General features: G+C 70.2%; 186 protein-coding genes and 1 tRNA gene (1 of these 187 only partly in view). 92 read left to right on the top strand and 95 right to left on the bottom strand.

What is annotated here, in order from left to right:
* Both ACOJV7_RS06745 and ACOJV7_RS06750 read left to right on the top strand, forming a co-directional pair.
* On the top strand, positions 1–386 hold the 3' portion of the coding sequence (locus ACOJV7_RS06745; protein ID WP_420189363.1) for a DMT family transporter. Its footprint begins 634 nt before the window's first position; the window shows 386 of its 1,020 coding nt (coding positions 635–1,020); the start codon falls outside the window, past its left edge; it ends in the stop codon at positions 384–386.
* A gap of 68 nt (positions 387–454) precedes the next feature.
* Positions 455–955, top strand: a complete 501-nt coding sequence (locus ACOJV7_RS06750) for a nucleoside deaminase (protein ID WP_420189364.1) — start codon at positions 455–457, stop codon at positions 953–955.
* Between the two features lie 43 nt (positions 956–998).
* Here ACOJV7_RS06750 and ACOJV7_RS06755 read toward each other — a convergent pair whose 3' ends face one another.
* From ACOJV7_RS06755 to ACOJV7_RS06765, 3 genes are all read right to left on the bottom strand, one after another.
* On the bottom strand, positions 999–2,216 hold the full coding sequence (locus tag ACOJV7_RS06755; protein WP_420189365.1) for an ATP-binding protein: 1,218 nt from the start codon (positions 2,214–2,216) through the stop codon (positions 999–1,001).
* An 81-nt stretch (positions 2,217–2,297) separates the two neighbouring features.
* Positions 2,298–3,770 carry a hypothetical protein gene (locus ACOJV7_RS06760; protein ID WP_420190410.1) on the bottom strand — a complete coding sequence of 491 codons (1,473 nt, stop codon included), beginning with the start codon at positions 3,768–3,770 and terminating at the stop codon, positions 2,298–2,300.
* 261 nt (positions 3,771–4,031) lie between these two features.
* Positions 4,032–4,604, bottom strand: a complete 573-nt coding sequence (locus tag ACOJV7_RS06765; protein ID WP_420189366.1) for a M23 family metallopeptidase — start codon at positions 4,602–4,604, stop codon at positions 4,032–4,034.
* A 175-nt stretch (positions 4,605–4,779) separates the two neighbouring features.
* Between ACOJV7_RS06765 and ACOJV7_RS06770 the strand changes: the two genes are divergently transcribed.
* The gene (locus ACOJV7_RS06770; protein WP_420189367.1) at positions 4,780–5,694 is read left to right on the top strand and encodes a hypothetical protein; all 915 of its coding nucleotides are present in this window, start codon (positions 4,780–4,782) and stop codon (positions 5,692–5,694) included.
* Between the two features lie 39 nt (positions 5,695–5,733).
* Here ACOJV7_RS06770 and ACOJV7_RS06775 read toward each other — a convergent pair whose 3' ends face one another.
* From ACOJV7_RS06775 to ACOJV7_RS06795, 5 genes are all read right to left on the bottom strand, one after another.
* Complete coding sequence (locus ACOJV7_RS06775) at positions 5,734–6,072, bottom strand: rhodanese-like domain-containing protein (RefSeq protein ID WP_420189368.1); 339 nt, start codon at positions 6,070–6,072, stop codon at positions 5,734–5,736.
* Between the two features lie 91 nt (positions 6,073–6,163).
* Positions 6,164–7,828, bottom strand: coding sequence for an alkaline phosphatase D family protein (locus ACOJV7_RS06780; RefSeq protein WP_420189369.1), 1,665 nt, complete (start codon positions 7,826–7,828; stop codon positions 6,164–6,166).
* Positions 7,829–7,936: 108 nt separating this feature from the next.
* The gene (locus tag ACOJV7_RS06785; protein WP_420189370.1) at positions 7,937–8,797 is read right to left on the bottom strand and encodes an Fpg/Nei family DNA glycosylase; all 861 of its coding nucleotides are present in this window, start codon (positions 8,795–8,797) and stop codon (positions 7,937–7,939) included.
* A 4-nt stretch (positions 8,798–8,801) separates the two neighbouring features.
* Positions 8,802–9,920, bottom strand: coding sequence for an App1 family protein (locus tag ACOJV7_RS06790; RefSeq protein WP_420189371.1), 1,119 nt, complete (start codon positions 9,918–9,920; stop codon positions 8,802–8,804).
* 42 nt (positions 9,921–9,962) lie between these two features.
* The gene (locus tag ACOJV7_RS06795; protein ID WP_420189372.1) at positions 9,963–10,715 is read right to left on the bottom strand and encodes a GAF and ANTAR domain-containing protein; all 753 of its coding nucleotides are present in this window, start codon (positions 10,713–10,715) and stop codon (positions 9,963–9,965) included.
* 116 nt (positions 10,716–10,831) lie between these two features.
* Here ACOJV7_RS06795 and ACOJV7_RS06800 point away from each other — a divergent pair, with 116 nt between their 5' ends.
* Positions 10,832–12,022: a hypothetical protein gene (locus tag ACOJV7_RS06800; protein WP_420189373.1), complete on the top strand. Its 1,191-nt coding sequence runs from the start codon at positions 10,832–10,834 to the stop codon at positions 12,020–12,022.
* Here ACOJV7_RS06800 and ACOJV7_RS06805 read toward each other — a convergent pair.
* Positions 11,996–12,757, bottom strand: a complete 762-nt coding sequence (locus ACOJV7_RS06805) for a VOC family protein (protein ID WP_420189374.1) — start codon at positions 12,755–12,757, stop codon at positions 11,996–11,998. The two genes, ACOJV7_RS06800 and ACOJV7_RS06805, sit on opposite strands and share 27 nt — an antisense overlap.
* Positions 12,758–12,976: 219 nt before the next feature.
* On the opposite strand from ACOJV7_RS06805, the gene ACOJV7_RS06810 reads away from it, so the two are divergent.
* From ACOJV7_RS06810 to ACOJV7_RS06825, 4 genes are all read left to right on the top strand, one after another.
* On the top strand, positions 12,977–15,004 hold the full coding sequence (locus tag ACOJV7_RS06810) for a PhoX family protein (protein ID WP_420189375.1): 2,028 nt from the start codon (positions 12,977–12,979) through the stop codon (positions 15,002–15,004).
* A gap of 85 nt (positions 15,005–15,089) precedes the next feature.
* Positions 15,090–15,521: a VOC family protein gene (locus ACOJV7_RS06815; protein ID WP_420189376.1), complete on the top strand. Its 432-nt coding sequence runs from the start codon at positions 15,090–15,092 to the stop codon at positions 15,519–15,521.
* A 23-nt stretch (positions 15,522–15,544) separates the two neighbouring features.
* Positions 15,545–17,182, top strand: coding sequence for an ATP-dependent DNA ligase (locus tag ACOJV7_RS06820; protein ID WP_420189377.1), 1,638 nt, complete (start codon positions 15,545–15,547; stop codon positions 17,180–17,182).
* Positions 17,183–17,252: 70 nt separating this feature from the next.
* Complete coding sequence (locus ACOJV7_RS06825) at positions 17,253–17,891, top strand: alpha/beta hydrolase (protein ID WP_420189378.1); 639 nt, start codon at positions 17,253–17,255, stop codon at positions 17,889–17,891.
* Positions 17,892–17,971: 80 nt separating this feature from the next.
* Here the strand turns inward: ACOJV7_RS06825 and ACOJV7_RS06830 are convergent, their stop codons facing one another.
* The 6 genes from ACOJV7_RS06830 to ACOJV7_RS06855 form a co-directional block, all read right to left on the bottom strand.
* Complete coding sequence (locus ACOJV7_RS06830; RefSeq protein WP_420189379.1) at positions 17,972–18,901, bottom strand: N-acetylglucosamine-6-phosphate deacetylase; 930 nt, start codon at positions 18,899–18,901, stop codon at positions 17,972–17,974.
* A gap of 26 nt (positions 18,902–18,927) precedes the next feature.
* The gene (locus ACOJV7_RS06835) at positions 18,928–19,764 is read right to left on the bottom strand and encodes a carbohydrate ABC transporter permease (RefSeq protein WP_420189380.1); all 837 of its coding nucleotides are present in this window, start codon (positions 19,762–19,764) and stop codon (positions 18,928–18,930) included.
* Positions 19,761–20,696: a carbohydrate ABC transporter permease gene (locus tag ACOJV7_RS06840; RefSeq protein WP_420189381.1), complete on the bottom strand. Its 936-nt coding sequence runs from the start codon at positions 20,694–20,696 to the stop codon at positions 19,761–19,763. Before ACOJV7_RS06840 ends, ACOJV7_RS06835 begins: the two co-directional genes overlap by 4 nt.
* Positions 20,693–21,958, bottom strand: coding sequence for an extracellular solute-binding protein (locus ACOJV7_RS06845; RefSeq protein WP_420189382.1), 1,266 nt, complete (start codon positions 21,956–21,958; stop codon positions 20,693–20,695). The genes ACOJV7_RS06840 and ACOJV7_RS06845 overlap by 4 nt, the downstream gene beginning before the upstream one ends.
* A gap of 215 nt (positions 21,959–22,173) precedes the next feature.
* Positions 22,174–22,662, bottom strand: coding sequence for a glutathione peroxidase (locus ACOJV7_RS06850; RefSeq protein ID WP_420189383.1), 489 nt, complete (start codon positions 22,660–22,662; stop codon positions 22,174–22,176).
* Between the two features lie 46 nt (positions 22,663–22,708).
* A complete protein-coding gene (locus tag ACOJV7_RS06855; RefSeq protein ID WP_420189384.1) occupies positions 22,709–23,518 on the bottom strand; it encodes a DeoR/GlpR family DNA-binding transcription regulator in 810 nt (269 codons plus the stop codon).
* A 125-nt stretch (positions 23,519–23,643) separates the two neighbouring features.
* Between ACOJV7_RS06855 and ACOJV7_RS06860 the strand changes: the two genes are divergently transcribed.
* Entirely contained in the window at positions 23,644–24,543 is a 900-nt protein-coding gene (locus tag ACOJV7_RS06860; RefSeq protein ID WP_420189385.1) for an SIS domain-containing protein, read from the top strand.
* The gene (locus ACOJV7_RS06865; protein WP_420189386.1) at positions 24,543–25,376 is read left to right on the top strand and encodes a class II fructose-bisphosphate aldolase; all 834 of its coding nucleotides are present in this window, start codon (positions 24,543–24,545) and stop codon (positions 25,374–25,376) included. The genes ACOJV7_RS06860 and ACOJV7_RS06865 overlap by 1 nt, the downstream gene beginning before the upstream one ends.
* Positions 25,377–25,473: 97 nt before the next feature.
* Here ACOJV7_RS06865 and ACOJV7_RS06870 read toward each other — a convergent pair whose 3' ends face one another.
* Positions 25,474–26,403 (bottom strand): 1-phosphofructokinase family hexose kinase, encoded by a 930-nt coding sequence (locus tag ACOJV7_RS06870; protein WP_420189387.1) that lies wholly within the window; start codon positions 26,401–26,403, stop codon positions 25,474–25,476.
* On the bottom strand, positions 26,400–27,320 hold the full coding sequence (locus tag ACOJV7_RS06875; protein WP_420189388.1) for an ROK family protein: 921 nt from the start codon (positions 27,318–27,320) through the stop codon (positions 26,400–26,402). Before ACOJV7_RS06875 ends, ACOJV7_RS06870 begins: the two co-directional genes overlap by 4 nt.
* A gap of 297 nt (positions 27,321–27,617) precedes the next feature.
* On the opposite strand from ACOJV7_RS06875, the gene ACOJV7_RS06880 reads away from it, so the two are divergent.
* From ACOJV7_RS06880 to ACOJV7_RS06890, 3 genes are all read left to right on the top strand, one after another.
* Entirely contained in the window at positions 27,618–29,171 is a 1,554-nt protein-coding gene (locus ACOJV7_RS06880; RefSeq protein WP_420189389.1) for a DEAD/DEAH box helicase, read from the top strand.
* 196 nt (positions 29,172–29,367) lie between these two features.
* Complete coding sequence (locus tag ACOJV7_RS06885) at positions 29,368–30,297, top strand: alpha/beta hydrolase (RefSeq protein ID WP_420189390.1); 930 nt, start codon at positions 29,368–29,370, stop codon at positions 30,295–30,297.
* Positions 30,298–30,436: 139 nt separating this feature from the next.
* On the top strand, positions 30,437–30,928 hold the full coding sequence (locus ACOJV7_RS06890; protein ID WP_420189391.1) for a hypothetical protein: 492 nt from the start codon (positions 30,437–30,439) through the stop codon (positions 30,926–30,928).
* 63 nt (positions 30,929–30,991) lie between these two features.
* Here ACOJV7_RS06890 and ACOJV7_RS06895 read toward each other — a convergent pair whose 3' ends face one another.
* The 5 genes from ACOJV7_RS06895 to ACOJV7_RS06915 form a co-directional block, all read right to left on the bottom strand.
* Complete coding sequence (locus ACOJV7_RS06895; RefSeq protein ID WP_420189392.1) at positions 30,992–31,948, bottom strand: thermonuclease family protein; 957 nt, start codon at positions 31,946–31,948, stop codon at positions 30,992–30,994.
* Positions 31,949–32,072: 124 nt separating this feature from the next.
* Complete coding sequence (locus ACOJV7_RS06900; protein WP_420189393.1) at positions 32,073–32,951, bottom strand: ABC transporter permease; 879 nt, start codon at positions 32,949–32,951, stop codon at positions 32,073–32,075.
* Positions 32,948–34,087, bottom strand: a complete 1,140-nt coding sequence (locus ACOJV7_RS06905; protein ID WP_420189394.1) for an ABC transporter permease — start codon at positions 34,085–34,087, stop codon at positions 32,948–32,950. Before ACOJV7_RS06905 ends, ACOJV7_RS06900 begins: the two co-directional genes overlap by 4 nt.
* Positions 34,084–35,691 (bottom strand): ABC transporter ATP-binding protein, encoded by a 1,608-nt coding sequence (locus ACOJV7_RS06910; protein WP_420189395.1) that lies wholly within the window; start codon positions 35,689–35,691, stop codon positions 34,084–34,086. Before ACOJV7_RS06910 ends, ACOJV7_RS06905 begins: the two co-directional genes overlap by 4 nt.
* 12 nt (positions 35,692–35,703) lie before the next feature.
* Complete coding sequence (locus tag ACOJV7_RS06915; RefSeq protein ID WP_420189396.1) at positions 35,704–36,774, bottom strand: BMP family protein; 1,071 nt, start codon at positions 36,772–36,774, stop codon at positions 35,704–35,706.
* 319 nt (positions 36,775–37,093) lie between these two features.
* Here ACOJV7_RS06915 and ACOJV7_RS06920 point away from each other — a divergent pair, with 319 nt between their 5' ends.
* A complete protein-coding gene (locus ACOJV7_RS06920; protein ID WP_420189397.1) occupies positions 37,094–38,242 on the top strand; it encodes an FAD-dependent oxidoreductase in 1,149 nt (382 codons plus the stop codon).
* Here the strand turns inward: ACOJV7_RS06920 and ACOJV7_RS06925 are convergent.
* The 3 genes from ACOJV7_RS06925 to ACOJV7_RS06935 form a co-directional block, all read right to left on the bottom strand.
* The gene (locus ACOJV7_RS06925; protein WP_420189398.1) at positions 38,239–38,991 is read right to left on the bottom strand and encodes an MOSC domain-containing protein; all 753 of its coding nucleotides are present in this window, start codon (positions 38,989–38,991) and stop codon (positions 38,239–38,241) included. The two genes, ACOJV7_RS06920 and ACOJV7_RS06925, sit on opposite strands and share 4 nt — an antisense overlap.
* Positions 38,988–39,419 (bottom strand): OsmC family protein, encoded by a 432-nt coding sequence (locus ACOJV7_RS06930; protein ID WP_420189399.1) that lies wholly within the window; start codon positions 39,417–39,419, stop codon positions 38,988–38,990. Before ACOJV7_RS06930 ends, ACOJV7_RS06925 begins: the two co-directional genes overlap by 4 nt.
* 98 nt (positions 39,420–39,517) lie before the next feature.
* Positions 39,518–40,279 (bottom strand): class I SAM-dependent methyltransferase, encoded by a 762-nt coding sequence (locus ACOJV7_RS06935; RefSeq protein ID WP_420189400.1) that lies wholly within the window; start codon positions 40,277–40,279, stop codon positions 39,518–39,520.
* Positions 40,280–40,391: 112 nt separating this feature from the next.
* On the opposite strand from ACOJV7_RS06935, the gene ACOJV7_RS06940 reads away from it, so the two are divergent.
* The 4 genes from ACOJV7_RS06940 to ACOJV7_RS06955 all read left to right on the top strand — a co-directional run bounded on the left by ACOJV7_RS06940 (position 40,392) and on the right by ACOJV7_RS06955 (position 43,182).
* Complete coding sequence (locus ACOJV7_RS06940; RefSeq protein ID WP_420189401.1) at positions 40,392–40,814, top strand: VOC family protein; 423 nt, start codon at positions 40,392–40,394, stop codon at positions 40,812–40,814.
* 11 nt (positions 40,815–40,825) lie between these two features.
* On the top strand, positions 40,826–41,446 hold the full coding sequence (locus tag ACOJV7_RS06945) for a GntR family transcriptional regulator (RefSeq protein WP_420189402.1): 621 nt from the start codon (positions 40,826–40,828) through the stop codon (positions 41,444–41,446).
* Positions 41,447–41,552: 106 nt separating this feature from the next.
* On the top strand, positions 41,553–42,422 hold the full coding sequence (locus ACOJV7_RS06950) for an extensin family protein (RefSeq protein ID WP_420189403.1): 870 nt from the start codon (positions 41,553–41,555) through the stop codon (positions 42,420–42,422).
* 58 nt (positions 42,423–42,480) lie between these two features.
* Positions 42,481–43,182 carry a M50 family metallopeptidase gene (locus ACOJV7_RS06955; RefSeq protein WP_420189404.1) on the top strand — a complete coding sequence of 234 codons (702 nt, stop codon included), beginning with the start codon at positions 42,481–42,483 and terminating at the stop codon, positions 43,180–43,182.
* Between the two features lie 13 nt (positions 43,183–43,195).
* On the opposite strand, the gene ACOJV7_RS06960 is transcribed toward ACOJV7_RS06955, so the two are convergent.
* The 7 genes from ACOJV7_RS06960 to ACOJV7_RS06990 all read right to left on the bottom strand — a co-directional run bounded on the left by ACOJV7_RS06960 (position 43,196) and on the right by ACOJV7_RS06990 (position 49,454).
* Positions 43,196–44,191: a DNA topoisomerase IB gene (locus ACOJV7_RS06960; RefSeq protein ID WP_420189405.1), complete on the bottom strand. Its 996-nt coding sequence runs from the start codon at positions 44,189–44,191 to the stop codon at positions 43,196–43,198.
* 116 nt (positions 44,192–44,307) lie between these two features.
* On the bottom strand, positions 44,308–44,643 hold the full coding sequence (locus ACOJV7_RS06965) for a hypothetical protein (protein WP_420189406.1): 336 nt from the start codon (positions 44,641–44,643) through the stop codon (positions 44,308–44,310).
* Positions 44,644–44,738: 95 nt separating this feature from the next.
* On the bottom strand, positions 44,739–46,409 hold the full coding sequence (locus tag ACOJV7_RS06970) for an HNH endonuclease signature motif containing protein (protein ID WP_420189407.1): 1,671 nt from the start codon (positions 46,407–46,409) through the stop codon (positions 44,739–44,741).
* A 333-nt stretch (positions 46,410–46,742) separates the two neighbouring features.
* Positions 46,743–47,474, bottom strand: coding sequence for a DNA-3-methyladenine glycosylase family protein (locus ACOJV7_RS06975; RefSeq protein WP_420189408.1), 732 nt, complete (start codon positions 47,472–47,474; stop codon positions 46,743–46,745).
* A 46-nt stretch (positions 47,475–47,520) separates the two neighbouring features.
* Positions 47,521–48,477, bottom strand: coding sequence for an SDR family NAD(P)-dependent oxidoreductase (locus tag ACOJV7_RS06980; RefSeq protein ID WP_420189409.1), 957 nt, complete (start codon positions 48,475–48,477; stop codon positions 47,521–47,523).
* Entirely contained in the window at positions 48,477–48,869 is a 393-nt protein-coding gene (locus ACOJV7_RS06985) for a four-helix bundle copper-binding protein (RefSeq protein WP_420189410.1), read from the bottom strand. The genes ACOJV7_RS06980 and ACOJV7_RS06985 overlap by 1 nt, the downstream gene beginning before the upstream one ends.
* A gap of 9 nt (positions 48,870–48,878) precedes the next feature.
* Entirely contained in the window at positions 48,879–49,454 is a 576-nt protein-coding gene (locus ACOJV7_RS06990) for a hypothetical protein (RefSeq protein ID WP_420189411.1), read from the bottom strand.
* A 139-nt stretch (positions 49,455–49,593) separates the two neighbouring features.
* Between ACOJV7_RS06990 and ACOJV7_RS06995 the strand changes: the two genes are divergently transcribed.
* From ACOJV7_RS06995 to ACOJV7_RS07015, 5 genes are all read left to right on the top strand, one after another.
* Positions 49,594–50,868 (top strand): sensor histidine kinase, encoded by a 1,275-nt coding sequence (locus tag ACOJV7_RS06995; RefSeq protein WP_420189412.1) that lies wholly within the window; start codon positions 49,594–49,596, stop codon positions 50,866–50,868.
* Positions 50,865–51,533, top strand: a complete 669-nt coding sequence (locus ACOJV7_RS07000) for a response regulator (RefSeq protein WP_420189413.1) — start codon at positions 50,865–50,867, stop codon at positions 51,531–51,533. The genes ACOJV7_RS06995 and ACOJV7_RS07000 overlap by 4 nt, the downstream gene beginning before the upstream one ends.
* A gap of 82 nt (positions 51,534–51,615) precedes the next feature.
* Complete coding sequence (locus tag ACOJV7_RS07005; RefSeq protein WP_420189414.1) at positions 51,616–52,080, top strand: SRPBCC family protein; 465 nt, start codon at positions 51,616–51,618, stop codon at positions 52,078–52,080.
* Between the two features lie 209 nt (positions 52,081–52,289).
* Positions 52,290–53,345, top strand: a complete 1,056-nt coding sequence (locus ACOJV7_RS07010; protein ID WP_420189415.1) for an LLM class flavin-dependent oxidoreductase — start codon at positions 52,290–52,292, stop codon at positions 53,343–53,345.
* Complete coding sequence (locus ACOJV7_RS07015; RefSeq protein WP_420189416.1) at positions 53,338–53,835, top strand: hypothetical protein; 498 nt, start codon at positions 53,338–53,340, stop codon at positions 53,833–53,835. The genes ACOJV7_RS07010 and ACOJV7_RS07015 overlap by 8 nt, the downstream gene beginning before the upstream one ends.
* Positions 53,836–53,875: 40 nt before the next feature.
* Here the strand turns inward: ACOJV7_RS07015 and ACOJV7_RS07020 are convergent, their stop codons facing one another.
* Both ACOJV7_RS07020 and ACOJV7_RS07025 read right to left on the bottom strand, forming a co-directional pair.
* Positions 53,876–54,817: a GNAT family N-acetyltransferase gene (locus tag ACOJV7_RS07020; RefSeq protein WP_420189417.1), complete on the bottom strand. Its 942-nt coding sequence runs from the start codon at positions 54,815–54,817 to the stop codon at positions 53,876–53,878.
* 224 nt (positions 54,818–55,041) lie between these two features.
* Positions 55,042–55,707, bottom strand: a complete 666-nt coding sequence (locus ACOJV7_RS07025) for an alpha/beta fold hydrolase (protein ID WP_420189418.1) — start codon at positions 55,705–55,707, stop codon at positions 55,042–55,044.
* Positions 55,708–55,927: 220 nt separating this feature from the next.
* Here ACOJV7_RS07025 and ACOJV7_RS07030 point away from each other — a divergent pair, with 220 nt between their 5' ends.
* Together ACOJV7_RS07030 and ACOJV7_RS07035 are read left to right on the top strand one after the other, a co-directional pair.
* Positions 55,928–56,875: an intradiol ring-cleavage dioxygenase gene (locus ACOJV7_RS07030; RefSeq protein WP_420189419.1), complete on the top strand. Its 948-nt coding sequence runs from the start codon at positions 55,928–55,930 to the stop codon at positions 56,873–56,875.
* An 88-nt stretch (positions 56,876–56,963) separates the two neighbouring features.
* Positions 56,964–57,728: a DUF72 domain-containing protein gene (locus tag ACOJV7_RS07035; protein ID WP_420189420.1), complete on the top strand. Its 765-nt coding sequence runs from the start codon at positions 56,964–56,966 to the stop codon at positions 57,726–57,728.
* 16 nt (positions 57,729–57,744) lie between these two features.
* Here the strand turns inward: ACOJV7_RS07035 and ACOJV7_RS07040 are convergent, their stop codons facing one another.
* Entirely contained in the window at positions 57,745–58,257 is a 513-nt protein-coding gene (locus ACOJV7_RS07040; RefSeq protein WP_420189421.1) for a pyridoxamine 5'-phosphate oxidase family protein, read from the bottom strand.
* 255 nt (positions 58,258–58,512) lie between these two features.
* Between ACOJV7_RS07040 and ACOJV7_RS07045 the strand changes: the two genes are divergently transcribed.
* A complete protein-coding gene (locus ACOJV7_RS07045) occupies positions 58,513–58,671 on the top strand; it encodes a hypothetical protein (protein ID WP_420189422.1) in 159 nt (52 codons plus the stop codon).
* Positions 58,671–59,570, top strand: a complete 900-nt coding sequence (locus ACOJV7_RS07050; protein WP_420189423.1) for a CHAP domain-containing protein — start codon at positions 58,671–58,673, stop codon at positions 59,568–59,570. The genes ACOJV7_RS07045 and ACOJV7_RS07050 overlap by 1 nt, the downstream gene beginning before the upstream one ends.
* Before the next feature lie 28 nt (positions 59,571–59,598).
* Here the strand turns inward: ACOJV7_RS07050 and ACOJV7_RS07055 are convergent, their stop codons facing one another.
* The 5 genes from ACOJV7_RS07055 to ACOJV7_RS07075 all read right to left on the bottom strand — a co-directional run bounded on the left by ACOJV7_RS07055 (position 59,599) and on the right by ACOJV7_RS07075 (position 65,876).
* Complete coding sequence (locus ACOJV7_RS07055; protein ID WP_420189424.1) at positions 59,599–60,576, bottom strand: hypothetical protein; 978 nt, start codon at positions 60,574–60,576, stop codon at positions 59,599–59,601.
* A 17-nt stretch (positions 60,577–60,593) separates the two neighbouring features.
* Positions 60,594–61,277 carry a DUF6345 domain-containing protein gene (locus tag ACOJV7_RS07060; protein ID WP_420189425.1) on the bottom strand — a complete coding sequence of 228 codons (684 nt, stop codon included), beginning with the start codon at positions 61,275–61,277 and terminating at the stop codon, positions 60,594–60,596.
* 99 nt (positions 61,278–61,376) lie between these two features.
* Entirely contained in the window at positions 61,377–61,715 is a 339-nt protein-coding gene (locus ACOJV7_RS07065; RefSeq protein WP_420189426.1) for a nucleotide pyrophosphohydrolase, read from the bottom strand.
* A 7-nt stretch (positions 61,716–61,722) separates the two neighbouring features.
* Positions 61,723–63,447 carry a DNA/RNA helicase domain-containing protein gene (locus tag ACOJV7_RS07070; RefSeq protein ID WP_420189427.1) on the bottom strand — a complete coding sequence of 575 codons (1,725 nt, stop codon included), beginning with the start codon at positions 63,445–63,447 and terminating at the stop codon, positions 61,723–61,725.
* Positions 63,448–64,475: 1,028 nt separating this feature from the next.
* The gene (locus ACOJV7_RS07075) at positions 64,476–65,876 is read right to left on the bottom strand and encodes a hypothetical protein (protein ID WP_420189428.1); all 1,401 of its coding nucleotides are present in this window, start codon (positions 65,874–65,876) and stop codon (positions 64,476–64,478) included.
* Positions 65,877–66,144: 268 nt separating this feature from the next.
* On the opposite strand from ACOJV7_RS07075, the gene ACOJV7_RS07080 reads away from it, so the two are divergent.
* Together ACOJV7_RS07080 and ACOJV7_RS07085 are read left to right on the top strand one after the other, a co-directional pair.
* The gene (locus ACOJV7_RS07080; RefSeq protein ID WP_420189429.1) at positions 66,145–67,110 is read left to right on the top strand and encodes an SDR family oxidoreductase; all 966 of its coding nucleotides are present in this window, start codon (positions 66,145–66,147) and stop codon (positions 67,108–67,110) included.
* Positions 67,107–67,832 (top strand): hemerythrin domain-containing protein, encoded by a 726-nt coding sequence (locus tag ACOJV7_RS07085; RefSeq protein WP_420189430.1) that lies wholly within the window; start codon positions 67,107–67,109, stop codon positions 67,830–67,832. The genes ACOJV7_RS07080 and ACOJV7_RS07085 overlap by 4 nt, the downstream gene beginning before the upstream one ends.
* 12 nt (positions 67,833–67,844) lie before the next feature.
* Here ACOJV7_RS07085 and ACOJV7_RS07090 read toward each other — a convergent pair whose 3' ends face one another.
* Positions 67,845–71,288: an ATP-binding protein gene (locus tag ACOJV7_RS07090; protein ID WP_420189431.1), complete on the bottom strand. Its 3,444-nt coding sequence runs from the start codon at positions 71,286–71,288 to the stop codon at positions 67,845–67,847.
* A gap of 98 nt (positions 71,289–71,386) precedes the next feature.
* Between ACOJV7_RS07090 and ACOJV7_RS07095 the strand changes: the two genes are divergently transcribed.
* The gene (locus ACOJV7_RS07095; RefSeq protein WP_420189432.1) at positions 71,387–71,881 is read left to right on the top strand and encodes a hypothetical protein; all 495 of its coding nucleotides are present in this window, start codon (positions 71,387–71,389) and stop codon (positions 71,879–71,881) included.
* Here ACOJV7_RS07095 and ACOJV7_RS07100 read toward each other — a convergent pair.
* The 3 genes from ACOJV7_RS07100 to ACOJV7_RS07110 all read right to left on the bottom strand — a co-directional run bounded on the left by ACOJV7_RS07100 (position 71,853) and on the right by ACOJV7_RS07110 (position 73,674).
* On the bottom strand, positions 71,853–72,773 hold the full coding sequence (locus ACOJV7_RS07100; RefSeq protein ID WP_420189433.1) for a hypothetical protein: 921 nt from the start codon (positions 72,771–72,773) through the stop codon (positions 71,853–71,855). The two genes, ACOJV7_RS07095 and ACOJV7_RS07100, sit on opposite strands and share 29 nt — an antisense overlap.
* Before the next feature lie 148 nt (positions 72,774–72,921).
* Positions 72,922–73,272 carry a hypothetical protein gene (locus tag ACOJV7_RS07105; protein ID WP_420189434.1) on the bottom strand — a complete coding sequence of 117 codons (351 nt, stop codon included), beginning with the start codon at positions 73,270–73,272 and terminating at the stop codon, positions 72,922–72,924.
* Positions 73,273–73,380: 108 nt separating this feature from the next.
* On the bottom strand, positions 73,381–73,674 hold the full coding sequence (locus ACOJV7_RS07110; protein WP_420189435.1) for a DUF1905 domain-containing protein: 294 nt from the start codon (positions 73,672–73,674) through the stop codon (positions 73,381–73,383).
* Between the two features lie 141 nt (positions 73,675–73,815).
* Here ACOJV7_RS07110 and ACOJV7_RS07115 point away from each other — a divergent pair, with 141 nt between their 5' ends.
* Entirely contained in the window at positions 73,816–74,265 is a 450-nt protein-coding gene (locus tag ACOJV7_RS07115; RefSeq protein ID WP_420189436.1) for a cupin domain-containing protein, read from the top strand.
* A gap of 53 nt (positions 74,266–74,318) precedes the next feature.
* On the opposite strand, the gene ACOJV7_RS07120 is transcribed toward ACOJV7_RS07115, so the two are convergent.
* Together ACOJV7_RS07120 and ACOJV7_RS07125 are read right to left on the bottom strand one after the other, a co-directional pair.
* Entirely contained in the window at positions 74,319–74,699 is a 381-nt protein-coding gene (locus ACOJV7_RS07120) for a RidA family protein (RefSeq protein WP_420189437.1), read from the bottom strand.
* 14 nt (positions 74,700–74,713) lie between these two features.
* The gene (locus ACOJV7_RS07125) at positions 74,714–78,004 is read right to left on the bottom strand and encodes a KAP family P-loop NTPase fold protein (RefSeq protein WP_420189438.1); all 3,291 of its coding nucleotides are present in this window, start codon (positions 78,002–78,004) and stop codon (positions 74,714–74,716) included.
* Positions 78,005–78,125: 121 nt separating this feature from the next.
* On the opposite strand from ACOJV7_RS07125, the gene ACOJV7_RS07130 reads away from it, so the two are divergent.
* Positions 78,126–78,491 (top strand): MmcQ/YjbR family DNA-binding protein, encoded by a 366-nt coding sequence (locus ACOJV7_RS07130; RefSeq protein WP_420189439.1) that lies wholly within the window; start codon positions 78,126–78,128, stop codon positions 78,489–78,491.
* A 26-nt stretch (positions 78,492–78,517) separates the two neighbouring features.
* Entirely contained in the window at positions 78,518–79,111 is a 594-nt protein-coding gene (locus ACOJV7_RS07135; RefSeq protein WP_420189440.1) for a GNAT family N-acetyltransferase, read from the top strand.
* 4 nt (positions 79,112–79,115) lie between these two features.
* Here ACOJV7_RS07135 and ACOJV7_RS07140 read toward each other — a convergent pair whose 3' ends face one another.
* Positions 79,116–79,745: a hypothetical protein gene (locus tag ACOJV7_RS07140; RefSeq protein ID WP_420189441.1), complete on the bottom strand. Its 630-nt coding sequence runs from the start codon at positions 79,743–79,745 to the stop codon at positions 79,116–79,118.
* 78 nt (positions 79,746–79,823) lie between these two features.
* On the opposite strand from ACOJV7_RS07140, the gene ACOJV7_RS07145 reads away from it, so the two are divergent.
* Both ACOJV7_RS07145 and ACOJV7_RS07150 read left to right on the top strand, forming a co-directional pair.
* A complete protein-coding gene (locus ACOJV7_RS07145) occupies positions 79,824–80,612 on the top strand; it encodes an aminoglycoside phosphotransferase (protein ID WP_420190383.1) in 789 nt (262 codons plus the stop codon).
* A 120-nt stretch (positions 80,613–80,732) separates the two neighbouring features.
* A complete protein-coding gene (locus ACOJV7_RS07150) occupies positions 80,733–81,719 on the top strand; it encodes a globin family protein (protein WP_420189442.1) in 987 nt (328 codons plus the stop codon).
* 130 nt (positions 81,720–81,849) lie between these two features.
* Here ACOJV7_RS07150 and ACOJV7_RS07155 read toward each other — a convergent pair.
* A tRNA-Leu gene (locus ACOJV7_RS07155) sits at positions 81,850–81,932 on the bottom strand.
* Between the two features lie 210 nt (positions 81,933–82,142).
* Between ACOJV7_RS07155 and ACOJV7_RS07160 the strand changes: the two genes are divergently transcribed.
* From ACOJV7_RS07160 to ACOJV7_RS07170, 3 genes are all read left to right on the top strand, one after another.
* Positions 82,143–83,318 carry an MFS transporter gene (locus tag ACOJV7_RS07160; protein WP_420189443.1) on the top strand — a complete coding sequence of 392 codons (1,176 nt, stop codon included), beginning with the start codon at positions 82,143–82,145 and terminating at the stop codon, positions 83,316–83,318.
* 66 nt (positions 83,319–83,384) lie between these two features.
* Positions 83,385–84,149, top strand: a complete 765-nt coding sequence (locus ACOJV7_RS07165) for a LamB/YcsF family protein (protein WP_420189444.1) — start codon at positions 83,385–83,387, stop codon at positions 84,147–84,149.
* An 8-nt stretch (positions 84,150–84,157) separates the two neighbouring features.
* Positions 84,158–85,774 (top strand): 5-oxoprolinase subunit B/C family protein, encoded by a 1,617-nt coding sequence (locus tag ACOJV7_RS07170; RefSeq protein WP_420189445.1) that lies wholly within the window; start codon positions 84,158–84,160, stop codon positions 85,772–85,774.
* Positions 85,775–85,786: 12 nt separating this feature from the next.
* Here the strand turns inward: ACOJV7_RS07170 and ACOJV7_RS07175 are convergent, their stop codons facing one another.
* From ACOJV7_RS07175 to ACOJV7_RS07185, 3 genes are read right to left on the bottom strand one after another with little or no spacing between them, the layout of a single operon-like run.
* Positions 85,787–87,031 (bottom strand): glycosyltransferase, encoded by a 1,245-nt coding sequence (locus ACOJV7_RS07175; protein ID WP_420189446.1) that lies wholly within the window; start codon positions 87,029–87,031, stop codon positions 85,787–85,789.
* Positions 87,028–88,119 carry an NYN domain-containing protein gene (locus ACOJV7_RS07180; RefSeq protein WP_420189447.1) on the bottom strand — a complete coding sequence of 364 codons (1,092 nt, stop codon included), beginning with the start codon at positions 88,117–88,119 and terminating at the stop codon, positions 87,028–87,030. Before ACOJV7_RS07180 ends, ACOJV7_RS07175 begins: the two co-directional genes overlap by 4 nt.
* Positions 88,116–88,817 carry a MerR family transcriptional regulator gene (locus tag ACOJV7_RS07185; protein WP_420189448.1) on the bottom strand — a complete coding sequence of 234 codons (702 nt, stop codon included), beginning with the start codon at positions 88,815–88,817 and terminating at the stop codon, positions 88,116–88,118. Before ACOJV7_RS07185 ends, ACOJV7_RS07180 begins: the two co-directional genes overlap by 4 nt.
* Positions 88,818–88,923: 106 nt before the next feature.
* Between ACOJV7_RS07185 and ACOJV7_RS07190 the strand changes: the two genes are divergently transcribed.
* The 9 genes from ACOJV7_RS07190 (at position 88,924) to pknB (ending at position 100,516) form a co-directional block, all read left to right on the top strand.
* A complete protein-coding gene (locus ACOJV7_RS07190; protein WP_420189449.1) occupies positions 88,924–89,472 on the top strand; it encodes a DUF4188 domain-containing protein in 549 nt (182 codons plus the stop codon).
* 76 nt (positions 89,473–89,548) lie between these two features.
* A complete protein-coding gene (locus ACOJV7_RS07195) occupies positions 89,549–92,050 on the top strand; it encodes a phosphoketolase family protein (protein ID WP_420189450.1) in 2,502 nt (833 codons plus the stop codon).
* 104 nt (positions 92,051–92,154) lie between these two features.
* Positions 92,155–92,760 (top strand): DoxX family protein, encoded by a 606-nt coding sequence (locus ACOJV7_RS07200; RefSeq protein WP_420189451.1) that lies wholly within the window; start codon positions 92,155–92,157, stop codon positions 92,758–92,760.
* A 187-nt stretch (positions 92,761–92,947) separates the two neighbouring features.
* Positions 92,948–93,862, top strand: coding sequence for an FhaA domain-containing protein (locus ACOJV7_RS07205; protein WP_420189452.1), 915 nt, complete (start codon positions 92,948–92,950; stop codon positions 93,860–93,862).
* A 13-nt stretch (positions 93,863–93,875) separates the two neighbouring features.
* Complete coding sequence (locus tag ACOJV7_RS07210; RefSeq protein ID WP_420189453.1) at positions 93,876–94,403, top strand: FHA domain-containing protein FhaB/FipA; 528 nt, start codon at positions 93,876–93,878, stop codon at positions 94,401–94,403.
* A 2-nt stretch (positions 94,404–94,405) separates the two neighbouring features.
* Complete coding sequence (locus ACOJV7_RS07215; protein WP_420189454.1) at positions 94,406–95,806, top strand: PP2C family protein-serine/threonine phosphatase; 1,401 nt, start codon at positions 94,406–94,408, stop codon at positions 95,804–95,806.
* Positions 95,803–97,185 (top strand): FtsW/RodA/SpoVE family cell cycle protein, encoded by a 1,383-nt coding sequence (locus tag ACOJV7_RS07220; RefSeq protein ID WP_420189455.1) that lies wholly within the window; start codon positions 95,803–95,805, stop codon positions 97,183–97,185. The genes ACOJV7_RS07215 and ACOJV7_RS07220 overlap by 4 nt, the downstream gene beginning before the upstream one ends.
* On the top strand, positions 97,182–98,639 hold the full coding sequence (locus ACOJV7_RS07225; protein ID WP_420189456.1) for a peptidoglycan D,D-transpeptidase FtsI family protein: 1,458 nt from the start codon (positions 97,182–97,184) through the stop codon (positions 98,637–98,639). Before ACOJV7_RS07220 ends, ACOJV7_RS07225 begins: the two co-directional genes overlap by 4 nt.
* A gap of 5 nt (positions 98,640–98,644) precedes the next feature.
* Complete coding sequence (pknB, locus tag ACOJV7_RS07230) at positions 98,645–100,516, top strand: Stk1 family PASTA domain-containing Ser/Thr kinase (RefSeq protein WP_420189457.1); 1,872 nt, start codon at positions 98,645–98,647, stop codon at positions 100,514–100,516.
* A 138-nt stretch (positions 100,517–100,654) separates the two neighbouring features.
* Here pknB and ACOJV7_RS07235 read toward each other — a convergent pair whose 3' ends face one another.
* The 4 genes from ACOJV7_RS07235 to ACOJV7_RS07250 are packed head-to-tail and all read right to left on the bottom strand — an operon-like array spanning position 100,655 to position 102,993.
* The gene (locus ACOJV7_RS07235) at positions 100,655–101,326 is read right to left on the bottom strand and encodes an aminodeoxychorismate/anthranilate synthase component II (protein ID WP_420189458.1); all 672 of its coding nucleotides are present in this window, start codon (positions 101,324–101,326) and stop codon (positions 100,655–100,657) included.
* Entirely contained in the window at positions 101,323–101,529 is a 207-nt protein-coding gene (locus ACOJV7_RS07240; RefSeq protein WP_420189459.1) for a hypothetical protein, read from the bottom strand. Before ACOJV7_RS07240 ends, ACOJV7_RS07235 begins: the two co-directional genes overlap by 4 nt.
* Before the next feature lie 13 nt (positions 101,530–101,542).
* Complete coding sequence (locus ACOJV7_RS07245) at positions 101,543–102,244, bottom strand: class E sortase (RefSeq protein ID WP_420189460.1); 702 nt, start codon at positions 102,242–102,244, stop codon at positions 101,543–101,545.
* Entirely contained in the window at positions 102,241–102,993 is a 753-nt protein-coding gene (locus ACOJV7_RS07250) for a DUF881 domain-containing protein (RefSeq protein WP_420189461.1), read from the bottom strand. The genes ACOJV7_RS07245 and ACOJV7_RS07250 overlap by 4 nt, the downstream gene beginning before the upstream one ends.
* Positions 102,994–103,062: 69 nt before the next feature.
* Between ACOJV7_RS07250 and ACOJV7_RS07255 the strand changes: the two genes are divergently transcribed.
* The gene (locus ACOJV7_RS07255; protein ID WP_420189462.1) at positions 103,063–103,317 is read left to right on the top strand and encodes a cell division protein CrgA; all 255 of its coding nucleotides are present in this window, start codon (positions 103,063–103,065) and stop codon (positions 103,315–103,317) included.
* 275 nt (positions 103,318–103,592) lie between these two features.
* On the opposite strand, the gene ACOJV7_RS07260 is transcribed toward ACOJV7_RS07255, so the two are convergent.
* Positions 103,593–104,522: a rhomboid family intramembrane serine protease gene (locus tag ACOJV7_RS07260; RefSeq protein ID WP_420189463.1), complete on the bottom strand. Its 930-nt coding sequence runs from the start codon at positions 104,520–104,522 to the stop codon at positions 103,593–103,595.
* 114 nt (positions 104,523–104,636) lie between these two features.
* Here ACOJV7_RS07260 and ACOJV7_RS07265 point away from each other — a divergent pair, with 114 nt between their 5' ends.
* From ACOJV7_RS07265 to ACOJV7_RS07280, 4 genes are all read left to right on the top strand, one after another.
* Complete coding sequence (locus ACOJV7_RS07265) at positions 104,637–107,036, top strand: class III lanthionine synthetase LanKC N-terminal domain-containing protein (RefSeq protein WP_420189464.1); 2,400 nt, start codon at positions 104,637–104,639, stop codon at positions 107,034–107,036.
* Positions 107,037–107,251: 215 nt separating this feature from the next.
* A complete protein-coding gene (locus ACOJV7_RS07270; RefSeq protein WP_420189465.1) occupies positions 107,252–108,403 on the top strand; it encodes a sensor histidine kinase in 1,152 nt (383 codons plus the stop codon).
* Positions 108,400–109,557: a hypothetical protein gene (locus tag ACOJV7_RS07275; protein WP_420189466.1), complete on the top strand. Its 1,158-nt coding sequence runs from the start codon at positions 108,400–108,402 to the stop codon at positions 109,555–109,557. Before ACOJV7_RS07270 ends, ACOJV7_RS07275 begins: the two co-directional genes overlap by 4 nt.
* A gap of 64 nt (positions 109,558–109,621) precedes the next feature.
* Entirely contained in the window at positions 109,622–110,230 is a 609-nt protein-coding gene (locus ACOJV7_RS07280; protein WP_420189467.1) for a response regulator, read from the top strand.
* Positions 110,231–110,254: 24 nt separating this feature from the next.
* Here ACOJV7_RS07280 and ACOJV7_RS07285 read toward each other — a convergent pair whose 3' ends face one another.
* The 10 genes from ACOJV7_RS07285 to ACOJV7_RS07330 form a co-directional block, all read right to left on the bottom strand.
* On the bottom strand, positions 110,255–111,082 hold the full coding sequence (locus ACOJV7_RS07285; RefSeq protein ID WP_420189468.1) for a hypothetical protein: 828 nt from the start codon (positions 111,080–111,082) through the stop codon (positions 110,255–110,257).
* Between the two features lie 13 nt (positions 111,083–111,095).
* Positions 111,096–112,049 carry an ATP-binding cassette domain-containing protein gene (locus ACOJV7_RS07290; RefSeq protein ID WP_420189469.1) on the bottom strand — a complete coding sequence of 318 codons (954 nt, stop codon included), beginning with the start codon at positions 112,047–112,049 and terminating at the stop codon, positions 111,096–111,098.
* Positions 112,046–112,249, bottom strand: coding sequence for a hypothetical protein (locus ACOJV7_RS07295; protein WP_420189470.1), 204 nt, complete (start codon positions 112,247–112,249; stop codon positions 112,046–112,048). Before ACOJV7_RS07295 ends, ACOJV7_RS07290 begins: the two co-directional genes overlap by 4 nt.
* Positions 112,250–112,267: 18 nt before the next feature.
* The gene (locus ACOJV7_RS07300) at positions 112,268–113,320 is read right to left on the bottom strand and encodes an LLM class flavin-dependent oxidoreductase (protein ID WP_420189471.1); all 1,053 of its coding nucleotides are present in this window, start codon (positions 113,318–113,320) and stop codon (positions 112,268–112,270) included.
* Complete coding sequence (locus ACOJV7_RS07305; RefSeq protein ID WP_420189472.1) at positions 113,317–116,058, bottom strand: DUF4135 domain-containing protein; 2,742 nt, start codon at positions 116,056–116,058, stop codon at positions 113,317–113,319. The genes ACOJV7_RS07300 and ACOJV7_RS07305 overlap by 4 nt, the downstream gene beginning before the upstream one ends.
* Positions 116,051–118,186 carry a peptidase domain-containing ABC transporter gene (locus ACOJV7_RS07310; protein ID WP_420189473.1) on the bottom strand — a complete coding sequence of 712 codons (2,136 nt, stop codon included), beginning with the start codon at positions 118,184–118,186 and terminating at the stop codon, positions 116,051–116,053. The genes ACOJV7_RS07305 and ACOJV7_RS07310 overlap by 8 nt, the downstream gene beginning before the upstream one ends.
* Entirely contained in the window at positions 118,179–121,136 is a 2,958-nt protein-coding gene (lanM, locus tag ACOJV7_RS07315; protein ID WP_420189474.1) for a type 2 lanthipeptide synthetase LanM, read from the bottom strand. The genes ACOJV7_RS07310 and lanM overlap by 8 nt, the downstream gene beginning before the upstream one ends.
* 97 nt (positions 121,137–121,233) lie before the next feature.
* Positions 121,234–121,389 (bottom strand): class II lanthipeptide, LchA2/BrtA2 family, encoded by a 156-nt coding sequence (locus ACOJV7_RS07320; RefSeq protein ID WP_420189475.1) that lies wholly within the window; start codon positions 121,387–121,389, stop codon positions 121,234–121,236.
* A gap of 117 nt (positions 121,390–121,506) precedes the next feature.
* The gene (locus ACOJV7_RS07325) at positions 121,507–121,674 is read right to left on the bottom strand and encodes a plantaricin C family lantibiotic (protein ID WP_420189476.1); all 168 of its coding nucleotides are present in this window, start codon (positions 121,672–121,674) and stop codon (positions 121,507–121,509) included.
* A gap of 281 nt (positions 121,675–121,955) precedes the next feature.
* Positions 121,956–122,474, bottom strand: a complete 519-nt coding sequence (locus ACOJV7_RS07330) for a peptidylprolyl isomerase (RefSeq protein WP_420189477.1) — start codon at positions 122,472–122,474, stop codon at positions 121,956–121,958.
* A gap of 165 nt (positions 122,475–122,639) precedes the next feature.
* Between ACOJV7_RS07330 and ACOJV7_RS07335 the strand changes: the two genes are divergently transcribed.
* From ACOJV7_RS07335 to ACOJV7_RS07360, 6 genes are all read left to right on the top strand, one after another.
* The gene (locus ACOJV7_RS07335; RefSeq protein WP_420189478.1) at positions 122,640–123,512 is read left to right on the top strand and encodes a hypothetical protein; all 873 of its coding nucleotides are present in this window, start codon (positions 122,640–122,642) and stop codon (positions 123,510–123,512) included.
* Positions 123,513–123,611: 99 nt separating this feature from the next.
* Entirely contained in the window at positions 123,612–124,730 is a 1,119-nt protein-coding gene (locus ACOJV7_RS07340; protein ID WP_420189479.1) for a PLP-dependent cysteine synthase family protein, read from the top strand.
* 155 nt (positions 124,731–124,885) lie between these two features.
* Positions 124,886–126,634, top strand: coding sequence for a PxKF domain-containing protein (locus tag ACOJV7_RS07345; RefSeq protein WP_420189480.1), 1,749 nt, complete (start codon positions 124,886–124,888; stop codon positions 126,632–126,634).
* A gap of 267 nt (positions 126,635–126,901) precedes the next feature.
* Entirely contained in the window at positions 126,902–129,919 is a 3,018-nt protein-coding gene (locus tag ACOJV7_RS07350; RefSeq protein ID WP_420189481.1) for a carboxypeptidase regulatory-like domain-containing protein, read from the top strand.
* A 323-nt stretch (positions 129,920–130,242) separates the two neighbouring features.
* Positions 130,243–131,499 carry an MFS transporter gene (locus tag ACOJV7_RS07355; protein ID WP_420189482.1) on the top strand — a complete coding sequence of 419 codons (1,257 nt, stop codon included), beginning with the start codon at positions 130,243–130,245 and terminating at the stop codon, positions 131,497–131,499.
* A complete protein-coding gene (locus ACOJV7_RS07360) occupies positions 131,496–132,512 on the top strand; it encodes a TolB-like translocation protein (protein ID WP_420189483.1) in 1,017 nt (338 codons plus the stop codon). The genes ACOJV7_RS07355 and ACOJV7_RS07360 overlap by 4 nt, the downstream gene beginning before the upstream one ends.
* Positions 132,513–132,576: 64 nt before the next feature.
* Here the strand turns inward: ACOJV7_RS07360 and ACOJV7_RS07365 are convergent, their stop codons facing one another.
* From ACOJV7_RS07365 to ACOJV7_RS07375, 3 genes are all read right to left on the bottom strand, one after another.
* The gene (locus tag ACOJV7_RS07365) at positions 132,577–133,434 is read right to left on the bottom strand and encodes a hypothetical protein (protein WP_420189484.1); all 858 of its coding nucleotides are present in this window, start codon (positions 133,432–133,434) and stop codon (positions 132,577–132,579) included.
* Positions 133,435–133,565: 131 nt separating this feature from the next.
* Positions 133,566–133,934: a PRC-barrel domain-containing protein gene (locus ACOJV7_RS07370; protein WP_420189485.1), complete on the bottom strand. Its 369-nt coding sequence runs from the start codon at positions 133,932–133,934 to the stop codon at positions 133,566–133,568.
* Between the two features lie 89 nt (positions 133,935–134,023).
* Complete coding sequence (locus tag ACOJV7_RS07375) at positions 134,024–134,890, bottom strand: LysR family transcriptional regulator ArgP (RefSeq protein WP_420189486.1); 867 nt, start codon at positions 134,888–134,890, stop codon at positions 134,024–134,026.
* Between the two features lie 86 nt (positions 134,891–134,976).
* Here ACOJV7_RS07375 and ACOJV7_RS07380 point away from each other — a divergent pair, with 86 nt between their 5' ends.
* Positions 134,977–135,588: a LysE/ArgO family amino acid transporter gene (locus tag ACOJV7_RS07380; RefSeq protein ID WP_420189487.1), complete on the top strand. Its 612-nt coding sequence runs from the start codon at positions 134,977–134,979 to the stop codon at positions 135,586–135,588.
* A gap of 317 nt (positions 135,589–135,905) precedes the next feature.
* Positions 135,906–137,228: a glycoside hydrolase domain-containing protein gene (locus tag ACOJV7_RS07385; RefSeq protein ID WP_420189488.1), complete on the top strand. Its 1,323-nt coding sequence runs from the start codon at positions 135,906–135,908 to the stop codon at positions 137,226–137,228.
* A gap of 18 nt (positions 137,229–137,246) precedes the next feature.
* Here ACOJV7_RS07385 and ACOJV7_RS07390 read toward each other — a convergent pair whose 3' ends face one another.
* Positions 137,247–137,861: a dihydrofolate reductase family protein gene (locus tag ACOJV7_RS07390; RefSeq protein ID WP_420189489.1), complete on the bottom strand. Its 615-nt coding sequence runs from the start codon at positions 137,859–137,861 to the stop codon at positions 137,247–137,249.
* 56 nt (positions 137,862–137,917) lie between these two features.
* Between ACOJV7_RS07390 and ACOJV7_RS07395 the strand changes: the two genes are divergently transcribed.
* Positions 137,918–138,307, top strand: coding sequence for a PPOX class F420-dependent oxidoreductase (locus tag ACOJV7_RS07395; RefSeq protein ID WP_420189490.1), 390 nt, complete (start codon positions 137,918–137,920; stop codon positions 138,305–138,307).
* Between the two features lie 77 nt (positions 138,308–138,384).
* Positions 138,385–138,558, top strand: coding sequence for a hypothetical protein (locus ACOJV7_RS07400; RefSeq protein WP_420189491.1), 174 nt, complete (start codon positions 138,385–138,387; stop codon positions 138,556–138,558).
* 74 nt (positions 138,559–138,632) lie between these two features.
* Here ACOJV7_RS07400 and ACOJV7_RS07405 read toward each other — a convergent pair whose 3' ends face one another.
* On the bottom strand, positions 138,633–139,775 hold the full coding sequence (locus ACOJV7_RS07405) for a helix-turn-helix transcriptional regulator (RefSeq protein ID WP_420189492.1): 1,143 nt from the start codon (positions 139,773–139,775) through the stop codon (positions 138,633–138,635).
* A 192-nt stretch (positions 139,776–139,967) separates the two neighbouring features.
* Here ACOJV7_RS07405 and ACOJV7_RS07410 point away from each other — a divergent pair, with 192 nt between their 5' ends.
* From ACOJV7_RS07410 to ACOJV7_RS07440, 7 genes are all read left to right on the top strand, one after another.
* Positions 139,968–140,408 (top strand): Rid family hydrolase, encoded by a 441-nt coding sequence (locus ACOJV7_RS07410; RefSeq protein ID WP_420189493.1) that lies wholly within the window; start codon positions 139,968–139,970, stop codon positions 140,406–140,408.
* Positions 140,409–140,510: 102 nt separating this feature from the next.
* Positions 140,511–141,923 carry an FAD-binding oxidoreductase gene (locus ACOJV7_RS07415; protein ID WP_420189494.1) on the top strand — a complete coding sequence of 471 codons (1,413 nt, stop codon included), beginning with the start codon at positions 140,511–140,513 and terminating at the stop codon, positions 141,921–141,923.
* 1,198 nt (positions 141,924–143,121) lie between these two features.
* On the top strand, positions 143,122–143,469 hold the full coding sequence (locus tag ACOJV7_RS07420) for a YciI family protein (RefSeq protein WP_420190384.1): 348 nt from the start codon (positions 143,122–143,124) through the stop codon (positions 143,467–143,469).
* 49 nt (positions 143,470–143,518) lie between these two features.
* Complete coding sequence (locus ACOJV7_RS07425) at positions 143,519–144,808, top strand: RNA polymerase sigma factor (protein ID WP_420189495.1); 1,290 nt, start codon at positions 143,519–143,521, stop codon at positions 144,806–144,808.
* Between the two features lie 10 nt (positions 144,809–144,818).
* Positions 144,819–145,244: a very short patch repair endonuclease gene (locus tag ACOJV7_RS07430; protein WP_420189496.1), complete on the top strand. Its 426-nt coding sequence runs from the start codon at positions 144,819–144,821 to the stop codon at positions 145,242–145,244.
* 171 nt (positions 145,245–145,415) lie between these two features.
* Positions 145,416–146,858, top strand: coding sequence for a DNA cytosine methyltransferase (locus ACOJV7_RS07435; RefSeq protein WP_420189497.1), 1,443 nt, complete (start codon positions 145,416–145,418; stop codon positions 146,856–146,858).
* Between the two features lie 85 nt (positions 146,859–146,943).
* A complete protein-coding gene (locus ACOJV7_RS07440) occupies positions 146,944–148,161 on the top strand; it encodes a hypothetical protein (RefSeq protein WP_420189498.1) in 1,218 nt (405 codons plus the stop codon).
* A gap of 620 nt (positions 148,162–148,781) precedes the next feature.
* On the opposite strand, the gene ACOJV7_RS07445 is transcribed toward ACOJV7_RS07440, so the two are convergent.
* From ACOJV7_RS07445 to ACOJV7_RS07470, 6 genes are all read right to left on the bottom strand, one after another.
* Complete coding sequence (locus ACOJV7_RS07445) at positions 148,782–150,170, bottom strand: hypothetical protein (RefSeq protein ID WP_420189499.1); 1,389 nt, start codon at positions 150,168–150,170, stop codon at positions 148,782–148,784.
* The gene (locus ACOJV7_RS07450) at positions 150,167–150,487 is read right to left on the bottom strand and encodes a hypothetical protein (RefSeq protein ID WP_420189500.1); all 321 of its coding nucleotides are present in this window, start codon (positions 150,485–150,487) and stop codon (positions 150,167–150,169) included. The genes ACOJV7_RS07445 and ACOJV7_RS07450 overlap by 4 nt, the downstream gene beginning before the upstream one ends.
* 24 nt (positions 150,488–150,511) lie before the next feature.
* A complete protein-coding gene (locus ACOJV7_RS07455; RefSeq protein WP_420189501.1) occupies positions 150,512–151,786 on the bottom strand; it encodes a CHC2 zinc finger domain-containing protein in 1,275 nt (424 codons plus the stop codon).
* On the bottom strand, positions 151,783–152,427 hold the full coding sequence (locus tag ACOJV7_RS07460) for a hypothetical protein (protein WP_420189502.1): 645 nt from the start codon (positions 152,425–152,427) through the stop codon (positions 151,783–151,785). Before ACOJV7_RS07460 ends, ACOJV7_RS07455 begins: the two co-directional genes overlap by 4 nt.
* 466 nt (positions 152,428–152,893) lie before the next feature.
* On the bottom strand, positions 152,894–154,711 hold the full coding sequence (locus ACOJV7_RS07465; RefSeq protein WP_420190385.1) for a TraM recognition domain-containing protein: 1,818 nt from the start codon (positions 154,709–154,711) through the stop codon (positions 152,894–152,896).
* Between the two features lie 34 nt (positions 154,712–154,745).
* Positions 154,746–155,297 carry a type IV secretion system DNA-binding domain-containing protein gene (locus ACOJV7_RS07470; RefSeq protein ID WP_420189503.1) on the bottom strand — a complete coding sequence of 184 codons (552 nt, stop codon included), beginning with the start codon at positions 155,295–155,297 and terminating at the stop codon, positions 154,746–154,748.
* A 57-nt stretch (positions 155,298–155,354) separates the two neighbouring features.
* On the opposite strand from ACOJV7_RS07470, the gene ACOJV7_RS07475 reads away from it, so the two are divergent.
* Positions 155,355–155,591 (top strand): hypothetical protein, encoded by a 237-nt coding sequence (locus tag ACOJV7_RS07475; protein ID WP_420189504.1) that lies wholly within the window; start codon positions 155,355–155,357, stop codon positions 155,589–155,591.
* Between the two features lie 592 nt (positions 155,592–156,183).
* Here the strand turns inward: ACOJV7_RS07475 and ACOJV7_RS07480 are convergent.
* From ACOJV7_RS07480 to ACOJV7_RS07500, 5 genes are all read right to left on the bottom strand, one after another.
* Positions 156,184–157,620, bottom strand: coding sequence for an SCO6880 family protein (locus ACOJV7_RS07480; protein WP_420189505.1), 1,437 nt, complete (start codon positions 157,618–157,620; stop codon positions 156,184–156,186).
* A 16-nt stretch (positions 157,621–157,636) separates the two neighbouring features.
* Positions 157,637–158,923, bottom strand: coding sequence for a type IV secretion system protein (locus ACOJV7_RS07485; protein ID WP_420189506.1), 1,287 nt, complete (start codon positions 158,921–158,923; stop codon positions 157,637–157,639).
* Positions 158,920–159,663 carry a hypothetical protein gene (locus ACOJV7_RS07490; protein WP_420189507.1) on the bottom strand — a complete coding sequence of 248 codons (744 nt, stop codon included), beginning with the start codon at positions 159,661–159,663 and terminating at the stop codon, positions 158,920–158,922. Before ACOJV7_RS07490 ends, ACOJV7_RS07485 begins: the two co-directional genes overlap by 4 nt.
* Before the next feature lie 38 nt (positions 159,664–159,701).
* On the bottom strand, positions 159,702–159,980 hold the full coding sequence (locus ACOJV7_RS07495; protein WP_420189508.1) for a DUF6112 family protein: 279 nt from the start codon (positions 159,978–159,980) through the stop codon (positions 159,702–159,704).
* 173 nt (positions 159,981–160,153) lie between these two features.
* Positions 160,154–161,227 carry a C40 family peptidase gene (locus ACOJV7_RS07500; protein WP_420189509.1) on the bottom strand — a complete coding sequence of 358 codons (1,074 nt, stop codon included), beginning with the start codon at positions 161,225–161,227 and terminating at the stop codon, positions 160,154–160,156.
* Between the two features lie 308 nt (positions 161,228–161,535).
* On the opposite strand from ACOJV7_RS07500, the gene ACOJV7_RS07505 reads away from it, so the two are divergent.
* From ACOJV7_RS07505 to ACOJV7_RS07515, 3 genes are all read left to right on the top strand, one after another.
* On the top strand, positions 161,536–161,826 hold the full coding sequence (locus tag ACOJV7_RS07505; protein ID WP_420189510.1) for a hypothetical protein: 291 nt from the start codon (positions 161,536–161,538) through the stop codon (positions 161,824–161,826).
* A gap of 1,020 nt (positions 161,827–162,846) precedes the next feature.
* Positions 162,847–163,602 carry a helix-turn-helix domain-containing protein gene (locus tag ACOJV7_RS07510; RefSeq protein WP_420189511.1) on the top strand — a complete coding sequence of 252 codons (756 nt, stop codon included), beginning with the start codon at positions 162,847–162,849 and terminating at the stop codon, positions 163,600–163,602.
* Between the two features lie 9 nt (positions 163,603–163,611).
* The gene (locus ACOJV7_RS07515; RefSeq protein ID WP_420189512.1) at positions 163,612–164,082 is read left to right on the top strand and encodes an NUDIX hydrolase; all 471 of its coding nucleotides are present in this window, start codon (positions 163,612–163,614) and stop codon (positions 164,080–164,082) included.
* Here the strand turns inward: ACOJV7_RS07515 and ACOJV7_RS07520 are convergent.
* Positions 164,050–164,628, bottom strand: coding sequence for an HD domain-containing protein (locus tag ACOJV7_RS07520; RefSeq protein ID WP_420189513.1), 579 nt, complete (start codon positions 164,626–164,628; stop codon positions 164,050–164,052). The genes ACOJV7_RS07515 and ACOJV7_RS07520 overlap by 33 nt on opposite strands.
* A 712-nt stretch (positions 164,629–165,340) precedes the next feature.
* On the opposite strand from ACOJV7_RS07520, the gene mobF reads away from it, so the two are divergent.
* The 4 genes from mobF (at position 165,341) to ACOJV7_RS07540 (ending at position 172,638) form a co-directional block, all read left to right on the top strand.
* Complete coding sequence (gene mobF / locus ACOJV7_RS07525) at positions 165,341–168,292, top strand: MobF family relaxase (RefSeq protein WP_420190386.1); 2,952 nt, start codon at positions 165,341–165,343, stop codon at positions 168,290–168,292.
* A 933-nt stretch (positions 168,293–169,225) separates the two neighbouring features.
* On the top strand, positions 169,226–170,431 hold the full coding sequence (locus ACOJV7_RS07530; RefSeq protein ID WP_420189514.1) for a hypothetical protein: 1,206 nt from the start codon (positions 169,226–169,228) through the stop codon (positions 170,429–170,431).
* 81 nt (positions 170,432–170,512) lie between these two features.
* The gene (locus ACOJV7_RS07535) at positions 170,513–170,944 is read left to right on the top strand and encodes a hypothetical protein (protein WP_420189515.1); all 432 of its coding nucleotides are present in this window, start codon (positions 170,513–170,515) and stop codon (positions 170,942–170,944) included.
* Positions 170,945–171,174: 230 nt separating this feature from the next.
* Complete coding sequence (locus tag ACOJV7_RS07540) at positions 171,175–172,638, top strand: SIR2 family protein (RefSeq protein WP_420189516.1); 1,464 nt, start codon at positions 171,175–171,177, stop codon at positions 172,636–172,638.
* A gap of 12 nt (positions 172,639–172,650) precedes the next feature.
* Here ACOJV7_RS07540 and ACOJV7_RS07545 read toward each other — a convergent pair whose 3' ends face one another.
* Together ACOJV7_RS07545 and ACOJV7_RS07550 are read right to left on the bottom strand one after the other, a co-directional pair.
* Positions 172,651–173,715, bottom strand: a complete 1,065-nt coding sequence (locus ACOJV7_RS07545) for an ADP-ribosylglycohydrolase family protein (RefSeq protein ID WP_420189517.1) — start codon at positions 173,713–173,715, stop codon at positions 172,651–172,653.
* Between the two features lie 27 nt (positions 173,716–173,742).
* The gene (locus ACOJV7_RS07550) at positions 173,743–175,299 is read right to left on the bottom strand and encodes an ADP-ribosylglycohydrolase family protein (RefSeq protein WP_420189518.1); all 1,557 of its coding nucleotides are present in this window, start codon (positions 175,297–175,299) and stop codon (positions 173,743–173,745) included.
* A 17-nt stretch (positions 175,300–175,316) separates the two neighbouring features.
* Between ACOJV7_RS07550 and ACOJV7_RS07555 the strand changes: the two genes are divergently transcribed.
* The gene (locus ACOJV7_RS07555) at positions 175,317–176,033 is read left to right on the top strand and encodes an NUDIX hydrolase (protein WP_420189519.1); all 717 of its coding nucleotides are present in this window, start codon (positions 175,317–175,319) and stop codon (positions 176,031–176,033) included.
* Between the two features lie 286 nt (positions 176,034–176,319).
* Here the strand turns inward: ACOJV7_RS07555 and ACOJV7_RS07560 are convergent, their stop codons facing one another.
* Complete coding sequence (locus tag ACOJV7_RS07560) at positions 176,320–176,691, bottom strand: very short patch repair endonuclease (RefSeq protein ID WP_420189520.1); 372 nt, start codon at positions 176,689–176,691, stop codon at positions 176,320–176,322.
* A gap of 476 nt (positions 176,692–177,167) precedes the next feature.
* Between ACOJV7_RS07560 and dcm the strand changes: the two genes are divergently transcribed.
* The 12 genes from dcm (at position 177,168) to ACOJV7_RS07620 (ending at position 210,885) form a co-directional block, all read left to right on the top strand.
* Positions 177,168–178,481, top strand: a complete 1,314-nt coding sequence (gene dcm, locus ACOJV7_RS07565) for a DNA (cytosine-5-)-methyltransferase (protein WP_420189521.1) — start codon at positions 177,168–177,170, stop codon at positions 178,479–178,481.
* 18 nt (positions 178,482–178,499) lie between these two features.
* Entirely contained in the window at positions 178,500–180,731 is a 2,232-nt protein-coding gene (locus tag ACOJV7_RS07570; RefSeq protein WP_420189522.1) for an ATP-binding protein, read from the top strand.
* Between the two features lie 22 nt (positions 180,732–180,753).
* Positions 180,754–182,955, top strand: a complete 2,202-nt coding sequence (locus ACOJV7_RS07575; RefSeq protein WP_420189523.1) for a Z1 domain-containing protein — start codon at positions 180,754–180,756, stop codon at positions 182,953–182,955.
* Positions 182,952–183,953: a PD-(D/E)XK motif protein gene (locus tag ACOJV7_RS07580; RefSeq protein ID WP_420189524.1), complete on the top strand. Its 1,002-nt coding sequence runs from the start codon at positions 182,952–182,954 to the stop codon at positions 183,951–183,953. Before ACOJV7_RS07575 ends, ACOJV7_RS07580 begins: the two co-directional genes overlap by 4 nt.
* Before the next feature lie 31 nt (positions 183,954–183,984).
* On the top strand, positions 183,985–188,088 hold the full coding sequence (gene pglW / locus ACOJV7_RS07585; RefSeq protein ID WP_420189525.1) for a BREX system serine/threonine kinase PglW: 4,104 nt from the start codon (positions 183,985–183,987) through the stop codon (positions 188,086–188,088).
* A gap of 13 nt (positions 188,089–188,101) precedes the next feature.
* Entirely contained in the window at positions 188,102–191,638 is a 3,537-nt protein-coding gene (pglX, locus tag ACOJV7_RS07590; RefSeq protein WP_420189526.1) for a BREX-2 system adenine-specific DNA-methyltransferase PglX, read from the top strand.
* Between the two features lie 5 nt (positions 191,639–191,643).
* Positions 191,644–195,306, top strand: coding sequence for a BREX-2 system ATPase PglY family protein (locus tag ACOJV7_RS07595; RefSeq protein ID WP_420189527.1), 3,663 nt, complete (start codon positions 191,644–191,646; stop codon positions 195,304–195,306).
* A complete protein-coding gene (gene pglZ, locus ACOJV7_RS07600; protein ID WP_420189528.1) occupies positions 195,303–197,609 on the top strand; it encodes a BREX-2 system phosphatase PglZ in 2,307 nt (768 codons plus the stop codon). Before ACOJV7_RS07595 ends, pglZ begins: the two co-directional genes overlap by 4 nt.
* A gap of 33 nt (positions 197,610–197,642) precedes the next feature.
* Positions 197,643–200,423, top strand: a complete 2,781-nt coding sequence (locus ACOJV7_RS07605; protein WP_420189529.1) for a DEAD/DEAH box helicase family protein — start codon at positions 197,643–197,645, stop codon at positions 200,421–200,423.
* A 78-nt stretch (positions 200,424–200,501) separates the two neighbouring features.
* Positions 200,502–203,621: a hypothetical protein gene (locus ACOJV7_RS07610; protein ID WP_420189530.1), complete on the top strand. Its 3,120-nt coding sequence runs from the start codon at positions 200,502–200,504 to the stop codon at positions 203,619–203,621.
* Between the two features lie 17 nt (positions 203,622–203,638).
* Positions 203,639–208,876: a DEAD/DEAH box helicase gene (locus tag ACOJV7_RS07615; RefSeq protein WP_420189531.1), complete on the top strand. Its 5,238-nt coding sequence runs from the start codon at positions 203,639–203,641 to the stop codon at positions 208,874–208,876.
* A gap of 341 nt (positions 208,877–209,217) precedes the next feature.
* Complete coding sequence (locus ACOJV7_RS07620; RefSeq protein ID WP_420189532.1) at positions 209,218–210,885, top strand: nuclease-related domain-containing DEAD/DEAH box helicase; 1,668 nt, start codon at positions 209,218–209,220, stop codon at positions 210,883–210,885.
* Positions 210,886–210,994: 109 nt separating this feature from the next.
* Here ACOJV7_RS07620 and ACOJV7_RS07625 read toward each other — a convergent pair whose 3' ends face one another.
* Positions 210,995–212,857: a DNA/RNA helicase domain-containing protein gene (locus tag ACOJV7_RS07625; RefSeq protein ID WP_420189533.1), complete on the bottom strand. Its 1,863-nt coding sequence runs from the start codon at positions 212,855–212,857 to the stop codon at positions 210,995–210,997.
* A 141-nt stretch (positions 212,858–212,998) separates the two neighbouring features.
* Here ACOJV7_RS07625 and ACOJV7_RS07630 point away from each other — a divergent pair, with 141 nt between their 5' ends.
* On the top strand, positions 212,999–213,352 hold the full coding sequence (locus ACOJV7_RS07630) for a nucleotide pyrophosphohydrolase (RefSeq protein ID WP_420189534.1): 354 nt from the start codon (positions 212,999–213,001) through the stop codon (positions 213,350–213,352).
* A gap of 400 nt (positions 213,353–213,752) precedes the next feature.
* Here the strand turns inward: ACOJV7_RS07630 and ACOJV7_RS07635 are convergent, their stop codons facing one another.
* The gene (locus tag ACOJV7_RS07635) at positions 213,753–213,941 is read right to left on the bottom strand and encodes a helix-turn-helix domain-containing protein (protein WP_420189535.1); all 189 of its coding nucleotides are present in this window, start codon (positions 213,939–213,941) and stop codon (positions 213,753–213,755) included.
* A 69-nt stretch (positions 213,942–214,010) separates the two neighbouring features.
* Between ACOJV7_RS07635 and ACOJV7_RS07640 the strand changes: the two genes are divergently transcribed.
* Positions 214,011–215,072, top strand: coding sequence for a hypothetical protein (locus ACOJV7_RS07640; RefSeq protein WP_420189536.1), 1,062 nt, complete (start codon positions 214,011–214,013; stop codon positions 215,070–215,072).
* A gap of 177 nt (positions 215,073–215,249) precedes the next feature.
* On the opposite strand, the gene ACOJV7_RS07645 is transcribed toward ACOJV7_RS07640, so the two are convergent.
* From ACOJV7_RS07645 to ACOJV7_RS07675, 7 genes are all read right to left on the bottom strand, one after another.
* Positions 215,250–217,610 carry a DUF262 domain-containing protein gene (locus ACOJV7_RS07645; RefSeq protein ID WP_420189537.1) on the bottom strand — a complete coding sequence of 787 codons (2,361 nt, stop codon included), beginning with the start codon at positions 217,608–217,610 and terminating at the stop codon, positions 215,250–215,252.
* A complete protein-coding gene (locus ACOJV7_RS07650) occupies positions 217,607–219,454 on the bottom strand; it encodes a DUF262 domain-containing protein (RefSeq protein ID WP_420189538.1) in 1,848 nt (615 codons plus the stop codon). The genes ACOJV7_RS07645 and ACOJV7_RS07650 overlap by 4 nt, the downstream gene beginning before the upstream one ends.
* Positions 219,455–219,968: 514 nt before the next feature.
* On the bottom strand, positions 219,969–221,747 hold the full coding sequence (gene recD, locus ACOJV7_RS07655; RefSeq protein WP_420189539.1) for an exodeoxyribonuclease V subunit alpha: 1,779 nt from the start codon (positions 221,745–221,747) through the stop codon (positions 219,969–219,971).
* Entirely contained in the window at positions 221,737–225,066 is a 3,330-nt protein-coding gene (locus tag ACOJV7_RS07660) for a UvrD-helicase domain-containing protein (RefSeq protein ID WP_420189540.1), read from the bottom strand. Before ACOJV7_RS07660 ends, recD begins: the two co-directional genes overlap by 11 nt.
* Positions 225,063–228,431, bottom strand: coding sequence for an exodeoxyribonuclease V subunit gamma (gene recC / locus ACOJV7_RS07665; RefSeq protein ID WP_420189541.1), 3,369 nt, complete (start codon positions 228,429–228,431; stop codon positions 225,063–225,065). The genes ACOJV7_RS07660 and recC overlap by 4 nt, the downstream gene beginning before the upstream one ends.
* 382 nt (positions 228,432–228,813) lie before the next feature.
* The gene (locus tag ACOJV7_RS07670; RefSeq protein WP_420189542.1) at positions 228,814–229,578 is read right to left on the bottom strand and encodes a hypothetical protein; all 765 of its coding nucleotides are present in this window, start codon (positions 229,576–229,578) and stop codon (positions 228,814–228,816) included.
* A gap of 515 nt (positions 229,579–230,093) precedes the next feature.
* Positions 230,094–230,669 (bottom strand): hypothetical protein, encoded by a 576-nt coding sequence (locus ACOJV7_RS07675; protein ID WP_420189543.1) that lies wholly within the window; start codon positions 230,667–230,669, stop codon positions 230,094–230,096.
* Between the last annotated feature and the right edge of the window lie 17 nt (positions 230,670–230,686).

The raw sequence follows: 230,686 nt of genomic DNA on the forward strand, positions 1-230,686 counted from the left end.
TCCTCGCCCAGAAGCCGTTGCTCGGGCGGCTGCCCGGCGCCGAGGTCACGTGGATCGCGTGCGTCATCGGCACGGTGACCTGCCTGCCGTGGACGGGGCAGCTCGTCGACGTCGTCCGCGTCGCCGACGCCTCGACCCTGCTGTGGATCGCCTATCTCGGGATCTTCCCGACGGCGATCGCCTTCACGACGTGGGCCTACGTCCTCTCGCGCGGCGACGCGGGCAAGGTCACGCTGACGACCTTCCTCGTGCCGTTCATCGCCACGCTCATCGCATGGGCCCTGTTGTCCGAGGTGCCCCCAGCGCTCACCTTCGTCGGGGGCGGGCTCGCCATCGTCGGCGTCCTGCTCACCCGCCGTCGACCGCGAGCACGGCGGACGGCCTGACCGCCCCCGACCCTTCGCGGCCGGGTTCGGGCCGCGAGATCGCGCGCCGACTCTGGGACGATCTCCCCATGACCCTCGATGCCACCGACCTCACCCACCTGCGGCGCTGCGTCGAGCTCGCCCGCGAGGCCCTCGACGCCGGGGACGAGCCGTTCGGCTCGGTGCTCGTCGACGGTGAGGGACGTGTGCTCCACGAGGACCGCAACCGCACCAAGGACGGCGACCAGACGCGCCACCCGGAGTTCGAGCTCGCCCGCTGGGCTGCGACCCACACGGACCCGGCCGACCGGTCCGCCTGCACCGTCTACACCTCGGGGGAGCACTGCGCGATGTGCTCGGCCGCCCACGCGTGGGTCGGCCTCGGACGCATCGCGTATGCCGTCTCCACCGAGCAGCTCGGCGGCTGGCTCCGCGAGTGGGGAGTCGGGCCGTCGCCGGTCCTGCCCCTCTCCGTCGAGCAGGTCGCTCCCGGCGTAAGGGTCGACGGTCCGGCACCCGAGCTCGAGGACGAGGTGAGGGCGCTGCACGCCCGGATGCACGGCATACGCGAGCCTGACGGACAAGCCTGAGTCGCCGGCGCGACGCACGCAAGAGCCAGACCCGCGCCCCTCCTCAGGCGGTCTGCTCGCGCAGGTAGCGGCCGAAGTGCGGCACGGTGAAGGCGATCCGCCCGCGCTCACCCGAGTAGATGAGGCCCTTCTTGAGCAGCGCGTCGCGCGCCGGCGAGAGCGACTGCGGTTTGCGGCCGAGGTGCGAGGCGACGTCCGCGGTCGGCACCGACTCGATGTCGTCGAGCTCCTCGACTCCTCCCTCGGCGATCGCGACGGCGACGTCGGCCATCGCCCGCAGGTACTCCCGCTCGCCGGGCGTCGCCCGCTCGAACCGCGAGCCGAAGAACCCGACGGCGAGCTCGGCCTCGGCCTCCGGCGCCGCCACCCGCACGTCGTCGGCGGTCACCGGCGACTGCGGCGCCCTGTCCCACGCGGCCTTGCCGTAGGCCTGGATGAAGTAGGGGTAGCCGCCTGTCGCGGCATACATCGCGTCGAGCGCGTCGATCTCGTAGGCCGCGCCCTCCTCCTCCGCCGGCACGACGAGGGCGGCGTCGGCCGCCGCGCGCGGGAGCCGGTCGATCCGCGAGTAGCGGAAGAGCCTCTCGGAGTAGGACTTCGACGCCGACAGCACCGCGGGCAGGTGGGGCAGACCGGCGCCGACGACGATGACCGGCAGCCCTGACTGCGAGATCTCGTGGCAGGCCGCGCACAGCGCCGACACGTCGTCGGGCCCGAGGTCCTGCATCTCGTCGATGAAGACGGCGATGCCGCGGCCGGTGTCGGCGGCGAGCCCGCCGACGTCGGTGAGCAGCTCGACGAGGTCGATCTCGATGTCGCCGGAGTCGGCGCGACCCGACGCGGCCGGGGCGTCGATGCCGGGGTTCCACTTCTCGCGCAGCTTCGTGCCGGAGGGGGCGTCGCGCTGGGCGAAGGCCTTGATGACGCCGAGGACGTGCTGCACCTCCTCGTCGCTGGCGTGGCCGAGCTCGCGCACCGCCTGGTGCAGGGCCGACGACAGCGGCCGGCGAAGCGACTGGTCGGGCCGCGCCTCGAGCTTGCCCGTGCCCCACTTCGCGCGAACAGCGGCTGACCGCAACGCGTTGAGCAGCACCGTCTTGCCCACGCCGCGCAGCCCGGTGAGGACGATCGAGCGCTCGGGCCGCCCGCGGCGCACGCGTTCGAGCACGACTTCGAAGGCGTCGAGCTGCTCGTCGCGACCGGCGAGCTCGGGCGGGCGCTGGCCGGCGCCGGGGGCGTAGGGGTTACGGATCGGGTCCACGATGGCACCGTATCCGCATGTCTAGGGCGGACGGCATACATCCGAATAACGGCGTATGCCGTGTCGCGCCGCAGGTGGCCGTTAGCCTTGAGTGCCGCGCAGCCGGTCCAGGACGTCGTGGCGCATGTCGCTGACGATGTCGTCGTCGACGCGGACGACCGGGCTCATCGTCGGCCAGAACTCACCGTTGATGCGGAGATGCACCGCCCCGCCCTCCTGGAGGTCGCCGCGCACGCCGCAGCGGCCGGAGACGGGCGGGTGCCCCGGCTCGTCGAGGAGGACCATCCAGTGCGGCGTGCGGCCGAGGAGGAGCAGTGCGAACCACTCGTCGCCGACGTCGCGGATGAGCCGGTAGTCCCACTCCGACGTCACCGGCCCGACCGCAGCCCGCCGCACGGCGAGCCACGTCGTGAGCGCACGCCACCCGGCCCACGCGAGGGCGGCCGCGGCGCCCGCGGCGAGCCCTGCCCGCAAAGGCCCGGGGATTCCGTCGACGAGCCACGCGCCAGCGGCCAGCACCGCGGCAGGCCACCAGCGAGCGCTTCCGAGCGCCATGAGGAGTGGGGCGTATGCCGGCTGGTCCGGCGCCGCGCCCGTCCCGGACGCCTGCCACCCCTCACGCACCGCGAGCGCGTCGAGGAGCGCGAGGAGGTCGGCATCGCTCGACACCTCGACGGGTGGGGCCACGGTGACAGCCGCCGCCGCGATCGGCGCGAGCCGCACGGGCGGTCGACGCAGCCTCGCGGTCGCTCCGACGACGACCCCGACCCCGGAGGCGATCGCGGCGAGGCCGGTGATGAGCGTCAGCCCTTCGTAGGTCCCCTCGTGGTCGAGGGCCGAACCCTCGAGAGGGCTCGCCAAGGCGCGGATTCGGACGGTGTCGCCGACGGCGGGGAAGGGCTCGTAGCAGTCGATCTCGGCGTAGTTCGGCAGGGCGTCTGCGCCGCCGGGCGCAGGCCAGCGGACGCCGCAGTCGGTGTAGCCCTCGTCGGGATGGTCGACGAGCCGCACGAGCGTCGCGTCGACGTCGTGGCCCATCGCCCAGAGGGCCTGGAAGCCGGTGAAGGCGAGCAGTGCCAGCGCAACGAGCACCAGAGGAGTCGTGGGGAGCGCTGCCCGGAGCCGCCGCCAGCGCCCCGCCGGACGCGGGGGCCGGTCGAGCTGGGCCTCGAGCGCGGGGCCCCACTCCTCCACGGCACCAACGAGGTGGCGGCCCCCTGCCGCGTCGACGAACCCCCGCTGCTCCGCGAACTCCAGCAGCTCCTCGTTGACACCGACGCGCCGCTGTCCGGTGCTGCGGAACGCCGCTCGGGACACCCGCAGGTGCGTGCCCGGACCGATGACGACGACGTCGTCTCCGTCCACGAAGGCTCGCCCCCGGCGCTGGGCCTCACCCGACCCGACGAGCACGGGCACGGTCACGGCGCGCCCGGCCCTGGCTGCGGTGGCACCGCGTGCTGCCGAGCGCTCGGCCACCGCGGCCGCGACCGCGCCCACCACGGTGCCGCAGGCGAGCAGGCCGAGCATGAGGAGGACGTCGTCGAGCGCGATCACGCAGGCACCCTAGGGACCGGCGTCACCGTGCGGGTGCAGGTCGGGGGGCGAGATGCCAAGTCGTGACCGGGCGCGGCACCGGGCCGGTCGCCGATGCGGTTTCGATGCGCTTCCCATGCGGTTCCGATGGGATGCCGGTGAACCGCCGGTGGGGTGCCGCGCCCCCAGGCACGCGGCACCCCACCTTGCTGGCTGCAGCATCGGACGTGCCGCTGCGAAACCACTGCGGATCCGCTGCGGTTCCCTGCCGCGCGACCGAGGTCAGCGGATGTTGTAGCCCCGAGCGCGCCAGAAGTCGTTCGGGTTCGGGTTGTCGAGCGTCGAGTCGCTGCTGCGGGCCGCGAGCGTCCTGTAGCCGATCCGCATCTCCACGTGCGTGTGCACGCCACCCGCACCACGGGACGCCTCGGTGCCGATCTTCTCGTCCCGCGCGATCGACTGGTTGACGCGCAGGGTGTCCAGCGGGTTCGAGTGCAGGTAGACGATCGTCTTGTCGAACGTCGCGTTGTAGATCGCGATCGTCGACATGCCGTAGGCGTCGGACTCCACGACGTTGGTCACCGTGCCGCCGATGAGGGCGCGGACGGGCGAGCCGGAGGCTCGTGCGATGTCGATCCCCTCGTGGCGGCCGGAGGTGCTGCTGTAACCGTCGAAGCCGGCCGTGATCCGGCCGCCGTCGAGGTTGTAGAGGCTCCACGACAGGTCCTCCGACGCCACCAGGCTGGCCGCACCGGTCTGTCCTGCCGTGGCACCGGCCGTCGGCACGGCGACCGAGATCAGGGCCGCACCCAGCACCGCACTGGCGAGACCGGCATACGCACGCTTTGTCTTCACTGCGCTCCTCGAGGATCAGGGGTCCGCGAACCCCACTGTGGCGAGGCGACCGCCCCGCCACCACGAAGACTTCGGTATGCCGCTGCGTTTCGGCTGCGGGTGCGCTGCGGTCGTCGGGCCGGGAACCGCAGCGGGCAGCGGCGCGTCCAACTCGCACACACACCAGGAGGTTCTCGTGCGACGACGCCGGGCCGTGCTCGCCACCGCCATTCTCGTGACGCTCGGCGCGACGAGCGCCTGCGGCACGCAGACGACGAGCTCCGGGGCCACACCCACGCCGGCGCCGACGGCCTCACCGTCGCCGTCGTCCCCGATGGGCACCGTCGTCGACCTCGGGAAGGAGGTCGTGGGGCGCGGCATGCTCATGCAGGAGTCTCCGACTGCCGACGTCGAGCTCTGCCTCGGTGCGATCCAGACCTCGTGGCCGCCACAGTGCGGCGGCCCGATGATCGACGGCGAGGTCGACTGGGAAGCCCTGGGCGCGGAGCGGGGCAACGGGCTCACCTGGTCGGAGATGGACGTGTGGGCGGTCGGGCACTTCGACCCGGCGCGCGGGACGTCCGGCACCCTCACCCTGACCCGCCCACTCTCCCTCACGCCGCCCACGGGGGTCACGCTGCCGCCGCAGCTCACGAGCCCTCGCTTCCCGCAGCTCTGCGACGACCCGTATGCCGGTGGCGGACGTCCCGGGGGCGGCTCGCCCGAGGCGCAGAACGCTCTCTCGGAGCGGCTCCGAACCCTCGACGGCTACATCGGTTCTTGGGTGTCCGACGGGTCCTCGATGTTCAACGTGCTCGTCACCGGGGACGCGGCTGCGGCCCGCGAGACGCTGCGCGCCATCTGGAAGGGCGGGCTCTGCGTCGAGCAACGTCGCGATCTTCCGAGCGACGCGACCGTCCGCGCCGCGCAGAACGCGCTGTCCTCCCTGCCCGGGCACCAGGCCTCGTGGAGCGACGCCACCACGGGCGTGCTGCACCTCGAGGTGCTCGTCCTCGACGAGGCCACGCGGAAGCGGATCGTCGACGCCGTCGAGCCGTGGCTCGACGAGGAGCAGGTGCGGGTGACGAGCGCCTTCACCGCACTGCCCTGACGCGTGGAGCAGCGGGACGGCGGGTCGGGTCGGCTCGGGTCAGGGAACCTGCGGGTCGCTGCCGTCGGCGGTCTCCATCGGCTTGCCGGCCGCGTGCCAGCCGCGCATGCCACCGTCGAGGTTGGCGACCTCGTAGCCCTGCTGCTCGAGCCAGGGCAGGGTGCGCGCGACGCGGCCGCCGCTGCGGCAGGTGACGACGACGGTCTCGTCGCGTTCGAGGAAGGGGGCGAGCTCGTCGACGCGCGCGGGCAGCTCGCTCATCGGGATGTGCAGGGCGCCGGGCGCGTGCCCGCGGTCCCACTCGTCCTGTTCGCGGATGTCGAGGACCACCGCGTCGTCGGCGAGGTCGGTCGGCTGCACCTGGAGGAACTGGCTCATGCCCTCGACGCTACGCGATGAGGCGCACCCGCTTGCGTCCGGCAACCTGACGGCATGGCCACCACACTGCCGGACGCAAGGAGGGAAGGGGTCAGTCGGCGTGGGTCTCGGCCGCGATGGTGTCGGCGATCTTCTGCGCGTCGGTCCGGCTCGATCGGAGCTCGCGTTGCGGCGCCGCCTGCTCCTGCTGGAGCCCGCGCACGCCGTCCTCGATGACGAAGGTCGCCCGGGTGAAGGCCTCGGCACCCGGCGTCGTCACGAAGGGCACGCACTGGAACCGCGCAGTCATCTCGGTCGGCGTGATCGTCGTCGAGACGTAGCCGCGCAGGTTGGTCCAGAAGCGGAGGTTGGGGTTCCACGCAGCCCACGGGTGGGTGCCGTCCGCCTCGTCGTAGCCGTTGCCACCGGACGTGATCGACGACGTGACGAGCTCGGAGCCGACCGGCTTCGTGCTGCCCACCGCGTCGTAGTCGAGGTAGAGGTCGCCGGCCCAGTGGGCGTGGACATCACCGGTGAGGACAACGGGGTTGCGCACGCCCGCGTCGACCCAGCCCTGGGTGACGCGCTGGCGCGAGGGGCGGTAGCCGTCCCACGAGTCCATCGACACCGTCGTCGCGGCGCTCGGGTCGTTGTCACGACGGCCGAAGAAGACCTGCTGGCCGAGGATGTCCCACCGCTGCCGCGAGTCGCGGAACCCGTCGAGGAGCCACCGCTCCTGGTCGAGGCCGGGCAGCGAGCGCGACGGGTCGTCGGCGGCCGGGCAGTCCTTGTAGCCGTCGTTGCACGCCTGGTCGCTGCGGTACTGGCGCGTGTCGAGCATGTGCAGGGTCGCGAGGTCGCCCCACGTGCTGCGGCGGTAGAGGTCGAGGTCGGGGCCGGCGGGCACGGAGCGCCGCCGCAGCGGCATGTTCTCGTAGTAGGCGCGGTAGGCCGCGGCCCGGCGCTCGACGAAGCCGGGTCGCTCAACGGCGCGGTCGGCGATGTCGTCGGCGTAGTTGTTGTCGACCTCGTGGTCGTCCCACACGACGAGCCACGGCGCCGCGGCGTGTGCGGCCTGGAGGTCGAGGTCGGTCTTGTACTGCGCGTGCCGCTGGCGGTAGCCGGCGAGCGTCGTCGTCTCCGGCCCCGCGTGCGTGCGCCCGATGCCGGTGCCGCCGCCTTCGTACTGGTAGTCACCCAGGTGCAGCACGACGTCGGGCCGCTCCGCGGCCAGGGCTGCGTATGCCGTGAAGAGACCTGCCGGGTAGTTCGAGCAGGACGCGAACGCCATGTGCAGCGACGTCGGGGACGAGCCCGGCGCCGGGGTCGTCAGCGCACGGCCCGACCGCGACAGGTGCGGGCCGAGGCGGAAGCGGTAGAAGTACTCGCGGCCGGGCTGGAGCCCGGCGACCTCGACGTGCACCGAGTGCGCCCATGCCGGGTCGGCCGTCACTACACCGGCCCTCACGACGTCGTCGAAACGCTCGTCCGACGCGACCTGCCAGTTGACCTGGAAGCGCGAGGTCGGCATACCTCCTCGTCCGTCGGCGGCGAGCGGCTCCACGGCGAGGCGGGTCCAGATGACGAAGCCGTCGGGCTCCGGGTCGCCGCTCGCGACACCGAGCGTGAAGGGGTCGGAGCGTGGGATGACGGCGGCGGCGGTGGGGCGTGCGTCGGCGCGAGGAGCCCCGCTAGCGACGCCCGCAGCTCCGGTGACGAGCGCGGCGGAGCCGACGGCGAGGCCGGCGCGGAGGGCTGTGCGGCGTGTGGCGTCCATGCCGAGCACCCTTGCGGCACAGCGCGACCAGCGAGGGGCGTGCAGACGGACAGCGGGTGAACCCTGCGTCAGCGCTCGGTCTGCAAAGCATTCACCTCACGGGCGGCGCTACTTGAGGAACTTGCTCGTGCGGCGGTCGGCGAGCGGCTTGCCGCCGGTCTGGCAGGTCGCGCAGTACTGCAGCGACGAGTCCGCGAACGACACCTCACGCACCGTGTCACCGCACTCGGGGCACACCTGGCCCGTCCGGCCGTGGACGCGCATCCCGGCGCGCTTGGCGTCCTTGAGCTCGGCGGCCGGCTTGCCCGACGCCGCGAGGACGGCCGCCGACAGCGTCTCGCGCAACGCGGCATACAGGCGTTCGGTCTGCTCGTCGTCGAGCTTGGACGCGATGGCGAAGGGCGACAGCTTGGCGACGTGGAGGATCTCGTCGGAGTAGGCGTTGCCGACGCCAGCGAGGATGTGCTGGTCGCGCAGGACGCCCTTGACCTGGGCGTTGCGGCTGCCGAGGATCGCGCGGAAGTCGCTGAGCGAGAACGACTCCGCGAGCGGGTCTGGCCCCAGCGCCGCGATGCCGGGCACCTCGTCGGGTGAGGAGACGATGTATGCCGCGAGCGACTTCTTCGTCCCGGCCTCGGTGAGGTCGAAGCCGGACCCGTCGGACATGCGCACCCGCAGGGCGATCGGCGACTTACCAGGACGGAGTCGCGTCTCGGAGAGCGACTCGGACCAGCGCAGCCACCCGGCGCGGGCGAGGTGGAAGACGAGGTGCGTCCCGCCGCAGTCGAGGTCGAGGAACTTGCCGTGCCGCGACACCGAGTCGACCGGCGCACCGACGAGCGCCTCCGGCGGCGGGTTGAACGTCTTGAGCACAGAGATCGACCCCAGCTCGACGCCGGTCACGGCCAGGTCGGCCGTGCGCGACGCGAGGAAGTCGACGAGCGCCTGGACCTCGGGCAGCTCGGGCATGGCTTCACACTCCCCACATGTCGGAGGCCTCGAGCGCGCGTGCGCCGGCCTCGGGATCGACGACGTCACCGTCGACGATGGGTGCGACGAGCCGCGACAGCGCATAGCCGTCGTGGGCCCGCACGACGGGCGCCGCGAGGTCCTCGGTCGGTGCCGGCGCGAGGTCGTCGTTGGCGACCGGGATGCCGTGCGAGAGGACCTGCTCGCCGACGCTCAGCTGACGGATCGCGATGGCGCGCACCGCCTCCGGGCGCCGGGTGGCGAACTCGGTGTAGATCTTCGGGTCGTTCTGCCCGTCGTCTCCGACGAGCAGCCACTGGACGTGAGGCAGCTCCCGGGCGAGGCGCGCGAGCGCGGACCGCTTGTGGTCCTGGCCCGAGCGGAACCAGCCGGTGTGCGTCGGGCCCCAGTCGGTGAGGAGCATCGGGCCCGGCGGGTAGCCGTTGCGCCGCAGGAAGCGGGTGAGCGAGGGGGCGGTGTTCCACGCGCCGGTCGACAGGTAGATGACCGGCATGCCCGGGTGCGAGTCCATGAGCTCGCGATAGAACGTCGCCATGCCCGGCACCGGGCTGCGCGTGCCCTCGGCCTTGACGAAGGTGTTCCACGCGGCGATGAGCGGGCGCGGCAGCGAGGTCGACAGCACGGTGTCGTCGATGTCGCTCACGAGCCCGAAGGTCTGGCGGGTGCCGATGATGAGCACCGACGCCGTGCGCGGCCGCGCGAGCGGCGACTCGATCTCGACCTGGTGCCATCCGGGCCCGAGCCCATGACCGTGGACGACGATGTCGACGAGGCCCGAGCGGTCGGTGCGACCGTCGATGACGCGGTCGCCGATCCGGATCGTCACAGGCACGTCGATGGCCGGCGACGTGACGAACGCCCGCCAGCCGCGCGTCTCCTCGTCGGCCGACCGCAGCGACTGGACGCTGCCCGCCGCGTCACCCGAGACCGGGCGCATGGGGTCGCGCGACATGAGCACGCGCGCGAGGACCCGGACGAAGCCGAAGCTGCCGTAGCCGGTGTGCGGCACGATCTTGGTCCCCCAGCCGCGCCCGCGCAGAGTGTCGCTCTTGCGACGGTTCCACGCGTCCTCCATCAGCGCGGCGAGGTGGGGACGAGCCATGAGCCGACTCTAGTGCGCCCGTCCGCGCCGTCGGCCGCCCGCTCAGGCCGTGCTCTCCCCCTCGCCGCGGTTGCGCACACCCGCGACGACCTGCTCGGAGAGCGCCTTGACCCGGACGTTGCGCGTCTGCGACGTCGCCCGCAGCCAGTCGAAGGCCTCGTGCTCATCGATCCCACGCAGCGCCATGAGGACACCCTTGGCCTGCTCGATGACCGCGCGGCTCGCCATGGCCTGCTCGAGCTGACCCGCGAGCCGTTGAGCGCCGTCGAGCTCGGTGACCGCGACGATCGCGTCGGCGGCCCGGGCCGCACCGACCCTCGCGACCGAGGCATCGAAGTCGTCGAAGGCGTGCGGCGTCTCGCTGTAGAGGTTGAGCGCGCCGACGCACTCGGCACCGCTGACGAGCGGCAGCGCCATGAGCGACTGGATCCCGTCGCGCCGCACCGCCTCGGCGAAAAGCGGCCAGCGTTGCGTCGCGTCGCCCCGGTCCCCACCGTCGCCGATCGTCGCGACCACCTCGGTCCGCTCCCGCGCCGCCTCGAGGCAGGGGCCCTGGTCGAGCTGGTACTGCACGGCGTCGACCTCGAGCGTCGTCACGGTCGTGTAGGCCGCGGTGCTCGGACGCCCGTCGACGAGCAGGGTCACGCCGACCTCGTCGCAGCCGGTGACGTGCCGGCGGACGGCATGGACGACCCGCGTGACGTAGTCGTGCAGCTCGTCCACCGAGGACAGCACACCGGAGACCTCGGCCAGCAGGTCCTCGTGCGGGTGCGCGCCCGTTCGCGTCAGGGTCATGACTTCTCCATCCGTGCGTTCCGGGTCAGTATGACCGACGTGCCGCCACGTCAACAGCGTCCGGGGCATCTCCGCAGGCCACTCCCACCGGAGCCCGCACCTGCGAGGATGCGGACGTGAGCGACGACCTCGTCATCGACGCCTTCGGCCTCCGCTGGTCGCTGCGCCTGGACGGTGTCGACCCGGACGTCGCCGCCCGGCTCACCGAGCTGTGGCAGGGTGCCCGAAGCCGAGTCGCCGAAGGCGTAGGCGACTCCCACGGCGACTCCCACGGCCGCTCACCCGGCGGCTCCCACGATCTCGAGACGTTCCACGTCGGCGACGTCCCACCCGGGGCAGTGGGATACCGCCTCTTCGGGAACGAGCCTCCCCGAACCATCCCGTATGCCGTCTCGCGCGCCCTCACGCTCGCCTCCATCGGCCGCCGTCGTGGTTCCGCCCTCATGCTCCACGCAGCCGGCCTCAGCCTCGGCCCGCGCGCGGTGGCCCTCGTCGGCCCGTCGGGGACGGGCAAGTCGACCGCCGCGCGCGAGCTCGGCCGCCACTTCGGCTACCTCTCGGACGAGACGGTCGTCCTTGAGGAGGACCGCCGGGTGGCGCCCTACCGCAAGCCCGTCTCGGTCGTCGTCGACCACGGGTCGCAGTGGGACAAGGCCGAGTTCAGCCCGGCCGAGCTCGGTCTGCGAGAGCCCGACACGGCATACCTCGAGGCTCTCGTCGTCCTCGAACGCGACCCGGGACGGCAGGTGCCCCAGCTCACGACCCTCCCGCTCGTCGACGCGCTCGTCGCCGTCATCCCGGAGAGCTCGTCGCTCCCGATGGTCGACCGCCCGCTGCAGCGCCTCGCCGAGGCAGCGGGCCGCTCCGGCGGGCCGTATGTGTTGCGCTACAGCGAGATCGGCGACTGCGTGGACCTCATCGCCGATCTTCTCGACCCCGCAGGGACGTGGTCCCGCTCGGGACCAAGGGCTCCTTGGACGACGACACTCCCACCAGCCGACACGGCACGGACGGCAGGCGTCGCGGGCGACGGGGTCGACGACCTCGGCGGCGAACGGCTCGTGCGCTGCCCCTGGCGTGACGTCGTGCACGGCGAGGACGGCACCCTGCTGCTCATCGGCGAGCGCCCCGTCCGGCTCGGCCCCGTCGGCGAGGTGCTGTGGCGCCGGGCCGAGCAGCCGATCACCCGCTCCGACGCCGTCGAGGCCGTCGTCGCCGAGCTGGGACCGCACCCGGACGCCGCGGCGATCGTCGCCGAGGGCGTGACGGCGCTGCTCGACTCAGGCGTCCTGCGACCCGTCCGCTGAGGCAGCCCCGGAACGCGCGGGCAGGAGGCACAGCTCGTTGCCCGACGGGTCGGTCATCACCTGCCACGGCAGGTCGCCCCAGTCGTGCTCGAAGCGAGCTCCGCCGAGGTCGATCACGCGCTGGGCCGTCGCGTCGGCGTCGTCGCCGGACTCGAGCCGGATGTCGAGGTGCACGCGGTTCTTGCGTCCCGCCTCCTTGGGGCGCGGCTCGGGGCAGAGCTCGAGAAGCGGTCCGCGGCCGCTGGCGTGGCGCAGCGCCCCGGGCATCGCGCTGTCCACTGGGACCCAGCCCGAGAGCTCGGCCCAGAAGGCAAGGTCGCGCTCGACGTCGGCGCTGTCGAGGGGCAACGACGAGAGCGGTCCCGACACGGCATACTCCGGTCGCGCCTCCATGACGCAGAACGGGTTGCCCTCGGGGTCGGCGAGGACGACCCACGGCACGTCCCGCTGGCCGATGTCGAGGTGGCTGGCGCCGAGCGAGAGGGCGCGCTCGACGACCGCAGCCTGCTCCTCGGTCTCGCCGCCGTAGACCTCGAGGTGCAGCCGCGGGCTCGGGCGCGGCGGCTCGTCGACGAGCTCGAAGCAGAGGTCCAGGCTCGGCCCGTCGGGGACGACGAGCCGCGTCTCATAGCTCGCGTCCTCGTCGGTCAGCGTCGCGCACCCGAGCAGCTCCTCCCAGAAGCGGCCGAGGCGGCGTGGGTCCCGGGCGTCGACGACGACGTTCTCGAGGTACATGCCCCCTGCCTACCACCGGCGGTCAGCGAGCGGTGTCGTATGCCGTCCGCAGCCCTTCCCGGACCGTGTCCTGACGGGGCGCCACCTCGCCAGCCTCCCACCCGTCGACGACCCGTCACCGGACGTTCACCACGACGACGACGGGAGGGCCCCCGGCGTCCCTAGCGTCGGCACGGCTGCCCCTCGCGGCCCTCCCGCGCCCCTGACGAAGGATCCGACGTGACGACTCCCGCCCGACTGCTCCCGCTCTTCACCCGCTCGCACGAGGGCGGCCGCAGCTCGATGACCTGCCAGTACCGCTGCGGCAACGCCTGCGACCAGGACGTGCCGAACACGTCGGACAACACCTACTTCGGCGACCTCGTCGCCGCCGGCGTCTCGCGTCGGGCAGCCCTGCGCGCCGGAAGCGCGGGCGCCGCGCTCGTCGGCCTCACCGCGTGGACCATGCCGTCCGCCGCCGCCGCGCCCGCGTCGCGTGCCACCGGGGCTGGGACCGGTGCGGCAGGCGCCGGCAAGGGCGGCGCACTCGGCTTCACCGGCATCGCGCCGACGCCCGCGAACGTCGACGCCGTCAAGGTCCCCGAGGGCTTCGACTGGGCACCGGTCATCTCGTGGGGCGACCCGCTCTTCGCCGGCACCCCGGCCTTCGACTTCGACAACCAGACGCCGGCCGCGCAGCGCGAGCAGGCGGGCTACAACTGCGACTACGTCCAGTTCATGCAGGGAGGTCCGGGCGACAACGGTGCCCACAGGGGCCTGCTCGCCTTCAACAACGAGTACACCAACGACGAGCTGATGTTCCGCGGCGTCGGCTCCTCGGCCGACCTCACCGACGAGCAGCTCGAGATCGTCCAGGCCGCCCACGGCATCACCGTCACCGAGGTCGCCCGACGCAACGCGAACAGCCCGTGGCGCTGGGTCCAGGGCGGCAGGCGCAACCGCCGCATCCACACCGACACCCCGTTCGCCGTCGACGGCCCGGCCGCCGGCTCGGTGCACCTGCGCACCTCCGACGACCCGAGCGGCGAGCGGGTCCTCGGCACCCTCAACAACTGCGCCGGCGGCGAGACGCCGTGGGGCACCTACCTCTCGGGCGAGGAGAACTTCAACCAGTACTTCAACTCCACGGGCGCCCCGGACCCGCAGGGCCGGCTCAAGCGCTACGGCATCACCTCGGGGGGTCGCGGCTGGGAGCGCGTCCAGGACCGCTTCTCCGTCGTCGCCGAGCCCAACGAGGTCAACCGCTTCGGCTGGATCGTCGAGGTCGACCCGCAGGACCCGTCGTCGACGCCGGTGAAGCACACCGCGCTCGGCCGCTTCAAGCACGAGGGCGCGACGGTGACGCTCACCGCGGACGGGCGGGTCGCGGCATACATGGGTGACGACGAGCGGTTCGACTACATCTACAAGTTCCTCTCCAGGGACACCTACCGCGAGGGCGACAAGCGCCACAACATGCGCCTGCTCTCCGAGGGCGACCTCTATGTCGCGCGCCTCGCCGGTGACGGCGCCGCCGACGGTGAGTACGACGGCACCGGCGAGTGGCTGCCGCTCGTCGTCGACGGCGTCTCGAAGGTCCCCGGCTTCACGGTCGAGGAGGTCCTCGTCTGGACGCGCCTCGCAGCCGACAAGGTCGGCCCGACGAAGATGGACCGCCCCGAGGACGTCCAGCCCAACCCGGTCAACGGCCGCATCTACGCCGCGATGACGAACAACACCGCCCGCACGCCGGCGCAGATCGACGAGGCGAACCCTCGCGCGAGCAACAAGCACGGCCACGTCACCGAGTTCACCGAGGCCGGTGGCGACCACGGCGCGCTGACCTTCACGTGGAAGATCGTCCTCGTCGCCGGCAACCCCGACGACCCGCAGACCTTCTTCAACGGCTACGACAAGAGCGAGGTCAGCCCGATCAGCTGCCCCGACAACGTCGCCTTCGACAGGGAAGGCAACCTGTGGATCTCCACCGACGGCATGCCGGGCACGCTCAACTACTGCGACGCCCTCTACGTCATGCCGCTGGAGGGTGCCGAGAAGGGCCGACTGCAGCAGTTCCTCTCGGTGCCGGTCGGCGCCGAGACCTGCGGCCCGGTCATCCTCGGTCCCGACTCGGTCATGGTCGCCGTGCAGCACCCGGGCGAGGTCGGCAACGCGAGCCCCGACAACGTCGTCTCGCACTTCCCCTACCGCGGTGACGGGCAGCCGCGCCCGTCGGTCATCCACGCCTACCGCCGTCACGGTCGCTGACCCACCCGCACCACCCGCGAGAGCCCCCTCGACCCCGTGCGTCGAGGGGGTTCTCGCTGTCGGCGGTCGGGTCTACGTTGAGGTCATGGCATCGACACTCAACCCCTACATCCAGTTCGCCGACAACGCTCGCCAGGCCATGGAGTTCTACAAGGACGTCTTCGGCGGCGAGCTCAACGTCTCGACCTTCGGTGACTTCGGCGGCGGCGACCCGGAGCACGCGCCTCCGGCTGACGGCGTCATGCACGCCCAGCTCGAGACCCCCTCCGGCTTCACCCTCATGGCCTCCGACACCCCGCCCGGCATGCCGCGCATGGAGGGCTCCTCGATCGCGATCAGCCTCTCCGGTGACGACTCCGACGAGCTGCGCGGCTGGTGGGACCGGCTCTCCGACGGTGGCCAGGTCCAGGTGCCGCTCGAGAAGCAGATGTGGGGCGACGAGTTCGGCATGTGCGCCGACCGCTTCGGCATCGGCTGGATGGTCAACATCGCCGGCGAGCAGTCCGCCTCCGAGTGAGCGCCCCTCCGACAGACGAAGGTATGCCGTTCGCCCGCCTCGTCGAGACCGCCTCGGCGCTCGCGGCGACGCAGTCGCGCACGGCCAAGACCGAGCTGCTCGGTGCGCTCCTGCGCGACCTCGCGCCCGACGAGGCCGAGGCGGCCGTGGGACTCCTCCTCGGTCGGCTGCGCCAGGGGTCCATCGGGCTCGGCTACCGCACCGTCGCTTCCGCACGGAAGGCCGCGACTCCCGCGACCGAGTCGTCGCTCACCGTCGGTGACGTCGACGCCGTCCTCGACGAGATCGCCGGGATGAGCGGGTCGGGGTCGACCGGTGCGCGCAACGACGCCCTCACCGGGCTGTTCGGTCGCGCCACGACCGACGAGCAGGACCATCTCGCCCGGGCGATGACCGGCGAGATGCGCACCGGGGCGCTCGAGGGCGTCCTCACCGACGGGCTCGCCAAGGCGGTCGGCCTGCCGCTCGCCGACGTCCGACGGGCGGTCATGCTCAGCGGCTCGCTCGCCGGGACGGTGCGGCTCGCGCTCGCCGACCCCCAGGCCGTCGCCGACGTCGGGCTCGCCGTCCTCACCCCGGTCCAGCCCATGCTCGCCTCGACCGCGGCCGACGTCGGTGCCGCTCTCGAGGTCACCGGCGAGGCGTCGGTCGAGCACAAGCTCGACGGCGCCCGGATCCAGGTGCACCGCAGGGGCGACGAGGTCCGGGTCCACACCCGCTCGCTCGCCGACATCACCTCGCGCGTTCCCGAGATCGTCGACGTCGCGCTGTCGCTGCCGGTGGAGTCGGTCATCCTCGACGGCGAGACGCTCATGCTCGACGACGACGGCTCGCCCCGACCCTTCCAGGACACGATGAGCCGCTTCGGCACCGACGAGCAGCGGGCCGAGGCCAGGCGCGCGACAGCTCTGTCCCCGCTGGACGCCGGCGTCCACGCCGACGTCAACGCCGAGGAGGTCGCGGCCGAGGACGTCGGCGACGCGACCGCCGCCCGGCTGCTCGCCCCCCGCTTCTTCGACGTCCTCCACCTCGACGGCGAGGACCTCATCGACCGGCCGTTGCGCGAGCGGCTCGAGGTCCTCGAACGGATCGCACCGGCATACCGGATCGAGGGTGAGGTGACGACCGACCCTGCGGTTGCCGACCGCGTCTCACGCGACGCGCTCGCTGCGGGGCACGAGGGCGTCATGGTCAAGGCGGTCGACTCGACCTACGCCGCGGGTCGCCGCGGCAAGCACTGGGTCAAGGTCAAGCCGGTGCACACCTACGACCTCGTCGTCCTCGGCGTCGAGCGCGGGTCCGGCCGCCGCAAGGGGTGGCTCTCGAACCTCCACCTCGGCGCGCGCGACCCGCGGGGCGAGTTCGGACCGGCGGGCGGGTTCGTCATGGTGGGCAAGACCTTCAAGGGGCTCACCGACGAGCTGCTGCGGTGGCAGACCGAGACCTTCCCCGAGTTCGGTGTCGAGGACGACGGGTGGGCGCTGATGATGCGGCCGGAGGTCGTCGTCGAGATCGCCATCGACGGGGTGCAGCGGAGCTCGCGCTACCCCGGCGGTGTGGCGCTGCGGTTCGCCCGGGTCAAGCGCTACCGGGTCGGCGCCGACGCCAAGCCGGCCGCCGAGGCGGACACGATCTCGTCGCTCCGCGCGTTGTTGCCGTGAGGAGGGCGGCCACCGTGCCGCCCCCTCACCGCAGACCCATCTCCGACCTCATCGACTCCGAAGAGACCTCGTGGCCACCCCGACACCCCACCTGACCCGCTTCGACGCCCCGGGCCCGCCCAGTGCTGTCATCCTCATGCTCCACGGCGGCAAGCCCCGCTCGCGCGACCTCGTCGACAACCGCAGCGCCTCCTGGCAGCGCTCCGCCTGGATGGCGCGCTCGATCGCGGGTCGCGCGCACGCGGCCGACGTGGGCATCTGGCTTCTGCGCTACGGCCAGCGCGGGTGGAACGGTGGCCGCGAGCGCAGCGACGACACCCGCTGGGCCCTCGACGCGATCCGCGAGGCGCATGGAGACGTGCCGGTCGTCCTGCTCGGCCATTCGATGGGCGCACGGGTGGCGGTGCGCGTCGCCGACGACCCGTCGGTCGTGGGTGTCGTCGGCCTGGCGCCGTGGTGGTCGTTCGAGGACCCGGTCGACCGACTCGCCGGGCGGTCGCTCGTCGCGGCCCACGGTCGCCGCGACCGGATCACGTCGTTCCTCCACACGCGACGGTTCGTCGAGCGGGCCCGGCTCGTCGCCACCTCCGCGGAGCTCGTGGACATGGGGATGCTCGGGCACTACATGCTCGGCCGGGCGGACCGCTGGAACGACGTCGCCATCGACTCCTCGCTCCGCCTCCTCGCCCCCGCCCTCCGTCCCGACTGATTGCCCCTGCACCACCGCCCGAGCCCGGACAAGGGGCGTGCGCGGTGGTCCTGGGGCAATACGTCCGGTTCCTCGCGGGGTCAGGTGGCGAGGACCGAGGCGGGGGTCGTCGTCGCTGCGGTGAGGACATCGGCCTCGGGCACGCCCGCCACCTCGACCGCCCAGCGCACGCAGTCGGCCAAGGTCGACGTCGACCCGGCGATCGAGCCGCGCCCGGAGCCGCCGTCGGCGAGCCGCGCGACCCCGTCGGCGACCTCCACCTCGAGCGTCCCGATCGTGTAGGCGCCGTCGCCGAGACCGGTCGCCGCCATGGCGTCGGAGACGAGCGCGATGCGCTCGGGACCGACCGTCTCGAAGACCATGCGCACGACCTCCGGCGCCACGTGCACGCCGTCGGCGATGAGCTCGACGATGCAGTCGCCGCGGGCCGCAGAGGCGAGCGCCGCGGCAACGGGACCGCCCGAGCGGTGGTGGAAGGCCGGCATACCGTTGAAGAGGTGGGTGACGAGCGGCGCGCGACCGCACGCGTCGGCGATCGAGGCCAGGCTGCGCGAGACCGCGTCGGCCGATGCGTCGGTGTGGCCGACCGCGGGGAGGATGCCGTGTCGCGCCAGGGCCGCGACGAACTCATCCGAGCCGGCTCGCTCGGGGGCGAAGGTCCACTGCACGAGCGCGTCGGGCACCCCGGCCTCCGCGCAGGTCTCGACGAGCGACTCGACGAGGGCGAGGTCCGGGTCGGTGAGGACCGACGGGTCGTGCGCGCCGCGGCGCTCGTCGGAGAGGAACGGGCCCTCGAGGTGGAGGCCCGCGAGCTCACCCGAGGCGACGAGCGGTGCGAGCGTGGCCACCTGGCCGACGAGCGTGTCAGGCGTCGCCGAGACGAGCGAACCGACGAGCCGCCCGACGCCCGCGTCGCGGTGGTGGGCGGCGGCCGCCCGCGACCCACCGGTGTCGCGCCCGAACTCGTGCCCGAGGGCCCCGTGGCAGTGCAGGTCGACGAGGGTGCTCACGGACTCAGCCTAGGGCTGCCGACAGGTCACTTCACCGAGCCGGCGGTGAGGCCGCCGACGAGGTGCTTCTCGATGATCGCGAAGAGGATGACGACGGGCACGACGGCGATGACCGACGCCGCGAAGAGCTGGTCCCAGTTCTGCTCGTAGCCGGTGACGTAGGACCGGAAGCCCACCGTGAGCGGCTTCTTCGAGTCGTCGATCATGAGGGTGAGCGCGACGACATACTCGTTCCACGCGGCGATGAAGGTGAAGATCGTCGCCGTGACGAGCCCCGGCAGGGTGAGCGGCAGCATGATCTTGCGCAGCGACTGCCAGCGCGTCGTGCCGTCGAGCAGCGCCGCCTCCTCGACCTCGGTCGGGATCGAGCTGAAGAACCCGTGGAGGATCCACACCGCGAAGGCGAGGTTGAACGCCGCGTTGGTGAGGATGAGCGCGCCGTAGGTGTTGATCATGTTGAGCTCGAAGAACTCGCGGTAGAGCCCCACGACGAGCGCCGTCGGCGAGAACATCTGCGTCACGAGGACGAGGAGCAGGAACGGCGTGCGACCGGGGAACTTGTAGCGCGCCGTCATGTAGGCCGCCGGCACCGACACGAGGATGACGACGACCGTCGACGCCGCGGCGACGAGCACCGAGGTCATGAGCCACGAGCGGAAGCGCTCGTCCCCGAGCACGTCGCCGTAGGTCGACCACTGCCACACCTTGGGCAGGAACGACGGCGGGGTCGCCTTGTTGTCCGACGACGACCGGAGCGAGCCGAGCACCATGACGGCGTAGGGCGCGAGGAACGCGACCGCGATGAGCAAGCCGGCGCCCGAGAGCAGCCAGCGACGGCGCGGGGACTGGGTCACGGCGCTCACTTGGTCTCCTCCCGCCAGTTGACGATCTTGAGGTAGACCGCGACGACGACGAGGATGAGCAGCACGTTGATGACGCCTGCGGCGGCCGACATGCCCACGTCCTTCTCCTGGCTCTTGAAGGCGAGCTTGTACATGAACGTGATCGTCGTGTCGTGGAGGTAGCCCGGGTTGCGGTCGTTGAGCGTGTAGACGATCGGGAAGCTGTTGAAGACGTAGATGACGTTGAGCACCGTCGCGACGAGCAGCGCCGGGCGCAGCAGCGGCAGGGTGACCCGGCGCCAGCGCTGCCACGGCGACGCGCCGTCGACGACGGCGGCCTCCTGCACGTCGTCGGGGATCGCGTTGAGCCCGGCGATGAAGACGAAGATCGTGAACGGCAGCGACACGAAGACGCCGACGAGCACCATCGAGGCCATGGTCCACGAGTCGTCGCCGAGGAAGTCGATCGAGGTGTCGATGATCCCGAGCGTCTTGAGCGCGTGGTTGATGAGGCCGTAGTTGTAGTCGTAGAGCAGCACGAAGAGCTGCGCCGTGATGACGAGCGACGCCGCCCACGGCACGATGATCGCCCAGCGCACGAACCGCCGGCCCGGGAACGACTTCACGAGGAACTGCGCGAGCCCCAGCGAGATGACGATCGTGAGTGCGACGACGGCGACGACCCAGATGACCGTGTTGGTGAGCACGGTGCCGAGGTCGGGGTGCTCGAGCACGTTGGTGTAGTTCGTCCACCCCGCAGCGCCCTTGCGCAGGCCGGTGATGGAGTACTCGCTGCGCGAGGCCTGGAAGAGCATGACCGCCGGGAAGAGCACGACCCCGAGGATGAGGGCGAGCGCGGGGGCGAGCCACGCGAGGGCGACGAGGGGGCGGACGCGCCCCACGGCATACGAGGACTTCGTATGCCGTGGGGCGCGGGTGACGTCCGAGCTCACTTCTGGGATTCGGCCGTCTTCTGGAGGCTGTCGAGCACGGCCTTGGGGTCGCCGCCCATCGCGCTGCCGAGGTTCTGCTGGACCGCGAGCTTGACCTTGTCCCACGTCGGGTCGTCGGTCGGGGTGAGCTGCGCGTTGGGCAGGGTGTCGAGGTAGACCTTGAGCTTCTCGTTGCCCTGGAACTTCTCCACACCGGTCTTGGTCACCGGGAGGAAGCCCTCCTTCTCGATGAAGGTGTTGATCTGGTCGGGCTGGTAGTAGAGCTCGTAGAACGCCTTGACGGCCTTCTCGTTGCCCGGCTTCTTGAAGGCCATGAGGTAGTCCGTGACGCCGAACGTCTTCGACTCGGAGCCGTCGTTGCTCGGGAACGGCGCGACGACGTAGTTGACCTTCTTGTCCTTGTCGAGGTCACCCGCGAGCGGGCTGAAGCCGACGACCATGCCGGCCTTGCCGGACTTGAAGAGGTCGAACGCGTCGGCGCGGTTGGTGCGCGCCGGGTTGTTCTGGGTGAGCTTGGCGTCGGTGAGCTTCTTGAGGAAGGTGAGCGTCTCGACGTTCTTGTCCGAGTTGATCGCCCAGGAGTCGCCGTCCTTCCACGTACCGCCGTTGTTGAACAGCCACATCGAGAACTCGCCCTGGCTCTCCTCGGGGCCGAGCGGCAGGGCGTAGCCGGCGTTGCCGCCGGGGAGCGCCGCGATCTTCTTGGCGCTGTCCTCGAGCTCGGCCCAGGTCTTCGGCGGGCCCGCGATGCCGGCCTGCTTGAAGAGGTCGGCGTTGTAGAAGAGGGCGCGGGCGCTGGAGAGGTCGGGGAAGCCGTAGAACTTGCCGTCGTAGGTCCCGTACTTGACGAACGTCTCGAGGATGTCGGACTTGACGTTCGACGGGAGCACGGTGTCGGCGTCGTGGAGGAGGCCGTCCTTGGCGTAGCTCGCGTAGGCGTTGAGGTTGAGGATGTCCGGAGCCTGGTTGTTCTGGATCATCGTCGAGGACTGCTGGTCGATGTTGTCCCAGCTGACGACCTGCACCTCGAGGGTGTAGCCCGTCTTCTCGTTGTAGGTCTTGGCGAAGGCGTCCCAGAACGCCTTGGTGTTGTCCTTGGAGTACTCGGCCGCGACGAGCTTGATCGTCTTGGCCTCCTCGCCCCCACCGCTGCTGTCGCCGCCACTGGCGTCGCCCGCTCCCGATCCACCGCCACAGGCCCCCGCGAACAGCACCGCGAACGCAGCACCCGCGACCAGGGCGGACTTCCTTGTCGACCTCATGACACTCCCATCGGCTTCCGGCTGTTGCCCCGGTGCGCGTCGGTGCGCCCGGACCGGCTGGGTGCCAACGTAGGCCGAGATCCGGCATCGCGCAATGACAAACCTGAGCGAGTTTCGCGTCTTTCGATCACATTCGCGCAACAGGGGCCGTCGCGGTGCGGCATGGAACGGCCCCTTCCGTATGCCGTCCGCCCCCCGAGCGAACGTCACGGGCCTCAGGCGGCGAGCGCCTTCTCGATGTCGTCGCGCAGGGCGTCAGGGGTCGTCGTCGGGGCGTAGCGGTCGATGACCTTGCCGTCCCGGCCGACGAGGAACTTCGTGAAGTTCCACTTGATCTTCGAGCCCAGCATGCCGCCCTTCTCGCTGCGCAGCCACTCGAACAGTGGGTGGGCGTCGTCGCCGTTGACGTCGACCTTGTCGAACATCGGGAAGCTGACGCCGTAGTTGCGCTGGCAGAAGGAGCCGATCTCCTCGGCGTCGCCGGGCTCCTGGCCGCCGAACTGGTTGCACGGGAAGCCGAGGACGACGAGACCACGGTCGCGGAACTCCTGCCACAGCTCCTCGAGGCCGGCGAACTGGGGCGTGAAGCCGCACTCGGAGGCGGTGTTGACGACGAGGACGACCTGGCCGTCGTAGGCGCTGAGGTCCTGCGGCTCGCCGGCGAGCGTCGTGGCGGAGAAGTCGGAGAGCATGGTGTCGGACATGTGCCCGACCCTAACCGCGCCCGGGCGCAGAACCAGCAGGGGCGCCTCAGACGCAGTGGACGGTCGGTCCTGCGGCTCGGAGCCCGGCGACCTGCTCGTCATCCTCGGCCGCCGTCGTGACGACATGGGTGATGGCCGAGGTCTCGCAGATCTGCGTGAAGGCGCGCTCCCCGAGCTTGCCCGCGGCCGCGACGACGATGACGTCGCGGGCGCGCTCGACCATGAGCCGCGACACCGCCGCCTCGTCCTCGTGGTGGCAGGTCGCGCCCTCGCGCACCGCGAGGCCGTTGACGCCGAGGACGGCGACATCGATCCACAGCTGGCCCAGGCCCGAGGCGGCGAGGGGGCCGGTGACCTCATAGGACTCCGGCCGCGGGATGCCACCGAGGCTCACGCAGCGCACGTGCGGCCGGAGCACCGCCTCGACCGCGATGTTGAGCGCGCTCGTGACGAGGGTGAGCCCGGGCGAGATGAGGTCGTCGCGGGCCGTGAGCCGGCGGGCCACGGTCGTCGTCGTCGTGCCGCCGTTCATCGCCACGACAGCGCCGGGCTGGATGAGCGCGGCCGCGGCGCGAGCGATCCGGTCGAGGCCGGAGTCGTGCTGGCTCGTCCGGTAGCGGTAGGGCAGCTCGTAGGCCACCGAGGTCGCGACGACGCCACCGTGGTTGCGGGTGACGAGCTGGCGGCGGGTGAGCTCGGCGAAGTCGCGGCGGATCGTCGCCTCCGACACCTCGAGCGCCTCGGCCGCCGCGCTCACGCTGAGTCGACCCTGCGTCGCCAGGAGGTCGAGGATGGCCGACAGCCGGGAGGCGCGGTGGCGCGGACCGTCCTGGGCCGCCTCGCTGGTGGGGAGCATGCCCGGACTCTACGCGCAGTTCACGCAGAAGCGCAGGCTTGTGCTGCATGACTGTGCACACTTAGGCTTGGCATCGAGCAGTTTCGCGCAGCATGCGCCCACCCACCGCAGATTGAGGATGTTCCGTGACCTTTCTCGAGCAGGAGATCGCCACCCAACCCGACGACTGGACCCGTGTCGTCCAGCGCCTGCCGGAGGTCGCCGACCTCCTGCCGCGCCCCGGCGAGCGCGTCGCGACGATCGGCTGCGGCACGTCGTGGTTCATGGGCCAGGCGTATGCCGCCCTGCGCGAGTCGCTCGGCCAGGGCGTCACCGACGCCTACGCGGCGAGCGAGCACCACCTCGCCCGCGGCTACGACCGGGTCGTCGTCATCACCCGCTCGGGCACGACCTCCGAGGTCATCGAGGTCGTCGACGAGCTCCGCGCGGCGGGCACCCCGCACGTCGCCATCGTCGCCACCCCGGGCACCGAGGTCGCCGAGGCCGCTCAGTCGACGATCCTTCTGCCCGAGGTCGACGAGCAGTCGGTCGTCCAGACCCGCTTCGCGACGACGGTCCTCGCCCTCCTGCGCGCCTCGCTCGGTGAGTCGCTCGAGACCGCCGTGGCCCAGGCACGGGAGGTGCTCGCGGAGGATGCGGAGACGGCATACGAGGGTTTGCTCGACGTCGAGCAGGTGAGCTTCCTCGGTCGCGGGTGGACCGTCGGGCTCGCCAACGAGGCAGGGCTCAAGCTGCGCGAGTCGGTGCAGTTCTGGGCCGAGGCCTACCCCGCGATGGAGTACCGACACGGTCCGATCAGCATCGCCTCGCCCGGCCGGGCCACGTGGGCGATCGGCGACGTGCCGGAGGGTCTCGCCGAGCAGGTCCGCGCGACCGGCGCGCACTTCGAGCACCGTGACCTCGACCCGATGGCCGAGCTCGTCCGGCTGCACCGCTACTGCGTCGCGCGTGCCGCGGCGGCCGGCATCAACCCCGACGAGCCCCGCAACCTCACCCGCTCGATCATCCTCGACCCCGCCGGCTGATGACCCTCTCCGCGCTCGCCCCGGTCCTCGCCCAGGCGCGCCGGTCCGGTGGCGCCGTCGCCGCGTTCAACGTCATCCAGATTGAGCACGCCGAGGCGTATGCCGTTGCGGCAGAGCGCTCCTCGCTTCCCGTGGTCATGCAGATCAGTGAGAACTGCGTGCGCTGGCACGGGTCGCTGCGGCCCATCGCGGCGGCGACGCTGGCCATCGCCGAGTCCTGCTCGCAGCCGGTCGTCGTGCACCTCGACCACGCCGAGTCGGTCGAGCTCGTCGACGAGGCGGTGCGCCTCGGGCTCACGTCGGTGATGTTCGACGGGTCGCGCCTGCCCGACGACGAGAACCGCGAGACGACCCGACGGGTGGTCGCACAGTGCCGCGCGGAGGGGATCTCGGTCGAGGCCGAGCTCGGTGAGGTCGGCGGCAAGGACGGAGTCCATGCACCCGGCGCGCGCACCGACCCGGGCGACGCGGCGCGGTTCGTGGCGGACACCGGCGTCGACGCCCTCGCGGTCGCCGTCGGCAGCTCGCACGCGATGACCGAGCGGGTCGCGGTGCTCGACACCGACCTCGTCGGGCGGATCGCGGCGGAGGTTCAGGTGCCGCTCGTGCTCCACGGGTCCAGCGGCGTGCCCGACGACGGGCTCACCGCGGCGGTGCGGGCCGGCATGACGAAGGTCAACATCGCGACGCACCTCAACAGGGTGTGGACCGAGGCGATGGTGCGCCGGCTCGAGGAGTCGCCGACCGTCGACACCCGGAAGTACCTCGGGGCGGCGCGCGACGCCGTCACCGACGAGGCCGAGCGGCTGCTCCACCTCCTCGCCCGCCCCTGACCCTGCGTGCACAACTCACCAATTCCTCCCGTTCGGTACGTACCGAATGGGAGGAATTGGTGAGTTGTGCACGTGCCGAACAGGGGGAATTGGCGAGTTATGCGCGTTCGGTGATCTCGACGTCGACGATGAGCGCGTCGACGTCGAGGCGGTCGATGACGCCGGCGACGTTCTGCCGCACCGCCGCTGCGGCCCAGGCGCTGCCGGTGCGCAGGACGCTCGGCCAGTCCACGTCGTCGCGGGGCGTGCCGTCGAGCCCGCACGCGATCGCGGCGGTGAGGGCGTCCCCGGCACCGGTGGCGTTGCCCTCTGTGGCCGTGCGCGACCTGGCCTCGACGACGCGGCCGGACTTCGTGACGAGGACGAGCCCGTCGCTGCCACGTGAGACGAGGGCGGCCCAGGCGCCGGACTCGACGAGGGCGTGCGCCGCCTCGGTCGGATCGTCGAGGCCGGTCTGCAGCGCCGCCTCGGACGCGTTGGGCTTGACGAGGGCGGAGGTCCGGGAGAGCAGCTCGCCGACCCAGTGACCGCGACCGTCGATGACGAGCTCCGCCCCGGCCTTGGCGGCGGTGGTGCACAGGACGACGAGCGAGTCCTCGGGGGTGTCCGGAGGAACGCTGCCCGAGACGGCAAGGACGTCACCCGGGCGGACGCTGCCCGCGATCATGTCGGTCATCGCGTCCCAGACCGCCTGCGGCTGGGCGCTTCCCTGCTCGTTGAGAACGGTGGCCTGGCCGTCGGCGCTCACGACCGCGACCGAGCGGCGGGTGCGGACCGGAGAGTCGACGAGCCGGAGCCGCAGACCGCGCTGCGCCGCGTCCTCGACGAAGAAGTCACGGTGCTGCTCGCCCACCGGCGCGACGGCGACGTGCTCGACGCTCATGCACGCGAGCACCCCGGCGACGTTGAGCCCCTTGCCACCCGCGTGGGTGCCGGTGACCGCGACGCGGTGGCTCTCGCCGACGTGGAGCCGCGGGACGGCATACGTGATGTCGAGGGCGGGGTTGGGGGTGAGGGTGAGGATCACGCGGCGGCCTCCAGGGCGAGCAGGGCGGCCCCGAGCGCGCCGGCACGGTCGCCGAGCGCTGCGGGGACAAGGGTGAGCAGGTCGTGGCCCATCGCGGATGCGAGGCCGTCACGCAGCGGGTCGAGGAGGGTCGCGCCGGAGAGCACGAGCCCGCCGCCGACGAGGACGAGGCGCGTGCCCGCGGCAGCGCACACCGGGGCGAGGACGCGCACGAGGGCGTCGATGGCGGCATCCCAGATGTCACGCGCCACGGGGTCGCCGTCGGCGAGGGCGCGGGTCAGGGTCTCGGCGTCGCCCTCCCGTCCGGCGGCCCGCCAGTCGCGGCCGATGGCCGAGGCGCTGGCGACCGCCTCGAGGCAGCCGCGGCGGCCGCAGCCGCACTCGGCGCCGCCGGGCACGGCGACGACGTGGCCGATCTCGCCGGTCCACTCGGTGCCGTTGGCGACCCGGCCGCCGGTGAGCAGGGCACCGGCGATGCCGGTCCCGAGAGGGACGAAGAGCACGTCCGGCACGCCCTGTGCGGCGCCGAGTCGGTGCTCGGCGAGCAGGCCCGCACGCACGTCGTGGCCGAGGGCCACGGGGATCTCGAGGCGGTCGGCGAGCAGGTCGCGCAGCGGCAGGTCGCGCCAGCCGAGGTTGGCCGACCACACGGCCTGGCCGGAGGCCTCGTCGACGAGCCCGGGCACGACGGCGGCGGCACTCGCAAGCGTCACCTCGCCGAGGTCACCGGCCTCTCCGGCGCGGGCTGCGTGCAGCAAGCCGTTGACGGTGTCGGCGATGACGTCGACGACGCCCGCACCGGGTCGGGAAGGCGTGGATGCGGTGTGGGACAACAGGACTGAGCCGTCGACGTCGCAGAGCACCGACTTGACGCGGGTGCCGCCGACATCGACTCCCGCCATCAGCCTCGTCGCCACGGGCGCCAGTCTAGGGGGGTGCCCGCGGGGCGGTCGCGGGCGTCTCAGCGGGTCGGCCGACAGGGTCGCGACCGGGTCCCGTCTTCCTCGATGCAAGGAATACCGGCCAGTGCCACTAGGGTTGACCACAGCGGTCCGCACCGTTCTGCCTCGGACCTGCTTCTTTTTCTTCCTGTCGATGCCGATGCGCCGCGACCGGGACAACGACCACGACGACACCGATGTCGGCCGCTGGGTCGCGACCGGAACGCGCCGGGCAGAACCGACTGCATCAGAACTCTCTGGAGTACTCCTTTCGTGTCCACTGACACCCTCGCCCCTGCCCGCCCGAGCACCGGATTCGCCGCTCTCGGCGTCCCCGAGTCCCTCGTCCGGGTCCTCGCCGAGCGCGGCATCACGTCGCCGACGCCGATCCAGTCCGCGACCCTCCCCGACAGCCTCGCCGGGCGCGACGTCCTCGGCCGTGGCCGCACCGGCTCCGGCAAGACCTACGCCTTCCTGCTGCCCGTGCTCGCCCGCCTGGCGGGCGAGGGCAGGCGCCGCCAGCCCAAGCGCCCCCGTGCCCTCATCCTCGCGCCGACCCGCGAGCTCGCCACCCAGATCGACGAGGCCCTCGCCCCGCTCGCCAAGCCGCTCGGGCTCACGTCCAAGACGGTCTTCGGCGGCGTCGGCCAGAACCCGCAGGTCCAGGCGATCGCCAAGGGCGTCGACGTCGTCGTCGCCTGCCCCGGCCGCCTCGAGGACCTCATCGGCCAGGGCCACGTCAACCTCGACTCCGTCGAGATCACCGTGCTCGACGAGGCCGACCACATGGCCGACCTCGGCTTCCTGCCCGGCGTGAAGCGCATCCTCGACCGCACGCCGAGTGACGGCCAGCGCATGCTCTTCTCGGCGACGCTCGACGGCGCGATCAACACGCTCGTCAAGCGCTACCTCACCTCGCCGATGACGCACGAGGCCGACTCGGCACAGTCGCCCGTGTCGACGATGAGCCACCACGTCCTCCACGTCACGGCCGACGGCCACCTGCCCGTGCTCGTCGACCTCACGGCCGCCCCCGGCCGCAAGGTCGTCTTCACCCGCACCAAGCACCGCGCCAAGAAGCTGGCCCGCCAGCTCAACGCCGAGGGCATCCCCGCGGTCGAGCTCCACGGCAACCTCAGCCAGAACGCTCGCACCCGCACGATGGACGCGTTCCACGCCGGCACCGCGCACACCCTCGTCGCCACCGACATCGCGGCCCGTGGCATCCACGTCGACGACGTCAGTCTCGTCATCCACGCCGACCCGCCGGTCGAGCACAAGGCCTACCTGCACCGCTCGGGCCGCACCGCCCGCGCCGGCAACTCGGGCACCGTCGTCACGCTCATGATGGACGACCAGATCCGCGACGTCCGCGACCTCACCCGCAAGGCCGGCATCAAGCCGACCACGACCAAGGTCAACAAGGCGCACCCGCTCCTCAGCGAGCTCGCCCCCGGTGAGCGCACCTTCCCCGGCGCGTTCGTCGTGCCGGGCGCGGCCCCGCAGGGTGGCGGCCGTGGTGGCTCCCGTCCGGCCGGCGGTGGCTCCGGTGGCCAGCGCTCGGGCGGTCAGCGCTCGGGCGGTCCGCGCAGCGAGGGCCAGCGCACCGGCGGACAGGGCTCCGGTCAGCGTTCCGGCGGCCAGGGCTCCGGCTCTGGTCAGCAGACCCGTGGACAGCAGCGCGGCGCGCAGACCGGCGGCCAGGCCTCCGGTGGCCAGCGCAGCGGTGGCCCTCGTCGCTCCGGCGGCCAAGGCAACGGCGCGCGGCGCAGCTCGGGCGGCGGCATCGCGGCGTTCTCGTCGCAGTCGCGCGGCTACCGCGGCTGACACCAGCCAGGCTCGTCCCGTGCCCCGTCGCTCCGTGCGGCGGGGCACGGTCGTCTCCGGGAGCGGAAGGCGCCCCGGGCACCCAAGGGGGCGGACGGCATACCGGGTCGGGAGAACTCGACCACAACGCCTTTGGGCGGCGGCACCCACGAGGTAGCGTCGGCAGCCGCGAGCCCACCCCTTCCAGGAGCCGTCAATGGAGTCGAGCACCATCGCCGTCAGCGCCACCGACGGCACCCCGCTGCACACCTACCGCTGGCTCCCCGACGGACCACCGCGGGCGATCGTGCAGATCTCGCACGGAATGGCCGAGCACGCGGGGCGCTACGCACGGTTCGCGCGGGCGCTGACCGACGCGGGCTACGCGGTCTACGCCAACGACCACCGGGGGCACGGTCTCTCCGGCGCCGCGAGCGACCGCGGCCACTTCGCCGACCACGACGGCTGGGACACCGTCGTGCGCGACCTGGGCACCGTCACCGAGTTCGCGCAGAGCGAGCACCCGGGCGTCCCGGTGGTGCTCTTCGGGCACAGCATGGGTGCCATGCTCAGCCGGAGCTATGCCGCCGTGCACGGCTCGCGGCTCGCCGGTCTCATCCTGTCGGCCAACAGCGGCGCCAACCCCCTGGCGCCCGTCGGCGTCGCGGTGTCGGCCCTCCAGTCCCGGCTGCGGGGTCGTCGTCACCCGTCGGGTCTCATGGACTCGCTGTCGTTCGGCTCGTTCAACGCCGCCTTCAAGCCCAACCGGACCTCCGCGGACTGGCTCAGCCGCGACGAGGCGGAGGTCGACGCCTACGTCGCCGACCCCCTCTGCGGCTTCGTCATGTCGACGACGTTCTACGGCGACCTGGCCGGGGGGCTGCGGAGCGTCCTGCGCAAGGGCACGTATGCCGCCGTCCCCACCGACCTGCCGATCCTCCTCATGTCCGGTGAGAAGGACCCGGTGGGCAACGGTGGCAAGGGGCCGCGCGAGGTCGAGGCCGGCTACCGCGAGGCGGGGGTCACCGACCTCACGTCGCGGATCTACCCCGACGCACGCCACGAGCTCCTCAACGAGACGAACCGCGACGAGGTCACGGCAGACGTCCTCGCATGGCTCGACGAGCGCCTGCCCACCCGCGACTGATGCTCGCCGCGCTGCGTTGCGCTGACGCCCACGCTCGGGCTCGCGGGCGGGCCACCTGCCGGGTGTATCTGGGGCGGGAGGCCGGTCTCCTCCTCGGTGACGGCTCGACGTGAGCCGTCCGAACCCGGAAGGACACCCCATGGCCACAGCAACCGACCTCGTCAGGGCGATCGCCAGCGCGAGGATCACCTCACCGCACAACGACCGGCTCGAGTTCCTCGCACTTCTGGACGACCGGGTCTGGGAGCTCGTCGGCGGCGGGCCGCAGGGCCTGCGCAGCCGCCTCGACCGCGTCGCGCTCAACCCCCAGCCACTGCCGCCGGTGGACTCCGGACGGCTGCTCCTCCAGCTCATGGCGCGCGGCATCATCGTCGTCGGCGGCCGCGACCCTGGTGCGCGCGAGGCGTTCCTCGCCGAGATCGACGACTGGTGCGGCACGGGTTGGCCGAAGAACTGGCCGCGGCCTCCTCAGCCCGGTCCCGGTCCGGACCCGCGTCAGGCGATCGTCCCGTCGGCGCTGCTCGGTGGGGCCTTCGCCGCTGCCGAGATCGCCGCGAGCTATCCCGAGGGCGAGCTGCAGGACCTCTTCGCCAAGGCCGCCGACCAGCTCACCGAGGCCGCGCTCGCCTGACGTCGCGCTGGGTCGGCTGAGCCGTGGTTCGGCTCGACGCCGGCCCGGCTCGCGTTGGCTCGCTCAGTTGCGGGCCTTGCGCCAGCCGGCCGCCCGGGCCTCGTCCTCGGTGCAGAACCACCGCTCGCCCTTGCTCGCGGTGATGACCGTGTCGTCGTAGCTGCCGCCGCCCGGCACGTGGAAGATCTTCTCGCCCGACGAGGAGATGTTGCCCTTGATGACGCAGCTCGACGGCTTGGTCGTCGTGCCGGGCACCGCCGGCGCGACGACCGGGGCCGAGCACGCGGCGCTCCAGACGCCGACCTTCCTGGCCTGCGCGCGCTTCTGTGCGGCGAGGTAGTCGCCGCGGTGCTCGTAGGCGTTGCGGTAGGTGTACTCCTTGGCGAAGCCACCCTCGATGAGGACCTGCGCGGCGAGCCGGCCGTCCTCGGTGACGACGTGGCGCAGGAGTCGGCCGTAGCGGTCACGGTCGTCCTGGGTGGGGTCGGCCACGAGCCGGACCGACCGGCTCTGCACGAGGCTCTGCATCTTGCTCGACGCCTTCTGGGCCCAGCACTCGTCGCCCTTGAGCTCGGGTGCGTCGAGTCCGATGACCCGCACTCGCTCGGTCGACGCGCCGACCCTCACCTTGATCGTGTCGCCGTCGGTGACGCCGACGACCGGCACGAGCGCACCGGCGACCCGGCGGGTAGGTGCGGGGGCGGGGGCAACCTTCGGTGTGGCGGCCGGGGCCCGGGTGGCGACCGGGGCCGGCACCACCGCCGACGCGGTGGGCGCGGGGGTGGGCGCCGATGTCGGTGCTGCGACGACGGACGTCCCGGCGGCCCTCGTCGGGCTCGGGGTGACGACGGCGCGCGCCTCCCGGGGAGCCGACCCGCTCGACCCGGACCCCAGCGCGACACCGGTGACCGCGAGGACCGCTGTCGCGCCGAGCAGGCTCAGGACGACGCCGGCCACGCAGGCGACCACGACGACGAGCGTCCGCCCCGCCGCCGACCTCGTCGATCCCGTCGCACGCACCCGGGCAACCTAGTCGGAGGTGCGGCCCAGCCGTGGCCGAACCACGAGAAAGGGTGACCCCGCTGCCGACATCGAGCCGTGATCCAAGCCCCCTCCTCCGAGAACGGACGAGGTCGACGTCGGCTCAGCCGACGATGCGGGACTCGCGGTCGTAGTTCTTGCCGAGGAACTGCGGCACGAGCGCCCAGCGCAGGGCGAAGACCATGACGAGGAGCGTCGCGGCATACGGGAGCATCGAGACGAACTGGTGCGGGATGCCGACGCCGGTGACCTGGGCCCGCTGCGCGAGCACCTCCATCGCGGCGAAGAACGCCGACCCGGCGAGGATGTACTGCGGGCGCCAGCCACCGAAGAAGGCGAGCGCGATCGCGAGCCAGCCGCGCCCGGCGACGATGCCGTCGGCATACACGCCGGAGAAGACCATCGGCAGGTAGGCGCCACCGATCGCCATGAGGGCGGCACCGACCGTGCCGGCCCACATCCGGGTCCGGGCGACGTTGATGCCGAGCGAGTCCGCGGCCTTGGGGTTCTCACCGACGGAGCGCAGCCGCATGCCGGCGTCGGTGCGGTAGAGCCACCACCAGAGGAAGACCGACAGCGCGATCGCGACGAAGACCATGGCGTCCTGGCCGAGGACGAGCTCGGGCAGCGGCGCGATGCGCGGCGGCTCGTCGTTGCCGATGACGACGCGGTAGAGCAGCGACGCGGTGCCACCGGCGAGGAAGAACAGCGCGAGGCCGACGACGAACTGGTCGAGCCGCAGCGAGGTCGTCGCCCACGAGAGGACGAAGCCGACGAGAGCACCGGCGAGCGCGGCGACGATGATGCCGACGACGTTGCCACCCGCCTTGAGCGAGACGATGTAGCCGACCGCGGCACCGAGGAGCATGAGCCCCTCCTGCGCGACGTTGAAGATCCCGGCGCGACCGCTGAGCATCGTCCCCTGGGCGACGAAGAGGAACGGCACCATGGCGGTGATGGTCAGGGTGAGGAACTCACTCATGCCGCCGCTCCCTTCGTGAGCTGTGCGGCGCGTGCCGCCCGTGAGGCCCGAGCTCGCCGCCACCGTTCGGTCGCGACGTCGGACATGAGGAGGAAGAGCAGGATCAGGCCCTCGAGGATGAGGACGATCTCGGAGGGGGCACCCGACACGCGCTGCATCGAGCCCGCACCGACCTCGAGGACGGCGATGCCGAACGCGACGAACGGGACGGCGGTGAGCGAGCCGCGGGCGATGAGCCCGATGATGATGCCGAGCAGCAGGAAGTTGGACTGGATGCCCTCGAGCGTGCGCTGGTGGACACCGGCCACCTCGATCGCTCCGGCGAGACCGGCGAGCGCACCCGCGACGACCATCGAGGTCACCGCGACACGACCGGTGCGGATGCCGTGCAGCTTGGAGGCGCGCTCGTTGAGGCCGACGGCGCGCAGCTCGAACCCGGCCACGGACCGCTTCGCCATGACGGCGGCGACGACCGAGACGAGCAGGACGAGCAGGACGCCGGTGTGCATCGGCGGGCGGCCGATGCCGGGCAGGACCGCGCCCTCGCCGACGGGCAGGGTCACCGCGCCACCGGCGCCGGGGTCGGACCAGACGACGGAGGCGACGTAGTCGAGCACCTCGAACGACACGAAGTTGAGGAGCACCGTCGAGAGGATCTCGTTGATCTTGAACGACTCCATGAGCCAGGCCGAGATCGCCGACCAGACGGCTCCCGCGAGCGTGCCCGCGACGAGCACGAGCGGCAGCAGCACGACCAGAGGCAGGTCCGACATCGTGATGCCGACCGCCGCCGCACCGACGGTGCCGAGGATCATCTGGCCCTCGCCACCGATGTTGAACCGGCCGGCGCCGAGCGGGATCGCGAAGGCCAGCGCCAGCAGCGTGAGCGGTGCCCACTTGTGCAGCGTCTGCACCATGCCGGTCTGGTTGCGGAACGAGTTCGTCAGCACCGCGCGGAACGCCGCCACCGGGTCGTGACCGAGGGCCGCGATGAGCACGGCGACGACGACGAATGCGGCCAGGACGGCGACGGCATACGGGATGGCTGCGAAGGCGAGCGAACGCCCGCGCTGCGCCAGCGGCGGCGTGGCGGCGACGTCCGTCGTCTCCGGCGGGCTGGTGACGTCGGTGCTCATGCGCCGACTCCTGTCATGAGGCGACCGAGGTCGTAGGGGTTGGCCTCGCCGCGCGGGAACTCGCCGACGAGACGGCCCGAGTAGGCGACGGTGACGCGGTCGGCGAGCGCGAGCACCTCGTCGAGGTCCTCGGAGATGACGACGACGACGCACCCGTCGGCGGCGGCGCCGCGCACCCGGTCGTAGACGAACTGGGTCGAGCGGATGTCGAGGCCGCGGGTCGGGTTGTGCAGGAGGAGCAGCTTGGGGTGGTGCGCGAAGGCGCGGGCGAGGATGACGCGCTGGATGTTGCCGCCGGAGAGCTGGCCGCACGCGGTCGCGGCGCTCGGCGTCTTGACGCTGAACTCCTTGATCGCCTCGACCGCCTCGGCGCGCGCGGCGCGCCAGTTGATCATCCCGGCCTTCGCGCGGGTGCGGTGCGAGCCGAGGACGAGGTTCTCGGTGATGCCGGCGCCGGGGAGTATGCCGTCCCGCTGCCGGTCCTCGGGGACGTAGACGACCCCGCTGGAGAGCCACGTGGCGGTGGGGCGGCCGACGAGCTCGGCGCCGTCGACGGTGAGCGAGCCGGTGGCGGTCCGGGTGCCGGTGAGCGCCTCGGCGAGCTCGGTCTGACCGTTGCCGGCGACCCCGGCGATGCCGAGGATCTCGCCCGGCCGCAGCGAGAGCGTGACGTCGTCGACGAGCGGCTTGCCGCCCGGTCCGGCGACGGTGAGGCCGCGGACGGTGACCCTGGCAGGGGTTGGGGCCACCGGACCCGCGACGTCACCCCCGGGCTCGGCTCCGCTCGTGTCCCCACCCGCGACGGGGTGGGTGAGCGAGGCCTCGCCGAGGTCCTCCTCGCCGAGGGCGACCTGGGCCGCCTCGGCCAGCGCCGCGGCCTCGGCGTCGCTGCCGGCGACGTCGCCGATCATCGTCGCGGCGAGGTCGTCGGCGCTCGTGTCCGCCTTGTCGACGGTGGCGATCCAGCGGCCGTCGCGCATCACCGTCATCCGGTCGCAGACCTCCATGGTCTCGCGGATCTTGTGGGTGATGAGGACGACCGACATGCCCTCGTCGACGATGGCGCGCATCGAGCCGAAGAGGTCGTCGACCTCCTGCGGGGTGAGGTTGGTCGTGGGCTCGTCGAGGACGAGCACCTTGGCGCCGCGGTAGAGCGCCTTGAGGATCTCGACGCGTTGGCGCACGCCGACGGGCAGGTCGGCGACCCGTGCCGACGGGTCGACCGAGAGGCCGAACCGCTCGGACAGCTCGGTGATCCGCTGCGTCGCCGTCTGCGGCGACCCGTCGGCGGCGGTGAGGCCGGACGAGTCGGTGCCGAGGACGATGTTCTCGGCGACGGTGAAGACGTCGACCTGGAGGAAGTTCTGGTGCACCATGCCGATGCCGGCGGCGATCGCGTCCTTCGGGGACTGGATGTCGACGGCCTTCCCGTCGATCTCCACCGTCCCGGCGTCGGGCGCGTAGAGGCCGTAGAGGACGTTCATCAACGTCGTCTTGCCTGCGCCGTTGCCCCCGAGCAGGCCGTGGATCTCACGGTCGGCGACGGTGAAGTCGACGCCGTCGAGAGCCACGACCGGCCCGAACGTCTTGCGGATACCGGACATCTGGAGCAAGGGTCAGCCGATCTTCTCGGTGTTGAGCTCGACCTTGACGGCGCCCGACTTCACGTCGGACATCGCCTTCTCGACCGCGGCCTTGACGTCGGCGGGGACGGAGGTGGCGATCTTGATGGTCACGCCGGTGTCGAAGCCGAGGAGGTAGTTGCCCTTCTCCTCGCCGGCCTTGATCTTGCCGAGGACGTCGGCGAGCGGCTTGTCGAAGTCGTACTCGAGGCTGCCGGCGTAGTGCTCGCCCGCGGCCGCGGCCTTGTCGGTGTACTTCGCGGTCACCCAGCCGTCGCCGGCGGGGCGGCCCTCGAAGGCCTGGAAGGTGCCGGTGGAGCCGACGTTGAGCGAGCCGACGATGACATCCGCGCCCTGGCCGAGGAGCTGGGTGGAGAACTGCTGCGCCTTGGCGGCGTCGTTGAAGTCACCGGTCCAGACGGGCTTGACCTTGGTGCTCGCGCCGGTGTCCTTGATCGCCTGCTCCATTGCGTGGACCTCGGCCATCGAGAACGGGAGCGAGAGGCCGCCGACGTAGCCGACCGTGCCGGTCTTGCTCAGCTTCGAGGCGAAGACGCCCATGCCGTAGAAGCCGAGGTGGAACTGGCGGTCGATCGTCCAGACGTTGGCCGGCTGGTCCTTGGGGACGCCGTCGTACTCGGCGATGAAGTTGACGTCGGGGTTGTTCTTGGCGACCTTCGCGGTGGCGTCGTAGAACTGCGAGCCGTGGGTCCAGACGACCGTGGCGCCGTCGCCGACGGCCTCGGTGAGGCGGGCCTCGACGTCGGGCACGGCGACCTTCTCGCTGAAGGAGATCTCGGCACCCGCGGACTCGGCCGCCTTGAGCGCCTTGAGGCCGACCGCGTTGTAGTCGGCGTCGTTGGTGGGGCCGGAGAAGATCGCAGCGATGACCTGCTTCTCGCCGCCACCGTCGCCGCCACCGTCACCGGCGGCGTCGTCCTCGGAGCCGCCGCAGCCGGCGAGCACGAGGGCGGAGATCGAGGCGAACGCGAGGGTCGTGGCGGCGCGGCGCGTCAGCCCACGCGGCGCGGAGGAGGTGCGGAGGGTCGGGCGCATGCGAGTCATGACGGGTCCTTCGTTGGACGGGCCGACCTCCCGGGGGCGGAGTCGGTTCCTCGGTGTGGCACGAAGTCTGCTGTCGTCCGACCGGGCGCTCATTGGCAGCACCTGCCAACGCCGCCCCGCGCGGTTGTCAGTGTCGACCGAACCGGGCCGTCAATGTTGCCGGCACGTCACACGGCCGTTTCTGCTAAGGCGAGGCTGCGCGGGATGGTCGGCCGTCTGGGGGTCGCGCGGGCGGGGGGCGACGTCACGGACCCTGGCTCTCGGGAGCGAGACCCGAGCCGGAGGGGAAGGCGTGAGGACGGCATACGGAGGGTTGGTTGTGCGTTCAACGAGTGTGAAGGTGTGGGACTCGATCGTCGTCGGCGCGGGGCAGGGTGGCCTGTCCGCGTCGCACTTCCTCACCCGGCGCGGGGTGGAGCACCTCGTCCTCGACGCCAACCCAGCGCCCGGTGGCGCCTGGCAGCACCGGTGGGACTCGCTGACGATGGACGACGTCCACGGTGTCGCCGACCTTCCCGGCGAGGCGGCGCCCGCGCGTTCGCAGGAGCGCGCGAACGTCGCGGTGCCGAGCTGGTTCGCCGACTACGAGCGGCTGCACGAGGTGCCCGTCGTCCGGCCGGTCGAGGTCGAGACCGTGACGAGCGAGACGACCGACGACGGTGAGCTGCTCGTCGTCCACGGCTCGCTCGACGGGCGGCAACGCACCTGGCGGACCCGCACGCTCGTCAACGCGACCGGCACGTGGACCCGGCCGAACTGGCCGGCCTACCCCGGCGCCGACGACTTCGCCGGCAAGCAGTTCCACACGGCGACCTACCCCGGGCTCGACCACCTGCGCGGCAGGCGCATCGTCGTCGTGGGAGCCGGGGCGTCGGCGGTGCAGTTCCTCGGCGAGCTCGCGCCTGTCGCCGACGTCGTGTGGGTGACGCGGCGGCCACCCGTCTGGCGGACCGAGGAGTTCGGACCGCGCACCGGGCTCGAGGTCGTCACCGAGGTCGAGCGGCGCGTCGTCGCCGGGCTGTCACCCACGAGCGTGGTCGGGGCGACCGGCCTCATGCTGCGCGAGCAGGAGCAGGAGGCCGCGCGGCTCGGGGCCTATGACGACCCGCGGCCGATGTTCGAGCGACTCGTCGAGCACGGGGTGCAGTGGGCCGACGGCACGGTCGAGCCCGCCGACGTCGTCCTCTGGGCGACCGGCTTCCGCTCCGCGGTCGACCACCTCGAGCCGCTCGGGTTGCGCGGCCCGCAGGGGGGCATCCCGCTCGAGCGCGTGCCCGGCAACGTCCAGGGCGCGACGACGGCCGCGCGTGACCGCCGCGTCCACCTCGTCGGCTACGGCCCCTCGGCGAGCACGATCGGCGCCAGCCGCGCCGCGCGCCAGGCCGCGCTCGAGGTCTCCCGCCAGGTGCGCGTCACGCCACCGGGCCCGGCGCCTGGGCGTACCGAACGGGAGGAATTGGCGAGTTAGGCACCGACGCGGACGGTGCCGGGTCGCAGCACCCGCGCGCCCACGCCGAAGAGCAGGCGCCCGTCGGCGGCACGCAGGTGGGGCAGCAGCCGCACATCGGTGCGCTCGCCCGTGACCGGGTCGAGGTCGACCACGGCACACCGCTCCAGCGGCACGGTCACCTCGACGACCGCCTCACCGAGCCGCAGTCGCGTCCCCGGCGGCGGGTCGTCGTCGAGGTCGAGCGTCACGGTCGCCCGGAAGCGGGCATCGAGGGGTGAGGACACGGCATACCCGTCCGCGCGCAGCGCCTCCTCGAGGCGACGGAGCGCGCCCGTGGTGACCACGGAGACCGGGTCGGCATAGACGACATCGCCCCGGTCGGCGCGGGCGAGCGCGACGTCGCGCCCGAGAGCCTCCGAGAAGATGTCGTGAAGTGTGGTGTCCTGCAACCGGATCCGAGCGCCTCGTCCCCAGTAGTCGAAGGCCCGTATGCCGTGCACGGCGTCTCGCGTCGCGGCTTCCGTCGTGCGCCCGTCGGCTGTCGTGACGGCGAGGCGAGGCTCCTCGGCGCTCCCGACGTCACGAACCGTGAGGCGCAGCAGTGCAGGGTTCTCGACGGTGCGCAGGACGCGCACCGCAGCCCTGTCGACGAGGCACCAGGTGCGGTCGCCGACAGGGCCGTGGCGGTCGAGGACGACGTCGTCCCGGTCGAGGTGGCGGGTGCCCTTGACGAGCGCGAGCCCCAGCCGGGAGACGTGGGCGATCACTCGGAGAGGCTGGCCTCGAGACTGATCGGCACGGCCTTGAGCGCCTGGCTCACCGGGCAGTTCGCCTTGGCGTCCTCGGCAGCGGCCTGGAAGTCCTCGGCCGACATGCCGGGGACCGAGCCGACGACCTTGAGCGCGATCTCGGTGATGCCGGTACCGGGCACGAAGGTCACGGCCGCCGTGGTGTCGAGGGTCGTGGGCGGGGTGCCGGCCTTGGCGAGGCCGTTGGAGAAGGCCATGTTGAAGCAGGACGAGTGGGCCGCGGCGATGAGCTCCTCGGGGCTGGTCTTGCCGTTCGCCTCCTCGGCGCGCGAGGGCCAGCTGACGTCGAAGGTGCCGACGCCGGAGGACTCGAGGGTGACCTGGCCGCTCCCGGTGAAGAGCTCGCCCTCCCAGTGGTTGGTGGCCGTGCGGATGGTTCCTGCCATGTGCGTCTCCTCAGTCGAAGGGGGCTGTGCTCCTCCACCCTGTCGTGCGCCCGACGAGGGCACAAGGCCGGGGTCCCGCGAGCGCACTCGGGGGCGCCTCAGACGCGTCCGCGCACCGTCCACGCCACCGCTTCGATGGTGAACGGGCCGGACGACGGGAAGCCCGACCGGCACTCCTCGCGCAGGGCCTCACGGCCGCGCTCATCGAGCGACGCGACGTAGTCACCCGCGAGACCGACGCCGAGCGTGAAGGGCTCCCACCACTCGTCGAAGTCGGGGTGCGTCACGGCGACGGTGAGCTCGGCGCTCTCGACGTCGAGCAGCCCGGCCTCCGTGGCGAGCTCGGCCAGATGTCCCTCGCGCGCCCCGGCGAGACGGGACTCGTCGGCGGCGAGCGGGTCGGTGCGGCGCACCGCGTCCCACAGCGGGTCGAGCGGCGAGCGGTGGCCGCCGAGGTCCCACGTGCAGGCGGCGACGACGCCGCCTCGGCGGGTGACGCGTGCCATCTCTCCGAGACCGGTCACGGGGTCCTGCATGAAGTGGACGACGAGCTGGGCCAGCGCGCGGTCGAAGCCGCCGTCGTCGAAGGGCAGCTGCTCGGCCGGGGCACGGTGCACCTCGAGGCCGGGAAGGCGAGCCCGCACCGACTCCACGAACGGCGCCGACGGGTCGACGGCCGCGACGTGGGTCACGCCGACCCGGTCGACGAGCTCGGCGGTGAGGGCGCCCGGTCCGCAGCCGACGTCGAGCACGCGGTCGCCCCGGTGGACACCCGCCCACTCGGCGAAGACCGGCCCGAGCGGCTCGGAGTAGCGCCCCATGAACCGCCCGTATGCCTCAGCCGCGACGTCGAAGGCCATGGTCGCGACGCTACTCGCGACGACCGCGTCCGGCTGCCGGTTCGCCATTGCGGTCAGTGTCGGCTGATGTATACATTTGAAGCACTTGCACACAAACCACAAGGAGTATGCCGTGACGTCCCGCCCCTGCTTCCACCTCGCCATCCCCGTCGACGACGTGGCCGCCGCCCGCGAGTTCTACGGCGGGGTGCTCGGCCTCTCCGAGGGCCGCAGCGCCGAGCAGTGGATCGACTGGAACTTCTACGGCCACCAGGTCGTGACCCACGAGGTCGCGGTCCACCCCGGCCCGGCCGGGCACAACCACGTCGACTCGCACGAGGTGCCGGTGCCGCACTTCGGGGCCGTGCTCTCCATCGAGGACTTCCACGACCTCTCGTCGAAGATGAAGGCGGCCGGCGCGACGTTCGTCATCGAGCCCTACCTCCGCTTCGAGGGCCAGCCCGGCGAGCAGTGGACGATGTTCTTCCTCGACCCGTCGGGCAACGCGATGGAGTTCAAGGCCTTCGCCGACGAGTCGCAGATCTTCGCGAAGTAGGGTCGGCGCCCGTGACCTCGACCAAGGCCGAGCGGGTGCGCCGGGCAGTGCTCGCCGACATCGTCTCGGGAGCCCTCCCTCCGGGGACCCCTCTGGACGAGGTCACCCTCGCTGCCCAGCACGAGGTCTCGCGCACCCCGGTGCGCGAGGCCCTGCGCCGGCTCCAGAGCGACGGCCTGCTCGAGGTGGGGCCGCGCCGGCGGCTGCTCGTCGTCGACGTCTCGCCCGAGCACCGGCGCGAGGTGACGACGCTGCGGGTGGCGCTCGAGGGTGCCGCCGCCGCAGCCGGCTGCGAGCGCCGTGACGAGTACGACCTCGACCGGCTCGACCTGCTCCTCCTCAAGCAGGGCCGGGCCGCGGAGTCCGGCGACGCCGAGGTCTTCCTGCGGCTCGACGAGGAGTTCCATCTCGCTCTCGCCGGTGCCGCGCGGATGCCGACGTTGTCGCGGATGCTCGGCCAGCTCGGTGCCTTCGTGCGGCTCGGGCGTCTCGGCGAGGAGACGGGTACGGCGCACATGAAGGCCCTCGTGACCGAGCACGCCGAGCTCGTCGAGCTGCTCCGCGCCCGTCGCGCGAGCCGCCTGCGCACCGCGCTGGCCACGCACATCGAGCGGACGACACCCCGCGGCTGACCCTGCCGCGGGCCCTCCCGCCGGCCGCGCTCGAGTGGCGGCATCCGTTGCCCGCACCTAGCGTCGAACGGACAGACACCGTCGTCTCGACCTTCAGGAGAACCCGATGCCCGCGCACACCCCTGCCCCCCGACCGAACCGCTCGATCGACCGACGCGCCCTCCTCGGCGGGCTCACCGCGGCAGGACTCGCAGCGGCAGGTGCGTCACCGGCATACGCGAACCCTCGTGGGAGCGGACCGGTCGGTGACGAGAGGCGCGGCACGGCACGGCTCGCCGCGGCGTGCGTGACCGAGACGTCGCTGCCCTACCAGAGCTCGGTCAACTCGGCCGCCCTCTACTACGAGCCGACGAACGCGGCGGCGAGCTTCCGCTTCGACTCGACGATGCACTCGCGGCTGCGGGTGTGGCAGACGTTCTGGGACGCGAACACGCCCTACCCGGTGATGACCTCGATCGACAGCTACGGCGCCTACGTCAACCGCAACGACGGGTGCGTCTCGATGCACAACTACGGCCGGGCGTTCGACATCGCGAGCGCCTGGACAGGCGGCACGCGGCACTTCACCGCGCGCTACGACATCTGGAAGGCCTGGACCGGCACCGAGCTCACCAACGTCCGGGTGCAGTACTGGGCGGCGGCCGCGAGCCTGCACATGCACTTCGCGCACACGCTGACCTACCTCTACAACACGGCGCACCACAACCACTTCCACGTCGACAACGCCGTCTCCGGCTCGGGGCTGTCGTCGCTGAGCAGGTCGGGCACGCAGACGTGGTCGGTCCAGGCGATGCTCAACTACGTGTGGGGCAAGGGCACGGGCATCGACGGCGTCTGGGGCGCACAGACCACGCAGCACTCCGACGAGGTGCTTGCCCGCATCGGCAAGGGTGGCTCGCTCACGTCGTCGCAGTCGCACTGGCACGCCTTCCTCACCGCGACGACCCGCAAGGGCACGGGCATGCAGGCCTACTGAGGGCAGCGACCAAGGGCCCCCGGCAGCGGCACAGGAGCGGACGCTACGTTCTGCGCCCATGGACCTCCGCGAGATCACGACCCGCCTCGCGGCCGCGCCCGTCGGTGTGCCCGCGGGTGCGATCGCCACTGCGGGCATCGCCGCGCTCGTCGTCGTCCTCGTGCCGACGGTGTGGCTGCGGCTGCGGATCGTCATCACCCTCGTCCACGAGCTCGGCCACGCCGTCGTCGGCGTTTTGTCGGGGCGCCGGTTCACCGGCTTCGTCGTCCGCGGCGACATGTCGGGGCACGCCGTGACCGTCGGCCCTCCGCGCGGCGTCGGCCGCATCGCCACGACGTGGGCGGGCTACCCGATGCCCGCGCTCGTCGGCCTCCTCATGCTGTGGGCCGCGACGAGCGGGTATGCCGGCCTGCTCCTCTTCTCGTTCCTGGTCCTCCTCGCGCTCGTCCTCGTCTTCGTGCGCTCGGCCGGGACATTGGTCACCGTGCTCGGGACCGGGGCCGCGGTCGGCGCGCTGTGGTGGTGGCGCAACGACGAGGTGCAGGTGCTCGCCGTCGTCGCGACGTCGTTCGTCCTGCTCGTCGGCGCGTGGCGCCACGTCGGCGTGCTCGCCGGGGCAGGCCGGCGCGACCCGGGAAGTGACGCGGCCGTGCTCGGGCGACTCACCGGCATACCGGCGCCTGCGTGGCTCGTGACGTTCGCCGCGGTTCTGGCGGCAGCGACCTGGGGTGCCGCCCGCCTCGTGCTCGACCTGACCTAGCCGTCCACGCGGCTCAGCTGAGGAGGGCGCGAACCTCCTTCTCGATGCCCTCCTGACGCTTCATCGGGTCGCGGCCGGTCGACTTCGGGACGGTGATCGTGTGGCCGTTGTCGTAGAGGTCGAGGACCCTCGGGTCGACGTAGGAGTTCTTGGCGATCGTGGGGGTGTTGCCGAGGTAGTCGGCGACCTGCGCGACGGCCTCCTTGACGGCCCGCTTGCGCGACGCCTGGGTGTCGCCCGGCTCGGGGGAGGCGGCAAGCGCCGCGGCGGCGTGGACAGTCGCATGCCAGGTACGGAAGTCCTTGGCGGTCACCTCCGCGTCGAAGATCTCGTGGAGGTAGGCGTTGACGTCCGAGGCCTCGAGGTCGCGCCACCCGGCGTCGGTCCGGTAGGCCAGCACGCGCTGGGACGTCGAGCGGCGGCGGCGCATCTCGCCGATGGCCGTGGCGACGTCCTCGTCGCGGATCGTCACCTGCTGGTCGACGCCGCTCTTGCCCTGGAACTCGAAGCGGAGGCCTTCGCCGACCTTGCGGACGTGCTGGCGCTCGAGAGTCGTGAGCCCGAAGGAGCCGTTGGCGTCGGTGTAGACGTCGTTGCCGATGCGGAAGTAGCCGAGGTCGAGCAGGCGCACGGCGACAGCGGCAGCCCGCTCCAACGGCATACCCTTCCTGCGCAGGTCGCGACCCACTCGGCGTCGGGCGGCCGGGAAGTGGGCCGCGGCCTCGAGGATGCGGTCGAACTTGATCTCGTCACGCTTGGCGCGCCACTCGGGGTGGTAAAGGTACTGACGTCGTCCGGCGTCGTCGGTGCCGACCGCCTGGAGGTGGCCGTTGGCGACCGGGCAGATCCACACGTCCTCCCACGCGGGCGGGATGGCGAGGGAGCGGATGCGCTCGACCTCGTCCGCCGGGAGGCGCTTGCCCGAGTCGTCGAGGTAGGTGAAGCCCTTGCCCGCGCGGCGGCGCGTCCAGCCGCGATCCGAGGGCGAGGTGGTGCGCAGTCGCGTCATGCGGGTCATCGTCGCAGGTCAGCGCGGCGAATTGGGGGCTCAGTCGCGGCGGGCTGCTCCGGTGATCGACGGACCCCGGCGGTCGCGCTCTGGCCGGTCGAGTGCGAGGTGCGCGGCTACCAGTCGTGGCCGGATGTGAGGAGGGCGGTCTCCAGCTCGAAGCGCTGGTTGCGCGACAGGGTCCCATGCCCCTCGGGCACCGGCACGTCGACGCTGCGGCAGTAGTCGCGCAGCGCGAGGTCGTAGGCGAGGGTGCTCGCGGCGAGGCGCTCGGCCTTGCTCGGCTGGTTGCCGTCCTCGACATGCTGCAGGTGCTGAGCGAGCCTCGCCAGCTCGAGGCCGAGCAGAACCGGTGCGATGGGCTCCTCGGGCCGACGGTCGCGACGGGCGACGACGATCGGGAGCAGGGCACCGAGCAACGCCATCGCGACCACTCCGAGGGTCTTGGCCATCTTGCTCACCTCGGGTCCAGTGTGCTCCGCGCCGACCGCGGTCCACAACACCTGCAACCACTCTGACCTCGGCCGATGCCAAACAGGCTCGGCGCTCAGGCAGCCGGGTGGTGCAGGCGGTCGAACTCGTCCGCCACGTCCTCGTCGAAGACCCACGCGTCGTCCCACGGGTCGCGGCCACCGGTGTCGAGCGCCCGCCGTCGCCGCTCGGCATCACGTCGTCGGTCGGCTCGTCGACGCTCTTGGGATCGCCGCAGGGCATCGAGCCGGTGCGGCAGGGCGAGGTCATAGCTCCCGGGCGAGATGTCCCAGGTGACGGAGCGACCGTCCTCGTCGGGCGGATGGACAGTCGCGATGAGCCGTCGATCGTGGACGTGGGTGTGGTGTCGCTGGCAGAGGAGGGCGGCGTTGCCGAGGTCCGACCTGCCGCCGTCGACCCAATGCACGAGGTGGTGCGCACGCACCCACGCAGCCGGTGCATCACACCCGGGCCACGTGCACCCGCCGTCGCGATGGGTGAGCGCGCGCCGCTGCCCACGGGTGAAGAGCCTCGCGGCGCGGCCGACGTCGAGCACCTCACCGTGGGCACCGAGGACGACGGGGATGACGTCCGCGTCGCAGGCGAGGCGCCGCACGGTGCCGGCCGAGAGGAGGGTGCCTGCCGCACGCGATCCGAGGACGACACCGCATCCCGGGACGCCAGCCCTCCCGGACTCGCCGCCGCTCGCGTCGAGCTCGGCACTGCCCGCGCCCGCCGACTGGCTCAGCGCCCGCCGGAGGTCCTCGAGGGACATCGTCACGTGCAGCGCGGTCGGCGCCCCAGCGGGGCCGCGGTCGTCGCCCTCAGCCCCGACGTGACGACGACAGATCTCGACGAGCGCCTCGGCTCGCCGTTGGCCGGCGCCTCGAGGGTCGAACACCCCGGTCTCGGGGTCGGGCTGCGGCCGCGACAGGGGACCCAGCGCGGCTTCGAGGACGGCGGACTGCTCGGGCGTGAGAGCAAGGTCGTATCCGGAGACATCACCGTCCTGCACCTGCGGGCTCGACAGGTGCGCCGCCTTGCGGAGCCGCCCCTGGTCGCGGTCGAGCTCGTCGGGAAATCCGTACATCGCGAGCAACCGTGCCCGCACTCGCTTGGCCTCGTGGGCACCGAAGCGCACACCGTGGTCGAGGATGGCCGTCGCCACGGTCGGTACCGCCTCGGGCTCCAGCCGGTCGTGCAGGCGCGCCACCTCGGTGAGCGCTGCCGTTGCCAGTGCCACGCCGACCTCGCCGGTCACGACCCGGGCCCAGACGACACCTTCGGCGCGCTCGGGGTCGGCGTAGGCGCCCGCCGACGGACCTGCCGTCGACCACGCACCGGCTGGGGTGCAGTGCGCCACCTCTGTCGCGAAGGCCGCGAGCTGCCCGGCTCCTGCCTGACGCGTTGACGGTGCGTGCTCCCGAACCCACTCGTGGGCGGAGCCCAGACCACGTCGGGCCGAGACAAACTCACCGCGGTGCGCGGCCTCGGTCGTCACGAGGACCTGCGTCGCGGACGCCTTCGACTTCACCGCGTCGGCCAGGCCCATCGCCCGCGCCAGCTCGTCGCCGCTGAGGCGGGGCAGGACTGCACACACTCGCGCGAGGGCGGCCCGAGCAGCCTCGAGCGCCTCCAGGGCGGCTGAGCCTTCGGTCGCGCCGTCTCGCGCACTGCCTCCTGACGGCACCCCGGGCAGCTGGCCGCCGGCGGGCATGGCGTCGAGGGCTGGGTTGGCATCCCTCATGCCATCCCAGCCCTCTCCACCGCCCCCCGCGTTCATACTCCATGCTCTCGAACATCTGTTCGATTGTCAAGTCGAAGAGCTGGAGAAGGGTGCTGAGTTCGCTTGTGCCACAGGAGGATCGACACGGGATCCGTGCGGCCTCAGTCGCGAAGGCCCACCCTAGACCGTGACACGGTCATTCGGGTCCGGAGCGGTCACCCTCTTCACCGAACCGCAGAAGGCCGACCTTGCCGGAGAAGGCGCCGAGGTCGCTCTTGACCCCGACCTCGGCGGGCCAGAGGAGCGGGAGGTCGACCGCCCCCAGTGGCCCGGGGTCCCGGTCGGCCGAGACGATCAGGGCGCGAGGTCGACGACGGTCTCGCGCCGCCCGCGCCGCGCGAGGTAGCCGTGCCAGAGCAGCCGCGCCGCCGTCGACCGGTGCGGCCGCCACTGCTCCCCGAGCTCCTCGAGGTCGACGCCAACGGGCACCTCGTCGAGGCCCAGCCGTTCGGCGACGGCAAGCTGGAGCGCCCGGTCACCGATCGGCCACACGTCGGGCCGGTCGAGGCACGCGAGGAGGTAGGCCTCGGCCGTCCAGCGCCCGATGCCGGGCAGGGCCGTGAGCGCAGCCGCCACCTCGTCGTCGTCCAGCGCTTTCAGCTCCTCGAGGTCAAGCTCCCCCGACTCCACGGCCGTCGCCAGCGCCCTCAGGTAGCGGTCCTTCTGGCGTGAGACACCGTCCGCGCGCAGTTCCTCACTCGTCGTCGCGAGCACCGCCGCCGGGGTCATCGCCCCTGTGCGAGAACGGATCCGGGCATAGGCAGCAGCGGCCGAAGCCAGAGAGACCTGCTGCTCGAGGATGAGGAGGACGAGGCTCGGGAAGCCCGGCGGCCGTGACCAGCGCTCGGGCATCCCGTGGTCCTCGAGCTCGGCCGCGAGCGAGGGGTGCAGCGCCGCCACCTCGTGGACGTGGGCCTCCCACGCGCGCCGCGCCACGCCCTCCAGGTCACTCGCATCGTCGCCACCAGCTCCACCCACGTTGTCGCCACCGGCGCCAGCCACAGCCCGGACGTCAGCGTCACCCACGCGGCCAACGTCGACGCCCGCCTCACCGTCACCGGCACTACCCGCGTCAGGGGGTGAGCCCCGTCGCGGACGCGACCCACTGCCACATCCGCCGGCGATCGTCCGACGTCGGCGACTTGCGCCCGAAGAAGGTCGTCGACCGCTCCCGCCGGTCCATCCACAACCCTCCCCCACGCGGGCGGGGAGCAGCCGCAACGAGCCACGTCGACGTGTCGGCGCCCTCGTCGGCGTCGCGCAGGATCGGCCCCATGACCTTGTCGAAGGTCGGAAGCGACTCCGTCACGCCCGGCGTCGCGGCCCAACCCGGATGCATGACGTAGACCGCCACCCCGGCTGCCGCCCAGCGCACCGTGAGCACCGGCAGCAGCTCGACCTGGGTGCGCTTGCTCCGCGCATAGGCCGTCGGCGGTGCGTAGTCGCCGCGCTCGTAGTCGGGGTCGTCGACGGGCAGCGCCTGCGCATACATGCCACCCGACGTCACGAGCACGACCCGCGCGTCGTGCCCCTCGAGCTTCGGGAGCAGGAGGTCGGTGAGCAGCACCGGACCGAGGACATGGATCGACATCGAGAGCTCGTGGCCCTGCGGCGACTCGGTGCGTTCGGGCGGCATGGCCCCGGCGTTGTGGACGATGGCATCGATCGGGGGCGCGTCCGCGAGCATCGCCTCGGCACAGGCACGCACGCTGTCGAGGTCCCCGAGATCGCACACCCACGTCGTCGACGGTCCGCGCAGCGAGGCAGCCACCCCGGCGGCCTTGTCGGCGTTGCGGACGACGAGGTGCACGTGCGCCCCGAGGTCGCTCAGCTGGTGCGCCGTGGCGGTGCCGAGCCCGGACGTCGCACCGGTCACGACGACGTGCTTGCCCACGAGCGCACCCGGGCGCGGGTCGGCCGGCCACGACGGGAGGCGACGGCGCACGGCATACCCGATCTTCGAGAATCCGGGCACGACGGTGCGGTCGAGCGCGGTGTCGAGGACCCCGGACAGCGCTCCCAGCACCATCAGCTGGCCGCGTCGAGGAGGGCACGGCACGCGTCGGCGCAGGCGCGACAAGCCTCGGCGCAGATGCGGCAGTGGTCGTGGTGGTCGGCGTGCCGGGCGCACTCCTCGGCGCACTCGGTGCAGACCGCGACGCACGCCTCGACCACGGCACGCCAGGAGTCGCCGTTGGGGCCCGGGCGCGACAGGATGTCGGCGGTCGCCCGGCAGATCGCGGCGCACTGGTTGTCGAGGTCGATGCACCGGGTCATCGACCCGGCGTCGTCGCCGTGGAGGCACGCGTCGGAGCACGTCGCGCACGTGCTGGCACACGCGTTGGCGGCGTCGATCGCGGCCCGCAGCAGTTCGAGGTCGAAGGTGTCCGTCTTCGGGTGGGTGCTGAGGATCTCGTCCATCTCTCGACCCTAGGCGCGTTCTGTGGTCGCCGACGGCCCGGTCGTCGCCCTCCGCAGTCCTTCTCGTATGCCGTCCCTCTCCAGCGAGCCGTCGGCGGCCAGGACGGGCCACGCGAGGTAGCTGCCCACCAGGGCGAGGTCGTGCCACGGGTCGCCGCCGACGACCACCGCGGCCAGCCCGAGCCCGCCGACGAGGGCCGCACCGAGCATCGCGAGGCGAGCGGCCGGCACACGACGAGCTGCGAGCAGGGTGATCACGCAGCCCGCTGTGAGGCAGACGAAGCCGAGCAGGAAGGGCAGGAACGCCCAGTCGGCCGGCTCCCCCGACGTGGCCACGGCTGCGGCGTAACCCAGAGCGAAGACGAGCTGAAGGAGGCAGCCGGCGGCGAGCAGCCGTAACCCCCAGCTCGACAGGGGCCGGACGGCGCGGGCGACGGTGAGGAGGAGGCCCCAGCCGACGAGCTGGCTGACGGCGAAGACGAGCTCCGCCGACACAGTGTCGAAGGATGCAGGGGAGACGGCCTGGGCCGTCACCGGCACGGCCAGCACAAGGGCTCCGGCGACGGCGCGGGGGAGAAGGTTCATGACGTGCTCCTGAGGTGTTGTGGGCTGGTCCCTCGACGCTAGGAACAGCCGGTATGCCGGGTCGTCACCCGAGCGACCGACCTCGCGGGTCTGCCGGAAGGCAGACGTCGAGCGGGGGAGGCGGTCGTACGCTCGGTGCATGAGCAGCAGCGCCGTGGCCGGCGCGCCGGCTGCGCCGCGGCGCGTGGTGCAGCGGCGGTGGGGCCCCGCCGTGCTCTCCACCCTCGCGGGCGTGCTCTTCGTCTGGAGCGTCGCCACGGTCTGGGCGGCCGACACCGGCTTCGACGGAGGACCCGCTGCGGAGACGCTCGTCGCCGCGCTGATGACCCTGCCGCTGGCCGTCGCCACGCGCTGGCCGCTGCCCGCGGCGCTGCTCGTCTGCACGGGAGCGGGCCTCGACTACTGGCTCGGCGGAGGGCTGGGGCAGGCGTGGTTCGCGATGCTCGTCGCGGTCTTCGTGGTGGGCGAGCGCGCGGGCGTCCTGGCGCGGGCCATCGCCATGGTCGTGGTCGCGGGACTCGCGCTCGCCGTCGACCTGCCACGGCTGCGCGCCGGCGCGCCACTCGACGAGGTGCTGCCGGGGTGGTTCGTCATCGCCGCCGTCTACGGGCTCGGGCGGTGGGTGGCGAGCCGCCGGGCCGACCAGGCGCGCCTGCACGAGCGTGCGCTCGCGGCGGAGTCGGACAGGGACGAGGCGACCCGCGCCGCCCTGGCTCACGAGCGCGCCCTCATCGCCCGCGAGCTGCACGACCTCGTGGGCCACAGCCTGTCGGTCATGGTGCTGCAGGCGCAGGGCGGGCAGCGCGTCGTGCACGCGGACCCCGACGCGGCAGCTGCGGCGCTGGAGACGATCGAAGGGCTCGGGCGCGAGGGCATGTCGGAGCTGCGGCGGCTGCTCGGGATCATGGCGCCGGAGGCAGGCGACGCGGGCCGGCAGGAGGACGCCGCGGGAGTTCCGAGCATCGCCGGTCTGGGGGTCCTCGTCGACCGGGTGCGGGCTGCGGGCCTGCCGGTCGAGCTGTCGGTCGAGCTGTCCGCTGAGCCCTCCGCCGAGGGGGCGGCCCGTGACGGTGCCGTGAGCGCGGACCCAGCCGGCGGAGGCGACGTCCGCACGGGCCCGCTGCCCGCGGCACTCGAGCTCACGGCATACCGGATCGTCCAGGAGGCACTGACCAACTCGCTCCGGCACGCCGGGCCCGCGACCGCCCGGGTGCGTGTGGCGCGACAGCCGGACGCCCTCGAGGTCTCGGTGGCCGACACCGGGTCCGGCGCCGCCGCGCCGTCGCGCTTCGGTGGGCGCGGGCTCATCGGGATGCGTGAGCGCGTGGCCCTCTTCGGCGGGACGCTGACGGCGGGCGGGCGGGCCGGCGGCGGCTTCGAGGTCGTCGCACGCCTCCCGCTGGAGCACTCGTGAGCATCCGCGTCGTGCTGGTCGACGACGAGCCCCTCGTGCGCGGAGGTCTCCGGCTCATCCTCGGGACGGAGGACGGCATCGACGTCGTCGGTGAGGCCGGGAACGGACGGGACGCCCTCGACGTCGTCGGCGGGGCCGCGCCAGACGTCGTGCTCCTCGACGTGCGGATGCCCGTGCTCGACGGGCTGGGCGCGCTGCGTGCCCTCGTCGAGAGTGGGGCGGAAGCGCGGGTGGTCGTCCTCACGACGTTCGACACCGACGAGAACGTCCGCACCGCGCTCGCGGAGGGCGCGAGCGGCTTCGTCCTCAAGGACGCGCCCGCCGAGCAGCTCGTGGCGGCCATCCGTGCCGCGGCGGCGGGCGACGCCGTACTCTCCCCGGCGGTGGCACGAAGGCTGGGTGCCGAGCTCGCGTCGGCTCGACGGCCGGCGGTCCCGGACACGGTCGACGCGCTCACGCCCAGGGAACGGGAGGTCCTGCTCCTCATGGCCGAGGGCGCGTCGAACGCGGAGATTGCGGGCCGGCTCTTCATCGGCGAAGGCACCGTGAAGACGCACGTGGCACGGGTCCTCGACAAGCTCGGGGTGCGTGACCGCCTCCAGGCCGTCGTCGTCGCCTACCGCACCGGCATCGCCCTGCACGACGGCCGGCAGCAGGCGCGGTGACGGCACATCCCCTTACGGCGGTCGCATGTCGACCCCGCCGCCCCACCCTTGAGGATGGGCGCGAACAGGGGGACGCTGGGGTATGGGCGTCGTCGAGTTCGAGCTGGCACGGGTCGTGCACGCGCCGATCGGTGACGTCTTCGACCGGCTCGCCGACATCGAGGGGCACTCGGAGTGGATGCCGAAGCGCGGCAGCATCCACCGCACGTCGGAGCAGACCTCGCCCGGGCCGGTCGGCGTCGGCACGACCTACGTCGACCACACCTCGGTCGGGTCCACGCCCGGTGACGTGGTGGAGTTCGAGCGGCCGACGCGCATCGTCTACCACTGGTGGGACCGGTCCCGAGGCGGGCGGCTCAAGGCCGAGGGCTGGCCCGGCTACCGGCTCGAGGCCAAGGGCGACCACACGACGATCGTCCACCACCACGCCCGCCTCGAGACCCACGGTCTGCACCACCTCGCCACGCCCGTCTATGCGCTGCTCGCGCGGCGCGAGCGCACCGCGACCGTCGAGGCGCTCCAGGCGTCCTTCCACGCCCACGACTAGCTCGCCTCCCCTGCGCGTATGCCGTCCTTCTCCGTATGCCGGCCGCTCACGTGTGCCGGCCACTCACGTGTGCCGGCCGCTCACGTGTGCCGGGTGGTCCAGGAGGCGGCCGCGCACCGTCGGACGGGCCTCGGGAAGGTGGGCGCGGGTCCCACGCTCTGCGTGGGCCGGCATACGGGTGGGTGGGTCGGCAACTACGCTCGGGAGACATGACACAGACGCCTCTGGAACTGGGGCTCGACACGTTCGGTGACATCGCGCTCGGCCCGGACGGGCAACCGCTGCCGGCCGCCGTCGTCATCCGCGAGGTGCTCGCCGAGGGGCAGCTCGCGGACTCGCTCGGTCTCGACTTCTTCGGGGTGGGCGAGCACCACCGGCCCGACTACGCGATCTCCGCGCCGGACACCCTCCTGGCCGGGCTGGCCACGACGACCCAAAAGATTCGACTCGGCACGTCGGTGACCGTGCTGTCGTCGGACGACCCGATCCGGGTGTTCCAGCGGTTCTCGACGGTCGACGCGCTCTCCGGCGGGCGGGCCGAGATCTGCGTCGGGCGCGGGTCGTTCATCGAGTCGTTCCCGCTCTTCGGGCTGTCGCTCGACAACTACGAGGTGCTCTTCGCCGAGAAGCTCGACCTGCTCGCGAAGGTGTTGCAGGAGAAGGCTTTCGACTGGGCGGGCACCATCCGGCCCAAGGTCTCGACGAGCGGCCCGGTCATGCCGCCGACCGAGTCCGGGCACCTGCGCACGTGGGTCGGTGTGGGCGGGACGCCGGCGTCGGTCGTGCGGGCGGCGCAGTACGGCATGCCCATCGTCATCGCCATCATCGGCGGCTCGTCGGCGTCGTTCGCGCCGCTCGCCGACCTCTACCGCCGCGCCTGCGAGGAGCTCGGCCGGTCCGGGCTGCCGATCGGGGTGCACTCGCCCGGGCACGTCGCCGAGACCGACGAGCAGGCGGTCGAGGAGTACCTGCCGCACTTCATCGAGCAGATGCGCAAGCTCGGCCGCGAGCGCGGGTGGGCACCGATGAGCGAGGAGGCGGCGCTGGCGCAGGTCGGGCCCGAGGGCGCGGCCTACTGCGGCTCGCCCGAGACCGTCGCGCAGAAGATCGCGGCTACGTGCCGGGTGCTCGGGGCGTCGCGGTTCCAGTTCAAGTACTCCAACGGGCGGCTGCCCCACGACCTGCGGATGTCGTCGATCCGGCTCTTCGGCGAGCAGGTCGCGCCGCGGGTGCGCGAGCTCCTGGCCGAGGGTGCGGATGACTGACCCGGCTCCTGCCGGTCTCGAGGTCATGGAGCACTGCCGGCTGCTGCTGCGCGGCGTCGCGGTCCTGCACTCTCGCGGCTACGGCTTGACCCGGATCGTCGCCGGGATGGCACCGTCGGGGATGTACTGGCGGCTCACGGTCGTCTCCGCTCGTGACCTCGACCCGCGCGATCCCTTGGGTCGCACGGTCCGCACCGGTGCCGAACCCATCTGGTGGACGTCGGGCCAGAGCCCGGAGTTCGGGGGCGCCGGGATGACGTCGCGGACCACGCCCGAGGAGGTTGCGGACGTCGTACTCCGCACCCTCGGTGAGGCGGCGCTCCGAGGCGACGACCCGGCATACACGCGTTGGTATGCCGGCCTGCTCGTCGAGTGCGAACGCGCCGAGACCGTGCCGGTCGCCTTCTCGGACTCGTGGGAGCCGCACGGATGGCAGGTCGGGTTCGGCGGGCCTGGCCACGAGCCGCCGCCACCGCCTTTGTCGGGCTGAAGAGCTGAAGAGCTGAAGGGAGGGTGCCGGGCTGCGCCGGTCAGGGACGCAGCTCGAGGACGATCTCGCCGTCCTCGTCGGTCTCCCCGGTCGGTGTGAACCCGAGGTCGGCGTAGAGGCGGGCCGCGGCGACGTTGTCGGGGTGATGGGTCAGCCGGGTGACCCAGTGTCCGGGCTGCTCGCGGAGCCAGGCGATGAGGGCCTCCATGGCAGCCCTGCCGAGGCCGCGGCCCTGCGCCGACCGGTCGATGATGACGCCACCGATCCAGTGCGAGCCGTCGTCGTCGAGCCCCCACATGACGTGGCCCACGACGGTGTCGCCCTCGTGGATGCCGAGCGACGTCCACGGCCCGCCCTTCTCGTTCGTCAGCATGTAGCGCGCCGCCATCGGGTAGACGAACGCGCGCTGCGCGTCCGTCGGCACGACGTCGGCGACCGCACGCCAGTCCTCGCCGATCGGCCGCAGGGTCACGGTGGGGTGGCGCCGCGGTCGGCCACCCACCCCGTACTGCTCGGTCGGCTCGGTCGGCGTGACGGGGACGGGCTCGATGCCGGCGTGCTCGAGGCGGAGGTGCTCGATCTGCACGGCGTGGGCGTCGGCGTCCGGGTCTGGAAGGCCGACGAACTCGGCGACCCAGCCACCCATGACCCTGTATGCCGTGCTGGTCCGGCCCCGTTCGTCGCGAACCTCGACGTGGAGGTCGCGTTCTGGGGCGTCACGCTGCGTGTCCGTGACCGGGTCCACCCACCTGACGGCCCACCTGACGAACTCCGGGTCGAACGAGACACCGTCCTCCAGGACGAGCGCTGGCCCTGTCGGCTCCGGTGACGACTCCTGCGGCGATGGGTCCTGCTGCGAGGGGTTGCGCGGCTCGAGGCCCGAAAGCGTCTCGGCGCCGGCGACCGGCCTGCCCTCGAAGATCACGCGGAAGGTGAAGTTCCGGTAGGGGTCCTGGCGTCGCGCCGCAGCCGTCTCGGTCATACGACGGCTGCCTCGGTCGCGGGCGTGTCGGGCGGCATGTCGGGCGGGGCATCGGCGAGCGACTTCGCGGAGCTTCCGCCCTGAGCGCACCGTCCGGACATGATCACGACGCTACTCGCGTGACGGTGTCCGGCCGGCCGGTTGGCGGGAACTCCCAGGACTCCGGACCCTCAGCTGGCGCGAGGTCTTGGCCGCGGAGGGGAGCCTCGCGTCTCAGGCTCGCGTCACCCAGCGAGGAAGTCCGAGACGGCCGCGGCGACCAGCCGACCGTGGGTGAGAGGCACCATGTGTGCTCCGGCGGGCAGGGTGACCGCGCGGCTACCCGCGCCGCCGAGAGCGGCAACCCGTTCGGCCCAGTCGGCCGGGCAGATCGCATCGTGGCGCCCTCGCACGACGAGCGTGGGGACGGCGGCGCGAGCCAGTGGCTCGGAGATGTCGTCGTGCCGAACCGACTCCATGGCCCGGACCATGACAGGGAGGGTCGTGCGCGAGTACTGCCGCACGAGCAACGGCACCTGGCGCGGGGTCTCGTGCACGGCCGTCGCCAGCCACCGGGCGACGAGCCGGCGCCACGTCGCCGCGCGCGGGTCCGTCGTCGGGCCGACCAGGACCAGCGCTGCGATCCGGTCCGGCGCTGCGGCCGCGACCCATGCAGCGACCTGGCAGCTGGCGGAGTGACCGAGCAGCACCGCCTTCCGGTCGTTTGCCTCGAGCTCGGCGACGACACGGGTCGCGACGGCCGCGGGCGAGAGGTTCTCTGTCCGGGGCGCCGGCTTCCCGAACCCTGGCAGGGTGCGCACGCTGCCCCCGAGGTGGTCGAGCGTGGGCCGCCACGCCTCCGGCCCCAGACCCAGCCCGGGGAAGGCCATGAGCGTCAGGGGTTCCGGCACAGGAGTCACGCTAACGCGCGCGCCAGCCGAGTGACGCCGACCCGGGGGCCCAGGGGAGCTTCGGCGCCCGGATGCGAAGACGCGAGGGGCCGCGGGTGGTGGGCGGACGGCATACGAGATCGACGGTGACGAGCGCCCACAGGAGCGGCACAGGCGAGGCACAGTGCCGGCACGACGGCGGAACCCACAGTGGAGGCACCACCCCAGCCAAGGAGCCGTCATGAGTCCCACGTCCCGCCCCGACCAGCCCACCTTCGAGGGCCGCCCGTTCGCCCGTCCGGAGGACGAGCTCGTCGACCAGGGCGCAGCGTTCGACGCGACGACGCTCTTCTCGCGTCGCCGGATGCTCAGCGTCCTCGGCATCGGCATGGGGACCGTCGCCCTCGCGGCCTGCGGTGCCGACACGACGAGCTCGGGGAGCACCACGAGCAGTGGCTCTGCGAGCGCGTCCGGCACCGCCACCGGGGAGATCCCCGAGGAGACCAACGGGCCCTACCCCGCCGACGGCACGCAGGACCTCAACATCCTCGAGCAGTCCGGCATCGAGCGGCAGGACATCCGGACCAGCCTCGACGGCGGCTCGGCGGTCGAGGGCGTGGCGCTGACGATGGCCTTCGTCGTCACCGACATGGCGAACGACAACCCCTTCGAGGGCGCGGCCGTCTATGCCTGGCAGTGCGACGCCGAGGGCCGCTACTCGATGTACTCCGACGGCGTCACCGACCAGACGTGGCTGCGCGGCGTGCAGGTCGCAGACGCCGACGGCAAGGTCAGCTTCACGACGATCGTCCCCGGCTGCTACTCCGGTCGCTGGCCGCACATCCACTTCGAGGTCTACCCCGACAAGGCCTCGGCCACCGACGTCGACAACGTCATCGCCACGTCGCAGGTCGCCTTCCCGCAGGACATGCTCGGATCGATCTACGAGCGGTCCGAGTACTCCGGGTCCGCACGCAACCTCGCCTCCGTCGGCTCGGTCGAGGACGACATGATCTTCTCCGACAGCCACGAGCTGCAGACGCCGACGATCACCGGCTCGATCGACGCCGGCTACACCGCCACCCTCATGGTCGGCGTCGACACCGCGACCGAACCCTCCGCCGGCGGTGGCGGTGGCGGTATGCCGGGTGGTCCCGGTGGTGGGCAGCCGCCCGCGCCCCGCACCTGAGGCGGCGCTGCGCAGGTTCGCTGCGCTGACGGGTTTCCTGCCCCGCATCCTCGGCCGTTTGGACCACGGCTGGGAAATGATGGTTCGCGTGACCCACGAACGCGAGACCACCAAGCCGTGGACGGGGCACGTGGGGGACGTCCGCGTCGGACTGTGTGGCTGGACGGTCTCCCAGACCACCTACGTTCGGCGCTTCCCCGTCCTCGAGGTCCAGCACACCTTCTACGAACCGCCGACGGATGCGGTGCTCAGGCGCTGGCGGACCCAGGTGCCGAGCGGCTTCGAGTTCACGATCAAGGCGTGGCAGGTCGTCACCCACGAGTCCAACAGCCCGACCTACCGCCGGATGAAGCAGCCACTCCCCGAGAGCTCACGGGACCAGGTCGGCGCGTTCCGGACGACACCACCGGTGCTCGCCGCCTGGCAGCGAACGCTCGAGTGCGCCCGCCTCCTGCGCGCGACCGCCGTCCTGCTGCAGTGCCCGAGGAGCTTCCGCCCGACCGAGGTCAACGTGCGGCGGCTGCGCGACTTCGTGTCGACGGTGGAGCGCCCGGCGGGCCGACTGCTGTGGGAGCCGCGCGGCGAGTGGCCGACGACGTTGCTCGAGGAGCTCTGTGCCGAGCTCGACCTCGTGCACGTCGTCGACCCGATGCAGACGGAGACGGTGACGCCGGAGCGGAGCTACTACCGGCTGCACGGCACGACCGGCTCGCGCCACGTCCACACCGACGACGAGCTGCGACGGTTGCGGGACCTCGTCGACGGCCGCCCGTCGCCCTACGTCATGTTCAACAACCTGCCCCGGACGGGTGACGCGGAGCGCTTCCTCGCGCTGCTGCGAACCCGCTCCTGACCTGGTCGGCTGCGGCTCAGAACGTGAAGCGGGTGCAGTCCGTCGGGAAGGCGAACCACGCCATCGCCCGTCGCGGCGTGATGACCCGCAGGCCGCCGCCGTCCTCGCCCGACCACGAGTCGGGTCCGGGGGAGTAGCCGCTCGACTTGTACTTCAGGAACGCTTCGGACAGCCGCCTGCCCAGGTCGTCGGCGTCGGCTCGGGTGGCCGTGGACTCGCCTTCGACGATGACGACCTCGGTCCCGCTCTCGAGCGTCAGCGTGACGGCCGGGTTGCGTTCCACATTCCGCGTATGCCGTGTCGTCGGCGCCCCGTCGTACCAGAACCTGCCGTCGAGCCAGACGCCCCAGCGAGGCACCGAGTGCGGCGTGCCGTCGGGCCGGACGCTGGTGATCCAGTAGTGGAGCGAGTCGACGAGCCGCGGCTCGACGTCACCCCACGTGAGCTGCCCCTTGGCGATCGTCGGGAGGCCGTATCCGTCGGGGATGACCGGTCGGTCGGCGCTGGGTTCGTGTGCGTTGGCGTCCATGAACCGACGCTACGCCCGCCCACCGACACGGGGCCGACCGTCGCCAAGGCGACAGCGCGACCGGACCGGCCGGCATACCGGAAGGGGTGAGCCCTCGGGTGCAGCGCCGAGACGCTGACGCGAACCTTCTCCGGCCTCGCCAAACGGCTGAACGGCGGCTCCGTCCGGGTCTACCGTTGAACGGCGCGGACAACCCGACCCCGTGGGAACGCAGACCCGCTCGGCCGGGTGCTCGGACACCTCAGGAGGTCAGCCATGTCCGACAGCATCGATCCTTCGCTCCCGCCGATCTTCGAGCAGCTGGGGCCCCCACCGCTCGTCGAGGACCTGCGCGACACCGACGACTTCCCGGAGGGCGAGGCCCTGCCGGACCAGACGCCGGTGCCGGACGCCTCGATCTACGAGGTGGACTGATGGCTGCCACCGCGGAGGTCCTCCGGCACCTCACCAAGCAGGAGTTCCTCTTCTGGGCCGCGTCGCAGATCGGGACGACGGAGTCGCCGGCCGGCAGCAACAAGGTCAAGTACTGGCTCAACACCAAGCCTGCGTGGAACGGCTCCGCCTGGTGCGCGGCCTTTCTCCAGTCCGGGGCGAAGGTCGGCGGCAAGGACATGACCGACGACTTCGGCTGGGGTCCCTACTACGTGCCGCAGATCGAGGCCGACGCCCGCGCGGCAGGCCAGTGGCACTCCACCCCGAAGGTGGGCGACTGGGTCATCATGGGCCGGACGAGCAGCTCGCACATCGGCATCGTCGAGAAGGTCACTCGGCAGGGCGCCCTCGGGTCGACCGACCTCGTCATCACGACCATCGAGGGCAACACGTCCCCGACGAACATCGGCTCGCAGAACAACGGCGACGGCGTCTACCGCAAGAAGCGCACCGGCAAGTACGTGCGCGGCTTCTTCCGCCCGAACTACGCGCCGTCGCCCTCGGCTCCCTCCCCGCCGCCGACGCCCACCCCGACGCCGGCGCCGGTGCCGCTGCGCTGGTCTCGCGACGACGTCAAGGCGATGCAGTTCCTCCTCGAGGCGGAGCTCGACTCACGGTGGGGCGCCGACACCGAGCTCCGGGCTCAGGCCTTCAGGGCGGTCGCGGCGGCGTCCGTGCCGCACAACAAGGCGCAGATCCGGACGGTCCAGGCGATCGTCGACGTCTTCGTCGACGGCAGCTACGGTCCCGACACGCGGGCCGCCGTCAGGGTGATCGTGAAGAAGTTCCAGAAGATCCTCAAGGTCGAGCAGGACAGCAACTGGGGACCGGGCACCGACCGGGCGTTCGTCGCCTTCCACAAGGAGTGGCGCGGCAAGTAGCCCGGTCGGCGCCCTGGCTGGTGAGCAGTCACTCCCCGCGGGCGCGGCTTCCCCTGACGACGGCGCCCGGGGTGAGCTGGCCGCCGCCGTAGCCCGCCTCGGCGATCGCCTTCGGGTGCGCGAGCGGCAGGTACTGACCGAACCGCACCGTCGCCGTCTCGTCCCTTCCGACGAGCACCCCGCTCACGGAACCCTCGACCGCGAGGGCTGGGACGGCATACGACTGGAGGACGTCGGCCGGCAGTGCGAGGAGGCCGAAGACCGCCGAGGTCACCGTCATCCGTGCTTCGCCCTCGCGCAGACCGGCGCCGGACCATGACTGGCCGAGCAGGCCGGCGAACGCCTCGTCGAGCGACTGCGTCCGGACCTCGCCGACGCCGCTGGTCGCGCGCCGAACGTGGAACATCCGTGCAAGCGCGAGACCGTCGTCGCCGCCATCGGGGTCGGGGTCGAAGTGCAGGTTCGTCTTCGCACCGGGACCGATGAGCGCGAGGCCCTCGACGGCATACGAGAGGCGGACGGTCGCGCGCCCGGGTCCGCTGTCGATCTCCTTGCCGCTCTCCTCGTCGAGCTGGGCCCACTGCCCGAGGACGACGTCGAGTGAGGCGAAGTCCTGCTCGATGCCGATGCGCGAGAGGATCTCGAGACCGTGGTGCGACACGCGCTCCGCGACGCCCTCGGCGAGGTGCCACTCACCGGAGTCGTCGCGCTCGACCGCGCGCCAGGGCCGGCGTTCGTCCTCGTATGCCGTGAGTCGCTCGACGTTGCGCGCGCGGAACGCTCCGCTCGCGGAGAAGACCTCGACCTGGCCGCGGTCGCTGCCGACGGCGTAGCCGTGGGGTACCTCGGCGGTGCCCTTGAGGTCGATGCCGAGGACGTCGGCGATGGCGCGCGTCGTGTCCTCGCTGCCCTTGAGGCACGGCGGCGTGTGTGCGACCACCGGTGCGGCAAAGGGGATCTGAGGCAGGTCGACGCGGAGGTCCACGTCGTTGAATGTCAGTGTCATGGCTGGTTCCTCGGGCTTCAGCAGGTGCCGCGCGCGGTCCAGAAGGACCGGCCGGACACGGGGTCGTTGGTCTCATCGGCGCGGAGCCGCTCGTTGTAGGTCGGTGCGCCGGACGCCTCGGCCCGCAGGTAGGCCCACTGCACGTTGCTGCCCTCGACGATCTCGTTGGCCTCGGCCCATGCCTCGCGGACCGGGATGTCGATGCGGAAGAGCCAGCTGAGCGGGCCATAGAAGAACCACGCGGCATACATCGCGAACCACTGGCCGCGGGCGTTCTGCCCGCCGCCGGAGTAGCTGCTGTTGTGGAAGCCGAGCATGTAGTGCAGCCGCTGGAACGCCGGGATCCAGCGTCCGACGCTGTTGTCCGACCCGTGGTGGAGCAGGTCGCACGCGTGCGTCGCGAAGATCTCCAGGTCGTTCTTGCCGAAGTCGACGGCCTCGCCTGTCGTGACGTCGCCGCCCCAGACGAGGAAGCCGTCCTGCCAGCCGTGCGAGCTCATCTGCATCGCGTCGACCTGGTCGCTGCGCTGCGTGACGTTGGTGGTGGTGACGAAGTCCGACTCCTTGACGTCGCTCTCACCGTGGTTCTGGGTCCAGTCGAACTCGGACAGCCCGCCGAGCGTCGACGCGAAGCCCTCGGCCTCGAGTCGGCGGCCGTCGATGCCGTCCTTGATCCACCACGACCCCACGTACTTGGCCATGTCGTGCCCCCTTGCGTTCCCCTACGCCGTCACGGTGACGGCTACAGCGAATAGGAGGCAGACGTATGCCGTCCAGATACGTTGCGGACGCGAGTTCGGTCAGCGCTTGGCGGAGCTGCCTTGGGAGTTCTCGATGGTGTAGCGCTTGGCGGTGCTCTCCGTCTTGGCGCTCATGGCGGCATCGAGGTCGATGCCGAGGACATCGGCGAAGCGGAGGAGGTAGGTCATGATGTCGGCGACCTCGTCGCGAACTGCCTGTCCGCGGTCGGTGCTCATGATCGCGGCGGACTCCTCGGGCGTGAGCCACTGGAAAATCTCGACCAGCTCGGACGCCTCGACACTCAGTGCCATCGCCAGGTTCTTGGGAGTGTGGAACTGCTGCCACTCCCGTTCCTCGGCGAACGTGCGGATCCGGTCGGTCCAGTCGCTCGTCTCCATGGATGTCCTAGTCGTCGTCGCTGAGTCGTCCCGGGATGAGCGACTCGAGATGGGACTGGGTCTCGGGGTCGGTCGCATAGATGACCACTGAACGCATGCCGCGGGTCATCAACACCTTGTAGACGTTGCGGACGAGTCGATCGAAGTCATCATCACCGACGGTCTTGCGACTGCGGAAGTCCGGGTCCTTGCTCGCTTCTCGCACGGTAATCCAACGGCCTTCACGCCACACGAGGTCGGGTCCGATGATGACGCCGGCGTGGTCGTACTCGAAGCCCTGCGCCGTGTAGACGCACCCGATCTGGCCGAAACCCGCCGGGTCCGTCGCCCAGAGCGCTGCGGGTGGCGCTCCGCCGACCGAGCGCTCACCGCGGAGGTTCCACGGACGCGCCCAGTCACCGATCGCGACGTCGGGGACGAGCGTCCCGTCGGGCTGTGGGTCGCTCCATGGCCAGGCGTAGCCGGCGGCGATCCGTGCCGTCAGCCCCTCCTCTTGGTGCTTGCGCAGCCAGGTCTCCATCACCTCAGGCGAGCTTGCTGTGCGCAGCTCGAAGCGTGGGTCGCCGGGCCACACGGAGGGGGTACCGCCCTCGAGACCGAGCAACTGCTGCACCCACGAGACGTAGACCTCCGAACCACCGCTGCGGAACTGGTCGTCGAGGCTGATGCGGCGCACCCGAAGGCCGCGCTCGACGGCGTACTCCTCGATCTCGTCCGCCGTGCCCAGTTCGCCGGGGCGCACGACTTGGTGGTCATCGAGCAGGAAGACAGGCACCCGTGCGGCGTCGACCAGCTCCTCGAGCTGCGGCCTCGCGACGAGGCGCACCTCCTTGCGCGTGTAGCGGTTGACCGAGGTCTCGCGGAGGCGGTGGGCTTCGTCGAGAATGAGGCAGTCGAGGCCGTTCTTCTCGGCATCCATGAACGAGTTGAAGTACGCGAAGAGCTTCTGCACCCTGGGCGCTCGCTTCCCCGCGACCTTCCTCAGGGTCTGGGTGAAGGACCGCGATCCTGTCGCATGCATAACGGAGCGGCCCTGCCGCGCCAGCTCACCCATGACGGACAGGGCGATCACCGACTTGCCGCTGCCAGGTCCCCCGGTCACGATGACGACGGTCTTGGTGTCGGCGCCCCGCGCTTGGCTCACACCGTGGAGGACCTGCTCGTAGGCCAAGCGCTGCTCGTCGAGGAGGGTGAACATCTCGCGCTGCTGGACTTCCTCAGCGGCGACGGCAAGAAGATGCCGGCTGGGCGCGATACGACTCGTGAGAAGGGCGTCCGCAGTCTCGGCGCCGGGCTCAGGCGCCAGATGTGTGCGGAGGAAGTCGACGAAGTCGCCTCGGCGCTGACCGGTGAACACACGCGATCGCGAGCCGCTGGGCGCCGCCATGATGTCACCGACACCGGCGTCGGTGGCGTTGTGCAGGTATGCCGCCCCGACGAGCGAGTGGTCGTTCTCTGCGAGGTAGGTGGTGAAGTCGCGCAGGTAGTCGCAGTAGCCGTCGACCTGCAGGCCGGGGTGGAGGTACTCGCGCTTCATGTATGGCGCGACGCGGAACAGGGTGTCTGATCCCTCGATGCCTTCGGCCTCGCTCCATTGCTTGAGCTCGACGACGACGAAGGACGGCTTGCCCGTTGTCGGATGCTGGCCGGCGAGGACGACGTCGGCGCGCTTGCTCGTGAGGGGGAGTCGGTATTCGAGGAGCACCTCGACCTGACCGAGGCCAGCATCCATGAGGTCGGCGCGCAAGGCTGGGATCGACCGCTCCCACGAGTGGCGCTCACTGGGGGATGGGCGATGCCCCAACTGGACTGCCATCTGCTCCGCCAGTCGATCAGCGAGGTGAGCCTCAAGTGCCGACAGCCCATCGACGGAGGTGCGGAGCAGGTGCACGAAGGGTCCCCAAGCAGCACGAAGTAACTCGTGCGGGTGGGGGCATATCCGTGGGAAGCCCGTCGGGCCGCAATGACGAGGTCAGGCTATGCCACAAGTGGATCAGTTCATCGCCTTTGGACATCACGGGCGGGACTCGGCCCCAGGCTGCGGATCGTGGTGACGCGCGTCTGGACGCCAAGGACGCATTAACTCCTCGACTGTGGCCAGCTGGGTGCGACCACTCAAGTAGCGTCCTCGTGTGCCCGCCCCCATTTTCGACCTCACCAGGCACAGTCCCCGTGAGCTACTGGCTCTCTACTCTCAGATCCTTACAGAACTGATTTATCGACGGATCATCTGGTCTCGGAACGCCCCGGCTGGCGATTACGCTGAGTTATTGGTCGCAGAAGCTTTCCACGGACAAATCGCCAAGAGTTCCGAGAAAAGTTGGGATGTTCGCGTCGGCGATCGGTACCTGCAGGTCAAGTGCCGGGTGACAGACGGCTCGTCCAAGAGGTCGCAGACGTACTCCCCCTTTCGAAGTTTCGCCTTCGATACGTGTGTGTTCGTCCTTCTGGACTCCGTCACCTATGAGGTTGTCAGGGCCATCGAGGTCAATCGCGAAGTGGTAGAGAGGTCGTCGTCTCTTTCCACCTGGGTTGCGGGGCGCCGGGTAACCGTGAGGCAGGTTCTCGCCCTAGAAGAAGGGAAGGATGTCACGACCATGGTGCGCCACGCTCAAGATGAGGTTGACAGACGTGGACGTCATGCCGTTCGCGATGGGGACTACTAGGGCACACTTGGCTCATCCGGTCGCACTGTGGAGATCTCCCGCGTGCGCCAGGGATGAAGTTCACGCCGATGAAGTGAACCGTGTGCTAGTGGCGTCAGCTGACCTCTTCGGCGGTTTGTAGGTCTTCGCGGTCCGTCGCCTCACTCTGGTCTGGACCGTCCTGCGATGAATAGTCGGTGGACGACAGGCTGACGGGCTGGCTCGGCTCGCGCTCCTTCGAAATGGCTGGGCCATCCGGACGAAGTTTTGGCGGCGTTGCGGACCATGTCTTCAAGTCGCCCAAGACGTTTGCGTAGAAGTCGTCGACTGCAGTGAGAATTGAATCGATGAAGGCTCCACGCCCACGGCCGCGCTTGGTCCCCAATGTGCTAGTCAATGCGACTCGAAACGATCTGATTTCTTTCGCGGGGTCGTTTACCAGCAGGCCTGGGTTCTCGCGCACGGCGCGCAGGAGTTCCGCGCTGGATGAGCCGCGGGCATGAGCCGTCATGCACTCGATACGGGTGCTGTCCGGGGCGTTTTTCAACTGCCGGATGAGCCAGTTGACGCGGGTCGTGGGACGCCCCTCGCGCGGGGCGTCAATGTCGACATGGCACGTGACCTGGCCGGCGCGAAGGTCGGCGGTGATGACCAGATGACCGGCAGTGTTTGGAATCCGGATCGTGCCAGATAGTTGTCCGCTATTAGCCAGCTGCTGAGTGAGCGCGGCGGCTCGCAATGCAGGTTCTGCGAGCTCCTTGCGGGACAGGACAGGAACGACTTCGGTTCCGAGTCGCCGCCCCAGGCTCAAGCTGGTGAACCGGAGTAGGGCGTCGAAGCGGGACACCACCGCCGGGATGTTCTTATCGCTTGCCCGCAGCGTTGAGGTGGCCACGGCGTCACGAACGCCGGTCCAGGACTCGCCCATGTCGTCGAACTCCAGCGCACCACTGCGAGTGTGCTCGAGGTAGCGAATGAGTTCGCCGAGGATCCACGCCTGGTCAGGGTCGGCGACCCCGCGGAACTCCTTCTGCATGACCGCCTCAGCCAACACCTGCGACCACGACAGGTGGTGAATATCGACCTTCCGGAGCTTTCGCTTATCGACCTTGGTCGGGTGCTGTCCGGCTATCGCGGGGATCTCGTTGCTGATGGTCAGGAGCGCGTCGAACCCTTGTTCGCGTGCCACGTCGAGGTAGTTCTCGAGCTGCTCCGTCGCGAGGTCGTTGCTCCCGGTCTTCACCTCGACTAAAGCGGTCCACGACTTGGCGCCACGCGAAACGCGTATGAGCCCATCGGGGAAGACCTTCTTGTCGCTGATCATGAACGGCACCTCGATGAAGCACTCGACGGCGCCCACCGGGGCACCGAGGGGCTTGAGGATTGCACGATTGAACTCTTTGACAGCACCCAGCACAGCGAGCAGTGCTGAGGTCGCTCGTCGCTCTTGCTCCTCGGCCCCGTTAATGCCAGACGTCGGGATCAGACGCGCTTCATGCCACGACTGCTCGGCCATGTGGTGATGCCCCCAAGGGTTGCGAATGTGATTTAGGCACCGTACCGAGGCAGGGCGCGGAGGAACTGCACCTTGGCCCATATCGATGAACGCGCCCGAAGAACTCCGTGATTCGAGACCGCTCCAGACATCACGGCTCGGCCGTGCTCGGTGCCGCCGCCGAGCACAAGATGGGCGTTTGGACCATTCGAGTCGGGCACAAGTGAGGCTCAAGAACCCGCCGTCAGTGTCGTGGACAGCAGCAACAACCGTCCACGAAAGGCACACCATGTCTACCCCCACCATCCTTGTCCTCGGCTCGACCGGGCTCATGGGTCGAGAGGTCATCCGCTCGCTCAACGAGCGCGGCGTCACGCCGAGAGTCCTCGTCCGTGACCCCTCCCGCCTCCGGCCCACCGACGAGGTAGAGGTCCACCGAGGCGACCTCCGCGACCCCGCCGCCCTCGAGGCAGCAATGCGCGGCGTCGACGTCGTCTTCCACATCTCGCCGCACGAGGCCGACGAGGTCGCCCTCGCACAGACCGTCATCGCCGCCACCGAGCGAGCCCACGCCCGCCTCGTCTTCGCCGGCATCCACATCGACGCCCCCAACCGACTCGCCAAGTGGGCCATGCGCACCGTCTACGGCCGGCTCCTTCCGCGCTACCGCGGCAAGATCGCCATCGGCCACCTCGTCGAGACCTCGAACACCAACCCGGTCATGCTCGGCGTCGGCAACTTCATGCAGTGCGACGAGGTCCTCCTCGATGTCATCCGCGACGGCAAGTTCGTCCTCCCGACCCACCCCAAGGGCCTCAACCGGGTCGACCTCAAGGACCTCGGCGACATCGCCGCCAACGTCCTGCTCGACCCGGGCACCCCCGCCGGCGCCTACCCCGTCTGCGGCCCGCGGTCCCTGACCGGCAAAGAGTGCGCCGACACCTGGTCCGACGCCCTCGGCACACCGGTCGAGTACGTCGGCGACGACGACGAAGCCATCGACACGGCACTCACCGCCCACCTCACCGGCTACCGCCTCGACGACTGGAAGTCGTCTTTCCGCGCCCTCCGCGGGTTCGCCGTCAAGACGAAGCAGTCCGAGCTCGACGCCACCACCCGCCTGCTCGGCCGCCCGCCGACCGACTTCACCGAGTTCGTCCGCCGAGTCGTCGCCGAGCACGGACTCGCGCTGGCCACCAAGACGGGAGCGGATGGCATACCGGCCGCTTCGCGCACGGAAGGGGCACTGCGGTGAAGCAGCTGGACCTGCCCGGCCAGACGCACGTCGCCGAGGGCCCGCTCGACCACACCGGCATGTACGTCATGCACCACGCCTTCCGCCGCGACCTCGCCCGCTTCGCCGCCGCCGCGACCGCTACGCCCCTCGGCGAGCCCGACACCTGGGCCGCCCTCAGCGCGCGGTGGGACCGCTTCACGCACGTCCTCCACGAGCACCACCACGCCGAGGACACCCACTACTGGCCCGTCCTCCACGCAGCCGTCAGCGCACGCGGCACCAACGCCGACCGCGCCGAGGTCACCGCGATGAGCGACGAGCACGCCGAGATCGACCCCGCCCTCGCCGCCCTCACCGACGCCTTCCGCGCCATGGGCGAGCACCCGTGCGACGACCATCGGCACGCCCTCGAGATTCGGCTCGCCGGCCTGCGCGAGCTCCTCGGCGACCACCTCCGGCACGAGGAGACCGTCGTCCTGCCGCTCGTCCAGCGCGTCATGACCGAGGACGAGATGGCCGGCGTCGAGCTCGCGATCCAGAAGGGCTACCGCCTGCGCGACACCCCCTTCATGATCGGCTGGGTCACCGACGGCCTGCCGCCCGCAGCCCTCGAGCGCTTCTTCGCCTTCAGCGGTGGCCCGTTCAAGCTGCTGTATGCCGTGGTGCGCCGCGGCTACGCCCGTCGCGAGCAGCGCGCCTTCCGTCACGCCGACCCGCTCGGAGCCACCCTTTCTCCCTGACGGACCGCAGGCTCAGTTACCGAGCGAGCGGCGCTGCTCCGCGAACCGGTCGAGGAGGACGTGCATGCCCCACTCGCGGGCCGTCGCCTCTCCTCGGTCGGCCGCGACGCGCGCCGCTTCGGCGTCTCCCGCCGTCGCGAGCGCCATCGCGAGGAAGCAGTCGACCGGTCCCTGCAGGCTCGCGGTGCCGGCCACGGCCATCCGCCCGGACAACGGCCCCAGCCGCTCGGCCACCTGCCGCGCCAGGTCCGCGTCCTCGACCGCCGTCGCGGCAATCGCCAACAGCGCGAGGTCCATCGACTCGCTCCAGTCCTCCGTCGGCAGGCTCGTTCGGGACAGCAGCTGCTCGACCCGGTCCCTGTCGCCGGCCACGGCGGAGAGGTGGAGCATCGGCGTCAGGGTCATGTCGTCGGTCGCGGTCGGGTCGGCTGCGGCCATCTGCTCGGCGAGAACCTTCGCGGCCGGTGGGTTCCACGCGGCGAGCGCGTAGGCGATGCCGAACTCGATGTAGTCGCTCGCCGGGATCGACATCGTCACGCCCGTCAGCCCACGCAGCTCGTCGGCGGCAGCGGACGGGTCGTCGTCGGTACGCAGCACGAGCAGGTTGAGCTCGACGAAGCGCAGCGCGAACTCGACATAGGCGAGCCGCCGCCGACGCGCGATCGTCAGGGCCGCACCGCTCGCGCTCTCCCACGTCGCCCGGTCACCCGCCTCGACTGCCGCACTCGCCAGCCCAGCGAGCGCAACTGCCTCGGCCGCCACGTCGCCGGACGAGCGAGCCGCCGCAACCTCCTCCTCCGACAGGGCTCGCCGCATCCCGAGGTACCGGCACCGCCACAGCGCCAGTTGAGCGGTCCGCGCGGCCCACGCGAGGAGCGCCGGGTCCTCGAAGCGCCGGGCCAGCGCCATCCCCTCGTCGACGAGCGCCTCGGCCTCCGCGTCCGACCCCGGCAAGTAGTAGAGCTGGGCCGCGAGCGCCAGCATCAGCGTGCACCGCTCCCGCGAGCCGCCCGGCTCGAGCCGGGCCAACGTCGCCCGCAGGTCGTCGACGAGCTCGTGCTCGACCACGCCGAAGTCCATCGGCGCCCACACTGAGTAGCGCGTCAGCGACGCCACCGCCGTCGCCACGCGGGCGGGGTCGTCGAGCGCGCGGGCAACGGCGACCGCCTCGACGACGGCGTCCACGGCCTCGCGCCACATCCCCGCGCGCGCCGCGCTCTCGTTGAAGCGCAGCAACAGGTCGAACCGTTCGTATGCCGACCCCTGCGGATCCGCTGCCTGCGCCCCGAGCGCTGCCTTGAAGAGGTCGGCGGCCTCGACGTTGGCGAAGTCGTCGGCGGCCAGGGCACCGGCCGCGGCGGCAGCGGGCCAGGCGCTGCCGGCATACAGGGGTCCGGCGGCGAGCCAGTGGTGCGCGAGGTCGAAGGCTCGCTCGGCGGGGTTGACCGCCGACGGGGGAGCGGCCTCGAGGGCGCGGGCGATGCGGGCGTGGGTGCGGGACAGCCGGTTCGGCGTCGTCATCGCGAGGATCGCGTCGCGGGTCAGGGCGTGGTCGAAGGAGAGCAGACCCTGCGTGCTGTGGAGGATGCCTGCCTCGTGCGCCGGCTCCAGCCAATCGAGCAGCTCCTCGGGGTCGAGGTCGGCGACCCGGGCGAGCAGGAGCGGTGGGTGCTGGCGCCCCAGGGCGGCGGCGAGGAGGAGCAGCTCGCGCACCGGTTCAGAGAGGTCGGCCACCCGGTGCCGGACGACCGACTGGACGCTCTCGGGCACCTCGCCGTCGACCCGGCCGAACTGCTCGGCGAGGCGGGCCAGCTCGACGAGGAAGAAGGGGTTGCCGTCGGTCCGCGCCCGCCAGTCCGCTACGACCTCGGGCCGGGCGTCGGCGCCGAGGATGGAGCCAACGAGATCACGTGCCTCGTCGTCGGCGAGACCGCCGAGCTCGAGGGTCGTGGCGCCGTGCCGGGCGAGGGCGGCGTCGAGCTCAGCCGCGGCGGCGCTGCCGCCGGTGGCGCGACGGGTGGCGACGACAGCCACCCGGTCACCGGGACCGAGGCTCGCGACGACCTGAGCGAGGCAGCGCATCGTCGGGGTGTCGGCCCAGTGCAGGTCGTCGAGGACGAGGAGCAGGCCGGAGTCTCGCGCCGCCTCACGCACCGTCCGCGCGATGGCGTCGTGGGCGGCGAAGGCTCGCTCGGCGGTCGTGCCATCACCCGTGTCGCCGCTCGGGTCGTGGGCGAGTTCGGGTGGCGTCGGCAGGTCGAGCCGGGTGAGGAGCTGCCGCCACGGCCACAACGGTGGGGCACCCTCATCGGCAGAGCAGGTGCCGACGGCTGCGGCCATGCCGCGCTCGGTCGCCTCGGCCACCGCCCAGTCGACGAGGCGGGACTTGCCCGCACCCGCCTCGCCGACGAGGCGCACCACGGCGGGCCGTCCGGCGAAGGCGTCGCCGAGCAGCTGCCGGAGGACCTCACGCTCGCGGGTCCGGCCCACAAGGGGGTGCTCGTCCCGCCCGATCGCAGACGGCTCACCAGTGCCCCGGCTCGTCGGCCCGAGTGGTGGATCGCCGGGGTCCTGGTCCCTGCGATCCTCCAACCGGGTGACGCGAATCGGTAATGCGGAGCCGTTGGCGAGCCAGCCGCCCAGGACCGCCGGGTCCTGCCGCAAGAGGGCGGTCTCGAGGTCGCGGACCTCCTGTCCCGGGTCGAGGCCCAGCTCGTCGTCGAGGACACCGCGCAACCGCCGGATCGCGTCGAGCGCCTCGGCCTGGCGCCCGGCACGCGCCAGGGCCAGCGCGTGCAGCGCCCAGCCGCGCTCGCGCAGCGGTTCACGAGCGGTCGCCTGCTCGGTCAGGGGCAGCACCGTCGCGTGCTCGCCCAGAGCGAGCAGACCGAGGACGAGGTCGTCGTTCGCCGTGGTCCGCAGCCCTTCGAGACCGGTGCGCGCGGCGAGGACGTCGGGATGGTCGGTGAGGTCGGCGTACGGCGTGCCGCGCCACCTCCGCAGCGCCTGCTCGAGGCCCTCGACCTGCTCCTCGACCTCGCCGCGCCCGGGCCACGTCTCGTCCGGCCCGGTCGTCAGCTGCGAGGCGAGGCTTCCCAACACCCGGTGCCGGGACCGGACCTCGTCGGCGAAGGCCGTCGCGTCGACCGCGTCGCGGGGGAGCGCGAGCCGGTAGCCCTCGTCCGAGGTGAGCAGGACGGTCGGCTTCGCCCGTGCCGCAAGACCTGGTTCGAGCAGCCGGCGCAACCCGGAGACATAGGAGTGCAGCGTGCCGTAGGCACCCGGGGGCGCCTCGTCACCCCACATGAGCGCGACGAGCCGGTCAGCCGAGACGACCGGGCCCAGGTCGAGCGCGAGGGCGGCGAGCAGCGCACGACGCTTGCGCGCCGCGATCTCGACAGGCCCGTCGGACCCGTGGAGCGCCGTCGCCCCGAGGACGCTCACCTGCACCGACACCCCGGTCACGCTACTGACGTCAGCGCCGCTGGGAGGCCCGTTCGGGCGCGCCACTCGCACCCAAGCCCGACTCAAGCGGCTCCCGGGACTCTGGACCCATGACCACACCGCACCGCCTCCGCAGCGACGACCGTTCCGGGACCACGGCCCGTATGCCGGTCCTCCCAGAGCGTGGTACCCACGCCCACCCAGCAGCCGCACCCGACCGCAGCGTCCTCGTCGCCGTCGTCGTGCTCGCCGTCGTCTCGGTCGGGGGCGCGTTCCTCTCGGTCGCGGGTGGCCTCGCCGACACCGTGTGGGACGCGATGGGCCCGACCGGCCGCTTGTCGATCCCCGTGCCGATGATGCTCGGCCAGCTCGTCGCCGCGTGGTTCGCCTCCGGTCGGCGACGGCGTCCCGCCCTCGTCGCCAGCGCCCTGCTCGCCGTCGTCGCACCGGTCTGCGTCGTGTCCGGGTTCTTCGACGGCGGCTACTCGGACCCGGCACGGACGGGTGCGCACACGGCATACCAAGGGCTTCTGGTCACGATGCTCGCCGTCGTGGGAGTCCTCGCTGCGCGCAGGTTCAGTCGGGTGTGGACGCGGCGGGGCTGACGGCGCGGCGGCGCTCGAACCAGCGCTCGAGCTCGGCGAGTGCCTCGGGATCGAGCGTCTCCGGGTCCGCCACGATGTCGCGCTGGATGCGCTCGCGTGCGACGGCATACATCGGTGCGCCCATGGCGTACTCGAGGTTGCGGGCGTACCAGGGCTTGAAGTGCCGCGCACCCAGGCTCTGGAGGGCCCACGCGAGAAGCCCGGGGTGGCCGCGGCGGGCCCAGAAGCCGACCGCGAGGCTCAGGGCCCACGCGACCAGCAGTGCGATGCCCATGACGCCGAGGGTGGCGGCGATCTCGTCGCTGGCGAAGTTGTCGAGGACGCTGCGCAGGTCGGCGTAGATCCGGCGGACGACCGGGTCCTGGAGGTTGAGCTGCGAGATGAAGGCCTCCGCGTCCTGCGCCCGGGTCTCGAGGTCCTCGATCGACTGCAGTGAGGGCCTCCCCGCCCAGGCCGCCTGGACGTGCTGCTTCACCTGCGGGACGGACTCGAAGACGTTGGTGGGGCGGATGCCGAGCAGTGCGTCCTTGGCCGCGGTGACCTCGTCGTAGGTCGTACTGATCTGACGAACCGTCTCGGAGCTCCGCTGGACCGCGGCGTCGAGCTGCTCGGGGTCGGGTGCGTTGTCGCGCGCGTAGTCGAGGGTGGCCTGGACCTGCTCACGGTGCTCGACGACGTAGCGCGCCTGGTGCCAGCGCTCGGTGAGGTTGGGGACGGCGTGGACCGCGTCGTAGGCCTTGCCGCCCACCGTCTCCGAGCTGCTCAGCGCCACGCTGAGGGCCGCCGCCGCTCCGTAGGCCTTGAGCAGGAACGCCACCACGGCGCCGAGAACCCGGCGGGCCAGCTCCTTGGGTCGGCGGTAGAGGGGCAGGCCCTTGGCGACCGATGTCATGGGCGGACTCCAGGTTTCGCGCGGTGGTGGGGGTGGAGCCCCCATCGCATCACGCGCGGCGCCCGCAGAGGCCCTCAGCCGTCGGCGCGCGCTGTCCGTCCCCGGCGCGCGCCCCCCGTCCCCGGTGAGGGGACGGGGAGCGGGCGGCTCAGGTGTAGAAGCCCTTGAACTTCACGGCACCTCGGAACTCGAGCCGGATACGCCACCAGACGTCCTCCGGGATCGACAGGTTGTCGGTGCAGCGGGTGTCACCGGACGTGCCGATCGGATACCGCATCGCGTCCCCCTCCGGACCGATGCCGGCATACGCGCCGGAGAAGGCCGCCCAGACACACAGGGTGTCGGTGTAGTCGGTGTACCAGGCACGCGCGATCACCTGGTTGTTCGCCCCGAGGAAGACCACCTCCTCGTTGTTGGCATGGGCGGGTGTCGCGGTGAGGGCGACGGAGAGGGCCGCGAGGACCGTCGCCGCGAGTGCCGCGAGCTTCGTGCGGATCATGCGTACTCCTTGCTGTGGATATGCGGGCCGTGCGAGGCGACTCTCGACGAGGGCGCTGCGAATCCACTGCGATTCCCGGGTACGGTCGGGGCCGGTCACGGCGGGACCTCACGCGTCGAGGACCTCGAGCGTCACCTCGACGTCGTCGCCGTCCTCGATTCCCTCGGCCTTGCGCACAGCCTTCTTGACCGGCAGCACGTAGCTTCCGAGCTTCGTGTCGGGGAAGACCGATGTCGACCAGGTCGTGGCGCCCACGGTCACGCGGACCCGCACCGAGCCGAACCCGCGCTCGCTGCGCGGGAGGGCCGCGATGTCGTCGGCCGCGTCGATGGGCAGCGTGACGAAGAACCAGCCGCCCTGCGCGCTCCACTCCCACAGCGGCGCAGTGAACGTGAACCTCACGCTCGCAGGCTACGCACGACCACCGTCACCCGACGGACCGGGCAAGACGCACAGGCGCGCGTATGCCGTGGAGCCGGCTCCCCGGCATACGACCTGCGCTACTAGCCTCGGAGGACGCCGAGCGAGAGGACTGCACCAGCGATGAGCACCCGCGACAACGGACCCGAGCCGAACGCCTTCGACATCGAGGCGGCGACGAAGGCGAACACGACCTACCGCACGGTCGCGTGGACCGGGAAGTACCTCCAGGTCACCCTCATGTCGATCCCCGTCGGCTCGTCGATCGGGCTCGAGGTCCACCCCGAGACCGACCAGTTCCTGCGCATCGACGCCGGTTCCGGCGTCTTCCGCGTCGGCCCGAGCGAGGACGACCTCACCGAGACCGTCGTCGGCGACGGCTGGTCGATCCAGGTCCCCGCCGGCCACTGGCACGATGTCGTCAACACCGGCGACGAACCGCTCCAGCTGTATGCCGTCTACGCGCCGTCGCACCACGCGCAGGGCAAGGTGCACGAGACGGCGGAGGACGCCGAGCGCGACGAGGAGTCAGGTGGCGACGAGCCGCCGGAGTGGACCGTCCAGCCCGGCTGAGTTCGGCCGAACCCAGGTGAGCCCGACTGAGCGCGAGCAGACAGAGACAGGCGTCAGCCCACGTGGGCCGTCAGCCGGATCGAGACGAGCAGTCCGGGCAGCGCGACCCCGAGGGCGGCGACGTAGCGCGTCGGAGGGTCGGTGGCGAACCACCGTGCGTACTCCTCGTTGAGACCCTCGAAGTCCTGCGGGTCGGTGAGGAGGATCCCGACCTCGACGACGTCGTCCAGCCCGGCGCCGGCGCTCTCGAGGATCGTGCGGCAGTTGGTCAGGGCCTGTCGGGTCTGCTCCTGGATGGTCGGCCCGGCGAGGGCGCCGGTGTCGACGTCGATGCCGACGGTGCCGGACACGAAGACGAAGGGCCCGGCGACGACCGCCTGGGCGTAGAGCGGCGACTTGGGAGCCGGCGCGTCGGTGATGGTGGTCCGTGGCATGCGTGCTTCTCCGATCAGGGCGAGGGTTCCTGCGGGGGTTGTGAGGACGCTTCCACCTGGACGTGGTGGAAGGAGTAGCGCGCCACCTTGGGCATCCACGTCCTGAGGATCTCGGGAGTCAGCGTCTCCGTGGGAAGGCCGGCGCAGGCGGCGGCCACGTCCTCCCATCCGCGCCTCGCCGCGGCATACGCCTTCCCCCCGGCATCGCTCGCCGGGGTGAGGAACTCGGCGAAGGTGCCCTCCCTCATCCCCGCCAGCTCGTCCACCTTCCCGTCGGACAGTTGCACGGTGCCGGTCATGAGGGCGAGGAGCACCAGCACCGGCGCGTACTCCTTGCGGTCGAGGAAGGCGTCGACGTCGTCGACCGAGACCCTCAAGAGCTGATAGGTGTTGAGGAGGCGCTTGACCGCCCGCGGCGTCTGCACGAGCGGCAGGAAGTTCGTCATGAGGTCGCGCTCGTCGGAGGTGAGCCGCAATGCGGCGGGGTTGAGGTCCGCCTGCGGGGTGCCGTCCTCGGTCTGCGTGACGACGTCGCGATCGCCGCCGGTCACCTCGCCGCCGTCCCCCGTATGCCGTCCCGGGACCTCCCCCGAGATGTCACCTCCGCTGCCGCGTCGTTGACCCCCATCACCGTTCGTGGGCCCGGCGGCCGGCCCGGTGCGCGAGGTTCCGCCGTCACCGGCCGGGCCGTGGCCGGCGGTGCCCCGCCCGCCCCCGCCGTCCCCCGATGCCCGCCGTACATCCACCTGACCGGCGAGGCTCGTGACGAGCCTGCCGAAGCCGTCGGGACGCATGGGCTGCACCCAGAACGGGATCTGGATGATCTTCTCGAGGTAGTTCTGGGCCGTGGGGGCCTCCGGGTCGTCCTTGTCGAAGGCGTCGCCGAACTGCCCGTCGAGTGAGCGTATGAGCCACCGGGAGTCGACGGCCACGACGACGACGAAGAGCTCGAAACCGAAGAGCAGGTTGACGGCCTCGAGCACCCTGACGACCTCGGACGCCGGGCAGCGGTCGAGGTCGTCGATGAAGATGACGATCCGTTCGATGCCCGGCAGGCCCTCGCCCTCGCGCGACCGGCTCGCCAGCCGCTCGAGGTCGTCCCGGATCATCGGCGCCATGCCGAGCAGCTGTCTGTACTCCTGCGCGCTGCTGCGCTCGCTCACGTAGCCATAGAGACCGGCCAGTCCCGAGGCCTTGGCTTCGACGAGCTCCCTCGTCGCACGGGCGAGGTCGTCCTGCGCCTGCTGGAGCCGCTGCTTGTCCGCGTCGTCGACGCGGAGCACCTCGGCCACCTGCTCGAGGCCCTCATTGACCGGCTTGAGCACCTGGGTGAGGGCCGTGACGAGGGAGAGGACCCCGCTCACGAGGGCAAGCAGCTGCGCGAACGCGTCGGGGACGAAGACATAGAGCAGGACGGCGGCGACCCCGACCACGGCGAGTCCGACGACGAGCGCCCTGCGTGCTCTCGTGGCGGTCGTCCAGCCCCGGCCCAGCCTTGACCGTGCGGTCAGCAGCCGGTGGTACTCGTCCCTGAGGTCGCTCACCTGCTGCTTCGCGACGTCGATCTGCAGGCCTGCCTCGATCTTGTCGGTCGCCGTGGGGGGCATGTCGTGCTCCTGCGCCACGTCGGCGATGACCCGGTCGTCACCCGCCGGCTTCGCGGCATCCACGACCGACTGCGCCTCCTGGACCTTGGCCCGGGCCTGCGCGACGGCGGTGTCCTTGTCGGCGACGTGCTGGAGGACGGCGCGGTAGCGGTCGTCGTTCTCGAGGTGTTCCCTGAGCTGCTCGAAGACCCGGTTGATGAGAGCCGCCCACAGCGCCTCACCATGGGCGTACTGCCATGCGTTGAACTCCACCGGCACGACCTCGGCGAGGTAGCCGGTCTCCTCGATGCCCTCCGACTCGCCGTTGGCCCGCCGCTCGGCGTTGCGCTCGTTGAGCTCCCTGGACTGCTTGGCCAACTCCTGGATGCGCGCCTGGACCTGCTTCATGATGAAGCTCTTGCCCGACCCCCAGTGTCCGAAGAGGCCGATCGACAGCGGCGGGTGGACGTCCTTCGACGCGATGAGCCGAGCCAGCATGTCCACGTCGCCGAGGATGTCGAGGTCGTCGTGCGCCTCGTCGAGCAGGGCGGCGATCGCCGAGTCGGCCGCATAGGTCGCGCGCGTTGCCCCGGCGCGGCGAAGCGTCGCCGACGCGATCGCGGAGACCTGGAGGACGTCGCCGTCGTAAAGACGGTCGGCGCGGGCCTGCTCCTCGGGTGACAGCTCCCGCCGCAGCCCCAGTGGCGGCACGGGCAGGAGTCCGAGGGACTCGGCCCGCTTCGTGTCCTCCGGTCGCACGACGAGGACGAGGGTCGCCGCGACCGCGTCGCCGCGCGCCCGGAACCACGTGTCCAGGACGGGGTGGAGGTCCAACAGCTCCCCGAGGTTCCGCAGCCAGACGACGTCGGCACCGCTCGACATGAGACGTTCGAGCTCGTCGACGCCGGGCTGCTGGTCGCCCATCCGGTCGGCCAGCCATTCGTGGAGGAGCAGGACGCGGTCCTCGGGCCGCTCACGCCGCAGCGCCTCGTAGACGGTGCGGATCGCGCCGCTTCCGACAGGCGCCTCGACCGCAACGACGGGCTCGCGCTCGCGCAGCCGCTGGTCGAGCTCTGGATCGATGTCACGCGGCACGTAGGGCGCCGGCGAGACGCCCTCGGCGACCTGCACCCCGAACCGCCGCGGCTCCACCTCTCGCACCAAGGGCAGGTCGCCGGCACCGACGTCGTCAGGGGACGGCATACGGAGGTCTGCCAGGACCGCCTCGGCGCTGGTGCCGAACTGCCTCAGCCGATCGGCGGCGAGTCCGCCGTGGCGCGTGACGTCCTCGAAGACCGCGACGGCGAGGGCCCACGTCGTCACGGTGAGCTGCATCTTGCTCGGCCGGGTCACGAAGGCGCGGATCGCGCGGTCGAGCTCCACCGCGAGCGCATAGGGCTCCCCGGTGGGCCGTCCGTCGCCGGCGATGCCGAGTTCCCGGCCCCACTCGTCGATGTCGACGCCGCTCACGTCCAGCGCGGAGCGCACCTCGACGTCGACCCGCCCGAGTGCCCAGATGAACGTGCTCCGGTTGACCGCGGGCCCGTCCGCCCGCCGGCTGGCATGTCGCTCGGCGTGCGCTGCCGCCGCCAGTTGCGCGCACTCGAGCACGCGCGGGCCGACGCGGTGTCCGGCACCCACGATGATCTCCGCCACGGGATCGGGCAGGTCCACCGTCGGCGGGCCGCTCGAGCTCGGAGGAGGCGCAGCACTGCTCATGACGCACCCCTGTCGCCGGTTTCCGCCTCCCACTGTCCCGCGCCGGCGCCTCTCCTGTCAGTCCGTTGGCCCAAGCGCAACCGCACGTGCGCCGGAAGCGGGCTGGACGGCATACGTGTCGGTGGGTGGTGCCACGATCGTCGGTATGCCGGTGACGATCGACGACGTGCGGGCTGCGGTCGCGGGCCTGCCGCGGACGGTCGAGGTCGTCGTGCGCGACCACGTGAAGTTCCGCGTCGGAAGCACCGTCTGGGTCGCGTTCAACCCGGAGGAGACCGAGATGGGCTTCGCCTTCCCCAAGGAGGAGCGGGCCGCCCTCGTCGAGAGCGAACCCGAGGTCTTCTTCCTTCCGAGGGAGTCGGACCTCCGCTTCAACTGGGTCGAGTGCCGGCTCGACGCGCTCGACGAGGACCGGATGCGCGAGCTCGTCCTCGACGCCTGGTGCATGGTCGTGCCGCAGAAGCTCTGGCCGATGGCCGGACGCTGATGGAGCACGGGCGCTAGCGTCGGCGCGTGCCCGAGTTCACCTGGCTTCCCGCCAACGAGGCGACGACCGACGACGTCGAGGCCGTCCTCGGCGCCGGTGGTGCGGCGAAGTGCCGCTGCCAGGCGCTGAAGGTGCCCGGCTGGATCTGGCGCGACACCACGCAGGAGCAGCGCGAGGCCGCCCTGCTCGAGCAGACCGCCTGCGGCACCGACGGCCCGACCTCCGGGCTCGTCGGCTACGTCGACGGCGAGCCGGCCGGCTGGGTCGCGGTGGAGCCGTGCGAGAACTACCCGCGGCTGTGGGCTCGCAAGCAGCCCTGGATGCGGATGGATCCCGAGCTCGAGGGCGTCTGGTCGGTCACGTGCTTCGTGGTGGGCAAGGGCCACCGCCGGGCCGGGCTGACATACGAGCTCGCGCACGCCACCGTCGAGTACGGCGAGCGGGTCGGGGCCGCTGTCCTCGAGGGCTACCCGATCGAGCCGGCACCGGGGAAGACGGTGATCTGGGACGAGGCGTCGGTCGGGCTCGTGCAGGTGTTCCTCGAGGCGGGCTACGAGGTCGTGGCCACGCCCACGCTGCGTCGACGGGTCGTCCGCCGCCGGCTGGGTCAGCGGGCCTGAGGCCTCAGGAGGCGCTCGGGCTGGGCGTCGCGGTCGGCGAGACCGACGGCGATGGCGATGGCGATGGCGATGGCGATGCCGATGGCGACCCAGAGGGCTTCGAGCCCTTGCCGGGCTTGTCCTTGCCGGGCTTGTCCTTGCCGGGCTTGTCCTTGCCGGACCGGCCCGCCTTGCCCGGCTGCTTCCCGACCTTGTCCTTCGGCCCGGCCTTGGTGCCCTTGTCGCCGGTGCCCTTGTCGTCGACGCCCCCGCCGCGCTTCGCGCCGGCGCTCGGGTGGCGCACCGTCGCACAGTAGCCCTCGACCCGCGCCTCACCGCCCGCCGCCTCCGCGAGGTTGCGCATCGCGACCGACCCCTGCGCCCGTTCGACGCCGTCGTCGTGCTTGTGGTGGTTCGACCACGCCCGGCACAGCCCGAACGCCGCCGGCCCGGTCGCATCGGGCCCGACCCCGTCGTCCCGAGCGTCGGCGCCCCGGCCATCCGGCCCCGCCGGGTCGTCCGCCGTGACGCCGGACGCAGGCGCGACGTCGGGCCGCGTCGCCGAGTGCGCGACGACCGTCGCCGCGCCGAGCGCGAGCGTCACACCGGCGAGGGCCGCGCCGGTCCGCGCGCCGAGGAGGGAGCCGAGAGCCACGGAACCAGTGTGCTCCTGAACGGCACGCGAGGGACCCCGTTTCGCAGGTCAGGTCCACGGGGCTACGTTCGACGCGTGATGCCCAGCGCCGACGTCTCCGACCTCTTCGCCGTGCCACCCGACGCCGTCCGGCTCGACGGCGGACAGGGTCACAGCGTCCTCGCCGGCGACCTCGTCCTCTCACCGGGCCGCGACCCGCGGACCGCCACCTGGCTCAACCCCGTCGTCGCCCGCCTCGCCGCCGAGCTCGACAACGAACGCCCGCGCACCCTCCGCCTCGCCATGCCGATCCCGACCCGCGACGGCCGCTGGGTCGTCGACGGCTGGGCCGCGAGCCGCTACGAGCCTGACACCACGCCGTGCCGCGACCTCGACGTCCTCCTCGCCACGGCACACCTCCTCAGCGCGCGACTCGCGACGCGCGTCACGACGCGACCGGACGGCATACGGGAGCGCGACGACCGCTGGGCCCGAGCGGAACGCATCGCCTTCGGCGAGATCCAGCCGGGCAACATCCCCAACGCCGTGGCTCCTCTCGTCGCGCGCATCCTCGCCGAGCTCGACGCGACGCCGCTCGGACCCGACCAGCTCGTCCACGGCGACATCGCGGGCAACGTCCTCCTCGACGCGGAGGGCGTGCCGATGGTCATCGACGTCGCGCCCTACTGGCGGCCGGTCCGGTGGGCCGACGCGGTCTGCGTCCTCGACGCCGTCGTCGAGCACGGCGCCGACCCGGCCGCGATGCGCGCGCACGCGACCGGCGCCGACCGCCAGGCGATGCTGCGCGCCGCGCTCTTCCGCCTCCTCAGCGACGAGGACCCCGACCTCGAGGCGCACCGCCGCGCCCTCGAGTCCGGCCCGCTCTGAGTCGCCGGAGCCCGGTCGTCCGTGATTCCGCGACACGAGGCGAGCACTGTCGCCATTCGCGGCTCGGCCTGACAGAGTTTGTCGGCACGCCACCATCGACGCCTTGGGGAGGAGCCAGTCATGTGGCCGTGGTTCATGATCGTTGCCGGCACGCTCCTCATCATCGGGGCGCTCGTCGCGCGTCACCGGATGATGAGGGACTACCGCGCCGGGCTGGAGGTGGGCCAGCGTGCCGAGGCGGGGCCGGGACGTGGTGTCGAGGGCTTCGACACGCGTGCTGACGACGAGCCCGACGCGGGCGTGCAGGACGACGACCGAGAGGCGCCTCCGGCTCCGGCTCCCGCCGTCACCCCCACTGCTCCGCCCGCCGCACGGACCGCACCCGCTGCACCGACACGGCCCGCTGCACCGCCCACGCGAGTGACGACGACCCCGCCGCTTGCCACACGGACCGCACCCACCTCGGACCCCGCCATGCCGGTCGCGCCCAGCCCGACATGGGCACCCGCTGCACCGGCAGCACCGGCACCCGTCGCTCCCGTGCCCGCCTTCGCCCGCGCGGCGGACACCCCCACGTTGACGACCCGGCGCGAGGTCAAGGCCGCCCGTGCCGCCGGCCAGCCCATCGTCACCGGACCGCCACCGCTCTTCGCCGACCTGCCCGTCGGCCACCGCCTCACGACCGCGCCGACGGTGCGGGTCCGCTCCCAGGACGTCCCGCTGCAGGACTGGCTGCGCTACTACGCCGAGGGCAGCGCGTGGTCCGGTGTCGTCCAGAGCATCTCCGACCGCGTCACCGGCGACCCGTTGCTCCAGCCCTACTTCGGGTCGCTGGACCGCACGACGCTCCAGCGCCACGTCATGTCGACGGTCATGATGCTCACCGGCGAGGGTGTCACGGTCGGGGCGGTGCGGCGGCTCGCCGACGCCCACCTGCGCCACGTCAGGTCCGGCGGCCAGCCGGTGACCGAGGCCGTGTGGAACCGGATGGCCGCCACGCTCGGCAATGCCCTGCGCGAGCACAACGCCCCGGAGGCCGCCATCCTCTCGCTCAACACGACCGTGTCGCCGCTGCGGTCGGTCCTCGTCTCACGTGACGGCGCCTGACCCGGACATCCGAGAGTTCGCGTTCCTCGTGCCCGAGGCGGTGCGGGACACCGTCGCCTACGGGCTGGGCGGATGAGCCGCTGACGCGACGAAGCCCCGGACCTCGAGGGTCCGGGGCTTCGTCGTGTCGTGCGCAAGGGGGGATTTGAACCCCCACGCCCTTTCGGACACTGCGACCTGAACGCAGCGCGTCTGCCGTTCCGCCACTTGCGCGTGAGCCGTCCCAGTGTGCCGCACGCACCCCACGTCCTCCAAACCGGCTCGGGTAGGTCGGCCCACGCAGAGCTGGAGACCCGTGCCCACGACCCCCGGGGCCGGCGGAGGGCTCATCCGGGCGCCTCGAACGACATGCTCGACACCTCTCGGCGGCTCACCGCGCGGACTCCGCCGCCATGGACGGTTCCCACTTCGCATGATGTCCCCATGAGGTTCTCGCCGCGCACGAGCGTCGTGCTCGTCCTCGTGGCCACGGGGCTCGTGCAGGGGCTGACCTATCTCGCGCGGCCGTTCATCACCTATGCCGCGCTCGACGCAGGGATCAGCACCGGCGCCGTCGGTGTCATCGGCGCGGCCTATGCCGCCGTGGCGCTGCTCATCGCCATCCCGATGGGCAAGTGGAACGACCGGCTGGGCGCCTGGCCGCTGTTCGTCGCCGGTGCGGGACTCATGTGCGCCGCTGTCGTGGCGCTGGCCACGACACCCGGGTCGGCGGTGGCGCTCGCCGCGGTCGGGGGCCTGCTCGGCGCCGGCCACCTCGCCTGCACCGTGGCGGGGCAGAGCGCGGTGGCCACGGCAGCCGGACCGGGACGACTCGACTCCGCCTTCGGGCACTTCACCCTCGTCGCCTCCCTCGGCCAGGCCCTCGGTCCGCTCGCGCTCGGGCTCGCCCCCCGGGCGGCATCGGGCGAGGGCCTGACCCGCCTCGCGATCGTCATGGTGGGGGCGGGCACGGTCCTGCTCGTCCTCACCCTCATGAACCGGCTGCCCCCGCCCGTCGTGCCCGACGAGACGCACGAACCCTCCAACGTCCGCCGGATCCTGGCCATCAAGGGCCTCAAGCCGGCGGTCCTCGCGAGCGCCGTGATCCTCTCCGCGGTCGACCTCACCGTCATCTACCTTCCCGTCATCGGGGTCGAGCGTGGGTTCAGCGCTGGACTCGTCGGCCTGTTGCTCGGGCTCCGGGCCGTGGCCTCGATGGTGAGCCGCTTCTCCATCAGCCGCATCGTCGCCCGCATCGGTCGCACCCGCTTCATGGTGACGAGCGTCCTCGTGGCCGGCGTCACGCTCGTGCTCACCGCCGTGCCCATGCCCCTGCCGGCTCTGGGCGTCGTCATGGTCCTCATGGGACTCGGCCTGGGCGTCGGCCAGCCGCTGACCCTCGCCTGGTTGTCGTCGGTGGCGCCTGCGCCGGAACGAGGGCTCGCGCTCGCACTCCGCCTCACCGGCAACCGCATCGGCCAGCTCGCCATCCCCGCCGGCGTCGGTGCCCTCACCCCGGTGTGGGGCGCAGGCGCGGTCTTCCTCGTCACCGGCGTCGCCGTCGGCTCGCTCGCGCTGCTCTTCCGCGGGGACGACCTGGAGACGGCCACGGCCGACTGAGCGGTGCGCCACGGCGCCCGAGTGCCGGTCCCTCCGCTGAGTCCGCCCACGGAGCACGATGGGCTCATGCCCGCCCGCATCGACCTCAACGCCGACCTCGGTGAGTCCCTCGGCACGTGGCGCCTCGGCGACGACGAGGCGATGCTCGACGTCGTCACGAGCGCCAACATCGCGTGCGGCTTCCACGCCGGCGACAGCCTCACGCTTCGCCGGACGTGCGAGGCGGCGGTGGCGCGCGGCGTCGTCATCGGCGCGCAGGTGGGCTACCGCGACCTCGTCGGCTTCGGCCGCCGCTTCATCGACATGGACCCCGACGAGCTCGCCGCCGACGTGGTCTACCAGGTCGGCGCTCTCGACGCGCTGGCCCGCACGGCCGGCGGACGCGTCGCCTACGTCAAGCCGCACGGCGCCCTCTACAACGCGCTCGTCCACCACGAGGAGCAGGCAGAGGCGGTCGTGCGCGCCGTCGCCGACCTCGACCCGTCCCTCCCCGTCCTCGGTATGCCGTCCTCGGCCTTCCTGGGTCGGGCTGCGGCGGCGGGGCTGCGCACCGTCACCGAGGCGTTCGCCGACCGCGCCTACGCACCGGACGGAACCTTGGTGCCCCGGAGCCGACAGGGGGCAGTGCTCGACGACCCCGAGGTCATCGCGGAGCGGGTCGTACGGCTCGTCACCGACGGTGTCGTCGCGGCGACCGACGGCACTGACGTCGCGGTCGTGGCCGAGTCGGTCTGCACACACGGCGACTCGCCCGGTGCGGTCGCCTCGGCCCGCGCCGTCCGCGCGGCCCTCACCGACGCGGGCGTGACGATCGCGCCCTTCGTGGCCTGAGCGCCGCCGTGCCCGTCGCCGTCCGCCTGCTGCCCATGGGCGAGTCGGCCTGGCTCGTCGAGACCGACGACCTCGACGCGGTGCTCGCTCTCGAGTCCGTGCTGCGTCCGCTCGTTGAGGCCGGACAGGGCGTGTGGGCCGAGGTCGACGACGTGGTGCCCGCGGCACGCACGGTGCTCGTGGTCGCCCGACCCACGACCGACCTCGCTGCCCTCTCCACCGCAATCCGCCGTGCCGCCGGCGGAGTGGACGGCACCGTCGCACCGGAGTCGTCCGCGGTGGTCGAGGTGCCGGTCCGCTACGACGGGCCCGACCTCGACGAGGTCGCCGCGCACACCGGGCTCTCGCGCGACGAGGTCGTCGCCGCGCACACCGGCCGCGAGTGGCGGGTGGCCTTCGGCGGCTTCGCTCCCGGGTTCGCCTACCTCGTCGGCGGCGACCCACGCCTCGTCGTGCCGCGCCGGGCCGAGCCGCGCACGCGTGTCCCCGCCGGGGCGGTCGCGCTCGCCGGCGAGTTCACCGGCATCTATCCCCGCGAGTCACCCGGCGGCTGGCAGCTCGTCGGCACGACCGACCTCGTCCTCTGGGACCCCGAGCGCGACCCACCCGCCCTGCTCACGCCCGGGACGACGGTCCGCTTCACCCAGGCGTCAGCGGTGTGCACTGCTGCGCCACACCCCAGCATTGCCCAGCCCCACAGCACTGCTGCGGACCAGCGCAGCGGTGCACGGCGTCACGACGCCCTGCCTGAGCAGCCGGCGCGAGCCCGCGCGCTCGAGGTCCTCGACCCCGGACCGCTCACCCTCGTCGAGGACCTGGGGCGGGTCGGGCACGCCGCCGTCGGTGTCGGGCGGGCGGGGGTCGCCGACGTCGGCGCCTTCCTCCTCGGCAACCGGCTGCTCGGCAACGTCGCCGGCGCCCCCGCCCTCGAGGTGACCCTCGGTGGCCTGCGGCTGCGGGCGCACGGCGACCTCCTCGTCTGCCTCACCGGCGCGCACGCGCCGGCCCTCCTGGACGGACGGCCGGTCGGCCATGCCGCGCTCGTCGAGGTCAGGGACGGTCAGGAGCTCTCGCTCGGCGCGCCGTCCACGGGTCTGCGGACCTATGTCTGCGTGCGCGGCTGTCTCGACGTGCCGCCCCTCCTCGGGTCCGCGTCGAGCGACACGATGTCGGGCCTCGGCCCGCCGCCACTGCGCACCGGGCAGGTGCTCGCCATCGGGTCGAGCACCACGGGCTTCCCCGTCCTCGACGCCGCCGCCGTGCCCGCGCCGCCATCGGGAACGGTCGAGCTCGACGTCGTCCCCGGACCGCGGGGCGACTGGTTCGCCGACCCCGATCAGCTCGCCCGCACGACGTGGACCGTGTCGTCGCACAGCGACCGCAAGGGCGTGCGGCTCGACGGCGACCCCCTCACGAGACGCCCCGAGCGACGCGACACCGAGCTGCCGAGCGAAGGCATGGTGCGTGGTGCCATCCAGGTGCCGCCGAACGGCCGGCCGGTCGTCCTCCTCAACGACCACCCGGTCACCGGCGGCTATCCCGTCATCGGTGTCGTCCGCGCGGCCTCGGTCGACCGCGCTGCCCAGCTCCAGCCCGGTCAGGACGTGCGCTTCCGCTGGCGCTGAGCGGACTGGCCCTCAGGTGCGGGTGAGCGCCTCGACGGCTCGACCGACGCCGTCCTCGGCGCGGATCGCCGCTCCCACCAAGGCCGCTCGCCACGCCGACTCCCCACGCGCGAACCCGCGCAGCACCTCGGTGAGCCACCCGACCGACAGCTGGTGCCGGCGCACCGGCCGGGCCGCGACGCCGAGCTCCCACACCCGCCGGCCCCAGTAGGGCTGGTCGCCGATGTGCGCCACGACCGCCTGCGGCACGCCGGCCCGCAAGGCAGCAGCCGTCGTCCCCGCGCCACCGTGGTGCACGACCCCGGCCATCCGGGGGAGCAGCCACCCATGGGGCACGCTTCCGACGGCGTGCACCCACGCGTCGTCGTGCGCCGCCAGACCCGCCGAGCCGGAGTGCAGCACGACTCGAACCCGGGCCGCGCGGGCCGCGGCCGCGACGAGCTCGCCCAGGTGCCGCGCCTCGCTCGTCGACATCGACCCGAACCCCACGTATGCCGTCCGCCTGCCCTCGCCGACCCAGCTCGCCAGCGCGTCGTCCGGCACGAAGCCAGGGTCGTCGTCGAGGAACCAGTAGCCCGTCACCTCCGGGTCGCCGTGCCAGTCCGGGGCGGGCGGCACGACGAGCGGCGACGCGGCGAGCAGGGCCGGTGTCCGGCGCATCGCGTCGAGCATGCCGCGCGCGCCGGTGGGGGCGAGGCCGAGCTCACGGCGCACCTGGTCGCCGGGCGGGGCGAACACCGACGCGACCGTCGCCCGGAGCACGTGTCCCGCAGGAAGATTGAGCACCGAGGACCGTCGTGGCAGCACCGGCTGGAGCCCCGCCGTCCCCTCGCGCGTCGGGCGCACGGGAGCGAACTCGGTCGTCACGTGCCGACCGCCACCGACGGAAATCAGCGCGTCCGCCGCGTGGACGGTGAGCATCCCGCTGACCCACAGGTCCGCCGAGCCGACGAGCGGAAGCCACGCACCGGCATACTCCTTCACGGTCGAGCGGACGAAGCGGCGCAGCGCCACCAGCTCGTGCCACGGGCTCCGGCTCGACTCGCCGAGCCAGGCGACGCCGAGCGGCGACGCGATGAGCTCCTCGATCCGGACCCCCGCGGGGGCGAAGCCCACACCGTGCGAGGTCACGAGCGGCTCGAAGTCGTCGCCGGCGCACACCGTCACCTCGTGGCCGGCGCGCTGCAGACCGACGCCGAGGGCGACCATCGGCTGGACGTCACCCCGCGAACCGGCCGCGAGGATGTTGACCCTCACGTGAGGCGGATCCGCCCCACGTGATGCCAGAAGCGCTCTCGCACACCGTGTCTCGCCGCGTCGTCGATGTCGTAGGCAACCGACCGGCTCGACAGGTCGAGCAGCAGCGCCCGGTCGAGCTCGCCGGGGACGGTCGGCTGCGCGGCCCGCAGCTCGGCGAGCGACGCGGGCGTCGCGGTGCGGCACCACGACGACACGACGGCATACGCGACGGCGTCCCAGAGGCCCGGTCCCGCCTCGGTGCCCGGCCCGGTCGTCGCGGTGAGGGGCTCCGGGAGCACGACCTCGCTCGCCCGCTTGCGTCCCAGCACGGCCGGCGACGGCATCGGCATGCCGGCCGGTTCCGCTTGCGGCACAGGCTCGCTCGCGTCTCGCTCGCCACCGTCGGCCATGTCATCGGTGGAAGCGGCACCGACCTCGGGGGCACCAGCGACCGCACCGTCGGTCACCTCGTCCGTGGCGTCGTCGGCGGGCGCGCCGAGCTCGTCGGCGACGGCGTCCTCCTCGCCGAGGCCGGCCACGAGACCGGGGGCCAGCGCCCGCGAACGCACACAGGTGTCGACGGTCTCGGTGGCGACGAGAAGCTCGTCGTCGACGGCCCGGCGCAGGTGCTTGGAGACCGCGTGCGACGTGCCGTTGACCCCGGGCACGGAGAGCAGGCGCACCTGGACGCCGGCGCCCTGGGCCTCCTCGACGGCCTCGGTGAGGTCGTCGTCCCCGGAGACGAGGTAGACGACGTCGGCGACGCGAGCGCGGCCGTGCAGGGCGAGGTCGAGCCCGAGCCGGACGTCGACGCCCTTCTGCTCGCCGGCGTAAGAGAGCCGCCCGAGACGGAGCTTGACCTTGGGCAGGAGGCCGATCTGGTCCTGGTGGTGGTCGGGCTGGCCGCCCGGGCGCGAGCCGGAGTCGTACCAGTTGACGCGCAGCACCGACAGCCCCGAGTCCGCCTCGACCTGGTCGATGAGCCGGCTCACGAGGCCGGGGTAGTCGACCTCGATGCCGCTGCGCAGCGACGATCCCGTGACGCGCGTCGCGGCGGAGGCGAGGAGGTAGCCGACGTCGACGTAGACCGCGCACCAGGAGCTCATGACGACACCCTCCCATCCGGATCGTCGGTCGCGGCCTCGGCGCCACTCCCGGCCGAGCCCTGGAGCCCGCGCGACACGTGCTGCTGAGCGAGGCGCCGCAGCGCCACGAGGACCGGGTCGACGAGGACGGTGCCGAGGACGACGTGCCGCACGGCGCGCACCGGGTCGGCGGGGACGCTGCGCACGTCCACCTCGGCGACGCCCTCGACGTGGTCGGCGTAGCGGTCCATCCGCTCCTCGTCGAGGCCCAGGGCCGCGTGGTCGCAGGCCTCCCAGGCGCGGGCGAGCTCGTCGACGAAGGGGTCGTGTGGGTCGACCTGCCAGCCGTGGCGCTCGACCCAGGCGAGGACCCGCTCGCGGGACGCGTCCTCGTGGGCGCCGTCCGAGCCACCCGCGCCCGGGTCGTCACACGGGACCGCACCTTCGGGAGCGAGAGTGCGCTGCGCCGCCTCGAGGACGTGCAGCCGGTCGGTGCCCGGGTCGGTGATGACCTCGAGCACCCGCCGGATCCGCGCGAGTGACAGCCCACCCACCTCGCTCAGCGCCCGCACGAGCCGGACCCGCTCGACATGACCCTCGTCGTAGTCGGCCGAGGTCCGCGACAGTGCCCGGCCGGGGTGCAGCAGCCCCTCGCGCAGGTAGTACTTCAGCGTGGCGACCGAGACGCCGGTCTCGGTCGACAGCTCGGCGAGCCGCACGGCATACCTCCTCGTGGACGTTCGGGTCTTGACTTTGGATAGTAGACCTCTCCAAACTTGTCGACAGACGGGATAGCGCCACTATCCAACAACCCCGGAGGACCCCATGACCGCCGAGACCACCCCGACCGAGGCGGCCACCGACGCCCGCGTCACCCACACGACACACGCGTGGGAGGGCGACCTCGTCGTCTTCCACATCGGCATGACGATCCGCAAACCGCACCGCCCCGACCTCTGGCTGCCGGTCGCCGCCGCGATGCCGAAGATGCTCGCCGAGCTCGAGCGCAACAAGGCCGCCGCCGCCCGGGGCGACGAGGAGGATCTCGGCTTCCTCGGTGCGCGCACGCTCCTGAGCGGCCGCGGGCCCTGGGTCGTGCAGTGGTGGCGCAGCACCGAACAGCTCTACGCCTACGCACGCCTCGCCGACCGGGCGCACCTCCCGGCGTGGCGAGCGTTCAACACCGCCGCGCGGCGCTCGCCCGGCGCGGTCGGCATCTGGCACGAGACGTATGCCGTCCCCGCCGGTTCCGTGGAGACGATTTACGGCAACGGGGCCGCCGTGGGCCTGGGCGCGATCACCGGCACGGTCCCCGTGACCCGCAGGGGCCGTGCCGCGAGGGAGCGTCTCGGCAGCACCGTTGCTGACGGCTGAACCACCGGCGAGCGCCGCACGGCGTCACTAGGGTGAGGAGGGCAGTCGAGATCCGCCCTCCGAGAGGACCCACGCGATGACGACCCCTGCCCTCGGCACGCCCTGGCAGACCCGATCCGACGCCGGTGCCGAGTCGCTCGACGACGCCACCCTCGGCCGCATCCACCGGTGGTGGCGCGCGGCCAACTACCTCTCCGTCGGCCAGATCTACCTGCTCGACAACCCGCTGCTGCGCAAGCCGCTCCACAAGGACCACGTCAAGCCCAGGCTCCTCGGTCACTGGGGCACGACCCCCGGCCTCAACTTCCTCTACGCCCACCTCAACCGGGCCATCGACGAGCGGAAGCAGTCGACGATCTACATCACCGGCCCCGGCCACGGCGGGCCCGGGCTCGTCGCCAACACCTACCTCGAGGGCACGTACTCCGAGACCTACCACGACATCACCGAGGACGAGCCCGGCCTACAGCGGCTCTTCAAGCAGTTCAGCTTCCCGGGCGGCATCCCCTCGCACGTCGCCCCCGAGACCCCCGGGTCGATCCACGAGGGTGGCGAGCTCGGCTACGCGCTCTCGCACGCCTACGGGGCCGCGCTCGACAACCCCGACCTGCTCGTCTTCGCTGTCGTCGGTGACGGCGAGGCCGAGACCGGGCCGCTCGCGACAAGCTGGCACGCCAACAAGTTCGCCAACCCGGCCACGGACGGCGTCGTCCTGCCCGTCCTCCACCTCAACGGCTACAAGATCGCCAACCCGACCGTCCTCGCCCGCATCGGACACGACGAGCTCGAGTCGCTCATGGTCGGCTACGGCCACAGGCCGTTCTTCTTCAAGGCCGGGTTCGACGACGAGGCGCCCGAGAGCTACCACCGGCGCTTCGCCGAGCTGCTCGACGAGGTCCTCGACGAGATCGCCGCCATCAAGGCGAAGGCCGCGATCGCGGGAGCCGACGAGGTCGAGCGGCCCCGCTGGCCGATGATCGTCTTCGAGCACCCCAAGGGCTGGACCGGGCCCAAGCAGATCGACGGCAAGCCGACCGAGGGTCACTGGCGCAGCCATCAGGTACCGCTCGCCAGCGCGCGCGACACCGACGAGCACCTCAAGGACCTCGAGGACTGGCTGGGGTCGTATGCCGCCGACGAGCTCTTCGACGAGGCCGGGCGGCTCCACGAGGACATTGCGCAGCTCGCCCCCGTGGGTCCGTTGCGGATGGGCGCGAACCCCCACGCGAACGGCGGCCTGCTCAAGGTGCCGCTGCGGCTGCCCGACTTCCGCGACTTCGCCGTCGAGGTCGACCCCGCGGCCCGGGGCGCCGCCGTCGCCGAGGCCACCCGGGTCCTCGGCACGTGGTTCGCGTCCGTCATGGAGGCGAACCCGGAGAACTTCCGGATCTTCGGCCCCGACGAGACCGCCTCGAACCGGTTGGGCGGGGTCTTCGACGTCACCGCGAAGCAGTGGAACGCGGCATACGAGCCGTTCGACGAGGCCGACCCGATGCGCAAGGTGGGCAAGGTCCTCGAGATGCTCAGCGAGCACCAGTGCCAGGGCTGGCTCGAGGGCTACCTGCTCACCGGGCGCCACGGGATGATGAGCAGCTACGAGGCGTTCATCCACATCGTCGACTCGATGTTCAACCAGCACGCCAAGTGGCTCAAGGTCACGAACTCCATCGAGTGGCGCCGCCCCATCGCCTCGCTCAACTACCTGCTGAGCTCGCACGTCTGGCGGCAGGACCACAACGGCTTCAGCCACCAGGACCCCGGCTTCATCGACCACGTCGTCAACAAGAAGGCCGACATCATCCGGGTCTACCTGCCGCCGGACGCCAACACGCTGCTGTCGACGTGGGACCACCTCCTGCGCACCGACCAGTGCGTCAACGTCGTCGTCGCCGGCAAGCAGCCCGGGCCGACGTGGCTGACGATGCAGGAGGCGATCCACCACTGCACGCGCGGCCTCGGCGTGTGGGACTGGGCCGGGTCCGAGGGGCCGGGCGGGGAGTGCGACGTCGTCCTCGCGTGCGCCGGTGACGTGCCGACGGTCGAGGTCATGGCGGCGGCCCAGCTGCTGCGCACCCACCTGCCCGAGCTCAAGGTGCGCGTGGTCAACGTCGTCGACCTCATGCGGCTCCAGGACGAGACCGAGCACCCGCACGGGCTGAGCCACCGCGACTTCGACACGATCTTCACGCCGGACAAGCCGGTGATCTTCGCCTACCACGGCTACCCGTGGCTCATCCACCGCCTCACCTACCGCCGCACCGGCCACGAGAACCTCCACGTGCGCGGCTACAAGGAGGAGGGCACGACGACGACGCCCTTCGACATGGTCATGCTCAACGACCTCGACCGCTTCCACCTCGTCATCGACGTCATCGACCGCGCCCCCGGGCTCGGGCCGAGGGCGGCCGGGCTGCGGCAGCGGATGCAGGACAAGCGCTTCGAGGCGCGGGCGCACGCCACCACCTACGGCGAGGACCTGCCGGAGGTGCGCGACTGGGTGTGGGCCGACGTCGGCGAGACCGGCACCGAGCAGGGCGGCCCCAACGCCACCCAGATGACCGGCGGCGACAACGACTAGAACTCAGGACCTAAGCCCCATCTGCCCGTGAACCGCTGCTTCTAGCGTCGGAGGTACCGGAGGGAGAGCCCCACCGGACCACCTACCAACTGGAGGTAGACACCATGGCCACCACCAAGCACCACGAGGCGGTCCGGGCCCACGACACGACCCGCACCCACGACCTCGACGTCCGCGAGGGCGCCCACCTGGAGGAGGTCGTCGGCAACCCCGTCGCCCGCTGGGCGCTCGTGGCCCTACGGTTCGTCCTCGGCTTCACCTTCCTGTGGCCGTTCCTCGACAAGCTCTTCGGCCTCGGCTACGGCACGCCGGCCGAGAACGCCTGGGTCAACGGAGGCTCGCCGACCACCGGGTTCCTCACCAAGAACCCCGCCGTCGTCGAGGGCCCGTTCGGTGACTTCTTCGCCAACTTCGCCGGAGGCTTCTGGGACTACCTCTTCATGGGTGGCCTCCTCGGCATCGGCGTCGCCGTCCTCCTCGGGGCCGGCATGAAGATCGCCGCCTGGTCGGGCACGCTCCTCATGGCCCTCATGTACCTCGCCGAGCTCCCCATCGGGCGCGACGGCGAAGGCTTCACCAACCCGATCTTCGACAGCCACTGGATCGAGGCGCTGGCGCTCATCGTCCTCGCCTACACCTTCAGCGGCGACAAGCTCGGACTCGGTCGCTGGTGGAGCAGGATCGTCGGCGAGGACAGCATCCTCCGCTGACGACCCGGACCGGCCGCCGCATCCCCTCCGGTGCGGCGGCCTCTCCATGTCCCGGCCCACCCCTGCTCCGGTCCCCGCACACGCATCTCCACACATCGCCCACGCACGCCTCACCAGTCACCACAGACCCGGCAAGTAGCATCGCTACGGCAACCAGCACGTCGACGTCACGCCAGGAGGTGCGCCCATGGGCCTGTTCGACCGCATGGAGGGCAAGCTCGAGCGCGCCGTCAACGGCGTCTTCGCCAAGGCCTTCCGCTCCGAGGTCCAGCCCGTCGAGATCGCGAGCGCGATCCGTCGGGCGATGGACGACCGTGCCGCGACCGCCGGGTCCGGCCGCAGCCTCGTCCCCAACGTCTTCACGGTCGAGCTGAGCGAGACCGACTTCGAGCGCCTCACCGACCACGGTGTCGAGCTCGAGAACGAGCTCGTCGCCGCCGCCGAGGAGCACGCCGACAGCCAGCACTACCAGCCCGGCGGCCCCATCGACATCCACTTCGACGAGGACGCCGACCTCGAGACGGGCGTCTTCCGCGTCCGCCCGAGCACCGCGAAGCGACCGCGCGCCACCGGCATGACCGGTCAGCACCAGCCCGTGCCCCGCGCGCGACGAGCCGACCCGTATGCCGGCCGCCCACCCGCCGCTGCCGGCGCGGGTGCCGCTGCGGCCGGCGCCGCAGCCGGGTCGGTCCCGCCCCCGCGTCGCCCCGACCCGAGGTACGCGGCACCGGAGGCCGACGGGCTCGGCGAGACCGCGGCATACCAACCGGCGAAGCCGCCGAGCAAGCCGCGCCGGACCAACCCGGCCGACCGGCCCTGGCTCGACGTCGACGGCGAGCGCTACCCCCTCATGGGCGCGATCACCGTCCTCGGCCGCGACGACAGCGCCGACATCACCCTCGACGACCCCGGGATCTCCCGCCGCCACAGCGAGATCCGGGTGACGCAGGACGGCCCCAACACGGTCGCGACGATCCGCGACCTCGGCTCGACCAACGGCACCTTCGTCAACGGCGGGCCCGTCACAAGTGAGCACCTCGAGTCCGGCGACCGCATCACCGTGGGTCGCACGTCCGTCACCTACCGCGCCGGGCGCAAGTGAGCGCAGGACCGACATGAGCGAGCTCACCATCACCGTCATGCGCCTCGGGCTGCTCGTCGCGCTCTGGGCGTTCGTCATCGCCGTCGTCGGAGTCCTGCGCGGCGACCTCTACGGCACCCAGGTCACCCAGCGACGCGCGTCCCCGCCGCGTGGCAACACCCCGCGTCCGGCGGCCCGTGGCAGCGCCGCGTCCGTCCCGGCCGAGCAGCGTCCCGTCGGCCGGCGCTTCAACGCCCGCCCCGCCAGCCGCGAGCCCAACCACCTGCGTGTCATGAGCGGCCCGCTCGCCGGCACGAGCCTGCCGCTGCGCGAGGCCGGCATCCTCATCGGCCGCAGCCCCGAGTCCGCGCTCGTCCTCGAGGACGACTTCGCCTCCGGGCGCCACGCCCGCATCTTCAAGGGCCCCGACGGCTGGGTCGTCGAGGACCTCGGCTCGACCAACGGCACGTTCATCGGCCCCCAGCGCCTCACGACCGCCACACCGGTGACGGCCGGCACCGAGATCCGGTTCGGGACGACCGTCGTCGAGCTGCGGAGGTAGCCGTGGCGATCGCGTTCCACTTCGCCGCCCGCTCCGACGTCGGGATGGTGCGGACCAACAACGAGGACAGCGGGTATGCCGGCCCGCACCTCCTCGCGATGGCCGACGGCATGGGCGGCCACGCCGGTGGCGACGTCGCCTCGTCAGCCGTCCTCGGCGCGCTCGTCCCGCTCGACGGCGAGTCGTTCTCGGGCACCGACGCGACCCAGGCGCTGCTGCGCCGGATCACCGCGGCCAACGCCGCCCTCGGCCAGATGGCGCAGGACGACCCCGACCTCGAGGGCATGGGCACGACCCTCATCGCCATCCTGCGGGCTCGCGACAAGCTCGTCCTCGCCCACATCGGCGACTCGCGGGCGTTCGTCGTGCGCGACGGCCAGGTCAGCCAGATCACCAAGGACCACAGCTTCGTCCAGTCGCTCGTCGACGAGGGCCGGATCACCGCCGAGGAGGCGTCGACCCACCCGCAGCGCTCGCTCGTCACCCGGGTCCTCACCGGCGCCGAGGGCGAGGAGCCCGACGTCGTCGTGCGCCGGGCCGTCGTGGGCGAGCGCTACCTCATCTGCTCCGACGGCCTCTCCGACTACGTCGCGCGCGACACCATCGACGAGGTCCTCACCACCGAGAGCCGTCCCGGAGAGTGCGCCGAGCGCCTCGTGCAGCTCGCGCTGCGTGCCGGTGCCCCCGACAACGTCACCGTCGTCGTCGGCGACGTCGTCGACCTCACCAAGGGCCCGGTGCCGAGCGACTCGCCCCAGGTCGTCGGGGCCGCCGCCGCGATCCGGCGCCACACCCGGCCCATCCCGGTGACCCCCGCCGAGAAGGCCGCCGCACTGTCGCAGGAGGCCAGCGGCACGCCCGACGAGGACCTCCACCTCGCCGACGAGGGACCCCGCTCCCGCACGGCCACACTCCTGCGCGGCCTCGGCGCCACGGTGCTCGCGCTCGTGCTCCTCGTCGGCGGTGGCTACGCCGCCTACGCGTGGACACAGGCGCAGTTCTACGTCGGCGTCAGCGAGGGACGGGTCACCGTCTTCAAGGGCGTCGACCAGACCATCGGGCCGATCAGCCTGTCGAGCCCCGAGACGATGAGCGGCATCGCCGTCGAGGACCTGCCCGACTTCTACCGCGGCCAGCTCTCGCGCGGCATCTCGATGAAGACCCGCTCCGACGCCGCCGCCCTCGTCCGCAACCTCGAGGTGCAGGCCGGGGCGTGCCGCTACGCGAAGTCGCAGGGCCGCGACTGCGCGACCGTCCCGTCCACCTGGACGACGCCGACGCCGACACCGACGCCCACCCCCACCCCGACGCCGACCCCCTCGGCGAGCGTGCCCGGAGCGGCCCCGTCGCCCAGCGCCCCCGTTCCCGGGTCGCCGGGACCGAGCGTCAGCCCCAACGCATGACCACCGTCTCCGCACTCTCGTCCCGCAAGGGCCGCAACGTCGAGCTCGGGCTCCTCGTCTTCGCGGTCGCCATCGTCGCGCTCGCCTACATCAACGTCGGCGTCGCGGTCGAGGGCGCCGTGCCGCCGAGCCTCGTCGCCGTCGGCACCGGCTTCCTCGTCATCACGGCCGCGTTCCACATCACGATGCGGCTGCGCGCGCCCTATGCCGACCCGCTCATCCTGCCGATCGCCACGCTCCTCAACGGGCTCGGCCTCGTCATGATCAACCGGCTCGACCTCGCCAACGACCGCAGCCTCGCCGAGGGCATGGCGCTGCGCCAGCTCATGTGGAGTGCCCTCGCCGCCGGGCTCGCGATCGCGGCGCTCATCATCCTTCGCGACCACCGCATCCTGCGCCGCTACACCTACCTCGCCGGCGCGATCGGCTTCGGGCTCCTGCTCCTGCCGCTCGTGCCCGGGCTGGGTGTGGAGAACTACGGCTCGCGGATCTGGATCGCCGTCGGGCCGTTCTCGTTCCAGCCCGGTGAGATCGCCAAGATCGTCCTCGCCGTCTTCTTCGCCGGCTACCTCGTGCAGACCCGCGACGCCCTCTCCGTCGCCGGCCGGCGGATCCTCGGGCTCACCCTGCCGCGGGCACGCGACCTCGGCCCGATCCTCGTCGCCTGGATGCTCTCGGTCGGCGTGCTCGTCCTCGAGAAGGACCTCGGCTCCTCCCTCCTCTTCTTCGGCCTCTTCGTCGCGATGCTCTACATCGCCACCGAGCGCACGTCGTGGGTCGCCATCGGCCTGCTCCTCTTCGGCGTCGGCTGCTGGGTCGCAAACCTCCTCTTCTCGCACGTGCAGCGGCGCGTGCTGCTCTGGCTCGACACGTTCAGCCGCGAGGCGCTCGACACCTCCGACCAGCTCGCCCGGGGCCTCATGGGCATGGCATCCGGCGGCATGCTCGGCACCGGCCTCGGCCGCGGACGCCCTGAGCTCACCTACTTCGCGGAGAGCGACTTCATCATCCCGAGCTTCGGCGAGGAGATCGGGCTCATCGGTCTCTTCGCGCTGCTCCTGCTCTACGTCCTCCTCGTCGAGCGCGGCCTGCGCACCGCCATCGGCGCCCGCGACGGCTTCGGCAAGCTGCTCGCCGCCGGTCTGGCCTTCTCGGTCGCCCTCCAGTGCTTCGTGGTCGTCGGCGGCGTCACCCGGGTCATCCCGCTCACCGGTCTGACGATGCCGTTCCTCTCGCAGGGTGGCTCCTCGCTCCTCGCCAACTGGACGCTCGTCGCGCTGCTCCTGCGCATCAGCGACCACGCGCGCCGACCGGTCCCCGACCCGGCGGCCCCCAACCCCGTGGCCAGCGAGCAGACCCAGGTGGTGAAGGTGCGATGAACCAGCCGATCCGCCGCCTCTCCTTCGTCGTCGCGCTGCTCTTCGCCTCGCTGCTCGTGTCGACGACGCTCATCCAGTTCGTCTGGGCCAAGGACCTCAACGCCCGCCCCGACAACCGGCGCACGCTGCTCAGCACCTATGCCCGCGAGCGCGGCCAGATCCTCGTCGGCGACACCGCCATCGCGAAGTCGGTCCCGGTCGACGACGAGTACAAGTGGCTGCGCACCTACCCCGGCAAGACGGCATACGCGCACATCACCGGCTACTACTCCTTCTACGGCGCGGGCGGCGGTCTCGAGCAGGCCGAGAACGGGCTCCTCTCGGGGAGCAGCGACAAGCTCGCCTTTCGACGGGTCTCGGACTTCTTCACCGGCCGCAAGACGGCAGGCGCCAGTCTCGAGCTCACCATCGACTCGGCGGTGCAGCAGGCGGCGATCAAGGCCCTCGACGGGCGCAAGGGCGCCGCGGTCGCGGTCAACCCGTCGACCGGCGAGATCCTCGCCATGGTGAGCAACCCGACCTACGATCCGTCCCCCCTGTCGTCGCACGACCTCACCCAGGTCGACGCGGCCTACAAGAAGCTCAACGGCGACGCCGACAAGCCGCTCGTCAACCGGACCATCGGCGGCGACCTCTACCCGCCCGGCTCGACCTTCAAGATCGTCACGGCGGCCGCGGCGCTCTCGAGCGGCCGCTTCGCGCCGGACACGGTGCTCCCCGGACCGGCCGAGCTCGACCTGCCGCAGACGACCGTCGGCCTGCCCAACTTCGGCGACCGCTCGTGCGGCCCCGACGACAAGACGACGTTCCTGCACGCCATGGAGATCTCGTGCAACAGCGCGTTCGGTCACCTCGGGCTCGAGCTCGGCGCCGACGCCCTGCGTGACCAGGCCGCGAAGTTCGGTGTGGGAGACCAGCTCTCGGTCCCGATGCGGGTGACGCCGAGCTCGGTCCCCGCCGAGCTCAACCCGCCGCAGCTCGCGCAGTCGGCCGTCGGCCAGTACGACGTGCGCGTCACCCCGCTCCAGGTCGCGATGTTCAGCGCCGGCGTCGCCAACCGTGGCATTGTCATGAAGCCGCACCTCGTCCGCTCGGTGCTCTCGAGCGACCTCAGCGTCATCGAGCGCGCCGAGCCCGAGGAGCTCTCGCAGGCCGTGAGCCCCGAGGTCGCCGCCCAGCTGACCGAGATGATGGAGGCCGTCGTCGAGGACGGCAGCGGCAAGCCGGCGCAGGTCGACGGCGTCCGCGTCGCCGGCAAGACCGGCACCGCGGAGACCGACCGGGTCTCGCGTGCTCACGCCTGGTTCACCGGGTTCGCGCCGGCCAACGACCCCCAGATCGCCGTCGCGGTCGTCGTCGAGAACGGCGGCGATCCCGACAGCGAGGCCCGCGGAGGCGGCGCCGTCGGCGGCCCCATCGCCAAGGCCATGATCGAGGCGGGGCTGAAGAGGTGACGGGCGTGACGAGCGAGGACCCCGTGCTGCTCGGGGGCCGCTACGAGGTCGGCGAGCTTCTCGGGCGCGGCGGCATGGCCGAGGTCCACCTCGGCCACGACACCCGGCTCGGGCGGCCCGTCGCGATCAAGATGCTGCGCAGCGACCTCGCCCGCGACCCGTCCTTCATCAAGCGGTTCCGCCGCGAGGCGCAGTCGTCGGCCGGCCTCAACCACAGCTCGATCGTCGCGGTCTACGACTCCGGCGAGGACCACACGATCGAGTCCGGGGGCGCCCGCGTGGCCGTCCCCTACATGGTCATGGAGTACGTCGAGGGCCGCACCCTGCGCGAGGTCCTCAGCGCCGAGGGCAAGCTCAAGACCGAGGAGGCGCTGCGCGTCACCGAGGGGGTCCTCGACGCGCTCGGCTACAGCCACCGCATGGGCATCGTCCACCGCGACATCAAGCCGGCCAACGTCATGATCAGCGACGACGGCTCAGTCAAGGTCATGGACTTCGGCATCGCCCGCGCCATCGCCGACACCGCAGCGACGATGACCCAGACGCAGGCCGTCATCGGCACCGCGCAGTATCTCTCGCCCGAGCAGGCCCAGGGCCAGAACGTCGACGCGCGCTCGGACCTCTACTCCGCCGGCTGCATGCTCTACGAGCTGCTCACCGGCCGCCCGCCCTTCATCGGCGACAGCCCCGTCGCCATCGCCTACCAGCACGTCGGCGAGCAGCCGATCCCCCCGTCCGCCCTCGAAAAGTCCATCCCCGAGGAGCTCGACGCCGTCGTCCTGCACTCGCTCGCCAAGCCGCGCGAGGACCGCTACCAGGACGCCGCGTCCTTCCGCAGCGACCTCCAGCGCGTCCGCCTCGGCCGCCCGGTGAGCCCCGAGGCGACCGCCTCGCTCGCGGCCCTCGCCGCCGGTGCCGCGCCGACGCTCTCGTCCTCCGAACCCACCGAGGTGTATGCCGTCCAGACCCGTCGCCGGGACGACGCGGCCGCCGCTGCACCTCCGGCGGGTCCGGTCACCTCGACCTTCCCCGCGGCCGTGCCGCGCGACGAACGTCCGCGCCACCGTGGGCGCCGGGCCGTGCTCGTCACCGTCGCCCTGCTCACCGCCGCCGCGCTGCTCGGGTTCGGGCTCATGCAGTACCGCGCGATGCAGGCCGAGGCGGCCAAGGTGTCCGTGCCACCGGTCGAGGGCAAGCCGGTGCCGACGGCCCTTGCCGACCTGCGCAAGGTCGGGCTCGACGAGGTCACCCAGACCACGGCGCGCAGCGACACGGTGCCCGAGGGCTCGGTCGTCTCGCAGACCCCCGAGCCCGGTGCTCGCGTCGACCCGGCAGAGACCACGGTGGCGCTCGTCGTCTCGACGGGTCCGAGCTCGGTGGCCGTCCCCCAGCTCGCGGGCATGACCGTCGCCGAGGCGACCGCCGCGCTCGAGAAGCTCAAGCTGACGCTCGGCAAGACCGAGAAGGTCAACACCTCCGCGCAGCCCAAGGACCGCGTCGTCTCGTCGACGCCCAAGGTCGGCGAGTCGCGCGAGCCGGGCACCGTCGTCAACCTGCAGGTCGCGTCGGGCATGGTGGCCGTGCCCAAGCTGACGGCGATGACCCAGGACCAGGCCTCGGCGGCGCTGCTCGCCATCGGCCTCAAGCCCAAGACGACCTACCGCCAGACGTCGCAGGCGGCCGAGGGCACGGTGATCGCGCAGGACCCGGACGAGGGCGAGCTCATCGCGCTCGGCTCCGAGGTGACCATCCGGGTCGCCCAGAAGCTCCCGCCGCCGCCGCCGCCCACACCGACGCCGACACCCACCGCGACGCCGTCGGGGAGCCCGACGCCCACCGCCACGCCGACCCCGTCGGTCACCCTCCCCAACCCCTGACCGGGGCACACGGCATACGGGCGTGTCGTCACGCCTCGGACCGGAGGGAAGGTTGAGGGTCCGGAGGGAAATGTCTCCTCCGGATCCTCAACGTCCCCGCATGGGGAGCAAAAGGTGGGACGAACCCGGGCGGGAGCGTCAGCCGGTGACCTGGGCGGCGATGTCGGCGACGTCCGCGCCGTGCACGAGCGGGCTCAGCCCGTGCGAGCGCTCGACGGCGCCGTCGTCGCCGCACACCTCGAGCCAGTTCGCGAGGAGGCGGTGGCCGCCCTGGGTGAGGACCGACTCGGGGTGGAACTGCACCCCGTGCAGCGGCAGCTCGCGGTGCTGGACCGCCATGATGATGCCGCTGCCGGTCTGCCCGGTGCTCACCAGCGCGTCCGGCATCGTCGGCGGGTCGATCGTCAGCGAGTGGTAGCGCGTCGCCGTGAACGGCGAGGGCAGGTCGGCGAGCACACCCTGGCCCGCGTGCGCGACGAGCGAGGTCTTGCCGTGGAGCAGCTCGGGGGCCCGGCCGACCGTCCCGCCGAAGACGACGCCGAGCGCCTGGTGGCCGAGGCACACCCCGAGCATCGGCTGCGACCGCTCGGCGCAGGCCTCGATCATCGCCATCGAGACCCCGGCCTCCTCGGGGGTCCCCGGGCCCGGCGAGACGAGCACGCCGTCGAACTCCGCTGCGTCAGCCGGAGCAACCGCGTCGTTGCGCACGACGGTGCACTCGGCGCCGAGCTGCTCGAGGTAGCCGACGATCGTGAAGACGAACGAGTCGTAGTTGTCGACGACGAGGATGCGGCGGGCGGTGGTGGTCACGAGTGCTCCGGGATCGAGAAGGACGGGTATGCCGTGGCACCAGTATCCGTGCCGACCGTCGTCTCGTCGTAGGGCAGCCACGATGCGACGAGCGGGAAGAGCCACTCGAAGCACACGACCACCACGAGCGCGAGCAGCACGAGGAGGAGCAGGACCCGGACGAGGACGGGACCCGGCAGCGCTCGCCACAGTGCGGCATACATCAGGAGGTCTCGATCACGAGGGCGCGGTCGTCGGGGCGGGTGTCGGTGGGGTCGCCGGCGCTGGGAGGTCGTCGACGAGCGAGAGCTGCTCGCGGGTGCGGGTCCGGACCAGCTCGGCGTGCACGACGTAGCGCTGCTTCGCGCTGAACCTCGGATGGCACGACGTGAGCGTGAGCATCGCCTTCGTGGGCTTGGCCGCCCGGTCGCCGGGGACAGGAGCGATGACCTCGGACTCCCAGGGACGCACGATGGTGTGGCTGCGCACGGCATACACGCTCTCGCCCGCCACGGTCTCGACGATGACCTCGTCGCCGGGACGCAGGCTGGCGATCTCGGCGAGCGGCTTGCCGTAGGTCGTGCGGTGGCCGGCGATGGCGAAGTTGCCGACCTCACCGGGTCCGGCGGTGCCGACGTAGTGGCCGAGGCCGCGGGCGAGCTCGGCCGCCGACGTGCCCTCGACGAGCGGACGCTCGTAGTCGCGGCCGAAGCGCGGGATCCGCACGACGGCGAAGGCGTCACCGCCGATCCGGGTGGCGGTGGCACCCGCCGGGTCGCGCGTCGCGTCGGCGAAGTCCTGCTCGAGGCTCGTCACGGTGCGGGCCTGCGCCCGGTCCGAGACGACGTCGGTCCACAGGAGCTGCCACACGACGAAGAGCAGGACGAGCCCGCCCAGCGTGAGGAGCAGCTCGCCGAGGACCCCCACGGCACGCCTCACCTGTCGTCGTCCACCGTGGCGTAGTCGGGCGTGATCGAGCCTGCGTAGGCGGGGAACTCGTACCTGTCGGAGGAGCGCACCTGGTAGCCGAGGCCGACGGCGCGGACGTACTCCTGGTAGATCGACACCTCGGGCGACTGGTTCAGCATGTCCCGCAGCCTCGCCGGCTCGCCGATCGCCCGGATGCGGTAGGGCGGGGAGTAGACGCGGCCCTGGAGGATGAGCGTGTTGCCGACGCAGCGGACGGCGCTCGTCGCGATGATCCGCTGGTCCTGGATCATCATCGCCTCGGCGCCGCCGGCCCACAGGGCGTTGACGACGGCCTGCACGTCCTGCTGGTGCACGACGATGTCGTCGACCGAGAAGCCCTCGGGCAGCTGGTCGACGGGGAGCTTGGAGTCGGTGAGCTGGACCTCGACGCCCGGACCCTCGACGTCGGTGCGCCCAGCCGCGAGACCGAGCGCGTCGCCCTTCTTCTTGAGCTCCTCGACCTCGGCGTTGCCGGGAGCGCCGCCGAGGGTGAGCGCGTCGACCTCGGCGTTGAGCGTCTCGAGCTCCTCGGTCATCCGCGCGTTGTCCTGGGTCTGCTCGCGGATGATGTCGGGCAGGCCGGCGGCGTCCGAGCGCAGGCTGCGCCCCTGCGCCACCGAGCCGCTCGTCGCGAAGAGGATCCCGGCGAGGATGGCGACGACAGGCACGAGCACCGACCACACGGTGGGTCGCCTCGTGCGGAACCTGCGCTCGACCACGCGGTCACCACCTCTCCGATCTTCAGGCTCTACGCTAGGCCACGACCCCGCTAGCCAAGGAGAGAGTCCGTGCCAGAGTCCAAGGGCCGCGCCAAGCCCGCCTACACCCCGCCCCGCACGGCGCAGACCACGAACGTCAAGCCGAACCCGCGCTGGTTCGTGCCCGTCATGCTCGGGCTCATGCTCATCGGGCTCGTCTGGGTCGTGACCTACTACATCTCCGGCGCGAAGGAGTACCCGCTGCCGCAGATCGGTCGCTGGAACCTCGGCGCGGGCTTCGCGTTCATGATGGCCGGCTTCCTCATGACGACGCGCTGGCGCTGAGCGCCCTCCTCCCGACGTCCCGAACGGCCCCCGACCTCGTGGTCGGGGGCCGTTCCGTTGCTCCGTATGCCGGCGCACGCAGAGCGTGGGACCCGCGCCCGCCGTCCGTGGACGGGTCTCCGACCGTGTGGACGACCTGTGGACGAACGCCCGGTTGTCCACAGGGGTTATCCCCACTGTGGAGAATGACACCGGTGTAATCCACAGGCGACGCGCCTGCCGTCCACAGTGCTGGGCACGCCGAGGGCAGGGGTCGAGCCCTGTGCACAGCGACGTCAGAGGACCGAGCTGGTGACGGCGTACTTGACGACGGTGAGCACGAGCAGCAGCACCGCGATGGCCGCGAGGCCGGCCCAGTGGAGGCCGAAGCCGGCGCGCTGTGTCCCGGCGCCGTCGGGCCGGCGACCGAGGTAGGCGAACACCGCCGCGCACGCGGCACCGACGACGAGCCCGCCGAGGTGGGCCTGCCAGGCGATGCCGGGGACGACGAACCCGAGGACGGCGTTGATGCCGATCGTCGCGACCATCGGGCCCGCGGACCGGCCGAGCCGGCGCTGGAGGACGAGGAAGGCGCCGAAGAGGCCGAACACCGCCCCCGAGGCGCCCACGGCCGCGGTCTCCCACGAGCCGTAGTCGCCGTTGCGCATGTCGTCGAAGGTCGCCGGGAAGGAGAGCAGGAGGTACATCACCGAGCCCCCGAAGGCGCTGAGCAGGTAGAGCGCGGCGAAGCGGGCCCGGCCGAGCATCGGCTCGAGGTACTGCCCCATGACCCACAGCGCGTACATGTTGAACGCGATGTGCAGCAGCTGCCGCGGCGAGTGCGCGAAGGCGGACGTGAGGAAGCGCCACGGCTCGGTGTCGCCGAGGTAGGGCACGAACGCGACCTCGTTGGTGAGCCGCGGGTTGGCCATCTGGCCGAGGAAGACGAGCACGCAGATGCCGATGATCGTCACGGTCACGAGGGGACGCTCGCCGACGCCGGCCAGGTCGCCGCCGAAGATCGTGCGGCCCTGGCGGACCGACTTCTGCCCCTCGCGCACGCAGTCGACGCACTGGACCCCGACGGCCGCCGGGCGCTGGCACTCGGGGCAGACCGGGCGGCCGCAGCGCTGGCAGCGCACGTAGGAGACCCGGTCGGGGTGACGCGGGCAGACCGGCACGTCGTCGGGAGTGCCGGTCTGTCCGTATGCCGTCGGCTCGCTCATCGCGTCGAGCCTAGCTGCCGGGACGGCCGGGTCCGCGGCGGTCCCGCACGGCCCACCGCGTTGCGGGGAGCACCCACCACGTGCAGCATGGTGGCGACCGAACGGGGGGCAAGGGTGGACGAACGCTATCTGTACTTCGCGATGGCGGACTCGGACGTGTTCGACGTCCCCTGGTCCGCACACGAGACCCACCCCTACGACCTCTCCGACATCGTGCCCCCGACGTGGGCGACCCACCTGTCCGGGCCGTGGCTGCGTGCCGGCCCGCCGGGAGTGGACCTTCCGCCGGAGGGATGGAAGGTGCACGTCGCGGCCACGGTGGCGAGGGCGCCCAAGGTGCTCGGCGATGTGGCCCGCGTCTGTGTCGACCTCGGGGTGCCGTTCAAGATCCTGCGGGGTCCGCGCATGGTCCGGGCCGGCCAGCTCAAGTACTCCCCGCGCAGCCTCACCGGCAAGGCGGCAACGGTGTATCCACCCGACCTGGACATCCTTCTTCGCGTGGTTGACACCCTTGCCGCCACCCTCTCCGGGGTGAGCGCCCCGGCCATGCCCGGGGACCTCGAGCATCCGAATGCCCCTGTGGGCGTCCGGTTCGGCGCGTTCGTCGAACAGTGGGTCGAAGCGCCGGACGGGCGGACCCTACCCGGGGCCGGTGCCGTCGCCGACGACCGCACGGCGGCGGCCCCCGAACCACCGCCCGCCCTGGCCAGGCGCTTCGCGCGGACGCCGGACGCCACCCTCCCGCTGACCGAGGTCGCGGTCCTGCACCGTTCCAGCGCCGGTGGCGTCTATCGAGGGCGACTCGACGACGGTCGGCCCGTCGTCGTCAAGGAGGCGCGCCACCACACCGGACTCGACGGCCACGACGTCGATGCCGTGACCCGGCTGCACCACGAGCGGGCCGCACTCGAGGCCCTCCACGGCGCAGCGGTGGCTCCCGCCGTCATCGACCTCTGGCGCCGGCGCGATGCCGACTTCCTCGTGGTCGAGCTCGTCGACGGGCCCAACCTCGCGACGCTCCTCGGGCGCCGCCACCCCGACGGCCTGCCGTGGAGCACCCCCGCAGAACGCGCGGCCTACGTGCGGTGGACACGGCGCGTCTGCGACGACCTGCGGGACCTCGTCCGCCGGATGCGTGAACGCGACGTGGTCCACGGGGACCTGCAGCCGGCCAACGTGGTCATGGGCCCGGACGGTCCGAGGTTGGTCGACTTCGAGGGTGCGACCGTCGCCGGCGTGTCCGTCACGGGTGCCATCGGCACACCCGGCTATGTCCCGCCGGAGGGGTCGACGGTGGATCGGGACGAGTTCGCGGTCGCGAGGGTTGCCCGTGTCCTCGAGGACCCGGACGCGCTGCTCCTCGACCGGCGCCCCGACCTGGAGGCGCGCTTCGTCTCGGGCGTGGAGGCCAGTCTCGACCGCGGGCTGTGGCGGCGGCGGCTCACCGAGGGCATCCTGGCCCGGGCGACGCCAGGGCGCACCGACCGTCTCTTCCCCGGGGGGATCGAACAGTTCACGACGCCGCTGGGCTCGCACGACCTTGGCAGCGGTGCGGCAGGCGTCCTGCTGGCCCTGGCTGCGGTTGGCCATGACCCCGATCCGGCCCACCTGGACTGGCTCGCCGCCGTCCCCGGCCGGGTGGCTGCGGTGCGCGGACTGCTCGAGGGCGTGGACGGCATCGCGCTCGCCCTCGCCCGGCTGGGGCGGCTGGAGGACGCGGCCCGGCTGGGCGTCGACAGGCACGACCGCGTGCCTCGGGGGATGTCGTGGGCCCGCGGCAGGTCAGGGGTGACCGTGGCGATGGCCGAGCTGGCCGGCCTGCTCGACGACCAGGTGCTCCGGCGACAGGCAGGCGATCTCGCGCAGACCCTCGCGCGTGATGTCGTCGACGGGGCGCTCGAGGACCGGGAGACGGGCTTGCTCAGGGGAGGGTCGGGGGTGGCGCTGGCCCTCCTGCGGGTCGGTGAGCTCCTCGACCTCGACCTGCGGGGTGCGGCGCTGGCTGCGCTGCACCACGAGCTCGGCGCCCTCGAGTGGCGTGGAGACTGCCTCGTCGCGCTTCCCGGCGGCCGCGTCCGGACGGGCCTGGCCCATGGGACCGCGGCCTCGCTGCTGGCCGCCACTCTCCTCGACGACCGGTCCGGGGAGCTGGACCGGGTGCGCGCCGGACTGCGCTGCACCCTCACCCGGACGGCCGCACCGGTGGCCGGGCTGCTCGACGGACTCGCGGGTGAGGTCGCAGCCCTCGACCGTGCCGGGGACATCGGGCCTCTCGCCACCCGGCAGGAGCGCCTGTCATGGCACTGCGTGCCGATCGGCTCCGGCTGGTCCGTGCTCGGGGCCCAACGGCTGCGCTGCAGCGACGACCTCGCCACCGGGTCGGCCGGGGTCCTCCTCGCCCTCGCCGACGACCCCGCAGCGATGACAGCCAGCCTGCTCGGCCTGCCCGCACGGCTGGGGGCCGAACCCGAAGCCCTCCCACCTGCCATGACAGTCGTCATGTCCGACCGATGACACCTCCCACTGGTCGGGACCTTCCGACGCCGGTTGAATCGCAGGCGGGGGTCGGGGAACAGCCCGCGTCCCGCGCCGAGATCCATGACCAACCGGAGGATGTCCACCATGACGACAGAGAACCTGCGAGAGCTGCCGGACCCCGAGGTCGACCTCGAGGCACCACTCGGGTCGCTGACGCTCTTCATCTTCGGCTGCTGAGCCGGAGGGCCCGGGTGGGCGCCCACCCGGGGCAGCACCCAGGTGGCGCACGGGTCCGCTGGATCCCGCGCACCAGCCCCTTCAACGCCCGGGCCGTCCTCCTGTGCAGCTGGGTCGCGAGCGCAGCGCTGGTGGCCGCGAACGCGGCCGGTCGGCTCATGACCACCGACTCCCCGTCCGATCTCGCCAGGATCGTGGCGGGGCTGTTGGCATTCGGGGGGGCCGCGGGGACCTTCGCCCACCTCCAGGTGCGGTTGCTGCGAGATCGTCCCCCCGCAGCCACGACGTGGGTCCTGCTCGCGCTCGGGATGCTGCCGCTGGGATGGGGCAGCCCCAACGCTGCCCTCGCCTTCGGGGTGGCGGCCGTCCTCCTGTGCGTCGAGCCGGTGAGGGCCGTCGCCACGCTCGTCGCCGCCGGTGCCCTGTTCATCACGCTCTACCGCGATGGTGGCGGGCTGACCCAGGTCTCCGCTCCCGGGGCCCTGGCCGAGATCACCGTCGTCGGAGTGGTCTTCGCCGTCCTCACCGTCCTCGCCACGACCCTCGACCGGCTTCAGAGAGCTCGTGAGCAGCTGGCCCGGCAGCGGGTGGACCGCGAGCGCGAGCGGATCGCCCGGGACCTTCACGACCTCATGGGTCGGACGTTGATCACCGCCTCGTTGCGCTCGGAGCTGCTCAAGCGGATCGTCGACGATCGTCAGCCGCTCGTGCACGCGCGGCTCGAACAGCTCAGCGACACGTTGACGATGGGCCAGGAACGCGTCCGTGCCGTGACGTCGGGCCCGGTGATCAGCAGCTGGGAGGACGAGCTGGCGATCTCCCGTTCGCTGTGTGCACGAGTGGGCATCAGCTTCTCCCTCGCTGTCGGCGGGCCGCTGCCGACCGCACACCTCCACGTCGCTGCCCTCGTGCTGCGAGAGATGGTGACCGCGGCCCTGACCCAGAGCCGCTCGGGCCGGGTGGAGGTCCGGCTCCACTCGGGCGCGGACGGATCGAGCATCGTGCGGGTGACGCACGACTCGGCCGGGCGGCACGTCGAGCAGGTGGTCCTCCCGGAGCGGCTCATCCAGGCCGTCGGCCGCGCCGGCGGTCGAATCCAGGCGGTCGGCGAGGACGGCCGGTGGAGCGTCGAGGCCACGCTGGCGGCGACGCCGGAGACAGCATGACCACGACGGCCCTGACCCGCCGGCGAAGCCTGCTCGACCGGCCCAATGCCCCTCGGGTGGTGCTCACGGCGACGACCCTGCTGCTCCTCGTCGTGCCATTGACAACCCCCGAGGACGGCGTCTGGGTCCTGGCGCACCTGCTCGGAGCCTTGGCCTTCTGCGCGTGGATCTGGACGCCCATGCGGTGGCGCCACCCCTTCGGCCTGGTCCTGTCGGCCGCCCTGCTCGTCGCCGGGGTACTCGAACCCGCACCCGGGATCGACATCCTCACCATCGCCGGCCTGACCACGGCGCTGCGCTCCATCGGCCTCCGTTGGGGCCTGCTCACCATCGCCGCACTCGGTCTCGTCAGCGCCACGCGTGTCGTGGAGGGCTCGGACCTCATGACGCTCAGCACCTCGGGTGCCCAGTCCCTCCTCGTGGTGTTCGTCCTCGTGCTCCTCGACCGGACCGCCTGTGCCACCCGAGAGCTCGAGGTGGCCACGCACGAGCTCGCCGAACCCGTCGACCACGAGAGAGCCATGCTGACCGACCGGCTGGGCTCGCTCATCGGTCGGACGCTCGTGGCCGCCCGCGAAGCGGTCCGCGGCACCGTCGCCGTCGCCGACCGCGCCGACCCCGGCGTCCTCGCGCAGCTCCACGGCATCGAAGCGCTCCTCGAGGACGGGATCACCCAGCTGGAGAAGCTCATCATCGAGCCCGTCGCCGAGACCCTCGAAGGCGAGCTCGAGGCCACCCGGGACGTGTGCGAGCGACTGGGCATCGCTGCGACCGTGAGCGCCGACGCAGTCCCGGACCCGGTCATCGCCGACATGGTGGCGCTCGTCCTGCGAGAGGCCGTGACCAACATGCTCAAGCACGCCGACGCGACCCGGTGCGTGGTTGCCGTGCGCGTCGACGAGGACGCCACCGTCCTCGCCGTGACCAACGACGGCGCCGCCCCGGTTGCGACGTCGTCCGGGTCGAGCCGAGCAGGCACGACCGGCGCGACTGGCGCGACGGGGAGCAGGGTCTCCACCGCCGGGACGGGACAGCGTCGGTGGCGTGAGGCGCTGGCAGGCCACGACGCCGAGCTCACGACCTCCACGCTGAGTGACGGTCGCTACCAGGTCTGGCTCCGGCTTCCCCACGGGGTGACGCGTGCACGCACCTGAGACCCACGACATACTGTCCTGCGCAGGCGGGAGCCCGGGTGGGGACGGCGAACGGAGGGGGACGATGGTGTTGCGGCTGCTCATCGCGGAGGACCTCGACCTCGTGGCAGAGGCGTTCGAGGCGCTCCTCGCCACCGAGCCGGGCCTGACCGTGGTGGCGCGCGTCGGCCGGGGGGAGGACGTGGTGCCCGCAGCACTGCAGCACCAGCCGGACATCGCCCTGCTCGACATCGTCATGCCCGGAGGGACCGGGATCGAGGCGTGCGAGGCCCTTCGGGAGGCCCTTCCCTCGTGCAAGGTCCTCCTGCTCACCTCCCTTCCCCGGAGCGGCCACCTCGGCACGGCCCTCGCGGCAGGGGCGTCGGGCTATCTCGTCAAGACCCTGAGTGCCCGTGAGCTGGTCGCCGCCATCCACACGGTCGCCCGGGGCGGCATCGCCCTCGATCCCACCGTCGCCGCCGAGGCGCTCATGACCGGGCCGAGTCCGCTGACGACTCGTGAGCGCGACGTGCTCCGTCTCGTGGACCAAGGTGTCCCGACCCACCAGATCGCCGAGGAGCTGTTCCTCTCGCCGGGAACCGTGCGCAACTACCTGTCCAACTGCATGTCGAAGCTCGACGCCTCGACCCGCGTGGAGGCGGCCCGCCTGGCCCGCAGCCGGGGTCTGATCTGACCCGCGGCGCGGGCATGGGCGGGATCAGCGGACGGTTGTCCGACGCGTGACGAGGATGCCGGCGAACAACAGCGCCGCCATCCACGCCGTGAAGTACGCACCGGCAGGGCCGGGCCCCCACGGGATGGCAGCGCCTGCGTCCCCGAGTCCGACGAAGTAGCGGGCGTTGACGAACGGCAGCAGCCCGGCGACGGTCTCACCTGACCCGGGGACGAAGGAGGGCAGGAGCGGCTCGAGCACCAGGGGCCACATCACGACGAGAGTCACGACGGCGATGGCGTTGCGCAGCAGAGCCGCCAGGGCAACACCGCCGACCGATGCCACGGCGACGACCAGCGCTCCCTTGACCGACATCGCCAGGATCGACGCCGACCAGGGGTTGATGTCGCGGGCGGCTCCGCCGCCGAGGAGGTCGAACACGACACCGGAGGTCACCGCCGCCACCGCTGCCAGGACCCACGCCACGACGAAGGTCAGCGCCGCCTTGACCCCCACGACCATGGACCGACGCGGTGCGACGAGGAACGTCGAGCCCATGGTCCCGAAGCGGTACTCGACGAGGATGGTCGCCGCGCCGAGGAGCATGAGTGCGATGAGGCCGGCGCCGGGAGTGCCGTCTCCGAGGAGGCCTGCCGTGACGACCGACTCGGGCGCGACGATCGGTGGCTTCGAGCACGTCGCCTCGGGAGCAGCACACGTGGCGTGGGCATGCTGCATGGCCATGGCCAGCAGCGCCGTGATGAGGACCGAGAGTCCCACGGCTGATCCGCCGTAGGTGGCGGTCTGGCGGATACTCGTCCACTTCGTCCACTCCGCGCGGGCGAGTGCGACCGCGGGTGAGGTGGTGGTCATCTTCATCGCTCCTTCAGGCGGGGCCGGCGCCGACGTGGTCGGCCCGTCCCTCGGTGAGACTGACGTAGGCGTCGGCCAGTGAACCGGCAGCCTCGACCCGGCGCACGGGCACGCGGTGCGAGGACAGCTCCGCGGCGACGTCGTCCACGTCGGCGCCCTGGATCGTGAACGACCGCACCCCGGGCTCCGGGGTGCGCGCGTGCAGGCGCCAACCGCGCCGGTCCGCGATCGCCTCGAGGTCTCGGACATGCGGGTCGTGGTCGACGAGGTCGACGCGCACGGACCGCTCCCAGTCCGTCGACAGGCCACTGGTCGGACCGGCATACAGGACTGCCCGACGACCGATGACGACGACGTCGTGAGCCGACAGCTCGACCTCATGGAGCAGGTGGGTCGAGAGCAGCACCGTGCGGCCGTGCGCCGCCTGGTCGGCGAGGAACTGCCGCACCCACACGACCCCGGACTGGTCCAGCCCGTTGAGCGGCTCGTCGAAGACGAGCACGGAGGGGTCGCCCAGGATCGTTCCGGCGATGCCGAGCCGCTGACGCATGCCGAGTGAGAAGGTGCCCACCGCGTTGTCCGCCACGTCATGCAGGCCCACCTGTGCCAGCGCGGGCTCGACCGCTGAGCGTGGTAGCCCCGAGGCCTGCGCCAGCCAGGTCAGCTGCGCTCTCGCCGACCGGCGTGGATGGACCCACGATGCGTCCAGAAGAGCCCCGACGTGGCGAAGGGGGAACCTCAGCGACTGGTAGGCGACTCCGCCGACCAGGGCCCGGCCGGCGTCGGCTCGCTCATGGCCGAGCAGGATCCTCAGGGCCGTGGTCTTGCCCGAGCCGTTGGGGCCCAGCAGGGCGGTGACCGCGCCGGCGCGGATGGACACGTCGAAGCCCTCCAGCACCCGGTGGGAGCCGTAGGCCTTGCTGACTCCTTCGAAACGTATGGGTTCTCCGGTGCCGGAACCCGTCACGAAGACCCCTCGTCCATCGTCCGGAGCTTGGGCAGGTCCGTGCGCAGGAAGACCACGAGCGCCACCACGACGGCCGCAGCGAGGATGACCCCCGCGGCCGGCAGCTTGTCCCGTTGGGCCAGGGTCGCGGCGAGGATGACACCGACCGTGAGTGGCCAGCCGTAGCTGGCGCGGAAGAAGACGAAGAGGAACTTCGACATGGGTTCTACCTCTCTCTTTCAGGGGTGGTGCAGGGTCGTGGGTCCGGCCGAGGCCGCTGTCGGTCGGGCTGCCCCGCCGTGCCGGACGTCGTCGAGCGCCGCCAAGATCTCGCGCAGGTCGGCGAGGGCGGCCCGGTGCCCGTGGACGAGGCCCACGGAACCGAGGTGCAGGACGACCTCGTCGGCTCCGGCGGCGACGTGCGCGAGGAGGGTGGCGCGGATCTGCTCCGGCTCGCCCCAGGCGAAGAGGCCACTGCGCAGCGTCGCGCGCAGGTCGTGCGCCCGCTCGCCGCGGAGGTCGACGCCCGCGCCGCGAAGCATCTGGGCGTAGTGGGGGAGCCGGATGTGTTGGCCGAGCGCGGTGGCGGCCAGGCGGACTGGGTCCCGTCCCGGGCGTCGCACCGCGCACGGCACGATGGCCACGACGCGAGGACGGGGGCGGGCCGCGGCCGCGGCCCCACGGTCCAGCGCCGGGACCAGGGTCGCGGCGAGATGTTCGGTCGGGGTGAGCCAGGTGACCACGACCTCGGAGACCTCCGCCGCGCGCCGCGCCATCGTCGGGCGCAGCACACCGCATCCGAGCTCGATCTCGGGCAGGCCTTCGGTGCCCGGGTGCCGGAGGGCGTCCTCGCGCAGGGCGCCCACCGAGCCGACGAAGTCGCGCATCCACCGGGCGGGGGACGGCATGGGCTCGCCCCGGATCGCCTGGGCCGCCGCCAACGAGCCGATGCCGTAGCAGGCGGAGATCGACCGGCCCATCAACGCCGCGATCGACCGGGCCTGGGCCCACGCCAGAGCGGGGGTCGTCAGGGGCGCCACCGCGACCGCGAGCCCGGTGTCGACCCTGATGCCCCGACCGGCGACCGCCGCCAGGGCGAGGTGGGTCTCGACGGTCATGGACTGGCCCATCCACAGCCGTGACCCCTCCTCGGCGCAGAGGCGGGCGTGGTCCACCAGTGGCTCAAGCTCGTCGACCTGCTGCCCGAAGAGCACGCCGACGGGCAGCTCAGTGGGCAGGCCCGCGGGCCGGGCGTCCCGGGTGCCGGCCTCGGCGTCGGCGAGCAGGCTCATGACCTGCCCCGCGGGGAGGCGGACGACGCGAACGCCACGGGAACCCACTCGGGCGAGGCGAGCCGAGCCGCCCCGGCGCGCGCGGAAGCAAGGAGCAGAGCGGTGTCGGCGACGCCGGACCATCCGAGGAAGTACCCCAGGAGGCCCTGCCGGGACGGGTCGCCGGTGACATAGCCGTCCTCCCGCGCGTGCTTGGCGACCTGCTGCCAGTGGTCCGAGGCGAGCTCGACCGGCCACTGGTCGCCGAGAACCGCTGCGACATGGACGAGCGCCTGCACGACGCCGGCGGCGCCGTGGCACACCGACAGGTCCACCGGGCGACCGGCCGTGGGTGGCTCAGCGGCCTTCTGCGCATGCCAACGGAGGTCTGCCTCGTCGGCGCCGGCCTCGGCGGCGGTGAGGATGAGACCCGCGTGACCGTGGCACCAGCCGCGCGGCGCAGGGTCGCGGGCGTGGGACCGTGCCGCGAGAAGACCTGCCACACGGGAGCGCTCGACGTCGTCGCCGACCGCCACCGCGAGACGGTGCCGGGCCCACAGGAGCCCCAAAGGGCCGTGGGCCAGGTCGAGAGGGCCGGCGCCTGGTGCGTCCGGGGCCTCCGAGTCCATCACCGCCATGAGGCGTTCGAGGACCTCGGGGGGCGTGTGCGAGAAGGACGAGAGCAGCGCGGCGGCACCCGGCGCTCCCTTCATCGTGTCGCTCGGGTGCAGAGCCGCCATCGCCTCGGGCGCCGGGGAGGGCTCGGGCAGGTCGAGTGCGACTCGCTCGTGACCGAGGACGTAGTCGACGGACAACAGGCCCGACGCCACCGACCAGGGCAGACCCTCCAGCCGCTCCCGGTAGACGCGTACCAGGCCGCGAACTCCCCGTCGCACCTCGGCGGCGAGGTCGTCGGTCCCTCCCGGGAGCGGCACGCCGCTTCGCGCCGCTCGCTCGAACGGCAGCAGGATTCCGCCCCCGTCGTGGAACGAGCTGCTGGTCCCCGGGTCGAACGTGGCGATGGTCGGCGCGAAGGCCCCGTTGACCCAGCCGCGTTCCCGCCCGTCGACCCCCTCGACCACGACGGACACTTGGAGCAGCCGGTCGAGGATCGCCACCGCGTCGACGCCATCCGCCGGGACGAGGTCCTCCCCCCACGACCCCTCGCGAACCGGCGCATAGCCGGGCTCACGCTCGCGGCGCACCGAACGGATCTCGGCCAGGCCCTCCTCGAGCAGGAGCTCGTCGAACGGGAGGGCCTCCGGTCCGGCGGCACGCAGGCCGTGGACCGCACGATCCCGCGGCGACAGGTCCGCCGCCGGCGCGGAGGTCGCACCCTCGGAGCGCAGGCGCACGTCGTCGGAACGGATGGTGAAGTAGGGGATGTCCAGGCGGCGCAGGGCCTGACGCTCGGCGTCGAGCACGAAGGAGCTGACGAACCGGCGGTTGATGCCCACCGGAGCCCGGAGCATCGTCACGACCCGCTCGAAGTCCTCTCGCCTGCCGAGGTTGTCCGGATGGGTCGCCGCGTCGAGGATCCGTCCGTAGACGGCGGTCGAGCGGACGATGTGCCTGACCTGGATGGGCGTCTCGTCGAGCTGGTCGATGAGCCGGTCTCGGCAGGCCGCGATGGCGGCGACACCGCGGCGAAGGCCGTCACGGAGGTCGCCGACGTGGTCGAGCGGGTCGACCGGACCACGGGGGCCGCGAAGGACGTTGTCCGTGTGCTGGAAGGGATAGGTGCGTGAGGCCAGGTCGACGGCGTCGGTGTCCCGGTTCACGAGGATGCGGTCGGTCCGGCTCGACTGTTGTTCGTAGGGCACACCGAGACCGCCCAGCAGCACGCTGTAGGGCCCGCTGGGCAGGCGCTGCGGAAGGAGCAGGGTGTTGGCAGGCGAGAGCTTGAGCCTGTTGATGACCGCCATCGAGAGGTCCTGGGCCGTGAGGGCGACCGAGGCGTGCAGCACGGTCTCGAGGTCGAGGAAGAGGGGGTGGTCCCCGACGGCGAGCACGTTCTCGTGGTGCATGTCGGTCGCGCCGATCGCGGTGAGCAGAGCGCACGCTGCGCCGAAGCGCACGTGGTGCTCACGCACGGCCCGCTCATCCTCCGCCGGAGCAGGCGCGGCGACCCGCTGCCATCCGTAGCCGCCGCGTTCCAGGGAGAGCGGAGCACATCGGGACAGGTCGAGGCCGACCTGCTCGGAGATGATCGTGAGGCAGCGACGGGTGAGCTCCTCGGGACCGAGGTCGCGCGGCTTGTAGACGACCTTCGACCCGTCCTCCAGGTGAACCGCGGCGACCGTCCGACCACCCTGGTGCGCGTCCGATCCCAGGTGTTCGATGCGCGTGACCTCCCGCGACCCGGTCCCGACGCCGTGCGCGACGACCGCGGCGTGGTCGGCGACCCAGCGCGTGGCGATCTCCTCGACGTGCAATGCCGCCGCATCGACCACCGACTCGAGGAGCTCTCCGAAGACGGGCCAGCGCTCCTGCCAGCCACGGACGGTGTCGGGGCCGAAGTCCTCGAGGTAGCGCGTCATCGCCCGGCTGGAGGTGGCGTCGGCCGGCAGGCCCCACGTTTCGCGCACGCGGTGGAAGTCGACGACGAAGGTCCGCGGCAGCAGGGTCTGGAGGCGCTGTGCGACGCATGACGTCACCGACGCGACGAGGACGTCGCGATCCACCCCCGGGACCGACCGCACGGCGGAGCGGATGCGCTGCTCGTTCAGCTCGAGGACCGACCGGGTGACCCTATCCATGGACGAGCTCCTGGGTGGTGCCGAACATCCGCGCATAGGTCCCCGCCACCCGCGACAGCTCCTCGTGGGTTCCGATCCCCTCGATGCGCCCTCCCTCGAGGACGATGATGTGGTCGGCGTCGACGACGGTCGAGAGGCGGTGGGCGATGACCACCTGGGTGCAGTCGAGGGCGGCAATCGCCTCGTGGACGCGCCGCTGGTTGGCGTTGTCGAGGGCGGACGTGGCCTCGTCCAGGACGAGGATCGCCGGTCGTCGAAGCAGGGCCTTGGCGATGGCGATGCGCTGCCGCTGCCCTCCCGAGAAGTTCGCGCCCATCTCCGAGACGACCGTGCGGTAGCCCATGGGAAGGGCGTCCACGAAGTCGAGGAAGGGCAGGTCCCGGCAGAAGTCGATCGCGTCCTTCTCGCTCGCCGAGGTGCCGAGCACCAGGTTCTCGACGAGTGTCCGGTTGTGCAGGTAGCCCTCCTGCGGGATGTAGCCGATCCGGCGACGCAGTGCGCTCAGGTCGTGCTGTCCCAGAGGGACGCCACCGAAGGAGATGGTTCCACTGGTCGGCTCATGGAGCGAGCACAGCAGCTTGCCGAGGGTGGTCTTGCCCGAACCCGACTCCCCGACGACGGCCACGACCTCGCCCGGCTCGATCCGGGTCGTCAGCGAGGTGAGGACCGGCGGGGAGTGGCTCGTGTAGCTGAAGCTGACGTCCTCGAGCTCGATACCCGAGTGCGGCAGCTCGGTCACCGGGCCACCCGTGCGCTCCACCGGGTAGGCGAGGACGTCCTCGATGCGTTCGAGGTACCGGCCGGCGACGGTCGCCTCCGTGATGCTCGCGAAGACGGAGGCGCTGAGCCCGAAGAGCAGGGCGGCGACACCCTGCACTGCGACGGCCTCACCCACGGTGACCCATCCGTCGCGCACCCACGTCAGGCCCGTCACGAGGACCGCGATGGGGGCGAACGCCTGGACTCCGGCCACCAGACCACCGATCCACCCCTGCTGGATCCGCATCCGGCGAACCATGGCCCGCAACGCCTCGCGGTACTCCGCGCGCCAGTCATCGAGGTAGGTGGACGCGTAGCCGCCGACCCTGAGGTTCGTGATCGACACCACGGCGTCGAGCTGGATGCTCTGGGTCCGGGTGTTGTGGTGCACCTCGTTGTCGACGATCTCCTTGACGAGCCGGCGGCTGAGCCCGAGCAGGACGACGACGGCAGCGGTGAGCCCGCCGACGGCAAGCCCGAGCGGCAGTGCGACCCAGCACACGTAGCCGATGAGCACGAGGACCGTGAGGGCGTCGAGTACTCCCTGGACGAGCTTGGTGGCGATGATGTCGCGGACCTGGTTCATGCTGTTGAGGCGGTACATGAGCTCGCCGGGGGGACGGCTGACGAAGAACGCCTGCGGCAACCTCACCAGGTGCTCGAAGGCTCCGTTGAGCAGCCGCCAGCTCACCGCCCTCACCAGCCGGGTCGCGACCACGGTCCGCAGTGCCTGGACCAGGACGAACCCGCCCGCGGCGGTGCCGATGACGCCGAGCGCGAGCATGAGGTCGAGGTCGTCGGACACGGCGCGGTCCACCAGCCGTGCTGTGAGCACCGGAATCGACAGGGTGAAGCCGAACACGACGAGGCTGAGGACGACCAGGGCCGCATACGTCCAGCCCATCCCCACGGGGAAGAGAGGCTTGTCGCGCCAGGACGACAGGACGGGGCGGCGTCGGCGTTCGAACCCGGCCCCGGGCCGGGCGACGAGCACCTGCCCCGAGAACTCCTCGGCGAGCTGTCGCCGAGTCACGCGGGTCCGGCCCAGCATCGGGTCCATGACGACGGCGTGCGACCGACCGACGTGCTCGACGACGACGAAGTGGTAGCCCTTCCAGTGGGCGACGAACGGTGCGTCGAGCACGTCGAGGGCCTCGAGACGCTTGACGCGGTAGATCGTCGTCTCCATGCCGTGCGCGCGCAGCAGCTCGCCGACCTGGGCCAGGCTCAAGCCGTCCCTGCCGGGCTCGAGGACCTGACGCAGGGCCGTCGTCGAGACGTCGTGCCCGTGGGCGGCGAGCAGTGAGCGGGCCGCCGCCAGGCCACACTCCGTCTGCGCCACCTGGAGGGTGACCGGGACCCTAGCCATCGGTCACCGCCGACAGCTCCAAGGGGGAGGGAAGCCCTCCCGCACACCGGGTCGCGAGGTGCCAGGCGACGCCGGCGCGCCCGACCATGAGACAGGGGCCCTGGTTGTAGCGGCTGTCCGGGGACGCCAGGAACTCGCGCAGCCGGGCGACGTCGAGATACCTCGCGAGCCGGCGCCGGAGACCGCCCGCGGTCTCGGGCGCGAACGGCTCGGCGAGCGCGAGCACGTCATACATGCCGAGGGCGCCGTGGCAGAGCGTCGTGGACGTCGCGATCGAGGCGGCCTCCACCCCGGTGACGAGGGCGTTGACGCGCGCGGGGTCCACGAGGCCGGCTCTGGCCGCGGTCGTCATGCCCACGATGAGGCCCGCCGAGCCGTTGCACCAGCTGTCACTCTCGTTGAGCGGGCCGGTCCGGTTCGTCCGCGGTGTGCCGTGGGCGCCGCCGAAGACGGTGTCGAGCTCGTGCACCACCGCGTCAGCGAGCCGGGCCGAGGCGTCGTCGCGCGCTGCCTCGTGGGTGCGCCCGGCCAGGTGGAGCAGGCCGGCGAGGCCGTGGGCGAAGCCCGACTGCTCCATGCGATGCACCACCCCACCCGCCAGGGCGTGGTCACAGGCCGCCACCGCGTCCCGCTCGGCACCGGGCTGGCCCAACGCGAGCCGCACCAGGACGGCGCCGACGTCCCCGCTGATGAGGTCGTACCACCCGTCCCCAGAGAAGGAGGACTGCGCCGGGGTGCTCTCGAGGAGGTCGAGCCCTCGCCGGGCGCTGCGCGTCAGGGCTGGCTTCCCCAAGGCTCGCCCGGCGTGCGCCATGGCCCACAACGCCCCGGGGAACCCGCTGTAGGCGCCGTTGCCCGAGCGGGAGATGCTCCGCGCCTCGAAGGACCCGGCGTCGAGGATCTGCGCTGACGGCTCGAAGACGCGGCTGCTCGCCTGGGCGAGCCCGGGGTCGTCCAGCAGCGCCGACAGCACGGCGAGCGTGAGGGCAGGGCCGACCCGCCCGGTGTAGAGGTCGTAGCCCAGCACCCCGGGCGGCCAAGGTCGGTTCGCCACAGCGGTCGCGACGGGTCCGATCCACGTCGCGGGCAGGTGCGCGTAGCGGTCCTGCACCATGTCGTCGACGAGGTCTTGGGCCACCTCGGCTGCGAGCGCGCGACGGTCGGCGTCGGTGTCGGAGTCGGCGTCGCGCTCGCCGTCCTGGCCCCCGTCGCGCTCCACTGCGGTGAAGGGGGCGAGGACCTCGGCGGTGGGTGCCATCGTGTGCGGGTCCGGCAGCTTGGCGTTGAACGCCACCCGGATGAGTCGGACCTGGGTGACGAGGTCGTGGGGAGACAACGCCTCGATCTTCGCCACGCACTGTGCGAGGGGGCTGCTGGGCAGCTCGGCGACGGGCCTGCGCTCCGGCGACCCGTCCGTCACGGTCGTCGAGTCGCTCCGAAGGACGAAGTAGGGCACGTCCGTCGCCCACAGCTGGGCACACTCGGCGTCGACGAGCCGCGGGTCGGCTCCGCGGCTGGCGATGCCGATGCGCTTGACCAGGCCCTGGGCGAGGTCGGCGTCCCGGCTCGGGCTCGGCGCGGTAAGGACCCGGAGGCACTGGGCGTACTGGACGGTGGCGTTGTGGACGTAGCGGACCTCGGCCCCGGCGAAGGCCTGTCTCACGGCGGCGATGAAGCTCGTCCGCTCCTGCACGATGGTCGCGTACACCTCGCTGAAGCCCTCGACCATCGCAGCGCACGAGTCGCGCACGATCGCGGCGGACGTGTCGATCACCCTGCTCGGCTCCACGCTCGGCGGGACCTCGGGAGCCCATCCGACCCGGATCCTGGCGCTGAACGGGTGCTCGATGCGGAACTGGCGGAAAGGACCGGACCCGTGCACCTCCCCGCCGCCGAGGTAGCCCACGTCGGCGTATCCGTCACGGCCCTCCCGGGCCATGACCATGGGCAGGATGCCGGTGCCGAACACGGACACGGCGAGTCGGGTGTATCCGCTGTCCTCGGTCTCCGGCGTGCCGTGCGACTTCTGCCGGAGGGGGTGGAGGAGGGTCTCGAGATCGACGGGAACGGGCCCGTCTGCGGTCGAGAGGATGTTGGTGAAGTGCATGTCCCGCGCGTTGAGCGCATAGAGGACCGCGGCGAGGCGGCCGACGGACCGCAGGTCGATGGTCGCCGCCGGATCCACCTCGACGAACTCGACGTAGCCGTAGCCGCGTCGTGGCACCACTCGGGCGGCTCGCAGCCCGAACCCGTGGCGGTGGTTGAGAACGTCCACGAGCTCGGCCCAGCCGGCCTCGCAGTCGACGGTCCGAGGCTTGTAGACCAGTGAGCTCCCGTCGTCGAGCTCGATGACGCTCACCGTGCGACCCCCGGCATGGGTGTCACCGGCGAGACCGATGCCGGTGATCCGGGCCTCGGGCGCCAGGTCCATGGCCACGACGAGGTCCGCGTGGTCGGCGCGGACCCGGCGGAGCGTCTCGGCCAGCGCGCGCAGGCGCTGGTTCAGGCGCAGCCCGAGGCGGTCCCAGGCCACCGGATGGGCCGCGGCGAAACGGTCGAGGCCGTCGGCGAGGAGGTCACGACAGAACTCCGCGTAGACGAGGCCGTCGTCGCGGCCGTCGACCGGGGCCAGCGCGGCCGCGAGCGGTCGGACGAGCAGCTCACTCACGTCCGTCGCGAGCACCGAGTGGACTCGGGCACGGAAGTCGCCCTCGTCGCGGACGAGGGTGAGGTCGAGCGCGGGCCAGTGCTCATCGAGGACGGCACCGGCCACGGACCGGCACACCCGGGCGAAGGACCACTCCTCGGCCTCGCGCCCGAAGGAGGTCAGCCCGTGCGCCGCAGGGGAGACGACCAGGGGGTCCTCGCTCGCCCTCGACACCGTCACGGGATCGATGACTTCCTCGACCTCGGCGCGGGTCAGTTCGGGATAGAGGTCGGGCAAGGTCATGAAGTCCTCCGGCGCGTGTGGGCGTAGCCTTGACGTGGTGCCGGTGGGTTGCGGGCGGGTTCGAGACGCCCGCAACCCACCGGTTCCGTGGGGTGGGTCAGCAGCTGTCGGTGCACGCCGTCGTCGGGCACGTCTGCGACGAGATCAGCGAGACGATGACGCACGACCAGGTCGTGCCGCCGTGCACGTCTCCGTCGGCGAGCTCCAGCAGCTCCTCGTCGCTGTAGCGGCCGAGTTCGAGGTTGTCGTTCATGCGAGCTTCCTTTCGGTGGTGGTGACCCGGCGGACGCTCCGTCGGGTTCGGGGTGATGCCCCGGTGCCACTCAGGGCGAGTCGCCCGGTGCCGTCCGGGGCGAGGTGCCCGTGGTGCTCAGGAACACCAGCCCATGCACTCGGTCGTGATGGTGCACCAGTTGCCGGTGTTGCCGTAGTGGTCACTCAGCGAGAAGGTGTTCGTCGTGCAGGCGCCAAAGGCCTGTGCGTCGAAGGACTGCTCACCGATCTCCTCGATCCAGTCGAGGTCAGCGGTCATCTGCATGTTCGCTCCTGCAATGTGATGGGGGCCTCGCCCCCGGGCCCCGGACTCTCCGGCCCCCGAGTCACCCTCTCGCGCGGCATTTCCCGGTCGGCAGAGTCAGGTGACACCGGATCGCCGTGACACCTGTCATGTCCGGACCGTGACGGACGCCCGCACGCAGACCCGACCGGAACCGCCGACCGGGTGCCCAGCACCAGCGCCGGGACAGACGAACGGAGCACCGACCCGTGGGTCGGTGCTCCGTTCGAGCTGGCGCCGCTGCGCTTTGGCGTGCGTCGGGGTCAGCCCTCGACGGTGAAGCTCTCGATGACGACGTCCTCGCGCGGGCGGTCCTGCTGACCGGTGGAGACGGCGGCGATCTTGTCGACGACCTCGCGGCTCTCCTGGTCGGCGACCTCGCCGAAGATCGTGTGCTTGCCGTTGAGGTGCGGGGTCGGCGTCACCGTGATGAAGAACTGGCTGCCGTTGGTGCCCTTGCCCATGCGCTTGCCGGCGTTGGCCATGGCGAGGAGGTAGGGGCGGTCGAACTGCAGGTCGGGGTGGATCTCGTCGTCGAAGGCGAAGCCGGGGCCACCGAAGCCCTGGCCGAGCGGGTCGCCGCCCTGGATCATGAAGCCCGGGATGATGCGGTGGAAGATCAGGCCGTCGTAGAACTTGTCGGGGTTGGTGCGGCCCGCGTCGTCCTTGTACTCGAGCTCGCCCGTGGCGAGGCCGGTGATCGTCTTGACGGTCTTGGGTGCCTGGTCGGCGAAGAGCGTGAGGTTGATCGTGCCGTGGTTGGTCTTGAGGGTTGCCTTCATGCCTCCACTGTATGGGGACCGTGCCGGGACGACGGTGGGCGGCCGAGGGGCGCTGGGGGAGCCACGGCATACCGCCGTCCGGTTGGGGGCCACCCCTAGGTGCCGCGACGTGGGGAAACAGTGTTTGATGGAAGGAACCCGATCGTCCACCGATAGGAGAACCTCGTGTTCCGCACGAAGAGCAAGACCGAGCAGGCACGCGACGCGGTCGCCGCACGGGTCGAGAGCGCTGCCTCCACCGCCTCGGACGCCGGCTCCAGCGCCCAGTCGCACGCGGCCGACCTGCGCGCCCGCGCCGTCGACCTCAAGGGCAAGGCCGCACCGCACGTCGAGCTCGCCCGCGAGACCGCCCGCGACTACGCCGACCAGGCGGGCCCCAAGGTGGCCGACGCCAAGGACACGTTCGTCGAGGAGGTCGTGCCCAAGCTCGCCTCGGCCCTCGCGACCGTCGTCGCCGGCGCCGTCGCCGCCAAGGGCGCTGCCGCCGAGGCCGCCGACCGGGCGCCCGACGCCTACCACGTGCTCAAGGGCGACGCCGTCGTCAAGAAGCAGCGCAAGGGCGGCAAGGGCGCGCTGCTGCTGCTCCTCGCCGCCGGCGCGGCCGCGTTCGCGTGGAAGAAGTCGACCGGGAAGAAGGACCCGTGGGCCAGCGCGGGCGCCTACACCCCGCCGTCGCACGGGCGTGACTCCTCCGTCGGCGACAAGGTGACCGACCTCGCGTCCGCCGCCAAGGAGAAGGCCGCCGCTGCCGGCTCCGCCGCGAAGGACAAGGCCGCCGCTGCAGGTGCCGCCGCCAAGGACAAGGTCGACGGGGCCCGTGACAAGGCCGCCGACAAGGCCGACGAGCTCGACGAGGCCACCGCCTCGGCCTCCGACTTCGGCGGCGAGCCGACGTCCGAGCAGGCGTCCGAGGGCAACGCGTGGACCGACGCCGGCGACTTCGCCGACGGCTCCGTCCCGTCGACGACCGGCACCTCCGAGGGTGCCGACCTCTCCACCCCCCACCTCGACGAGGGTCGCGACACCAGCAACACCTGACCCTTCCAGGGTCCTGAACGCGAGGCGGTATGCCGGGTGCCCACCCGGCATACCGCCTCCGTCTTTGTCGGTTCCCACGAGGTGGATACGGTGAGCGGCATGTCCTCGTCGACGCCGCCGAAGCCCATGCCCCTGGTCGACACCGGGCTGCGCACCGAGCCGGACCGCGCATGGGTGCGGGAGGCGATCCGCAAGCTGCGCGCCGACGCGACGCGGACGTCGGACACCCACCTCATCAAGGTGCACCTGCCGGGGTGCGGACGCGTCGACCTCTACCTCAAGGACGAGTCGACGCACCCGACCGGCTCGCTCAAGCACCGGCTCGCGCGCTCGCTCTTCCTCTACGGGCTGTGCAACGGCGTCATCGGACCTCGCACGACGGTCGTCGAGGCGTCGTCCGGCTCGACGGCGGTGAGCGAGGCGCACTTCGCGCGGATGCTCGGGGTGCCCTTCGTCGCCGTCATGGCGTCGTCGACGTCCCCGGCGAAGATCGCGCTCATCGAGCGCGAGGGCGGCCGGTGCCACCTCGTCGACGACCCCACCGCCGTCTACGACGAGGCCCGACGGGTGGCCGACGAGGCCGGCGGGGTCTACCTCGACCAGTTCAGCAACGCCGAGCGGGCGACGGACTGGCGGGGTAACAACAACATCGCCGAGTCGATCTTCGAGCAGATGTCGATGGAGGAGCACCCGGTCCCGCGATGGATCGTCGTTGGTGCGGGCACCGGCGGGACATCGGCGACCATCGGCCGGTTCGTCCGCTACCAGGCGCTCGACACGCAGGTGTGCGTCGTCGACCCCGAGCACTCGGCGTTCCTGCCGGCGTGGCAGGGCGACGGCGAGGCACGGCTCGAGCCGTCGCGGATCGAGGGCATCGGGCGTGCGCGGCTCGAGCCGTCGTTCCTCCCGCTCGTCGTCGACCGGATGCTCGGCGTGCCCGACTGCGCCTCGATCGCGGCGATGCGCTTCCTCCGGGAACGCACCGGCATCTCGGCCGGCCCGTCGACCGGCACGAACATCTACGGCGCGCTTCGGCTCGCCGCCGAGATGCAGGCCGCCGGTGAGCGCGGCTCGATCGTCTCGCTCGTCTGCGACCGCGGCGACCGCTACGACGAGACCTACAACTCCGACGCCTGGGTCGCCGAGAAGGGACACGACCTGGCGAGGTATGCCGGCGTGCTGGCGTCCGCGTGGGACGAGGGCGTCTGGCTCGGCTGAGCGACCGAGGACTAGGTCACAGGGGCCGAAAAGGACTATGCAAAGTTGACCAGTCCGATTTGACCAACCCACGGTGCGTCCTCGCAGGTCAGCCCTAGGTTTCCGGCAGGGGCCCATCCCCTTCCCTGATGCCCAGCCTGCCAGGAGTTCACACTGTGACCAGAGCCCTGCTCCGCCGTACCTCCGCGGCCGCCATCGCGGCCCTCACCCTCGCCCTCGGCGCCGCCTCCGCCACCGCCGACGACGTCGTCAACGACCTCGACGCGACCATCGACCCCGCCGCCGAGGTCATGCCCCTCACTGTGGGTGGGGCCGACGGCACGACCACGCTGTCGATCGTCGAGCGCAACGGCGACGGCAAGAACGGCTGCAACCTCACCGGCCAGACCGTCCTCACGGTGTCGGTCACCTCCTCGGACCCGTCGAAGGCCACGGTGTCGCCGAGCAGCGTCACCTTCACGAGCTGTGGGGCGACGAGGGAGGTCACCGTGCACGCCGTGGCCGAGGGGTCGTCCACCGTGACCCTCGTGGCCAAGAGCAACACCACCGGCGGGTCGTTCGACCTCGCCCCCGCGACCTTCCGGGTCGACGTCTCCGCGGCCACGCCGACCAACACCGCACCCACGGTGGAGGTCACCGGCGTGACGAGCGGGACGGCATACGAGTTCGGTTCGGTGCCCGACGCGATGTGCCAGGTGACCGACGCCGAGGACGGCGACTCGAGCTTCCCGGCCACGCTGAGCGCGGTCACCGGCGGTCCGGCCGCCGGGCTCGGGCAGCAGACGGCGACCTGTGCCTACACGGACGCCGGTGGTCTCGAGGCCGTCTCGTCCGTGACCTACTCGGTCGTCGACACGACAGCGCCGGTCATCACCAGGGTCAGCCGGCTGCCCGGGGCGAACCCCGCCGGGTGGAACAACGCCGACGTCACCGTCACCTGGTCCTGCTCCGACACCTTCCTCGACGAGGCCGCCTCGGTGACGAGCCGGACGGTGACGAGCCAGGGCGCGGACCAGTCGGCGACGGGCACGTGCACCGACCTCAGCGGCAACAGCGTGAGCGACACCGTCTCCGGGATCAGCATCGACACGACCGCCCCGACGATCGCTGCCGCGCTCAGCCCGTCCCGGCCGGCCACCGCGTGGTGGAACATCGGCTCGGGTGCCCCCACGGTGACCTACACCTGTGGTGACGAGCTCTCCGGTGTCGCCTCCTGCACCGACGCCCACACGTTCGGTGAGGGTGCGGACCAGTCGCACAGCGGCTCGGTGGTCGACGCGGCGGGCAACTCCGCGACGACCGGTGTGAGTGACGTCGACGTCGACCTCACCGCTCCGGGCGTCACCTGGGTCGGCGGACCTGCCGACGGTGGCGCGTACTACTTCGGGCCCGTTCCCGCGGCCGGCACGTGCGATGCGACCGACGCCCTCTCCGGTCCGGGCGCCTGCACGGTCTCGGGTCACGCCACCTCGGTCGGGACGCACACCCTCACGGCCTCGGCGAAGGACGTCGCCGGCAACACGACGACGGCCCAGCGCGACTACGAGGTCCTCGCGTGGACGCTCAAGGGCTTCTACCAGCCGGTCGACATGGGCGGCGTGTGGAACACCGTGAAGAACGGCTCCACCGTCCCGCTCAAGTTCGAGGTCTTCGCCGGGGCGACCGAGCTCACCGACACCGCCGTGGTCGACACGTTCACCGTGACGAAGGTGTCGTGCAGCACCGCGGGTGGCTCCGACGACGTCGAGCTCACCACGTCGGGCAACACGGTGCTCCGCTACGACGCCTCGGGCGGGCAGTTCATCCAGAACTGGCAGACCCCGAAGTCGGCGGGGGCCTGTTACAAGGTCACGATGACGACGGATGACGGCTCGGCCACGAGCGCGCTGTTCAGGCTCAAGTGACGTGAGCCGGTCCGAGTCGCCCTGAGTCGCCCTGAGTCGACCTGAGTCGACCTGAGTCGACCCTGAGGCGAGCCGAGTCGAGCTGACGAGGCCCGGGGGTGCGTGCTCCTCCGGGCCTCGTCGTGTGCTGGCCGATTCCGCGTTTTCGTGGGGTCCGGCCGCAGCTCGCAGACGGCTACGATTCCCGCGGGGTCACGGGGGGTGTCGACGGTTGTCGACGGGGTCCATGGCTCTGTCCTCCGTCCGCTCGACCTCCAGGAGTCGTCCGTGTCCTCGACCGTCCTCGTCGCACCGCCACTGTCACGGGGAGGTGGGGTGCGCCGGCTCGTCGTCGTCGCGCTCACCGCCGTCCTCGGCATCGTGCTGGGCCTCGCCGCAGCTCCGCCCGCGCAGGCCGCGTCGGGCTACACGATCACCGGCGTCGTCACCGGACGTGACGCGAGCGGTGCCCTCGTCCCGCTCGACGACGTCTACCTCTACGCCCAGCCGGTCGACTGGCAGGACGACCGTGACCACTACGGCACGGCCGACGCCTCGGGTCGCTTCACCATCGACGTCACCCAGCCGGGCGACTACACCCTCTATGCCAGCTGCCACTCGGGGACGGCCTGCGCCGACACCTACGCGACGCAGTACTACGACCAGGCCGCGGGCCATGGTGATGCCAAGACCATCGTCGTGAGCACGACGACGCCGGTCACCGCCAACATCCGGCTGCCGCGCTTCGCGACCGTCACGGGCAAGGTGACGAGCACCTCGGGCGCAGCCATCCCGGGCATCAGGGTCGAGAGCGTGCCCACGAGCGGCGGCTCGGTCGTCGGCACCACCACCGACGCCACCGGCGCCTACACCCTCACCAAGGTCGTCCCGGGCAAGGTGAGCATCACCGCCCGGGATGCCGACTGGAACATGCACACCTGGGATGCCGAGTACTGGGACGGCACGTCGGTGAGCACGCCCGACTACCCCTACCCCTCCCCGGTCCTGCCCGAGGGCCCCACGGTGACGACGGCCAACTTCCAGCTCGCGCCGACGACCGGCTTCTACGGCGAGGCCGTCGACAGCGCCGGTGCTCCGATCCAGGGCGTCAGGTGGACGACCTACACCCACAACGCCACGACGGGGACGTGGGACACCCCGCAGTACGGCCCGCTCATGAACGACGTGAACGGCAGGTTCTTCTGGCGCACCGAGGTCGGCGGCCGCTACAAGTTCTGCTTCTACGACGACCACTACGGCCCCGAGGCCCCGAACCGCGAGACCCGCTACGCCTCGCGCTGCTGGGACAGCGCCACGTCGAGCGACACGGCGACGATCCTCACCCAGCCGACCTCCCCGGCCCAGCGCACCCTCCGCGTCGTCCTCCCGGTCGCCGGCAAGTCGCTCACCGCGAGCGAGCCGTGGGTCGACGGCCCGTCACGGGTCGGTTCGACGCTCACCGCCCACGCCAACGCATGGGGCCCGTCGGGCGTCCAGCTCGCCTACCAGTGGGGCTGGTACGACAAGGCGAACGGCTGGGCCTTCGTGCCCGTGGCCGGCGCCACCGGCACGACGTTCACCCCGACCTCCGACCTCGCGGGCAAGGCCGTCGCCGTCCGCGTGACCGGGTCGCTGTCGGGCTACGTCACGACGACGATGTCGAGCATCGGCTACGAGGTCGGCACGGGTGTCGCCCTGACGTCCCCGCTCCAGATCTCCGGCAGTCCGGTCGCCGGGCAGACCCTCACCGCGAACCACGGCACCCCCGCGGGTGGCGCGGCCATCGACTACGACAGCTACGAGTGGCGTGCCGACGGTGTGTATGCCGGGCAGCAGAAGACGTTCACCCTCACCAGCGACATGGTCGGCAAGAAGATCAGCGTCCGCTACTACCTGCGCACGACCGACCCCAACAGCGACACCACCTACGTCGCCACCACCGGTCCCGTCACGGCCCAGCTCGGCACCCTGACGGCGCCGACGCCCACGATCACGGGCACCGCCAAGGCCGGTTCGGTCCTCACCGCCGTCCCCGGCACCTGGGGTCCGGCGCCGGTCACCCTCGCCTACCAGTGGAAGCGGGCCGGGGTCGCCATCACCGGCGCCACTGCGAGCACCTACGCCCTCACGGGGTCCGACACGGGCAAGGCGATCACCGTCACCGTCACCGGCACGAAGTCCGGCTACGCGACGGCCGCGAAGACGTCGGCCGCCACGGCCGCCGTCGCGGCGGGCACGCTCACCGCACCGACGCCGACGATCAGCGGCACGAAGACGGTCGGCTACACCCTCACCGCCGTCCCCGGCACGTGGGGTCCGGCACCGGTGGCGCTGGCCTACCAGTGGTTCCGCTCGGGCGTCGCCATCACCGGCGCGACTGCCAGCACCTACACGCTCACCACCACCGACCAGGGCAAGACCCTCACGGTCCGCGTCACGGGCAGCAAGACCGGATGGACGAGCGCCGCGAAGACGTCGGCCGCCACGACGACGGTGCTCGGCGCCCTCACCGCGCCGACCCCGACGATCTCGGGCACCCGCACGGTCGGCTACACCCTCACCGCCGTCCCCGGCACCTGGGGACCGGCACCGGTCACCCTCGCGTACCAGTGGTTCCGCTCGGGCGCCGCCATCACCGGCGCGACCGCCAGCACCTACACGCTGACGTCGACCGACATGGGCAAGACGATGACGGTGCGCGTCACCGGCAGCAAGACCGGCTACATGAGCGTCGCCAGGACCTCGGGCGCGACCGCGACCGTCCTCGGGGCCCTCACCGCGCCGACTCCGACGGTGAGCGGCACGGTCAAGGCCGGCTACCGGCTGACGGCCACCCCCGGCACGTGGGGGCCGTCGCCGGTCACCCTCGCCTACCAGTGGAAGCGGGCGGGCGTCGCCATCACCGGCGCAACGGCGAGCTCCTACGTGCTCACCGGCTCCGACACCGGCAAGGCGATCACCGTGACCGTCACGGGGACCAAGGCCGGGTACATGACCGTCGCCAGGACGTCGGCTGCGACCGCGGCCGTCGCCGCGGGGACGCTCTCGGCGCCGACGCCGACGATCAGCGGCACGCGGACCGTCGGCTCGAGGCTCAACGCCGTGCCCGGCACGTGGGGCCCGGCACCGGTCACCCTGACGTACCAGTGGTACCGCTCGGGTGTCGCCGTCTCGGGCGCCACGGCGAGCAGCTACGTCCTCACGACGACCGACCGCACCAGGACGATCACGGTCCGCGTCACGGGCAGCAAGACCGGCTACACGAGCGTCGCGAAGACGTCGGCCGCGACGGCGACCATCACCTGACGCACCCGGGGTGCTGACCGTCTTCGCGGTCCGCCCTCCACGGCGACCGAAGGGCCCGGCCACCTGGCCGGGCCCTTCGGCGTCCCTCGGCGTTCGCCGGCGGTGGCACCAACGGACCAGGGGACGCATGGCCCGGCCGGGTCACGAGGACCCCGCTGCCGCACGCATTTTCCCGCAGTGCCGGACGGACGCCTCGTCCGGCGATTAGCGTGACAGGGCCGGGTCGAGTGCCTTGGAGAGCGATGTACATCTCGTTTCGCAACCAGCCCACGGCGCGACCTGACGGCTCGCGGTCCCGTGGCCGAGCCACCCCCAGGACCGTCGTGCTCCTGGGGCTCACGAGCCTGTTCACCGACATCTCCTCCGAGATGGTCACCGCGGTGCTGCCGCTCTTCCTCGTCCTCCAGATGGGGCTGGCGCCGTCGCAGTTCGGCCTCGTCGACGGGCTCTACCGAGGGGTGTCCTCGCTCTCGGGGTTGGCCTCGGGTCTGCTCGCCGACTGGCTGGGGCGACCCAAGCTCGTCGCCTCCGTGGGCTACGGCCTGTCCGCGGCGACCCGCCCACTCCTCCTTGTCGCCTCCTCCGTGACGAGCGTGGCCGGCCTCATCTCGCTCGACCGGGTCGGCAAGGGCATCCGGACCGCGCCCCGCGACGCCCTCATCGCGCACGCCTCTCCCGCCGGGGACCTGGGGCACAGCTTCGGGGTCCACCGCGCGATGGACACCGTGGGCGCCATGCTCGGTCCCCTCGTCGCGTTCGGGATCCTGCTCCTGCTCCCGGGACGGTTCGACGCCGTCTTCGTCGTCAGCGCCGGCTTCGCCCTCCTCGGCCTCGCCGTCGTCGCCCTGCTCGTGCCCGAGCGGCGGGCGCGAGCCAAGGAGCGGGCCGCCGTCGGGGCCGCATCGCCTCAGGACCGCTCACGCGAGGAGGGCATGGGCGAGGACGGCCTCGGTGAGGACCTGGAGCCGGGACCCCGCCGGCTCACCCGAGCGGACGTCGCCGGGCTCCTGCGGTCGCGTCCCGTGCTGCGCCGGGTGGGCGTCGCCGGGCTCCTCACCCTCTTCACGGTGAGTGACGCCTTCGTCTTCCTCGCGCTGCTCGACCGCGAGGCCGACCTGGCGAAGGCCTTCCCGCTCTTCGCGGTCGGCGTCGCCCTCGTCTACTCGATGCTGTCGGTCCCCTTCGGACGGCTGGCCGACCGCTACGGGCGGATGGCGACCTACCTCGTCGGGCACGTCGCCCTCCTCGCGGTGTATGCCACCGTGGGCGCCCCGACCGGCGCCCTCGCGGCCACGGTCGCCGCCCTCCTGCTCCTCGGTGTGTTCTATGCCGCGACCGACGGGGTGCTGGCCGCGGCCGTCTCGGCGGCGCTGCCCGAGGTCTCGCGCGCGTCGGGCATGGCGCTCACGCAGACCGCCGTGGGCGTCGCCGGGTTCGTGTCATCCGTGGGGTTCGGCCTGCTGCTCAGCCGGCTGGGGACCGGCAGCGCCTACCTGGTCATGGCGATCGGGCTCGCCTGCGCCCTCCCCGCCGCGGCGGTCGTGCTCCGGCCCGATCTCGACCCGGTCTCCGCGCCATGACGACGGCGCGTGGGCGGGTCGTCGGCTTTGCAGTCGTCGTCGTCGCCGTGATCTGCGCGATGGTGGGCTACGTCCTCGTCGCGGTGGCGGCGGACGACGACAACGCGTCGGCCGGGGCACCGGCCCCGACAGCCTCGGCCGGCCAGCCGGCATATCCGAACGGGTTCATCGCGTTCCGGCGCACGAGCAACGACGCCGGCTACGGGACCGTGGGGACGGTGCCGATCGACCAACCCACCGCGACACCGGCGGCGAACCCCGGCCTCGTCTGCGAGCGCGTGCACGTGAGCCGCGGCGGCGGCGTGTGCGTCGACGTCGACCGGGGGAGCGTCACGACGGCCCGCGTGCTGCTGCTGGGCCCGGACCTGCGCGTGCGCCACACGCTGACGACACCCGGCATACCGAGTCGTGCGCGGGTCTCCGCGGACGGTCGGTGGGGAGCGACGACGACGTTCGTCTTCGGGCACTCCTATGCCGACGGCAGCTTCTCGACCCAGACCGAGATCTACGACATGCAGGCTGGCAGGTCCTTGGGGAACCTCGAGGACTTCGACGTCACCCGTGGTGGCGCACCGGTCAGGTCCGCCGACCTCAACGTCTGGGGCGTGACGTTCGCCCGGGAGGGCACGACGTTCTATGCGACGGTCATGACCGGGGGACGCAAGCATCTCGCCCGGGGGGACAGCGCCACACGCACGCTGACCCTGCTCGACGTGTCCGCCGAGTGCCCGTCGCTCTCGCCGTCCGGGGAGCACGTGGCCTACAAGAGCGCCACCGGACCGACGACGTGGGAGGTCAAGGTGCGCCGGCTGTCCGACGGGTCCGAGACCGTCATCCGCACGGCGCGCAGCGTCGACGACCAGATCGAGTGGCTCGACGACGAACGCATCCTCTTCGGTCTCGCGCCGCCGGGGGGCGGCGCCACCTCCGACGTCTGGGTGGCGCCGGCCGACGGTTCAGCGCCGGCCGAGCTGCTCATCCCTGCCGCCTGGTCGCCCGCGGTGGTGCGCTGAAGCCGGCAGTGAGAAGCCCCGGGAGAGCGTGCGGCTCTCCCGGGGCTCGTCCGCGTTGACTCGGTCAGACCGCGTCGACGAGTCCGGCGCGGTCGACCTTGCGGTGGTAGCGGACGCCGGCGATGCCGCCGAGGATCGCGCCACCGAGGCTGAGAAGCAGGGCCGCGACGAGCGTGACGATCCCGGCGGTGCTCAGCGTCCCCTCGTCCACGGGGATGCGCGGGAAGCCGTTGAGCTGCTCGAGCACGTTGTACTCGCTGCCGGCGAGGTAGCCGAGCAGGGCCACGACGGCCGCGATGACCAGGGCCCACACCCAGACGGCCACGCCCTGGCGAGCCCCTTGGAAGCGCGCCATGCGCCCGGCGACATAGCCGCCGCAGTAGTAGGAGACGAAGATGATGACGGCGAGTCCGATGGCTCCGGCCAGGCCGACGCCCTCCGGGTTGCCGGTGGCGTCGTCGGCCGCCTGCCCGAGGTCCGTGCCGGTCGCGATGCCGACGGCAGCGCCCGCGGCGACGAGCAGCGCGGTGAGGAGCACGGACATGCCGGTGGCCGACAGCCAGCCGAAGAAGGCGGCGCCTGGCTTCACCCCGCCGTATCTCTCCTGCTCGGCCGCCACCTTGGCGTGCGGGTCGATCGCGACGGCTCCGCCGCCGTTCACCACGCGCCGGTCCCCGGCGTCCCGGTCCCGGTGGAGGACCTCGGTGCGGTCGTCCTTGCCGTCACCGTCCCGGTCGCGGTTCCGGTCGAACGCTTCGGTGCGGTCGTCCCTGCCGTCACCGTCCCGGTCGCGGTTGCGCTGGTCGTCGCGGTAGCGCTGGTCGTCGCTGTCGAACGCGTCGTCGCGCCGACGGGCGTCGTCATCGAGGCGGTCGGGCTCCTCGGCACGATCACGAGGGTCCCGGCTGTGGGATGTGCTCATGCTGTCCTCCTGAGACTCGGGTCCAGTTCGTGGACCGACGGTGGCAGGGACCGGTCCCGGTCGGGAAAGCGCTCCCTGCCAACCAACCTACGACCGCTGGGCCAGCGATCGGGGCTCGCCGCTGGGTGCACTCAGCCGTCGAGGTCGACGTCGGTCGTCGCGTTGAAGTCCGACACCGACTCGTCGCCCCTGAGTCCGAAGTGCTGGTTCAGGCGCGCCTCCTGCTCAGGGCTGAGATGTTCGCCGATGGGGCCTATGTCCGGCGCCTCCTCGACGACCTTCCTGCTGAAGGGAAGCTGGATGTGGTCCTGATAGAACTCGGCCGGGCCGAGCGGGACGACGCTCTGGTCTGCCCCGAGGAGGCCGGTGTCCAGCGCTGCCCAGGCCGCCATCCCGGTGTGGCCGTCGACGTAGACGTGATCGACGCGGCCGACCTTCTCGCCGCCGCTGTCACGGATGTCCTGGCCCTCGAGGGACGGGCTCTGGTTCGAGTCGAGCATGGTGCTGCACCTACCCCGGGCGCCCGAGGGCAAACCCCTGCGTGCCTCCGGGCCCGAATGACGGCAGCCCACGGACTTCGCGGCCCGAGTCACCGGCTCGGGGCGTGTGCCCGGATCGCCTCCGTGAGCCGGTCGACGAGGGGTGAGCGCAGCCGCCACGACTGCCAGTGCAGCGGCACGTCGACGTGCTCGCGAGCGCCGAGCCGGACGAGCGCTCCCGACTCGAGGTCCGCGCGGCACTGCGCCTCGGGCAACGCACCCCAGCCGAGCCCGGCCCGCACCGCCTCGGCGAACCCCTCGGACGACGGCACCCGGGAGGTCGGCGGCTGCGCGTCGTCACCGATGCCGTGGCGGCGGAGCACCCCTCGCTGCACCTCGTCGTGCTCGTTGAACTGCAGCACCGGCATCCGTGCCCAGTCGATGCCGCGACCGTGCGAGAACCGCTCTCGCAGAGCCGGTGTCATGACCGGGAGGTAGCGCATCACCCCGATCCGCTCGACCGAGCAGCCCTGCACCGCGGTGGGGTTCGAGGTCACGGCGCCGAGGACGCTGCCCGCCCGGAGCAGCTCATGGCTGTGCCCCTCGTCCTCGACGTGGAGGTGCAGCACGACGCCCTCCCAGCGAGCCACCTCGTGCAGGACGCCGACGAACCACGTCGCGAGCGAGTCGGCGTTGACGACGACAGGGAGCTCTCGCGTCGTCGCGGCGTCGTCGAGGGCAGCGCGGGCCTCGCGCTCGAGCAGGTCCTGCTGCCTGGCCAGGCGGACGAGCACCTCCCCGGCCTCGGTCGCCTCGCACGGCAGGCCGCGCCGCACCACGACCCGGCCGAGGGAGTGCTCGAGCGCCTTGATCCGCTGGCTCACCGCCGAGGGCGTGACGTGCAGCCGGCGGGCGGCCGCCTCGAACGTCCCCTCGTCGACGACGGCGAGGAGGGCCCGGAGCTGGTCGGTCTGCACCCCTCCACCGTAGATGAAGCCAGACTAAGGATCCCCCAGAATCCTTCGCTGGCCTTCACAGGGGCCCACGCCTAGCGTCGGAGGCGATGAACACCACGATCCTCACCGCCGTCCTCAGTGGCCTTGTCTCGGGCCTCTCGCTCATCATCGCCATCGGTGCGCAGAACGCGTTCGTCCTGCGGCAGGGCATCGCGCGCGACCGCGTCGGCGTCGTCGTCGCGATCTGCGCCGTCAGCGACCTCGTCCTCATCGTCGCGGGCGTCCTCGGCGTCGGGGCGCTCGTCGACAACCACCCCGGACTGCTCCGCGTCGTCACCGGGGCCGGCGCGGCCTACCTCGTCTGGTTCGGCATCCGCTCCCTGCTGTCCGCGCGCCGCCCGCAGGCGCTCACCGCCGGGTCGGCGGCCGGCGGCTCCGCCGCGCTCACCGCGGTCGCACTCACCTGGCTCAACCCGCACGTCTACCTCGACACCGTCCTCATGCTCGGCAACCTCAGCGCCTCCCACGGACCGACGGGACGGTGGTGGTTCGGGGCGGGCGCCGGGGTCGCCAGTCTCCTGTGGTTCCCGACCCTCGGGTATGCCGCGCACCTCGCCTCCCGCTGGCTCGCCCGCCCCCGGGTCTGGCAGGTTCTAGAGGTGCTCATCGGCCTCGCCATGTTCGTCCTCGCCGCGATGCTCCTCCGCTCGAGCTTCTGACGCAGGGGCGCACTCTCTGGGACCCCTTGCGCACGTCGAGGACGTCGCCGAGATCCCGGCGGTGCTGCGCCACGGCGCCACCGTCCACCCCTCCTCCGCGCAGGTCAGGTCCACCGGAACCATGCCCGACTGACCCGTCCGACCCCACGTGTGGCGCCCGTTCGAATGGGTCGGCGGTGCGGGTCCCACGCTCTGCGTGGGCCGGCATACGAGGCAGGTTGCAGTTTGGTCCAAAGCGATGACGGGCGGGCGGCAGCGGCGCATCATGGGTGGTGTGGGGCCCCGCGCCCGCCGACGGCTCCGCGCTGGAGGTTGTCATGGGACCCGCACGACGGCTCACGGCAGGAGTGACCGCCGGACTCGCGGCGCTGGCGATCGGCGTCGTCGCACCGGCACCGGCCCAGGCCGACCCGGCGACACCCGTCGGCTACCCGGCGATGTCGACGGCGACGCGCATCTCGGGGTCATTCTTCGACACGTGCACGGCCCCGTCGCTCGCCGCGCTGTCGGCGTGGCGGGGGCGCTCGCCCTACACCGGCGTCAACATCTACTTCGGTGGGCGCAACCGCGGCTGCGCTCAGCCGAACCTCACGTACGACTGGGTGCGCAGCGCCACGGCCGCCGGCTGGTCGCTCGTGCCGACCTACTTCGGCGACCAGCCCTTCTGCGTCTTCGGCTCCAAGCCCTACCGCTATGTCGCGAGCGCCGCGGCCTCGCGGGGCGCAGCCGACGGTGCCGACGCCGTGGCGAAGGCCAAGGCACTCGGCCTCCTGCCCGGCAGCGCGCTCTATGCCGACGTCGAGCACTACGACCGGGCGGCCGTGGGCTGCACGGCGGCGGTGCGCACCTACGTGTCCGAGTGGACGCGGGCACTGCACCGTGCCGGGTTCCTCGCCGGGATCTACGCCCACCAGGACTCGGGCGTACGCGACCTGGCGGCGTCCTACTTCTCGACGAGCCTCGCCCGCCCCGACGCGGTCTGGATGGCGCGCTGGGACGGCGTCGCGACGACGACGAACTGGCCCACGGCCGGCAACACGCTCTGGGCCGAGTGGCAGCGCGCCAAGCAGTACCGCGGCGACCACAACGAGACGTGGGGCGGCGTGACGATGAACATCGACAGCAACGTCATCCGTGGGCCGGTCGCGAGCGCGCTGCGGGCCTACCGCGTCACGAGCTCGAGCACGCTCAACGTCCGCAGCGGACCGGGGAGCTCGTATCCCGTCGTCGGCACGGTCGCGTCCGGGTCGACGGTCTCCGTCGTCTGCCAGGCTCTCGGCCAGACGGTGGGCTCGACGGCGGTGTGGGACCGGATCAGCTCGGGCGGCTACGTCACCGACCTCTATCTCTCGACGCCGTCGAGCACCACGTGGAGCCCACCGCTGCAGCGCTGCTCCTACCCGGGTCAGACCACCCTCTCGACGCCGGTCAACACCCGTTCCGGACCCGGGACCTCGTATGCCGTCAACGGCTCGCTCCAGGGTGGCGCGCTCGCCTGGGTCGCCTGCCAGAAGACGGGCAACACCGTCGGCACGACGTCGGTGTGGGACCAGCTCGTCGACGGGAGGTGGGTGAGCGACTACTACGTGTCGAACGCCTCGAACACGACGTGGAGCTGGCCGGTGCCGCGGTGTCCCTGACGCCGGCGGCCGAACGGGTCATTCCCCGTTCGTGGGCTGCGGGCCGTCCGTGACCGGTGGGCCCTCGAGCCGGCGGTAGCGCAGGAGCACCGACCCGCCGGAGTAGGCGCGGGGCGGCTCGGCGAGCTCGAACCGCGTCGGCACCGTGCCCTCTGCGAAGAGGCGCTTGCCCATGCCGAGGACGACCGGGTGCATCCGGAGGTTGACCCGGTCGACGAGCCCGGCGTCGAAAAGCGTCCGGAGCAGGTCGGCACTGCCCCACGTGTGGATCTGCTCGTGCCGCTCGCGCAGGTCGCGGACCTCGGTGGCAGCGTCGGTGACCTGCGTGCTGTCCTGCCACGTGAGCTCCGGCGTGCCACGTGAGGCGACGTACTTCGGGATCGAGTTGAAGGCCGTCCCGATCCGCGAGGTCTGGTCGGGCCAGTAGGTCCGGAAGATCTCGTAGGTCGTGTGACCGAGGAGGAGTGCGTCCGCGGCCTCGGCGTCGGCGGCGACCTGGGCCCCGGACTCCTCGTCGCCGTAGGGCCGCTCCCACCCGCCGTAGGGATAGCCCGCGTCCTGCGCTGTCGTGCCGCCGTTGGCCTGGATGACGCCGTCGAGCGTGATGTTCATGTTGACGTGGAGCTCGCCCATGGGCCGAGTCTGCTCCTCTCGGCGGGCGGCCGGGGCCGGGGTGGCATCCTCGCTCCATGGCCACCGACCCGAGCGCGCTGTCCGACGAGGCCGTCGACTTCCTCACCGAGCGGCACCTCGCGACGCTCACCACGCTGCGCCGTGACGGTTCGCCGCACGTGGTGCCCGTGGGGTTCACCTGGGACGCGGCGGCCGGTGTCGTGCGGGTCATCACGAGCGGCTCGTCGCAGAAGGCCCGCAACGCCGATCGCGGCGGCCGGGCAGTCGTGTGCCAGGTCGAGGGCCGCCGCTGGCTCGCCCTCGAGGGACCCGCGCGCGTCCTCCGTGACGCCGACGCCGTGGCCGACGCCGTCGAGAGGTATGCCGTCCGCTACCGGCAGCCGCGCGTCAACCCCGAGCGTGTGGTCGTCGAGATCGCCGTCGACCGGGTGCTCGGCAACGTCTGACCTGGTCCTTCCGGGCCACGTGCGAAGTGGTCAGTCCCCGCGCGGGCTCCGACGCCGAGAGCGAGGAGGGTCGAGGGATGAGCACAGACAAGCTGAAGCTTCACCGGTCCCACCTCCAGCCGGACGGCAGCACCTTCCCGCCGGTGACGCCGGACCCACCGCCACCGCCCGGTTGGGTCGACCCGCTGGAGTCTGCCGAGCTGCTGCGCGACCCGGTCCCGGCCGAGAGCCCGGGCCCCGGCGGGTCCTGACCGGCGGGGCGAACCCACACCGGTGAGCCGTCCACGGGAGGGGCGCGGACGGCATACCTGACCGGTCGAAGCCCTCAGACCTGAGCAGGTGCGGTCGAGGTGAACCAGCCCGACGGGCCGAGCTCGGCGCCCATGCGCGGGACGTACTGGTCGAAGTAGATCCGGGCGATGAGCTCGCGGCGACTGCGGACGTCCGCCTTGTCGAAGACCGACTTGAGGTGGTCCTGCACGGTGTAGGTCGACACGCGCATCGTCGAGGCGATCTCCTTGGTGTCGACACCCTGGAGGACGAGCTGGGTGACGTCGCGCTCGCGCTGGGTGAGGTCGAAGGCCGCGACGACGAGCGGGACGATCTCGGGCGGACGGGCCTCCTCGACGGTGACGACGACGTCGCCGCTCGACCCGTCCGCGCTGAGCAGCGGGGTGGCGTGGAGGACGAGCCACATGCCGCTGCGGGCGCGGACCCGGCTGCGCGGCGGCACAGTCGTCTCGCCGCGGGCGTAGCGCCGGGCGGCGGCAACGAGCGAGCTGATGATCGCGGTCCACCGGGCGTTGTGGGTGGGACTCTCGAGCTCGCGCAGCCGCTCCTCGGCGCCCATGCTCGTCTGCCGGATCTGGTCGTCGGCGCCGATGATGAGGACGGTCGGCCCGGTCGACGGACCGGGTGGGGCGGTGGCGGTGCGAGCGAGGAGCCCGGTGCGCACCCCGGCGGCGAAGACGGCCGAAAGAGACCCCGCGAAGGCGACCTCGTCGAGCTCGAACGGGCGGCTGTCGGGCTCGCGGAAGAGCGCCGCGCCACCCCACACCTGCCCGCCGTCGCGGAAGAGGACGCGCAGCTCGTCGCCGTAGCCGAAGTGCGGCTTCATGAAGCTGCTCATCCGGTGTGAGCGCTCGGGGTCACCGTGGGTCGCGTGGACGCCGGCGGAGGCGAGGCCGGTCCGTGACATCTCGAGGAAGGCGGTCTCCTCGACGTTGCCGTACTCGATCGAGCCCCACTCGTGGTCGTGCTCGTCGCGACCCTGGAGGTCGCCGAACTTGCGGGTGCTCGTGAGCAGCTGGGTGCTCGGGTCGACGGTCGCGAGGCAGGCGCCGACGTGCGGGACCGCGCGCTGGAGCGACTCCACCGCCTCGGTGAGGAAGGTGTCGATGTCGAGGCCGGCACGCGCGACGACCTCGACGTCCCTGCGCACCCGTTCGGCAGTGAGTCCGCGGGTCATGATCGGAGTGTGGCGGAGCGCCGGGCCAGGGCACCATCCCACAAAAGTGGGATACGACCACCCCCACGACAGGGGGGCGTGAAGTCCCCGGTGACGAGGGATGGTCGCCGACGTGGGGTCGGCGCGACCGTTGTCGGCATGACGAGCACCGAAGTCCGGCCCACCACCACCCCCTCACCGGCTCGAACACCTATGGGTGTTCGAGGCGGCTCCGGTGGTGCGGCGGGCGACCTCCGTCCCACCGCCGGCGTCGGCGCCGGCCGGGTGCACGTGTCGCCCGCGGTCTTCCTCCCGCTGGGTGCACACGGCCCTCTCGACGAGAGGGGGCGACTCGTCCACGCCGAGGACCCGGCAGCCCAGCTCGCCCTCGCGCTCGCCGAGCTCGAGGCGACAGTCATCGCCGCGGGACTGCAGCCACACCAGGTGGTGCAGCTGCGGGTCAGCGCGACCGACCTGCCCGCGGTCCTCTCGGTGCTCGACACCCTCACCGACCGGCTCGCCGAGGTCGGTGCCACTCCCGCCCTCAGCGTCGTCGGGGTCTCGGCCCTCCCCGTCGACGGGATGCTCGTCGCCCTCGACGGGCTCGCCCTCGGCACGCCGTCCGGCTCGACGCCTCCGGCCCCGGGTATCTGAGCGGCGTCGACGCCCTCCTCAGACCCGATGCCCCCACCACCCCTACACCGTCACGCGCCCCAACCCGGAACGCGTGTGCCCCCACCAGAGAAGGACACCACCATGACCGTCGAGACCACCCTCGACCCCAGGCCCGCCTCTCCCGCCGAGTCGCTGCGCGACCTCTGCGGTGGAGCGGTCCACCTCGCCGGCGATCCCGGCTACGACACCGCCCGCATGCCGTGGAACGTCGCCGTCGACCAACGGCCCGCCGCCGTGGCCTTCCCGCGCCACGCCCAGGACGTCGTCGACGTCGTGCGCGCTGCCGCAGCCGCGGGCCTGCGCGTGGCAGCCCAGGCGACCGGCCACGGTGCCGGCCCGCTCGCCGACCAGCCGCTCCACGACGTCGTGCTCATCCGCACGAGCGGCATGTCGGCCGTGTCGGTCGACCCCGACGCCCGCGTGGCCCGGGTCGAGGGCGGCGCCCTGTGGCAGGACGTCGTCGAAGCGGCGGCCCCCCATGGGCTCGCCGCGATGCACGGCTCCTCGCCCGACGTCGCCGTGAGCGGCTACACCCTCGGCGGCGGCCTCAGCTGGTATGCCCGCAAGCTCGGCCTCGCCACCAACCAGGTGACGGCCGTCGAGGTCGTCACCGCCGATGGCTCCCTCGTGCGAGCCACCGAGCACGCGAACCGCTCGCTGTTCTGGGCGCTGCGCGGCGGTGGCGGCAACTTCGGCGTCGTCACGGCCATCGAGTTCCGCCTGCACTTGATCCCCGACGTCTACGCCGGGATGCTCCTCTGGGACCGCGAGCGCGCGCCCGAGGTCGTCCGGGCCTGGGCGCAGTGGACGCGGACCGCTCCGGACGAGGTGACGACGTCGCTGCGGGTCCTCAGCTTCCCGCCGCTGCCGGAGTTGCCGCCCTTCCTCAGCGGTCGCCAGCTCGTCGTCATCGACGGCGCCGTCCTCGCCAACGACGCCTCCGCCGAGGCGCTGCTCGCCCCGCTGCGCGCGCTGGGTCCCGAGATGGACACGTTCGCGCGGGTCCCGTCGGCCTCGCTCACCCGGCTGCACATGGACCCCGAGGGTCCGACGCCCGGTGTCGCTGCGACGACGGTCCTCGAGGACCTGCCGGAGGAGGCGATCGAGGCGTTCCTGGGTCAGGTGGGGCCGGGCTCGACGACCTCGCTGCTCGCGGCCGAGCTCCGCCAGCTCGGCGGCGCCCTGGCCCGCCGCGACCCCGCCGGCGGTGCGCTGTCGCACCTCGAGGGCGCGTTCGCCGGGTTCTTCGTCGCCATCGCGGCGACCCCCGAGATGGCCGAGCAGGGTCGCGCGGACGGTCAGGCCCTCGTCTCGGCCCTGCGGCCCTGGGCCAACGGACGGTCCGTCCTCAACTTCGCCGAGAACCAGACCGACGCGAGCACGGCATACGACAGGGGTTCGTGGGAGCGGCTGCGCACGGTGCGCGCGGCCGTCGACCCGGACGGGCTCTTCGCCGCGAACCATCCCGTGCCACAGGAGCGCCGCCCGGCCTGAGCCCCGGTGCGGAAGGGCCGGTCCTCACGGAGGCGCACAGGGGTCGCCTTCGTGAGGACCGTGCCGTTCCAAGACCTCGTCGGCACATCTCGACGGTCCAAATGTGCGTCAGGTCTTAACCGAACCGTCGGCGTTGGCCGTGCGACTGCTGCGATCACCTATACCGTCGCGTCACACTCCGACTGATGATTCCGGGGGCAAACCAGCTTCGCAGAGGGCCGATGGGCGCTGACGGATGCAGACATTCGGTGTCGCCACCGAGACGTAATGCGACTGGAGGTCGCACACGCCACTTTGCGAGCTCCTTCAGGATGCGGCGCTCGGCGCTGCGACACTCGATGAGTGTGGCCTCTCGAACCTCGATCACCTCCGCACCCTCCCGCAGCTGGCTGCTGATTCGCGGACGGTCTGCGAGACCGATGCCAACCTTCAAGAATCGGTTTGGCCCCCGGCCCCAAGACAACAGATACAGGCACCCCGGAAGATCTCCCAAGGCTGCCAACGATCGGTCAGGCAGATGCTCAGACCACGGGCATCGAGGCGGCTGAGGCCACGGAGTAACTTTCGGCATGATCCCGCCGCACCTGTTGTGTTTAACCCACACTCTTGATGGCGGTGCCTTCTTGGGCTCTACGTGCACTCGCGAACCCACGTACTCGAAGTCGACAGGAGCGAACCGGGCCTCGAAGGTCTCTCTTCTCAAAGCCGCTTCACTCGAGGGTCCCTCCAGTAGTCGGCCCCCCGCAAGCGACCAACTCACGGGTCGACAGATCTCGCATGGAGCGCGAAGCCCGGCGTGGACCACGGTCGTCGCACCGCAAGTTTGACAGCGGAGCACGTCGACATCGAAGCCCTCTGGGCGACGTTTGAGTTTGCGCATTCCCCTCGTGCACGAGGCACACAACCGCGGACAAGGCGGCCAACCGCAGTCGAAATCCTTGGTCGTCCCATCGCACAATGCGCACTTGGCTACATGCGACGCTAACGCGCAAGGGCAGGCCTGTCGGGCGATATGGCTCGGTGCTGCGGGTAAGGGGTCGCCCGACAGCGAAGCTCGGACGACCATGGTCAGGGCTTGGAAAAATGTCTGAGGTCTGATGTCGAAGACGCGAGAAGCCGTTCGACGTACGTGCACGAAGCACCACACCGTCACACCGGAGGAGAAATCGACATGCCGCGTTTCATGGGATTCGTGAGGATGGAAGAGGGCATCGGGATGCCGCCGCAGTCGCTGTTCGAGGCGATGGACAGCTACATCGGCGAGCGCGCCGCGTCGGGGGTCTTCCTCGACGGGGGCGGGCTCTACGGCACCGAGGACGCCGTGAACTTCGTCGTCCGCAAGGGGGAGGTCAGCCGCGTCGACGGTCCCTACGCCGAGGCCAAGGAGGTCGTGGGCGGCTGGTCCCTGCTGGAGTACCCCAGCGTCGAGGCCGCCGTGGCCGACCAGCAGAAGTTCGCCGAGCTCCACGCCGAGCACTGGCCCGAGGTCACCGTCGTGGCGACGCTGCGCCAGATCTCGGAGGGTCCGGACGCGGGCACCGACTGACGCTCGCTGTCCACGCGTGCTGTCTACGCTCCCTGTCTACGCTGGCCCCGTGCCGGCGGAGACCAGTTCGGAGAACCTCAACGAGGCCATCGTCACGACGTGGCGGGCCGAGTCGGCCCGCCTCGTCGGGGCTCTCACCCGGATGACCCGCGACCTCGACCTGGCCGAGGACCTCGCGCAGGACGCCCTCGTCGCCGCCCTCGAGCAGTGGCCTGGGAGTGGAGTTCCCGAGAACGCGGCGGCTTGGCTCATGGCTGTCGCGAAGCGTCGCGGCATCGACCACTTCAGGCGTGCCGACACCCTGCGGCGCAAGACGGCCGAGCTCGAGCATGCGCTTGGTGGAGAGGAGGCGACCATGCCGGACCTCGACGACCAGGTCGACTCCATCGAGGACGACGTCCTGCGGCTCATCTTCCTGTCCTGCCACCCGGCGCTGACGCCGGAGTCGCGGGCGGCGTTGACCCTGCGGCTGGTGGGCGGCCTCACCACCGCCGAGATCGCGCGTGCCTTCCTCGTGAGCGAGTCCTCCATGGGTCAGCGGATCTCTCGCGCGAAGAAGACGCTGGTCACGAAGGGCGCCGAGTTCGAGCTGCCGTCGGGGCCGGAGCGGACTGCTCGTCTGGGCGATGTCATGGCCGTGATCTACCTGATCTTCAACGAGGGGTACGCCGCCACCGCCGGCGCGGACTGGATGCGCCCCGACGTGGCGAACGAGGCGATGCGGCTTGCGCGCATGCTCGTCGCGTTCGCTCCCCACGACGTCGAGGTCCTCGGGCTTCAGGCGCTGCTCGAGCTCCAGGGGTCCCGGATGGCTGCGCGTCGGGACGAGCGCGGCGAGCCGGTGCTGCTGGATGACCAGGACCGGAGTCGGTGGGATGCGCTGCTTCTGCGGCGGGGGTTGTCCGTGCTGGAGCGGGCCGAGCACTTGGCGGCCGGTGGGGCGGCCGTGGGCACGTACTTCCTACAGGCGTCGATCGCCGCGGAGCATGCTCGGGCTGCGCGAGCCGAGGACACGAACTGGCGCCGGATCGCGGCGCTCTACGACGTCCTGGCCGAAGCCGCTCCGGGTCCGGTCGTGGAGGTGAACCGGGCAGTGGCGCACGGTCGCGCCTTCGGGCCGGACGCGGGTCTCGCTGTGCTGTCGGCCGTGCACGACGGCGCGCTGGGTGACTCGCCACTGCTGCCAAGTGTGCGGGGCGATCTCCTCGAGCGAGCAGGGCTGCACGCCGAGGCCGCCGCGGCATTCGCCCATGCATCGGCACTCACGGCCAACGGGAGTGAACGCGCCGTCTTGAACCGCCGCGCGGAGCTGAACCGGGCGTTGGCTGCGGCGCCGTAGGTTGGAGCTTGTGGCGGAGCGTTGGGTCAGCACGAAGCAAGGGGCGCATCTGGCGGGCCGCAGCAAGGTCAACACGGAGCCCGAGGTGCTGCTGCGACGCGCCGTGCACGCCGCCGGAGGTCGGTTCAGGCTTCACCGAAAACTTGCCAAAGGGTGCACCCCCGACTTCGTCCTGCCGGGCCGAGGTGTCGCTGTCTTCGTCGATGGATGCTTCTGGCACGGATGCCCGGTGCACGGGAGGAAGACGCCGTGGACAGGGCCAAACGCCGAGCTCTGGAGCGAGAAGATGCGTCGAAACGCGGAGCGTGATCGCAAAGCCACCGAACTGGCCGAGCAGAGCGGTTGGCACGTCGTGCGCGTGTGGGAGTGCGAGGTGCGCAATGACCCTGAAGGGTTGGCTTGTCGGGTGATGACACCGACTGTCAGAGCTGAGTGATGGGGTCTGTGCAGTAGAAGTCTGCCCATCGCCGACGGGCCTCTGAAAAGGGGCCGCGGCCCTGCACGGAGGACCCGCATGGCGACACAGTCGTGGCTTCAGCCTGCCCTGAAACTCAACTCGCACAGCCACACTCGCCAGAAGGCTAAGTTAGCTGATAAGCTAGCTATCATGACGTCGTCGCAGGGATCCACAGAAGGGATCGACAGCTCTGCGTCATTCGCGTTCGCGGATCTCTTCGCCGGGATCGGCGGGTTCCACGCGATGCTGTCGCACGCCGGTGGGGAGTGCGTGTTCGTCTCGGAGATCGACCGTGAAGCCCGTCAGACATATCTGCGAAACTGGGTGGAGGACCTCCCCGGGGAGCGCTGGCCCGTGGTCAACACGGACATCACGTCGGCCACGCCTGAAGACGGACCAGTCGAGGTTCCAGAGCACGACGTCCTGGCCGCCGGCTTCCCGTGCCAGCCCTTCTCGAAGTCGGGCTACCAGCGCGGGATGGACGAAGCACGAGGGACGCTCTTCTGGAACATCGCCCGCATCCTCGAGGAGCGGCGACCTTCCGTCGTGCTGTTGGAGAACGTGCGGAACCTCGCCGGTCCCAGGCATCGACACGAGTGGGACGTCATCATCCAGACCCTGCGAGAGCTCGGATACCGGGTCTCCTCGACACCATCGGTCTTCTCACCCCACTTCCTGCCACCGTCCATGGGTGGCACACCTCAGGTGCGCGACCGGGTGTTCATCCTTGGGACGTATGTCGGGATGGAGCGGGCCATGGCCGAGGTCGACGTCGCTCCCACCGTGGTCCGAGGCCCAGTGAACGAGTGGAATGTCCACGACTGGGACGTCGAGTGGATCCTCGACGAGGACGAGTCCATCCCGAACCTGACCAAGTACAGACTCACGGCCGACGAGACTCATTGGATCAACGTCTGGGACGACCTCGTACAGCGCATGTGGGCGGCGCGTGGCGTTCGACTCCCAGGTTTCCCTTTGTGGGCAGACGCCTGGATTCCGGAGAGGGCCTTGGACCCCGTGGAGCTCGAGGCGCTGCCGAAGTGGAAGTCCGACATCCTCATCAAGAACGCACGGTTCTTCGACGACCACCGCGACGTCATCAAGGCATGGAAGAAGGCCAACCCGTCCTTCTCCTGCTTCCCGGACTCCCGCCGAAAGCTCGAGTGGCAGGCGCAGGACACCGCATCCCTGTGGGACACAGTGATGCACCTACGCCCCTCGGGAATTCGGGCGAAGGCACCCACCTACCTGCCCGCGCTCGTCGCCATCACTCAGACGTCCATCGTGGGACCTCGCCGCAGGCGCTTGACGCCTCACGAGGCAGCGCGGCTCCAAGGCTTTGGCAGCGACTTCACCTTCGGAGGGCAGCGAGACCAAGCCTCGTACAAGCAGGTCGGCAATGGTGTGGCCGTGGGGGCTGCATGGCATGTCTTCCGCACGCATGTCACGCAGAATGCGGCCGATCTTCCGAGGCGTCTGGTCAGAAGCGTGCTCGCCGCTGACACCAACCCCATCGGGGACGCCCTGTCCGGCGCCGCGACACAGACAGAGACCCAGAGGACGCAGCCTCAGGCCGCGGATCTCGCGGGATAGAGGGCGCAGCGTGTCTGGACTGTCATCGGCGCGAGCAGCTACCCCGTAGCCTCCTGCCACCAAGCGCAAAGGGAGGGCTGTCGCTATGGGTTCGGTTGCCGTCGACCAGCTGCGTTCAGACGGAAGTGTTCTTCGTGACGTCGACACCCGCCTCAGCGCCCACGCGAAGAACGAACTCCTGCTCTCGGCACTGCCAGGGGCCTCGGTCGCGACCTACGCCGGTGAGCAGGTCGTTCGGTATCGCGACCAGGTCATCCTCAAGAAGCAGGTGACCCATCTCGGCTACCCGTGGCCCGAGTACAAGAAGCGGATCCAGATCCCAAAGCGATGGCTCGACGTTGAGCGGCAGGCTCGAGAGGAGAGGCTCATCCCGCGCTTCGTCGGGATCTACCACTACGGCGACGTCACGATCTTCGTTGACTTCGAGCCCTCGACGTACGTGCAGCGCAAGGCCAACAACTCTGCGGCGCATGTCGCCACCAACGACCTGTTCCAAGCACAGACGCTGGGACAGTTCTCGAAGGACGACAGGAACGGCAACCGCCTGACCACCGTGCGGGCCGACCGGCTCGAGGACTACCTCCTCCAGGGGTATAAGGAGGCCAACCGCCACCTCGAGGCGTTGCGTCGCTTCAGTGCCGAGCTCCTCGATGGGCGCAGAATCGAGGGTCTCGATGCCGTGCGCGAGATGCACTCCGCACGATGGCCCGACAGGTTCCAGAACGAGTGGGCCGGCTTCTACGTCGAGTACAGGCTCGATCGATACGTGAAGCAGCATCGCCTGGAGCATCTGGTCGTGGTTCAGAAGGTCAAGCTCAAGGGCGAGTTCGACTACGACCTCCGGTTCGTACAGAACGGCGCGGTCCAGTTGTACGGAGACCTCAAGGCCTCCAATATTGCACTGAGCGACTCACCGGGGAACGACGCGGCCGCCTTCGCCCGCTGTCTCGAGCAGTTCGGGCGATTTTGGTACGTCGTCTACGAACACGAGACCTGGCACAGCAGGGACAGAGCCGACATCGCGACGATCGAGTGGAACACGTGGAGGCGCTCGGTGGGTCATGTCGGTCGTGAGCAGAAGTTCAACCCGCTTTCCTACGCAGGGCGCTTCAAGGAGGCCGTGCGGTTCGTCGGTGTGAAGGTCCTCGAGGTCAACATGGCCAACCAGCACATCGTCCTCGGTGACTTCCAGGGCGGCTTCAGACAACCGGACGGGAAGGCTCGCAAGGGGAAGGTGATGATCCGAAAGAAGGACATCGACGACTTCTTGATCTACTCGGAGAGGCTCAAGGACCAGAGCTGAGACTCCGCCAGCAGCACTTCCTGAAGCCAAGGAGCGTCGACCTCTGCCTGCGTCATCGGTCCGCCTCGGGTCGTGCTCTGCAGGGCACGGCAGGTGGTCTGCATTGCACGTGGTGGAGCGCAAGGGACTCGAACCCCTGACCCCTTGCTTGCAAAGACTTTCGGAGCGCGACACTGAGCCCCGTCCACGCACGACCGGCCTCGTCGCTGGCCGAAGCATCGCCAGGTTCAGCGGCACTACTGCTGCAGTTTGCTGCTGCAGTGTCGCGACGCCGCCAACTGCTCACTGTTCAGGTTGTAGCCGAAGCCGTGGCATGCAAGAGCGTCTAATCCTCGGCGAGGGTCGCCGAAGATGGCTCCTACCCAATGTGTCACACGGACGAATGGGCGCGCGCGCGCGGCCGCCCCCCTCCAGTTGGAGTTCGGAACGATCACGAAGAAGTGCGGGGCCATCACGGTCACAGGATCGAAGCCAAACTGGTCCCTTGAGGATTGCCGAGACGATCCGGCGGACTGCCGAGCTGCGCGCGCCGTGCAGGTGGGCGACGTCGATCGCGGGGGACTGGAGCTCCAGAGCAGTTCGGAGCCGCTCAGCCAGCCGATCGACGGCGAGGACGGGCTCTAGCCGAGTGACGGGCTGATCCCGACCCGAAGGGGCCCCAGGGTGTGTACTGCGCTCCGCTGTCTTGTGCGTTGCGCCCACTCGAGCGAGCTGGCTGCCCGAAGCCACGTGCCCCCCAGGTCGGGGACGTCTTCTAGGGTGACCGGCACGTACCGGCCTTTGGCGATGTCCGCGAGTCTTTCCGGTGTTGCACGCAGCCGACGAGCGGGCGCGAACACCAGCCTCGAGCGAACGAGCCGCTCCGGCAGCGAACGGGCTCGGCTCATCACGTGGGTTACGTCGTCGAGCGCAACGGTGAGGCTCTCGAGGGCCTTCCGCGATTCGACCGGCCCGAGATCGGTGAGCCGCGCCCTTGTTGCCTCCAACTCGGCGAAGAGGGCGCGACTGGCCGGGATCATCTGCTGGGTGGGCCGGTTAAGGGTGGTGAGGTGGTCCCAGGGCTTGCCGGCGGCCCGCAGGTGGGCTGTGACATTGCCGAGCGCCTCAACGTGGTCTTCAGGCAGGCCGACACACTTCCCAACCTCGAGGGTGACAGCGGAGAGGTGGGCGCCTTGGTAGGCAATGGTTCGGAGCGCTTCCGCGTTGGGGAGGGACCTGCCCACCTCGCGCAGCGCGGTCTTGGTCCACTCGTCGCACGCAATGCGTAGACGTTCTTGGCTGCTGGTCGGAGACGCATACCTGAATGTGACCCTTGCCCGGTAGAGCGGCGGCGGGGGAACGGGCTCCATCACTTGTAGGAGCTCCACCACCTGCTCCGCGAACTGCGCGATACGCAGAGGGCGGTCGAGGTCAGCGAGCTGCCCGCGCGCGAGGGTGTGACGGGCAGCAATGAGTGCGATGCAGGTGATGTGTCGCGTGACGTAGCCGAGCTCATCGAGTCGTTCGAGCCATCGGCCGGTCGGCTGGAGTGTCTGGTCCACCAGGTCCGAGAGGACGCCGAGGGTGCACGAGAGCCGAGCGAGAGGGTGGGGGTCGGTCGGGTCCGCTGGGACTGCGGAGTCGCAGGGGGCGTCGAGTCGTTGGGTAGCGGCGAAGCCGTGAGGAGCGCCTCTGACGACCCTGAGGTGCCTGCTCGCTGTCGTCCGCAGGGGCTCGACCGGGGCATCCTGATCTGGCCCGAGGTGGTCCGGGCGGTCATGTCGCGATTCGGGAGTTGGTTGACCTGGATGCGCGGGGTAGCCGCGCAGCACGCTCACGAGGAAGAGGCGTCGACGGTCCCCGAGCGGTACGTTGCGGCCGTCTGGGCCGAGGACTTGTTGGAGGAGCCGATGCACGGTCGCATCGAAGGTGCGCCACTGGTCTGCTGTGATCGGGTCGTTGCTGTCGCGCAGTATGCGTGTGAGGTGGTGGGCTCGGGTGAGCAGGTCGCCCGCGGTGGTGCTGCTCATGCGGGGTGCTGGTTGCGGCGGGCGAGGCGGGTGAGCTCGGCGATGTTCCAAGCGGCAAGGAGGAGCTCGGGCGGCCCCTCGAGCGGGTCGATCAGGTCAAGCGCGGCGAGGGCCCTTTCGAGCTCGGCGACGACGCTCGTCCCCCGTGGATCGTCGGGAACCTCGCCCGATGGGGCGGTCGTCAGCGTCGCCCGCGTGAGTCGAATTTGTGCAGCAAAGGCATCCCCCGCGGGGGTGTCGGGTTGCTGGGCGAGGTTGGCCGCGCAACCGAGGCGGCGGGTGGCCTCGGCGATGAGGTCGTCGGCTGTGCGGATCATTCGTTTCTCCCTCTCAGAGCGGTGCTAAAGGGTGGGTGCGGGCGCTGGCCGAGAGTCGTGCCCCCAGTCGCTGTTCTGCAGCTTGTCCGCGGGGACCCGTGCGGCGACCGTGGCGGATGGTCCGACCGCCTCAGCGACGGGTCGTGGTCCACCCCGGCCGGGATGGGTGTCAGGATCAAGGCAAAGCACGCGTGTGAGGTCTGGGGCCAACCAGCTCGCCGGGTCACCGCCGCTTGGGAGTTGCGCGACGAGGACACGGGCAGGTGGCCGCGGGTGGCGGTCGAGCGCGTGCAGCAGGCGATGGGTCGCGTTGATCCCGGCGGTGTCGGCATCGAGTGCCACGACAACGAAGCCGGGTGCCGAGGCGATCGCGTCGACCTGATGCCGGCTGACGGAGGTACCTCCGGTGCTCACGGCGCGCAGGGCGTCCAAGTTGCCGGCAGTGGCTGACGCGCAGGCGATCGCCAGGGCGTCGAGTGGACCCTCGACTACGACGGTTGTTGCCTGAGGTGGGGTCTCACGGTGGTCAGCTCGGTACAGCGTCTTCGACTTGTCAAAGACGACGGTGCGAGTGGGATTCAGGTACTTCGGCACACGCGGGTGGCCCGTGGTGTCACGGGCCAAGAAGCCACGGATGTGAGTGTCGGATTCCATAACCGGCAGTACGATTCGGGAGCGCAGCGCGTCGATGACCGTGCCCCGTGATGACGTCCGCACTAGGTCGAGGGCCAGCAGCTCGTCGATGCTTACGCCTTGACCAGTGAGGTGGTCAGTCAGCGAGGTCCAACCGTTCCCAACAAGGCCGACGACCGACCGGCCAAGAGCGCTCTCGAGGTCGCGGACGTCGATGCCGCGCTGACGCCGGAGATATGCCGCCGCGGTGGCGTGGGCCACGGGTCGTGTGAAGTACGCCCACGCGAGCTCATGGATCTCGTGCGCCCGCGGCCGCGTGGGCCAGTTCGGCGGCTCCACGCTTGCGGCCATGCCTTGGCGTGGGTGCGCGGCTGCGGCCGGGAAGCCGCCGGTCTCAAGGCTAGCGACGGCATCGAGGAACGACAGGCCCTTGAGCCTTGCGACGTAGTCGATGACGTCGCCGGAGGCGCCGCAGCCAAAGCAGTGGTATCGGTCGGGCACGCCGTCAACGGAAAATGACGCGGTCGAGTCATCGTGGAAGGGGCAGCAGCCTATGAAGCCGCGCCCCGTGGGGCGCAAGGCGACTCCAGTGGATTCAACCACCGCAGGCAGCGGATGCCGGGAGCGGAGTACCTCGACGTCCACCCGGGCTTCAGCCCTCGTCATCGCCGGACCTCGGGGCCCGGGCCTACCATTTGGCGCGGCCTATCGTGGCGGTGCGATCTCACCTGGGCGGCGAGGTGCTCGACCGTGACCGGGCCGGTGGTCCGGTACGCGGCGGCGAAGATTGCTTCGACGTCGATCTCTGCGATGTTGCTGGCGAGGACGGTGTACTCGTCCCAGGTGCGGTCGTGGGCGAAGAGCAGGCCGGTGCGCTCGCCCGGCCTGCGGCGCAACGTGATGCTGGTCTGGTGATCGTCCCCCCGTGCGGAGCCGTAGGAGATGTCGATGGTCTGGGGGTCGCCGTGGACGGCGCGGAAGGCCTTTGGGCCAAGCCATTTCCTTGCGATCAACGCCGGGTCCGAGCCTGGCTGCCCGTGGGTCGCCGCCGAGGCGACCCTCATGAGCTCATCCATGGATGAGCCTCCCCGCCTGAACGCCTCGATGACCTGGTCGACGACCGCCTGCGCATCCGGCACGTTGCCATGAGATGCGATCAGTACCGCGGCATGGATGTCAGCGTTCCGTTGCCCCAAGCGGTACCAGTAGTCCATCGGGTCTTCTAGGTCGACGTGGTCGTGGGCGTCTTGGGCCAGCTCGAGTAGCTGCCTGAGCACCGTCGCATGCTCGTTGGTGAGTTCGGCCATGGGTCGGCCTCCTAGCTGTCGGGCGGACATGCCGCGCCGGGCCCCGCCCGTCCTTGAGGCTCACTGCCCCCGGGGGGCACTACCGGGCCACCGCGGCCCTGGCGGCCGGTGCGCCTGTGCCGTGCACCCGAGAAGGGCCATCTGGTCCACAAGGAAGGCCTGGATGTGTTGGAGCGCCCCAAGGAACTCGACGGCGGCCGTCGCGGGAGCGGTCTCCGTGAAGCAGCCCCGTTCGAAGTCGCGTAGCGCCGTGAGAGCCTCGACCATGCCTGGGTGCTGGTTCCAACAGCTCGGAAGCGCGCGGGCGTCGAGGGCAAACCGCGTGCCGAGCTGATCGACCCACTCCACGAGCTGGGCCACGAGGTGGGTGCGTTCTTCTCCGCTGAGGGACGGTACGTGCGTCGGTCCTCCCGACCGGTGCAGCCATTCGCGGGTCGCAGCCGGATCCCGGAATGGGTCGCGGCCGTCAGCCATGTCCCGTGCCCCCTGCCGGCGGTGCAGACGCCGGGGTGCGACGCAGCCGTGCCTCGATCGCTGCGCGATCAGATCTGAGTTGGGCCGCGTCCATGCGGCGGGTCCACGGCTGAAGAGCTAACGCGATGGGGGGAGCAGCGCGAAGGAGCAGCACCGCGGTCCCAAAAGGCAACGTGCGCAGTCTTGAGGGCGGGAGGATCGGCACCTGGCTGGTCGAGGTGTTCGTGGTCGTGTGGCCGTCACGGCTCCTGGTGGTTGACGTGACCGTCTCGACGCGCTGACCGATGAGGGTGGAGAGGTCATCCAAGTCCCGCGCATGGGATCCGCCGCCGAGGATAACCTTGACGATGGCGGCGTCCCAGATCGCGGCCGCGGCGTGCTCGCCCCACACCGTGCGCGCCTGAGCGAGCGACTGCAGGACTACGACCGGGCACATGCCCGACCCGCCGCCATCGGACATCAGCGAGGGCAACGACGGCAGAGGGTAGTTGGCCGCCTCGTCAAGAACCAACGTCAATGGCGGGTCGAGGCGTGCCGCTGGCGATGCTGCCGCCAGGCGCCGGGCGACCTCCAGCACATCCTCAACGAACGCCGCGACCAACCCTGAGGTGGCGGCCGCTCCGCTCGAGGTACCGAGGACATACACAGTGCCGCTGTGGCTGAGGAACATCTCGGGGTCGAACGCGTCGAGTGGATCGGGGGACAGGGCATCGAGGACAGTCGGATCGGCGAGCGCGCCGAAGGCGATCGTGACCATAGCCCAGACCGAATCCCGCTGCTTAGGGTCGGTGGAGATGAGTGCGTCGAGCGCGTGCTGCCACCCAGGCGCAGCAGCTTCGTCGGAAGCGAGCACCATTACCGCCTCGCGCGCCTGGACCGCGGAAAGCGACCACCGGTAAAGGTCGGCAGTCGTGCATCCGCCGAGAGCCGCCGCGTGCAGGAGACAGCGGACGGCCTGTTCCGCCGACGCCTGCCAGAAAGTGGAGTCCGTAGTCCCTGAGGCGGTGCCAGTGGTAAGAGCCTTCGCGCGGATCATGGCGGTGTGCGGGTTCTCGCATCCGCGGACCGGCGACCATCGAGTCGTCGACGAGATCTCCGGCGCAAGACGCTGGGGGTCGAACACCGCGACCGGACCACGCCGAGATCGGGCCCGCATGGTGATGGCGACGTTGTCGGGTCGCGTGCTCGTTGTGACAACGGCACCCGGGGCGTCCAAGATCAACGGAACAGCAAGGTGCAGGCCCTTTCCCGAGCGGGGAGGCCCGAGGACGACGACGGAGTCCTCGACCGAGCTGTGGCACACCACTCCCTGAGAGCGACCCAGTCGAAACCCGAGATCCGCGATCGCAGGCTTGCGCAGCGAAGGGCGCAGGGCTTGGTGTCGGGCCAACAGCAGTGCACCACCGGCCGCCCGTTGTGCCTCGCCACGGGAGGCGGCGCCTAGGAACGCGCCCGGTGCCGCTTGCCTTCCCGCGAGCCGTCGCATTCCGAGTATCGCCAACGTTCCTGCCACTCCGGCGATGAGGAGCGTTGTGCCCCAGTACGCCGCGGGCGACGGCATCTCCCGGCCCCAGGCGCGAGCCAAGTGGATTGGCATGGCCAACGCGGCAAAGGGCGGTCCGACCGCTGGCGCCGGGGGATGCAATCCAAGAACCAGGCACGACGTGGTCGCCCCCGCCGTGAGCACCATCCACAGTCCGGCGATCGAGGCGACAGCCACCGCGAGGCGTCGGTCTGACAAGTTGTCGGTTCGAGGTGCCGTCCTGCTTCTGGTCGCCATGTGGAGCAAACTTGGGGGCGGGGCCACCATCGGCGATGACACCGTCTGTGGGTAACGCACAGGATCAGCCGTCGACCACCATTCTCTGGTTGGTATCGAACAGGGTGAGCTCGTCGGGAGTGGTCACGTGCCGCACGACGAAGGCGTGCTGGCCGACGTGCCAGAGACCTTCTCCACGCTGCAGGTCGGGTAGCTGAGCGCGCTCAGCCGTCGTGAGTCCCAGCAGAGACGCGGTGTGGGCGGCCTCGCTGGTCTCCTGCTGGTAGATGATCTTGGTCGAGCAGTCGCCCAGGAGCCCTTTCGCGAGGGCTCGCGCGTGCGAGTCGCGGTCACCGACGGCATCGAGGTCGGAGAGCCGATGCACGATGAGCATGTTGGCGATGCCGAGCCCGCGGGACAGCTTCCACTGCGACTGCATCCGGGCCAGCAGGGCAGGCTGACGCATCAGCCGCCATGCCTCGTCGTAGATCACCCAGCGTTGGCCGGCCCTGGACTCGGTGAGCGCGGCCTCCATCCACGCCGATGCGCATGTCATCACCATCGCCACGAGCTCGTCGGACCCGGCGATCGCAGACATGTCCAGCGAGACCATCGGGAGTGACGGGTCGAACGCCACGGTGGACGGTCCGTCGAACAGGCCCGCCAGGTCGCCGGCGACGAGGCGCCGAAGAGCGTGCGCGAGGTCTCGGCCGTCACGAGCGAGCTCGGCCGGTGTGGCGCCGGGGATGCCGGCGACGGGTTGGATCAGCGTGTCGACGACCAGCGGGAGGGTGGGCACGACGGATCCATCGACGGCAGCCGCGAGTGCGGCATCGAGGGCAGTGTGTTCCAGCGAGGCGAGGGGTCGGCCCAGCGCGGCTTCCGCGAGGGAGCCGAGCAGCGACCGTCGGCGTCCGGCGACGACTCGTAGCCACTCGTCCTCTTGAAGGTTCGAGCGAGGAGGGCCGGGGTCGAGCGGGTTGAGCCGATGCCCGGTGCCGGGGCCGAGACGGATGGCCGCGCCGCCGACGGCGAGGCTGACACTTGTCCACTCGCCCTTGGGGTCTCCGGGGACGTAGACGCGTCTACCGAAGGCTATGGATCTGGTCGCGATAGATTTCGCCAGGCAGGACTTCCCCTTGCCGACGACCCCAGCGAGGAGCGCATTCGGATTGGTGAGGGTGCCCTCCGCGTACAGGGTCCACGGGTCGTAGCAGAAACCGCCACCGGACCAGGCGTCCTGGCCGATGTAGACGCCATGGGAGCCGAGGCCCGCCTCAGCGAGGAACGGGTAGGCGCCAGCGACGACGTCAGAGGTGCCTCGGTGCCCGGGCAGTCGAAGCTGCCGGTACGAGCGGGCCGCATGGGGCCGCGCTCGCCGCCTCGCGGCACCAGTTGAGGAGGCGCTTCCGCGGTGACGTGAGGAGACTTCGTACGCCGACTTGCCGAGGTCGCGCCCTTGAGTGGCCGCCAGCGGACGCGTCGCCTAGCTCCTGCTGGTTCGAAGTACGCCCAGTGCTTGTTCATCGGCTGATTCGGCGGGCGAGGGGGAGGGCGGCAGCGGTGAACGCTCGGGCCTGCTGCCCGTAGAGGCGCCTGGTCTCACAACCGGCGCCTACCGCCGCCCTGGTCACCTCAGCGACGACCGACTGAAGTTCATCGAGCGTGGCGGCCGTGACGGTGATCAGTCCGGTGAAGCGCAGGTCGCTGTGTCCCGCGACGAGGGCACTCTCGCGCTCGAGGACGTCGGCATGCTCGGCGGCGTCGGATAGATCGGCGAGCATGCCGATCTTGGCCTTTTGGTGAGCGTCGGTGAGGTACTCGACCTTGGCTTTGCGGATGTCGCGGATCGCGACGTCGGCAGGAACCGGCTCGAGGGTGATCGAGAGGGTCTTGCGAATTCCTGGCTGGAAGATCATCGAGTGCAGGAAGTGAGGGGGTGCAGGCACGCGGGGCCATTCACGGATCCAGAGCACGCTGGAGTGACCGCTGTCGTGCCGGAGGTGGTCCCAGTGCTCCTCGACAGCCATTGGTCCGGCAGTGGTCAGGTCTGGTGCCTGGGTGTCATCGGCGGCTGGGTCGTAGGCAGCGAGCAAAGTCGCGGCGAGCGTGGTGTCGTCAAGCCAGGCTGCGAGCGTCAGGTCCGCCGCTCGGAGCCCGGCCTCGATCGAACTCATCTCCCGTTGGAGGGCATTGGCGCCTGCCGCGATTCCGCGGCCGGACTGCCGTACGTGGCCACGCATCTTGCGGAGGTCCAGGCTCACCGCGACGAGGGTCTTGTGCGATGACGATGAGGGGGCGCACTGACGCATCAGCTCCTCGTACTGCTTCACCGACCAGCCTTCATCGGACACACGGTGGGTGTCCCACCACCCGCTGATGCCGCGGCCGGCATCGGGAAGTGTTACTTCGAGGATCTGCAGGCGGACACCAGTACTGGTGTTGGCCAGCGCCGCCAAGGTCCGTCCCCAGCAGTGGACTCGTCGCTCCTGCTCCTCTGGCGAGAGCAGGACGTATGCGGGGTGCCGAACGAGCCCGACGGCTGTGAGGGTGTGGTCATGGGGATCGTGGACGATCGCCGCCATCCCAGATGCCGTGATGATGCGAAGGCGGGCGGCATCTCCGGGCAGCGCCAACGTGCCTTTCGGTCTGGGCCTCTCCGGACGGGCGCGGAATATAGTTTGCCCGCGGGTCCGCCGTAGGGCGAAGTGTGCAGCGGTTGGCAGCGTCTCCACCACCGGCCTTCCACCCCACCGCACCGAGCTGAGCAACACGAACCCCATCCAGACAGGGAAAGTGACCATGGCGCCGGATGCGCCGGCACTGAAGAGGGCGGGGAGGAGAATGACGGTGGCGGCCGCGAAGCAGCACACCCGCGGGGCGGAGAAGCCGAGGATGAGCCCGCGCCGCGGTAGGCGCCCGAAGCGGACGGTGAAGTCACTGTTGGAGGGTTGGGACATGACGATTTGCTCCTACCTAAACCTGGGAACGCGGAGGCTTCACGGGTGATACCTCTGCCGACGGCGGCGTGGCGTTCGTGGTGGTTTGGGCGGACTCCACGCCAGCCACGGCGCGGCTGGTGGCGCCCTTGACGGCGGCCGCGGTACCTGCGACCGCGAGTGCCGGGACGACCGCGGCGGAGGCAGCTGCGGCACCTCCGGAGGCGGCCGTCCCGGCTGCCCCCGACCCGCCGACGGCGCCGGGGCCGGCGGGTGGCGGTGGGGGAGACGTGCGGGAGGCCGGCAAGGTCCGAACGCCGCTTCCGCGACCCGCGGCCGATGAGCTGCCGGGATACCCGATGAGAGAACGGCTGGTGTTCTTGACGGCCGCGAACTTCTGAGGCGCGCTTATGACGGTGCGCCCACCTGCGGCCGCTTGGCCGGTCGTGGCGTAGGCGGCGTGCAATGTGTCTCCGGCGAAATGGAACATCCGGATCGCAACCCACGGTGCAAGTCCGCCGAGAAGCAGGATCACAGTCCCCCCTGCCAGCTGTGTGCTGACCTGTCCGGCGCCGGTCCCTTGCTTTCCGGCGCCGTTCAGCACCGAGATGCCAACGCTGAAGATGATGACCAGTAGCAATTTCGAAACGATCATCGCTGCGACGAACTCAATCCATCGCCGTACCCAGCCACGCGTGAAGTCCGCAGTGGCTCCCGAGAAGGCGAGCGGTGCCATCACGGCCGCCAGCACGAGCATGAGTTTGCGCATCATCATCGCCGCCCAGACGATGACCACCGCAGCCAGGACGACGAGCGAGATCAGAATCGTAGCTGCGGGGTTATGGATGGTGGCGAGTTCGAAGAATGCCATCTTCTCCCCCAGACCAGCGACGTTGGTGTCGAGCGTGTAGCGGACGAAACCATCGGAGAGGCTGTCGACCGCGCCGAGGAGCACGCGGGTCGTGGCCAAGGCAAAAGCCGAGCCGAGGAAGCTGACGAGGAGGCCAGTCAGAGCTCTCCCCAGAGAAGCCGGATGACCGCGGATCGCCGAGACCATGATCTGTACGAGGAAGAGGCCTAGGCATAGGACGGCCGCGATTGCCGCGGTCGCCCCCATCTCCGTTGCCAGCGTGGGCGATCGAAGGTCCAAAGTGGTGGCGGCGTCGATCTGTTCCCACAGCCACGAGGTGGCTCCGGTAGCGGCCGTACCGAAATAGCCAGCGATCTGCGTGAACGCGGAGTCCGCGATCGTGCCGGTCGCGCCTTGTGCGAGCTCAGCGGCCTGACAGAGCGGATCAAGGGCGTGGATGCCGTCGCAGCTCATGACTCGCCCATTGGAAGAGAGCGGAAGTCGACAACCGTCACGAACCGCCACTCGCGGCGGACGGGAGGTCCCTCGAGATGCAGGATCAGTGCCACGCTGCGCCGGAGCGTCGCTCGGTTTGTCTCGAGGGTGACGGTGGCCGCAACCTCTCGCGCACTGATCCCTGGGTCGGTAATGCGTCCGCCTAGGACTGCGTTGCTCCACGCAAGGGGCTCAGAGACCCGGTCGATCCGCACGGTGGCGTGCCCATGCTTGCTGCGCAGGTCCTCCCAACCTGAGGCCGTGGGGATGAGTGCCGTCCCGTTCACAGTGTCAGTGACCGAGAAGACGGCCATCTTGCTCCGGAGCTCGACTGGGACGAGCCCGACCACCAAGGGCTCAGTAGTCGCCGTCGACTCGGCTTGGACCCACGCGAGCTTCGCGTTTCGCTGCTGCGCGTAATCCTGGGTGAGGAGAGCCTCGACGAACGCGGCGGCATAGAGATCGGGGTGGGCGGTGGCGGCGCCAACGATCCGGCCCGACGGTGCGGGCAGGATCGCCGGTGTGTCAGCAAGGCGGGCAAGCTCGTCAGTGAGCGACGTCTGAATTGGCGGGGTACCAGTTGGGCTGGTGTCACGTTCCGGCGCTGGATTCTGCTGAACCGTGACCGCTCCTTGAGCCGGCTCGGGAGGGTGGCCTGGTCGCCCAGTGGCGACGATCCACCACACGACCAGCGCCGTCGCAAGGGCTGCACCGCCCATCAACGTCAGGACGGTCCGCAGGCGATTGGCCCGGCCCATCAGTGCACCGCCGAGCCGGCGTTCTGGAAGAAGCTGACGAGCGTGTTGGAGGCGCCGATCAGCATTGCCGCGGCCAAGGAGACGAGGACGCCTGTCTTGCCCCGACCGGCGACGTGTGGGTTCGACGAATGCGAGCCGAGGGCCCACGCAATGGCCGAGATGGCAATGCCCGCGACGGCGGCGATCAGGCCGTAGGTGAGGAGCGCACCCACGATCTTCTCGAGGGCGGCGATGCCGGGAAGGCCTGACGTGTTGGGGTCAATGGCGGCGAGGAACATGGCTCGGTGACCTTTCGCAGCTGACGCGGGAAGGTCCCGCGTACAGAGCGACTAGCGCGGCAGTGGGGCACCATCGGGTCGTCTCCAGTGCGTGCCTTCTGGCGGGCGCGGGCACATCACCATGGCGAGGGGTGATGCCAGTGGAACCACGCGGTGCCGGCGCGAGGAGCCCGTCAGGCGATGTGGCGAAGTGCGGACAGTCCGTTAGCCACGAAGCCTCGGTAGGTCACGACCCCGACGACGTCGCCTGTCTTAGGCGCCCGCACCACCATTCCCCGCCCGATGTACATGCCGACGTGTCCCGGTGCAGCGAGTGGGCCGAGGCTGCCTGGCGTCATGACGAGGTCGCCCGGTTGGAGCTGCGCCTGAGTCGTCGCGGTTCCATCGCGCAATTGAGTGGAGACGACGCGGCTGATTGACACACCCGCATGTCCCCATGCCTGCTGCATGAGTCCTGAGCAGTCGAAGCCCTTAGGCCCCGTGCCACCCCAGATGTAGGGCTTCCCCACTTGAGCAAGCGCGTAGGTAACGGCTGCTCGTGCCCGGACAGTGGCTGCGGGGATTGTGAAGTCGGGCGACAGCCCCTGCCTACCTCTGCTTCCCAGGGGCATGGGAGTGTCGCGGCCGGCGCCGCAGTCCAAGCCGGACGCGTCAGTGTGGATGGTGGAGACGAGTGCTGTCGCCTCAGGGAGGTGCGCCAGATAGTTTCCGCCCATCGTGTCCGACCACCCGTTGCTGGCTGACGCGTGTCCCGTGAATGCTGATCGTTGGACGAGCTGTGCCACCACGTGCGGCGGCAGGGAGTCCCAAGCGCGGACCTTGAGGAGTGCGTCGAGGAACAGGTTGGTGGAGGCGACAGGATCCATGCGCTGGGCTGCACTCCCCCACCCGGGGCGCTGCTGGAACAGACCCAGCGAGTCGTGGTCGCTCCCCACACCCTGGTGCGGATAGGCGGCCCCGTCAGGATCGTTGGGATTGCTAAGGACCAGCAGGTTGGACTCGGTGATGGCAACCGTCAGCGCCACCACCTGGGCGCGGCCGCCCCCTCGGGACGCGGCGGTCCCCGCGATGGTCCGTGCGTTCACGGCTTGTGCGTCGGAGAGGCCAGCGACTGGGCCACTGGTGACGCACGGCGGCAACGGGTCTCCCGCGGGCGCGACGGTCACCGCCGCTGCCAACCCGAGTACCGACCCTGCAAGCAGGAGCAGGATGCCAGTGATACCCACAACGGCACGGGTCATCGTCATGCTGGGTCGACTCCGGCCGTGGGGCACCATCTGCCGTGGCGAGGTGCGTGCCTGCGCGCCGGAGTTGCATTGTCGGCCGCTTCGGGCACCCTGTTGTCATCTGGGCAGAAGTCGGAGGACGAGCCATGGGGCTTCGATCGAGGTTCAGCCCTACGGGGGCTCTACCCCTAGAGCTCGACGACGCACGTGCACTCGCCCTCGAGTTGGCAGGCCTCAAACCGCGGCCCTTCGACATCGACACGATGGTCGACGGTGTGGTCCTCGGGATTGGAGAACATCCTTTGCGCCGTGTAGGCCTATGGCTTCGAATGCGTACCGAGGGCAACTGGTCCGAGCCGGCCTGGGCCAGTGTCATCGTCACGGATGGTCGGCTCGTCGCGCGCATGCCCGCGGGCGACCTGGTCTCGCTGTGGTGGGGGTCGATCATGGGGTTCGACGTCGACCTGGAGGAGCAGCGCGTCATTCTCGACTACGGGGATGCAACGCCGCGCCTCGTCTCAGGCCCACAGGTGTCGATCGTCGCGGTCGCCGGAGTAGCGCTGTTGTACGGGGTCCCGGCGCTGGCCACCCACGCGGCTCTGAGTCCGGTGCGCGCCTGACGTCCGCTTGCCTCGCCCTGTCGCTGTCGCCCCAACCGCTGCCGCTCAAGGGTGCGCAGTTGCCGACGGACGTACCTCAGGTGTTGCGTGGAGGGCGGCTCCCCGTCGACGTACAGCCGGAGAAACCCTGGCCACCCGGAGGGCGAACCCGCAAACAGGCGGTGGATCGCACGCCGCTCAGCGGGTTCGTAGCCGAGTTGGTCGAGCATCCGCCGGGTGCATGCCCTCGAGTTGCCGCCGGCGGACTTCGCGGTAACGGTAACCAGCGGGTCCGCGGCGCCGCGTTGCCGAGCCGACTCGAGCCGAGAGAGGAAGATCTCGAAGGCTGGCCGCAATCTCAGGGTCTCCGCCTCGTTCCGGGTAATCCCAAAGCCGCGCAGCCACAGTTCGAAAGGCTCGTTCATCAGACGGCCTCGTCCGCGTCCAGCGGCAAGAACCCCAGAGGGCATCCGGGAGGCACCCCGGTCAGGCCGTGCAGAGCGTCACCTTGGGCTCGACGGGCCGACCCCAACCGGCCGCGCGTCGCCTCTCCCCTGAGCCGAATGAAGAGTTCGAGCGGCTGCATCTGCCGAGCCGCATCCTCGTGCCCGAGTAGCCACGACATCGCCGCAAGGAGCTCATCAGTGGCGTACTCCCTGTCCACGGGAACCGCAGTCGTGGAGCCCAGGGGGACGACGTAGACCACACCCCGCGTACAGACGGAACTTTCGACAGCCAGCCACAGCGCGTCCCTCTCCCGGCTCGCCCGCGGCAGCGTCGGGCAGTTGGCGAGGGCATCGGCGATGGTCGCTGCCGCCGCGATCGAGCGATTCGGATGTTCCCGACCGGCAGAGCGCCGGGAAGCACGGGAAGCGTCTGGTGCGGTGTCGTTCGGGGTGTGGCGCATGGCGTGCTCCCGTCCTTGTCGTCCCCATCGAGAACCCATAGGACCGGTTATCCACAGGACGCCAACACCGCCTCGCGGAACGTTTTGGGACGTCCTACATTTGGCGAGATGTCCCGGACGTCCTAGGGGGAGCCGTGACGAACGAAAGACTCAGGGCCGCGATCGTCAGCAGCCCGGACACCGTCGAGTCGTTGAGCGCGCGCGTGGGCCTTGATCCGAAGACGATCGAGCGCTGGGTATCTACGGATCGACTTCCGCACAGGGGCAATCGTCATCGCGTCGCCCAGGCGCTGGGCGCCGACGAGCTCTACCTTTGGCCGAAGGCGCTGTCCGAGAGCAGGACGCAGTCCGCCACTGCCGCGGAGATCATCGGCCAGTACCCAAGCCGCGGATCCGTGCCCAGTGACACCTGGCGCCAGCTGATCCGCGCTTCGGTGAAGGAGGTGTCACTGCTTGCCTTCGCTGCGAGTTTCCTGCACGACACCCTCCCGGATTTCGACGACTTGCTGGCCCAGCGAGCGTTATCCGGAGTGCGGGTACGGTTGCTCTTCGGCGACCCTGCGTCGGAGGCTGTCGCGGTCCGTGGCGTGGAGGAGCAGATCGGAAGCTCGCTCGCCGACAGGTGCAGGCTTAGCTGGAAGTACCTCTCGTCGATCCTCGACGTGCCAGGAATCGAAGGTCGTCGCCACGGGTGCACGCTGTACGCGTCGATCTTCCGGTTCGACGACGACCTCTTGGCGAACCACCACCTGTTTGGCGCGCCGGCGAACCACTCACCGGTGGCTCACCTTCGCCGTGTGGATGGCGGGCGGCTCTTCGACGTCCACATGGCGTCCTTCGAACGGGTTTGGGAGCTCGGCCAGGCGGTGACGGGGGAGGACCTCGCGTAGCCTCGAAGAATGGGACGGATCGACTACATCGATGACCCCAACGCACCGGAGGCGAACTCGGTCGTGCCGTCGGTCGTGGCAATCGTCCAGGATGCCGCCGGTCGCGTGCTCCTCATTCACAAGACAGATAACAACCTCTGGGCCCTGCCTGGGGGCGGCCACGAGATAGGGGAGTCCATCGTCGACACCGTGGTTCGCGAGGTGAAGGAGGAGACCGGGTACGACGTCGAGGTCGTGGCGCTCACCGGGACCTACACCAACCCTCGGCACGTCATGGCGTATGACGACGGCGAGGTCCGCCAGCAGTTCTCCCTGGCTTTCCGGGCGAGGCTCACGGGAGGGTCCGCGCGGACCAGCTCGGAGAGCAGCGAGGTCGTTTGGTCTGATCCGAGCGACCTCGACGACCTCGACATGCACCCGTCAATGAGGCTCCGCATCGAGCACGCCCTAGAGGGCCGAGAGACCCCAGCCCTCGGCTAGGCCGAGTGCGCCGATGGCGCGCCTGCACGCCAGCTCGAGGTGGGGGCGCGAACGTCGCACTGCGGTGTGCACCGGGTGGCCCTCTGGGTAGCGGGCCAAGATCTCACCGAGGCGCTCACTGATCCTGGACTCCGTGCCGTCGGGTGCGACTGTGAGGTCGCACAGTGTCAGTGCGTCCAGCAGCTCCCGTGGCGGGTCGGGAAACTTGTCGAGAGCCTCGACGAGGTGCCGCTCCTCAGCCTCGAAGGCGGCGCCGGTGTGTCGAGCAACCAGACTGCAGATGACGGGAGGCCAGCCCTCCCGCCGCAAGAAGAGGGCTCCGTCGATGGCGTGCATCCCGGTGTCTCGGAGCTGGTCGGCGTAGCCGATGTCATGGAGCCAGGCCGCGTTGATGACGTCCTCGGAGACATCGAGTTCCTCCGCTCTCGCAGCCACACCTTGGACGTGAGCCCATCGAGAACCGTGGCCGCCGAGGAGGGACCGGGCGCGCTCTTCCGCGGAGGGCTTCGCAGCCGCCGCCTCGTTCCACATTCGTCGCTCCAGCATCGAGACCCAGGGTCGCGCGCTGAGCCAGTTGGTGTGCCGCCAGCGACAAGAGTGGAGAGGCCCCCTCGGATCGGAGGCTGAGCGCGGCCGCACCAGGTAGCCAGAGGCCCAGCGCGGTGTGTCACGTCCCAACTGCTCGACGAACCGTACGGCGAAGGTCTGCTTTGGGAACACCCGACAACAACGCAGCCCGATCCACGCCGCTTGTCTCCACGAGCGCGCGAAGCGTGCCCTCCACAGCGGCATCCGACGAGTCGACCGCGACCTGCAGCTGCTCGCGACGCCGCTTCGCGGCCGCCCATGCCTTCATGGCAAGGGCCTCGGCCCGCTGAGCGTTCAGCAGTCGCCTGCGTGCGTCCTCGTCGATTGCGTGCCTGACCATGGGTGCCTCCCGAGTTGTCGAGAAGGTACATCCGCCGCGGGGGTCACCATGAGCACGAAGTCCCAGGCCCGCCGGCACCGCCGCTGTCATCGATCGAAGTTCGAAAGCAGGTCGTAACCGCGGGCGGGCCCAGGACCCGACACCCCCGTCGCGGCAGGCGTTCGTTCCTCACTACAGCACGGGCCTAGGCCCAACCTGAAGCCGCACTCCCAGTTAGCGACCAGCAGCCCGCCAGGTACCGGCAATCAAGGTCGCGCCACACGTCTGGCACCAAGGTGTCGAAGGTGGTCGCCGACGGTGCCCCGACGGATCAGTCATCGTCGCGTGACCATGTCAATCCGCCGCATGACGCTGGGTGCCGGGTACCGCTACTTGATGTCTTCGGTCGCGCGAGCTGACGAGGCGAATCGCGCGGCCGGGCTGACGGCGTACTACGCCATGACCGGGACACCGCCGGGCTGGTTCCTGGGCGCTGGCTTGGCCGGTCTGGGCGCCGATGAAGGCGTCCAGGCGGGCTCGCTCGTGAGTGAAGCTCAGCTGTGGCGGATGCTAGGGATGCTCCAGGACCCGGTGACCGGCCAGCAGCTCGGGCGACCGCCTACCGGTGCAGGGATGGTCTTCGTCGACCATCTTGGCCGGGTGCGTCGGGCGAGGGCTTCGGTGGCGGGGTTCGACCTCACCTTCTCGGTCCCCAAGAGCGTGTCGGTGGCGTGGGCGCTCGCGGACGACCCCACACGTGCGCGCATCCACGCGGCGCACCGACGCGCGTTGCAGGCGGTGATCGGGTATGCCGAGTCGCAAGTATTCGCCACCCGAACCGGGCATGCAGGAGCAGTCTCCGAGGACGTGCGTGGCGTGGTCGCAACGGCGTTTGACCATTGGGACTCCCGCGCCGGCGATCCGCAGTTGCACACGCACGTCGTGGTCCTCAACCGGGTCCAGTCAGCGATGGACGGCAAATGGCGGACCCTGGACTCAAAGGCGTTGTTCCGAGCCGTGGTCGGTCTGTCCGAGCTGTACAACGGCCTCCTTGCCGATGAACTCACCCGCGATCTGGGGTGGGCTTGGGTGCCCCAGAAGCGGGCCCGTTCGGCGGAGCCAAAGTGGGAAGTCGACGGGGTCAGTAGGGAACTACGGGAGGAGTTCTCGCAACGATCGAGCGTGATAGAGCGCGCCAAAGACGAGCTCGTCGAGGCGTTCATCGCCTCTCGGGGCGGGCAACCCACCGCTCGCGAGATCATTACCCTCCGGCAACAGGCCACCCTGGCAACCCGCGAGGCCAAGCAGTTCAAGCCTTTGGCCGAACTCATCCACGGCTGGCGCGACCGCGCCAGCGAGTTCGTTGGCGACGACGAGCAGCCGTGGGTCGCTCGCCTGGCTGGACGGCAAGCTCAGAAGCTTGTCACTGCCCACGACCTCGAGGACCGGATCCTCGCCGACGCCGCATCGCTGGTGCTGGCGAAGGTCGCCGACAAGAGGGCCACCTTCACGCGTGCAAACCTGCTCGCCGAAGCGCACCGGCAGCTGCACGGAGTTCGGTTCGCCACCCCGGCAGATCGCATCGACGTGGGCGAGCGTACGGCCACGCTCGCCGCGGAACGGGCGGTCATGCTCACCCCCGTCGAGGCGCTGTATGCGCCGAGCTACTTGCGCCGGCCGGACGGGTCGAGCATGCTGCGGGCCCGCAATAGCGAGATCTTCGCCACCGCCGAGCTCCTTGACGCCGAGGGTCGCCTGCTCATCGCTGGTCAGGCCAGCGATGCCCCCGCCGTAACCATGCCCGTCGCTAACCGTTTGGGGCGCATGGTCGTACCCGGCCAGCAGCACGTCCTCTCCGCGGAGCAGGCCCATGCCGTGGCCGCCGTCGTGACCTCCGGTCGGCGGCTCGACGTGCTTGTGGGTGCCGCAGGCACCGGTAAGTCGACGACCATGGCCGGACTCCGGGCGGCGTGGGAGGCCGAGCACGGGCCCTGGTCGGTGGTCGGATTGGCGCCATCTGCGGCCGCGGCGGATGTCCTCGCCGACGCAGTCGGTGTACCCACCGAAAACACCTCCAAGTGGATCAGCGAAAACCGTTCCCTCCCGGAGCGGGAAGCGCGGTTGCGGGAGTATGCCGCGCGCCTGTCCAACGCGTACCCCTCGCCAGCTACCCGGCAACTCCAGCTGGCGGCACGTGCGGAGTTGGCGGCATACCGGCGTTGGGCTCTGCGGTCGGGGCAACTGGTGATCGTCGACGAGGCGTCCATGGCCGCTACCAAAGACCTGGACCACATAACCGCCGCCGCCACGGCGGCGGGTGCGAAGGTGTTGCTCGTCGGTGACTGGGCGCAGCTATCGCCGGTGCAGGCCGGGGGCGCATTCAAGCTGCTCGTCGACTCGGCAGGGTCGGACGTCGCGACCCTCTACGACGTGCGCCGGTTCAGGGACAAGTGGGAGCGCGAAGCGACGCTGCGGCTGCGGGTCGGCGACGGCACGGTTGCCGGTGAGTACGTCTCCCATGGTCGTGTCGAGTCCGGCCAGCGCGGGGACATGCTGGACCTGTTGTTCGAGGCTTGGTTGACTGATCGGCTCGCCGGGCGTGCCTCGCTCATGGCCGCCGCCGACGCGGACACCGTGGACGAACTCAACGCCCGCGCGCACGCGTGGCGAGTGCGGGCCGGGGAGGTCGCGCCAGAGGGCGTACGGTGCGGCGACGGGACGGTCATCGGAGTCGGGGACGTGGTCGTAACCCGGCTCAACTTGCGTGCCCTGACGACCGGGCACGGGTGGGTCAAGAACGGCGACGACTGGGTCGTCACCGCCACCGGAGATGAAGGCTCGCTACGCGTGACCCGACCAGGTGGATCCGCTGCTGTGGTACTGCCTGCGGACTATGTTCGCGATCACGTCGAACTCGGGTACGCATCTACCGCGCACCGGGCACAGGGTCGGACGGTAGACACGGCGCACGCGTACGTGAACGCGACTACGCTGCGCGAACCGTTGTACGTCATGGCGAGTAGGGGGCGGGAGTCGAACCGGCTCTACGTCGACACCGCGCACGAACCTGACTCCGCCACCGCCCACGGTGAGGTCGAGTCGGAAGAGCCGGTCCAGGTCCTCCAGAACGTCATCGCCACCAGCGGCGTCGACCTCGCCGCCCATGCGGTCCGCGGTGAAGAGCAGGCGCGTGCAAGGCGGCCTTGGTGGGCCATGGCCGAGCCGACCAGCGCACGTCACGACACCGAAACTCAGATGTCCCGGGGGTCACTGCTGAGGACTTCGCCTCCCTCGACGAGTTGACACGAGGCCAGTGGGACGGGCTCCACGACGCGCTCGAACCCGTTCGTGCGCTCGTCTCAGGGCCGACTGCGATCATCCCCGCCCGCTCGTACAAGGCGCATCTGGACACCCCGCACTCAGTGCTCGCACGCGCGTACGCACGGCGCAAGTGGTGTCCGCGGGAAAGGCAGATCACCGGAATGCCGTCGCCCGCAGCGGCGTCTCGGTCGCGGGCGAGATCTGAACCGCCGCACTTCTCGCACGACACCAGTGACATGAGGGAACTCTGGCACGGCCTGCAAGGAGGTGCCACTGTGAGCTGCTCATCAGGGGACCACTCGGGTCGCTCGACATCTTCTTCGGCCCGAGGCCGCAGTTGCGGGCTTGCGATGGTGCTGTCGGCCCCGCCCCGGCATGTGACGTGGACATCGGACTCCGTGAAGCGGGGCTGACAGGGCCAGCCGCTAGCGTGTGGCCTGAGCGGCGAGGGAGGTGACTTGGGGCGGATGGGTGTCGTGCACGTGAAGTCGGAGGCAGAAGCACGCGCGCTCGCGGCCCGGCTCAACTCCAGTGCCCGCAACAGGCCGGTCGTCGTCATCAGCACGGCCGCGGGGCAGAGCGACCCGTACGTGAACCAGGAAGACGTCGTGTCGACCCTCGGCAACCTCGCCGAGGTGCACGTCATCCCGACCGGAGACGTGTCTTGGGCCTTCTCCGACGCCATGCCGCCCATGACGCAGGTGTACGGCGGGGCCAGCCGGGTGTACCCGGTCGACCTCGAGTGGACGACCCAGCCGTCCCGGTCCCCACTCCGGTTCGCCTACGGGGTCAAGGACCGCGAGAGGGTGACGGACCTTCTCATCAGTGACGCGATGGCCATGGCGCTCGCGGCCGGTCTGCTCGGCACCCCCACACCCCGGGCCACCGTCGATGCTGCAGGGCACGGTCATGGGGGTGATCGGTTCACGGGCGCTGGTGACCACTGGCCGAGGCGTCGTCACCATCTGGCCGGAACTGACCGTCGCCGATGTCGAGGCTGACAGGCTCTTCTCGAAGGGCATGCAGGTCCGGGGTCGACTCGACCCGGCCCACCGACGACTCGATGTGCGCGACTCGCTGGTTCCGACTGATGAACTCCTCGTCGCCTACCAGCCTGGGGCCGCCGTCCTCGCCAAGGTGACGCGGCTGGACGCGGGTGGCTGCCACGTCGAACTCGTCCCGGGTACCCGCGTCTTCGTTAAGGCTGAGGATGCCAGCGCCACCCCCGGCGTTCCACTGACGGCGCTCATGACGGTCGGCGAGACGGTCATCGCCACTGTCGTGAAGGTGGGGGAGCCGGAGGGCAAGGGCTGGCGCCTCACTCTCATCGACGTAGACCATGATGCCGAGCCGCTGGCGGCCGCACTCCTGACTGGCGGGCCGCCGTGGCTGACCAGGGTGGCAGTCGAGGCGCCGGACTCCGCCGAAGACAGGGCTGAGGCCGCGGTCGCCACCCCGTCACCGTCGCCCGTCGAGACGTCGACAGTTCCGACCCTGCTGTCGGCCGACCCTGCGGAGGTTGCCGCCCTTCAGTCCGAGCGAGACGCGTTCCTCAATGAGCTTGAGGTCGTCCGTGCCAGAGTGGAGCGACTGGAGCGATCCCGCGAACAGCTTCGGCGCCAAGCTCGGGAGGCCGGCAATGATGCAGAGCGTCGTCGCCGCGAGGTGCAGTCCCTGACGGAGGAACTGGGCCGGGCGGCGAACGATGCGAATCTGTTTGGCGACCCGAGGGAGCAGCTCGAGTTCGACGTTCGGCTCGCGTGGGCGCGTCGCGTTCCTGCCGCCGAAAAGGTGGCATTGCCTCTGGCGAGATACGAGGTCGGCCCGAGGTTCTTCGAGTCCTGGCAGTCGACGGAGGGCATCGACCGGCAGAAGGTGGTGGAGGTCCTCGTGGAGATCCTCACCGGCAGGGTCCACCAGCTGGCGGGCCGCGAAACGCATCAGCTCCGGAGGTCCGACGGCGGCAATGCCGCCTATGTGACTCGCCCGGACGGGTCGACTTGTTGGCGGGTAGCCCTGCAGGTCAACGCTCCTCAAGCCAGACGCCTGCACTATTGGCAGCGGGCCGACGGAAGTGTCGAGCTGTCGAGCGTCCGCCAGCATGATGATTTACGACCATGAGGAGCTCCCGCTGGCAGTGCGTCGGAAGGGGAACCGTACGTCGCCGCGCGACTGTCGGTGGTCTCGCCTAGGGTCGAAATCATGACAACGGCACTCATCTACGGCGAATCGCCCTATGGCTACCTGACCATCGTCCCCGAGGGCGCGATCGAGGAGGCCACGTCCGAGATCCGCCGTGTCCTGTCGCTGTCCACGTACGGCGAGGCGCGTGCCGCAGACGCACCAGGCGCCGATGACGATGAGATTGCGGACGACGAGCACTACGACGTTCGCGAGCTCGGTTTCGTCGCGGACGGTGACTGGCCACCGAACGCCGGGATGCTGGCGCTTGAGAAGCTGCCGGCCGACGTCCGCGAACGGCTGACGCCCGAGCGCAGCATGGTCGGCCAGGAGTGGGTCGAGTTCTCGGAGGACGATGTGGAGCGCGTCGTCCATGACCTCACCGCAGCCGGATATGAATTGCGGCGTGACGACGCCGCCATCGACGCCTTCGATCGCATCCTCGAAGACTGAGGTGGCTGCCTGGGAAGGTGGCAGTCTAGGGGCGTGCTGACGTTGAGCGTGGCCATCGCCTACTGGCCCCCTTCGGCACTTCACCCCGCTACTCTCACCCGAGTCGGCGTCTAGGCATGTCCTCCGGCCAGATCAGACAGCGGCGGTTCCATCGACGTCTGAGATGGTGGGTTCAGTGGGGACTCGGCGTAGGCCGCCCATCCCGCCGGGTGCACACGACTGGAGGTCGGATGTCAGGTCATGTCTTCGTCGTCCACGGCAAGATCGAGCAGCTGACGCACGATGCCGCGGTTATTCCAGTGGATGGCAGCCTGTCGTTCAACCGTATCTGGGAACCTTTGCTCGGACAGCCGTGGCCGACAGCGCCCTCGACGTGGTCGAAGGGATGGGGGCGCATCGATGGTGCCGAGCAGTGGTTGGTCCAGGTTGCCGACGGTGACTACTCCCTGGTTCTGGAGCGGCTCTCGAGCGCAGTGGATGATGTCGCTTCTCAACGACTCACGCCAAAAGGAGGCCGGGAGCGGCCGCTGGTGGCCCTGCCGGTTCTCGGCATAGGGCGGGGTGGTCATCGCCATGAACAAGGGCGCGTGCTGAAACTGCTGGTAGATCATCTTCATGGCCTCGCGGAGTCGACCGGGCTCGACTTTGCCATCGTCACCCCGGAGGCATCTGTCTTCGCGGCGGCACAGTATGTCCGTCGAACCCGTGCCGTCTCGCAGGGCATCGACCGCGTGGCCACGGACATTGGCAACCGGGCACGAAGAGACGAGTTGGCCCTCTTCCTCGGGGCGGGCACGAGCATGCCTGCCGGCCTGCCGTCCTGGAAGGAGCTCGTCGAACAGCTCGCTGCAGAGGTTCCCGGTGCGGACTCCGAGGCGTTCCGGGCTCTGGGTGCCACCGACCAGGCCGAGCTCATCCAAGCCACCGCGGGCAAGACCTTCCAGCAACAAGTCGCAGACATCGTCCGGACTGCGCCGCGCCCGGCACTCCTGCATGGACTCCTTGCCGGTCTTGGTGTGCGCAACGCGGTGACGACGAACTACGACCGCTTCTATGAACGGGCGGTGGAAGCCTCCGAGCGGTCCATGGAGAGCGTCCTACCGTGGGCATCCGCCGTTGGTTCCGAGCGCTGGGCTCTCAAGCTCCATGGAGACGTGGAGCGCCCCGACAGCATCGTCCTCACACGGCGTCACATGGTGACGTACGACGCCCAGAACCGGCCGTCTGCAGCGCTACTCCAGTCCGTGCTCCTGACCAAGCACCTTCTCGTCGTCGGAACGTCTCTCACCGACGACAACGTCTTGCGGCTCGCACATGAGGTGCAGGCCTACCGCGACCACCACCGCCCCGACAGCCATGATCGGTTCGGCACACAGCTCGATGCGTCGGAGGGGGGTGATCGGCTGCGTGCTCGCTTGTGGGACGGGCAGCTCGAGTGGATCTACCTCGGCGATCTCGGCACCGACTCGCCGCGGCGTGCCCTGGAGCTGGTTCTCGATCGAGCAGGCACCTATGCGACTCGTGACGCTTCCTGGCTGCTCGACAGGCGGTTTGCGGGGTTACTGGGTGAAGACGCCGACCGCGAGCTGGCCGATCAGGCCCGCGAACTGGTCCGAGCCGCACGCAGCAGGGATTCGGGCACCTGGGGTCCTCTTGTCGAAGGCCTCGACCAGTTGGGCGCCCGGCACGAGTAGTGAACTACCAGCTCACCAGCCGGGGTAGCGGGTCAACCAATGCCGGTCTCTCGGAGTCTCGTAGTCGCTGCCGCCGGGGGAGTCCGTCAACTCGAGGACGGCATCGCGCGCCAAGGTGTCGAGCACCCACGCGAGCTCGTGCCGGCTGACGAGGTCGACGGGCAGCTGGGAAGCCCCATGGCTGGCGCCGAGGAGTGCTCCTGTCACCGCCCCGACCGAGTCGCCGTCGGGCGCCTGCGCCGCGAAAGCCAAGGCCTCGGTGAACTGGTGGGGGTGGGGGTAGGTCGACGCGACGTACATGCCACCGAGCAGCGCCGACCTCGAGGTCTTGTCGGGGGCGATCTCACGAAGTCGTGGCAGAGACCCCTTGCCGTACTCGAGGCCCAACACGGCGAGGTACTGGTTAGACACCGATGTAGGCAAACCGAGGTGGTGGGTCGCGTTGGCCCCCTCGTGGAGACCGTCCTGGGCGTCGTCGCACCGAATGCAATGTGCGGCAACCGCGATGCCGGCGGCGGTGACCCCCAGGCCGACGGGGCTCCCGTGGCTCAGGGCGGTCACTCGGCGAGCCAGGTCGACTGCCTGGTCGGTGCGACCCTGGAAGGCCAGCACGGCCAAAGGCAGCACGCGTGTCAGGCCCTGGCAGCCCATGCTCTGGTTGGTCGGTCGCTCCGGGGTGCCGGGGTGGCCCGACTGCAGCGCGGTGACCGTGCTCGGCGAGCTGCCTCGCCGCTCACGCAGGGCCGAGACGTCCTTGAGCCATCCATCCGCCTCACCGGCCATCGCCGCGTCGCTGACGGTGGGAGCGATCGAGATGCCCTGGCCCTTTGCCCACCGGCGGTAGGCCTGCCAGATGACGTCGGGAGGGCTGCAGATGCCCTTGTGCGACATCCGCACCATGGCCCGGATCAGCCCTTCGGTCGTGAACGCCGCGAGCTGGGTCGAGACGCCGGCCCTGATGACGCGGCTCGGGTGCGGGTGCAGCCCGCGTCCGAACGACTCGCCGAGCGCCAGGCCAAGCATCATTCCTCGGATGCCGTTCTCCCACGACTCCACCTCGGCCCGGTCGATGTTCATCGCGCAACCTCGGTCATCGGTGCCATGTCAGGGTCCCTTCGTCGCGGTGGGTACTTCGGTTCCAAGAGCGGTTCGCCACAGGAGCCCAGCGCCGCGGATCCTCGGTAAGGCGCGCTTCAGGTCCGCTTCGGCAACATGCCGGGGGATGCCGCGGCGCACGGCGTACCGAGCCGCCACGCTGGGCGCTCGCTGCTGGGCAGCCACGCAGTGCACGAGCACCCGCTTGCCTTCGGACCGGAACGACTCAATGGTTGCGGCCGCGTCGTCGAGCACGGCATCGAGGTGGGGGTTGTCCTCGGGCCGCTCGGAGTCGAGCAGCCACATCTCGACGTGGTCCCCCGGTCTGACGCCGGCGGCGGGCGCGTCGTCGGTGCCCAGCCGGCAGAGCGACACCACGGCATCCACGCCGAGCTCTCGGGTGCGTGCCAGGTCCGCCATGGTGCCGATGAGGACCTCACGGTCATGAGGATGAGGGACCGCGAGCGCCCGCTGCGCATCCCCCTGACCGGCGTACGGCATCCGACCCGTGGCCGGCCATCGGCGGTCGTCGAGCCCCCCGCGGGCCGTACCCACGGCGAGGCGAACCAGGTCGCGAGCCCGGATGCCGGGCCATCCGTGAACGATGCGCCGCCACTCGGCTGGGACCGAGGAGGCGCCGTGCAATGCGCCGAGGAGGCCGCCGGCGATCGCGGCCACGGTGTCGGTGTCGTCCCCAGCGAGGACGGCCCCGTTGAGGCCGGCACGGACCGCGCGTGGCCCGTCGTAGGACCGGTTCGCCCGGACGACGGCTGCCAGCGCAGCCTGGAGTGCCACGACGGTGAACCCGTTGTGGGAGTGCCGTTTCGGCTCAGGGTCATCGATCGCGTCGCGCACCCACTGTGCCCACTGACCACGTCGCTCGGTGGGCAGCAGACTCAGGGTGCCCCAGGCGTCGATCTCGCCAGTTAGGACCGCGCGTCGCACGAGCTCGCTCCAGATGACGCAGGAGTCCCCGGCGAGCGGATCGGCGTGCGTCAGCTCGGCGATGGCACGCGCGTTGTGGGCCGTGGCGTCGCGGTTGGTGAGAGCGCTCAGCCCCACGATCGCCGTGCGCATAAGCGCACCGTTGCCCGCTGCTCGCCCCGTGCGTTCGTACAGCTCGGATGCCGAGTCGGTCATCACCGCGTGGAGGGGGCCGCCGCCGGGGCCGCCGAGCGTCGTAGTGATCACGTGACGCGTCTGTGTGCCCACATCGGTGGCGCCGCCGTCGAACCAGTCGAGGAAGGCAGCGGCCACCTGGTCGAGTGCGTCCGGGGCACCGAGGTCGGCGCCGGTCGCCGCGACGCGAGCGATGCACACGGCCATCTGCGTGTCGTCGCTCCATTCGCCGGGCGCGTACGGCCCCAGGCCGCCTCCACGCATCTCCGGGTCACTGACCGGAGGAGCCGAGAACTCGTAGGGGACGCCGAGGGCATCTCCGCACGCCTGCCCCAGCAGCACCCCGGCAGTACGGTCCGTCTGTCGCGTCGTCAACTCCATGGCGACCTCCGTCGTGATAAATTGTCCTAGAGACAAGATATGTTCCACCATCACAATTGTCAACACGACAAGAAGAGGTCCCAGTGAGCGCCACGAAGTATGTGAGCGACTTCCCGATCTTCAGCGTGACCGCCGACCTTGTCGTGCTGACGATTCGGGACGACAGGTTGTGCGTGCTGTTGGTGAAGCGTGGTGGGGCTCCTTTCAAGGGTGGGATGGCCCTACCGGGGGGCTTCGTGCAGGCGAGCGAGGACATCGAGCGGGCCGCCTACAGGGAGCTCGAGGAGGAGGCGGGCCTGAAGCCCGAGGACGTCGTCCTCGAGCAGTTGCGCACTTACGGTGCGGCCGATCGTGATCCGCGGGGTCGGGTGGTGACCGTGGCCTGGGTGGTTCTCACGGCCGATGCGCCGGAACCGACAGCGGGGTCCGACGCCGCCGACGCCATGTGGCTGCCGGTGGATGAGGTCCTCGGGGGTTCGCCGGTGTCCTTGGCGTTCGACCACGCCCAGATCCTGGCGGACGGCATCGAGCGGGCGCGGAGCAAGCTTGAGTACACGGGTCTGGCCGCAGCCTTCTGTCCGCCGGAGTTCACGGTTGCGGAGTTGCGCCGGGTATACGAGATCGTGTGGGGCGTCGACACTCTCGACCCCGGAAACTTCCACCGCAAGGTCATGGCCATCGAGGGCTTCCTGCGGGAGACGGGGAACATGAAGAAGGAGGCCCGAGGCAGGCCCTCCCGCACCTATGTGGCAGAGAGCGGTGTTCCTCTGCATCCACCGATGAGGCGAGACCGCCGCTGAGGCGTGCGGCGGGGCCGACTCACTGCGTCGGCGTAGGCAGGATTTCACGTGCCGAGCACCGCGGGGCATCGTCACCGACACCGCCCGAGGGGACATCGGGTTCGGGCGTCTGGGGAACCAAGAGTTCGTCCAGCACAGTCGGTACGGCAGCCGACGTCCAAGCCGCAGTCACTCCTGCGGCTGCGCGGAACGAACGGTGGTCGCAGGTCCCTCAGGTGCTCGAGCCGGTCGTCAGGAGCTGGACGAGCACTTTAGCGAATGCGTGCCGCACGCCCTCGTGTGGCAACTAGTTCTGCTCCAAGGCACCTTTCACTGCGCGAACGGACTCTTCGATCACCTCGTGCTCCCACGCTCGCACCACAGTCCAACCCAGGCCTGCGAGGTGACGGTCGGTGTCGGCATCGCGGCTCTGGGTGCGGGCGATCTTCCATTCCCACCACTCGCGGTTGGTAGAGGGGATCCTGCAGTGGTCGGGGCAACCGTGCCAGAAGCAGCCGTCGACGAAGATGGCGACCTTGCGGCGGGGGAAGGCGATGTCGATCCGTCGGCGGGGAAGCCCCGGCACGGGCGACTGCACGCGGTACCGATACCCCCGCGCATGGAGGGCGCGCCGAAGCTCCATCTCCGGCCTGGTGTCCCGCCGGGCAAGCGCCGACATGCGCGCACTGAACTCCGGGCCAGGTCTCACTCTTCCAGGCTCGGTCGTCCAACGCTGGACAGGAGTCATGCCCCTGGAAAGACCTCGCGGATGACTGATATTAGCTCGCGTGCCCCTGCCTCATCCAGCTGGATGGACTGGCTGACCGTGCCCTGGTCTTGTCGCTGCTCTGAGCCGTAGGTGTCCAGTTGCAGGACTCGCTGCCCATCGCGCTGGGAGACCTTCCACCCGCACGAGCAGGTTGAGTGGTTGCGTGCCGACGGCCCGCTGTGTGATGCGAAGAAGTCCGTGATGAAGGCCATGGTCGTTCTTACCACTCGTGCCACGTCGAAGGCCCGGCCAGCGGTCATCTCTCCAGGGTGCAAGAGGGCTGTGACCCGTCGCTCTGTCCGTGGTTGCGCCTAAGCTGGTGCGTCGAGACCGGCGACGGGTGTCGGTCCGTTCGCACCTGGCAGAGAGGGCTTAGATTGCCAAGCGTGAGTTTTGACTTCGTGGACCTGTTCTCAGGGGTAGGAGGGTTCCACGGTGCCTTGTCCGCCATGGGTGGCACGGGGGTGTTGGCCTCCGAGATCGACCCGTTCGCGGCGGAGGTCTACGACCTGAACTGGGGTCTGAAGCCGGAAGGCGACGTGGTCGAAGTAGCCGCGCAAGCGGAGGTGCTCGTGCCCGAGCACGCCTTGTTGGCGGGGGGATTCCCTTGCCAGCCATTTAGCAAGGGTGGGCACCAGCGCGGGATGTCCGAGATTCGTGGACAGATGGTGAACGAGATCCTGAAGATCCTTGCGGTTCGCAAACCGGCGGTGGTCTTCCTCGAAAATGTTCGCAACCTGGCCGGCCCACGACAGCGGCCCGTCTGGAACGCCGTGATTCAAGGCCTCCGTGAAGCGGGATACCGCGTGCCATCCGAGCCCGCGGTATTCAGTCCGCATCTGCTGCCGCCCCAGTTTGGGGGCTCGCCACAGAATCGTGAGCGGGTCTACATCCTGGGCACGTACGTCGGGGTGGAACGAGCGCGCCGCGAGACCGACGTGGAGCCGGTGTTGCTCGCCAAACCTGTAGCGGGATGGGACCCAGGTCGATGGAGTATCGCCGACGACGTGCTGCAGGCGGGCGTCGAGGGGGCAGGTGTTTACTCTCTGCAGCCCGATGAGCTGGAGTGGGTCCGCGTGTGGAACGACTTCCTGCAAACCGTCCGTCCGGCCAAGTTGCCCGGCTTCCCGATGTGGTCGGGGTACTGGCACGCAGACGCATCTGTAGATCAGGCTGCTCCGGAGTGGAAACAGGTCTTCGAGCGGAAGAACATCACCTTCTATCGCGACCACAGGATGGCCATTGACCGCTGGCTGAGGCGAAACCCGCAGTTGCGGTCGTTCCCAGCCAGCAGGCAAAAGTTGGAGTGGCAGGCCGGTGACGGGCCGGTCCGTGACCTCACCAAGTGCCTGCTCCATTTCCGTCCCTCGGGGATCCGCGCGAAGCAGCCCACCTACGCACCGGCCTTGGTCGCGATGGCACAGACTCCGGTCTACGGGCCGCTGGGTCGACGTCTGACTCCGCGAGAGACGGCCCGCCTCCAGGGCTTCCCAGACTGGTTTGACTTCGGCGACCAGCCAGACGCGAAGTCCTACAAGCAGATGGGTAACGCCATCCACATTGGCGCCGCCTACTACGCACTCAAGCGTCACGTCGCGGCCAATCACAAGGACATCGCCCGAGCCGAGGGCGGGGCAGAACTGGTAGCGGCTGTGACGAACAGCCCTCAATACCCGGAAGTCAGGCCAAAACACGCCTGAGCAGGCAGACTCGAGCGAATGGATCTGGAAAGCCTGTTCGGTCTTAGCCCGTCGCACCAGGAGCGGCTCCAGTGGTTCCTGGACCGAGCCGGGGCTGTCACGGGTTGGCCGACGCAACTCTCTGACGGCTCGTTCCTGGTCACCAGACCAAAAGGAATCTTCAAGCCTCGGGACCTGTCGTACGCCCTCAGCATCCGGATACAGGCGAGCAGTCCCTACGCCGATGGGGAGGTCCACCATCGTGGCGACGGGAGCTGGTACTTCGCCTACCACCAGGAAGGCGAAGATCCCGACCTGAGGGATCGCGAGTACGCGAACGTTGGGCTCGTCGAGTGCATGAAGTCCGGTGTTCCCGTCGGTGTCCTTCGACAGGTCGACAAGTACCCGCCGAAGCCGGTCAAGTACGACGTTCTCGGTCTGGCCGTCCCCGTCTGGTGGGAGGACGGCTACTTCTTCCTCGAAGGGCTACCCCCATCAGGCCTGCTCAGGGACATCGATCTACCTGAGGTCCGACGGGTCATCCGGGAAGCCGCCACGTCCGCGAAGCATGCCGCCCGCGCGGCCCAAGACGCACAACCGGACCAGACGGACGCTGTCGCACCCCACGATTACCCTGACCGTAGGAGCCCGGCGTCGGTGGACGTCGAGCGGGTCGAACTACCACTAGGACACAACGCGATGAGTGACGCCGTCAGCATTCGTCCGGGCGTAGCCATGCTCGGGCTCTTTCCGCACATGAAGTACGAGCCCTGGTACGCACTCGGTGAGCTCGTCGACAACGGCATCCAGAGCTACCTCTCGAATCGCGACCGCCTTCGAGACGCCGAGCCTGACTATCGCCTGCGCATCGAGATCGAGATCGACAAGACGCAGGGGGGCACCATCGTCGTCCGGGACAACGCCGCCGGCATCGCGCACGGCGACTGGCACCGCGCCTTCCTGGTCGCCGAGCCGCCGACGGACGCCACCGGTCTGAGCCAGTTCGGCGTGGGGATGAAAGCAGCCTGTTGCTGGTTCGCCAAGAACTGGTCGCTGCGAACCAGCCACCTGGGCGAGGAGATCATCCGATCCGTCAGCTTCGACATCCCCGAGATCGTCGCCACGCGCGACGAGACCCTCGCGGTCATCGATGAGCCCACCGACTGGCGGACGCACTTCACCGAGATCCGTATGAGCAATCTCTACCGGACTCCACAGACCAAGACTCAGGCGAAGATCAAGGAGTACCTCGGCGCCATCTACCGCCAGTTCCTTCGCAACGGCGACGTCGAGCTGCTCTTCAACGGCGATCCCATCACCTTTCAGGAGCACCCCGTTCTCACGGCGCCGCTGTGGAGCGATCCCGGAGGGGAGCCCATTACCTGGCGCAAGGACGTCGACCTACGACTGGACTCCGGTCGTCGCGTCAAGGGCTTCGTCTCGATTCGCGAGAAGGGCGCGACGCGCTCGGCTGGGCTCGCGCTCTTCTACCGCAACAAGGTCGTGACGGGCGCGGGCGAGGACACCTACCGACCTGAGGAGATCTTCGGGCGTTCTAACGACTTCCGCTCGCAACGTGTGTTTGGCGAGCTGCACATGGACGACTTCAACGTCACGTACACGAAGGACGCGCTCGTTTGGTACGACGAGGAGGAGGAGTTCATCGAGGCGCTGCGCGTTGAGCTCGAGGCTGCGCCGAAGCCACTGCTTCGTCAGGCCAAGGAGTACCGGTCGCGGCAGGTGGACCCTGCACCCACGGACCTCACAGGCGAGATGATCCGAGGGATCGCTGAGGCGCTCAGGTCTGGTTCCGTCATCACCGACATCCACGATCCCCTCATCGAGATGGACGTGGAGGACCCCTACCTCCACGGCGAGTCGCAGGAGACCGATGCCGGGAACGTGCCTAACAAGCAGCCGTCATCGGACGAGGTCGTGCAGGTTGATCAGGACCTCGACCTCGCGGTCCTCGGCGAGGTGTGGCGCGTCGAGCTCCGACTGGTGAGCGACGAGGGCAACTCCAACTGGCTCAGCGTGCTGCCTGACCAGAGCGGCGCCGAGCCAAGGCTTACCCTCACCGTCAACCAGGCACATCCGTTCATGCGTGCGTATTGCGAGCTGCCGGGCCAGGAGCTGGAACCCGTCTGGCGCGTGGCGGTCGCTCTCGGGCTGGGCCAGGAGCTTGCCCGCCGCAGCGGTGCCAAACAACCGGGACTCGTGACGATGCACGTCAACAACCTGCTGCGCGACATCCTCTCAAAGAAGGTGTGACCCCATCATGGACGTTCCAACGATGCAGCACGTTGACGTGGTCAGCGTGGGGGTCGACCCGTTGGCGCTGTGGAGTCCTGCCGTTGGGGCAGAGACGACCTCACTGCTCGCTCGCTCGCTCTCCGATGACGCGGCGCGCGCGCAGGTGAGCAAGCAGTCGGCGAGCATTCTCTCGAGATGCCGCGGGCCGAAGGACCTAACTGGGGCAAACCGCACGGGCCTTGTCGTTGGCTACGTTCAGAGTGGCAAGACGCTGTCGTTCACCGCGCTGATGGCCATGGCTCGCGACAACGGTTTCCCTCTGGTCATCCTGCTGGCGGGAACCAAGAAGAACTTGCACGAGCAGACGGCCGGTCGTCTAGCAAAGGACCTGGAGGTCGAGCGCGTCGGCGGACTTTCCCCGTGGTATCTGCTCAACAACCCGGTCGCCGGCCATGAGACAGGCCACGTCGCGAACTTCATTCGGGACTCCCTCCAGGGAACTGTTCCCGAGAAGTTCCGACGCACGACGGTCATCACGGTCATGAAGAACGCGACGCGTCTCACCAAGCTTCGTGAGCTCCTGACCTCGATGGCTCAGTACGGACTGACGATGGATCAGGTCCCGGTCCTGGTGGTGGACGACGAGGCCGACCAGGCTGGACTCAACGCTGCTGTCGCCAAGGACGACGAGACGGCTACCTACAGCGCGATCGTCAAGCTGCGCGAGGCTCTTCCCCGGCACAGCTACGTGATGTACACGGCGACCCCTCAGGCCCCGCTGCTCGTCAACCTCGCGGACGCGCTCTCACCGGACTTCGTCTCGGTGCTGAAGCCAGGCCCGGGTTACACCGGCGGGCAGTACTTCTTCGGCGACCACAAGTCGTCCTTTCTCAAGATGCTGTCGACGACGGAGGTGAGCACTGCCCTCGACCCTGGACTCGTCGAGCCGCCAGACTCCCTCGAGAAGGCGCTCGCCACCTTCCTGCTGGTGCTCGCTGGCAAAGGCGGGAACAGCCAGGTCTCCATGCTTGTACATCCTTCTCACACCCAGGGACTGCAGGACAAGTACGGCCAGTTCGTCACGACGCTCCTCCACGCCTGGAGGGCCTTGTTGACCACGCCAGGCCTGGACCGTCAGGAGCTTGTCGACGCGCACTTCACCCCGGCATACGCGGACCTGGTCAAGCACGCCTCCTCGCCCCTGCCGCCGATCGACGACCTGCTGACCGAGGTGCCGTTCTGGATCAGTGCGACGCAGGTGAAGGTCGTCAACTCCGGCACATCCGCTGACGGTGAGATCAAGTGGGCCACGGCACCTGCGTGGGTCCTCGTGGGCGGCAACAAGCTCGACCGAGGCTTCACCGTCGAAGGGCTGGCGGTCACCTACATGCCACGCAGCGTGGGCACCGGGCTGGCCGACAGCATCCAGCAGCGGGCCCGCTTCTTCGGCTACAAGCAGGCTTACGGCGATCTTTGTCGAGCGTGGCTCGCACCGGCCACGGCGGATGCATTCGAGCACTACGTGGAGCATGAGCAGATCCTCCGCAAGGAGCTGGAAGAGGTCTCGCGGCAGGGAATCCCACTGAAGAAGTGGACCCGTCAGATGCTGCTGGACCCTCGTTTCAAGCCGTGTCGGAGAGCGGTGGTCGACCTGCCGTACCTCCACGGGCGCATCCCGGGCGACACCTGGGTCTCGGTCTCGCGGCTCGGTCAGCTGGGCACCGCTGGGGCCAACAACTTTGCCCTGGTGCAACAGATGGTCCTCGCGCTCAAGGCACCTCCTGTGCTGGACCCTCGTGACACCCGTGAAGGTGATCGCCGTAACTCGACGTTCCAGCTCGACCTCCCCGCCCTCCTTGAGCACCTCCTGGTGGACTGGGAGGGGCACCTGGACGATCGCGCACTGGTCACGCAGGCGGTGCTGCTGCTTCGTGCTCGCCTCGACGAGCAGCCGGGCTTGCTGGCCAGCGTCACCCTCATGGACGGTCTCAAGGTCCGTGAGCGCTCGCTGCGCGCCGACGACATCACCGTGAACAACCTGCAGCAGGGCCGCAGCCCCAAGGGGCCCTACCAGGGCGACAAGGAGTTCTTCACCCCCGGCGTGGTGTCGGTGCAGGTTCACAACGTCCAGGTCAAGGGTCCAGACGGACGACCAGTCGGACCGAGCGTCCCGGGTATCAGTCTCCGCGTCCCCGCGTCCCTCGCCGGCGGCGTCCTCGTTCAGCACGGTGACGGCCAGTGACCACCGGCACCGACCTGGCCCTCCTGTTGGAGACGGTCATAGCGCCTGCCGATAGCGGGTTCAACGTCGTGCCCATCCCGGGCGCCGAGAACTACCGCATCGGTCGGGGCCTGAACGGCGCACTGGTGCTCCTGACCCCCGCCGACGAGGACCCCGAACCTCCCACGAGGCTGCGTCGCCTTTCCCTCGACCCTAACCTTCGATGCACCCTGGGTGTGCCTGATGCTGCCGGACCAGGGGAGGAGGGTGACTTCGGTGTCGTCCAGTTCCAGGTCGACGACCAGGCACTCGTCCCGCCGTTCCTCGACGTCGTGGCGGCCCTGGTGAGGCTGCTAGGCCCCGACCCGGCCCCGGGCGAGGTCAGCTCGGGCATGCGAAGGCTCGTACGGCTGTTCGCGGCCAACGCCGCCATGAGGGGCTCGGTCTTGGGCCTCTGGGCAGAGATCCTGGCGATCGTCGAGTCGACCGTTCCCGCGACTCTCGTCGACGCGTGGCACGCCCACGTCGACGCCCGCTTCGACTTCTCCGCGCCCGGGAGCCGCCTCGAGGTCAAGGCCACGACCAGGGACCTGAGGGTTCACCAGTTCTCACTCCCGCAGCTCGAGCCTGTCGCAGGCAGCGCGGTCACGGTCCTCTCGATCATGACGACCGAGACGCACGCCGGCACGTCCATCGGGCAGCTCGTCGCACGGCTCGAGCACCTGCTCGCCGGCGACGCTGCTCGTCAGATGAAGGTCCATGAGCAGGTTGCCGACGTGCTGGGCGCTGACTGGCCCAACCACCTTGAGCACCGGTTCGACGAGCAGCAGGCCCATGAGTCAGCCCTCCTGCTACCCGCAGGAGACATCCCGAGGGTCGACGCCGCCGACCCCGCCATCCTCGAGGTGAAGCTCAAGGTCGACTGCACCGATGTCGAGCCCGATCCAGCGCCGAGCGGCCTGGCCGCGTTGATAAGTTCGACCCTGGTCGCAGAGGCCGTAGCAGAGGAACAGACCTGACAGCACGGACGAAGGAACGGGGGAGCAGCGCGTGAGACCCGACTCGCCCCGCTGGACCGAGGTCACCCCGTCGCGCTACGCCCACGAGCGAGACGGGCTCGAGCACGTCCGCGACCATCTCCCCGACTCGAGTCCGTACCGCGCCTGGTCCAACTTCGAGTTCATCTCCGTCGACGGCACGCCCTACGAGGTTGACCTGCTGGTGCTCGGACCCGCGGGGCTACACCTGGTCGAGCTCAAGGCCTGGGCCGGGCGGATCTCGGGCGACGACTACGACTGGTGGGAGGGTGGCTCACCCGGCAGCATGCCCCGGGCCCGACGCAACCCGCTGTACCTCACCAACGCCAAGGCCAAGGCCTTCCGTTCCTGGCTCGACCACCACGCCAAGCGACTGCGTCAGAACGTGACCGTGCCTTACGTCCACGAGGCGCTCTTCCTCCACGGTCCCGGGGTAGATGGCCGCGGCCTCCCGCAGCACGTTCGTCGCCGCATCTACGGTCGGGAGGAGCCGCGAGGGCAGGGGTTTGCGCGGATCGTCCTCGACGGGCTCAGCCGCGAACCGGACCGAGGCAACCCGGTCAGCGCCGGGCAGGAGAAGGCCCTGGCCAGGCTCATCGCTGACGCCGGACTTCGCCGGGCCGTGCCCCAGCTCAAGGTGGGCGAGTGGAAGCTCGAGCCGGAGCCGGTGGCCTCCGGTTGGGGATGGCTCGACAACCTCGCCGAGCACGAGGCCTTCCCGGACGAGCACGCGCGGGTGCGTCGCTGGTTCCAGCCCTCCGGAGCGGCCCCGAGCGACATCGAGCTGGTCCGGCGAGCGGCCGAGCGTGAGTACCGCATGCTCCGAGGCCTGGACCACCCGGGGCTGATCAGGCCCAAGACCTTCGCTGAGACCGAGGGCGCGATCGCGGCCCTGGTCTACGACCACCATCCCGACTCCATTCGGCTCGACACCTGGGTCGCGGGCCCCGGCGCCTCCGCCGACCTCGGGACGCGGCTCAACGTCATTGGTGGCATCGCCGAAGTCCTGCGATACGCCCACGGGCACGGGCTTGTCCACCGAGGCCTCGACCCCGCCGCCGTGCTGGTCGAGAGCCCCCACGCGGCCGAGCCCACTGTCCTGGTGCGGGACTGGCAGGCAGCAGGACCGGTCGACATCGCGTCCGGCGCCACGACCCACCACGCGCGCGACCTCGCGCTGCACGACGAGGCAGGACTGTCGCTCATCTACACCGCGCCAGAGGTGCTGCGAGGCGTCAGCGCCGACCGGCGGCTTGCCGACGTCTTCTCCTTAGGTGCGCTGTCCTACCTCGTGCTCACCGGTGCGGCCCCCGCCGCGGATCCGACCGACATGCGCGCGCGCCTTGAGCGCGAGGGTGGGCTCAGCCTCTCCGCCGTACTCGACTCACCGTCGCCCGAGCTCGAGATCCTGGTCCTTGACGCCACGGATCCCCGAGCGGCCTCACGGACGGCCAGCATCGAGAAGCTCATCGACGGGCTCGACGGCGTGCTCGAGGCAGTCACGCGCCCGGAGGAGGCCCGCACCGGACTCGACCCGCTGGAGGCCAGCGGCGGCGACGTGCTCCAGCACGGCCTCACGGTAGTCCGCGAGCTCGGACAGGGCTCCACCTCGATCGCCCTGCTGGTCACGGAGCAGAGCGGCTCCACAGCGGTCCTCAAGGCGGCTCGTGACGACACCAAGGCCCACCGGCTCGTCGAGGAGGCCACAGTCCTCGCGCGCGTGCCGAAGTCCGATCTCGTCGCTGGCCTCATCCAAGGGCCGCTCGTCGTGTCGGGGCGCACGTGCCTGCTCGTCGAGCTCGCGGGTCAGAAGACCCTGGCCAGCACCATCAGCGAGGCAGGGCGACTCAACCTCGACCAGCTCCAGCGATGGGGTCGCGACCTCATCGAGATGGTTGACCTCCTCGAGCAGCAAGGCATCACCCACCGCGACATCAAGCCCGCCAACCTCGCGGTGCGAAAGCGCTCGTCCGACAGCGCACCTCACCTCGTGCTCTTCGACTTCTCCCTCGCCAGCGTGCCGGCGCGCGACTTGGATGCTGGCACGCCCGGGTACCGCGACCCGTTCCTGGGGACGGGTGCGCGTAGCCTCTACGATCCCGCAGCAGAGTTGTACGCCGTGTCTGTCACGCTTCACGAGATGGCCACGGGCGGCTTACCGCGGTGGGGGGACGCCCGCAACGACCCGGCCCTGGTCGACCACGAGGTCACCCTCGACCGCGCCGCCTTTGATCCCACCGCGGCCGAAGCGATGGTGACCTTCTTCCAACGCGCCCTCGCCCGCGACACCAGCGCCCGCTTCGCCAACCCACATGACCTGGCACAAGCTTGGGCGGCCGTGTTCACTGCCGCGGGGAAGACCGACGCCGAAGAGGCTGACACGGCGGCGGCTCAGGCGACACTCGAGTCGCCGCTGTCGCAGTCTGGCCTGTCTGCGCGAGCGCAGTCAGCGCTGGAACAGTACGGTCTTGCCACCGTCGGCGACCTGTTGGGGCTCGACGCCTTCGAGCTCCCCAAGCTTCGGGGGGCCGCGCAGGACGTCAAGAACGAGATCGTCGCACGAGCGCGGGAGTGGCGCTCACGGTTGGGCAGTGCTGCCCCCGCTGACCCCCACGGTCGGAGCGTCGACGCGCTCGTCTCTGGGGTCCTCCCCGACGGCGACGAGGACGGTGCCCGCGTGGTCCGCTTCTTCCTGGGGCAGCCCGATCCGGCCACCCGGAGCGACCCCACCTCCTGGCCCACGCCCACCGAGGTCGAGAACGCGCTCGACGTGACCCGCCCGGTCGTGAAGCAGGCGTGGCACGAACACCTCCAGGCGACGGCCACACGGCAGCTCGCCGCCGAGCTGCGCGCCGAGGTCATGGAGCTCCTCGACGGTCTTGGCGGTGCCGCCACCGCTGACGAGATCGCCAAACGCCTCCTGGACGCGCGAGGCTCCCATGCGCAAGAGCCGCAACGCACTGCGCAGGCGCTCGCCCTGCTGCACATGGTGGTCGACTCGCCTGGCAGTGCTGGCACGGTGGGGATGCGTCGCGTCTCCGACGTGGTCATGGTCGCCGGCGACAGCGACGGCCAAGCCAGCGTCGTGGACGAGCGCCTCGACACGACGGCGAGGCTCGCGCGAGCTGCGGAGGACCTGGGCCGTGGTGAGACGCTCGCCACCCCGGCGACGGTCGCCGAGCGGCTCGGCGCCATTGTCGCCGGGACAGCCCTCGAAGGCCTCAGCGCGAGCCGCGTCCTGTCCCTGGCCGCAGCCGCGTCGGGCGCCGCCGCGGTCAGCGGGCGGGGAGAGCTCTACGAGCGCGGTATGTCGGCCAGTCGGGCCTTGCGCTTGGCCGCCGGATCGCTGGTGGCGGGCGCGCACGGGCTCAAGCCGCACACCATCCAGAGCCGGGTGCGGGCTCGCTTCCCCGAGGCCCAACCGCTGCCAGACAGGCCCCAGCTCGACGTGCTTCTCGCCGAGAGTGGAGCAGACCTGGTCTGGAACGGCGACGTGTTCCAGCCAAGGTCGTCTGCCTCCAGCGGGACCGGAGCCAGGTCCTCCACATGGCACGGTCCAACCGGAACAGCCGACGTCCGACAGGTCGACGATGTGCTCCGGCGCAGCCTGGCAGAGCAGGGGTTCCTGGCGCTCGCCGTCTCCCAGCGCCACGCCGCGGCCGCCACCCGACGGCTCCGGGACGAGTTCGCCGTGCCTGAGCTCGACGTCACCGCCTGGCTCATGGCGAACTTGCGCCGAGAGGCCGACGCGCTGGGAGCCGACTGGTCGTTCGTGCTTGGTGCCGACGCCCTCTCGGCCACGGACCCGAACCGCGCCCAGCTCGACCAGATCGTCCGCACAGTGGCCGAGCCGCTGGTCGAGCATGTCCGCTCGCTCGGCGGCCCGAGCATCCTCACGGGAGCAGGCATATTGGCACGGCACCGCTGCGTCGACCTGTTGGTGCCGCTCTCCGACCTGGCCGCTCGGCGCGACCACGCCGTCTGGCTGCTGGCCCCACAGAGCAGCGGCTCGTCGCACGATCTCGACGGCGCGGCAGTCCCCGTCGGCGCCCCGACCCAGTGGCTCACCCTGCCAACGGCTTGGGTGCTCGAACCCCCAGTCTCAGCGATCGCATGACCAGGAGCACGACGTGACCGTCGACCAGAAGTCCCTCTTGAAGGATCTGCAGCGCCAGGTGCGCGTGCTGGAGGGCGACGTCCGTGCCCGGGCGACGGAAGAGGCCGAGGTCGCCGACCGGCTGCGCCGTGAGCACACGCGGGCAGTCGAGGTCGGCCGGACCGCGGTGTCCTTCAGCGAGTGGCGCGACGCCCAGGTGACCCAAGCCGCGGTCGCCTGGGTGCTGGGCACTGTGTTCGTGCGGTTCTGCGAGGACAACGGGCTCATCCACGATCCATGGATCTCCGGCCCCGGCGATCGTCGCCGTCAGGCAGCGGAGCGGGAGACTGCATGGCTGCTTCAGAACTCCCACGAGAACCAGCGCGGCTGGCTGCTGGCCGCCTTCGACCACCTCGCCAGCCACCCCGCGGTCGCCGCGCTGTTCGACCCGAAGCACAACCCGCTGCACCGGCTGGCCATCTCCGCCGACGCCTCAGAGTCACTGATCTCGTTCTGGCGCAGCGCATCCGAGGCGGGAGTACTCGATCACGACTTCACCGACCCGGACCTGTCGACGCGCTTCCTTGGCGACCTCTACCAGGACCTTTCCGAGGCGGCCCGCAAGCAGTACGCCTTGCTGCAGACCCCGGAGTTTGTCGAGGAGCTCATCCTCGATCTCACCCTCGACCCGGCCATCGAGACCTTCGGGCTCGACGGTCTGCGACTAATTGATCCCACCTGTGGGTCCGGCCACTTCCTGCTCGGCGCGTTCCAGCGTCTCTTCGACCGCTGGGGCAGAGAGCGGCCCGGCATGGACCTGCGAGAGCGGGTGCAGGCCGCGCTCGACTCGATCCACGGCGTCGACATCAACCCGTTCGCGTCCGCCATCGCCCGCTTCCGGCTCACCCTCGCAGCCCTGAAGGCATCGGGACTGCACCGGCTGACCGACGCGCCAGGTTACGACCTGCACATCGGCACCGGCGACTCGCTCCTCTATGAGCAAGGGCGCCAGGGCGAGCTCTTCGACACCGGCCTCGGCGAGCACCAGTACGCCTCAGAGGACCTCGCCGAACACCCCGACATCCTCAAGCCCGGCCGTTACCACGTCGTCGTAGGCAATCCGCCGTACATCACCGTCAAGGACAGAGCCCTCAACGAGGCCTACCGAGGGGCCTACCCAACCTGCTCCGGCAAGTACGCGCTGTCGGTGCCCTTCGCTGAGTTGTTCTTCCGGCTTGCGGCACGCGACAAGGATCGGGCTGGCTTCGTTGGCCAGATCACGTCGAACTCGTTCATGAAGCGCGAGTTCGGCAAGAAACTCATCGAGCAGTTCTTCCCCACCATCGACCTGAGCTACGTCATCGACACCTCGGGGGCATACATCCCCGGTCACGGCACACCCACGGTCATTCTGGTCGGCCGTGGCCGTCACCCGCGCGCCACCAACTTGCGTGCCGTCCTCGGTATCCGTGGCGAGCCCTCAGCCCCAGCGGACCCGGCCATGGGCTTTGTATGGCGGTCGATCGTCGAGCATCTAAGCGAGCCCGGCTTCGAGAACGACTACATCTCCGTCGCTGATGTGTTGCGCCAGCGGCTAGCCACCCACCCCTGGTCCGTAAGTGGCGGTGGTGCCGACGATCTAATGGCGGCACTCGGTCTAGCCCGGACGGCGAGGCTGAGGGATCGCGTGGAGTCGATCGGATTCGGCCTAATCACTGGCGACGATGAGGTCTACTCATCGGAACGTCCCACGCCGTCGTGGCAACAGGCTCATGCAGAGATCCGAACGTTTGTCGAGGGCGATCGGGTGCGCGATTTTGGGATTCATGACGCTGGGGTGGCCGTGTTTCCATACGAAGGTGGGCGCGCTGCGACGCGTTTGGCCACCTCGCCGGTCTTCTGGCCCTACCGGAGCAACCTGAGGTCGGGTCTGGCCTTCGGCAAGACCCGTGAGGATCGCGATCTCGAGTGGTTTGAGTACACATTGCCGTCCTGGGCGCGCATCAAGGCGTCCCTACTCATTGCGTTCGCCTTCGTGGCTACGCACAACCATTTTGTGATGGATCGCGGTGGGAAGGTCTTCAAACAGTCTGCGCCTGTGATCAAGCTGCCCGAGGGAGCGACAGAGGACGAGCACCTCGAGCTGCTCGGGCTCCTCAACTCGTCGGCCGCCTGCTTTTGGCTAAAGCAGGTCAGCCATGGCAAGGGAAATGGGGGTGTCAACGAAGGTTATAGGGGCGACGACTGGGAAGAGTTCTACGAGTTCACCGGAACGAAGCTCCAGGAGTTCCCGCTGCCGAACGGTGCCCCGACGGCCATCTCGCGTCGCTTGGACGAGCTATCCAGGCGGTTGAAGGGACATGATCTTTCGGAGCTGCACCCGCACGAGGCGCCGACGCGGCAATTCCTTGACGAGGCGCATGAGCAACACCAATCCATCAGGGCGGAGATGGTCTCGCTGCAGGAGGAACTGGATTGGGAGGTGTACTCCCTATACGGCCTTGTTGACGAAGACCTGACCTATCGTGGCGCCGACCTACCCGGACTGCTGCTCGGCGAGCGCGCTTTTGAGGTCCTCATGGCTCGACAACTGCTGAGCGAAGGCGAGGCGAGCTCCCCGTGGTTCGAGCGACATGGCGGCACTCCCACCGCCGAGCCGTCCGCCCAGTGGCCAGAGGAGTATCGCGCCCTGAACGTCCGCAGACAGACGGTCATCCAGGAGCGCCCCTATCTGCGACTGCTGGAGCGACCGGAGTTTAAGCGTCGCTGGGCCAGCGAGTCCTGGGAAGCCCGCGAGCAGCGTGCGTTGGGAGGGTGGTTGCTTACCCGGCTAGAGGCCCCCGAGTTGTGGGGCGACAATGCGGGCCGGCCGCAGCCCCAGTCGATCGCGCAGCTAGCCGACCGGCTCGCCGGTGATGCCGACTTCCTCTCCGTCCTCGACCTCTGGACCGGTCGCAGCGGCAGCGACGTCGTCAAAGAGCTCACCCGGCTCCTGGTCGACGAGCACGTGCCGTTCCTGGCGGCTCTGCGCTACAAGGACTCTGGTCTACGCGTCCGCGCCGAGTGGGAGAGCACGTGGGAGTTGCAGCGGCGTGAGGACGCCGGCGAGAAGGTCGGCACCATCGCCGTGCCGCCGAAGTACAAGCCGGTCGACTTCGCCCGCCCCTCGTACTGGCGCCATCGCGGCAAGCTCGACGTGCCCAAGGAGCGCTTCATCTCCTACCCGGGCGCCGAGCGGGGCGCCGACTCCAGTCTCGTGCTCGGCTGGGCGGGCTGGAACCACGCTGAGCAGGCGCTGGCCCTTGCCGCGCTCGCCCTCGGCCGGGCGCAGACCGACGCCTGGGAGGCTGTGCAACTGACCCCGCTGTGGGCCGGGGTCGCCGAGCTCGAGCCCTGGGTCAAGCAGTGGCACAGCGACGTCGACCCCCGCATGGGCACCTCGCCAGCACAGGCCGTCACCGCCACCCTCGACCGCGAGCTCGCCCGCCTCGGGCTGACCCGGGACGACGTCGCCGCCTGGCGACCTGCACCTGCCACACGCGGCCGACGCGCCGCAACCCCGAGAGGCTGACCTCAGTGACCCTTCTCCGCGATGTCATCGACATCCCCGAACGTGTCACCGCCAAAGACTTCGTCGTCGGCCTCGCAGAGGGCGTCGAGGAGAAGCAGCGCACGCTGTCGACCTACGTCGTCACACCGCAGGTGGCGCAGTGCTTCGACCAGTCGCTCGGCCTGGTGGCACAGGCGTTGCAGGACAAGCGATCTCGCGCAGCCTTCCTGCATGGTTCATTCGGCTCCGGCAAGAGCCACTTCATGGCCGTGCTCTACCAGCTGCTGCTGCACGACCCCGACGCCCGCGCCATTCCCGAGCTCGGCGCGGTCGTGACGAAGTACGACGCAGACCTCCAGGGCAAGCGGATCCTGCCGCTGACCTACCACCTCATCGGTGCGAAGAACCTCGAGGAGGCAGTCCTTGGCGGCTACGTTGCCCAGATCCGTGCGGCTCACCCGGACGCCCCGCTGCCTGCCGTTCACCGCAGTGACGCCCTGCTGGAGAACGCCGATCAGCGGCGTGCGCAGGATGGCGACGAGCGCTTCTTCGCCATCCTCAATGAGCGCCCAACAGCGGCCGGCTTCGGGGGGCTCGGCCGGATGGCGGGCGTGGCAACGGTTTGGGACGCCGCGACGTACGACCAGGCTCGCAGCCGCGCCGAGGGCGACCCGCAGCGCAGCGCGCTCGTCAGCGACCTGGTGCGCACAATGTTCTCCGCATTCGCCACGACGGGCTCGTACGTCGACCTTGACACCGGGCTGGCCACGATGAGCCGGCATGCCGGCGACCTCGGTTACGACGCGATCGTGCTGTTCCTCGATGAGCTCATCCTGTGGTTGGCCGCACACCTGCAGAACCGAGAGTTCGTGACGAGCGAGGGGGCCAAGCTCGCCAAGCTCGTCGAGGCGCAGGACGTCCGGCGCACCATCCCGCTGGTCAGCCTCATCTCTCGACAGCGCGACATCACCGAGTTCCTCGGCGAGCACGTGCCCGGGGCGGAGCGCGCCGCGTTCGGCGAGGTGTTCGGCTGGTCACGTGGCCGTTTCGACGACATCAAGCTCGAGGACCGCAACCTTCCGGTCATCGCCGAGAAGCGCCTTCTCAAACCAAAGGACGAGAAGGCCAAGGCGGTCCTCGATGAGGCGTTCGCTCGGATCGACCGCCGGCCTGAGCTGTGGGACGTGCTGCTCAGCGGCAGCCAGCACGAGGGTGGCGGAACCGGCTCGGACCAGGAGGCGTTCCGCAAGACCTACCCGTTCAGCCCCGCACTCGTGGCGACCCTTGTGGCGCTCTCCCAGGCACTGCAGCGGGAGCGCACCGCGCTCAAAGTCATGCTGCAGCTGCTCGTCAACGGGCGCGACGACCTCGAGGTCAACGACCTGGTGCCCGTCGGCGACCTCTTCGACGTCCTCGTCGCCTCGGACAGCCAGGCCGTGACCGCCGAGTTGGGCAAGCAGTTCGAGAAGGCGCGCCGCATCTACTCGACGCGCCTGCGAAGAGCCTTGCTCGACATGCATCAGGTCACCGAGGAGCAGGCCAAGGCCCTGCCCTCCGGGCACGCCTTCCACACCGACGACCGACTGGTGAAGACCCTGATCCTGTCAGCGCTGGCTCCGGATGTGCCCGCACTCAGCGGCCTGACGGCGAGCCGTCTCGCGGCGCTGAACCACGGCACCATCCAGGCCTGGCTTCCCGGCGAGGAGATCGCCGTCGTCTTGGCCAAGATGAAGCAGCTCGCCTCCCAGGTGAGCGAGATCCACGTCGCGGAGGGAGACGACCCGGTCATCTCGCTCGAGCTGACCGACGTCAACCCTGACGAGATCATCGAGCTCGCCCGGGCGGTCGACAACGAGGGCAACCGGCGCCGCACGTTGCGCGAGCTCGTCTGGGAGTCGCTCGCTGTAAGGGAGGCCAACACGCTTGACGGAGTCCAGTCCCAGACGGTGATCTGGCGCGGGCGAAGCGTCAGCGTCGACCTCGTCTTCGGCAACGTGCGTGACGCCTCCGAGCTGCCTGATGCTGCGCTCATGGCGTCGGAGGATCGCTGGAAGGTGGTCGTCGACTACCCGTTCGACAGCGAGGGCCAGAACCCGATGAGCGACCTGTCGCGGGTGGAGGCGCTGGAGAGCCGCGGCGTCCGCAGCAACACGTTGCTGTGGATCCCAGCCTTCTTCACCGCGCACCGCCTCGAGGACCTCGGCACGCTCGTGGTCCTGGAACATCTGCTCGGCGGTGACCGCTTCCACCAGTACGCCTCACAGCTGAGCCCCGTCGACCGGGAGCAGGCGCGCGTCATGCTGCGCCAGCGTCGCGACATGCTGCGCGAACGCATCACGGACTGCCTCAAGCAGGCCTATGGCGTGGCCAAGCGCGTCGAGGCCGACATCGACACGGCCAATGCCCTGGACTCAGCGTTCGTGACGCTGGCCGATGGTTTCACCCCGCAGAACCCGGTCGGGGCGCAGCTCTCGGACGCCTTCCGGCACGTCGTCAGCCAGGCCGTGGCGTGGAGCTGGCCCGCGCACCCGCGGTTCGTGCCCGACGACCAAGAGGTCCGGACCGTGGAGGTCCGGCGCGTGCTGGAGTACCTCGAGGAGGCGTTCGAGAGCCCCGGCGGCCGGCTCACCGTCGAGCCACCGCACCGCACGGTCCTGCGGCGGATCTGCAACACGCTCGAAGTGGGTCGCATGCACGAGAACCACGTCGTCCTCGACTCGAGCACCTTCCCATGGTCGCGCCGGCTGCTGCAGGCTGCCGCGAAGGACGGCAAGTCCGGTGTGCTGCCGGTTCGTGACCTGCTCAGCTACCTGGACGAGCCCGAGGCCCGCGGCTTGGACCGCGCCGTCAGCGGCCTGATCCTTCGGGTGTTCGCCTTGGTGGAGGACCTGGCCTGGTACCGCGACGGGGTCCTGGTCGGCGCTCCGTCGCCGGAGCAGGTCACGGTGTCCTACGAGCTCCGACAGCCGAAGCTGCCCGAGGAGGAGACGTGGAACCGCGCGGTGCTGGCCGGTCGGGAGGCATTGGGGTTGAGCGTCACCGACCTGCGCAACGCGTCCAACCTCCTGCGTCTCGCCGACGGGGCACGCGAACTGGCACAACGGCAGGCCGGGGACGCGCGTGAGCTGGAGAGGCTGCTGGCCCAGCACCGTGACGACCTGGCGGTCTCCGACGCTACGGTCGACCGCTGGACCACCGCGGCCGCGGTGCGGACGCTGCTCGATGCGCTGATGACGGAGCCCGACGACGCCGCCCTCGTGCAGACCCTCGCGGCGACCTCGTGGTCGACCTCGCCCCAAGCAGCTCGCCGCAGCATCGAGTCGATGCCCAAACTCACCCAGGTGCTCCGCAACACCCAGTGGAACGTGCTCAGGGCGCTGCCGAGCATCGCCGACGACCGCAAGGACGAGGCCCAGGCGCTGCTGGCACGGCTGGGGGACACGGCCTCTCGCGACGAGCTCTCGGCGAGCTTGGTTCACGATCTCCCGTCGATCGAGCGGGCCGCGATCCAGCTGCTGACGGTTACTCCGCCACCGCCACCGCCACCTCCTCCTCCGCCGCCGGTGGATCCCACTCGGCAGCTGCGGACGGTGCCTGTCGGCGAGCTTGACGCGGTTCTGGGGGAGATCCGAGAGGCGGCCGGGCGGCACACCGGATCGGTCACCATCACCTGGCGACTCGACCCGTGAGCCCCGTGGCCACGGCGACCCTGCGCACCGTCGAGCACGCTGTTCAACGCCACTGGGTCGAAGGAAACCGTCCGGAGCGCGTGCTCCTGCTCAGCGCTCGGCCAGAGTGGTCGGGTCCCGACAACGTGCGGGTTGACCCCGTCGTGGCCCGGGTCTGCACGGCGCGCTCAACGCTTGCGGTGCGCGACGCCATGACCGCGCACGCCGATGGCCTGCTGGTGGTGCTCACCGATGTCACCAACGCCGAGCTGGGTGCAGACCTGCTGTCGCGGGCTGTGCGACAGCAGGTGCTCGGCGTCGACCTGTGGGACTCGGTGCGGCTGGCATTCGGGCTGAAGGCCGACGCGATTCTCGACGGAGGGTTGGTACGCGAGGGGGAGGTCGTGGCGCGCGCCTTGGTCGACCGAGTGCCCGTCGGGGGCTGGGCAGCCCCGCCTGCGGGTGTGCTGACCCACGACCACGCGTACCGCCAGCTCGTGAAACAGGTCATCCACCTGGACCCGAGCCGCATCGATGCCGCTGGGCTCATGGACTGGAGCCGCGAGCACCGAGGAGTGCTCGCGCTCCACGACCTTGACGATCCGCTGCGCCATCGCGTCACCCACTGGCTCATCGAGAAGTGTGGGGCGGAGGCCCGCCCCGTCGTGGAGCTGGCAGGCCGCGGCGACGGCACGGATGCGGTTCCGCTGGGGCTCGCCGCGGGTCTGCTCTGGCAGGGGAGCTCCGACGCTCGAGCGCAGGGACGCATGGAGGAGCGACTCGGTCGCACGCTCAGCTCTAACGAGGTCAAGGACTGGAGCGAGCTCGCGACCGGGTGGGTCGAGAGACGGCTGGCCAGCGACCCTCAGGAGGCGAGGGCGGTGCTGGTGCGGGCTGAGGAGCTGCTCGGCAGCATGGACGCGACCGAGGCAGCCGAGCGGAGCGCGCTCCTGCCACGAGGACTCACTGCTCGCTCGCGCGCCGTGGCTGCCGCGCTGGCCGCCTGGGTCGCCGCACCAAGCCCGCGGGCGGTCACCGCCTTTGAGTCTGCCTGGACGTCGGTGATGACGCACCATCTCGCAGGGGTCCGGACCGGCGACAGCTCCCGGCAGGAGAAGGACGTCGACTGCCTGGAGATGGCCGTACGCCTAGTTCGTTGGCTCGGCGGGGACGTCTCGCCGCCGGACCACGCGCTGGGCGCACTCGCCTGGCAGATCGGGGTCGGGGGTTGGGTCGACCGGGCCCGCCAGACCGTGGCCAACGGCGCGTCCGATCTCGGCGCGTCAGAGGGTCTGGGCACGGTGAGTGGCGCGGCGTCGAAGGCGCGGGCGGTCATCGACCGGGAAGCGGCTAAGCATGTGGCGGCAGCGCTGCGAGCCGATCAGGACTTCGGTTCACTCATCCCGGTGGAGGACGCGCTGGCGTGGCTGCGGCATGTCTCTTCTGCTGGCAGGCCGACGTTGCTCCTGGTGCTCGACGGCATGTCGGCAGCGGTCGCCGCCGAGATCGGAGAGTCCGTGACCGCCATGGGCTGGGTGGAGCACGCCCACGTGAACGTCGGTCGTCGAGGCGGGCTGCTGGCGGCGTTCCCCACCGTGACCCGCGTTTCGCGTGCCTCGCTCCTGTCAGGTCGTCTCGTCGAGGGGGAGCAGGCGCAGGAGAAGCGCGGCTTCGTCGAGGTGCTGGGGTCGGCGGTGCTCTTCCACGAGCGCGAGCTCGAGTCCGCGCGCGGCAGCGACTTGTCGCCGGTGGTGCGTGACGCCATCCAGGACTCGTCGATCGAGGTGGTCGGGGCGGTGCTCAACGCCGTGGACGACAGCCTCTCCGGCGGTGACCCGGCCCGCACGCGGTGGACCGTCGACGCCGTGCGTCACTTGCGACCGCTTCTCGAGCGGGCAGCCGCGGCTGGGCGGGTCGTGGTACTCACGAGCGACCACGGACACGTGGTGGACCAGCCGGTAGAGGGTGAGCTGCGTACTGCCACAGGCGGAGGTTCGCGGTGGCGACCGGCTCCGGGAGCTGGAGATCCCGGCATCCGGGAGGAGGACGAAGTGCGGCTCACAGGGAGACGTGTGCTGAAGGGCGATGGCGACGTCGTCGCGGCCGTCAGCGAGACGCTCCGATATCGGCCTCGCCACGAGGGCTATCACGGGGGAGCAGCGCTCGCGGAGATGTCGATCCCCTGGATGGTCATGGCGCGCAGGGGAACCGAGGTGCCCGGGCACGTGGTGATCGGCGACCAGGCGCCCACGTGGTGGCATCGGCCGCGCAGCTTCGAGGAGACCAGTCGGGACGTCTCGGAGGATGGCTCGACGTTGTTCTGACGTTCGCCCAAGCAGTTCAGAGAGGCGGGACACGTGACGGTTGACGTCGAGGTCGCACCCGGCCACCCGAGGATGACCAAGAGGTTCACCTGGGAGGCAGTCGACGCGCGCCTCACACTGCGCCTACTCGAAGTCGCCTACCTGGCGGAGGGACGGCCCGATGAGGCCGACAAGCTCAGCGAGCTGGATCGCGATGGTCTGGTTAGACAAGCCACCCGAGCGCTCGGAAGACCACTCAACAAGCGCCACATGCCGAGTGTGGGACCGGTGCTGAGGGATCAGTGGCTTCCGAACCTGAAACGCGTGCAGCTCTACGGCCTGGCCAGGCTTGTCCAGCTCAGCCTGTCAGGCCCTGACCGCACTGCAGCTCTCGGGACCAAGGGCGAGATCCTGGCCTTCTTCCAGCGTCGGAATCTCACGGAGACGTTCCTGGCCAACCTGCACTCCCTCTTTGTCAGCCACTACAAGAGGCCCGCCCCGGTGGTCGGGCCAGGAGGAGTCAGCGGCCGGAGGAATGCAGAGCCCATCCTCCTGGAGGGTCAAGGAGCTGTTGATCGACGCATGCCCTTCGACCATCAGCGCGACGCCTGGGCCAAGCTCGACGACATGGCAGGAGCCCGGGTCCTTTCGGAACGGGCAGGGCTCTTGGTGCTGCCCACGGGCGCCGGGAAGACGTTCACCATGGTGGCCTGGCTGCTCCGCCAGCTCGGACAGGATCCCTCACTGCGCGTGCTGTGGCTGGCCGACCAGCAGGAGCTGGTCGACCAGTCTGCTCGCGCGTTCGCCGATCACGCGGCGACGCTCGCGGTTGGTGACAGCCGCGTCCTTCGGGTGGTCCACGGCGGTGCAGGTTCCGCGTCGGCGCTCGGAGACGGCGACGTCGATGTCCTGTGCGCGACGAGGCAGTCAGTGCTTGGCGGTGGTTTCGCCGAGGCCTCTCAGCGCAGGCTCGGGACGTTCCTGACGCGCCCGACGATCGTGGTCGTCGATGAGGCGCACCACGCGGTGTCTCCGACCTATCGGAAACTGCTCGACTTCATCCAGGACACTTCCCCGGCGACACTCCTCGTTGGCCTCACCGCCACCCCCTGGCCGCGTGGCGCGGACATGACGGCGCTTCTGCGGAAGCGCTTTCCCGTGACGGTGGCCGATGTGCAGACCCGCGACCTGGTCAAGTCCGGAGTGCTGGCCAGACCTCAGCTCCACACCGTGCCGACAGGGGAGTCACTCAACCTCACTGACGAGCAGGTGCGCCAGATCGCCGGACGAGACCTGCCTCCATCGGTGCTGCGGGCACTCGACCGTGAGGGGCGCAACCACCTGATCGTGGACGCCTGGATCGAGCGCCAGGACGAGTGGGGAAAGACGTTGGTCTTCGCCTGCGACATCAAGCACGCCGACCATCTCGGGGCTCTGTTCAGGGCCGCGGGCGTCGCCACGACAGTCGTGCACAGTCGCGCTGAGGTCGACCGCGGACAGGAACTCGCCAGGTTCCGCCGCAGCGAGGGCAACGCCGTCCTGGTGAGCGTGGGGATGTTGCTCGAGGGGGTCGATGTGCCGGACGCCCGGACTGCCTTCCTCACCCGTCCTACGTCCAGCCCCATTGTGATGCGCCAGATGATCGGCAGGGTTCTGCGCGGCGTCGCCGGGGGCGGCGAGGAGATCGCCCATGTGGTCGACCTGCGCGACCGCTGGTCACACGACGTGGACGTGCTGTCGCCCGTGAACATCGCCGATCTGCCGGGGCAGGTGCACACGCACGACGGAGGTGAGCACAGGCTTCCGCCCGTGCGGGACGAGGTGACGGGCGAGCCGATCCCCGAGGACGTCCTGGAGCGGATCGCGCGTGCGTATCGCGACATCCACTCAGCTTTCCCGTACGCCGGTGCCCTCGAGTCGACCGACCTGATCGGCTTCTACGAGCTGGGCTACCTCAACGTTCCGGTGTTCCGGCACGCGCTGCCCCGGTGGGAGGAGGTGATTACGGAAGAGGTGTCTGGAGGCGGGTATCTCAGGCCGGTCGAGATGTTTGACGACTTACCCGTTCCTCAACCGGTCACCTCGGACATTCGTGCTGTCATCGAGTACTGCCGGGCGCAACGTGTGTCGCCGCCGCTGGCGCCGGTGAGGGCGTCGATGTCGATCGCGGCAATCGTTCGTGACCTCCGGGCGGCGGGCCCACTGGAGGAGGGTGAGCGCATGAGCCGGCTCCGCGCTGTGTACGAGACATCCTTGGCGCGCAGCGCCTTCGGATCGTTCCACCAGTTCTTCGACGCTGTGCAGCAGGAGCTCTTGGCGACATCCACCGAGGGGCCGCGACGGGGCAATCCCGAGAGCGTGACCTCGGCGGCCCCGACGCGGCGCGCGAAGCCGCGGCTGTCCCGCCGGAAGGACAGGGACCTGCAACCCCTGTACCGCTCGGCGGCCGCTCGTGGGCGGAAGATCCTGGAGGTGGCCGCACCGGAGCAGGCGCACCTTCTGCAGGTCGCGTGGCTGCCGACGGCAGCCTGGACTCACCAGCCGCTCAAGGGGACCTGGGCGCACTGGAGTGTCCGCCTGCAGGGCAGGTCTCGCGGCACACCGGTGATACGCGTGAACGCCGCGCTGCAAGCGCCCCGCACGCAGGTGAGCGACGAGGTGCTCGAGTACCTGCTCTGGCACGAGCTGGTGCATCACGTGCTGCCGGGCCGGGGGCACGACGCGGAGTTTCGACGCCTGGAGTCCGAGTGGCCCGACTTCGCCAGACTCGACCACGAGCTGGACTCCATCAACGAACGGTTCGACCTCTCGCATCTCTTCGGGGAGGAGGTGTAACCCAACGCATCCGTTGATCGTGTGATGTTGCTTGGTTGATGCTGTTCTTGGCGTGGGTGTCGGTGAGGGGTGATACCCATGACGCAGGGCTTCGTAAGTGGAGGGGAGAAGGGGTTGATGGACGCTCAGCCGAGCAGTTCGCACGTCTGGGACGAGTACGACCGATGGAACGACGTGATCGCCGAGGTCATGTTTCCGGAGCTCGACGTGCCAGTGCCCGTGTACCTCGATCTTGAGGACGACCAGGTCGCCCTTATCGCCTCGTCGATCGGCATAGATGTCGGTGAAATGGAAGCATCCCTGGCGAATGCCGTGGCGGCCACCCTGGATCTCTCGAGCACGAAGCCGTTCAAGCACCACACGACCCGGCTCTGGCGTTGGTCGCGGGGTGACAAAACCCAACCTCCACCCGTGATCGCCCTGCTTGCAGTGCTCAGCCTGACTGCCGAGCACATGTCGCGCGGTGAGGGCTTCGGGGAGAACAACTTCTACGGTCGGCTCAAGGACCTGCTGGGCATTCCCGGGACCGACGAGAACGTTGTTCACGCCTACCGAAAGGTGGCAGAGCGCTACTGGGGATCGCTGAACGCCTGGCTCAACGAGTGCGACGGTCGCCGTGGGCTGCCGACTGCGTACGCGCTCGGTCACCGATACGTCGGGCTCCCGATATCCCAGGCCCTGGTCCGGAAAGGGGATCGTGAGCGACTCGTCTCCTTCTTCCTCAGGTTCGGGTTCTCTCCGGGCACTGACGTTCCGCCGTCCGAGCTAGAGACGGTTCTGGACATATGGATGAGGCAGACGCCCTGCCCCGCGACCAAGAACCTTGAGCGCCTCTGGCACAAGGCCGACGCGCGCTCGAGGATCGCCCAGGCCGCGGCGGTGGCGCTGTCTGCGTGGGACGGTCGTGTCGACACGGACACCGAGCAGGCGGGGACCGGGCGTGAGGCCGGACGGCTCTCGCTCGGGCTGGAGCTCGGCGGCTTCCCGAAGAAGCGCTTCAAGCTCAACGTTTTGATCTACGCCCCATACCCAGAGCAGGAGCGCCCTGGCGAGATCCTCGCGCAGGACGGCGCGGTTGGCGTCACCCTAGCGCCAGCCATCGCTGGAGCCCTCAGCCTCGGCCAGTCCGCGGACATCGACCCGACCGACCTTCTCGAGGGCATGCTCCGGGTGCGTGACACGCTGACTGGGGCGACCCTGAGTCGCCGTCCCAAGCGCTTGAACGTGTTCCGGCAAGACCAGTTGTCCATGCGCTGGCTGGAGACGGAGCAAGTCCTGCTCGGCGACGACGTGATGCTCGTCGCCCACGGCGACCTCGAGGCACGGTTGCGAGAGGTCTTGAGCACGATCGCGAGGCCGGGTTGGGAGGTGATCACCACCGGCTATGCCGGGCTACCGGACGGGTGGCTCGTAGTGCGTCATGTCGAGGTGTTCGCCCACCCAGGAGATCTGGTCAAGGGTATGGATGACCTCGGCCCCCTCGTGCCGCTGACCAGCAGTCAGCTCAAGCTCGCGGGTGGTTTCCACCTGCCCGGCGCGACCCGCGGCAAATGGCACTCGTGGGCCCCGCCGGAAATTCGTGCGGTCAGTGACGTCCAGGGTGGGTTCGAGGTGCGACTCCTCGACCTCACGGACCGCTCGGACGATGTGAACCAGGGCGAGGAGGAAGCAGCGCAACGCGTTGTCGGCACCTGGGTCGACGACGGGCAGGGCGTCCTGGTCGCTGACCTCGGCGAGGCAGGCCTTCCGGATGGCGACTACCGCATCGAGGTGATGGCCCATGGCAAACGAGAACCACTCACGTCGACCCATCTGCGCCTGCGGAGTGGTGACCAGCCCGACCTCATGCAGTGGCACCAGTCATCTGAGATCACGCACCACATGTCACAGCCGCTTGGTGCCCTTGGCGCGGATGCCACGGTGGACAGTGGTCCACGGGTTCAGGGCGTGACCGTCGACGGCTCTGAGTCAGGTTTGCAGGAGTCGGAGGTGCCCGCTGTGCCGTGGTGGGTCGCCGAGGGACGCCCGATGCAGCGGTCCGCCGCGGCGAGCGTCCGGGTCACGCTCCCAGACCCTTCCTCCTGCGTGCACACGGGGCGACACCGTGAGGTGGTGGAGTTCGTACCCGTCGACAAGTGGGGCAAGCCGCTGGTGCGGTTCAGCGTCGGCACTTGCGAGGGCTGTGGCCTGGTGCGTCGGTACTCGACGAGCTATTGGAAGAACAGGAAAAGCAAAGAGAGGCGTCAGTTCGGGGCCACTGTCGCGGCGGAACCTGAGCGGCGCGACGTGTCCGGGATCGCACGCGTCAACGGCAATGATGCTCGAGCATGGGACCTGGTTCTTGATGGCTTGATGCACACGGGCGGTGGTCGGTGGTCCCTGCTTGAGCGGCTGGCGATGCACATCGAGCCGACCGGCTTGTTCGTCGATCAGTTCGCGCGGGCTCTCGAGAGCCTTGGACACATCGAGATTCAACGAGACCCAACGACGCTGCTGCCGACGGAGTGGGAGATCGCTCCCACCGCACTCGCTCGTACCACCAATGGCTACCTTCTCGCGGGCTTCTGGCCAGCTGGCGTCACCGACCGGGCGACCGAGGCGGTCGAGGAATCGGGGGGAAGCCTCCATCGGGAGGTTCAGGTGGACGGTCCATCGTCGTGGTTCTTCGACGGGGACCAGGTGGCCGAGGTCGCTCGCAGTCACGAGTTGGCTATCGAGCCGCGTGAAGACGCCTGGCGTGAGCTGGCATCCGTACTGCCCAGGCTGGGCCTGGTGGTCGAGTCCCTGCCGCGTCGAGCCGCGGCCGTCGACGGACGGATCCGCTGGTTCGACCTCCAACAAGCGCGCTGGGTGGATGCTGTCGACCTGCGAGCGCCTGGTGCCTATCGAGTGACTACCTTCGCGACCCTTGATGTCCTCCGAACGTATGCGGACTGTGACAATGACCAGATGGCGACCGCCACGGTGCAGCTGAGCAAGCACGCCGCGGCCCTGATCCAGAAGGAGCGTCCCCTCATGGCCTACAACCGCGCCACGGAGGAGCTCAGTGTTCCGCTGGGAGCGGATCTTCCCGGACTGTACGGTCGCGCGGCCGTCCTGTGCTCGGGACTCTTGCCGGCGGTATCCGGTAGGCAGCTTGTCTATCTAAACGTCCATCGAGAGCTTGCCGGCCATCTAGCGCACCTCCTCGGACACTGACGAAAGGTCTTGGCCCGATGAGCAATCCCGTCCCCGATCCGCTGACCGTCGCCAACGATCTCAAGCAGGCCGTTCTCCGCTACATCGACAGCGCCTACTCGTTGAGGGACGAGGACCTGAGTCGTGAGCGAAGGGCCATTCTGGAGGCAGATGGTCACCTGCTTCAGGACGTGTTCCTGGAGCCCGTGCTGCCGTATGACGGGACGCAGGATGCCCTTGAGGTGTGTGAGTCGGTGGGCCTTTCGCCGGGAGAGGCTGCGATCCTCATCGAGGCGCTCTTCGGAGTCGAGGACGTCGGCGAGATGAAGCTTCGGGAGCACCAGGCTCAGGCCATGCGTTCCGCGATGTCGGTTGGTCCTGACCGGACCAACCCCGTCGTCACATCTGGGACAGGCTCAGGAAAGACGGAGGCGTTTCTCCTGCCCGTTCTGGCTCGCCTGCTAGTGGAGTCCCGTGGCTGGGATGGCGGTTCGGCGACCCACAACTGGTGGGACTCGTCGCCAGCCAGATGGAAGCCCTTGCGGACGTCGCCGCGCGATGCGGCTATCCGCTCCGTCGTGCTGTACCCCACCAACGCGCTGGTAGAGGATCAGATCGCCAGGCTGCGACGCTCTCTGCGCCGGATCACCGCCCTCGGAGGGCCGGACATCTGGTTCGGGCGATACACCTCCGCGAGTCCTGGGGGATCGGACATGCCCGATGCAGGAGGGCGGCACAAGCGCCTGAAGGATGTCGCAGGCGAGCTCCGAGCGATGGTGCATGAGTTCGACGGTCTCACCGGGTTGGATGAGGTGGTCCTGTCGCAGATCACCGACCCCCGGCGGTCCGAGATGGTGACCCGATGGGACATGGTCGCCACACCGCCGGACATTCTCGTCACGAACTACTCGATGCTCAACGTGATGCTGATGCGGCGGTTCGAGGACCCCGTGTTCCAGCAGACGCGGGACTGGCTGAAGCAGGACACCAGACACGTGTTCACGCTGGTCGTCGACGAGCTTCACCTCTACCGCGGCACCCAAGGGGCGGAGGTGGCGCTCATCGTGCGCAGCCTCCTGGACAGAGTTGGTCTGGAACCAGACTCACCGCAGCTCCGCATCATCGGCACCAGCGCCTCCCTCGACGGGTCGGGATACGAGTACCTCGAGTCCTTCTTCGGAGTTCCGGCCGAGTCCTTCGACCTGATCCAGGGGCGGCCGCGGACAGTGAAGGCATCATTGCCCGTCGACCCAGGGGCCGTGCGACACGAGCTCCGTGAGCGAGGCTTCGTCGAGGGGATCGACCGCGCATTGGTCGCTGCATGCCGTGACGCGGCGACCGGTGTTGTCCGTGCTTTCCCGTTATCGACCATCGGCGAGAGGTTGTTCGGCGATGGCAACCACGCTGACCTCCTGGCCGAAGTCCTGGGAGCGATGTCGGCTCTCCCTCAGGAGTCGCAGATCCCCTTCCGAGCCCACCTTTTCCTCCGCACCATGCGCGGCCTTTGGGCATGTTCTGACCCTGACTGCAACGAGGTCGAAAGGGAGGCGCCGCAGAGGACTTTCGTCGGGAAGCTCTACACGCAGCCGTTGCAGTTCTGCCCGTGTGGGGGAAGGGTTCTTGAGGCGCTCTACTGCTACCAGTGCGGCGACCTCAGCCTCGGCGGCTTTGTCGTGGGGGAGATGGAAGGGCAGCCCTTCTTGGCGTCGAGCCCTGCAGAGGGAGAGGGGGAGCATCTTCCGCTCGTCTTCCGGAGATCAGCAGCCGAGTACCGCTGGTACCGGCCTGGTCTACCTGTGGCACGCGAACGATGGCAGCATGCCGGTCCGGACGACTCAGAGCTGAAGTTCTCGTTCACGCCCGCGGCGTACATGCCAAAACTCGGATGGTTGGAAGTTGGCTCCTCAGAGCCCACCGGCACGGTTGTCACGTATTCCGGTGCTCCTGGTGACTGGTCGCCACCGGCGCTGCCGTCGCACTGTCCGCACTGCGGGCACAGCGAGCTGCAGCAGAGCTTCAAACGAGGAAGCGTTCGGTCACCCGTTCGTGCTCACACGCAGGGCGCAGCGCAGGCCACGCAGCTGCTCGTGTCACAGATGGTCCGCTCCATCGGGGATGATCCGGAGTCCAGCCGGACGATCGTCTTCACGGACAGCCGGGATGACGCCGCCACCACCGCCATCGGGCTGTCGTCGAACCACTTCTCTGATCTCCTTCGGCAACTCGTCCAGCAGGAGCTGGCCTCGGCAGAGGACGACGCGGTCCGCATCTTGCGGGATGGCGCACTGCCCGGTGGTCTGCCGCAAAGCGACCTCGCGCGGTACGACACGATGGCTCAGCAGCATCGTGACGTCGCGTTCGCGTACCAGGACATGGCGCGTGGTCGGGCTCGTGACGAGGATCTGCTCCTGATCAAAGAGTTTGAGGCCTCGCGGGACGAGTCCTCCGCCCGTAGCTGGCCGGACCTCGTCGAGACGCTGATGAGATCCCTTGTTGAGCTGGGCGTCCCACCGGGCGGCCCGAGGGCGTCGTTGCTGACCTTGGAGGACGGTCAGCCCTGGAACGTCGTCTTCGATCCACCGACTCCGGGTGAGTGGAAACCGCTCCCTCACGGCGCCGCGCGCGAGGACGAACGCAAGCGGTTCCGACGCGAACAGGTCAAGGCCCTGGCGGACTCGCTCTTCGGTGGCGAGGGCCGCGACTCCGAAGGGACGATGGTCGCGGCGCCTCGCCTCGCGGAGGATTCGGGTGTACCGGATGAGTTGAAACGCCCAGTCCAGTCGGTTCTGCGCCTCTACCTTGAGGCGGGGTACTGGCGTCCACACGAGACGGGCGTCAAGTCAGGTGTCCCGAAAAAGGTCAAGGACTACCTCGCGCGCGTGGCCGGGCGCCTGGATCGTGACCCCGAGGAAATCCTCACGCAGGTCACCGGTCTGCTCGGCCCCGTCATGGACGGCGGGTGCCTCAACTTGACGGCGCTCGACCTTGGGTTGGAGCTCGTCCCCTCGGGCCACGAGGTCTGGGTCTGCGACAAGTGTGGTCGCCGACACGGGCACGACTCCGGCGGCATTTGCGTCAGAACCGGATGTACGGGCACACCGACGCCGCAAGATGTTGACATCCATGCGGAGGCGGACTATTACGCATGGTTGGCAACACTCGAACCCAGTCGCCTGGCCGTCGCGGAGCTGACAGGGCAGACCAGGCCGCCAAAGGAGCAGCGGGACAGGCAGCGACGCTTCCGTAGGGCGCTGCTCCCGCGGCCTCGCGAGAACGAGCGAACGACCCCCCTCGACGTTCTAAGCGTCACTACGACGATGGAGGTGGGTGTCGACATCGGATCATTGCGCTCGACGGTGATGGGCAACATGCCCCCGCAGCGATTCAACTATCAGCAGCGTGTGGGGCGAGCCGGGCGAATGGGCCAACCTTTCTCCTATGCAGCCACTTTGTGCCGTGATCGTTCGCACGACGACTTCTACTTCCGTGAGGCCGGCCGCATCACGGGAGATCCACCCCCACAACCCTTCCTCGACACCAAGCGAGCCACGATCGTCAAGCGGGTCATCGCCGCAGAGCTTCTTCGTCAAGCCATGCGTACCACGAGCAACCCCCCCGGTAACAAGGGCGCCAGTGTTCACGGCGCCTTCGGCGACGCTCGCGAGTGGTCAGTTCGTCGTGCGGAGGTCGAGGCTTGGCTGTCGCGCAGTCCGGAGGTGGAGCGGGTAGTGCGTCGCTTGACGGCACTCACTGGTCTTGGGGACATCGGCCACATCGTCAACTGGGCACGAAATGACCTGGTGGCTGCGATCGACGGTGTTGTGGCGGACCCGGTGTTCACGCAGGCCGAGCTGAGCGAGCGGTTGGCCAACGGCGGGGTCTTGCCTATGTTCGGATTTCCCACACGGGTCCGGAAGTTGTACCGGACGCCAGTGCATGGCGACCCGCGAGAGGCGGAGATCTCCGACCGGCCACTGTCGCACGCTGTTTCGACATTCTCGCCCGGGTCGCAGATCGTCAAAGATGGCTGGATCCACACGGCCAACGGATTTGCTGCCTACTCCTACTCCTTCGGCAAGTGGAAGTCGGTCAATCCGCTCACGTCGAGTCTTCAAGTCCTCCGATGCCCCGACTGCGGCTCTTCGATGACTGGCGACGTGGAGTCATCCGACGTAGTTGCGTGCCCTGTCTGCAAACAGCCGATGCGTGCCACCCGCGTCTATCAACCGGATGGCTTTCGGACTCACAAGGACCGTTTCGACGGACGTCCTGACGAGGACTCCTCGGCCACGGCCTCTCGTCCAGTCCTGGGCTGGATGGACCTGAACGACGATCCCCTTCGCTTGGGATCGCTGGACGTCTGGCAGCAGGAGCAGGCGCAGCTGCTGACCATTAACGACAACAACGGACGCCTCTTCGATCTTTACGAGGCCTCCGACCGAACGGTCATCGTTCCCTTGACGGACGAGCCTCCGGCAGGGATGCGAAAGCGAGAGTCTGCGGCGATCGGCGAGGTTCGCGTCACGGATGCGGTGCTGTTGCTGCCATCCAACCTTCCCCTCCAGGGCGGGGTCATCGCCACAGGCCCCTCCACTTGCCCCTCCGGCCTGGCGGCGCTGACCTCTTTCGCGGACGCCCTTCGGCGAGGTTGCCAGAACGAGCTGGACATCGACCCCTCTGAGCTGACGGTCGGGCTGCAGTCGAGGCGAATCGACGACACCCGCACAGCAAGCGTCTACGTCGCCGATACTCTCGAGAACGGCGCCGGCTATGCGGTGGAGCTGGCTCGCGGTCCGCGGCTGAAGGCCGTCCTGGAGGCCATCTTGGGCGACGTCGGCGAACGGTGGGCCTCTGCGTCGCACGAGATATGTGATGCCTCGTGCCCTGACTGTCTTCGCTCGTGGGACAACCGTCACCTCCACTCACTACTCGACTGGCGTCTAGCGCTCGACGTCGCCGAGCTGGCATACGGGCGCGGACTGACGATCCAACGGTGGCTGGGCGAGGGCAGCCGCCTCGCAAGCCAGTTCGTCGAGGCATACCAAGGGGCTCTCGAAGATGTGGTCCTGGAAACCGCGGGCCAGCTGCTAACTCTCCAGACGAGCAGCAAGGCGGCCGTTATCGGGCACCCGCTGTGGCGCCGCGACGAGCCGTTTTGGAACGAGGCGCAGGCAAAGAGCGCCCAAGTTCTCAGGGCCAAGGGCCTCCATGTCGGGATGTCCGACGTTCGGCAGCTACGGAATCGTCCGGAGAGCCTCTATCGAATGCTGACGTGAGCCGGAAGCGCGCTCATCATGGCGCGGTCGGATGCGCCATGAGCACCGCTGGGATCCAAATGCCTTGAGGTTCTGTGGATGTCGGTGGTCTCTGGCATCGTGGCCAGCATGAGCGGTGAGACGGTCGGTACCCCGGACGACACGAAGTGCCCCTCCTGCGGCAGCAATGCACGACTGGCGATTCAGTACGGATATCCGGCGCACCCACCGGATCCGGGCGTGGCGCTCGGTGGCTGCCTCGTTGGACCTCACATGAAGCGTTGGGAGTGCGGGGACTGTGGTCGCCGTTGGGGCGAGGTGCCGTGGCCCTCGCGGGACCAGGCTGAGACCACCGGGCGCGCATGACACCTCGCCTGGACCCTCCGCAGCCGCAGTTCGCCACGGAGTCAGAGCGCGAGGCGTGGGAACGCCTCGCGGCTCAGGCGCCGGACGACTGGACCATCCTCGCCAACGTCCGCCTGACTGACGAGCTGAAGGACTGGGAGTTCGATCTCGTCGTTCTCATGCCCGAGGTCGGAGTGATCGTGGGCGAGGTCAAGGGTGGGTCGGTCACGGTCGAGGACGGCGTGTGGCGCACGTCGTCGCAGAGTGGACCGCGCGTCATCCGCCCTGTGGACCAGGCGAGGGACGGCAAGCACGCGCTGTGGAGATATGTCGCAGGCGATCCGCGGTGGAAGGACTCGAGCCGTACGCGGGTTCGGTTCGGCCACACGGTCATCACGCCGCGTACTTCGCTGCACCCAGACTTCTCCACGCCGGACTGTCCGCGCTGGATGATCCACGGCAGGGGTGACCTGGCGGATCTCGCGGGCCGGCTCTGGGACATTGCCGCGCGGCAGGAGTCCGGCTTCCGGGTTCCGACTGCTGACGACTGCGACCTGATCGTCCAGATCCTCAAGGGCCGGAACCTGCCACAGCGGGTTCTGCTCGCGGAGGCTGATGAGCGCGAGTCCCGTGCGGACAGGCTTACCATCGAGCAGGCCACGATTCTCGGCGTCACTCGTTTGCTTCACCGCATCGACGTGCGCGGCGGCGCGGGCAGCGGCAAGACGGTGCTCGCCCTGACCCAAGCGAAGGAGCTCACCCGCGGAATGCACGGGATACCGGCGCAGCGGGTCGCCCTTCTTTGCTACTCCGTGGGGCTGGCCAGCTGGTTCAAGCGCTACATGGGCACCGTGGATCGCCGGCATCGCCCGGCTTTCGTCGGCACGTTCGAGGACCTCGCGGCCTACCTTGGCGTGACTGAGTTCGGTGGTCGCGATGACGCCGACTTCTGGGAGAACCGGCTGCCGGCCGAGATGGCTGAGCGAGTCGGTGACCTTCCAGACAGCAAGAAGTTCGACTCCTTCGTCGTCGACGAGGCGCAGGACTTCGCCGACGCCTGGTGGACGCCGATCATGCGCTGCCTGCGCGACGAGGACGAGGGCGGCCTCTACGTCTACAGCGACGAAAACCAGCGGGTGTTCGCGCGCTTCGGCCGACCACCCGTCCCACTCGTTCCCTTGGTTCTGGACCACTGCCTCCGCAACACCAGGCAGATCGCCGAAGCATTCGGACCACTGGCACCCATGCGGATGTACGCCCGCGGGGGAGAAGGGCCGGAGGTGTCGTTCATCGAGGCCGCCGCCGAGGACGCACTGGACGTCGCGGACGACCAGATCGACCCACTTCTCGAGGAGGGATGGCGGCCCGAGGACGTCGCGCTGCTGACGACGGGCGCGCGTCACCACGAGCAGGTGGCCCTGCAGGAGTCGGAGGGTCAGGACGGCTACTGGCGCACCTTCTGGGACAAGGACTGTGTCTTCTACGGGCACGTGCTCGGCTGCAAGGGCTTGGAACGCAAGGTCGTCGTGCTGTGCGTCAACGAGCGGATGCCGCGCGAGCGGTCCCGTGAGCGGCTGTACGTGGGGCTTTCGAGGGCGACGGACAAACTCGTTGTCGTGGGTCCCCCAGATGTCATCCGCGAAATGGGTGGACCCGCGGTGGCAAAGAAGCTCGGAATCGGTTGAGCTGACGTCGCATCGACTGGAAGCGCGCGGCGCATTGTGGTGTGCCCTGCGGGACCTGTGTCAGCCCACTGTGGCGGCTCGCGACAATAATGGCGTTCAGGCTGATCGGCTACAACGCCATCGTTCGGAGATGCTGCTGGGTCAGTGAGTCAGTGGAGTAGAGGGTGACCCCTCTCATACCTCGAGTCATCAGCACCTTGTAAACGTTCCGAATGAGGCGGTCGAAGTCGGCATCGCTGACCCGAGACCGGTTACGGAAGTCGGGGTCCTTGTTGGCTTCGCGAATAGCGACCCATCGGTCGTCACGCCACACGAAGTCGGGACCAAGGATGACACCGGAGTAGTCGTACTCGAAGCCCTGCGCCGTGTACACGCAACCGACTTGGCCGAAGCCCGCTGGGTCGGTGGCCCACAGGGCTGCTGCGGGAGCGCCGCCAACGGACCTGTCGCCCTTGAGGTTCCACGGCCTGGACCAGTCGCCGATGTGAACGTCCGCCGGCAGGGAACCGTCCTCCCGAGGGTCGCCCCATGGCCAGCAGTACCCAGCCGCGATTCGAGCGGAATACCCTCCTTCGAGCTTTGTCGCGAGACTGGCCTCAAGCTCGAACGGACTGTCCGCGACCTCAACCTCGAAGCCCGGGTCACCGGTCCACTCGAGTGGGCCACCCGGCTCCAGGCCGAGGAGGCGTTTGACCCACAGGACGTATTCCTCGGATCCGCCGCAACGGAACTGAGCGTCGAGGTCGATCTTTTCGACGTGCATCCCCCGAACGGTTGCGTGCTTGGCGATGTCATCGACTGTGCCCTGCTCGCCCGGGCGCACGACCTGGAACTCGTCGAGGAGGAAGACCGGCACGCGGGCGGCATCCAGTAGCTCTTCGATCTGAGGGCGCCCGGTGCGGTGCTCTGCCTTCGTCCAACGAGACACCGACGTCTCCCGAATGCGGTGTGCCTCGTCGAGGATCAACGCGTCGAGGTCGTTCGCCTCCGCCGCGATGAAGGAGTTGAAGTACGTGAACATCTTCTGCACGCGAGGAGCCCGTTTCCCAGCGACCTTGCGCAGCGTCTGGGTGAACGACCGAGAACCGGTTGCATGGAGGACGGCTCGACCTTGCCGCGACAACTCGCCCAGCAACGACAGGGCGATCACGCTCTTCCCGCTGCCGGGACCACCTGAGACGATCACTGCCGTCTTGGTGTTGCTTCGACGGGCTCGTTCCACGGCGTGGAGGACGTAGTTGTAGGCGTCGCGCTGCTCGTCCAACAACACGAACATCTCTCGACGTTGCACTTCCTCGGCGGCGAGTGCGAGCAACTGCTTTGACGGGGCGATGCGACTGGCCTCAAGCCGGTCTGCGTAGATCGATCCCGTCTTTCCCGGAGCGAAGCGCGAGTGGAGGAACTCCCGGAACTCCCCGCGGCGCTGACCGGTGAAGACCCGGCCCAGGTCATTCCCGGGCAGGCGGAAGAGGTCTGCAACTCCAGCATCCGTGGCGTTGTGGAGGTAGGCCACCCCGGCGAGAGTCTCTGGTGCCTCTGCGAGCACGGCATTGAAACCCAGCATGTAGTCGCAGTAGTCGCGGACCTGAAGGGCGGGGTGAGTCACCGGGCGGCTGCCGTACTGCTCGATGCGCACCAGGGAGTCGCTGTCCTCGAAGCACTCAGCGTGGCTCCACTGCTTGAGCTCCACCACCAGGTACGACGGTCCGCCCGTCACCGGATGCTGGCCCACGAGGACCACATCGGCCCGCTTGCTGGTGAGCGGGAGCTGGTACTCAATGAGCATCTCGATGTCGTTGAGGCCGGCCGCCACGAGGTCGGCCCGCAGCGCGGGAATGCTGCGCTCCCACGAGCGTCGCTCACTGTCGGATGGGCGGCGCCCCGTGCGGTGTGACATCCGATCAGCCAGCAGCTCGGCGAAGTGGTGCTCGATGGCGGAGAAGCCTTCGACGGACGTCCGGTACAGCGTCACGATTGAGAACCCCAGGCAGCACGAAGTGAACCGTGCGGGTGGGGGCATGTCCTGGACCGGAAGCCTGTCGGGCCGCAATTACGGTCGCGACTCTATCCGCGAGGTCGGCCGGAATCGCGGCGACCCGGCATACTCGCGGCTGTGTCAGATCTCGAAGCCATCCGGGCGGCCGCTCGTCAGTTCCGCGAGGAGCGCGACTGGGAGAAGTTCCAGGACCCGAAGTCCGTGCTGCTTGCCCTCGTCGGTGAAGTAGGGGAGTTGGCCGAGCTGTTGCAGTGGCTTCCGGCCGACCGCGCGAAAGAGCTGATCTCAGCGGAGCCGCTCCACACGCGTGTGGGCGAAGAACTGGCCGATGTTCTGGTCTACCTGGTTGGCCTTGCTGAGCAGTGCGGTGTCGACCTCGCACCGGCGGCCCTTGCAAAGATCGAGAAGTCCGCCATAAAGCATCCAGTGCAGCAGAGTAGGGGGGTTGCGCCTGACCGAACAGGGCAGTAACGGACAGAGACCAGCTAGGCATGACGAGCAGAAGCCGTGACGGCGTCAGATCGCACCGTCTGGTGTCACGTCGTCGAGGCAACCCGGCTGACAGATGCACTGCAATCGCGAACCGGCGCTCGTCGTCGAGAGCCCCTTCCTGAATTGTGTCAACGACGGGTAAAACAACGGCGCCAGCTACCGGTTACGCAACCGCCCGCATCGACACCCTGCCCAACATCAGAACCCAAGGACCCGGCACACTAGAACCACGAACCGGTGGCCTCGTTTTCGAGCGTCGCATCAGCCTCAGTTTCGAGCGACGTCGACATCAGCCAGACGCGACCCCCTAGCTCGCGTCGCGGAACGAGCGGCCCCGTGCTGGACCGGCTCCACTGTGACTTCGTCGACCGGCCTACAGCTAGCGGGGGTTGTCCTTCGTGGGAACCTGCCGGAACAGGGCATCCACCGCCCTTGGCTCCACCCGAATCAGGCGACCCGACCTGTAGGCGACCAGCTCGCCGTCGATAATTCGCCGGCGGAGCGTTTTCACGCTGATGCTTGTGCGTTCTGCGGCCTGGGCCAACGACTCGTACTGCCGCTCGGCCATGCTCCTGAGGATAGAGCCACAGCTGTTCGGTCAGGCCAAGGACTGACGCGGCCCTTATGACGCAGGTCGATGAACCACCGGGAAGGCGACTTCCTCTTGCTGCGGCTGTCGGCGGTGCCATCTACGCTGCGAACCATGTGGGAGAGCCCTCAGCAGTTGTGGCGTCGGCTGAAGCTGGGTCGTGAGGAGTTCCTGCAACGGGTCCTTACGACGCTGATCGTGGATGGCGATCCGCCTCAGTGGAATGCCCCGCGGACACCGAGCGAGCAGGGCATCCGGTTCCTGCGCTTGTTGGACGTGCTGGCGCACGGCGACGAGTTGAGGGCACAGGCCGCGCCCGATCCTGAGGTCTTCGTCGATGAGTACCTGCTTCCGAAGCTCCAGGAGGCAGCCATGAACGGCTGGCCGGACTGGGCAGTGCTCTGGCCGGACCGCGCCTGGGTGATCGAGCTGAAGACCGAGCCGGGAAGCCACCGAGCCGACCAACTTCCGTACTACCTGCGCCTGGCGGCCGCGGCACACCCATCCTGCCGCGTCGACGTCACCTACATCACCGGGCCCCTGACCAAGCCCGCGCCTGCTCTTGGCGACGGTCAGCGATACAGCCACCTGCAGTGGATACAGGTACTGCCACTGGTTCATGACGTATGGGGGAACGATGAGCGCCCAGAGGTCCGCGGCTACGTCGAAGCCGCTCGCACCGTGATCGAGAACCTCACCCTTTTGCGACCCACCGAGCAACGCCGGGCGATCACAGGAATGCTCCCCACCGTCCCGATCCCTGCTGAGGACCCCAAGCCGACAACGGAGCTACAGGACATCCCGACGCCAGCGACACCGGTCACCTCGGACGCCACCAGCGAGGACGGCTTGCTCGCGTTGGCTCAGGCGACAGCCGCGGATGGTCGGCAACGCGGGACGGGAGCCACCAGCCCAGCCGATCTGGAGCTCCTCCGGGACACGGCGCGAACGCTGATCGGCACCCTCCCCGACGACGACGTGACTCGCTACGTGATGCCCTGGCTCTGGAAGGCCGGCAGCACAACCGGAAGAGCACTCACTGCTGAAGGCGATGAGTTCGGATACGAACTGAGGTTCTCGCGCTACAAGACCGTTCAGGTCAAGCCGTAACCGGCCGTCGGCTACGCGGGGCCGAGGCGGCCGTATGACGCGCCAACGGAGACAGGGCGGAGACCCTCAGCGGCGTTAGGCGCAGTTCGAGTCCCATGCGGTCGCCCGCCTCGGTCTAGGCGTGGCCAACTGCCCGCGAAGTCCATTCCTCACCAACGCGGACTTTGGCAGCAGCACCTAGAGGCCAGCGTTGTGGTGGAGATGTTTCACCAAACTGGCGCAGATCTGCACACGGTCCTCACTGTCGATTAGGACGCCATCGTGCTCGTCCTGCTTGAGTACGACGCGGCTGCCGATGGAGCCGGCAAACGATTCGAGAGCGGTCATCACCCTTGCGGCGACATCGTCATCTTCGTTCGGCAGGACGACCTCGAAGCCGTCATCGACGCATCGAATCTCGACGGCTGAATGCCTCATGCCCATGCCCGGGTCGTCGCGGTGCCACCATTTCGGTTCGCGGGCGAGGTCGGTTAGCCCACCGTCGACCCACGCGGCGCGTAGCAGGGCGTCGCTGAAGTACGCGTTGTAACTGCCTCCGTGCAACATGCGGAGTCGCCCGTAGCTGAACCCTCCGCGCGTCGCGTCGTACCCCTGGTTGTGGAAGTAGCCCTCGCCAACGGAACTGCGCGCGCCGGCGTACCGCACGAAGTAGTAACGCCAGTCGAAGTAGTTGCGCGACTCGCGATCGTTGAGCCACTCGCGACGAATCTCAGCAAGCACCTCCGCCGGGCTCATGCCGCTGTTCTGGAGGCGAGCGTGAACATCGTCGAGTAGCTCCATGAGCGGAACGCGCGTCCGAGCGACGGAGGCCCTACTACCGGTTGTGAATAGGTCGCGCCATGAGTCGTCCTTGGTGGAGCTGCCGAGCTGGCGACGTGTCCCGCCCCAGCCGACATCACGCGAATAGTCCGCCTTAGTAAGGAGGGTCGCACCAAGTGCATCACGCAGCGTTGGCTCCGCGAGGAGGGCGAACACGTCTGCACGCGTCCCAAGGCTGTTTGCGTCCAGCTCGAACGCAAACAGCCGACCGCGGACGACGGGTAGGTCCTCCAGCTTGTGCAGAGCTTCCTCGACGTCCTCGTGCTCGTCAACGAGTTCCCACTTGTCCGTCTCGTCAGAAGTCCACTCGGCGTTGAACGCCTCCGCGCCCTCCAAGGTCCCTTGAAGCATCAGGCGCTCGACGGTGCCGACGTACTCGGCCATGCGCTTGCGGTCGATGAAGGCGGACTCGGCGAGGTTGCGCAGGGTGCGGAGACGCCGGTCTCGCTGCCCTGGCTCCATTTCGTCGCCCTGGCGAGAGAGGAGTACGGCGAAGAGCATCAGTGTTTCAGCCAGTGAGAACTCTTGGCCGTAGGATCTGATGCAGCTTCCGAACAGGTCCGGTGAAGTCGAGACGAGCAGCGGGAGCGGACCTTCGCCGGAACCACCGGCTGTAAACAGCTTGGAGAACTCGATGTCGGGACTGACGCCGAGCCAAGTATCGAACGCGTGGAAGAAGAAGTCGCGATTTCGCTCGGCGTACTCGTTGGTCGCGTCAGCGAAGGAGAGGCGGGCTCGTTCCTCGATTGGCCACTCCCGGGAGGTGGACTTGTCCCGCCACCGCCGGTCCGGCTGGCCGTCGCGCCACTCGCAGATGTCGATGACGAAGGTCAGGTAGCGCATGAACTCGTCGTCAACGACGTAGTCGCTGTTGTCGGCCTTCTCGTACTCCCACAGGATGTCGGCCCAGTCACCGTCGATGCTCATGGCTAGGTGCTCGTAGCGGTCATGGGTGTGTGCGTCGACGTGACAACCGCGGCCGCTCAGGACGGGTTTGAGCATCCCTTCGAGATCGGCCTTGAATACCTCGAACTGGGTCAGCTGCTTTCCGCGGGAGTTCATCTTGATGTACAGGTCTTCGCCGTAGTCCATGTCGGCAACGGGCAGGAAGAGGAACCAGATCGCCCGATTCGAGCGGCTCTCTAGGCGGTCCCAGACGTCACCGAAGTCAGTACCGGTGTCGAACCGCTCGTGAAGCGCGTCGAGCATAACCAGCATCGACGAGATCGTCGGGTCCTGCCGCCACGGGTAGACATACCAGGGCTGATCTGTGATCCACGCCGAGGGCGGCACGCACCCACCCGGGTAGGGGTGTTCCGCGAGGGAGTCGCAGAAGTCGCGAGCCGTGGGGCGCGTGGCGTAGGAGAACCGGAGCCACGCGGCCTCGTGGTCGAGCACCTCCGCGAGAGAAGCGACATACCAGTGCAAGAGGAAGAGAGTGGTCAGCCGCTGCTGTCCGTCGAGCGGCCGGAGAGTGCCTTCCTTGACGTCGCCGTAAATGAAGTCCAGCGCCATTCCGGTGTCCGTCACGCATGCACCGACGATGGCGTCGAGGAACCGCTCACGGATGGCGCTCGCCTCGTCGTCGGGCCGCCCCTGGGCAAAGTCGCGCTGAATGATCGGGATCTCGATCGACGTGATCGCTGGCCTACCGTGCTGCGCGGGATCGAAAAGCTCAACAAAAGTCGAGGGGTAGCCGGTGAGGTTCTGGGTGATCATGCGACGTCCTCATCCTCAGCAACGACCTCGATCGCGAGGAACGGGTCGATCGCCGCCAGCAGCTTCTCGTAATACGGCTCCTGATCCTGTGGCCCCCAGATCGACAACTGCTGATCCTCCGCCGCGGTGTAGTACTTGAGGAAGACATTTCGCGTGCACGGCAGGATGTACGCGCCCGCCTCATCGAGGTGAACGATGCGTTCACGCTTGAGGGCGAACACCGCGTTGTTCAACTTGCTGTTGAAGTCCCGCTGGAGGAGCGCGAGGTTGCCCAGGCCGTGCAGGTTCTCTTCGCTTGCGCCACCGCCGGGAGCGCCGAAGAGCGCGAAGACCTTGTCCAAGATCTCCTGGAATCCGATGTCGTCCGTCTTTCCGGCAGGGAGCGCGAGATGCGCGTCGATCCGAGCCGATATCTGCTCTGCCGCTGACTGGAGATCGTCACCCCACTGCGTCGTACGAATCTTCTTCAGGTGCGCCTCAAGCCAATCTCGGCGCTGGTTCTCCTTCTTGAGACCCTCGGAGTTCTGCGCGTGGATGTGTTCAAGTGACCAGCCGTCGCGGGCGTAGGCGTGGAAGGAGAATCGCGCACCTGAGTCGCTGCTCGCCAAGACAGCCTCGACGTTCATGAGCAGAAGCACCTCGGTACACTTTGCGTCGTGCTTGCCGTACTGAAGCAGCGAAACTTCGTCGCGTGAAAGCCTGAGCCGCTGGCGCGTTCGATCGACAAGGCCAGTACGGAAAGCAGAGTGGGTCTGGGATCGCGAGGCTTCGATCAGGTCCGGTACGGAGTCGTCGATGGCAACGAGGTACCCGATGCGGTGATACAGCTCCCGGTCGTGGAACCAGCCCGACAGCAGACCGTGGCGTGCGACGACGTCGCGCCAGAAGGCAGCGGCCCCACGCTGCCCAATGTCGTCGCGAACCCTCTCGAACGTCCAGTACCGCGGGCGGACCCGGAGGCCGGCCGCGGGCGTCATGCTCTCAAAAAGGAAGTCGATGTGGGTCGGTCGCCGAGTCGTCGAACCCGTAAGGAACGCCCAGAACTGGTTGTCGCGAAGGTCGCGCTCGAACCCGTCCCACTGGGCAGCGATCTCCTCTTGCCGCCCGGGCTGACCCGCAGCAGCGCCGCTGTTCGACAAGACAAGCGCCTTGATGAGCTCAGAGTCAGTTAGCGGGATGCGGTCACGGTTGAGCCGAGTGAACAGGTCGTTCGGGTTCGTGTCGCTCGGCGCCTCGTACCAGATGACATATACCCACTCAGAGAGTGCGTTGTAAATGTCGTTCGCCGCCTTGGTCGGGTTCGTCTGCTCGGCGAACCATCCCTCGATCTCGTCGTACGCCAGCGCGATGTGGTGGAAGTCGATGTTGGACTTCCGCACCTCGTCGCCCACGGTCCCCAAGTTCTCCAGAAAGTGTCGGCTGTCGTTGCCTGCCTGGTTCCGCGTCTCATAGGACAGCGTGTATTCAACCTTGGCGTCAGGAAGCTTCGTGCCGATGTACTTCGCGAGCAGGTAGAGCGTCGTGAGTCGTTGCTGACCGTCGACGAGCTCCCATACGCCGTCGCCCCGAGACAGCACCACGACGGGCTGAAGGTAGTAATCGCTGGGAGTCGCGCGGCGCTTTCGCGCCTCGTCAGCATTGGCCTTGATGTCATCCAGAAGCTGCCGGACCTCATGCCGGCCCCAGCGGTAGCCACGCTGATACGCCGCCACGAGGAAATCTCCCGAGATGAACGGCTGGCCGTCGTTGCCGGGGATCACCAGGCGCGGCTCAAGGGTTGCTTCCACGTTTCCTCCAGAACCTCGTCGCACGGCGGGAGCCACACTAGCGGCGATCTGCGCCACGTCACCCGAGTCCGTTGGCGAGGACTGTGGCGGGGCCCATGGTGGATCGGGCTCCTTAGCGGCGCCTTCTGGCACGGCTGGTGGGGCTATCCCGTTGACGGCCCCTGAGCACCGCCGTCCTCTCGATCGCGGAAGGCGGGCGGTGCGTCTGCGAACCCGCTGGCGGTACACATCGAGAATCTCGCCGGCTTCCCTCCACTCAGGACGCCACGCCGTCCCCCAGGACCCCACCACGCGACGGCGCGCTGTCGGTTGTGGGTCAGTGAACCCCTGGGTCGGACAGCGGATCTTCGACGGCAGGCTCAGTGGGGCGAAGTGTCACAACTCGCGGGACGAAAATTGTCCGCCAAGATCCGGTTGCCATGGGGCGCCCTGGCGTAACGCCCTCACTGCTCCGCTCCAATGCCGCGCCGATGATGTTCGCCACCCCCGGCCACCCCGCACATTGAGCAGCTGGGCACCCGTGCGCCCTCTCTTGGACCGTGCCGAGCGCATGCAGCGTGTGGATGTCGGATCAACGCTGTGTTCCGCCGCGTATCGGCGCCCGCTCCAGCAGCCGCTCGGTCAGGGCCGAAGAGCGCTCGATCGGTGTCGTTACGGCGGCGCGGATTGCCTCGCGGCTCCCGATAACCGTCAGCCGCGCCTTCGCCCGAGTCGTCGCGGTGTAGAGCAGCTCGCGGGTGAGCAGCCGCGAGATGAGGGGCGGGAGGATGACCGTCACGTCGTTCGCCTCGCTGCCCTGGGCCTTATGGACGGTCATGGCGTGCATCGTCTCGACGTCGGCGAGGCGCCACGGGGAGAAGGTTTGGATGCCCTGCCCGGTGAGGATCGCCGCGAGCGGATTGCCGTCGACGCCCCGGACGACGACGCCGGTGTCTCCGTTCGACAGGCCGAGGCCGTGATCGTTCCGCGTGACCATGAGGGGCCGACCAAGGTAGAACGGCTGGTAGGCGACCTCGGGCGCGTGCTCGGTGAGGGCCTGTTCGACGAGCCGGTTCCAGCGTCGGATGCCGTGCGGCCCCGACCGTCGGCCGCAGAGCAGGCGGGCCTCACTGAGACGGGCGACCGCCGCGCTGAGATCGCCGGCGATGGCGAGCTCGCGCAAGGCGCGCGCCTGTTCGGTCACCGCCACGAGGTCGGCGAGCGTCGGTTGATCGGTGTCGATAAACCTGACCTCGGCGTGACTCGCTTCGAGGATTGCTAGGACCTCCTCGGGTTCGCCGGACCGCACGGCCCGGGCGAGCTCCTGGATCGCTGGAACGGATCGACGGTTCTCGGTCAGCTCGACGACGTCGGCGTGTGGTCCGAGGCCGCGGACCAAGTCGGCGAGGACCGTGCCGGCCTCGACCGAGGCCAGCTGCTCCGGGTCGCCGACGAGGAGCAGGCGTGTCTCCGGGGAGAGCGCGTCGACGAGCCGCGCCATGAGGCCCAGGCCGACCATTGACGCCTCGTCGACGACGACGACGTCGTGCGGGAGCGGGTTGGCCCTGTCGTGGCGGAAGCGAGTAGTCGTCCGGGGCAGCGGACCGAGCAGCCGGTGGATCGTCACGGCGGGGTCGAATACGCCCGCGCCCAGCCGCGATTCGAGGGCCTCGTTCATCCGCGCCGCGGCCTTGCCCGTCGGCGCGGCGAGAGCGACCCGGGGGATGCTGCCGTCCGCGAAGCGCAGCGCCCGGAGCAACGCTGCGACCGTCCAGGTCTTGCCGGTGCCAGGTCCGCCGGTGAGGACCGTCGTTGCGCGCGCGGCGACGGCTCGGACGGCGGCGGCCTGGGCCTCGTTGAGGCCCCCGCCGGAGATGCCCTGCTCGAGCGCGCCGGAGTCGACCCCCTTCAAGCCATCGGGCGAACGCCGGTCGAGCCAGTTGGCGACGAGTACCTCGTCCTGCTGGTAGCGGTCGAGCTGGACGAGCCCGAACTCCACCCGGAGCACCCCGGCCGCGGCGAGCCGGCTGCGCTGGACAGCCTCGAGCCAAGCTGCCGGCTCGGGCAGGTCGGCGAGGTCGCCGGGAGCGGTCACCTCCGCTACTTCGTCCGCGTCGTCCTTGGCGTCACCGCCGGGCAGCCGCGGCGTGAGCCGGGCGATCGCGTCGAGGTGGAGCGCGCTGCTGCCCTCCCGGGCCGCCCGCACCGCGAACGCCAGGGCGAGCACCGCGTCGTCCTCCCCTTCGCCGACGAGCCGGGCGATGCGCTTGGCGACGACGACGTCGGTGCCGTCGAGGAATCCTGCGGCGTTGAGGGCGGCGAGCCGGCCGGTCACCGTGACGGCCACCCGGCCCGGGGAGTCAGTGGTCATCGACAGTCTCCGTTGCGTTCCCCCGCGCATTCGCACCGTCGAGCAGGGCCGAGACGTCCTCGATGAGCGCGACCGGCGGCCGCCAGGCAAAGACCCCGTGCGGGCACCCGTCGACCCGGGGCGTGTCCGGCCCGGCCATGCCGCGCAGGTACAGGTAGAGGACGCCCCCGAGGTGAGCCGCCGGGTCGTAGCCGGGGAGCCTCCAGCGCAGGTAGCGGTGGAGGACGACCGCGTAGAGGATCGCCTGGAGCGGGTAGGAGGTGTGCGTCATCGCCGCGGCGAGCCGGTCGGGCGCGTAGTCGTCGAGGGTCAGCTCGGCCTCCGGCTCGCCGAGCCAGTTCGTCTTATGGTCGACGACGAAGTAGCGCCCGCCGTGCCGGAAGGTCAGGTCGACCGACCCCGTGAGGTAGCCGCGCAGCACTTGGTCGCCGAGCGCCTTGGACTCCAGCTCGGTCGCATAAGGCAGCAGCGGGTCCCCATCCGGCAGGTGGTGGCGCATCAGAGCCGCGATGCCGCCGAGGCGGGAGCCTGTGCCGGCCCTGTCGCCACCGCCGAGCGGCAGCTCGAAGTCCATCTCCGCAAGGTGGTCGCGTGAGGCTATGTCGGACAGTGTGACCTCGTCGGCGATCGTCCCTAGAGGGGTCGCGCAGACCAGCTCGAGGGCCATCACAAGTTCGTCGACGTCGAGGTCGACTGGCCAGCGGGCGCGCTGCTCGACGATCCGGTCCCGGAGCGCGGCGCGCAGGTCGCCCGCCTGCAGGTCGGCATGCTCGAGGACACCGTGTACGAGCGAGCCGAAGGTTGCGCCGATCGGCAGCCCGGCCATGGGCGAGCGAATGCCTGTTCCCGCCCGTTCGGCGACGACGACCTCCTCCTCGTCATGGCTGCCGATCGCCTCGCCCTCGGGTTCGGTGGCACCCGCGGCGCGAGGCGTGGCAGCCGCGCCGGCCGAGGCGAGCGCGCTGTAGGAGGTGCGCCGCCAGCCGTGGTCGATGGTCCGCGTGAACGACCGTGCGCCGAGAGCGTCGGCCTGCCCTTGCGGGAGGTTCACCCGGGCTATGGGGACCTCGTCGGGCACGTGGGTGAGGCTGAACGCGCCCGCCAGCGCCCACTGGGTGAGCATCGCAGCGACGACCGCGGCCGGCGGCTCCTTCGCGGGCCGCTCGAGGACGGTGACCGTACGGTCGGACGGCGGGGTCGCGAGGAAGGCGGCGAGCTGATCGGCGTTCGCCGCGCGGCCGAATAGCAGGCGGTGCAGGCCGCTACCGGGGGTGTTGTACGTCGGCGCCCACGCGAGGACGAGCTGCGATTGGGCGCGGGTCATCGCGACGTAGGCGAGGCGCATGTCCTCGTCCTGCGCCTCCCGTCGTGCGTCCGCCTTGGCGGCGCGGTCCTCACCGAAGGCGATGACACGTTTGTCGGAGCGGTGGACGACCATGGGGTCTTCGCTGGGGATCCAGTTGCTGAAGAGGAAGGGTGCGTGGACGACGGGATACTGCAGGCCCTTGCTCCCGTGGATCGTCGACAGCGTGACGGCGTGCACGTCGGAGTCGAGCCGGATGACACGCGTGCCCGACCCGGACTCGGCGTCCTCGGCCGACTGCCGCAGCAGCCAGGTCACCAGGGCGGTCAGGCTCGGCCGGCCGGCCGTAGCCTGCTCCTGGAGCACCTGAGCGCAGTGCTCGACGTCGGTCAGGTCGCGCTCGCCGCCAACCCGGCCGAGGATGCGTGCGCTCAAGCCGTCTCCGCGCAGGACGTCGAGCACCCCGGGCAGAGCGCCGCGCTGGAAGGCCATGACGAGCTCACGCACCAGCTCGGCGGCCCGCTCGGTCGCCTCGTCCCCGAGCTCGTCGAGCTCGGGCACCGACCAGCCGACGAGCGGGGTCAGGCAGGCGGCGCGGACGCGCTCGGGACGGTGAGGGTGCTCCAGGGCGGTGAGCAGGACGAGCCACCACGTCGCCGCCTCGGTGCGCAGGACCGACTCGTTGGTGACGAGGACCGACGGGACGCCACGCTGGCGGAGGGCAGCGCGGACCGCGTGCAGGTCCTTGGTCGTCCGGGCGAGGACGGCCACATCGCGGGCGACGAGCGGTCGAGCGTCGTACTCGGCGCCCGCATCGAGCAGCTCGGCGATCTCCGTCGCAGTGTCCGCTGCGACGAGGGTCCGCGCCTGGTCCATCGGCAGGCGGTCGCCGCCAACGACTCGGAGCCGGACCGGGCTGTTGTCCGGTGCACCGGCGAGCCGATCGCGGGTCAGAGCCGCCCGGATCGGGTGGACCTCGATGCCCGGCGACAGCTCGGCGCCGCAGGTGAGCACCTGGAGCGCGTCGACGAGCGGGGCATCGGAGCGGTGGTTCGTCGGCAGGCTGCACTGCGTCGTTGAGGTCCGCGCGGCGGCGAGGTATGTGTGGACGTCGCCGCCGCGGAAGCCGTAGATGGCCTGCTTGGGGTCGCCGATGAGGACGAGGGTCTTCCCCGGTGTCGCGAAGGCCCGGGAGAAGACTTGCCACTGGATGGGGTCGGTGTCCTGGAACTCGTCGACGAGCACGACTGACCATCGCTGCCGCATGCGAGTCCGGGCCGGCCCGTCCTCGTCCTCGAGGGCGTCCGCGAGCTCGGCGAGTAGGTCGTCGTAGCCGAGAAGGGCCGCCCTCCGCTTGCGCTTCGCGAACTCGACGCGCACGTCCCGCATGAAGTCCTGCCTGGCCGCGACCGGGGCCGCTGCCTGGTCCGGGAGAAGCGGTGCGCCCGGGTTGTCGAGGGCGAGCCGGGCGTCGGCGGTGCTCGTCGCATGGTCGGCCCAGGTGCCCGCGCGCATCGCCCGGGCGAGGAAGAGGTCGTCGACGACGTCGCGGCGGAGCTCTGTCAGGTCTTCGACGAGGGTGGCGTGCGGGTCCGAGTCGCCGACGACGCCGAGGCTGCGCAGGACGAGGTGGCAGAACTGGTGGATCGTCGCGATCGTCGCCGTGTCGAAGTCGGCGAGTGCGGCGCGCATGCGTCGAATGCGCTGCGTCACCTCGGAATGCGTCCCGCGCCGCAGGTGCTGGACGAGCACGTCGTCGTCCACGGCGGGCGGGGCCTCGAGCCGCTCGACGGTCACCTCGAGCTGCGCCCTGACGCGCTCGCGGAGCTCCTGGCTCGCGAGCCGGGAGAAGGTGACGACGAGGAGCTCGTCGAGCGGACGGCCCTCGTCGGCGACGTAGCGGATGACGAGGGCCGCGAGGGTCCACGTCTTGCCGGTGCCCGCGCTCGCCTCGACGAGCGTCGTGCCGGTCGGCAGGGGGCCGGTGAGGTCGAAGGCCTTGAGTGCCCCAGTCATGACGGTGTGCCCCTGGCGTGGAGTATCGGACCCCAGACCCGCGGCGCCCAGTAGCGGAGCGTGCCGAGGTGGTCGAGGCGGTCGAGGGGCGCGTCCGGGCCGAGAAGCGCGACCCACCAGCGGTCGTCCCGCTCGGGGTAGCGCCCGGCCCACTCGACGGAGGCGGCGAGCAGCGAGGAGCGCTGCGTAGCCGCAGAGTCGCCCCGGGCGGCCTGCATGGCATACGCTCGCGCGGTCTTCGGCGGGATCCCAAGCGGGAACCGCAGCCCTCGGGTGCGGACGTCGACGAGCGCGTCGAGCAGCCCCACCGCCTCCTTGGCTGGGGGCGCCGCGAGGTGGACCGTGCCCTTCTTGCCGGTCAGCTGCGCGGTCCACGCGGTGCCCGGCTCGGCCACGGCGAGCGCGAGCAACCGTACCCAGGCGACGACCTCGTGCTTCGCCGAGATCGTCGAGTAGGTCGTCTGGGTGAGCCGCTGCTCCCAGACCTCGTCGACGACGCCCGTGACGCGGATGCCGGAGGGCAGGTCGAGCCGGACGTCGAGCGACCGTCGGGTGCCGACGACGACGCCCTGGACGATCGCGGCGACCGCGTCGGCGACCTCCTGTCGCAGCCGACCGCCGAGGGCCGACGGTGGGAGGACCCCGGCCCGCTGCTCGCGGTCGAGGGCCGCTTGTGCGTTACGTCCGTCGAGCGCGGCCTGGAGGACCCGGTCGCCGATCTGCCACTTCTCCAGCGCGTCGAGGGCGATCGGGATGTGGTCGGTCGGCTGGTCGTCCTCGCGGGGGACGCCGATGCCCAGGCGTTGCCGCGCGAACTCGCGCGCGGGGTTCTCGTAGAAGCGGGTCAGGTCGTCGAGGGTGACCAGGGTGACCGGACGCTCAGCCAGCGGCTCGGGCACGAGCAGCGCCCGCGTCGTCACCCCGCTGGCCCTTTGCGCGCGGAGCGCTTCCGCGCCATCGAGCGCGGCGTGGTCGAAAGAGCCGCCTGGGACCGGCGGTCGCGGCCCGAAGTTGCGCGCGTCGAAGGCCTGGAGGGGATGTGCGCGGACCAGCCCTCCGGGATTCGCCTGCTCGTGGGGCATGTGGCCGGTGCGTTCGGCCGCCGAGATGAGCTCCTGGAGCGGGACTGCTGCCGGCCGCCGGGCGCCGGTGTGCTCGTCGTGCCCGGAGTAGATCGCGACGAAATGGTCGGAAGCGGACATGAGCGCGTCCAGGAGGAGCTGCCGGTCCTCGCTGCGCGGGTCGCGCTGGCCGACCAGGGGCCGACGGGCCAGTGCGTCGTCGCCGTCGACGACGGGCGAGCGGGGGAAGGCGCCGTCGTCGACGCCGAGGACAGCCACGACCCGGTGGGGGATCGAGCGCATCGGCACCATCGTGCACAGGGTCATTGCGCCGGTGCGGAAGTTGGCGCGGCTCGGGCGGGCTCCCCAACGGTGCCGCAGGAGGACCACGACGTCGTTGATGCGCAGCGGCAGGGCCCCGCCGCCGTCGGCGATCGACGTCAGCTCGGACTCGAACTGCGTCTGCTGCCAACGGTCCTCGCGGGCGACGTCGCCGAGGGCTGTGACCGTGGCTCGGAGCCAGTCGGTCCAGTCGCGCACGGTCAGGCGACCCCCGACGCCCTCGGCGTTCGGCCTGCGCACCGCCGCGGCGGCTGCGCCGACCCGGTCGAGGAGCTCGATGAACCGGCCCACGAGGGCGATATCGTTGCTGCCGATGTCGTCGATGGGTGCGGCCTCGGCGGCCCCGGCGGTGGAGTCGGCCGCGACGGCCACGCCGAGCGCGAGCCGGTCGAGGGCGTTCGTCCACGTGTTGGCGTCCACCCCGGCGAGGCCGTACTCGCCGCGGTGCGTCGCGTCCAGGCCCCACCGCGCGCCGGACTCGGCAACCCACTGGCCGAGGGTCGCGAGGTCGTCCTCGTCGAAGCCGAACCGTCGGGCGACCGTGTCGTGCGCCGCGAGGCCGAGCACCTCCGAGGCCGTGACCCGTCCGGCGACGAGGCCGACGACGGCCTGGGCGAGCTCGACGAGCGGGTTGGTCGCCGCAAGCCGCCGGTCGGCGAGCTGTATGCGCAGGCCGTGGCCGGGGTGGCGCGGTGTGCGACCCGAGGGCGTGGCAGGGCCACTGTCGAAGGCAGCGCGCACGAGCGGCGCGAACTCCTCGACGTCGGGGCAAAGGACGAGGACGTCGCGGGGCTCCAGGGTCGGGTCGTCCTCGAAGAGCTGGGTGAGCACTTCGCGGAGGACCTCCACCTGGCGGGAACGGCCGTGGCAGGCGTGCACCTGGACCGACAAGTCTCCCTCGGGGAGGGTGCGGGTCGGGTCCGGTGCGCGGTTCACGCGGACGTCGGCCTGGAGGAGCGCGAGCCGGGTTGCGCCTGGCCAGTGCGGCCCGTCGCGTCCGGATGCCCCCAAGGGCGGCGGCACCTCTGTGCCGGCGGCGAGGAGCCCCTGCTCCAGCTCGCGGACGTCGCGGCCGAGGCTGGCGAGCAGGGGGTGCAGCGCGTGAGCAGCGCTGGCGTCGTCGACCCGGACGAGCGGGGCGCGCCGCGGCCCATCAGCGAGCGCGTCCCACAGCCCTGGCGACGGGTGGGGAAGCCACAGGTGGACCTCGCGGGAGGCGCCAAGCGCCGTGAGCAGCTCGATCTCGGATGCCGGAAGGCGTGTGTACCCGAAAAGGCTGATGCGTTGGGGGATGGCGTGGACTGTGCCGCCTCGCATTTCGTCGACGACCCGGGCGTGACGCGCCGACGGCGACTCGGTGACCCCGGTCAGGTTGGCGACCTCGGCGAGCACACGCCGCCAAAGCTCGGGCTGCCAGGCAAGGTCCGCGTCCAGTGGACCGCCGCACCCATCACCGGAGCCGCCCGCCTCCCAGTCGGCGAGCATGGTCGGCCGCTCCCGCGCATACGACGAGAAAAGCCCCGCGAACCGCCGCGCCACAGCATACCGGCGGGCCTGCCGCGCCGTCCGGAGCCACTCGAGCTCCCGGCGATCCGCCGTCGGACCACCACCAATGTGCCGTGTCAGCGCCTCAAAGCCGGGCGACCCCATGCATTCGTCGATCGCGGCGAGCGTCGGCCAGGCGAGACGGTCCGGAAGCCACGGGTCCTCGCGATCGCGTCCGAGGAGCAGGCCGACGAGCGACGCGGGAGAGCGGAGGTCGAGCCCCGCGCAGACGCCGTCCTCACCGCTGCCCGCACCCAGGACGTGCGAGAGCCGTTGGGTCAGCCAGCGCTGGACACCCTGCGCCGGGACGACGACCCACGCCGGGGCGAAGACGTCGCCCGGGTCGTCCCGCAGCATCGCGGCGAGCCCGTCGGCGAGCGCCTCCGGACGGTCGCTTCGGTGGACGACGATCGGCACCCCTCGAATCTAGGGTGCCGCACCGACACCCTGTCGCCGTCCGCGAAGAATCGACGTGAGGCGTGCCATGTGCCCGGTCCAGCCGCCCCGGCGTAGGTCTGTCCGGTACCAAGGCTGCATCGCTGCACCTTCTGGGCGATTGGCGGCGATGTGACGCGCCTCCAGCAGACGGCTCGGTTGCAGGTCCGCGGCATTGTGGCCTGCCGTTCAGCCTCCGTCGTGGACGTCCATCATGCGAGGGGTCCGTGTCGTGTCGGAACCAGCACCCGCACCGCTTGCAATCGCCCATATCCAAGTCTCCACGATGGAACTGACGCCGCTTGTTGGCTGGATACTTCGTGGGACCGTTGGACATGTCGGTCGGGGAGACTCGACGCCACAACTAGAACTTTACGAGTGTCCTTACCTCGACCTCTAGTTTGTTCTCCCACTGCCGTGCTAGCTCCGACGAGAAGCCAGCGAGCTTGAGTTTCGCCGGGCCTCCCGCGATCCGAAGAGCGGCATTGATGTTTCCCGATGCCTCTCGCGTTGCATTAAGGAGTATCTCTTGCTCCCGGATGGCGTTGTCCCCATCGCGCAGTTCGATCAATGTGGCCAACTGGGGGTCCCCAGTGAGCCTCAATCTCGCCAACAGTTCGCGGGCGCCCGCAATGTCCGGTGGACTGCCCGGAAAGACATGCTTGCCTCGCAGTCGCTCGTGCAGCTGCGCCGCGATGCGCCCGTTGACCTCCGTTTCAACCTTCGTCGTGATCGTCGACACGGAGCCGTCGGTTGTCCAAGAGGACTTCTTCTGGTCGATGCGGACGTCCTCGAACGTAACTTCCTTGGCGCCGAGGACCTTGGCGAGCCGTGTAAGGATCAAGAACTTCTCGACGGTGAACTCGGTCATTGCTTCGCCCACGGCCACGTAACGCTCGGTGTCATATGGGCTCTGGACCGCCAGCGTGCCTGGGCGCAGCAAGTCCTGTGTTCGAAGTAGTTCGCTGAGGGCATTCTGTTCACCGCTGTTGCCGGGGAAGGTTACGAACTGGGCTTCCGGGTCATCGATGAGGTCGACGCGGTCCGGATCACGGATGATCGCCTTGTGTTCGCCCTCGCCGAGGACTACCACTGTCCTGCGGCGTTCGGCTGGAACGTTGCTAGTCATTGCGTAGAACCTTTCCGATGATCCGGCCCGTCATCGACCGGGCCCCGCTAGCCAGCCGCGAAGTTTGGTCAAAGGCGTCTTGAACCACTTCAGGAATCGGCGGCTCAGCCTCCTCAGCGGACCGCCAAAGGCTTTTGGGGAGTTGCGCCACGCTGCTAAATCGTTCGCGAGGGTGTCGGCGTCAAAGTGTCGTCCGATGAGTCGGGCGTCGGCGCTGATCTGGGCGACAGTCACCCCAAGTTGGTCAGGTCCCAGGGCCACGAGTGGGACCGTCGCCAAGAGCGGAGCTGGGCGTCCCGCGGTGTCGAAGTCGTCCGTCAAAATCTCGACCGCGACCAGTTCGCCATATCGCGTGATGAGCGTGTCGCGGGTGCTGTCGGTATGGCCTTGCATCCGGATCCTAGAAGTGATGTCTATAGCCTCGGATGTTCCCCGCGTTGAGGCGCTCACCACGACACCGTCTAGAACGAGGGGGTCATCCGACCGATTGTCTAGCGCTTGGCCCTGAAGGAAGATCATCGGCCAAGCGCCCCGCGCAGCAACTCATTGGTCGACTCATCTGTGATCATCGCGCCGACCACAACGCTCGCAGCCCGAACGCGAGAGCGGAACGCCTCTATAACATCGAGGTCCAGGATGTGGTCGGCGTAGTCCGCGTCAGGACGTTGCGAGGCCAGAGGGTCTGTGTCTTTGTGGGTGCCGATGACGTAGATGGACTTCCCGTCGACGCCCCACTCACGCAGCTTGCGTGAATCGCGTGTCAGGCGTCCCCGGTACTCATCATCAGTCCGCGCCATGTGAGCATCAAAGAGGTAGAAGACGATGTGCGCTCTGACAAACAGCTTCTGCCAGTCGGGGTAGTAGGTGTCCTTCCCCGGGACATCGGCGCCCTTCCTGATCGATAGTCCGAGGTCCTTACGACGAGCGCGCTTTCTCGGCTCGACGCCGACGTTCTGCTTTCGCTGGGTGGCCCGATCGACTGTTCCCGTCTCAAGGAAGTCATACAGGGTCGTCTTGCCCGCCATCCGCGGACCAAGGATCGCGACGTGCTTCCCCGTGAAGAGCACGACCAAGCCGTCCCACCAGTTCATTAGTTCCCACTCCACGG

Source organism: Knoellia tibetensis (assembly GCF_048606415.1).
Classification (GTDB): Bacteria; Actinomycetota; Actinomycetes; order Actinomycetales; family Dermatophilaceae; genus Knoellia; species Knoellia tibetensis.

Excerpts from the sequence above, each read along its gene's own strand:
- ACOJV7_RS06750 (WP_420189364.1), top strand. The coding sequence starts at position 455 with ATGACCCTCGATGCCACCGACCTCACCCACCTGCGGCGCTGCGTCGAG.
- ACOJV7_RS06775 (WP_420189368.1), bottom strand. The coding sequence starts at position 6,072 with ATGAGCCAGTTCCTCCAGGTGCAGCCGACCGACCTCGCCGACGACGCG.
- ACOJV7_RS06780 (WP_420189369.1), bottom strand. The coding sequence starts at position 7,828 with ATGGACGCCACACGCCGCACAGCCCTCCGCGCCGGCCTCGCCGTCGGC.
- ACOJV7_RS06785 (WP_420189370.1), bottom strand. The coding sequence starts at position 8,797 with ATGCCCGAGCTGCCCGAGGTCCAGGCGCTCGTCGACTTCCTCGCGTCG.
- ACOJV7_RS06790 (WP_420189371.1), bottom strand. The coding sequence starts at position 9,920 with ATGGCTCGTCCCCACCTCGCCGCGCTGATGGAGGACGCGTGGAACCGT.
- ACOJV7_RS06795 (WP_420189372.1), bottom strand. The coding sequence starts at position 10,715 with ATGACCCTGACGCGAACGGGCGCGCACCCGCACGAGGACCTGCTGGCC.
- ACOJV7_RS06805 (WP_420189374.1), bottom strand. The coding sequence starts at position 12,757 with ATGTACCTCGAGAACGTCGTCGTCGACGCCCGGGACCCACGCCGCCTC.
- ACOJV7_RS06815 (WP_420189376.1), top strand. The coding sequence starts at position 15,090 with ATGGCATCGACACTCAACCCCTACATCCAGTTCGCCGACAACGCTCGC.
- ACOJV7_RS06820 (WP_420189377.1), top strand. The coding sequence starts at position 15,545 with ATGCCGTTCGCCCGCCTCGTCGAGACCGCCTCGGCGCTCGCGGCGACG.
- ACOJV7_RS06845 (WP_420189382.1), bottom strand. The coding sequence starts at position 21,958 with ATGAGGTCGACAAGGAAGTCCGCCCTGGTCGCGGGTGCTGCGTTCGCG.
- ACOJV7_RS06850 (WP_420189383.1), bottom strand. The coding sequence starts at position 22,662 with ATGTCCGACACCATGCTCTCCGACTTCTCCGCCACGACGCTCGCCGGC.
- ACOJV7_RS06855 (WP_420189384.1), bottom strand. The coding sequence starts at position 23,518 with ATGCTCCCCACCAGCGAGGCGGCCCAGGACGGTCCGCGCCACCGCGCC.
- ACOJV7_RS06865 (WP_420189386.1), top strand. The coding sequence starts at position 24,543 with ATGACCCTCTCCGCGCTCGCCCCGGTCCTCGCCCAGGCGCGCCGGTCC.
- ACOJV7_RS06885 (WP_420189390.1), top strand. The coding sequence starts at position 29,368 with ATGGAGTCGAGCACCATCGCCGTCAGCGCCACCGACGGCACCCCGCTG.
- ACOJV7_RS06890 (WP_420189391.1), top strand. The coding sequence starts at position 30,437 with ATGGCCACAGCAACCGACCTCGTCAGGGCGATCGCCAGCGCGAGGATC.
- ACOJV7_RS06900 (WP_420189393.1), bottom strand. The coding sequence starts at position 32,951 with ATGAGTGAGTTCCTCACCCTGACCATCACCGCCATGGTGCCGTTCCTC.
- ACOJV7_RS06905 (WP_420189394.1), bottom strand. The coding sequence starts at position 34,087 with ATGAGCACCGACGTCACCAGCCCGCCGGAGACGACGGACGTCGCCGCC.
- ACOJV7_RS06910 (WP_420189395.1), bottom strand. The coding sequence starts at position 35,691 with ATGTCCGGTATCCGCAAGACGTTCGGGCCGGTCGTGGCTCTCGACGGC.
- ACOJV7_RS06915 (WP_420189396.1), bottom strand. The coding sequence starts at position 36,774 with ATGACTCGCATGCGCCCGACCCTCCGCACCTCCTCCGCGCCGCGTGGG.
- ACOJV7_RS06930 (WP_420189399.1), bottom strand. The coding sequence starts at position 39,419 with ATGGCAGGAACCATCCGCACGGCCACCAACCACTGGGAGGGCGAGCTC.
- ACOJV7_RS06935 (WP_420189400.1), bottom strand. The coding sequence starts at position 40,279 with ATGGCCTTCGACGTCGCGGCTGAGGCATACGGGCGGTTCATGGGGCGC.
- ACOJV7_RS06950 (WP_420189403.1), top strand. The coding sequence starts at position 41,553 with ATGCCCGCGCACACCCCTGCCCCCCGACCGAACCGCTCGATCGACCGA.
- ACOJV7_RS06955 (WP_420189404.1), top strand. The coding sequence starts at position 42,481 with ATGGACCTCCGCGAGATCACGACCCGCCTCGCGGCCGCGCCCGTCGGT.
- ACOJV7_RS06960 (WP_420189405.1), bottom strand. The coding sequence starts at position 44,191 with ATGACGCGACTGCGCACCACCTCGCCCTCGGATCGCGGCTGGACGCGC.
- ACOJV7_RS06965 (WP_420189406.1), bottom strand. The coding sequence starts at position 44,643 with ATGGCCAAGACCCTCGGAGTGGTCGCGATGGCGTTGCTCGGTGCCCTG.
- ACOJV7_RS06970 (WP_420189407.1), bottom strand. The coding sequence starts at position 46,409 with ATGAGGGATGCCAACCCAGCCCTCGACGCCATGCCCGCCGGCGGCCAG.
- ACOJV7_RS06980 (WP_420189409.1), bottom strand. The coding sequence starts at position 48,477 with ATGGTGCTGGGAGCGCTGTCCGGGGTCCTCGACACCGCGCTCGACCGC.
- ACOJV7_RS06985 (WP_420189410.1), bottom strand. The coding sequence starts at position 48,869 with ATGGACGAGATCCTCAGCACCCACCCGAAGACGGACACCTTCGACCTC.
- ACOJV7_RS06990 (WP_420189411.1), bottom strand. The coding sequence starts at position 49,454 with ATGAACCTTCTCCCCCGCGCCGTCGCCGGAGCCCTTGTGCTGGCCGTG.
- ACOJV7_RS06995 (WP_420189412.1), top strand. The coding sequence starts at position 49,594 with ATGAGCAGCAGCGCCGTGGCCGGCGCGCCGGCTGCGCCGCGGCGCGTG.
- ACOJV7_RS07005 (WP_420189414.1), top strand. The coding sequence starts at position 51,616 with ATGGGCGTCGTCGAGTTCGAGCTGGCACGGGTCGTGCACGCGCCGATC.
- ACOJV7_RS07010 (WP_420189415.1), top strand. The coding sequence starts at position 52,290 with ATGACACAGACGCCTCTGGAACTGGGGCTCGACACGTTCGGTGACATC.
- ACOJV7_RS07015 (WP_420189416.1), top strand. The coding sequence starts at position 53,338 with ATGACTGACCCGGCTCCTGCCGGTCTCGAGGTCATGGAGCACTGCCGG.
- ACOJV7_RS07020 (WP_420189417.1), bottom strand. The coding sequence starts at position 54,817 with ATGACCGAGACGGCTGCGGCGCGACGCCAGGACCCCTACCGGAACTTC.
- ACOJV7_RS07030 (WP_420189419.1), top strand. The coding sequence starts at position 55,928 with ATGAGTCCCACGTCCCGCCCCGACCAGCCCACCTTCGAGGGCCGCCCG.
- ACOJV7_RS07040 (WP_420189421.1), bottom strand. The coding sequence starts at position 58,257 with ATGGACGCCAACGCACACGAACCCAGCGCCGACCGACCGGTCATCCCC.
- ACOJV7_RS07045 (WP_420189422.1), top strand. The coding sequence starts at position 58,513 with ATGTCCGACAGCATCGATCCTTCGCTCCCGCCGATCTTCGAGCAGCTG.
- ACOJV7_RS07050 (WP_420189423.1), top strand. The coding sequence starts at position 58,671 with ATGGCTGCCACCGCGGAGGTCCTCCGGCACCTCACCAAGCAGGAGTTC.
- ACOJV7_RS07055 (WP_420189424.1), bottom strand. The coding sequence starts at position 60,576 with ATGACACTGACATTCAACGACGTGGACCTCCGCGTCGACCTGCCTCAG.
- ACOJV7_RS07060 (WP_420189425.1), bottom strand. The coding sequence starts at position 61,277 with ATGGCCAAGTACGTGGGGTCGTGGTGGATCAAGGACGGCATCGACGGC.
- ACOJV7_RS07065 (WP_420189426.1), bottom strand. The coding sequence starts at position 61,715 with ATGGAGACGAGCGACTGGACCGACCGGATCCGCACGTTCGCCGAGGAA.
- ACOJV7_RS07070 (WP_420189427.1), bottom strand. The coding sequence starts at position 63,447 with ATGGATGCTGGCCTCGGTCAGGTCGAGGTGCTCCTCGAATACCGACTC.
- ACOJV7_RS07075 (WP_420189428.1), bottom strand. The coding sequence starts at position 65,876 with ATGGCCGAGCAGTCGTGGCATGAAGCGCGTCTGATCCCGACGTCTGGC.
- ACOJV7_RS07080 (WP_420189429.1), top strand. The coding sequence starts at position 66,145 with ATGTCTACCCCCACCATCCTTGTCCTCGGCTCGACCGGGCTCATGGGT.
- ACOJV7_RS07095 (WP_420189432.1), top strand. The coding sequence starts at position 71,387 with ATGACCACACCGCACCGCCTCCGCAGCGACGACCGTTCCGGGACCACG.
- ACOJV7_RS07100 (WP_420189433.1), bottom strand. The coding sequence starts at position 72,773 with ATGACATCGGTCGCCAAGGGCCTGCCCCTCTACCGCCGACCCAAGGAG.
- ACOJV7_RS07105 (WP_420189434.1), bottom strand. The coding sequence starts at position 73,272 with ATGATCCGCACGAAGCTCGCGGCACTCGCGGCGACGGTCCTCGCGGCC.
- ACOJV7_RS07115 (WP_420189436.1), top strand. The coding sequence starts at position 73,816 with ATGAGCACCCGCGACAACGGACCCGAGCCGAACGCCTTCGACATCGAG.
- ACOJV7_RS07120 (WP_420189437.1), bottom strand. The coding sequence starts at position 74,699 with ATGCCACGGACCACCATCACCGACGCGCCGGCTCCCAAGTCGCCGCTC.
- ACOJV7_RS07125 (WP_420189438.1), bottom strand. The coding sequence starts at position 78,004 with ATGAGCAGTGCTGCGCCTCCTCCGAGCTCGAGCGGCCCGCCGACGGTG.
- ACOJV7_RS07145 (WP_420190383.1), top strand. The coding sequence starts at position 79,824 with ATGCCCAGCGCCGACGTCTCCGACCTCTTCGCCGTGCCACCCGACGCC.
- ACOJV7_RS07150 (WP_420189442.1), top strand. The coding sequence starts at position 80,733 with ATGTGGCCGTGGTTCATGATCGTTGCCGGCACGCTCCTCATCATCGGG.
- ACOJV7_RS07160 (WP_420189443.1), top strand. The coding sequence starts at position 82,143 with ATGAGGTTCTCGCCGCGCACGAGCGTCGTGCTCGTCCTCGTGGCCACG.
- ACOJV7_RS07165 (WP_420189444.1), top strand. The coding sequence starts at position 83,385 with ATGCCCGCCCGCATCGACCTCAACGCCGACCTCGGTGAGTCCCTCGGC.
- ACOJV7_RS07180 (WP_420189447.1), bottom strand. The coding sequence starts at position 88,119 with ATGAGCTCCTGGTGCGCGGTCTACGTCGACGTCGGCTACCTCCTCGCC.
- ACOJV7_RS07190 (WP_420189449.1), top strand. The coding sequence starts at position 88,924 with ATGACCGCCGAGACCACCCCGACCGAGGCGGCCACCGACGCCCGCGTC.
- ACOJV7_RS07195 (WP_420189450.1), top strand. The coding sequence starts at position 89,549 with ATGACGACCCCTGCCCTCGGCACGCCCTGGCAGACCCGATCCGACGCC.
- ACOJV7_RS07200 (WP_420189451.1), top strand. The coding sequence starts at position 92,155 with ATGGCCACCACCAAGCACCACGAGGCGGTCCGGGCCCACGACACGACC.
- ACOJV7_RS07205 (WP_420189452.1), top strand. The coding sequence starts at position 92,948 with ATGGGCCTGTTCGACCGCATGGAGGGCAAGCTCGAGCGCGCCGTCAAC.
- ACOJV7_RS07210 (WP_420189453.1), top strand. The coding sequence starts at position 93,876 with ATGAGCGAGCTCACCATCACCGTCATGCGCCTCGGGCTGCTCGTCGCG.
- ACOJV7_RS07220 (WP_420189455.1), top strand. The coding sequence starts at position 95,803 with ATGACCACCGTCTCCGCACTCTCGTCCCGCAAGGGCCGCAACGTCGAG.
- ACOJV7_RS07225 (WP_420189456.1), top strand. The coding sequence starts at position 97,182 with ATGAACCAGCCGATCCGCCGCCTCTCCTTCGTCGTCGCGCTGCTCTTC.
- ACOJV7_RS07240 (WP_420189459.1), bottom strand. The coding sequence starts at position 101,529 with ATGTATGCCGCACTGTGGCGAGCGCTGCCGGGTCCCGTCCTCGTCCGG.
- ACOJV7_RS07260 (WP_420189463.1), bottom strand. The coding sequence starts at position 104,522 with ATGAGCGAGCCGACGGCATACGGACAGACCGGCACTCCCGACGACGTG.
- ACOJV7_RS07275 (WP_420189466.1), top strand. The coding sequence starts at position 108,400 with ATGACCACGACGGCCCTGACCCGCCGGCGAAGCCTGCTCGACCGGCCC.
- ACOJV7_RS07280 (WP_420189467.1), top strand. The coding sequence starts at position 109,622 with ATGGTGTTGCGGCTGCTCATCGCGGAGGACCTCGACCTCGTGGCAGAG.
- ACOJV7_RS07285 (WP_420189468.1), bottom strand. The coding sequence starts at position 111,082 with ATGACCACCACCTCACCCGCGGTCGCACTCGCCCGCGCGGAGTGGACG.
- ACOJV7_RS07295 (WP_420189470.1), bottom strand. The coding sequence starts at position 112,249 with ATGTCGAAGTTCCTCTTCGTCTTCTTCCGCGCCAGCTACGGCTGGCCA.
- ACOJV7_RS07300 (WP_420189471.1), bottom strand. The coding sequence starts at position 113,320 with ATGAGCCTGCTCGCCGACGCCGAGGCCGGCACCCGGGACGCCCGGCCC.
- ACOJV7_RS07305 (WP_420189472.1), bottom strand. The coding sequence starts at position 116,058 with ATGGATAGGGTCACCCGGTCGGTCCTCGAGCTGAACGAGCAGCGCATC.
- ACOJV7_RS07310 (WP_420189473.1), bottom strand. The coding sequence starts at position 118,186 with ATGGCTAGGGTCCCGGTCACCCTCCAGGTGGCGCAGACGGAGTGTGGC.
- lanM (WP_420189474.1), bottom strand. The coding sequence starts at position 121,136 with ATGACCTTGCCCGACCTCTATCCCGAACTGACCCGCGCCGAGGTCGAG.
- ACOJV7_RS07320 (WP_420189475.1), bottom strand. The coding sequence starts at position 121,389 with ATGAACGACAACCTCGAACTCGGCCGCTACAGCGACGAGGAGCTGCTG.
- ACOJV7_RS07325 (WP_420189476.1), bottom strand. The coding sequence starts at position 121,674 with ATGCAGATGACCGCTGACCTCGACTGGATCGAGGAGATCGGTGAGCAG.
- ACOJV7_RS07330 (WP_420189477.1), bottom strand. The coding sequence starts at position 122,474 with ATGAAGGCAACCCTCAAGACCAACCACGGCACGATCAACCTCACGCTC.
- ACOJV7_RS07340 (WP_420189479.1), top strand. The coding sequence starts at position 123,612 with ATGTCCTCGTCGACGCCGCCGAAGCCCATGCCCCTGGTCGACACCGGG.
- ACOJV7_RS07360 (WP_420189483.1), top strand. The coding sequence starts at position 131,496 with ATGACGACGGCGCGTGGGCGGGTCGTCGGCTTTGCAGTCGTCGTCGTC.
- ACOJV7_RS07365 (WP_420189484.1), bottom strand. The coding sequence starts at position 133,434 with ATGAGCACATCCCACAGCCGGGACCCTCGTGATCGTGCCGAGGAGCCC.
- ACOJV7_RS07370 (WP_420189485.1), bottom strand. The coding sequence starts at position 133,934 with ATGCTCGACTCGAACCAGAGCCCGTCCCTCGAGGGCCAGGACATCCGT.
- ACOJV7_RS07380 (WP_420189487.1), top strand. The coding sequence starts at position 134,977 with ATGAACACCACGATCCTCACCGCCGTCCTCAGTGGCCTTGTCTCGGGC.
- ACOJV7_RS07385 (WP_420189488.1), top strand. The coding sequence starts at position 135,906 with ATGGGACCCGCACGACGGCTCACGGCAGGAGTGACCGCCGGACTCGCG.
- ACOJV7_RS07390 (WP_420189489.1), bottom strand. The coding sequence starts at position 137,861 with ATGGGCGAGCTCCACGTCAACATGAACATCACGCTCGACGGCGTCATC.
- ACOJV7_RS07395 (WP_420189490.1), top strand. The coding sequence starts at position 137,918 with ATGGCCACCGACCCGAGCGCGCTGTCCGACGAGGCCGTCGACTTCCTC.
- ACOJV7_RS07400 (WP_420189491.1), top strand. The coding sequence starts at position 138,385 with ATGAGCACAGACAAGCTGAAGCTTCACCGGTCCCACCTCCAGCCGGAC.
- ACOJV7_RS07405 (WP_420189492.1), bottom strand. The coding sequence starts at position 139,775 with ATGACCCGCGGACTCACTGCCGAACGGGTGCGCAGGGACGTCGAGGTC.
- ACOJV7_RS07410 (WP_420189493.1), top strand. The coding sequence starts at position 139,968 with ATGGGTGTTCGAGGCGGCTCCGGTGGTGCGGCGGGCGACCTCCGTCCC.
- ACOJV7_RS07415 (WP_420189494.1), top strand. The coding sequence starts at position 140,511 with ATGACCGTCGAGACCACCCTCGACCCCAGGCCCGCCTCTCCCGCCGAG.
- ACOJV7_RS07420 (WP_420190384.1), top strand. The coding sequence starts at position 143,122 with ATGGAAGAGGGCATCGGGATGCCGCCGCAGTCGCTGTTCGAGGCGATG.
- ACOJV7_RS07435 (WP_420189497.1), top strand. The coding sequence starts at position 145,416 with ATGACGTCGTCGCAGGGATCCACAGAAGGGATCGACAGCTCTGCGTCA.
- ACOJV7_RS07440 (WP_420189498.1), top strand. The coding sequence starts at position 146,944 with ATGGGTTCGGTTGCCGTCGACCAGCTGCGTTCAGACGGAAGTGTTCTT.
- ACOJV7_RS07445 (WP_420189499.1), bottom strand. The coding sequence starts at position 150,170 with ATGAGCAGCACCACCGCGGGCGACCTGCTCACCCGAGCCCACCACCTC.
- ACOJV7_RS07450 (WP_420189500.1), bottom strand. The coding sequence starts at position 150,487 with ATGATCCGCACAGCCGACGACCTCATCGCCGAGGCCACCCGCCGCCTC.
- ACOJV7_RS07455 (WP_420189501.1), bottom strand. The coding sequence starts at position 151,786 with ATGACGAGGGCTGAAGCCCGGGTGGACGTCGAGGTACTCCGCTCCCGG.
- ACOJV7_RS07460 (WP_420189502.1), bottom strand. The coding sequence starts at position 152,427 with ATGGCCGAACTCACCAACGAGCATGCGACGGTGCTCAGGCAGCTACTC.
- ACOJV7_RS07465 (WP_420190385.1), bottom strand. The coding sequence starts at position 154,711 with ATGGTGGCCCCGCCCCCAAGTTTGCTCCACATGGCGACCAGAAGCAGG.
- ACOJV7_RS07480 (WP_420189505.1), bottom strand. The coding sequence starts at position 157,620 with ATGTCCCAACCCTCCAACAGTGACTTCACCGTCCGCTTCGGGCGCCTA.
- ACOJV7_RS07485 (WP_420189506.1), bottom strand. The coding sequence starts at position 158,923 with ATGAGCTGCGACGGCATCCACGCCCTTGATCCGCTCTGTCAGGCCGCT.
- ACOJV7_RS07490 (WP_420189507.1), bottom strand. The coding sequence starts at position 159,663 with ATGGGCGGTGCAGCCCTTGCGACGGCGCTGGTCGTGTGGTGGATCGTC.
- ACOJV7_RS07495 (WP_420189508.1), bottom strand. The coding sequence starts at position 159,980 with ATGTTCCTCGCCGCCATTGACCCCAACACGTCAGGCCTTCCCGGCATC.
- ACOJV7_RS07500 (WP_420189509.1), bottom strand. The coding sequence starts at position 161,227 with ATGACGATGACCCGTGCCGTTGTGGGTATCACTGGCATCCTGCTCCTG.
- ACOJV7_RS07505 (WP_420189510.1), top strand. The coding sequence starts at position 161,536 with ATGCGTACCGAGGGCAACTGGTCCGAGCCGGCCTGGGCCAGTGTCATC.
- ACOJV7_RS07515 (WP_420189512.1), top strand. The coding sequence starts at position 163,612 with ATGGGACGGATCGACTACATCGATGACCCCAACGCACCGGAGGCGAAC.
- ACOJV7_RS07520 (WP_420189513.1), bottom strand. The coding sequence starts at position 164,628 with ATGCTGGAGCGACGAATGTGGAACGAGGCGGCGGCTGCGAAGCCCTCC.
- mobF (WP_420190386.1), top strand. The coding sequence starts at position 165,341 with ATGTCAATCCGCCGCATGACGCTGGGTGCCGGGTACCGCTACTTGATG.
- ACOJV7_RS07535 (WP_420189515.1), top strand. The coding sequence starts at position 170,513 with ATGACAACGGCACTCATCTACGGCGAATCGCCCTATGGCTACCTGACC.
- ACOJV7_RS07540 (WP_420189516.1), top strand. The coding sequence starts at position 171,175 with ATGTCAGGTCATGTCTTCGTCGTCCACGGCAAGATCGAGCAGCTGACG.
- ACOJV7_RS07545 (WP_420189517.1), bottom strand. The coding sequence starts at position 173,715 with ATGAACATCGACCGGGCCGAGGTGGAGTCGTGGGAGAACGGCATCCGA.
- ACOJV7_RS07560 (WP_420189520.1), bottom strand. The coding sequence starts at position 176,691 with ATGTCGGCGCTTGCCCGGCGGGACACCAGGCCGGAGATGGAGCTTCGG.
- ACOJV7_RS07570 (WP_420189522.1), top strand. The coding sequence starts at position 178,500 with ATGGATCTGGAAAGCCTGTTCGGTCTTAGCCCGTCGCACCAGGAGCGG.
- ACOJV7_RS07575 (WP_420189523.1), top strand. The coding sequence starts at position 180,754 with ATGCAGCACGTTGACGTGGTCAGCGTGGGGGTCGACCCGTTGGCGCTG.
- ACOJV7_RS07610 (WP_420189530.1), top strand. The coding sequence starts at position 200,502 with ATGACGCAGGGCTTCGTAAGTGGAGGGGAGAAGGGGTTGATGGACGCT.
- ACOJV7_RS07615 (WP_420189531.1), top strand. The coding sequence starts at position 203,639 with ATGAGCAATCCCGTCCCCGATCCGCTGACCGTCGCCAACGATCTCAAG.
- ACOJV7_RS07620 (WP_420189532.1), top strand. The coding sequence starts at position 209,218 with ATGACACCTCGCCTGGACCCTCCGCAGCCGCAGTTCGCCACGGAGTCA.
- ACOJV7_RS07635 (WP_420189535.1), bottom strand. The coding sequence starts at position 213,941 with ATGGCCGAGCGGCAGTACGAGTCGTTGGCCCAGGCCGCAGAACGCACA.
- ACOJV7_RS07640 (WP_420189536.1), top strand. The coding sequence starts at position 214,011 with ATGAACCACCGGGAAGGCGACTTCCTCTTGCTGCGGCTGTCGGCGGTG.
- ACOJV7_RS07645 (WP_420189537.1), bottom strand. The coding sequence starts at position 217,610 with ATGATCACCCAGAACCTCACCGGCTACCCCTCGACTTTTGTTGAGCTT.
- recD (WP_420189539.1), bottom strand. The coding sequence starts at position 221,747 with ATGACCACTGACTCCCCGGGCCGGGTGGCCGTCACGGTGACCGGCCGG.
- ACOJV7_RS07660 (WP_420189540.1), bottom strand. The coding sequence starts at position 225,066 with ATGACTGGGGCACTCAAGGCCTTCGACCTCACCGGCCCCCTGCCGACC.
- ACOJV7_RS07670 (WP_420189542.1), bottom strand. The coding sequence starts at position 229,578 with ATGACTAGCAACGTTCCAGCCGAACGCCGCAGGACAGTGGTAGTCCTC.
- ACOJV7_RS07675 (WP_420189543.1), bottom strand. The coding sequence starts at position 230,669 with ATGAACTGGTGGGACGGCTTGGTCGTGCTCTTCACGGGGAAGCACGTC.